The organism is Bacillus sp. JNUCC-21, from assembly GCF_041222765.1.
In the GTDB taxonomy this organism is placed as follows: Bacteria; Bacillota; Bacilli; order Bacillales; family Bacillaceae; genus Bacillus; species Bacillus velezensis.
Genome location: NZ_CP166019.1, coordinates 595001 through 825686 on the forward strand (window position 1 = coordinate 595001; position 230686 = coordinate 825686).

At 47.4% G+C, this 230686-nt stretch carries 210 protein-coding genes, 4 pseudogenes and 2 riboswitches (2 of these 216 cut by a window edge); of the genes and pseudogenes, 149 read left to right on the forward strand and 65 right to left on the reverse strand.

Features of this window, described 5'->3' with window-relative positions:
- The 4 genes in view from tsaE to tsaD are tightly spaced (at most 10 nt apart) and all read left to right on the forward strand, a layout consistent with a single transcriptional unit that may run on beyond the window.
- Positions 1-304: the 3' portion of a tRNA (adenosine(37)-N6)-threonylcarbamoyltransferase complex ATPase subunit type 1 TsaE gene (tsaE, locus tag JNUCC21_RS03145; protein ID WP_025284346.1), read on the forward strand. The gene continues 173 nt to the left of window position 1, outside the view; the window shows 304 of its 477 coding nt (coding positions 174-477); the start codon falls outside the window, past its left edge; the stop codon is at positions 302-304.
- Positions 285-974 carry a tRNA (adenosine(37)-N6)-threonylcarbamoyltransferase complex dimerization subunit type 1 TsaB gene (tsaB, locus tag JNUCC21_RS03150; protein WP_108654903.1) on the forward strand — a complete coding sequence of 230 codons (690 nt, stop codon included), beginning with the start codon at positions 285-287 and terminating at the stop codon, positions 972-974. Before tsaE ends, tsaB begins: the two co-directional genes overlap by 20 nt.
- Positions 975-984: 10 nt before the next feature.
- The gene (gene rimI / locus JNUCC21_RS03155) at positions 985-1440 is read left to right on the forward strand and encodes a ribosomal protein S18-alanine N-acetyltransferase (RefSeq protein ID WP_003155993.1); all 456 of its coding nucleotides are present in this window, start codon (positions 985-987) and stop codon (positions 1438-1440) included.
- Complete coding sequence (gene tsaD / locus JNUCC21_RS03160; protein ID WP_007408855.1) at positions 1433-2473, forward strand: tRNA (adenosine(37)-N6)-threonylcarbamoyltransferase complex transferase subunit TsaD; 1041 nt, start codon at positions 1433-1435, stop codon at positions 2471-2473. Before rimI ends, tsaD begins: the two co-directional genes overlap by 8 nt.
- Before the next feature lie 223 nt (positions 2474-2696).
- On the opposite strand, the gene JNUCC21_RS03165 is transcribed toward tsaD, so the two are convergent.
- A complete protein-coding gene (locus tag JNUCC21_RS03165; RefSeq protein ID WP_369878553.1) occupies positions 2697-4625 on the reverse strand; it encodes an ABC-F family ATP-binding cassette domain-containing protein in 1929 nt (642 codons plus the stop codon).
- A gap of 139 nt (positions 4626-4764) precedes the next feature.
- Between JNUCC21_RS03165 and moaC the strand changes: the two genes are divergently transcribed.
- Genes moaC through tatC form a run of 4 tightly spaced genes read left to right on the forward strand, consistent with a single transcriptional unit; the run spans position 4765 to position 6875 of the window.
- Positions 4765-5277 carry a cyclic pyranopterin monophosphate synthase MoaC gene (gene moaC, locus JNUCC21_RS03170; RefSeq protein WP_003155986.1) on the forward strand — a complete coding sequence of 171 codons (513 nt, stop codon included), beginning with the start codon at positions 4765-4767 and terminating at the stop codon, positions 5275-5277.
- Positions 5274-5921, forward strand: a complete 648-nt coding sequence (locus JNUCC21_RS03175) for a redox-sensing transcriptional repressor Rex (RefSeq protein ID WP_003155984.1) — start codon at positions 5274-5276, stop codon at positions 5919-5921. Before moaC ends, JNUCC21_RS03175 begins: the two co-directional genes overlap by 4 nt.
- Positions 5922-5939: 18 nt before the next feature.
- Complete coding sequence (locus JNUCC21_RS03180; RefSeq protein ID WP_003155981.1) at positions 5940-6110, forward strand: twin-arginine translocase TatA/TatE family subunit; 171 nt, start codon at positions 5940-5942, stop codon at positions 6108-6110.
- Between the two features lie 6 nt (positions 6111-6116).
- Positions 6117-6875: a twin-arginine translocase subunit TatC gene (gene tatC, locus JNUCC21_RS03185; RefSeq protein ID WP_095352346.1), complete on the forward strand. Its 759-nt coding sequence runs from the start codon at positions 6117-6119 to the stop codon at positions 6873-6875.
- 38 nt (positions 6876-6913) lie between these two features.
- Here tatC and JNUCC21_RS03190 read toward each other — a convergent pair whose 3' ends face one another.
- Positions 6914-7105, reverse strand: coding sequence for a YdiK family protein (locus JNUCC21_RS03190; RefSeq protein ID WP_003155975.1), 192 nt, complete (start codon positions 7103-7105; stop codon positions 6914-6916).
- Positions 7102-7836, reverse strand: coding sequence for a CPBP family intramembrane glutamic endopeptidase (locus JNUCC21_RS03195; RefSeq protein WP_003155972.1), 735 nt, complete (start codon positions 7834-7836; stop codon positions 7102-7104). Before JNUCC21_RS03195 ends, JNUCC21_RS03190 begins: the two co-directional genes overlap by 4 nt.
- Positions 7837-8072: 236 nt before the next feature.
- Between JNUCC21_RS03195 and groES the strand changes: the two genes are divergently transcribed.
- The 4 genes from groES to JNUCC21_RS03215 all read left to right on the forward strand — a co-directional run bounded on the left by groES (position 8073) and on the right by JNUCC21_RS03215 (position 11876).
- Entirely contained in the window at positions 8073-8357 is a 285-nt protein-coding gene (gene groES, locus JNUCC21_RS03200) for a co-chaperone GroES (protein WP_003155970.1), read from the forward strand.
- Positions 8358-8398: 41 nt separating this feature from the next.
- Positions 8399-10033: a chaperonin GroEL gene (groL, locus tag JNUCC21_RS03205; protein ID WP_003155941.1), complete on the forward strand. Its 1635-nt coding sequence runs from the start codon at positions 8399-8401 to the stop codon at positions 10031-10033.
- A 417-nt stretch (positions 10034-10450) separates the two neighbouring features.
- Positions 10451-11023, forward strand: coding sequence for a hypothetical protein (locus JNUCC21_RS03210; RefSeq protein ID WP_025284352.1), 573 nt, complete (start codon positions 10451-10453; stop codon positions 11021-11023).
- Positions 11024-11486: 463 nt separating this feature from the next.
- The gene (locus JNUCC21_RS03215) at positions 11487-11876 is read left to right on the forward strand and encodes a hypothetical protein (protein WP_025284353.1); all 390 of its coding nucleotides are present in this window, start codon (positions 11487-11489) and stop codon (positions 11874-11876) included.
- 197 nt (positions 11877-12073) lie between these two features.
- On the opposite strand, the gene JNUCC21_RS03220 is transcribed toward JNUCC21_RS03215, so the two are convergent.
- Complete coding sequence (locus JNUCC21_RS03220; RefSeq protein WP_369878554.1) at positions 12074-14551, reverse strand: NB-ARC domain-containing protein; 2478 nt, start codon at positions 14549-14551, stop codon at positions 12074-12076.
- Between the two features lie 200 nt (positions 14552-14751).
- On the opposite strand from JNUCC21_RS03220, the gene gutB reads away from it, so the two are divergent.
- The 8 genes from gutB to JNUCC21_RS03260 all read left to right on the forward strand — a co-directional run bounded on the left by gutB (position 14752) and on the right by JNUCC21_RS03260 (position 22547).
- Complete coding sequence (gene gutB, locus JNUCC21_RS03225) at positions 14752-15813, forward strand: sorbitol dehydrogenase (RefSeq protein WP_369878555.1); 1062 nt, start codon at positions 14752-14754, stop codon at positions 15811-15813.
- Positions 15814-15886: 73 nt separating this feature from the next.
- A complete protein-coding gene (locus tag JNUCC21_RS03230) occupies positions 15887-17263 on the forward strand; it encodes an MFS transporter (protein WP_020861281.1) in 1377 nt (458 codons plus the stop codon).
- A gap of 101 nt (positions 17264-17364) precedes the next feature.
- Positions 17365-18327, forward strand: a complete 963-nt coding sequence (locus JNUCC21_RS03235) for a carbohydrate kinase (RefSeq protein ID WP_098081100.1) — start codon at positions 17365-17367, stop codon at positions 18325-18327.
- A 233-nt stretch (positions 18328-18560) separates the two neighbouring features.
- Positions 18561-18878 (forward strand): DUF4306 domain-containing protein, encoded by a 318-nt coding sequence (locus JNUCC21_RS03240; protein ID WP_043021614.1) that lies wholly within the window; start codon positions 18561-18563, stop codon positions 18876-18878.
- Between the two features lie 114 nt (positions 18879-18992).
- Positions 18993-19679, forward strand: a complete 687-nt coding sequence (locus tag JNUCC21_RS03245) for a PspA/IM30 family protein (RefSeq protein ID WP_072588854.1) — start codon at positions 18993-18995, stop codon at positions 19677-19679.
- Positions 19680-19729: 50 nt separating this feature from the next.
- Entirely contained in the window at positions 19730-20755 is a 1026-nt protein-coding gene (locus JNUCC21_RS03250) for a TFIIB-type zinc ribbon-containing protein (protein WP_047935395.1), read from the forward strand.
- Entirely contained in the window at positions 20755-21516 is a 762-nt protein-coding gene (locus tag JNUCC21_RS03255) for a YgcG family protein (RefSeq protein ID WP_369878556.1), read from the forward strand. Before JNUCC21_RS03250 ends, JNUCC21_RS03255 begins: the two co-directional genes overlap by 1 nt.
- Before the next feature lie 26 nt (positions 21517-21542).
- Positions 21543-22547: an SPFH domain-containing protein gene (locus JNUCC21_RS03260; protein ID WP_052827134.1), complete on the forward strand. Its 1005-nt coding sequence runs from the start codon at positions 21543-21545 to the stop codon at positions 22545-22547.
- 41 nt (positions 22548-22588) lie between these two features.
- Here the strand turns inward: JNUCC21_RS03260 and JNUCC21_RS03265 are convergent, their stop codons facing one another.
- The 4 genes from JNUCC21_RS03265 to JNUCC21_RS03280 all read right to left on the reverse strand — a co-directional run bounded on the left by JNUCC21_RS03265 (position 22589) and on the right by JNUCC21_RS03280 (position 27377).
- Entirely contained in the window at positions 22589-24520 is a 1932-nt protein-coding gene (locus JNUCC21_RS03265) for an acyltransferase family protein (protein ID WP_369878557.1), read from the reverse strand.
- A gap of 271 nt (positions 24521-24791) precedes the next feature.
- Positions 24792-25652, reverse strand: coding sequence for an anti-sigma-V factor RsiV (gene rsiV, locus JNUCC21_RS03270; protein WP_369878558.1), 861 nt, complete (start codon positions 25650-25652; stop codon positions 24792-24794).
- Positions 25652-26149, reverse strand: a complete 498-nt coding sequence (locus JNUCC21_RS03275; RefSeq protein ID WP_003155802.1) for an RNA polymerase sigma factor — start codon at positions 26147-26149, stop codon at positions 25652-25654. The genes rsiV and JNUCC21_RS03275 overlap by 1 nt, the downstream gene beginning before the upstream one ends.
- A 187-nt stretch (positions 26150-26336) precedes the next feature.
- Positions 26337-27377, reverse strand: a complete 1041-nt coding sequence (locus JNUCC21_RS03280) for a 2,3-butanediol dehydrogenase (protein ID WP_007408876.1) — start codon at positions 27375-27377, stop codon at positions 26337-26339.
- A 363-nt stretch (positions 27378-27740) separates the two neighbouring features.
- On the opposite strand from JNUCC21_RS03280, the gene JNUCC21_RS03285 reads away from it, so the two are divergent.
- Positions 27741-28109, forward strand: coding sequence for a septal ring lytic transglycosylase RlpA family protein (locus JNUCC21_RS03285; protein WP_003155798.1), 369 nt, complete (start codon positions 27741-27743; stop codon positions 28107-28109).
- A gap of 65 nt (positions 28110-28174) precedes the next feature.
- Complete coding sequence (locus tag JNUCC21_RS03290) at positions 28175-29221, forward strand: PD40 domain-containing protein (RefSeq protein ID WP_007408878.1); 1047 nt, start codon at positions 28175-28177, stop codon at positions 29219-29221.
- 30 nt (positions 29222-29251) lie between these two features.
- On the opposite strand, the gene JNUCC21_RS03295 is transcribed toward JNUCC21_RS03290, so the two are convergent.
- The 4 genes from JNUCC21_RS03295 to gabP all read right to left on the reverse strand — a co-directional run bounded on the left by JNUCC21_RS03295 (position 29252) and on the right by gabP (position 32955).
- The gene (locus JNUCC21_RS03295; protein ID WP_191905473.1) at positions 29252-29410 is read right to left on the reverse strand and encodes a hypothetical protein; all 159 of its coding nucleotides are present in this window, start codon (positions 29408-29410) and stop codon (positions 29252-29254) included.
- Between the two features lie 98 nt (positions 29411-29508).
- Complete coding sequence (locus JNUCC21_RS03300) at positions 29509-29718, reverse strand: cold-shock protein (protein WP_007408879.1); 210 nt, start codon at positions 29716-29718, stop codon at positions 29509-29511.
- A 204-nt stretch (positions 29719-29922) separates the two neighbouring features.
- Positions 29923-31461, reverse strand: coding sequence for an outer spore coat copper-dependent laccase CotA (gene cotA / locus JNUCC21_RS03305; RefSeq protein WP_015416957.1), 1539 nt, complete (start codon positions 31459-31461; stop codon positions 29923-29925).
- 108 nt (positions 31462-31569) lie between these two features.
- Positions 31570-32955: a GABA permease gene (gene gabP / locus JNUCC21_RS03310; RefSeq protein ID WP_007408881.1), complete on the reverse strand. Its 1386-nt coding sequence runs from the start codon at positions 32953-32955 to the stop codon at positions 31570-31572.
- Positions 32956-33340: 385 nt separating this feature from the next.
- Between gabP and JNUCC21_RS03315 the strand changes: the two genes are divergently transcribed.
- The 24 genes from JNUCC21_RS03315 to purD all read left to right on the forward strand — a co-directional run bounded on the left by JNUCC21_RS03315 (position 33341) and on the right by purD (position 59436).
- Entirely contained in the window at positions 33341-34213 is an 873-nt protein-coding gene (locus tag JNUCC21_RS03315) for a cation diffusion facilitator family transporter (protein ID WP_053104710.1), read from the forward strand.
- 138 nt (positions 34214-34351) lie between these two features.
- Positions 34352-35314: an AAA family ATPase gene (locus tag JNUCC21_RS03320; protein WP_369878559.1), complete on the forward strand. Its 963-nt coding sequence runs from the start codon at positions 34352-34354 to the stop codon at positions 35312-35314.
- On the forward strand, positions 35314-36498 hold the full coding sequence (locus JNUCC21_RS03325; RefSeq protein ID WP_369878560.1) for a DUF58 domain-containing protein: 1185 nt from the start codon (positions 35314-35316) through the stop codon (positions 36496-36498). Before JNUCC21_RS03320 ends, JNUCC21_RS03325 begins: the two co-directional genes overlap by 1 nt.
- A gap of 18 nt (positions 36499-36516) precedes the next feature.
- The gene (locus tag JNUCC21_RS03330) at positions 36517-38724 is read left to right on the forward strand and encodes a DUF4129 domain-containing transglutaminase family protein (protein ID WP_059366754.1); all 2208 of its coding nucleotides are present in this window, start codon (positions 36517-36519) and stop codon (positions 38722-38724) included.
- Positions 38725-38887: 163 nt separating this feature from the next.
- Positions 38888-40429: a glutamine-hydrolyzing GMP synthase gene (gene guaA / locus JNUCC21_RS03335; RefSeq protein WP_369878561.1), complete on the forward strand. Its 1542-nt coding sequence runs from the start codon at positions 38888-38890 to the stop codon at positions 40427-40429.
- A gap of 103 nt (positions 40430-40532) precedes the next feature.
- On the forward strand, positions 40533-41066 hold the full coding sequence (locus JNUCC21_RS03340; protein ID WP_033574951.1) for a sigma-70 family RNA polymerase sigma factor: 534 nt from the start codon (positions 40533-40535) through the stop codon (positions 41064-41066).
- Entirely contained in the window at positions 41048-42487 is a 1440-nt protein-coding gene (locus JNUCC21_RS03345; RefSeq protein WP_072588861.1) for a DUF4179 domain-containing protein, read from the forward strand. Before JNUCC21_RS03340 ends, JNUCC21_RS03345 begins: the two co-directional genes overlap by 19 nt.
- Before the next feature lie 122 nt (positions 42488-42609).
- Positions 42610-42711: riboswitch (purine riboswitch) on the forward strand.
- A gap of 131 nt (positions 42712-42842) precedes the next feature.
- Positions 42843-44165: an NCS2 family permease gene (locus JNUCC21_RS03350; RefSeq protein ID WP_369878562.1), complete on the forward strand. Its 1323-nt coding sequence runs from the start codon at positions 42843-42845 to the stop codon at positions 44163-44165.
- A 197-nt stretch (positions 44166-44362) separates the two neighbouring features.
- Positions 44363-45145, forward strand: a complete 783-nt coding sequence (locus tag JNUCC21_RS03355; RefSeq protein ID WP_369878563.1) for a hypothetical protein — start codon at positions 44363-44365, stop codon at positions 45143-45145.
- Positions 45146-45283: 138 nt separating this feature from the next.
- Positions 45284-45457 (forward strand): Fur-regulated basic protein FbpA, encoded by a 174-nt coding sequence (locus JNUCC21_RS03360; protein WP_003155777.1) that lies wholly within the window; start codon positions 45284-45286, stop codon positions 45455-45457.
- Between the two features lie 120 nt (positions 45458-45577).
- Complete coding sequence (locus JNUCC21_RS03365; RefSeq protein WP_014469850.1) at positions 45578-46132, forward strand: DUF2179 domain-containing protein; 555 nt, start codon at positions 45578-45580, stop codon at positions 46130-46132.
- Positions 46129-46326, forward strand: coding sequence for an NETI motif-containing protein (locus tag JNUCC21_RS03370; protein ID WP_007609843.1), 198 nt, complete (start codon positions 46129-46131; stop codon positions 46324-46326). Before JNUCC21_RS03365 ends, JNUCC21_RS03370 begins: the two co-directional genes overlap by 4 nt.
- A 78-nt stretch (positions 46327-46404) precedes the next feature.
- Positions 46405-46506, forward strand: a riboswitch (purine riboswitch).
- Positions 46507-46638: 132 nt separating this feature from the next.
- Positions 46639-47127 carry a 5-(carboxyamino)imidazole ribonucleotide mutase gene (gene purE, locus JNUCC21_RS03375; RefSeq protein ID WP_007609846.1) on the forward strand — a complete coding sequence of 163 codons (489 nt, stop codon included), beginning with the start codon at positions 46639-46641 and terminating at the stop codon, positions 47125-47127.
- Positions 47081-48262, forward strand: a complete 1182-nt coding sequence (gene purK / locus JNUCC21_RS03380; protein ID WP_094032606.1) for a 5-(carboxyamino)imidazole ribonucleotide synthase — start codon at positions 47081-47083, stop codon at positions 48260-48262. The genes purE and purK overlap by 47 nt, the downstream gene beginning before the upstream one ends.
- Positions 48262-49554: an adenylosuccinate lyase gene (purB, locus tag JNUCC21_RS03385; protein ID WP_369878564.1), complete on the forward strand. Its 1293-nt coding sequence runs from the start codon at positions 48262-48264 to the stop codon at positions 49552-49554. Before purK ends, purB begins: the two co-directional genes overlap by 1 nt.
- A 75-nt stretch (positions 49555-49629) precedes the next feature.
- Positions 49630-50349, forward strand: coding sequence for a phosphoribosylaminoimidazolesuccinocarboxamide synthase (purC, locus tag JNUCC21_RS03390; RefSeq protein ID WP_053104705.1), 720 nt, complete (start codon positions 49630-49632; stop codon positions 50347-50349).
- Positions 50349-50603, forward strand: coding sequence for a phosphoribosylformylglycinamidine synthase subunit PurS (purS, locus tag JNUCC21_RS03395; protein ID WP_003155758.1), 255 nt, complete (start codon positions 50349-50351; stop codon positions 50601-50603). Before purC ends, purS begins: the two co-directional genes overlap by 1 nt.
- On the forward strand, positions 50600-51283 hold the full coding sequence (gene purQ / locus JNUCC21_RS03400) for a phosphoribosylformylglycinamidine synthase subunit PurQ (RefSeq protein WP_007408898.1): 684 nt from the start codon (positions 50600-50602) through the stop codon (positions 51281-51283). The genes purS and purQ overlap by 4 nt, the downstream gene beginning before the upstream one ends.
- Entirely contained in the window at positions 51267-53495 is a 2229-nt protein-coding gene (purL, locus tag JNUCC21_RS03405; RefSeq protein ID WP_069007123.1) for a phosphoribosylformylglycinamidine synthase subunit PurL, read from the forward strand. Before purQ ends, purL begins: the two co-directional genes overlap by 17 nt.
- Complete coding sequence (gene purF / locus JNUCC21_RS03410) at positions 53471-54901, forward strand: amidophosphoribosyltransferase (RefSeq protein WP_007609856.1); 1431 nt, start codon at positions 53471-53473, stop codon at positions 54899-54901. The genes purL and purF overlap by 25 nt, the downstream gene beginning before the upstream one ends.
- Positions 54902-54992: 91 nt before the next feature.
- Complete coding sequence (purM, locus tag JNUCC21_RS03415) at positions 54993-56033, forward strand: phosphoribosylformylglycinamidine cyclo-ligase (RefSeq protein WP_015239317.1); 1041 nt, start codon at positions 54993-54995, stop codon at positions 56031-56033.
- Entirely contained in the window at positions 56030-56617 is a 588-nt protein-coding gene (gene purN, locus JNUCC21_RS03420; protein WP_012116999.1) for a phosphoribosylglycinamide formyltransferase, read from the forward strand. Before purM ends, purN begins: the two co-directional genes overlap by 4 nt.
- Positions 56614-58152, forward strand: a complete 1539-nt coding sequence (gene purH, locus JNUCC21_RS03425; RefSeq protein WP_124934884.1) for a bifunctional phosphoribosylaminoimidazolecarboxamide formyltransferase/IMP cyclohydrolase — start codon at positions 56614-56616, stop codon at positions 58150-58152. Before purN ends, purH begins: the two co-directional genes overlap by 4 nt.
- A gap of 15 nt (positions 58153-58167) precedes the next feature.
- On the forward strand, positions 58168-59436 hold the full coding sequence (purD, locus tag JNUCC21_RS03430) for a phosphoribosylamine--glycine ligase (protein WP_369878565.1): 1269 nt from the start codon (positions 58168-58170) through the stop codon (positions 59434-59436).
- 169 nt (positions 59437-59605) lie between these two features.
- On the opposite strand, the gene JNUCC21_RS03435 is transcribed toward purD, so the two are convergent.
- A complete protein-coding gene (locus JNUCC21_RS03435; protein ID WP_017419030.1) occupies positions 59606-59836 on the reverse strand; it encodes a DUF2892 domain-containing protein in 231 nt (76 codons plus the stop codon).
- A 121-nt stretch (positions 59837-59957) separates the two neighbouring features.
- On the opposite strand from JNUCC21_RS03435, the gene JNUCC21_RS03440 reads away from it, so the two are divergent.
- Genes JNUCC21_RS03440 through JNUCC21_RS03450 form a run of 3 tightly spaced genes read left to right on the forward strand, consistent with a single transcriptional unit; the run spans position 59958 to position 63034 of the window.
- Entirely contained in the window at positions 59958-61700 is a 1743-nt protein-coding gene (locus JNUCC21_RS03440) for an adenine deaminase (RefSeq protein WP_369878566.1), read from the forward strand.
- A 24-nt stretch (positions 61701-61724) separates the two neighbouring features.
- Positions 61725-62720: a DUF3048 domain-containing protein gene (locus tag JNUCC21_RS03445; protein WP_012117003.1), complete on the forward strand. Its 996-nt coding sequence runs from the start codon at positions 61725-61727 to the stop codon at positions 62718-62720.
- 2 nt (positions 62721-62722) lie between these two features.
- The gene (locus tag JNUCC21_RS03450; protein ID WP_003155745.1) at positions 62723-63034 is read left to right on the forward strand and encodes a YerC/YecD family TrpR-related protein; all 312 of its coding nucleotides are present in this window, start codon (positions 62723-62725) and stop codon (positions 63032-63034) included.
- 35 nt (positions 63035-63069) lie between these two features.
- Here JNUCC21_RS03450 and JNUCC21_RS03455 read toward each other — a convergent pair whose 3' ends face one another.
- Positions 63070-64644 carry an FMN-binding glutamate synthase family protein gene (locus tag JNUCC21_RS03455; protein ID WP_012117004.1) on the reverse strand — a complete coding sequence of 525 codons (1575 nt, stop codon included), beginning with the start codon at positions 64642-64644 and terminating at the stop codon, positions 63070-63072.
- 195 nt (positions 64645-64839) lie between these two features.
- Here JNUCC21_RS03455 and JNUCC21_RS03460 point away from each other — a divergent pair, with 195 nt between their 5' ends.
- From JNUCC21_RS03460 to JNUCC21_RS03480, 5 genes are all read left to right on the forward strand, one after another.
- Complete coding sequence (locus tag JNUCC21_RS03460) at positions 64840-65529, forward strand: heptaprenylglyceryl phosphate synthase (protein ID WP_003155740.1); 690 nt, start codon at positions 64840-64842, stop codon at positions 65527-65529.
- Positions 65530-65586: 57 nt separating this feature from the next.
- Positions 65587-67806: a DNA helicase PcrA gene (pcrA, locus tag JNUCC21_RS03465; RefSeq protein WP_150941052.1), complete on the forward strand. Its 2220-nt coding sequence runs from the start codon at positions 65587-65589 to the stop codon at positions 67804-67806.
- Between the two features lie 24 nt (positions 67807-67830).
- Positions 67831-69837: an NAD-dependent DNA ligase LigA gene (ligA, locus tag JNUCC21_RS03470; protein WP_017419034.1), complete on the forward strand. Its 2007-nt coding sequence runs from the start codon at positions 67831-67833 to the stop codon at positions 69835-69837.
- 15 nt (positions 69838-69852) lie between these two features.
- A complete protein-coding gene (locus tag JNUCC21_RS03475) occupies positions 69853-71049 on the forward strand; it encodes a CamS family sex pheromone protein (RefSeq protein ID WP_015416980.1) in 1197 nt (398 codons plus the stop codon).
- Positions 71050-71286: 237 nt separating this feature from the next.
- Positions 71287-72282 carry a phosphotransferase enzyme family protein gene (locus JNUCC21_RS03480; protein WP_369878567.1) on the forward strand — a complete coding sequence of 332 codons (996 nt, stop codon included), beginning with the start codon at positions 71287-71289 and terminating at the stop codon, positions 72280-72282.
- Positions 72283-72318: 36 nt separating this feature from the next.
- Here JNUCC21_RS03480 and JNUCC21_RS03485 read toward each other — a convergent pair whose 3' ends face one another.
- Positions 72319-73011, reverse strand: a complete 693-nt coding sequence (locus JNUCC21_RS03485; RefSeq protein WP_061581503.1) for an MgtC/SapB family protein — start codon at positions 73009-73011, stop codon at positions 72319-72321.
- Positions 73012-73131: 120 nt separating this feature from the next.
- Entirely contained in the window at positions 73132-74610 is a 1479-nt protein-coding gene (gene putP, locus JNUCC21_RS03490; protein WP_007408914.1) for a sodium/proline symporter PutP, read from the reverse strand.
- A 421-nt stretch (positions 74611-75031) separates the two neighbouring features.
- On the opposite strand from putP, the gene gatC reads away from it, so the two are divergent.
- From gatC to gatB, 3 genes are read left to right on the forward strand one after another with little or no spacing between them, the layout of a single operon-like run.
- Complete coding sequence (gatC, locus tag JNUCC21_RS03495; protein WP_003155732.1) at positions 75032-75322, forward strand: Asp-tRNA(Asn)/Glu-tRNA(Gln) amidotransferase subunit GatC; 291 nt, start codon at positions 75032-75034, stop codon at positions 75320-75322.
- 14 nt (positions 75323-75336) lie between these two features.
- Positions 75337-76794, forward strand: coding sequence for an Asp-tRNA(Asn)/Glu-tRNA(Gln) amidotransferase subunit GatA (gene gatA, locus JNUCC21_RS03500; protein ID WP_007408915.1), 1458 nt, complete (start codon positions 75337-75339; stop codon positions 76792-76794).
- A gap of 13 nt (positions 76795-76807) precedes the next feature.
- Complete coding sequence (gene gatB, locus JNUCC21_RS03505) at positions 76808-78238, forward strand: Asp-tRNA(Asn)/Glu-tRNA(Gln) amidotransferase subunit GatB (RefSeq protein ID WP_003155730.1); 1431 nt, start codon at positions 76808-76810, stop codon at positions 78236-78238.
- A 63-nt stretch (positions 78239-78301) separates the two neighbouring features.
- Here gatB and JNUCC21_RS03510 read toward each other — a convergent pair whose 3' ends face one another.
- Positions 78302-79150, reverse strand: a complete 849-nt coding sequence (locus tag JNUCC21_RS03510; RefSeq protein ID WP_124934888.1) for a TetR/AcrR family transcriptional regulator — start codon at positions 79148-79150, stop codon at positions 78302-78304.
- A gap of 128 nt (positions 79151-79278) precedes the next feature.
- Here JNUCC21_RS03510 and JNUCC21_RS03515 point away from each other — a divergent pair, with 128 nt between their 5' ends.
- From JNUCC21_RS03515 to rlmD (JNUCC21_RS03525), 3 genes are all read left to right on the forward strand, one after another.
- The gene (locus JNUCC21_RS03515) at positions 79279-82422 is read left to right on the forward strand and encodes an efflux RND transporter permease subunit (protein WP_072588871.1); all 3144 of its coding nucleotides are present in this window, start codon (positions 79279-79281) and stop codon (positions 82420-82422) included.
- Positions 82423-82574: 152 nt separating this feature from the next.
- Positions 82575-83486: a diacylglycerol kinase gene (locus JNUCC21_RS03520; protein ID WP_015239327.1), complete on the forward strand. Its 912-nt coding sequence runs from the start codon at positions 82575-82577 to the stop codon at positions 83484-83486.
- A 147-nt stretch (positions 83487-83633) separates the two neighbouring features.
- Positions 83634-85028, forward strand: a complete 1395-nt coding sequence (gene rlmD / locus JNUCC21_RS03525; protein ID WP_369878568.1) for a 23S rRNA (uracil(1939)-C(5))-methyltransferase RlmD — start codon at positions 83634-83636, stop codon at positions 85026-85028.
- 74 nt (positions 85029-85102) lie between these two features.
- On the opposite strand, the gene JNUCC21_RS03530 is transcribed toward rlmD (JNUCC21_RS03525), so the two are convergent.
- Complete coding sequence (locus tag JNUCC21_RS03530) at positions 85103-85705, reverse strand: response regulator transcription factor (protein WP_015239329.1); 603 nt, start codon at positions 85703-85705, stop codon at positions 85103-85105.
- A 600-nt stretch (positions 85706-86305) separates the two neighbouring features.
- On the opposite strand from JNUCC21_RS03530, the gene JNUCC21_RS03535 reads away from it, so the two are divergent.
- From JNUCC21_RS03535 to JNUCC21_RS03570, 8 genes are read left to right on the forward strand one after another with little or no spacing between them, the layout of a single operon-like run.
- On the forward strand, positions 86306-86869 hold the full coding sequence (locus tag JNUCC21_RS03535) for a hypothetical protein (protein ID WP_015239330.1): 564 nt from the start codon (positions 86306-86308) through the stop codon (positions 86867-86869).
- Between the two features lie 18 nt (positions 86870-86887).
- Positions 86888-87151 carry an acyl carrier protein gene (locus JNUCC21_RS03540; RefSeq protein WP_015239331.1) on the forward strand — a complete coding sequence of 88 codons (264 nt, stop codon included), beginning with the start codon at positions 86888-86890 and terminating at the stop codon, positions 87149-87151.
- A 1-nt stretch (position 87152) separates the two neighbouring features.
- The gene (gene fabZ / locus JNUCC21_RS03545; RefSeq protein WP_015239332.1) at positions 87153-87593 is read left to right on the forward strand and encodes a 3-hydroxyacyl-ACP dehydratase FabZ; all 441 of its coding nucleotides are present in this window, start codon (positions 87153-87155) and stop codon (positions 87591-87593) included.
- A gap of 1 nt (position 87594) precedes the next feature.
- Entirely contained in the window at positions 87595-88794 is a 1200-nt protein-coding gene (locus tag JNUCC21_RS03550) for a beta-ketoacyl synthase (RefSeq protein WP_015239333.1), read from the forward strand.
- Between the two features lie 17 nt (positions 88795-88811).
- Positions 88812-89762: a beta-ketoacyl synthase N-terminal-like domain-containing protein gene (locus JNUCC21_RS03555; RefSeq protein ID WP_015239334.1), complete on the forward strand. Its 951-nt coding sequence runs from the start codon at positions 88812-88814 to the stop codon at positions 89760-89762.
- Between the two features lie 10 nt (positions 89763-89772).
- On the forward strand, positions 89773-90486 hold the full coding sequence (locus JNUCC21_RS03560; protein WP_015239335.1) for an SDR family oxidoreductase: 714 nt from the start codon (positions 89773-89775) through the stop codon (positions 90484-90486).
- A gap of 36 nt (positions 90487-90522) precedes the next feature.
- Positions 90523-91476, forward strand: a complete 954-nt coding sequence (locus JNUCC21_RS03565; protein ID WP_003155721.1) for an ATP-binding cassette domain-containing protein — start codon at positions 90523-90525, stop codon at positions 91474-91476.
- Positions 91477-92352 (forward strand): ABC transporter permease, encoded by an 876-nt coding sequence (locus tag JNUCC21_RS03570; protein WP_007609910.1) that lies wholly within the window; start codon positions 91477-91479, stop codon positions 92350-92352. It begins immediately after the preceding gene.
- 84 nt (positions 92353-92436) lie between these two features.
- Here JNUCC21_RS03570 and JNUCC21_RS03575 read toward each other — a convergent pair whose 3' ends face one another.
- The 10 genes and pseudogenes from JNUCC21_RS03575 to JNUCC21_RS03620 form a co-directional block, all read right to left on the reverse strand.
- Positions 92437-92910: an antitoxin YezG family protein gene (locus JNUCC21_RS03575; RefSeq protein ID WP_015239336.1), complete on the reverse strand. Its 474-nt coding sequence runs from the start codon at positions 92908-92910 to the stop codon at positions 92437-92439.
- 4 nt (positions 92911-92914) lie between these two features.
- Positions 92915-93526: pseudogene (locus JNUCC21_RS03580) on the reverse strand (DNA/RNA non-specific endonuclease); the annotation flags it as partial.
- A gap of 279 nt (positions 93527-93805) precedes the next feature.
- The gene (locus JNUCC21_RS03585) at positions 93806-94201 is read right to left on the reverse strand and encodes an immunity 22 family protein (RefSeq protein WP_015239338.1); all 396 of its coding nucleotides are present in this window, start codon (positions 94199-94201) and stop codon (positions 93806-93808) included.
- Positions 94202-94213: 12 nt separating this feature from the next.
- Positions 94214-94918 (reverse strand): annotated as a pseudogene (locus JNUCC21_RS03590) (hypothetical protein); the annotation flags it as partial.
- Between the two features lie 254 nt (positions 94919-95172).
- Positions 95173-95652 carry an antitoxin YezG family protein gene (locus JNUCC21_RS03595; RefSeq protein ID WP_015239340.1) on the reverse strand — a complete coding sequence of 160 codons (480 nt, stop codon included), beginning with the start codon at positions 95650-95652 and terminating at the stop codon, positions 95173-95175.
- A gap of 19 nt (positions 95653-95671) precedes the next feature.
- Positions 95672-96142 carry a TIGR01741 family protein gene (locus JNUCC21_RS03600; protein WP_041482046.1) on the reverse strand — a complete coding sequence of 157 codons (471 nt, stop codon included), beginning with the start codon at positions 96140-96142 and terminating at the stop codon, positions 95672-95674.
- Between the two features lie 76 nt (positions 96143-96218).
- Positions 96219-96689, reverse strand: coding sequence for an antitoxin YezG family protein (locus tag JNUCC21_RS03605; RefSeq protein ID WP_015239342.1), 471 nt, complete (start codon positions 96687-96689; stop codon positions 96219-96221).
- A gap of 4 nt (positions 96690-96693) precedes the next feature.
- Positions 96694-98700: a T7SS effector LXG polymorphic toxin gene (locus JNUCC21_RS03610; RefSeq protein ID WP_369878807.1), complete on the reverse strand. Its 2007-nt coding sequence runs from the start codon at positions 98698-98700 to the stop codon at positions 96694-96696.
- A gap of 109 nt (positions 98701-98809) precedes the next feature.
- The gene (locus JNUCC21_RS03615; protein ID WP_025284386.1) at positions 98810-99109 is read right to left on the reverse strand and encodes a contact-dependent growth inhibition system immunity protein; all 300 of its coding nucleotides are present in this window, start codon (positions 99107-99109) and stop codon (positions 98810-98812) included.
- A gap of 5 nt (positions 99110-99114) precedes the next feature.
- Positions 99115-100986: a ribonuclease YeeF family protein gene (locus JNUCC21_RS03620; protein ID WP_369878569.1), complete on the reverse strand. Its 1872-nt coding sequence runs from the start codon at positions 100984-100986 to the stop codon at positions 99115-99117.
- Between the two features lie 298 nt (positions 100987-101284).
- On the opposite strand from JNUCC21_RS03620, the gene JNUCC21_RS03625 reads away from it, so the two are divergent.
- From JNUCC21_RS03625 to JNUCC21_RS03660, 8 genes are all read left to right on the forward strand, one after another.
- Positions 101285-102004 carry a YebC/PmpR family DNA-binding transcriptional regulator gene (locus tag JNUCC21_RS03625; RefSeq protein WP_003155709.1) on the forward strand — a complete coding sequence of 240 codons (720 nt, stop codon included), beginning with the start codon at positions 101285-101287 and terminating at the stop codon, positions 102002-102004.
- A 181-nt stretch (positions 102005-102185) separates the two neighbouring features.
- Positions 102186-102470 carry a hypothetical protein gene (locus tag JNUCC21_RS03630; protein ID WP_369878570.1) on the forward strand — a complete coding sequence of 95 codons (285 nt, stop codon included), beginning with the start codon at positions 102186-102188 and terminating at the stop codon, positions 102468-102470.
- Positions 102471-102617: 147 nt separating this feature from the next.
- A complete protein-coding gene (gene cotJA / locus JNUCC21_RS03635; RefSeq protein ID WP_003155704.1) occupies positions 102618-102866 on the forward strand; it encodes a spore coat-associated protein CotJA in 249 nt (82 codons plus the stop codon).
- Positions 102850-103113 (forward strand): spore coat protein CotJB, encoded by a 264-nt coding sequence (gene cotJB / locus JNUCC21_RS03640; protein ID WP_007408934.1) that lies wholly within the window; start codon positions 102850-102852, stop codon positions 103111-103113. The genes cotJA and cotJB overlap by 17 nt, the downstream gene beginning before the upstream one ends.
- A gap of 14 nt (positions 103114-103127) precedes the next feature.
- A complete protein-coding gene (cotJC, locus tag JNUCC21_RS03645; protein ID WP_003155700.1) occupies positions 103128-103697 on the forward strand; it encodes a spore coat protein CotJC in 570 nt (189 codons plus the stop codon).
- 88 nt (positions 103698-103785) lie between these two features.
- Positions 103786-104319 (forward strand): GNAT family N-acetyltransferase, encoded by a 534-nt coding sequence (locus JNUCC21_RS03650; RefSeq protein WP_032867554.1) that lies wholly within the window; start codon positions 103786-103788, stop codon positions 104317-104319.
- Positions 104320-104347: 28 nt separating this feature from the next.
- Positions 104348-104626: a YesK family protein gene (locus JNUCC21_RS03655; RefSeq protein ID WP_369878571.1), complete on the forward strand. Its 279-nt coding sequence runs from the start codon at positions 104348-104350 to the stop codon at positions 104624-104626.
- A gap of 113 nt (positions 104627-104739) precedes the next feature.
- Positions 104740-105429 (forward strand): DUF421 domain-containing protein, encoded by a 690-nt coding sequence (locus JNUCC21_RS03660; protein WP_012117024.1) that lies wholly within the window; start codon positions 104740-104742, stop codon positions 105427-105429.
- 32 nt (positions 105430-105461) lie between these two features.
- On the opposite strand, the gene hmoA is transcribed toward JNUCC21_RS03660, so the two are convergent.
- Both hmoA and JNUCC21_RS03670 read right to left on the reverse strand, forming a co-directional pair.
- Entirely contained in the window at positions 105462-105788 is a 327-nt protein-coding gene (gene hmoA, locus JNUCC21_RS03665; RefSeq protein WP_003155696.1) for a heme-degrading oxygenase HmoA, read from the reverse strand.
- 84 nt (positions 105789-105872) lie between these two features.
- A complete protein-coding gene (locus JNUCC21_RS03670) occupies positions 105873-106235 on the reverse strand; it encodes a VOC family protein (protein ID WP_007408938.1) in 363 nt (120 codons plus the stop codon).
- A gap of 161 nt (positions 106236-106396) precedes the next feature.
- On the opposite strand from JNUCC21_RS03670, the gene JNUCC21_RS03675 reads away from it, so the two are divergent.
- The 4 genes from JNUCC21_RS03675 (at position 106397) to JNUCC21_RS03690 (ending at position 108820) form a co-directional block, all read left to right on the forward strand.
- Positions 106397-107263 carry an STAS domain-containing protein gene (locus JNUCC21_RS03675; RefSeq protein ID WP_007408939.1) on the forward strand — a complete coding sequence of 289 codons (867 nt, stop codon included), beginning with the start codon at positions 106397-106399 and terminating at the stop codon, positions 107261-107263.
- 315 nt (positions 107264-107578) lie between these two features.
- Positions 107579-107752, forward strand: a complete 174-nt coding sequence (locus tag JNUCC21_RS03680; protein WP_003155693.1) for a YezD family protein — start codon at positions 107579-107581, stop codon at positions 107750-107752.
- Between the two features lie 29 nt (positions 107753-107781).
- On the forward strand, positions 107782-108084 hold the full coding sequence (locus JNUCC21_RS03685) for a hypothetical protein (RefSeq protein WP_043021004.1): 303 nt from the start codon (positions 107782-107784) through the stop codon (positions 108082-108084).
- A 91-nt stretch (positions 108085-108175) separates the two neighbouring features.
- Positions 108176-108820, forward strand: coding sequence for a Bax inhibitor-1/YccA family protein (locus JNUCC21_RS03690; RefSeq protein ID WP_012117028.1), 645 nt, complete (start codon positions 108176-108178; stop codon positions 108818-108820).
- A 38-nt stretch (positions 108821-108858) separates the two neighbouring features.
- Here the strand turns inward: JNUCC21_RS03690 and JNUCC21_RS03695 are convergent, their stop codons facing one another.
- Positions 108859-109371 (reverse strand): MarR family winged helix-turn-helix transcriptional regulator, encoded by a 513-nt coding sequence (locus JNUCC21_RS03695; protein ID WP_007408942.1) that lies wholly within the window; start codon positions 109369-109371, stop codon positions 108859-108861.
- 150 nt (positions 109372-109521) lie between these two features.
- Here JNUCC21_RS03695 and JNUCC21_RS03700 point away from each other — a divergent pair, with 150 nt between their 5' ends.
- A complete protein-coding gene (locus tag JNUCC21_RS03700; RefSeq protein WP_132106480.1) occupies positions 109522-110643 on the forward strand; it encodes an FAD-dependent oxidoreductase in 1122 nt (373 codons plus the stop codon).
- A gap of 36 nt (positions 110644-110679) precedes the next feature.
- On the opposite strand, the gene JNUCC21_RS03705 is transcribed toward JNUCC21_RS03700, so the two are convergent.
- Positions 110680-111750, reverse strand: a complete 1071-nt coding sequence (locus tag JNUCC21_RS03705; protein ID WP_007408944.1) for a DUF3900 domain-containing protein — start codon at positions 111748-111750, stop codon at positions 110680-110682.
- Positions 111751-111914: 164 nt separating this feature from the next.
- On the opposite strand from JNUCC21_RS03705, the gene JNUCC21_RS03710 reads away from it, so the two are divergent.
- The 7 genes from JNUCC21_RS03710 (at position 111915) to JNUCC21_RS03740 (ending at position 122490) form a co-directional block, all read left to right on the forward strand.
- A complete protein-coding gene (locus JNUCC21_RS03710) occupies positions 111915-115097 on the forward strand; it encodes a bifunctional cytochrome P450/NADPH--P450 reductase (protein ID WP_369878572.1) in 3183 nt (1060 codons plus the stop codon).
- A gap of 430 nt (positions 115098-115527) precedes the next feature.
- Positions 115528-117456 (forward strand): LTA synthase family protein, encoded by a 1929-nt coding sequence (locus JNUCC21_RS03715; RefSeq protein WP_003155677.1) that lies wholly within the window; start codon positions 115528-115530, stop codon positions 117454-117456.
- A gap of 215 nt (positions 117457-117671) precedes the next feature.
- Positions 117672-118436 (forward strand): glucose-1-phosphate cytidylyltransferase, encoded by a 765-nt coding sequence (locus JNUCC21_RS03720; protein WP_015239357.1) that lies wholly within the window; start codon positions 117672-117674, stop codon positions 118434-118436.
- Positions 118437-118442: 6 nt separating this feature from the next.
- Positions 118443-119411 carry a GDP-mannose 4,6-dehydratase gene (locus JNUCC21_RS03725; protein WP_012117042.1) on the forward strand — a complete coding sequence of 323 codons (969 nt, stop codon included), beginning with the start codon at positions 118443-118445 and terminating at the stop codon, positions 119409-119411.
- A gap of 24 nt (positions 119412-119435) precedes the next feature.
- Positions 119436-120347 (forward strand): putative nucleotide-diphospho-sugar transferase, encoded by a 912-nt coding sequence (locus tag JNUCC21_RS03730; protein WP_015239358.1) that lies wholly within the window; start codon positions 119436-119438, stop codon positions 120345-120347.
- A 28-nt stretch (positions 120348-120375) separates the two neighbouring features.
- Complete coding sequence (locus JNUCC21_RS03735) at positions 120376-121536, forward strand: glycosyltransferase family 2 protein (protein WP_108654897.1); 1161 nt, start codon at positions 120376-120378, stop codon at positions 121534-121536.
- Between the two features lie 15 nt (positions 121537-121551).
- On the forward strand, positions 121552-122490 hold the full coding sequence (locus JNUCC21_RS03740; protein ID WP_007408951.1) for a putative nucleotide-diphospho-sugar transferase: 939 nt from the start codon (positions 121552-121554) through the stop codon (positions 122488-122490).
- A gap of 29 nt (positions 122491-122519) precedes the next feature.
- Here JNUCC21_RS03740 and JNUCC21_RS03745 read toward each other — a convergent pair whose 3' ends face one another.
- Entirely contained in the window at positions 122520-123749 is a 1230-nt protein-coding gene (locus JNUCC21_RS03745) for an MFS transporter (RefSeq protein WP_007408952.1), read from the reverse strand.
- A 117-nt stretch (positions 123750-123866) separates the two neighbouring features.
- Positions 123867-125252, reverse strand: a complete 1386-nt coding sequence (locus JNUCC21_RS03750; RefSeq protein WP_007408953.1) for an amino acid permease — start codon at positions 125250-125252, stop codon at positions 123867-123869.
- Between the two features lie 245 nt (positions 125253-125497).
- On the opposite strand from JNUCC21_RS03750, the gene JNUCC21_RS03755 reads away from it, so the two are divergent.
- The 3 genes from JNUCC21_RS03755 (at position 125498) to JNUCC21_RS03765 (ending at position 128854) form a co-directional block, all read left to right on the forward strand.
- The gene (locus JNUCC21_RS03755; protein ID WP_025284398.1) at positions 125498-126955 is read left to right on the forward strand and encodes an aldehyde dehydrogenase family protein; all 1458 of its coding nucleotides are present in this window, start codon (positions 125498-125500) and stop codon (positions 126953-126955) included.
- A gap of 465 nt (positions 126956-127420) precedes the next feature.
- On the forward strand, positions 127421-127825 hold the full coding sequence (locus JNUCC21_RS03760) for a methyl-accepting chemotaxis protein (protein WP_369878808.1): 405 nt from the start codon (positions 127421-127423) through the stop codon (positions 127823-127825).
- A 129-nt stretch (positions 127826-127954) separates the two neighbouring features.
- Positions 127955-128854, forward strand: a complete 900-nt coding sequence (locus tag JNUCC21_RS03765; RefSeq protein WP_007408956.1) for an SDR family oxidoreductase — start codon at positions 127955-127957, stop codon at positions 128852-128854.
- Between the two features lie 45 nt (positions 128855-128899).
- Here the strand turns inward: JNUCC21_RS03765 and JNUCC21_RS03770 are convergent, their stop codons facing one another.
- Positions 128900-129967: a glycosyltransferase gene (locus JNUCC21_RS03770; protein ID WP_020953937.1), complete on the reverse strand. Its 1068-nt coding sequence runs from the start codon at positions 129965-129967 to the stop codon at positions 128900-128902.
- Positions 129968-130125: 158 nt separating this feature from the next.
- Between JNUCC21_RS03770 and JNUCC21_RS03775 the strand changes: the two genes are divergently transcribed.
- The 3 genes from JNUCC21_RS03775 (at position 130126) to JNUCC21_RS03785 (ending at position 133877) form a co-directional block, all read left to right on the forward strand.
- On the forward strand, positions 130126-132015 hold the full coding sequence (locus JNUCC21_RS03775; protein ID WP_072588883.1) for an ABC-F family ATP-binding cassette domain-containing protein: 1890 nt from the start codon (positions 130126-130128) through the stop codon (positions 132013-132015).
- 191 nt (positions 132016-132206) lie between these two features.
- Complete coding sequence (locus tag JNUCC21_RS03780) at positions 132207-132629, forward strand: MerR family transcriptional regulator (protein ID WP_012117050.1); 423 nt, start codon at positions 132207-132209, stop codon at positions 132627-132629.
- A gap of 63 nt (positions 132630-132692) precedes the next feature.
- Positions 132693-133877 carry an MFS transporter gene (locus JNUCC21_RS03785; RefSeq protein WP_007408959.1) on the forward strand — a complete coding sequence of 395 codons (1185 nt, stop codon included), beginning with the start codon at positions 132693-132695 and terminating at the stop codon, positions 133875-133877.
- A 43-nt stretch (positions 133878-133920) separates the two neighbouring features.
- Here JNUCC21_RS03785 and JNUCC21_RS03790 read toward each other — a convergent pair whose 3' ends face one another.
- Positions 133921-135477, reverse strand: a complete 1557-nt coding sequence (locus JNUCC21_RS03790; protein ID WP_012117051.1) for an ABC-F family ATP-binding cassette domain-containing protein — start codon at positions 135475-135477, stop codon at positions 133921-133923.
- Positions 135478-135648: 171 nt separating this feature from the next.
- On the opposite strand from JNUCC21_RS03790, the gene JNUCC21_RS03795 reads away from it, so the two are divergent.
- Positions 135649-136779 (forward strand): DEAD/DEAH box helicase, encoded by a 1131-nt coding sequence (locus JNUCC21_RS03795; protein WP_007408961.1) that lies wholly within the window; start codon positions 135649-135651, stop codon positions 136777-136779.
- 73 nt (positions 136780-136852) lie between these two features.
- Positions 136853-137298, forward strand: a pseudogene (locus JNUCC21_RS03800) (GNAT family N-acetyltransferase).
- A 53-nt stretch (positions 137299-137351) separates the two neighbouring features.
- On the opposite strand, the gene JNUCC21_RS03805 reads toward JNUCC21_RS03800, so the two are convergent.
- Positions 137352-138371 carry an NADP-dependent oxidoreductase gene (locus JNUCC21_RS03805; protein ID WP_032867521.1) on the reverse strand — a complete coding sequence of 340 codons (1020 nt, stop codon included), beginning with the start codon at positions 138369-138371 and terminating at the stop codon, positions 137352-137354.
- 128 nt (positions 138372-138499) lie between these two features.
- On the reverse strand, positions 138500-138850 hold the full coding sequence (locus JNUCC21_RS03810) for a DUF3212 family protein (RefSeq protein ID WP_007610002.1): 351 nt from the start codon (positions 138848-138850) through the stop codon (positions 138500-138502).
- A 190-nt stretch (positions 138851-139040) separates the two neighbouring features.
- Between JNUCC21_RS03810 and JNUCC21_RS03815 the strand changes: the two genes are divergently transcribed.
- The 5 genes and pseudogenes from JNUCC21_RS03815 to JNUCC21_RS03835 form a co-directional block, all read left to right on the forward strand.
- Positions 139041-139388 carry a general stress protein gene (locus tag JNUCC21_RS03815; protein ID WP_003155650.1) on the forward strand — a complete coding sequence of 116 codons (348 nt, stop codon included), beginning with the start codon at positions 139041-139043 and terminating at the stop codon, positions 139386-139388.
- 163 nt (positions 139389-139551) lie between these two features.
- The gene (locus tag JNUCC21_RS03820) at positions 139552-140817 is read left to right on the forward strand and encodes a polysaccharide lyase family 1 protein (RefSeq protein WP_032867519.1); all 1266 of its coding nucleotides are present in this window, start codon (positions 139552-139554) and stop codon (positions 140815-140817) included.
- Positions 140818-140941: 124 nt separating this feature from the next.
- Complete coding sequence (locus tag JNUCC21_RS03825) at positions 140942-142378, forward strand: anion permease (RefSeq protein ID WP_007408966.1); 1437 nt, start codon at positions 140942-140944, stop codon at positions 142376-142378.
- 108 nt (positions 142379-142486) lie between these two features.
- Complete coding sequence (locus JNUCC21_RS03830) at positions 142487-143185, forward strand: hypothetical protein (protein ID WP_025284405.1); 699 nt, start codon at positions 142487-142489, stop codon at positions 143183-143185.
- 114 nt (positions 143186-143299) lie between these two features.
- A pseudogene (locus JNUCC21_RS03835) lies at positions 143300-143680 on the forward strand (NTTRR-F1 domain); the annotation flags it as partial.
- A gap of 806 nt (positions 143681-144486) precedes the next feature.
- Here the strand turns inward: JNUCC21_RS03835 and JNUCC21_RS03840 are convergent.
- Positions 144487-149853 carry a DUF4573 domain-containing protein gene (locus JNUCC21_RS03840; RefSeq protein ID WP_369878809.1) on the reverse strand — a complete coding sequence of 1789 codons (5367 nt, stop codon included), beginning with the start codon at positions 149851-149853 and terminating at the stop codon, positions 144487-144489.
- 1072 nt (positions 149854-150925) lie between these two features.
- Here JNUCC21_RS03840 and JNUCC21_RS03845 point away from each other — a divergent pair.
- From JNUCC21_RS03845 to nosA, 7 genes are all read left to right on the forward strand, one after another.
- Positions 150926-153277 (forward strand): exosporium glycoprotein BclB-related protein, encoded by a 2352-nt coding sequence (locus JNUCC21_RS03845; protein WP_369878573.1) that lies wholly within the window; start codon positions 150926-150928, stop codon positions 153275-153277.
- Between the two features lie 184 nt (positions 153278-153461).
- Positions 153462-155066, forward strand: a complete 1605-nt coding sequence (locus JNUCC21_RS03850) for a sensor histidine kinase (protein ID WP_108725102.1) — start codon at positions 153462-153464, stop codon at positions 155064-155066.
- Positions 155063-155743, forward strand: coding sequence for a response regulator (locus JNUCC21_RS03855; RefSeq protein WP_012117060.1), 681 nt, complete (start codon positions 155063-155065; stop codon positions 155741-155743). Before JNUCC21_RS03850 ends, JNUCC21_RS03855 begins: the two co-directional genes overlap by 4 nt.
- A gap of 12 nt (positions 155744-155755) precedes the next feature.
- Positions 155756-156718 (forward strand): tripartite tricarboxylate transporter substrate-binding protein, encoded by a 963-nt coding sequence (locus JNUCC21_RS03860; protein ID WP_327943646.1) that lies wholly within the window; start codon positions 155756-155758, stop codon positions 156716-156718.
- A 192-nt stretch (positions 156719-156910) separates the two neighbouring features.
- The gene (locus JNUCC21_RS03865) at positions 156911-158209 is read left to right on the forward strand and encodes a citrate:proton symporter (RefSeq protein WP_007408485.1); all 1299 of its coding nucleotides are present in this window, start codon (positions 156911-156913) and stop codon (positions 158207-158209) included.
- A gap of 51 nt (positions 158210-158260) precedes the next feature.
- A complete protein-coding gene (locus JNUCC21_RS03870) occupies positions 158261-159055 on the forward strand; it encodes an MBL fold metallo-hydrolase (RefSeq protein WP_039062768.1) in 795 nt (264 codons plus the stop codon).
- Positions 159056-159178: 123 nt separating this feature from the next.
- A complete protein-coding gene (gene nosA, locus JNUCC21_RS03875) occupies positions 159179-160270 on the forward strand; it encodes a nitric oxide synthase (protein ID WP_369878574.1) in 1092 nt (363 codons plus the stop codon).
- On the opposite strand, the gene JNUCC21_RS03880 is transcribed toward nosA, so the two are convergent.
- The gene (locus JNUCC21_RS03880; protein ID WP_025284412.1) at positions 160264-160536 is read right to left on the reverse strand and encodes an acylphosphatase; all 273 of its coding nucleotides are present in this window, start codon (positions 160534-160536) and stop codon (positions 160264-160266) included. The two genes, nosA and JNUCC21_RS03880, sit on opposite strands and share 7 nt — an antisense overlap.
- A gap of 67 nt (positions 160537-160603) precedes the next feature.
- Here JNUCC21_RS03880 and JNUCC21_RS03885 point away from each other — a divergent pair, with 67 nt between their 5' ends.
- Positions 160604-161263: an MOSC domain-containing protein gene (locus JNUCC21_RS03885; RefSeq protein ID WP_015239385.1), complete on the forward strand. Its 660-nt coding sequence runs from the start codon at positions 160604-160606 to the stop codon at positions 161261-161263.
- Positions 161264-161303: 40 nt separating this feature from the next.
- Here JNUCC21_RS03885 and JNUCC21_RS03890 read toward each other — a convergent pair whose 3' ends face one another.
- The 4 genes from JNUCC21_RS03890 to map form a co-directional block, all read right to left on the reverse strand.
- Positions 161304-161438, reverse strand: a complete 135-nt coding sequence (locus tag JNUCC21_RS03890) for a YflJ family protein (protein ID WP_003155609.1) — start codon at positions 161436-161438, stop codon at positions 161304-161306.
- 178 nt (positions 161439-161616) lie between these two features.
- Positions 161617-161772: a hypothetical protein gene (locus JNUCC21_RS03895; RefSeq protein ID WP_003155608.1), complete on the reverse strand. Its 156-nt coding sequence runs from the start codon at positions 161770-161772 to the stop codon at positions 161617-161619.
- Between the two features lie 82 nt (positions 161773-161854).
- Positions 161855-162166: a DUF3243 domain-containing protein gene (locus JNUCC21_RS03900; protein ID WP_003155607.1), complete on the reverse strand. Its 312-nt coding sequence runs from the start codon at positions 162164-162166 to the stop codon at positions 161855-161857.
- A gap of 56 nt (positions 162167-162222) precedes the next feature.
- Positions 162223-162972 (reverse strand): type I methionyl aminopeptidase, encoded by a 750-nt coding sequence (gene map / locus JNUCC21_RS03905; RefSeq protein WP_007408490.1) that lies wholly within the window; start codon positions 162970-162972, stop codon positions 162223-162225.
- Positions 162973-163136: 164 nt separating this feature from the next.
- Between map and nagE the strand changes: the two genes are divergently transcribed.
- Together nagE and JNUCC21_RS03915 are read left to right on the forward strand one after the other, a co-directional pair.
- A complete protein-coding gene (gene nagE / locus JNUCC21_RS03910) occupies positions 163137-164519 on the forward strand; it encodes an N-acetylglucosamine-specific PTS transporter subunit IIBC (RefSeq protein ID WP_012117066.1) in 1383 nt (460 codons plus the stop codon).
- 126 nt (positions 164520-164645) lie between these two features.
- Positions 164646-165086, forward strand: coding sequence for a YfmQ family protein (locus JNUCC21_RS03915; RefSeq protein WP_369878575.1), 441 nt, complete (start codon positions 164646-164648; stop codon positions 165084-165086).
- A 40-nt stretch (positions 165087-165126) separates the two neighbouring features.
- Here JNUCC21_RS03915 and JNUCC21_RS03920 read toward each other — a convergent pair whose 3' ends face one another.
- Positions 165127-167064, reverse strand: a complete 1938-nt coding sequence (locus JNUCC21_RS03920) for an LTA synthase family protein (RefSeq protein ID WP_369878576.1) — start codon at positions 167062-167064, stop codon at positions 165127-165129.
- A 245-nt stretch (positions 167065-167309) separates the two neighbouring features.
- Here JNUCC21_RS03920 and JNUCC21_RS03925 point away from each other — a divergent pair, with 245 nt between their 5' ends.
- Positions 167310-167687, forward strand: a complete 378-nt coding sequence (locus JNUCC21_RS03925; protein WP_007610033.1) for a DUF1992 domain-containing protein — start codon at positions 167310-167312, stop codon at positions 167685-167687.
- Positions 167688-167696: 9 nt separating this feature from the next.
- Here JNUCC21_RS03925 and JNUCC21_RS03930 read toward each other — a convergent pair whose 3' ends face one another.
- The 3 genes from JNUCC21_RS03930 to JNUCC21_RS03940 are packed head-to-tail and all read right to left on the reverse strand — an operon-like array spanning position 167697 to position 168661.
- The gene (locus JNUCC21_RS03930; protein WP_003155596.1) at positions 167697-168128 is read right to left on the reverse strand and encodes an Hsp20/alpha crystallin family protein; all 432 of its coding nucleotides are present in this window, start codon (positions 168126-168128) and stop codon (positions 167697-167699) included.
- A 15-nt stretch (positions 168129-168143) separates the two neighbouring features.
- Positions 168144-168386, reverse strand: a complete 243-nt coding sequence (locus tag JNUCC21_RS03935; RefSeq protein WP_003155595.1) for a spore germination protein — start codon at positions 168384-168386, stop codon at positions 168144-168146.
- 14 nt (positions 168387-168400) lie between these two features.
- Complete coding sequence (locus JNUCC21_RS03940; protein ID WP_007408496.1) at positions 168401-168661, reverse strand: spore germination protein; 261 nt, start codon at positions 168659-168661, stop codon at positions 168401-168403.
- 270 nt (positions 168662-168931) lie between these two features.
- Here JNUCC21_RS03940 and treP point away from each other — a divergent pair, with 270 nt between their 5' ends.
- The 4 genes from treP (at position 168932) to JNUCC21_RS03960 (ending at position 173644) form a co-directional block, all read left to right on the forward strand.
- Positions 168932-170347, forward strand: a complete 1416-nt coding sequence (treP, locus tag JNUCC21_RS03945) for a PTS system trehalose-specific EIIBC component (protein WP_369878577.1) — start codon at positions 168932-168934, stop codon at positions 170345-170347.
- 75 nt (positions 170348-170422) lie between these two features.
- On the forward strand, positions 170423-172108 hold the full coding sequence (treC, locus tag JNUCC21_RS03950) for an alpha,alpha-phosphotrehalase (protein ID WP_369878578.1): 1686 nt from the start codon (positions 170423-170425) through the stop codon (positions 172106-172108).
- Positions 172109-172129: 21 nt separating this feature from the next.
- Positions 172130-172846: a trehalose operon repressor gene (treR, locus tag JNUCC21_RS03955; RefSeq protein ID WP_015239391.1), complete on the forward strand. Its 717-nt coding sequence runs from the start codon at positions 172130-172132 to the stop codon at positions 172844-172846.
- Positions 172847-172978: 132 nt separating this feature from the next.
- Positions 172979-173644 carry an NAD(P)H-dependent oxidoreductase gene (locus tag JNUCC21_RS03960; protein ID WP_003155588.1) on the forward strand — a complete coding sequence of 222 codons (666 nt, stop codon included), beginning with the start codon at positions 172979-172981 and terminating at the stop codon, positions 173642-173644.
- Positions 173645-173679: 35 nt separating this feature from the next.
- Here JNUCC21_RS03960 and JNUCC21_RS03965 read toward each other — a convergent pair whose 3' ends face one another.
- The 3 genes from JNUCC21_RS03965 to JNUCC21_RS03975 form a co-directional block, all read right to left on the reverse strand.
- On the reverse strand, positions 173680-174441 hold the full coding sequence (locus JNUCC21_RS03965) for a YibE/F family protein (RefSeq protein WP_072588900.1): 762 nt from the start codon (positions 174439-174441) through the stop codon (positions 173680-173682).
- Positions 174438-175577, reverse strand: a complete 1140-nt coding sequence (locus JNUCC21_RS03970; RefSeq protein ID WP_085341821.1) for a YibE/F family protein — start codon at positions 175575-175577, stop codon at positions 174438-174440. Before JNUCC21_RS03970 ends, JNUCC21_RS03965 begins: the two co-directional genes overlap by 4 nt.
- 209 nt (positions 175578-175786) lie before the next feature.
- The gene (locus tag JNUCC21_RS03975) at positions 175787-180079 is read right to left on the reverse strand and encodes a multifunctional 2',3'-cyclic-nucleotide 2'-phosphodiesterase/3'-nucleotidase/5'-nucleotidase (RefSeq protein WP_150941070.1); all 4293 of its coding nucleotides are present in this window, start codon (positions 180077-180079) and stop codon (positions 175787-175789) included.
- Positions 180080-180299: 220 nt separating this feature from the next.
- Between JNUCC21_RS03975 and JNUCC21_RS03980 the strand changes: the two genes are divergently transcribed.
- Positions 180300-180815, forward strand: coding sequence for a type 1 glutamine amidotransferase domain-containing protein (locus JNUCC21_RS03980; protein WP_150941071.1), 516 nt, complete (start codon positions 180300-180302; stop codon positions 180813-180815).
- Positions 180816-180835: 20 nt separating this feature from the next.
- On the opposite strand, the gene JNUCC21_RS03985 is transcribed toward JNUCC21_RS03980, so the two are convergent.
- The 5 genes from JNUCC21_RS03985 to JNUCC21_RS04005 form a co-directional block, all read right to left on the reverse strand.
- Positions 180836-181867: a LacI family DNA-binding transcriptional regulator gene (locus JNUCC21_RS03985; RefSeq protein ID WP_150941072.1), complete on the reverse strand. Its 1032-nt coding sequence runs from the start codon at positions 181865-181867 to the stop codon at positions 180836-180838.
- A 135-nt stretch (positions 181868-182002) separates the two neighbouring features.
- Positions 182003-182887 carry a shikimate dehydrogenase gene (locus JNUCC21_RS03990; protein WP_007408504.1) on the reverse strand — a complete coding sequence of 295 codons (885 nt, stop codon included), beginning with the start codon at positions 182885-182887 and terminating at the stop codon, positions 182003-182005.
- Positions 182888-182952: 65 nt separating this feature from the next.
- Complete coding sequence (gene aroD, locus JNUCC21_RS03995; protein WP_071181635.1) at positions 182953-183714, reverse strand: type I 3-dehydroquinate dehydratase; 762 nt, start codon at positions 183712-183714, stop codon at positions 182953-182955.
- Between the two features lie 26 nt (positions 183715-183740).
- The gene (locus JNUCC21_RS04000; RefSeq protein ID WP_007408506.1) at positions 183741-184934 is read right to left on the reverse strand and encodes an MFS transporter; all 1194 of its coding nucleotides are present in this window, start codon (positions 184932-184934) and stop codon (positions 183741-183743) included.
- A 336-nt stretch (positions 184935-185270) separates the two neighbouring features.
- Positions 185271-185486 (reverse strand): DUF1128 domain-containing protein, encoded by a 216-nt coding sequence (locus tag JNUCC21_RS04005; protein ID WP_003155571.1) that lies wholly within the window; start codon positions 185484-185486, stop codon positions 185271-185273.
- 155 nt (positions 185487-185641) lie between these two features.
- Between JNUCC21_RS04005 and JNUCC21_RS04010 the strand changes: the two genes are divergently transcribed.
- Genes JNUCC21_RS04010 through JNUCC21_RS04020 form a run of 3 tightly spaced genes read left to right on the forward strand, consistent with a single transcriptional unit; the run spans position 185642 to position 187306 of the window.
- On the forward strand, positions 185642-186115 hold the full coding sequence (locus JNUCC21_RS04010; protein ID WP_012117078.1) for a low molecular weight protein-tyrosine-phosphatase: 474 nt from the start codon (positions 185642-185644) through the stop codon (positions 186113-186115).
- A gap of 13 nt (positions 186116-186128) precedes the next feature.
- Positions 186129-186455 carry a hypothetical protein gene (locus tag JNUCC21_RS04015; RefSeq protein ID WP_052827179.1) on the forward strand — a complete coding sequence of 109 codons (327 nt, stop codon included), beginning with the start codon at positions 186129-186131 and terminating at the stop codon, positions 186453-186455.
- Between the two features lie 11 nt (positions 186456-186466).
- Positions 186467-187306, forward strand: a complete 840-nt coding sequence (locus JNUCC21_RS04020; RefSeq protein WP_007408509.1) for a YihY family inner membrane protein — start codon at positions 186467-186469, stop codon at positions 187304-187306.
- 186 nt (positions 187307-187492) lie between these two features.
- On the opposite strand, the gene JNUCC21_RS04025 is transcribed toward JNUCC21_RS04020, so the two are convergent.
- Positions 187493-188671, reverse strand: coding sequence for an MFS transporter (locus JNUCC21_RS04025; protein ID WP_025284425.1), 1179 nt, complete (start codon positions 188669-188671; stop codon positions 187493-187495).
- 158 nt (positions 188672-188829) lie between these two features.
- Here JNUCC21_RS04025 and cax point away from each other — a divergent pair, with 158 nt between their 5' ends.
- Entirely contained in the window at positions 188830-189885 is a 1056-nt protein-coding gene (gene cax / locus JNUCC21_RS04030) for a calcium/proton exchanger (protein ID WP_007408511.1), read from the forward strand.
- A gap of 70 nt (positions 189886-189955) precedes the next feature.
- Positions 189956-190750: a YfkD famly protein gene (locus tag JNUCC21_RS04035; RefSeq protein WP_094031586.1), complete on the forward strand. Its 795-nt coding sequence runs from the start codon at positions 189956-189958 to the stop codon at positions 190748-190750.
- 28 nt (positions 190751-190778) lie between these two features.
- Here JNUCC21_RS04035 and JNUCC21_RS04040 read toward each other — a convergent pair whose 3' ends face one another.
- The gene (locus JNUCC21_RS04040) at positions 190779-191612 is read right to left on the reverse strand and encodes a mechanosensitive ion channel family protein (RefSeq protein ID WP_007408513.1); all 834 of its coding nucleotides are present in this window, start codon (positions 191610-191612) and stop codon (positions 190779-190781) included.
- Between the two features lie 6 nt (positions 191613-191618).
- Positions 191619-192740, reverse strand: a complete 1122-nt coding sequence (yfkAB, locus tag JNUCC21_RS04045) for a radical SAM/CxCxxxxC motif protein YfkAB (RefSeq protein WP_014417201.1) — start codon at positions 192738-192740, stop codon at positions 191619-191621.
- 146 nt (positions 192741-192886) lie between these two features.
- On the opposite strand from yfkAB, the gene JNUCC21_RS04050 reads away from it, so the two are divergent.
- Both JNUCC21_RS04050 and pdaA read left to right on the forward strand, forming a co-directional pair.
- Positions 192887-193072: an SE1561 family protein gene (locus JNUCC21_RS04050; RefSeq protein ID WP_003155558.1), complete on the forward strand. Its 186-nt coding sequence runs from the start codon at positions 192887-192889 to the stop codon at positions 193070-193072.
- Positions 193073-193172: 100 nt separating this feature from the next.
- Positions 193173-193964, forward strand: coding sequence for a delta-lactam-biosynthetic de-N-acetylase (gene pdaA, locus JNUCC21_RS04055; protein ID WP_003155556.1), 792 nt, complete (start codon positions 193173-193175; stop codon positions 193962-193964).
- 34 nt (positions 193965-193998) lie between these two features.
- Here pdaA and JNUCC21_RS04060 read toward each other — a convergent pair whose 3' ends face one another.
- The 3 genes from JNUCC21_RS04060 to corA all read right to left on the reverse strand — a co-directional run bounded on the left by JNUCC21_RS04060 (position 193999) and on the right by corA (position 196580).
- On the reverse strand, positions 193999-194859 hold the full coding sequence (locus JNUCC21_RS04060; protein ID WP_015417037.1) for an NAD(P)-dependent oxidoreductase: 861 nt from the start codon (positions 194857-194859) through the stop codon (positions 193999-194001).
- 50 nt (positions 194860-194909) lie between these two features.
- Positions 194910-195557: a hypothetical protein gene (locus JNUCC21_RS04065; RefSeq protein WP_015239402.1), complete on the reverse strand. Its 648-nt coding sequence runs from the start codon at positions 195555-195557 to the stop codon at positions 194910-194912.
- A 63-nt stretch (positions 195558-195620) separates the two neighbouring features.
- Positions 195621-196580, reverse strand: a complete 960-nt coding sequence (gene corA / locus JNUCC21_RS04070; protein ID WP_007408518.1) for a magnesium/cobalt transporter CorA — start codon at positions 196578-196580, stop codon at positions 195621-195623.
- A 106-nt stretch (positions 196581-196686) separates the two neighbouring features.
- On the opposite strand from corA, the gene JNUCC21_RS04075 reads away from it, so the two are divergent.
- The 20 genes from JNUCC21_RS04075 to cyoE all read left to right on the forward strand — a co-directional run bounded on the left by JNUCC21_RS04075 (position 196687) and on the right by cyoE (position 222510).
- Complete coding sequence (locus JNUCC21_RS04075) at positions 196687-197550, forward strand: DNA-3-methyladenine glycosylase (protein ID WP_369878579.1); 864 nt, start codon at positions 196687-196689, stop codon at positions 197548-197550.
- Positions 197551-197684: 134 nt separating this feature from the next.
- Positions 197685-199085, forward strand: a complete 1401-nt coding sequence (gene rlmD, locus JNUCC21_RS04080; protein ID WP_007408520.1) for a 23S rRNA (uracil(1939)-C(5))-methyltransferase RlmD — start codon at positions 197685-197687, stop codon at positions 199083-199085.
- 697 nt (positions 199086-199782) lie between these two features.
- On the forward strand, positions 199783-200082 hold the full coding sequence (locus tag JNUCC21_RS04085; RefSeq protein ID WP_150941075.1) for a YfzA family protein: 300 nt from the start codon (positions 199783-199785) through the stop codon (positions 200080-200082).
- 701 nt (positions 200083-200783) lie between these two features.
- A complete protein-coding gene (locus tag JNUCC21_RS04090) occupies positions 200784-201767 on the forward strand; it encodes a tRNA-dihydrouridine synthase (protein ID WP_007408522.1) in 984 nt (327 codons plus the stop codon).
- Between the two features lie 156 nt (positions 201768-201923).
- Positions 201924-202403, forward strand: coding sequence for a DUF6884 domain-containing protein (locus JNUCC21_RS04095; RefSeq protein WP_053573594.1), 480 nt, complete (start codon positions 201924-201926; stop codon positions 202401-202403).
- Positions 202404-202679: 276 nt separating this feature from the next.
- Positions 202680-203681 carry an acetoin:2,6-dichlorophenolindophenol oxidoreductase subunit alpha gene (gene acoA / locus JNUCC21_RS04100; protein ID WP_007408524.1) on the forward strand — a complete coding sequence of 334 codons (1002 nt, stop codon included), beginning with the start codon at positions 202680-202682 and terminating at the stop codon, positions 203679-203681.
- 1 nt (position 203682) lies between these two features.
- Positions 203683-204711 carry an acetoin:2,6-dichlorophenolindophenol oxidoreductase subunit beta gene (gene acoB, locus JNUCC21_RS04105; protein ID WP_369878580.1) on the forward strand — a complete coding sequence of 343 codons (1029 nt, stop codon included), beginning with the start codon at positions 203683-203685 and terminating at the stop codon, positions 204709-204711.
- A gap of 14 nt (positions 204712-204725) precedes the next feature.
- Positions 204726-205919: a dihydrolipoamide acetyltransferase family protein gene (locus JNUCC21_RS04110; RefSeq protein WP_025284431.1), complete on the forward strand. Its 1194-nt coding sequence runs from the start codon at positions 204726-204728 to the stop codon at positions 205917-205919.
- 14 nt (positions 205920-205933) lie between these two features.
- Positions 205934-207313, forward strand: a complete 1380-nt coding sequence (lpdA, locus tag JNUCC21_RS04115) for a dihydrolipoyl dehydrogenase (RefSeq protein ID WP_094031593.1) — start codon at positions 205934-205936, stop codon at positions 207311-207313.
- Positions 207314-207419: 106 nt separating this feature from the next.
- Complete coding sequence (locus JNUCC21_RS04120) at positions 207420-209228, forward strand: sigma-54-dependent Fis family transcriptional regulator (protein ID WP_369878581.1); 1809 nt, start codon at positions 207420-207422, stop codon at positions 209226-209228.
- A gap of 65 nt (positions 209229-209293) precedes the next feature.
- The gene (locus JNUCC21_RS04125; RefSeq protein WP_003155535.1) at positions 209294-209476 is read left to right on the forward strand and encodes an H-type small acid-soluble spore protein; all 183 of its coding nucleotides are present in this window, start codon (positions 209294-209296) and stop codon (positions 209474-209476) included.
- 170 nt (positions 209477-209646) lie between these two features.
- A complete protein-coding gene (gene glvA / locus JNUCC21_RS04130) occupies positions 209647-210996 on the forward strand; it encodes a maltose-6'-phosphate glucosidase (protein WP_007610111.1) in 1350 nt (449 codons plus the stop codon).
- Between the two features lie 68 nt (positions 210997-211064).
- Positions 211065-211826, forward strand: a complete 762-nt coding sequence (locus JNUCC21_RS04135; protein WP_015239410.1) for a MurR/RpiR family transcriptional regulator — start codon at positions 211065-211067, stop codon at positions 211824-211826.
- 16 nt (positions 211827-211842) lie between these two features.
- Complete coding sequence (locus JNUCC21_RS04140) at positions 211843-213429, forward strand: alpha-glucoside-specific PTS transporter subunit IIBC (protein WP_015239411.1); 1587 nt, start codon at positions 211843-211845, stop codon at positions 213427-213429.
- 187 nt (positions 213430-213616) lie between these two features.
- The gene (locus tag JNUCC21_RS04145; protein ID WP_015239412.1) at positions 213617-215941 is read left to right on the forward strand and encodes a peptidase G2 autoproteolytic cleavage domain-containing protein; all 2325 of its coding nucleotides are present in this window, start codon (positions 213617-213619) and stop codon (positions 215939-215941) included.
- A 295-nt stretch (positions 215942-216236) separates the two neighbouring features.
- Positions 216237-217970: an ABC transporter ATP-binding protein gene (locus JNUCC21_RS04150; RefSeq protein WP_369878582.1), complete on the forward strand. Its 1734-nt coding sequence runs from the start codon at positions 216237-216239 to the stop codon at positions 217968-217970.
- Positions 217951-219768 (forward strand): ABC transporter ATP-binding protein, encoded by a 1818-nt coding sequence (locus JNUCC21_RS04155; RefSeq protein ID WP_012117100.1) that lies wholly within the window; start codon positions 217951-217953, stop codon positions 219766-219768. Before JNUCC21_RS04150 ends, JNUCC21_RS04155 begins: the two co-directional genes overlap by 20 nt.
- A gap of 167 nt (positions 219769-219935) precedes the next feature.
- Positions 219936-220340: a DoxX family protein gene (locus JNUCC21_RS04160; protein WP_012117101.1), complete on the forward strand. Its 405-nt coding sequence runs from the start codon at positions 219936-219938 to the stop codon at positions 220338-220340.
- 16 nt (positions 220341-220356) lie between these two features.
- A complete protein-coding gene (locus tag JNUCC21_RS04165; RefSeq protein ID WP_072588908.1) occupies positions 220357-221214 on the forward strand; it encodes a VOC family protein in 858 nt (285 codons plus the stop codon).
- A gap of 348 nt (positions 221215-221562) precedes the next feature.
- Entirely contained in the window at positions 221563-222510 is a 948-nt protein-coding gene (gene cyoE / locus JNUCC21_RS04170; RefSeq protein WP_369878583.1) for a heme o synthase, read from the forward strand.
- 37 nt (positions 222511-222547) lie between these two features.
- Here cyoE and JNUCC21_RS04175 read toward each other — a convergent pair whose 3' ends face one another.
- Positions 222548-223099 (reverse strand): PadR family transcriptional regulator, encoded by a 552-nt coding sequence (locus tag JNUCC21_RS04175; RefSeq protein ID WP_015239418.1) that lies wholly within the window; start codon positions 223097-223099, stop codon positions 222548-222550.
- Between the two features lie 232 nt (positions 223100-223331).
- Between JNUCC21_RS04175 and JNUCC21_RS04180 the strand changes: the two genes are divergently transcribed.
- The 5 genes from JNUCC21_RS04180 (at position 223332) to bstA (ending at position 228611) form a co-directional block, all read left to right on the forward strand.
- Complete coding sequence (locus tag JNUCC21_RS04180; RefSeq protein ID WP_012117105.1) at positions 223332-223934, forward strand: NAD(P)H-dependent oxidoreductase; 603 nt, start codon at positions 223332-223334, stop codon at positions 223932-223934.
- Positions 223925-225013, forward strand: a complete 1089-nt coding sequence (locus tag JNUCC21_RS04185; RefSeq protein WP_072588911.1) for an acyltransferase family protein — start codon at positions 223925-223927, stop codon at positions 225011-225013. The genes JNUCC21_RS04180 and JNUCC21_RS04185 overlap by 10 nt, the downstream gene beginning before the upstream one ends.
- 323 nt (positions 225014-225336) lie before the next feature.
- Positions 225337-227748 carry a PEP/pyruvate-binding domain-containing protein gene (locus JNUCC21_RS04190; RefSeq protein WP_015239421.1) on the forward strand — a complete coding sequence of 804 codons (2412 nt, stop codon included), beginning with the start codon at positions 225337-225339 and terminating at the stop codon, positions 227746-227748.
- A gap of 22 nt (positions 227749-227770) precedes the next feature.
- Positions 227771-228043, forward strand: coding sequence for a ribonuclease inhibitor Barstar (locus JNUCC21_RS04195; RefSeq protein WP_007408543.1), 273 nt, complete (start codon positions 227771-227773; stop codon positions 228041-228043).
- Positions 228044-228068: 25 nt separating this feature from the next.
- Positions 228069-228611: a bacillithiol transferase BstA gene (gene bstA, locus JNUCC21_RS04200; RefSeq protein WP_015239423.1), complete on the forward strand. Its 543-nt coding sequence runs from the start codon at positions 228069-228071 to the stop codon at positions 228609-228611.
- On the opposite strand, the gene JNUCC21_RS04205 is transcribed toward bstA, so the two are convergent.
- On the reverse strand, positions 228571-230163 hold the full coding sequence (locus JNUCC21_RS04205) for an MFS transporter (RefSeq protein WP_072588913.1): 1593 nt from the start codon (positions 230161-230163) through the stop codon (positions 228571-228573). The genes bstA and JNUCC21_RS04205 overlap by 41 nt on opposite strands.
- Before the next feature lie 108 nt (positions 230164-230271).
- A protein-coding gene (locus JNUCC21_RS04210) for a MarR family transcriptional regulator (protein ID WP_369878584.1) crosses the window boundary here: on the reverse strand, positions 230272-230686 show its 3' portion. The gene runs 68 nt beyond the window's last position; 415 of the gene's 483 nt are visible here — the last part of the coding sequence; its start codon lies beyond the right edge, outside the window — the gene reads right to left on this strand; the stop codon is at positions 230272-230274.

Sequence of the window (230686 nt, forward strand, 5' to 3'; positions counted from 1 at the left end):
AAACAGCCCGACTTTTACAATTATAAAAGAATACCATGACGGTTCGCTTCCTCTATATCATATGGATGTGTATCGTATGGAGGATGAAAGCGAAGACTTAGGGCTTGAAGAATATTTTGAGGGACAAGGCGTCTGTTTAATTGAATGGGCTCATTTAATTCAGGATCAGCTGCCTGCTGAACGGCTGCAGATCGTCATCACAAGAGCCGGTGATGAGGCAAGGGACATTACCTTTACGGCTTGCGGAACACGGTATGAAACGCTTTGTGAGGAGATAAATAAACATGACAATACTGGCAATTGATACGTCAAATTACACGTTGGGTGCCGCGCTCGTTCGTGACAAAACGGTGATGGCGGAGTATATTACATATTTAAAAAAGAATCATTCCGTGCGGGCCATGCCTGCTGTCAATTCATTGCTGAAGGATTGCGGCCTAACACCGCAGGACCTTACGAAAATAGCGGTGGCGAAAGGACCGGGATCGTACACAGGTGTCAGAATCGGCGTGACGCTGGCAAAAACATTGGCATGGTCGCTGAAGCTTCCGGTTTCCGCTGTCTCGAGTCTGGAGGTGCTGGCGGCTAACGGACGGCACTTTCGAGGACTGATCTGCCCGTTATTTGATGCCCGGCGCGGACAGGTATATACGGGACTTTATGAATATCAGGACGGCCGATTACAATCCGTTCTTCCAGATCAGAATGTCCTTTTGACTGATTGGCTCGGCATGCTGAAAGAAAAAGCGTCTCCGGTTTTATTTTTAGGACACGATACAGCCATTCATGAAGAAACCATTCTGCATGAATTGACATCTCAAGCAGTGATTGGACCGGCTGCACAGCATAATCCGCGGCCGTCAGAGCTGGCGTTTTTAGGCTTGGAAAAAGAGGATGCGGATGTCCACAGCCTTGTTCCGGATTATTTGCGTCTGGCAGAGGCTGAAGCGAAATGGATGGAATCTCAAAAATAGGGTGATAGGGATGAAAACGAAAACGGCGATTCGAAGCATGCGTCCGGAAGATATTGATCAAATTTATGAAATTGAAACAGCATCCTTTACTTCTCCGTGGACGAAGGATTCATTTTATCATGAGCTTTTGGAAAATCCGTATGCCCACTACCTTGTCATTGAAAAGGACGGCTGTCTGGCGGGGTATTGCGGAATCTGGATTATTATAGATGACGCGCAGATTACGAACATAGCCATTAAGCCGGAATATCGGGGCCAATCATTGGGAGAAGCGCTGTTTCGCTCTGCGATAGAATTGTGCAGAGAAAAAAAGGCAAGAAGGCTCTCTCTCGAAGTCAGGGTCTCAAATCATCCCGCCCAATCCTTATATAAAAAATTCGGTCTTCAGGCCGGAGGAATCAGAAAACAATACTATACAGATAACGGAGAAGATGCGTTATTAATGTGGGTGACATTACATGAGTGAAAAACAAGATATTTATGTATTAGGAATCGAAACAAGCTGTGATGAAACAGCGGCCTCAGTCGTAAAAAACGGGAATGAAATTATTTCAAACGTTGTCGCTTCTCAAATTGAAAGCCATAAACGTTTCGGCGGGGTCGTGCCTGAAATAGCGTCCAGACATCATGTGGAGCAGATTACCCTTGTGATTGAGGAAGCTCTTTCAAAAGCGGAGATGGGCTTTGATGATCTTGATGCGATTGCCGTAACGGAAGGACCCGGACTTGTCGGAGCCCTGTTAATCGGAGTCAATGCGGCAAAGGCGTTAAGCTTTGCCCATCAAATACCGTTAGTCGGCGTCCATCACATCGCGGGCCATATTTATGCAAACAGGCTGATAGGAGAGCTTCAATTCCCGGCGCTTGCTTTGGTTGTGTCAGGCGGACATACGGAATTGGTTTATATGAAAGAGCACGGTTCATTCGAGGTTATCGGTGAAACGCTGGATGATGCCGCAGGCGAAGCTTACGACAAAGTGGCAAGAACGATGGGGCTTCCTTATCCGGGAGGGCCGCAGATTGATAAGCTGGCTGCTGTGGGAACGGATTCCATTCCGCTTCCGCGTGCGTGGCTGGAAGAAGGGTCTTACAACTTCAGCTTCAGCGGCCTGAAGTCAGCCGTGATTAACACGCTTCATAACGCCTCGCAAAAAAATGAGGTGATTCCTCCGGAGGATCTTGCAGCAAGCTTTCAGCAGAGTGTCATTGATGTACTGACGGCAAAAACCTCTAAAGCCGCGAAAGAATACGGGGTTAAACAAGTGCTGCTGGCAGGGGGCGTAGCCGCTAACAAAGGGCTGAGAGCCGCACTGCAGCAGGAATTCAGCCATTCGGGAGATCCCGAGCTTATCATCCCGCCGCTTTCTTTATGCACGGACAATGCAGCGATGATTGCGGCTGCCGGAACCGTTGCTTTTGAAAAGGGAATTCGGGGCTCATATGATATGAACGGACAGCCCGGTTTGGAATTAACATCCTTTGATCGTCTCACGTTGTAAAACGTGAGGCTTTTTTTTACTTATTAACAGATAATTCGAACATATCCACAGGATTGTGAATACGTTCAGAAATCCAGGCTGGATAAGGGGCTGCAAGTTGTTAGTAAAGTGGATAAAGTCAGAAAATTTTGTGGATAGTGTGTATAAAACGCTTACTTACATGGCTGACAAGGAAGATAGCTGTGGATAAAAAAGCACCCCTTAAAGAGGTGCTTGACGTTTTCTATTCTTCTGAGGAGAGTTCCTCCCATTCTGCTAATAAGTTTTCGAGCTCTTGATTCAGAGCTTCATTCTCCGCGTGAATGGTCTGTACCTTTTCATGATCCTGATACACGTCAGGATCGCACAGCAGCTCCTCATTGGCGCTGATTTTCTCTTCGGCGGATGAGACGGCAGCTTCAATTTCTTCAATGCGTCTCAGGCGCTGCCGTTCTTTCTTCTTCCATTCTTTTTCTTCCTCGTAAGTTCTTTTCGTATCCTGTTTGACCTTGCCGGCAGGCTGAGCCTGCTCCTTTTCCTGCCGCTTCATTTCTTCCAGTTCCAGCTGCTGGGCTTTTTTCTCGGTGTAATAGTCATAGTCACCCAAATATTCTTCTGCATGATCCGGAGACAGCTCCAGCACCCTTGTGGCGATCCTGTTAATAAAGTAGCGGTCATGCGATACAAATAACAGTGTTCCCGGGTAGTCGATCAGGGCGTTTTCCAGCACTTCTTTACTGTCCAGATCAAGGTGGTTTGTCGGTTCATCAAGGATGAGAAAGTTTGCTTTTTGCAGCATCAGCTTGGCAAGCGCGACTCTTGCTTTCTCACCGCCGCTTAGAGAACGGACAGGTTTCAGGACATCGTCTCCGCTGAACAGGAAGTTGCCGAGGCATGTCCTGATCTCTTTTTCCGGCATGTCCGGATATTCATCCCACAGCTCGTCCAGCACGCGTTTGGACGAGGTCAGTTCAGCCTGCTCCTGATCATAATAGCCGATTGTGACATTGGAACCGTACGTGATCGATCCGGATTCGGGGCTGAGCGTGTTCATAATGGTTTTCAGCAAGGTTGATTTGCCGATTCCGTTCGGTCCGACGAGGGCGGCGCTTTCGCCTCTTGTAATGCCGAAGGTCAGGTTTTTCAAGAGCGGCGGCTGGCCGTCATAGCTGATGGAAACATCCTGTACGCGCAGGACGTCGTTTCCGCTCTGTTTTGTAATGTCAAAACGGAAGGCGGCTGATTTTTCATCCCCGAGCGGCTTTGCTATGACGTCCATCCGTTCAAGCTGTTTTCTTCTGCTTTGGGCTCTTTTCGTTGTAGAAGCTCTGGCCAGATTGCGGTCGACAAAATCTTGAAGCTTGGCGATTTCGTCCTGCTGTTTTTCATACAGCTTCAGGTCTTTCTCATACTGCTCAGCTTTTTGTTCTAAATAGGCGCTGTAGTTGCCGAGGTATTTTTTGCTTTCTGTCCGTGAGACCTCGTACACTTGGCTGACGACTTTATCAAGAAAGTATCTGTCGTGGGAAACGATCAGAATGGCGCCTGAATATCCCTGTAAATAATGCTCAAGCCATGTAAGCGTATCGATGTCGAGATGGTTCGTCGGTTCATCCAGAATAAGCAGATCAGGCTGGGTCAGCAGCAGCTTTCCGAGCGCAAGCCTTGTTTTCTGACCGCCGCTCAGGCTTTGCACTTTCACGGAATCGTCAAATTTTCCGAAGCCGAGGCCGTGAAGGATAGATCGGACATCCGCTTCATATTGATAGCCGCCTTTATCCTTGAAATCCTGCTGAAGCCTGTCATAGGTTTTCATCAGCGTCTCAAGCTCCGCGGGGGCGGCCGTGGCCATCTTTTCTTCAATAGAGCGCATTTCTTTTTCCATTGCTTTCAGGAAATCAAAAACGCTCAGCAGTTCTTCTTTTATGGTAAGCTGGGATTCCAAGCCTGTGTGCTGGGCAAGATATCCCATCGTTAATTCTTTCGGTTTGATTAATTCACCCTTTTCATATGAAAGGTGACCTGCGATAATTTTAAGGAGAGTTGATTTGCCGGCTCCGTTTCTGCCTACTATGGCGATGCGATCCCGAGATCTGACTTCAAGCTTTATATTGTTTAAAATAGGATCAGCGCCAAAAGATTTGGATAGCTGATTAATTTGTAAGATCATCATATTATTTCACCTCTGTTATAATAAGTTAAGTGTAGCTTATCAACCTGCTGTCAGCAAACAATACATCAGAATTGGAACATTATAGGATAAGACATCAGGGAGAAAATAGTGTATGATCAGAAGTAAGGAGAGTTTAAATATGAATGGATTTTCTCATTTTAATGAAGAAGGCCGTGCCCGCATGGTGGATATAAGCGATAAATCTTCAACAGTCCGTACTGCCGCTGCGATATCCAGCGTACACATGAAGCATGACGTGTACAGCAGAATCAAAAACCGCGAGATCGGAAAAGGAGACGTGCTGGCTGTCGCACAGGTGGCAGGAATTATGGCCGCAAAGCAGACGTCAGCGATTATCCCGATGTGCCACCCGCTTTCTTTAAGCAGCGTCGACATTTCATTCGGCTGGGAGGAAAAGGATTCCGAAGCCGTTCTTCATATACAGGCAAGCGTAAAAACGAAAGGGAGTACAGGTGTGGAAATGGAAGCGCTAACTTCCGCTTCAGTCTGCGCTTTGACCGTTTATGACATGTGCAAGGCGCTGGATAAAGGAATGGTCATCGGCCCGACCTGCCTCATGGAAAAGACAGGAGGCAAAAACGGTGATTTTAAAAGAGATGCATCTGAGTATAAAGTGGAGGACCAATCATGAACAAGGATCAATCAAAAATTCCACAGGCGACGGCAAAACGGCTGCCGCTTTATTATCGCTTTTTAAAGAATTTACACGCGTCAGGAAAACAGCGCGTTTCATCAGCTGAACTGAGCGACGCGGTAAAAGTCGATTCGGCCACGATCCGCCGGGATTTTTCCTATTTCGGGGCGCTCGGCAAAAAAGGATACGGCTATAATGTGGATTACCTGCTGTCATTTTTCAGAAAAACACTGGATCAGGATGAAACGACGAACGTCATTTTGATCGGTGTCGGGAATTTAGGGACGGCGTTTCTTCACTATAATTTCACAAAAAATAATAACACAAAAATATCTATGGCTTTTGATGTGAATCAGAGTAAAATAGGAACTGAGGTAGGCGGTGTGCCTGTCTTTGATCTTAATGATTTAGAGCTTCACATTAAGGATGAACCCGTGGCGATTCTTACCGTTCCCGCGGTTGCCGCCCAGTCAATCACCGACCGGCTCGTGTCGCTCGGAATCAAGGGGATCCTTAACTTTACGCCGGCCCGTTTGAATGTGCCGGATCACATTCGAATTCATCATATAGATTTAGCTGTAGAGCTTCAATCATTGGTTTATTTCTTGAAGCATTATTCTGTTTTGGAAGAAATTGAATAGCGAAAGGAGGAGCTGCACATGATCGGTCCTGGAAGCCTGGCGGTTATCGGTGTGGTAGCGGTGATTATTTTCGGTCCGAAGAAGCTTCCCGAATTAGGAAAAGCGGCGGGGGACACGCTTCGTGAATTTAAGAACGCTACTAAGGGATTAGCCGGTGAAGAAGAGGAAAAAAAGAAAGAAGAACAGTAAGATAGGATGACGCGTATGAGAGTGAATCAAATGACGCTTGTGGAGCATATTGCCGAACTTCGGAAACGATTGCTGATTGTGGCGTTATCCTTTACGGTTTTCTTTATTGCCGGCTTTTTTCTGGCAAAACCTATCATTGTGTATCTTCAAAAAGCCGATGAAGTAAAAGAGCTCACCCTTAATGCTTTTAACCTGACGGATCCGCTGTTTATCTTTTTGCAGTTCGCGTTTATCATCGGCATCATTTTGACTTCGCCGATTATTCTCTATCAGATTTGGGCGTTTGTCAGCCCGGGTCTGTATGAGAAGGAGCGCAAAGTAACACTCAGCTATATTCCGATTTCGATCGTGCTGTTTGTCGGTGGTGTGTCGTTTTCTTATTATATTTTATTTCCGCTGGTCGTTGATTTTATGAAGCGGGTCTCGAATGACCTCGATGTCAACCAGGTGATCGGGATCACCGAGTACTTTCATTTTCTGCTGCAGCTGACGATTCCGTTCGGACTGCTGTTTCAGATGCCGGTGCTGATCATGTTTTTAACGAGACTCGGTGTGATCACGCCGATGTTTTTATCGAAGATCAGGAAGTACGCGTATTTTGTGCTGCTTGTGATCGCCGCGATGATTGCGCCGCCTGAGCTGCTGTCTCACTTGATGATTACCATTCCGCTTTGCATTTTATACGAGGTCAGTATCCTGATTTCAAAAGCGGCGTATCGGAAAAGGCAGACCAGCAGTGAATCCGATCAGGACGTATCAGCATAAAAAAAGCCATTTCTCAATGATGAGAAATGGCTTTTCTTTTATTTTTGATTTTTTTTCACTTTAAATGAGAAGGCGAACATTTTAAACGAGATGCTGATATTATAAGCGGCGAAAACCATCAGCAGTATGGAATAAAAAGACCACATGCTTCCCGGAGAGCTTGCGGCCAAATACGTAAAGATACAGCCGACTGCGAAATAAATCAAGCCCCAAGTCATTGGGTTCCTCATACAAACAATCCTCCAATAATTAATTGCATTTGCTCACTATGCTGTTCAATATATTTTTGGGCGGGGCCGAGCTGCATGACCACGACAATGGTATTCATCATGACATGGGCGAATATCGGCACAATAATCCGTTTCGTCTGCACATACAAGAACGCAAAGGTAAAGCCCATGGCCGTATACAGCAGCAGGTGCGTGAGGTCTTGATGCACAATGCCGAAAATGACGGAACTGATCAGTCCGGCGATAAAGAAATTCGTTTTTTCATATAATACACCGAAAATGATCTTCCGGAAAATGATTTCTTCAAGAATCGGCCCGACGATAGAAGAAACGATAATCATGAGCGGCATGGCTTTAATAATGTTGAGAATGGCTTTCGTGTTTTCGGAACCGCTGCCCACATGAAAGACATACTGCTCAATCATCCCGGCGATTCCCTGAGAAAATAAAGCGAGCCATATTCCCGCGACCGCCCAGAGAACGGACATGCCGGCGGATGCTTTCTTCCCGTTTCTTAATGTCTGCTTCGGCGCGGTTCTCAAAATCAAGAGAACGATAATCAGGCAGATAAAAAAGCTTACGACGGAATAAATCCCCTGAGCCATGGTGAGATTCGCATTCGTAGGGTGCCCGCCCGCATAGCCGAATTTGTACATTAAAGGAATGCCGATCAATGCGGAAAGCTGCATGATAACATATGTCAAAATGATATACCAATACTGTTTTCTCAAATGATATGTACTCCTTTATCCTATAAAATCAACTTATTTGTTCTTATTGTAACATAAGTGAACCAGACGTGAAAAAAGGAGAAAATCGCTGTAAGAGAGAATGATGTAAGCGTGAAAATTTTTTATTCTTATGACTTGAAATTGGAAGTGAGATTCTTTATTATAATAATTGTGTTAGCACTCTTTAGAGCTGAGTGCTAAAATTACATATTCATACTATTGAGGAGGTTATTACATTGTTAAAGCCATTAGGTGATCGCGTTGTCATTGAACTCGTAGAATCTGAAGAAAAAACTGCCAGCGGAATCGTATTACCGGATTCTGCAAAAGAAAAGCCGCAAGAAGGCAAAATCGTGGCAGCCGGTTCAGGTCGCGTGTTGGAAAGCGGAGAGCGCGTTGCTTTAGAAGTAAAAGAGGGCGACCGCATTATCTTCTCAAAATACGCCGGTACTGAAGTGAAATACGAAGGTACTGAATACTTAATCTTACGTGAAAGCGACATTTTAGCTGTAATCGGCTAAGCAAATAAATATTTTTAAAAATTCGAGGAGGTTTCGTTAACATGGCAAAAGATATTAAGTTTAGTGAAGAAGCACGCCGCGCTATGCTTCGCGGTGTCGATGCGCTTGCTGACGCTGTAAAAGTAACTTTAGGGCCAAAAGGACGCAACGTGGTTCTGGAGAAAAAATTCGGTTCTCCGTTAATTACAAATGACGGTGTGACAATCGCAAAAGAAATTGAACTTGAAGATGCGTTTGAAAACATGGGTGCGAAGCTTGTAGCTGAAGTAGCCAGCAAAACAAACGACGTTGCCGGTGACGGTACGACGACTGCGACTGTACTTGCGCAGGCTATGATCCGCGAAGGCCTTAAAAACGTAACTGCGGGGGCTAACCCTGTCGGCGTGCGTAAAGGTATGGAACAAGCCGTGACTGTAGCAATCGAAAACTTAAAAGAAATTTCTAAGCCGATCGAAGGCAAAGAGTCTATCGCTCAGGTTGCTGCGATCTCTGCTGCTGATGAGGAAGTCGGAAGCCTTATCGCTGAAGCAATGGAGCGCGTAGGAAACGACGGCGTCATCACAATCGAAGAGTCTAAAGGATTCACAACTGAGCTTGAAGTTGTGGAAGGTATGCAATTCGACCGCGGATATGCGTCTCCTTACATGGTGACTGACTCTGATAAGATGGAAGCGGTTCTTGACAATCCTTACATCTTAATCACAGACAAAAAAATCACAAACATCCAAGAAATCCTTCCTGTGCTTGAGCAAGTTGTACAGCAAGGCAAACCATTGCTTCTGATCGCTGAAGATGTTGAAGGTGAAGCTCTTGCTACACTCGTTGTCAACAAACTTCGCGGCACATTCAACGCTGTTGCCGTTAAAGCTCCTGGCTTCGGTGACCGCCGTAAAGCAATGCTTGAAGACATCTCTGTTCTTACTGGCGGAGAAGTAATCACAGAAGACTTAGGCCTTGATCTGAAATCTACTGAAATCGGACAATTGGGACGCGCTTCTAAAGTTGTGGTAACGAAAGAAAACACAACAATCGTAGAAGGCGCCGGCGACACTGAAAAAATCGCTGCACGCGTCAACCAAATCCGCGCTCAAGTGGAAGAAACAACTTCTGAATTCGACAGAGAAAAATTACAAGAGCGTCTTGCGAAACTTGCTGGCGGCGTAGCTGTCATCAAAGTCGGCGCTGCGACTGAAACTGAGCTGAAAGAGCGTAAACTTCGCATCGAAGACGCCCTCAACTCAACTCGCGCAGCTGTTGAAGAAGGTATCGTATCCGGCGGTGGTACAGCGCTTGTCAACGTATACAACAAAGTCGCTGCAGTGGAAGCTGAAGGCGATGCGCAAACAGGTATCAACATCGTGCTTCGCGCGCTTGAAGAGCCGATCCGTCAAATCGCGCACAATGCTGGTCTTGAAGGATCTGTCATCGTTGAGCGCCTGAAAAACGAAAAAATCGGCGTAGGCTTCAACGCTGCAACTGGCGAATGGGTAAACATGATCGAAAAAGGTATCGTTGACCCGACAAAAGTGACGCGTTCTGCTCTGCAAAACGCTGCGTCTGTAGCAGCAATGCTCCTGACAACTGAAGCCGTTGTCGCTGACAAACCGGAAGAAAACGCCGGCGGTGCAGGAATGCCTGACATGGGCGGCATGGGCGGTATGGGCGGCATGATGTAAAAAATTATGATCCCTGTTTGGACATAAGGGGTTGCCAGATGTAATGCCATACGAGGTCTCTCACAAGTTCAATGAATTTGTGAGGGGCTTTTTTTATTTCTATCATTCATCTCAAATTACGAATGAATGATGCTAATTTATTTAAGTTAGCATCGGCTATAGTACAAGATACTCTCAATTTTCCAAAAACAGATTTAATAATTCATTTGAAGCAGTTACTAAGGATGCAGAGTGCTATTTAAACACCAACAATCCTGTCTATCTGAAATTTAAACATCATTTTACTGTTAATAATTATACCCAAGAGGATGGTCAAACAATTGCACAAGCATTTGCAGATTGCCTTAAAGAAAAATAAAATCTGAATAATTAATTCTTCCCAAAAGTAATGCACATTATGAGGGGGCGCATATCATTGTGATACAGTTAAAGATTATATATAAGGCAGTATTAGTAATTTTAATAAGTGCCTGTTTATTATTGTTTAATGGATGGTATTTTCATAAATGTATTATTGATCCGCATTACTACCAATTAACAGATTTTTCGGAAGAAGATATTCAAATTTTTGAGCATTTTTATAATATTGATCTACCTTCAAACACGAAGTTTATTAAAGCAGAGCAATTTGAAACAGGGGTAGGTAATTATTCTGCGATTTTGTACGTAGCATTACCTGCCAAAAAGGTAAAGCCTTTAGTTTCTGACTATTCTTATATGCCTATCTTTTATAACAATAGGTATACAGTATTTTATGGTGTTAATATTACAAGCAGCAATAAGGAAACAGCACAAATTACATTTGGAGCAGACGATAGTTCGCTGAATGGTTCTTTATGGAGTAAGCAAGTAAGGAATCTCTTAGAATCGAAAGGGAAGTATATTGGCGTTTCAGATGAAACTTATGTTATTTCTGCGTTTTTAATTAACGTCGTTTTTATTGCATTACTTGTTTGGATCTTGAAAAAGAGCAGAAGAACTAGAGTTTGAATTAAGAAATATTTGAACTCACCAGCATAATGTTGATTAGGAATACTTAAGGGTATATCGGACAGAAAGAGTTTTCATTGCACAGATCTTTATTAAATAATAACACTAAACCAATTTTAAATGCAGTTCAAGGGTATTAGAATAGTCTTGTTTAATAGTATGGAAGGAAAGAGAAAGGGGAAACATGAGGAACTTATCATGCTGTTATTCACATTGTGTTTTCTACCCCATATCCATTGGGCGCTTGGAAGGACACCTTGGCAAAGGTTTTATAGATGATACTATACTTCAAATTTTAAGCTTCATTTCACAAAAATCTTAAATTTGCATTAATATTATAAATTTCTATCATACTTATTCATTTCTCGGAAGAAAGATATGGAAAAACCTCTGTTTTTTTTAGGAAAATATGTTATTATAATTTTGGATTTAAAATATTAAAAAGAAAAGAGGAATTCTAAAGATGAAAAAGTTAGTAATGACCCTGTTTACAGCAGTACTTTTGGGAGTTGCTATTTTCGCAGGTGGGTCAGAAGCCTTAGCTATGGATTCGAAAGGTACAATCAAATTTAAAACAGATGCTAATACATATACGAAAAGTGCTACTTCCATTGTAGTTACGGGTACTTTGGCTAGGGATTTAGATAATGGCTTTTCAGTAATTATCTTAAATAATAAAGGTAAAGTATTTGCCAGAAAAGATATTTCGCATAGTATTGGTTCACGTAATTTTCGTGTGAGTTTTTCAACGAAAAATCTTCCTGCAGGTAAGTATGATGTGCAAGTTGGACAGGATTGGGGAGGAAGATATTGGTCAGGTGAACTAAAACATTATATTACAGTACAGCATTAATACGGCTGTATAAGTATTAACCTCTTGTTGTTAAAAAGTTTAACTTTAGAAATTTGTTTTCTGTGAAAAATTAATTTTTCAATCAAGGTATCTTAATCAATTTACTGTACTGATAAAGATACCTTTTTATCTTTAAAAACAACAAGGTCATGAGTGTTTTTCAAAGCTCTTACCGCTAGCCGCAATGTATTTGTCTTTTAAATGAGAATATCCATTTGCTCCACCTCACCCCGAATCCCAATCCCAGGCTCCCACGAATCAATCAGACGAATCGCCTTTTGATTAGCTTCTATCGCTTTCGTAGTTTCTCCTTTTCGATACAACAGCTGTGCCATTCCGTAATGATAGTAAATCAGTTCAACTTGATTGGCGTTGTGTTTGTCATAGAGCATTTGTTCAAAGGCTTTTTCCGCTTTTTCGAGTTGATCACACTTGACGTAAGCCATGCCCAGGTTAAAATAGGCTTCTATCGTTTTTTCGCCGCCGTATGCGGCGCTGGTTGTGTTTGCCGCTTCGTATAATGTGATGGCTTCTTCGTAGTGAGAGCGGGCGAAACTCAGGTCGCCGCGGACCAGAAGAACCCTGTGCCGGATAATGGGCGAGACGGGCTGATCTTTGATGCCGTCCAGCATTGCTGCCGCTTTGTCCGGTTCTCCGATTTTTAACAGCAGCCTTGCTTGCAGGGCGATTCCCCATACTTTCAAGTCATCGTGATCCGGCGCGCCTGATTGTTCGAGTATCTTCAGGCCGGCTTCTATTTGCCTGAGAGCTTCGTCTGAATCGTTGACTTCCATCAGCGCCCAGCCTGCCGTGTCGATCCGAAAGTAAGCTTCCCGTGTGTGTTCGCCTGATTGATGGGCGGCATCGGCAGCTTTTAATCCGTATTCGATTCGCAGGGACAGGTTGATTCTGCTTAGAAAGTGGCTGATGCGGATGATGAGTTTGATCAGGATGTCATGTTGTCCGGTTTCGCCCGACCATTCGATGACCTTTAGGATGTTCGGCCATTCCTTTTTCATTTGCTCTAAATTCCGTCCCAGCAGATAGCTCCAATAGACAGAATTGGGCCGTTCCCGCTTTATATGGGTTTCCGCATAATCAATATAATAATGCGCCCAGCGGCTGCGGGCTTCTTTTGCAAATTCGTGATTTTCGGATAAGTGCTGTTCTCCGTAAGCAACAACGGTTTGATGGGCTGCATATTGAATACTTCCTGCGCTTCGTTCCGGCTGTATTAAAGCATATGACCGCATTTGCTCAATGGCGTAATGAAACCGCCGGACGTCTAATCCAGCCGCTTGAGCCAAGCTTTTTTCATCAGGAGGCTTAGCGAAAAAGCAAAGCGTCTGCCATAGTTTTCGTGTGTCTTCATGACATCTGTCCCATGTGCGGCCAAAGAGAACCTCAAACAATTCCAATAATGAGTAGCCCGCTTGTTTAAGTTCTTGAATGAGCTGGGGAGCGGGGATGTCGTCGTCTGACATGTATGCAATGCTCAGTGCCATGGCCTTCGGGTTGCCGGCGGCTGCCGAGACGAATTCATTCTTAAGGTCAGGCGATAGCTCCAACAGCTGCTCCAGCTTTTCCCGTTTATGCGGGAGGTTGCATGTTTGCAGACAGCGGTGCACTTCTTGATGGAAAAATTCAAGGGCATCCGTTTGTTCAAGGTCGCTCAGCTGGATGGCCGCCAGTTCCCCGAGGCCGTCCCGGTATGTCTGTTTTACGTTTTCCCGTGCCGTAAGGAGAACTTTTACGCCTTGCGGAAGGCCGATGATAAATTCGTGAATGTCACGTTCCGCTGTATCAATGCTGTCAACGATCAGCAATACCGGTGTTTCATTTGAATGAGCGGCTAATGCATTGCGGACGACGAACCGTTTTTCGTTGATTGATTTGTCGATTTGTTCGGTGCGTCCGAGCTGATAGGCGATCGTGTTTAAAAAATCGCTGAAGCTCAATCCTTTCCAGTCAGCGCTGATCCAGATGATGCTGTTGAATGCCGGCCAATCTGGTGAATCGCCGGCACAAAGGTAGGCTGCTTCAAGAGCGATCGTTGTTTTTCCCATGCCGGCCCAGCCGGTGAGTAAACAGACCGGTGACGGAGACAGCATCCATTGCCGGATTGCTTCCATATCAAAGCCGCGTCCGATAAAGTTCCCGGTCCGGCGTGACGGTAAGTTATGCGTGACGGATTTTCTTGTAAGCGCATTCGTTTCGTGGCTTGGTCTGTCATGAAACAGCCGCTTTACTGCTTTTTCAACATCTTCATCACTCGGCGCTCCGAATGATCCGTCTTTCCGGAGTATTTTTGCTTTTTTTAGACAAGACGCCGTCCAAACGGGCAATGCGGGTTTGATGACGGGAATGGTTGTGGTTTCCAGAAGGCCGGTCAGCCATTCAGCATCCATATCAGTCTTTTCTATAATGATCCAGATCATGCCGAACAGCTTTCCGTCATCAATTCGTCCGGGAATGTAGTTTGCGCCCATCTGTCCGATCCAGCTTTTGATCGTGTTAGAGGAAACGCCTATTCGGAGTGCGATTTGATCTATATAAGACTGTCCGGATTTTACGTTCTTTGTCCTTTTAATTTTGAAATCAGGATGATGTTTCAGCGATTTGACGGCAGGTGCCAGCAGTTCTGCAAATTGTGCCCGGTTTTCAAGTTCAGCCATTAGCCTGCACCTCCTATTAGTACTATTTTATCAATTCAGTGTTTTTTGTATATGAAAAAATAAAAAGTACAGTGCCGCTGTCCTTTTATACAGCAGGAAAGGCTGTTGAACGTATGGAAAAGCAGATAAAATAGGGGCAGTAACAGAGAAAACAAAAATGTATGCACTTACATTTCAAAGCAGAGAAAGGATTTTGCCAAATGACTCACACAGTGCCTCAAAACATGAAAGCGGCGGTTATGCACAACACGAGAGAAATCAAAATCGAAACATTGCCCGTGCCTGAAATCAATCATGATGAAGTGTTGATTAAGGTGATGGCTGTCGGAATTTGCGGATCTGATCTGCATTACTATACAAATGGCAGAATAGGCAATTATGTAGTGGAAAAACCATTTATCCTCGGTCATGAATGTGCGGGAGAAATTGCCGCCGTCGGATCGTCTGTCGATCAATTCAAGGTAGGAGACCGTGTCGCCGTCGAACCCGGTGTCACATGCGGACGCTGTGAGGCGTGTAAGGAAGGGCGTTATAATCTTTGCCCGGATGTACAGTTTTTGGCGACACCGCCGGTTGACGGCGCGTTTGTCCAATATATCAAAATGCGCCAGGACTTTGTTTTTTCGATTCCAGATTCACTATCCTATGAAGATGCGGCTTTGATTGAACCGTTTTCTGTCGGCATTCATGCGGCCTCGAGAACGAAGCTTCAGCCCGGTTCAACGGTTGCGATCATGGGAATGGGCCCTGTGGGGCTGATGGCCGTTGCGGCAGCGAAAGCATACGGGGCAGGCACAATTATTGTGACCGACTTGGAGCCGCTGCGGCTAGATGCCGCGAAAAAAATGGGCGCGACGCATGTCATCAATGTCCGGGAACAGGATGCCGGTCAAGAAATCAAAACGATCACGAATGGCAGAGGCGTTGATGCTGCCTGGGAAACAGCGGGGAATCCGGCGGCATTGCAATCCGCACTGGCTTCCGTGCGCCGGGGCGGAAAACTGGCGATTGTCGGTTTGCCTTCTCAGAACGAGATTCCGCTCAATGTGCCGTTTATTGCAGATAACGAGATTGATATATACGGAATCTTCCGTTATGCGAATACGTATCCGAGGGGAATTGAATTTCTCGCTTCCGGCTTAGTGGACACGAAGCATCTTGTAACGGACCAATATCCGCTGGAGAAGACGCAAGAGGCGATGGAACGGGCCTTTCAATACAAAAATGAATGCTTAAAAGTGATGGTGTATCCAAATCGCTGAGTGAACGGGGAGGATCTTTGCATTCTCCCTCTTGCCTATCAAAAATGAAAACGGATTCTTGGGGTGGGAAATGATGATTGAAACAGAAAAAGCAGCGGCAGTAAAGACGAAATATCGCGGCCTGTCCTGGATGGAACGGATCGGCTACGGATTCGGCGATATGTCGTACAATATTATCTTTCAGTTTGTAAACGCATACTTATTATTCTATTATACAGACGTCGGCGGCATTAAGCCTGCGGTCATTGCAGCTTTGTTTCTTATCGTAAGGGTGCTGGACGCTATTTTTGACCCGATTATGGGCGTGATTTTAGACAAGACGAATACAAGATGGGGAAAGGCAAGGCCGTATCTTTTGTGGGTGGCGTTTCCTTTTGCGCTATTTACGTTCTTATGCTTCACGACCCCCCATTTCGGCGAGACGGGGAACATGGTTTATGCGTACATCACTTATATTCTGCTTGGGATGTCCTTCAGCATGCAGACGATTCCGGTCAACAGCTTAACGGGGCGGATGACGAATTCCGTGGAGGAACGGACGGTTCTGACGACGACTCGGATGATTTTGGTTTATATCGGAATTCTGTTATCGATTTCCTGTGCGACACCGCTTGCAGATCTGATCGGCGGGAAAGATCAGGCGTTTGGATTCCAGATGACGGCGCTTATCTATGCGGCGGTGAGCATCGCATTGAATCTGTTCAGTTTCTTTACTGTGCGGGAGCGGATTCAGCCTGAAAAAAGAAAAAAACAAGGAATGAAAAAAACGTTGTCTGTTTTATTCCGAAACAAGCCTTTGCTCATTTTGGTTTCTGCATTTTTGGCGTTTGCGATTGGGTTTAACATTAAGCTCAGTACGATGGTGTACTATTTTACGTATAACGTCAGCCATAAGGAATTTGTGTTTTTAGGAACCGTGTTGTTTTTCGGTGCAGCGCTGATCAGCAATCTGTTTATTCCTTTCTTTTCTGAGAAGCGGGGCCGGAAGCAGGTTATGATCATCACGGCGGCGCTATCGCTGATTTCTTATGCGGGCCTTCAGTTTACATCGTATTCTTCGCTGCCGCTTATTTTCTTTTGGCTTTTCGTTTCGGGATTTTTTACGACGCCTTTAAATACGCTTGCTTGGGGAATGGTTGCCGATTGTGTCGATTATGCGGAATGGAAAACCGGAGTCCGGGCTGATGGCGTGGTGATTTCGAGCATGAGTTTCATCAATAAGCTCGGAGTTGCGTTAGCCGGGTCATTTTCGGCCGTTTATCTCGGAATCGCCGGATATGCCGCGAATACCGATCAGACCGCCTCGTCATTGAATGCGATTAAAAATATGAATGCGCTCATTCCGGGATTGTTCATTCTGCTGTCTATTATTCTTATTTCTTTTTATCCTTTAACTGAAAAAAAATATCAGCAGATGATGTCTGATCTGGAGCAAAGGGCTGCCAGATAAGTATACGTAAAATTTAAAATATTCTATGTAAACGGTTGTATTTATGACAGAAAGCACTATACTGAAACTATAATCGAGAATTGATAAATGAGTGTGATAATGTGAGAAGCCAATCTGTTATTTGTATTGGAGAATTGTTAATTGATTTCTTTTGTACCGATGTGGATGTTGATTTGACGAAAGGGCGCAACTTCTTAAAAAGTGCCGGCGGCGCACCGGCGAATGTGTCGGCAGCGATTGCTAAGCTGGGCGGAGACGCTGCTTTCAGCGGAAAAACAGGCAAAGATCCGTTCGGGTATTTTCTGAAGCAGACATTGGACGCCGTACACGTCGATACCTCTATGCTCGTCATGGATGAGAAAGCGCCTACAACGCTTGCGTTTGTTTCATTAAAACAAAATGGGGAGCGCGACTTTGTGTTTAACAGAGGAGCGGACGCTTTGTTCACGCTGGATGATATTGATCTGGAAAAGGTAAACGATGCGAAAATCCTTCATTTCGGATCAGCGACGGCATTGTTATCTGATCCGTTTTGCTCAGCCTATTTACGGCTGATGTCGATTGCGAAAGACAATGGACAGTTTATTTCCTTCGATCCTAACTACCGTGAGGATTTATGGAAAGGAAGAGTTTCAGAGTTTATAAACACCGCAAAAAAAGCCGTTGCCGTAAGTGATTTTGTGAAAGTCAGTGACGAAGAGCTTGAGATCATCAGCGGTGCGAAGGATCATAAAGAAGGTGTTGCGGTTCTTCATGAGCTCGGGGCCGGCATTGTGGCGGTGACACTCGGGAAAAGCGGGACCCTTCTTTCAAATGGGAAGGATATTGACATCATTCCGAGCATTCCGGTGACATCAATAGACTCAACGGGAGCGGGAGATGCGTTTGTCGGTGCGGCGCTGTATCAGCTGGCGCGCACCGATGAGATTCAGACGGCAGCCGAAGATTTTGCGAAGCTGCGTGATATTGTCTCATTTGCCAATAAGGTGGGGGCGCTCGTGTGCACCAAAATCGGTGCGATTGATGCTTTGCCGAGCTTAAAAGAGGTTGGAGTGACTCTGTAAAATATCGAGGATGTTTCTTGAAAGTCATCGGACTTCGGGAAGCATCCTCTTTTATTTAGGCCTGAAACCCTTTTCGATATACGGTATACTTTAGAAAGGCATCCAGTAAATTGAACCGCTGTGAAGTTCATACAATAACTTTTTTATCAGTTCTGAGTAAAACCAAGTTTCTGCTGCTGCCGTCATGTATAGTGTGACGGCCTGTGATATTGAACCGCGGAGGAATGTTTTTCATGAAACATGTTTTTCTTATTGTGCAATGCGCGTTTTCTGTTTTTTGTTTTCTTTGTCTCGCCGCTGTCAATTGGTATCAGGGGAGTGAGCTTGTTTCTGATTCGTTTGATTGGAATGATACGGCTAAATTTTCAAAGCTTTTGAATGGGACGGATACGATTACAAGTCCGGAACAGATTTCGCAGCTGGATTTCTTTGTGTATGCGGCGAAGCATTACCCGTTAGTGAGCGGGTTGATGATCGGGCTTTTTATTTATTTTTTGTTCTCACTGTATCTGGTCATAAAGAATTTCCGCTGGCACAAATGGGCTGAATGAGACTATTTTCATATAAAAATACATAAATTCATGAGAAAATGAAACTTTTTTTGAAAAAAACAGTATAGATAACTATGAACTTGTTACTATTTAATTTTGGGAGGAAAATGAAAAATGAGTATTTTAGGAAGATTTAAAGACATCATGTCAAGCAATATCAATGCGCTGCTGGACAAAGCTGAAAACCCTGAAAAAATGGTTGATCAATATTTGCGGAATCTGAACAGTGATTTAGGAAAAGTGAAAGCGGAGACGGCTTCTGTCATGGCTGAGGAACAGCGGGCGAAAAGAGCGTTAACAGAATGCCAGGCTGATGCCGAAAAGATGGAAAGTTATGCGATGAAAGCGTTGCAGGCCGGCAATGAAGCCGATGCGCGGACGTTTTTGGAAAGGAAAGCGGCTGTTGAATCAAGACTGACTGAGCTGCAGACGGCTTATCAGCTCGCTTTTTCCAACGCGTCTCAAATGCGCAAAATGCATGACAAGCTTGTCGCTGATATCGGAGAGCTTGAGTCGCGCCGAAATGCCATCAAAGCGAAGTGGTCTGTGGCAAAAACGCAGGAGAGAATGAACAAATTGGGGTCCTCTGTGTCAAATGCGGGCCAATCGATGACAGCTTTCGGCAGAATGGAAGACAAGGTCAACCAAGCGCTTGATCATGCCAATGCGATGGCTGAGCTGAACGCGTCTCCGAAAGACGATATTGACGATCTGACGGCTAAATATGACAGCAATCAAAGCAGTGTCGATGATGAATTGGCGGCGCTCAAGCAGAAAATGCTTTTCAGTAAAGATCAATAGACAGCGGGCTGCAGCTTTGTCCGATATAAAGAGAAAGTGAGAGAAACAGAATGATCATTTCTTATAAATGCCCGAACTGCGGCGATGATATGGTCTTTGACAGTTCATCCGGCATGCTGACATGTCACAGCTGCGGGCGGCAGGATCAGATTGAGAGCCTGCCAAAAGAGTATATAACGACGAGATTTTCTGAAAATGAGGCGAACGAGTACCGGTGTGAGAATTGCGGTGCGGTATTAATGACTGAGGCGGAAACGACGGCCACGACGTGCGGGTTTTGCGGAGGAGCCGCCGTTCTCGCCGACCGATTATCGGGAAATCTCGCGCCTTCGATGGTGATTCCTTTTACGATCAGTAAAGAAGAAGCCATGAGCGCTTTTAAAAAGTGGTGCCGAAACGGCCGTCTGACACCGAAAGGATTTATGTCTGCTGATCGGGTGAAGAGCATAACGGGCATGTACGTGCCGTTTTGGATGTTTGATTTAAACAGCAAGGTTCAGGTCAATGCCGTTTGTACGAGAGTGCATCACTATGAAGATGGAGAATACCGGGTGACGGAGACCGAGTATTACAACGCGTACCGAGATATCAATCTTGATTATCTCAAAATTCCGGTCGACGCTTCAGAAAAAATGAATGATGAATTAATGGACAAATTGGAACCTTACTCATACAGTGAACTGAAGGAGTTTAATACGGCCTATTTAGCGGGATATATAGCGGAAAAGTACAATTATACCGATGACGATCTCTTTCCGCGGGCGAAGGATAAAATCAGCCATTATATTGATTCTTATATCAGATCCACCTTCTCCGGATATACGACGGCTGACATTACGGATGAGCAGATTCAGACCGATAAAATCAGCAGCTTTTACGTACTGCTTCCGGTCTGGATGGTCAGCTACGACTATGAGCGGGCTGAGCACATTTTTGCGATGAACGGGCAGACGGGCAAGGTTGTCGGCAAACCGCCGATCAGTGCCGGAAAAGTGGCCGCGTGGTTCGGCGGCATAACCGCCGGTGCGTTTTTAGCATTAAGACTCGTCTCACTTATGATAGGAGGCGGTTTTTGATGAAAGTATCGATAAAAAAAGCGTGTCTCTTCTGTTTCGTCCTTTTTCTGATGATGTCTTTTGGTTTACATACATCGGCGTCTGCCGCGGAACAGAAGCAATATGTTTATGACAATGCTCATTTATTAACGAAGGATGAAACGAAGAAACTTGAGGAATTGGCCGGGAAGCTCGGGGCAAAGCGCCATACCGATTTTATCATTCTTACCGCAAACGGAACGGGCGGTAAGGACATCGAGCAGTACGCCGGTGATTTTTATGACAGTCATTTTAGCGGAAGCACGGCGATTTTGACCATTGATATGAAAAATCGGGAAGTATTTATCTCCGGGTATAAAAAGGCGGAGACGTATTTGAATAACAGCCGGCTGAATACGATCAGAAATACGATCTCGTCAGATATTTCCGCAGGCCATTATGAAAAGGCGTTTCAGACCTACATCAAGATGGCTTATAAAGATATGGGGAAAAGCCCGGACGACAAGTCTGACAATCTGCTGCTCACATGGTGGTTTCAGCTCATTATTGCCGCAGCCGCGGCCGGCATCGCCGTCACTGTGATGGTGTACAATTCCGGCGGCAAGGTCACCGTCACCGGCAGCACGTATATGGATCACGATACGTCTGAAGTGCTGAGCCAGCACGACACATATATCCGAACCGACGTTACAAGAGAAAAAAAGCCTGATAAAGATAATGACAATGACGGCGGAGTCACGAGGGGCGGCACGAGTTACAGCGGAAGCAAGGGAAGTTTTTAAATTATATGTAAAGGATTTGAGCATACATGGGTTTTTTCAGAAATCAGTTAGCAAATGTGGTGGAATGGGAAGAATTCAGAGATGACATGGTTTTCTATAAATGGAACAACCGTGAAATTAAAAAAGGCAGCCGTCTGATCATCCGGCCGGGACAGGATGCCATCTTTTTATACAACGGGAAGATTGAAGGGATTTTCCGTGATGACGGCGATTATGATATCGAATCAGAAATCATTCCGTTTCTATCTACACTAAAAGGGTTTAAGTTTGGCTTTAACAGCGGCATGCGGGCTGAAGTGCTGTTTGTGAATACGAAGGAGTTCACCGTGAAGTGGGGCACAAAAAACGCTATCAACATTCCGGCGGCAGGTATGCCGGGCGGTATGCCGATCCGCGCAAACGGCACATTTAACTTCAAGGTCATTGACTACATCGGATTGATTGATAAGATTGCTGGTGTCAAAGACAGCTATTTAGTGGAGGACATTAAAATCCGGATTACGTCTATTCTCGATCAGCTTTTGATGAAATGGATCACCAGAGAAGGAAAAGACATGTTCAATCTGCAGTCGAATTCCTTTGAAATCGGAAAAGGGATTCAAGAAGATCTTGATATGCAGCTGATCGGAGACGGCATGTCGATTACGGGCTTCAATATTATGAGCTTTAACTATCCGCAGGAAGTTCAGGATATGATTACGAAAAACGCTTCTTACGGCATGGTGGGCGATGTGAACCGCTATCAGCAGATTTCCATGACGGACGGAATGTCATCCGGCAAAATGAGCGGAAGCGGCGCCGCCTCAGACATGGCGGGCATGATGATGGGAATGAATGCGGCAAATCAAATGATGAACCAAATGAACCAAAATCAGCAGAACCAGCCGCAGCAAGATCAAAGTCAGCAGAATCAGGGGACGGCACCGGCGAACGGCTCGGAAGGAGCGGCTAAGCCGAAATTCTGTCCGAACTGCGGAACGAAAACGGAAGGCGCGAATTTTTGCCCGAATTGCGGACAGAAGCTTGCCTGACGATATACGAAAAAGAGGCCTTTTTGGGGCCTCTTTTTTTGTCATGATTTCATTGTTTGAACGATGAGGGATGTCAGCGCTTTAGACCCCTCAGGTATGAGATGGACGCCGTCCGGTGTGAAGTATTCAGGGTGCTGCAATGCTTTTGCGTGCCAATCGACAAGCGTCACATTTTTCCGTGACTCGGCCTGCCGGCGCAATGACTCGTTTACTTTGCTTTCCCACTGCCGCGGCACACGTGTGTTGACAAGATAGATATCGGCTTTTGAAAAGGAGCTGATCAGTGATTCAATTTGGCTGTTTGTGAAATAGCCGTTCGTCCCTAACTCGATGATGACCGCTTTGTTCGGCTGATTAAATGACGCATATTCCGAAGTGAGCTGGAGTGCTTGAGAGACTTGTCTTCCTACCTTTCCGTCGATGGTGACATGAGGGAGGGACTGCCGCAGGTATGACGCAATGTCCAGCATCACCGAGTCACCGATGGCCAGCACGTCTTGCTGAGGCTGTGTTTGTTTTGAATCAGCCGTTTTTTGGGATGACCGTTCCTTTTTCTCTTCGGTTTTCTTCGTATTTGATTTGTCTGTTGGTTCTTTCTTGTTTTTGTCTGACGCGGTGTCTGTTTTTTCGCCGCTGTGTTTTTTCTTGCTGTCATCTTCTTTTGCCGGTTGATCGTGATCGGCCGTTTTGTGCGAAGAGGCGGCGGTTTCTTGCTGATCATTTTGCGCGTACGTCCATTGCGGCTGTTTTTTCTCTTCGGCTATCCCTGACAGCCCGCCCGCAAATACGAGAATGGCGGCAAGAATAAGGCCGAGCGACATTCTGCTGATGACAGAAGATGTCTTCCATTCCAGAAAGCGGTTCAGAAACACGCGGCGTAAAAATGGCCGGAAGCCCGCAGTGCGGATCGGCTGTTCAATGAAATGGTAAGACAGCTCGGCAAGAATGAAAGTGGCGCCGATTCTGACGGCGCAGTGCCAATAAACCGGATTTCCGATTTCCTGCACGGGTGTGCTCAGTACGAAAACCGGGTAATGCCAAAGGTAGATTCCGTATGATCTCGTTCCGATCCAGCGAAGCGGCTTCCATGAAAGGACATGTCCCAAAAAGCTGCTCGGATGGCATAAACATGCGACAAGAACCGCTGCGGTGATGCTGATCAAAAGCATGCCGCCCTTGTACAGGAAGGGTTCATATTCATCCGTGTAAAAGACGCAAAGCAGCAGCGCGGCAAAAGCAGCAAGCTCCGTCCCGTGAAGCAGGTGTTTCATGCTGCTCGGCAGCCGTTTGGAAGATAATCGTTTCATCGGCCACACTAAAGCTAAAGCGCAGCCGATCAGCAATTCAAATGAGCGGGTATCCGTCCCGTAATAAACGCGGCTCGGATCTCCGCCGGGCACATACATCATACTCATTACGACTGCCGAACATAACGCGAGAAACATGACCGCGGCCGCAAGCCGGGCCCGTGTTTTACATATGTACATTCCCGCAAGCAGCAGGAAGGGCCATATGATATAAAACTGTTCTTCAATCGCCAGCGACCAAAGGTTTTTTAATGGCGAAGGGGAGCCGAAGCTGTCGAAATAAGAAAGCTGATGAAAGATAAACCACCAATTGCTTATGTAAAAAAGTGAGGAGACCGCATCCCCGCGTACGGTATGCAGGAGCTCGCTGTTAAACAATACGACCCAAATGACCGTCGTGATAATCATGAGATAAGCCGCCGGCAGAAGCCGCCTGATCCGGCGCATCCAAAAATCACGCAAATCAAGGGTGATGGCATTGCCTTGGGCAGGCAATATAATAGATGTAATTAAATACCCCGATAAAACAAAAAAGATATCAACACCGATGAAACCGCCGTCGGCCCAGTTAAAATTCAGATGATATGCGATAACTGCGAGGACGGCAAAGGCGCGAAGTCCATCCAGTCCGGGAATATAGCGGTGATGCAGTGACTTGTCTGACATGGTATTCCTCCAATAATGTGTGCGGAAATTCTCGCTGTTTTGCGGATGGCTATGGCAGATTTCTGTACAGTCTTCCATTTGTTCCGTTAATTAGACGCATTCGGAAGGGGATTTTGTTTCAGAAAAAATGAATGAAATGCTGTGATTTTCTTAAACTTTTCAGCCCCCGTCCGGCGTCTGTTATATGAAAAGGGTCCCTTGTGCATCTTGGCTGTTGCGGGACGAAAGAAAAAATCCATGATCTGCGGATATCATGGATTTTTTTCTTTCTTTATCTGATGTAGCGGTCTCCGACAAGCAGCTTGGAGATGACGGAGGTCGGTATTGTAAACTCTGTGACGCCCATATATCCGGGTGCCGCTTCATATTCGTCAAATGAGATGACAAGTTTGTGCTTATCTGTAATATAAAAATTCTGGTCGGCGCGGATGGCTTTAAAAGGCTCCGACATATCATTATCTTCGACCCAGTATATTTTATTCGGATCTTCTTTCATCTGTTTTTTCATTTGTTCTTTAATATTTTGGCTGATGACTTTAATATAACGGTCATCTTTAAATAAACTCTTTAACGTAAGCACGGCCTCATTCTTTTTATCAATCGTGATGTAACGGCTTTGCGTATAAGAGGAAGCTTGCGTTTTTTCGATATCACGGCGGATTGAGATCAAATCCGCTGTGTCAGTAACGGTTTCATAATCGCTGTAAATACTAAGGTGGCCTTTTTTGCTTTTTGAGGTCGCCTTCATAAATTCCTGATACAGCTCTTTGCTTTCTTTCATATAATGCCGGTTGATGCTGTCTTCGAGTTTATGATCGGAAAGGCCGGACAGAGCGGGCGTTTTCACATCAATGCTTGATTGGTTCTTTTCTTCCTTCATCTCCGTGAATGTGATGGCTTGGACGACTTTGCCGATGACGGGGATTTTAGACATGGCTTGTGCGGCATCCGGGTTGATATTGACAACGGCGGTAAATAAGACGGCCGCAGCGACTGCCGCGGATGTCGGCCACATCACGATTCGTTTTTTCTTCGGTTTCTGCTGAAGGGCTTTTTCGACAATGCTGTCCAGTTCCTTAGGAATGGGCACACTTTTATACTCTTCTCTTAATTGTTCAAATCTCTTTTCCATTAAGAAAGATCCTCCTTCGTCAGCTGAATGCGCATGAGCTTCAGCCCCCTGTAAAGGCGTGTTTTGACGGTGTTGATGTTTTCCCCCGTGATGTCCGCGATTTCTTCTAATTTCAGGTCTTCAAAGAAACGCAGAATGATAATGGTTTTATATTGATGCGGCAGGTCATCAAGCGCTTCGTGAAGGTCTGTGTCTTTGTAGTGATCTTCCTTTCCGCGGCTTAAAAACTCGATCGTTTCATCGTCCATCACTTTCAGTTTTTTCTGTTTGCGGAGAAAATCAATGGCCGTGCGCACTAAAATTTTATAAAACCAGCTTTTGATCACATCGGGGTTTTTGACGGATTCGACCGATGTCAGCGCTTTTTGAATTGATTCCTGAACAATATCTAACGCGTCATCCTTGTTCTTTACGTAACTGTACGCCAGCCGGTAAAAGTCTTCCTTGCGCTCAGTTATGCACGTCACAAGCGACGCTTTGGCTGTTTCGTTCTTCATTGCTTCAAAGGGCTCCTTTTTTAAAAATACGTATCATAGGCTGTTGCCTAAGGATAGACGGGACAGGGTAAAAAATAGTTTGCGCAGAGGGGATCATTTTTAAAAGGAAAAGGAAGGAAAGACGATGAGATGAAAAAAAGAGCCAGAACGGCTCTTTTTCCGATGTGTCCGGTATCAGCGGGACAACTTAGTTCGGTTTGACTAAGATTTTCACTTGGTTTTTCTCTTTGATTAAAGCGCCGAAGCCTTCTTCAATCAGATCGTCGAGCACGATTTTTTTCGTGACGAGCTTATCTGCTGAGAAGTAGCCCTCTTTCATCAATGCAAGAACGGAAGGGAAGATGTCGCGGTATCCGATAATGCCTTTTACGGTCCGTTCTTTGATGACGATATCGTTCGGATGAATTTCCGCTCCTTTTTCCCAGATGCTGACGATAACCGTTTCACCGGCAATGTTTGTTGACTGGATCGCCTGGCGGAGAACGACAGGAACGCCTGTTACTTCATAAGAAACATCAACGCCGCCGTTTGTGCGTTTAGCGATTTCTTCAACGACATCGTCCGTTTTTGACGGATCAATGATGATAGCGCCGAGTTCTTTCGCTTTTTCCTGACGTTCCGGTGAAAGTTCAACCGCGTAAATATCTGTGGCGCCGGCCGCTTTCAGGGCTTCAATCACAAGCAGCCCGATCGGTCCGCAGCCAAAAACCGCCGCCTTGTCGCCCGCTTTTAATTTGCTTTGGCGGACGGCGTAAAGCGCTACCGCTGACGGCTCAACAAGCGCGCCCTGTTCGTAAGAAAGCTCTTCAGGAAGCTTAAACAGCAATTCTTCGTCAACGGATACATATTCAGAAAATCCGCCGCCGCCTCCGGCTAAGCCTAAGAATCCCATTTGTTCATCAAGGTTATAGGCTCCCTGATGTCCGTGTGTGGCAAAAATCGGTTCCACGACGACACGGTCGCCGACGCTGTAATTTTTGACGCCTTCGCCCACTTCAACGACTTCTCCTGAGAATTCGTGACCCATCGTGACGGGCGCCATTTCGTTTGTTAACGGATGAGGTTTGCCGACCGGAATAAAGATCGGGCCTCCCAAATATTCATGAAGGTCGCTTCCGCAAATCCCGCACCATTTGACTTTAATTTTGACTTTACCCGGTTCTGCTTTAGGTTCATCAATGTTTTCGATTCGAATGTCTTTTTGATTGTGCCATCTTGCCGCTTTCATTGATTATCACTCCTAGTCTGATTGAAACGAGTATAGGTACATGATCAATATGAACCACGGTTAAAAGGAATAAAGTGCCTGCTTCCTAAAGCCTGATTTCTCAAAATATATCATATTATGCAACTATCAATAGGCCTTATAAAAAGTCCATATTGAATGCAGAAATACTCTATGAATATTATAACGCTAATGAATTAAATTTTGTAGTATAATTTACCATGGAATTATATAGAACAGGTAATTGTGCCGTCGTTATGTGCATGTCTCATCACGTTGTAATGAACATGTAAAGTGATTGAAATATTATAATCGTCTTCTTGGTGTATAATTTTGCCTAGAATAAAGAATCAGGAGGACGAAAGCTTGAAGAAGTTATTCTTAGCCTTATTGATTTTAGCAGGAAGCACGCTGGGAGCGATCAGTTTCTCTTCTGATGCAAGTGCTAAAAAAGTGAACGGAAATATTACATGGTATAATGGAGTCGGTAAAAAAGGATCTTCCGGTAAAAAACTGGGACACTGGGATTGTGCGACAAAATTAGGATTTGACGTTCCGAGAAACGGAACGAAAATCAGAGCTTATGCGAAAGCAAAACCGAAAAAGGTTATCACCGTATACAAAAATGATGTAGGCCGTCTGCCGAATGCCGTATTGGATGTCAGCCCGAAAGCGTTCAAAGCGCTCGGATATCCATTAAGCAAAGGAAGAGTATCCGGACACTACAGCTATTAAAATAGACCATCTTAAAAAGCAAGGACACTGATTCTTGCTTTTTCTGATTGACGGAGAGATTGATAATGAAGAAGAAACGATGGATCTGGATGTTGCTGGCTGCCGTTTTGGCGGCGGCGGTCATCGCGTCCGTTTTACTGATTAAAGGAAAAAGCGACGGCGGCGGGAAAGCCGTTGTCTCCGGCGGCCATGACAAGCTGCTTGTTTCCATTACAGACAAAGATCTGATGACGAAATATTACGAGGACGGCCGCGTGCTGTACGAGGAAAAGCTTTCGGCATATCCGGCGTTTGCGCTGGATGACGCCCATCAGGTGCTCTATTTTGTCGGGAATAATGACCAAAATGAGATGCGTCTCTATAAGCTTGATCTGAAGACGAAAAAGAAGACGGTGCTTTATAAAGGAACGGCAAGCGCTGACAGTCTGTTTTTATCAAAGGATCTGACGCACATTTATTTCCGTCTCGGAAAAGCGGATGAAGATATTTTCCGTCTCGCATCTTTTGATTTGAAAACGAAACGTTATGAAAATCTGTATCCCGCCGCCGATGAGAAAGACGACAGTGTGAGCAGCTTCTTTTATAACCGCAGCCAAAACGATTTTGCGCTTCTGCATTATTCCGTGAAAGAGGATTATCAAAAAACGGATGAGGCAAATGAGAAGGGGATTGACCCTGAACCGACGAATATCCGGTTTGCAGCAGGAGCGGGCGAACACCTTCAGGATTTGACAAACCTTGAACAGTTTATCAGCGACGTGGCGGTGTCACCGGACGGAAAGAACCTTGTCTTTACATCTTATACACAAAAAGGGACGGAACAAAAAGCGTCCATCCGTCTGATGAATGTCAAAACGAAAAAAGATGAAACGATTATCTCAAACGGGAAGGACTTCGCTCCGCTGATTGATGCCCAGCCTCAGTTTTCTAAAGACGGCAGCATCATTTATTTCATGGCGGAAGCAAAAGGCGCTAAGCGTCTGAAGGATGAAACGGGGCGGAATGCGAAGGTCCGGACCATTTATGCTTATCATTTGGATACGAAAAAATGCGAAAAAGTCTGGGAAAATGACAACGGCATTATCAACAGTTTTTCCGTCATCCAATCATGAAAAAAACACTCAGCGCCCGCTGGGTGTTTTTTAATGAACAAAGCTGGCTGCGGCTGAGGCGAACCATTTGAAAAAACGGAGAATCGGAACGGCAAAATGGAACGTTTCGATGAATGACTGTGCGGCAAGGTTCATTTTCCGCCGTTTTGCCATTTCCTTCAGATCTTTCTGCTGCCGATCGTTTTTCATGTTCATTGCTCCTTTGCATCATAAAAGGACATGATAACGCAAAGGCCTCTCATGAGACATGGAGGCCTTCTCTATGTTGAGACTCGTAAAAGGGAGGTCTAACTTGATGCCGTTTGATTATTGTTTTGGAGATTTACCAACGAACGGACGCCGTCGATCATTTTACTGCCGCAAAGGGGGCAAGTCGGGGTATCACTGCCGGCAAAATTCTTTCTGCTCCAGCCGATACAGTCCTCTTTTGTGCATTCCCACGTACTGACATCTTCTTTAGGCAGCGGTTCCTGATTACGTTTGTTGTAGTAAGACATAAAGTCACTTCTTCCCTTATGAATTTTCGTGCACTCCTTCATTGTCTCATACTTTTCCCTAATCTCCTAATTCCTTTTTCTATCCAGATTTCCAATGAGGGTGCATCGTCTTCCTGTTATTACAGTATATGCAAATAAGTGTCTTCTTATTTTTTCTTTTTGGATAAATAAAAAATCCCCTTCTCTAAAAGGGGTGATATTTGTTTACTGCTTATCCGTGACGTCCATCGGTCTCATCATGTCGTAATCTTCATGTTCTAAAATATGACAGTGCCATACGTAGCGTCCGCTGTAAGGAGCGAAGGTCGCCGCGATTCTGATGACCTCTCCCGAGTGCGCCTGCACGGTATCTTTCCAGCCTTTCTCACTTGGAGGAGGCGGGACGGCGGGGCCTGTATACACAATGTCGCCGAATTTGTTATAACGCTCTAAGTCAAAAGGGCGCCGGTCAAGGATTTGGAAGGAAACAAGGTGCAGGTGTATCGGATGTGTTCCCCCCATCGGATTGATAATCGACCAGATTTCCGTTGTGCCGAGCTTCGGCGCTTCTGTCACAGGATCATGCCATCGCTTGTTATTCAGCGTCAAAACGGGCCGGCCGTATTTGTCTTGCGTATTTGTGAGTTTAAGCGTCCTGATATTGTGTATTCTCTTTGATGTCACATTAGGCATTGTTGAAAGATATTTAGGCTTCCGGCTTGTGTCTGCTCCCTTCAGCGGTTTTGTGACGCGGAATTGCATCACATTGGCGTCTGTATCCGGATCGGCGTCGCCCCCGCAGCCGGTGCCGTTCGTTAAAATGATATGTTCTCCGTCAAAGGCGGAGAAATCGATGAGCACATCATACCGCTCTGCCGGGGCTAAGCTGATAGATTGTGTTTTGACAGAGCGGGGAAGCAGTCCGCCGTCAGAACCGATTTGGATAAACTTCCCGCCGTTATTGAGCGAGAGAGAAAATGTTCTCGTATTGGAGGCATTAAGGATGCGGAAACGATATGTCCGCGGCTCAACTTCCATATACGGCCACGCTTTACCATTGACGAGAATGGTATTTCCGCAAAAAAACGGGACGATGGAAGGGTCGGGCAGCGTTTCGGAAGGGTTAGCAGGTCCGCTCGGATAAGACAAGGAACCGTCGTCATTTAATGTGCGGTCCAAAATCATAAGCGGTACGTCGTACTCTCCGGAGGGAAGCTTCAGCTGCTTTTCTTTTCGCTCGCGGATGATATACATCCCGGCAAGCCCGGCGTACACATTGAGCCTCGTAATCGCCATGGCGTGATCGTGATACCATAACAGAGCCCCGCGCTGTTTGTTTGGATAATGGTATACCTCTCTCTCAAAATAAGGACCCGTTTCCTTAAAATCCTTTGTGAACCATGCTTCCGGGTAGCCGTCGCTGTCCGGCGGCGTTGCTCCTCCGTGTAAATGGACGACGGTTTTGACATCGGGTTCCTGATGGCCGCTTTCTGAATGGTGAATGGTATGATCCACTGGCAGAAAATGCTTATCCGGAAGGTCATTCATCCATTTAATATAGACGTTTTCATCTTGGTTCACGTCGATCGTCGGGCCGGGAAATAAACCGTTATACCCCCACAGCCGGGTCGGCGGGAGATCGCGGTGCAGCTTGTGAAAGCATTCCTTCATCGTGACTTCATAATACGTGCTGCCGTCTGATTTCTTCTGCGGCTGGAGTGTTTCGATAATCGGCAGTTCATCTGCAAATTTTTCTAGTGCCATTTTTCATCCTGTCCTTATCATTTATTGAAATCCTGTACTACAGTTAATGCTGCCTTGAACAGGTTGGTTAAAAAAACACCCGCCCTTTTTTGAGGGGGGTGTTTGCGGTTATTGCGCAATCCGGCTTTCGGAAGCGCTCTCTTTCGGTTTTTGTTTTTTGCGGAATACATATGAGGCAAGTACCAGCAGAGTAATAAATCCTGTCAGCAGAAATTCAGACCGCATTGAACTGATAAACAGCATAGATAACAAGATGGCGCAAATGGCGATGATCGTCAGGTAGGTTAAGTACGGATAAAACCACATTTTGATTTTAAGAGATTCAGGGTTTGTCCGTTCGATTTTCTTTCTCATTCTCAGATGTGAGACGGCGATGACGAGATAGACGAGCAGTGCGATCGCCCCTGATGAATTGACCAGGAACAAAAATACGGAGTCGGGAGAAAAGTAGTTCATAACAACGGCAATATAGGAGAAAAAGGTGCCGGCGATAATGGCTTGAACCGGTACGCCTCTTTTGCTCAGTTTCATAAAACGCCGCGGCGCTTCATTTCGCTCCGCCAGTGAATACAGCATCCGTGACGTCGTATAAAGCCCGGAGTTCAGGCAGGACAGAACGGCTGTCAGGACGATAAAATTCATGATTTGAGCGGCAGCGGGAACCCCGATATGGCTCAAAACGGCAACGAAGGGGCTTTCCAAAATATTGGCTGAATCCCACGGCAGCAGTGTGACCACAACCGCAATGGAACCGACGTAAAAAATAATGATCCGCCAAACGACTGAGCGGGTCGCCTTTGTGACGGATTCGACCGGATTTGACGTTTCTCCCGCTGCGATTGCGACGATTTCAGATCCCATGAAAGAAAAAATGACAACGACGATGCCGAGCAGAACGGAACTTGGACCTTTAGGGAAAAATCCGCCGCTGCCCGCCAGATTTTCCAGCCCGACCGGTTTGCTGCCGGGGACGATTCCGAAAATGAACGCAAATCCCGCGATTAAGAAGACAACGATCGTCGCTACCTTCACTAAGGAAAGCCAGTATTCAAATTCGCCGAACGATTTAACTGAATAAATATTCGTCAGTGTTAACAGCACGGTCAGAAGCAGACTCGTCAGCCATAACGGAATGCCCGGGAACCAGTACTGTATGATTCCGGCGCCTGCAATGGCTTCAATGGCAATGACGATGACCCAGAAAAACCAATACAGCCATCCGATCGTAAAACCGGCCCAAGGACCGATGGCGTCATGCGCGTACTGTGAAAACGAACCGCTTGTCGGGTTGACGGAGGACATTTCCCCCAGCATTCTCATAATAAAAATCACTAATAATCCTGCTAAAGCGTAGGAGACAATCGCTCCGGGTCCGGTGGAATGAATGACGGATCCGCTTCCGACAAATAATCCGGCGCCGATCACGCCGGCAATTGAAATCATAGTCATATGCCGGGTTTTTAATCCCTTTGATAAAGAGTTAGGCTGATTCATTCTTTGCCTCCTTTTGGTTTGTTTATGCTGAATATTCCGACAAGTATTATTCTATCATAAATGCCACAGGCAGTTGAAAATGATGTAAGAAAATATGACATTTTTTCTCGTCCGTACAGCAGAAAGTGCCGGAAGGAAAAAAATAATTTTCTGTTATTTCTGTGTTTTAATGGGTTTGAAAATAATTCCATGAACGTGGGTTGGCGAGAATCCTTGATACGATTGGGATGAGAGGGGTTTTGTGAATGAAAATAAGTTTCCTGAGTGCATAAATGTTCTATGCTTACTATTTTTCTGTGGAAAGTGAATCATGTTTCTATAGACCCACTGTGTCCTCGCTTTGTATGATAATGAAGGAAAAATTGAACGGGAAGGAGGATTTTCAGTGGAGAGATATCATGAATTGAAAAAAGGCGAAACCGGAGCGATTGTCAGTATTGGCGCATATGCGGCATTGTCGGCTGTGAAGCTTGTGATCGGTTATTTGTTTCACTCAGAAGCGCTTCAGGCCGACGGTTTAAATAATACGACTGATATCGTGGCATCTGCGGCTGTTTTCATCGGTTTGCGCATCTCTCAGAAACCTCCTGACGAAGATCATCCTTACGGCCATTTTCGGGCGGAGACCGTCGCGTCCCTCATCGCTTCCATTATTATGATGTTTGTCGGAATGCAAGTGCTGTTCAGCGCCGCGCAATCTATTTTTTCCGTTAAAGAGGAAACGCCGGATATGATAGCCGCCTGGACGGCCGCGGGGAGCGCCGTCGTGATGCTGATGGTCTGCCGCTATACGAAAGGGCTTGCCAAAAAGGTAAACAGCCAGGCCCTTTCAGCTGCGGCCGCTGATAATAAATCAGATGCGCTCGTCAGTATCGGCACGTTTATCGGAATTTTTGCTTCACAGTTCCATTTGGCTTGGGTGGATACGGTTACCGCGTTTATCATCGGGTTGATCATCTGCAAAACCGCGTGGGATATTTTTAAGGAATCCTCTCATTCGCTGACTGACGGTTTTGATGTCAAACATATTTCTGATTATAAAAAGACGATTGAACAGATTGCGGGCGTCAGCCGTTTAAAAGATATTAAAGCGAGATATCTGGGCAGCTCCGTTCATATTGATGTCGTCATTGAAGTGCCGTCAGATCTGAACATTAAAGAGAGTCATGAGATCGCAAATGAGGTAGAACGCAAGATGAAAGAGGAACATGCCATTGACCATTCACACGTTCATATGGAGCCTCTCCAGCTGAAATAAAGCTTCCTTTCTAAAGGGAGCTTTTTCCTTTTTCAGACTGGAAACAATTCGCTGGAAACGTTTTTTTATACTGTTTATATTTTGTGGTAAAGTTAGGTTACGATAATTGAAATTTGAGAGATGACTAGGAGGAGAAGAATGGCTTATAAAGAAGAGCTGCATCCGCTGCTGGAGAAAGCCGTTGAGCATATTGAAAACATCATCATAGGAAAACGGGATATCGCCATACTCAGTCTGGCCGCCATTCTCGCAAAAGGGCATGTGCTGCTGGAAGACGTGCCGGGAGTCGGAAAAACGATGATGGTCCGCGCTTTGGCCAAGCTGATCGGAGCTGACTTTAAGAGGATTCAGTTCACGCCGGATCTTCTGCCGTCAGATGTGACGGGTGTCTCTATTTATAATACGAAAACGATGGAATTTGAATACCGCCCTGGACCGATCATGGGGAATATCGTGCTGGCTGATGAAATTAACAGAACCTCTCCAAAAACGCAGTCTTCCCTGCTTGAGGCAATGGAGGAAGGGAATGTCACGATTGACGGAAAGACAATGCGGCTGGCTGAGCCGTTTTTCGTCATGGCCACACAAAACCCGGTTGAATATGAAGGAACGTATCCGCTTCCCGAAGCCCAGCTTGACCGGTTTTTATTTAAGCTGCGCATGGGCTATCCGACTGCCGAGGAAGAGCTTCAAGTTCTGGCTTTGCAGGAAGGGCGCAATCCGCTTGAAACAATCGAGCCCGTCATTTCTAAAGAACAGTTTATCAGCCTTCAGCAAAAATTGGAGCAGGTGCGGGTGGATGATGGAATTAAAGCGTATATCGTCGGCATTACTCAGCATACCCGCCGGCATCCGTCCGTACATCTGGGCGTAAGTCCGCGCGGTTCAATCTCATTAATGAAAGCCGCGCAGGCGTACGCGCTGCTTCATGACCGCGATTACGTCATTCCTGATGACGTCCAGTATTTGGCTCCGTATACGCTGCCGCACAGAATGATCCTGACCGCCGAGGCGAAATTTAACGATGTGACGCCGGAAGCGATTATAGAAGACATCATGCAAACGGAAAAAGTGCCCGTCCAAAGGATGTCGGTCCGCTAATGAGAAGGAAGATGCATTGGCTTCTATATGGCTGGAAGCTGCTTATGTTGGCCGTACTGACGGCGGCTGTCTTTTCTTATGCCATGTTTCAGGGCGGATTTGTGAGCTGGTTTTTATTTTATGCGTTTTTGCCGTTTACCGTTTACGCCGGGCTGGTCGCTGTGTACCCGCTGCGGGCGTTTCAGGTGACGCGTGACGTGTCCTCCGCCCAGTTAACCTCAGGCGACAGGCTGTCTGTCACCATCAGGCTGACGAGGCGCCTGCCGTTTCCGCTGACATATATGGTCATTGAAGATGTGATGCCGGAAACGCTTGGCGAGAGGCGCAGTGCGAAACGGCTCGTGTTTCCGTGGTTTCAAAGGAAGCTGACGTTACAATATGAGCTGCCGCAGGTGCCGCGCGGAGAGCATCATTTACATACGATAAGAGTGCGGACGGGAGATGTTCTCGGGCTTTTGGACAAGACGGCGTCGTTTTCCGTTACGGATACGGTTCTGGTTTTCCCGGCGTACGGGTCTGTTCACTATAAGCCGCAGGCCGCATCCGGAGAAGAGGGTGCGGCTGCCGGCGCTCTGTTTCAGGTACACCGCTCCGCAATGGCTGCGAGCGTCAGAAATTATCAGCCGGGCGACCGGTTTTCCGCGCTTGACTGGAAAACATCGGCGCGGCGAAATGAGCTGATGACGAAGGAATTTGACCCGCTGCAGAGTGTGAATATGATTCTCCTTTTGGACTGCAGGCCGTCCCCATCGTTTGAAGCCGCGGTATCAGCTTCGGCATCCCTGCTTTACACGGCGCTTGTGAAGGGCTCTCCCGCAGGATTTATTTCATTGGGGAGCGACCGGACCGTATTTCCCGTCCGGGAGGGAGACCGGCATTTCAGAAAGATGCTGCGTTACCTGGCATCAGCTTCAGAATCGGAAGAAGCCGATGCAGGCGGGCGTTTAGGAAAAGAGCTGGCGGATCCGCGTGTCCGCAAAGCTTCCATTGCCGTCGTGACGGGCAGTCTTACAGAAGACCTTCTCAAACAGGCTGAGCCCGGCCGTGCTGACATGACGGTGTTTTTGGCGAAAGAAACGAATGCCGCGCTTTCTGAGAAAGAACGGAAACTCGCTCTCATCTTCGCTCAAAAAAATATTAAGGTGCAAATGATCAGGGACAAACGGGTGTCCCATGTTGTTTAGAAAGAGAGGTGGCGCGCCATGCCGCATGACGAGAACCAGGGAAGCAGGCTGAGTCTGCTGCTGTTTTATTTTCTCGCTTTTTTATTGTTATGGGAATGGCTCAGGCCGCTGCACAATTTTACAGATACAAAACATACCGGTTTTTTCATCGTTTTTATCGGTTTGGCATTTCTGCTGTCATTCTTCCGGATGAGGTGGTACGTCACCGTGCCGTCCTGCATTCTGTTTACGTTGATCAGTATTCACATCCTGTTTTATAAAGGTTCGGTTTTTCAGCCGGAATGGCTCGTTTCTTTTTTGCGGGACGTGATGCAAAATGCCCGCCACATCGGGACCGGAAGATGGAATGATATGAATCCGTCATTCCGCACATTGCTGTTTTTTGTGCTTTTATGGCTGCTCGTGTATTTGCTGCATTACTGGGTGATCTATCAGCGGAAAATATTATTCTTTTTTATCATGACGGTGGCGTATATCACCGTGCTTGATACGTTTACTCCTTATGATGCCGCGTACGCCGTCATCCGGATCGTCTTTATCGGCTTTTTGATGATGGGGCTTTTGTATATGGAGCGCATCCGGCTTACGGAACACATAGCGTTTAAAAAAAGATTGATACTCAAATGGTTTCTGCCGCTGATGCTGTTTATCTGCGCTTCCGTCGTGTTCGGTCTGGCGGCTCCGAAATCAGACCCGAACTGGCCGGACCCCGTGCCGTTTCTTAAAAAAATAACAAACCACAAAGAAGTGCCCGCCGCCGAAAGCAAAATCGGCTACGGCAATCATGATGAAACATTGGGCGGCCCTTTTCAGCAGGATGATACGCCGGTTTTCACATGGAAGGGAAAAGAACGGGCGTACTTCCGGGTGGAAACGAAGGATACATACACGGGGAAAGGCTGGGTGGAGACCGATCAGGGCATGTCCTATAAACTGAACGGCGGCAACGTGGAAGATATATGGTTTGACCGGAGTGTGCAGACGAGACGATATACGGCACAGGTGTCCATTGATGAGAATTATCTCTATAATCACGTCATGTATCCGATCGGCGTCTCCAATATTAAACCGAAGCACTCGATTCAGCTTGAAATGAACGGAAACACCGAGCAAATTACGCCGGTCAGTGAACAAGTGGGCAACATCCGCAATATGGGACGGTACACGGTGACTTTTCAGGCGCCCGTCTTTAAGCTGAATGATCTCAGAAAAGTGAAAGTGAAACGATACCGTGAGCAGAATCAATTCAATGACCGGTATTTACAGGTCCCCGACAGCCTTCCGAAAAGAGTGAGACAGCTTGCGGACAGACTGACGCGGGATCATCATAATATGTTCGATAAAGCGAAGGCGATCGAGGATTATCTCGGATCTTCCGCATTTTCGTATAATACACAGGATGTCGCGGTTCCGGAGCACAATCAGGATTATGTCGATCAATTTCTGTTTGAAACGAAAAGAGGATATTGTGATAACTTTTCATCGGCAATGGCTGTGCTGCTCCGCTCTGCGGGAATCCCCGCCCGTTGGGTGAAGGGCTATACATCCGGCGAATATAAAGGGGCAGGCGACCATAACGGCCACATTTATGAAGTCACAAACAACAACGCCCATTCGTGGGTAGAAGTGTATTTTCCCGATCAGGGCTGGGTGACGTTTGAGCCGACAAAAGGCTTCACCAATCCGACGGAGTTTACGTCAGAGCAAAATCATACCGCGGCAAAAGACAGCGGAGGCTCAGCGGGAAATTCGGATGAACCGTCTGACAAGCAGCGTCAGGAAACAAAGCCGGAAAAAGAGGAAACACCGAAAAAGCGGGATCACAGCGCGGCACCGCAGCCTGTAATCCGCAACAAAACCGCGGCACACCTGTGGCCGTATGCAGCCATCGTCATCGTGATTTCAGCCGCGGCGGCACTCGCCTGGCTGCTCCGGGCGCGCTGGATTCCGCACGTTACAGCAGCCAGATTGAAGCGGCGAACGGATGAAGACGTCTTTTTCGACGCATATGCCGCGCTGCTCCGCCAGCTGAAACGAAAAGGATTCAGCAGGGGAGACGGAGAAACACTGCGCGATTTTGCTGCGAGGATTGACGAGGCGCACCATACAAACGACATGTCCGAGCTGACGCTGCGCTATGAGCGGGCCTTATACCGCAGGGATAATGCCGCAAAGCTTTGGAATGAATCGGGACAGTTGTGGGAAAATATAATTAAAACAAGATAGTCTTGACCGCATATCGTCCTGTTGTTAGAATAAATGAATGTTAAATGGGAGCCCGGGAGCGTTAAAAAGCCGGGCTTCCGTACAAGTCTTGCGCGACAGAGGGCTGAACGTTTGTCCTCCGTTTTTTCTGTGTCAAAAACTTAGAGGAGATTAGGTGACAACCATGACGAAGTTAGTGAATGAAATGATTCTTGTTCTTGATTTCGGCAGTCAGTATAACCAGCTGATTACCCGCCGGATCCGTGAATTTGGCGTATATAGCGAGCTGCACCCCCATACGTTGACAGCTGAGGAAATCAAAGAAATGAATCCAAAAGGAATTATCCTTTCAGGCGGACCGAACAGTGTATATGATGAAGGATCTTTCCGCTGTGATGAAAAAATCTTTGAACTCGATATTCCTGTATTGGGCATCTGCTACGGCATGCAGCTGATGACTCATTACCTCGGAGGGAAAGTCGAGGCGGCAAGCCAGCGCGAATACGGAAAAGCGAACATTCAGATTCAAGGAACTCCTGACTTGTTCAAAGATCTTCCGGAAGAACAGGTTGTGTGGATGAGCCACGGCGATTTGGTTGTAGAAGTTCCTGAAGGCTTCACTGTTGACGCAACAAGCCATCACTGCCCGAATTCAGCGATGAGCAAAGCGGACAAGAATTGGTACGGCGTTCAGTTCCACCCGGAAGTGCGCCACTCTGAATACGGCAATGATCTTCTGAAAAACTTTGTATTCGGCGTTTGCGATTGTGAAGGCAAATGGTCAATGGAAAACTTTATCGAAATCGAAATGCAAAAAATCCGCGAAACAGTCGGAGACAAGCAGGTTCTATGCGCGCTAAGCGGCGGTGTTGATTCCTCTGTTGTGGCTGCTTTGATTCATAAAGCGATCGGCGACCAGCTGACTTGTATTTTCGTCGATCACGGCCTGCTTCGTAAAGGCGAAGCGGAAGGCGTCATGAAAACGTTCAGCGAAGGCTTTAATATGAATGTCATTAAAGTTGATGCGAAAGACAGATTCTTAAACAAGCTGAAAGGTGTTTCTGATCCTGAGCAAAAGCGCAAAATCATCGGTAACGAATTCATTTACGTGTTTGATGATGAAGCGGACAAGCTGAAAGGCATCGATTACCTTGCGCAAGGAACGCTTTACACGGATATTATCGAGAGCGGTACTGCAACGGCGCAAACGATCAAATCGCATCACAATGTCGGCGGACTTCCTGAAAATATGCAGTTTGAACTGATCGAGCCGCTGAACACCCTTTTCAAAGACGAAGTGCGCGCGCTCGGCACAGAGCTCGGCCTTCCGGATGATATCGTATGGCGTCAGCCGTTCCCGGGCCCTGGACTTGGCATCCGCGTACTCGGTGAAGTAACGGAAGAAAAACTTGAGATCGTTCGTGAATCAGACGCGATTCTTCGTGAAGAAGTGGCGAACCACGGCCTAGAGCGCGACATCTGGCAGTACTTCACGGTTCTTCCTGATATCCGCAGCGTAGGCGTCATGGGAGATGCGAGAACGTATGATTACACAATCGGTATCCGTGCCGTAACATCAATTGACGGCATGACATCTGACTGGGCGCGTATCCCTTGGGATGTGCTTGAAGTGATTTCGACACGGATCGTCAATGAAGTGAAACACATCAACCGCGTCGTGTATGACATTACGAGCAAGCCGCCTGCAACGATTGAGTGGGAATAAATGAAGATAAAAAACGTCTCTTTTTAAAAAAGAGGCGTTTTTTTTCATCTTTTTGAAACCGTTTTGCCCCGATTCATATCTAACAGCATAGGAGGTGGATAAGGTGAAGGAAGAACGATTGATCAAAAAGGCGAAAAAAGGTGATGCCGCAGCCTTTGAAAAACTGATCACAGCTCATCAGGAGACTTTATATAAAACAGCTTATCTCTATTTGCATCACAAGGAAGATACGCTGGACGCAGTGCAGGAAACGGTTTACAAGGCTTTTCTGCATATCGCGCAGCTGAAGGAGCCGAAATATTTTAAAACGTGGCTGATCCGGATTTTGCTTCATACGATTTTTGCGATGAGGAAAAAGCACGGAGACGTCATTCCGTTTGAGCCGCAACACGATACGCGCGCGGAGAATAAGAACATTGAAGAATACATAGATCTTCGGAATGCCCTGGAAACCCTTGACGAACATATACAGCTGACCATTCAGCTTTATTATTTTCAAGATTTCTCGATTGCTATGATCGCTGAACAGACCGGTATGGCGGAAGGCACTGTAAAAACGCATCTCCACAGGGCGAGAAAAGCATTGAAGCAGGAGCTGGAAAAGGAGGATAAACATATATGGAAAAGCATCAAATGAAGCAATTGTATCAGGACATTGACGTGCCGAAAGCTGAATTGAAAAACGTGATACACAGCGCCGCTGTCCGTGCCGGAAAAGAAGGCGCCGTCAGACGGAGATGGGGACGAAAAGTGATAAACGGACTCGCGGTTGCTGCTGCTTTGTTTATTCTGTATCTGTCCTCAGGCTTATTCATGCCCTCCGTTAATACGGCTATGGGAAACATCCCTGTTGCCGGACAAATTTACAGTCTGTTTCAGGATAAGGCAGGTTCTGCGCTGTTTAAAAGCAATTTGGTGACAAAACTGAATGAGAAAGCGGAATCACGCGGAATCACGGTGACAGTGAAAAGTGTGTATTACGACAGCGGACAGCTCGTTTACAATTTTACCGTTGACAATTTGAAATCTGATGAGGAGGATATTCCTTTTGAAGTAAATTATAAAGACAGCCGGAATATATTATCTTTGGATTATGACAGTCAGGGCATGAAAAAAGTGAAAGACGGGCAGTACGCGGGGCAGGTTCGCCTGTTCACGGACGGCGCAAAGATGAAAGACGGTGATAAGCTTCCGCTTGTCATTACAAAAATTAAGGATATCCCCGGAAACTGGCGCTTTACACTCCCGATTAAAAAACAAAAGTCCGTTTCTCTTGAAGGAACGAAAGCTGTGAATGTAAACGGGTTATACCGCTTTTTCGATATCCGGGCGGAAAACGGAACGATGGGATCGGCTCTCCTGTATTCAGTCGACTTTCAAAATGCAGCTAAAAATGATGCCATCTCGATTGACGAAGCAACGGATGATGCAGGAAACCATTATGAAATGACGTTAGCGGCTATTGAACTTGGCAACAGGAAGAACCTTCCCGGCGGCGGGAAAAGAATACGCGGCCAAACTCAATTCAGCAAACCGATAGACCCGAAAGCGAAAACACTTTTCATAACGGGCGATGTAAAATCAGAATCAGAGCCTGGAGAAATCGTCCCTCTGAAAACAAAACTGCCCGCCAGCTATGAAACGAAACATCATCATGTCGGCATCACCATCAAAAAGATCAAACAGCAAGGCAGACGGGTAATCGTTGATTATCAATTCACCGGAATCAATTACAGCAAGGTGGATGAAGCTCAGCTGATGAATATCGGTGAGTCTATCGGTCTCGGCAATACGAAAAAAATGAAAACCTGGCCATCGCTTAATGAGTATAAAAAAGGCTATTATCTGAAAGGAAATAAGGCGAAAGTCACGAATCTTAAAACGGGTGAAATGGAATCCGTTTTTGAATTAGATGATTCATCCGATAAAGAATATTCATTGCGCGATTTCTCATTCGATTCATACGCTTTGTATGTCAATCGAACGTTCATGAACACTTTAGCAGGTGACGGCAAGATTACATTCTCGGTGCCGGTCCGGCCTGCAGCCGGAAAATGATGTCAGGAAGGCGGCTTTTGCCGTCTTCCATTTTTGGTCAATTAACGAATAAACCAAATTTTTTTAACGGGATTGTTCGTTTTTTTATTGAGTTTTCAAAATTGAATTGATACAATAGACTCAGAAATCAAATATGCAGATATCGTATAATGGCGGGGATATGGCCCGCAAGTTTCTACCAAGCTACCGTAAATGGCTTGACTACGGATCAATCTCAATCGTTTGATATAAATAATCCATTCTTATTTATTCAGACTGAACGTATGTAGTCAAGCGTCCCAAATGTATTTGGGGCGTTTTTTATTTGGCGGATAACGGGCAGAATAAATGGGAGAGAATGAAGGAGGCAATTGGCTTGAAGCAATTTTTTCAGTTTGATGAGCTGGGGACAAGCTATCGTAATGAAATCATCGGCGGTTTAACGACCTTTTTGTCAATGGCGTACATTCTGTTCGTCAATCCGCTGACATTGTCTTTAAACGGTGTGAAAGGATTTCCCGAAGCATTAAAAATTGATCAGGGCGCGGTGTTCACCGCTACAGCCTTGGCGTCTGCGGCCGGCTGTATTTTAATGGGGCTCATTGCAAAGTATCCGATCGCGATTGCGCCGGGTATGGGATTAAATGCGTTTTTTGCTTTCTCTGTCGTACTCGGCATGGGGATTTCATGGCAGGCTGCGCTTTCCGGCGTCTTGATTTCCGGAATTATCTTCGTGGCGCTTTCGCTGACGGGACTGCGGGAAAAAATCATTAATGCGATTCCGCCTGAGCTGAAATTGGCGGTCGGCGCGGGTATCGGTTTGTTTATCACATTTGTCGGTTTGCAGGGTTCGGGCATTATTGAAGCGAACTCATCGACTTTGGTGTCTATCGGCAATATTCACAGCGGCCCTGTGCTGCTGACGGTTTTCGGTGTTATTGTGACGGTCATTCTGATGGTGCTTCGCGTAAACGGCGGCGTATTTATCGGAATGCTTCTGACGGCGGTTGCCGGCATGGTCTGCGGACTGATTCCGGTTCCGACGCACATTGTCGGCAGCGTGCCGAGTCTTGCGCCGACTTTCGGACAGGCGTGGATGCATCTTCCGGATATCTTCTCCGTCCAAATGCTGATTGTCATTTTAACGTTCCTGTTCGTCGGATTTTTTGATACGGCCGGTACGCTGGTAGCTGTAGCGACACAGGCGGGATTGATGAAGGAAAACAAACTTCCGCGTGCGGGAAGAGCGCTTCTGGCGGATTCAACATCAATCGTTATCGGAGCCGTGCTCGGTACGTCTACAACGACTTCTTATGTTGAATCCAGCTCAGGCGTTGCGGCGGGGGCGCGCTCCGGCTTCGCGGCTGTTGTGACGGGCATTCTCTTTTTGCTGGCGATGTTTTTCTCGCCGCTTCTGTTAGTTGTCACCACGAATGTGACGGCTCCGGCTTTAATTATTGTCGGCGCGCTGATGGTGGCGCCGCTCGGGAAGATCGCCTGGGATAAATTCGAGGTGGCTGTGCCGGCATTCTTAACGATGATTATGATGCCGCTGACGTACAGCATTGCGACGGGGATTGCGATCGGTTTTATATTCTACCCGATTACAATGATCTGCAAAGGAAAAGGAAAAAGCGTTCACCCGATTATGTACGGGCTGTTCGTCATCTTTATCCTGTATTTCATCTTCTTGAAATAACGGAAAAACCGGCTGAGTTAAGCCGGTTTTTTGTTTTTGTCCTATTCCGTAAAACCAATACATACTATAAAACGTCATGTGGGTGTCCGGGTGAAGAAAACCGCTTGACTGTTTAAGGACGCTTCGGTACCTTATATAAGTGTTTTATTTTCTTGTTTAACAAATTCCGCCGTATTTTTTTGATAGGAGTTGCTGACATGACGGAAGAAAGAAAAGAAACGTTGGAAGAAGAAAAACAGCATCAGGGGACTGATGAAGAACCGCTGTCGAGAATGTCCAGAAATGCGGGACGTTATCAAAAGCAAAAGAAAAAAGATAAGGAACGGCGCCCGGCTCCGGCTTTTACGGAAAAACTCGCTTCTGCATGGGCCGCGGTCAAACGTTATTGCCGTTTCGCGCTGCGCATTTTGACATCACCGGTGAAGGTCGTTGGGGAAGACGGCTTTTCCCGCTTTAAATATGCTCTTATTTCAATGCTTGTATTCAGTATCTTTTTCTCAATCGGAAATTGGTTTCAGCTGAGGGCAAGCCAGCAAAGGCCTCTCGGATACGGGGAGCGGCATCATACGTTTTTTGACGGCTTTACCGTCGTTATCGTGTATACGCTCGTCTTTTTTGCCGCTGCGGCCGGCGCGGTCTGGCTTGTATCACGCTATATGATGAAACAGAAAATCACGATGCGGGATGCGGCCGCGGGGGTCGGATCGCTTTTGGTTCCGGCTGTCGCCAGCTCTATCGTGTGGATGATTTTCGCGATATTGAATCTGCCGGTCATCACCGTGGTGTTTACGGCGCTGACCTTGTTTCTGGCCGCCTCGGCGATGGTGCAGTTTGTGCAGATTCTATACAAATCGGCTGAAAAGCCTGCGGCTGACGTGATGTACTGTATTTCCGCGGCGGTTATCATCATGCTCGTTTTTACGGCTGTGACATGGCCGCTTATTTCAGAGTACTTTACTGCTTCGCTGATCCCTTTATAAGTCGAAATTTGTCTTTCACAATGTTTACAAATTTTTCTAATGAAGCGTATTGTTTTGAGGACCCGGCCGAGATATGATGAGAGCAACAGCAATTCGAAAGCGGCACTACTCTTTATGATTCGGAAAGGGATGATGAAGATGGCCCCGTTGTTGCGAGAAGCCATTAATCGGAAAAAACAGCACCTGAGGACAAAACTGATCCGCTCAGGGTTTTATCAAGACCATGTTCAGGAACTGTCCGGGTACACGCTGAGTGAACTTGAGAAGGAATATGAAGCCGTCAAACGATTGAAAAAAGCCGAGCTTCACTGATAAGAGCTTGAAAGTCTGCCTTGCGGGGCGGGCTTTTTTTTCTTTTGAAAATGATCAAAAGAGGGTAAACTATCCTTAATTGAAAGATTGGCTTTTCAAATTATCAGAGGAGGGGAATCAGTGATGCAGACGATTTTATCCAACAGTATAGGTATGGTTCTCATTATTCTCATCATTAACATTATATATGTCTCTTTCTTTACGATCAGGATGATTCTGACATTAAAGGGACAGCGCTATTTCGCCGCAGGCATCAGTACGATTGAAATCCTTGTGTATGTGACCGGCCTGAGTCTCGTGCTCGGCAATCTGAATCAAATTCAAAACGTCATTGCCTATGCGCTCGGCTACGGCCTCGGCGTCATAGTGGGAATGAAAATTGAGGAAAAACTGGCGCTCGGCTATATTACAGTCAACGTCATTACGAAGGAGCTCGATCTGGACCTGCCGAAACAGCTCCGGGAAAAAGGATACGGGGTTACAAGCTGGGTTGCGGGCGGACTTGAAGGAGACCGGACCGCCATGCAGATTCTGACGCCGCGCAAATATGAGCTTCAGCTTTATGATACGATTAAAACGCTTGATGAAAAAGCGTTTATCATCGCCTTTGAGCCGAAAACGATCCACGGCGGATTCTGGGTGAAAGCAGTGAAGAAGAGGAGAATTAAGGAATGACAAAGCCAAAAAAGAAACGGTTTGAAGTAACGGAAGATGAAACGATTGACACCATTCTCACTTTAATGAAGGAAGAGGGTTATATGCCCGTCCGGCGGATGGAAGAGCCGATCTTTACAGAAAAGAAAGAAAATGGATCAATTCAAGTCGTTCCTTGCGGGAAAAAAATCGTATTTGAAGGGAAATTGATCTAAACACGAACATTAAAAGAAAGAATTTTTATATCGTTCGATAATGTCGTTGACATTATCCAAGTCCGTTGTTAAGATAAACATGAAATCAAAACACGACCTCATATAATCTTGGGAATATGGCCCATAAGTTTCTACCCGGCTGCCGTAAACGGCCGGACTATGCAGGAAAGTGATAAACAGCTGACATGGATATCGCAGAAGCGAACGACTGACGATACGCGCGCCATGCCCGGTTTGTATTGCTTCCTCATAGTTGCAATATAAGCCGGGCTTTTTTTTCTGAAAAACAAAGCATGAGAAGGTGGGAACAGAATGCAGCCGCTAGCAGGAATCATCATGGGAAGCACCTCCGATTGGGAGACAATGAAACATGCATGCGACATACTTGACGAACTTCACATTCCTTATGAAAAACAGGTGGTATCCGCGCACCGGACGCCTGATTTGATGTTTGAATATGCAGAAAGCGCCAGAGACAGGGGCTTAAAAGTCATTATTGCCGGAGCCGGGGGAGCGGCGCATCTGCCGGGAATGACGGCGGCCAAAACGACGCTGCCGGTGATCGGCGTACCGGTTCAGACAAAATCGCTTAACGGGCTTGATTCTCTTCTGTCTATCGTACAGATGCCAGGCGGCGTGCCGGTCGCGACGACGGCGATCGGGAAAGCGGGCGCAGTGAACGCGGGTCTGTTAGCCGCGCAAATTTTGTCGGCATTTGACGATGACATTGCGGATAAACTAGAGGCGAGAAGAAATGCGACAAAACAAACGGTGCTGGAAAGCAGTGATCAGCTTGTCTGATAAAAAAACGATTTTTCCCGGCGCCGTCATCGGCATTATCGGAGGCGGACAGCTCGGAAAAATGATGGCTGTCGCCGCAAAACAGATGGGCTATAAAGTCGCTGTCGTCGATCCCGTGAAAGACTCGCCATGCGGACAGATCGCCGATATTGAGATTACCGCCCAGTACAACGACCGTGAAGCGATTCATAAATTGGCCGGAGTCAGTGACATCATTACCTACGAATTTGAAAATATCGATTACGAGGCGCTTAACTGGCTCAAAGAACATGCATATCTTCCCCAGGGAAGCGAGCTGCTGCTCATCACCCAGAACAGGGAAACGGAAAAAAAGGCGATCCAGTCAGCAGGCTGTCAAGTCGCGCCGTATCGGATCGTAAACAGCGGACGGGAGCTTGAGGAAGCCGTTCAGGCACTGGGGCTCCCGGCGGTGCTGAAAACATGCCGCGGCGGATATGACGGCAAAGGCCAATTTGTCATTAAGGAAGAAGGACAGACAGATGAAGCGGCTGCGCTGTTAGAAAACGGCACGTGCATACTTGAAAGCTGGGTATCGTTCCGGATGGAGCTTTCCGTTATCGTGACGAGATCGGTGCACGGTGAGATTTCAACCTTTCCGGCTGCTGAAAATATCCACAAAAATAATATTCTGTTCCAAAGCATCGTGCCCGCGAGAGCGGAGGAAACGGTTCAGAAGCGGGCAGAGGCGCTTGCCGTTCAGCTCGCGGAGAAATTGGAGCTTGTCGGGCCGCTTGCGGTAGAAATGTTCGTCACGGAAGACGGAGACCTTTTGATTAATGAACTGGCGCCGCGTCCTCACAATTCAGGGCATTATACGCTCGACCTTTGTGAAACGAGCCAATTCGAACAGCACATCAGAGCGGTCTGCGGACTTCCTCTCGGCAGAACCGATCTTCTCAAACCGGGAATGATGGTGAATCTGCTCGGTGATGAAGTGAAGCTTGCGGAGGAGCATACGGAGCTTTTAAAGGAAGCCAAACTGTACCTGTACGGAAAACATGAGATTAAAAAAGGCCGCAAAATGGGGCATATGACATTTTTGCGGAAGCCTGATGAAACATGGATTCAGGACATCACGAACATATGGATGAAAAGAGACGGAGGACGAGCATAATGATCGAACGTTATTCAAGACCTGAAATGTCCGCGATCTGGACGGACGAAAACAGATACCAGGCATGGCTGGAAGTCGAGATTTTAGCCTGTGAAGCCTGGGCTGAGCTTGGCGTCATTCCGAAAGAAGACGTCAAAGTCATGCGCGAAAACGCGTCTTTCGATATCAACCGCATTTTGGAGATCGAGCAGGATACGCGCCATGACGTCGTTGCATTCACCCGCGCGGTTTCAGAATCATTAGGCGAAGAAAGAAAATGGGTTCACTACGGCCTGACGTCAACAGATGTCGTGGATACCGCTCTTTCCTATCTATTAAAACAGGCGAATGAGATCTTGCTCAAGGACATTGAGAGATTTGTTGACATTATAAAAGAAAAAGCGAAAGAACATAAATACACGGTCATGATGGGCCGCACGCATGGCGTACACGCGGAACCGACGACATTCGGCCTGAAACTCGCGCTTTGGCACGAAGAAATGAAACGCAACCTTGAACGTTTCAAGCAGGCAAAAGAAGGGATCGAAGTCGGGAAGCTTTCCGGCGCGGTCGGCACATATGCAAATATTGATCCGTTCGTAGAACAGTATGTCTGTGAAAAACTCGGCCTGAAAGCGGCGCCGATTTCCACTCAGACATTACAGCGCGACCGACATGCGGATTACATGGGGGCACTGGCTTTGATCGCGACGAGCATTGAAAAATTCGCAGTGGAAATCCGCGGTCTGCAAAAGAGTGAAACACGTGAAGTGGAAGAGTTTTTTGCAAAAGGACAAAAAGGCTCATCGGCTATGCCTCATAAACGCAATCCGATCGGGTCAGAAAATATGACGGGCATGGCGCGCGTGATCCGCGGGTACATGCTGACGGCATACGAAAATGTACCGTTATGGCATGAGCGTGATATTTCTCATTCATCAGCTGAGCGCATCATTCTTCCTGACGCGACAATCGCGCTGAATTACATGCTGAACCGATTCAGCAATATCGTCAAAAACTTAACGGTATTCCCGGAAAATATGAAACGCAACATGGACCGCACACTCGGTTTGATCTATTCTCAGCGCGTGCTGCTTGCTTTAATCGACACGGGTCTGCCTCGTGAAGAAGCATATGACACGGTTCAGCCGAAAGCAATGGAAGCGTGGGAAAAACAAGTGCCGTTCCGCCAGCTTGTCGAAGCGGAGGAAAAAATCACGTCCCGTCTCACACCGGAACAGATTGCCGATTGCTTTGACTACAATTATCATTTGAAAAACGTCGACTTGATCTTTGAGCGTTTAGGTTTATAGAAGAAGCCAGCCGGAGGCGGCTTCTTCAGCCGCCATAGATTGAATATTCCCAACATTCGGGTTAGGAGGCCTTCCGTGAATATTGTGAACAATAATCTTCTTTATGAAGGAAAAGCGAAACGGATTTATCAAACTGAAGACGAACAGATTCTCCGCGTGGTCTACAAGGATTCCGCAACAGCCTTTAACGGTGAGAAAAAAGCGGAGATCAGCGGAAAGGGCCGTCTGAACAATGAAATTTCAAGCCTGATTTTCAAACATCTGCACGCCAAAGGAATTGACAACCACTTTGTGGAGCGTGTTTCAGAATCAGAGCAGCTTATCAAAAAAGTGAGCATCATTCCGCTTGAAGTCGTGGTCAGAAACGTTGCCGCCGGAAGCATGTCGAAACGTCTCGGCATCCCGGAAGGAACTGAGCTTCCGCAGCCGATTATCGAATTTTACTACAAGGATGACGCGCTGGGTGATCCGCTCATCACAGAAGATCATATCTGGCTTTTAAAAGCGGCGGCTCCTGAGCAGGTGGAAACCATCAAATCGATTACAAAACAGGTGAATCAAGAGCTGCAGCATATTTTTGAAGACTGCGGCGTCAGATTAATAGATTTTAAGCTGGAATTCGGCTTAGACGCAGAGGGACGGGTGCTTTTAGCGGATGAAATTTCTCCTGACACGTGCCGTCTGTGGGACAAAGACACAAACGAAAAGCTCGATAAAGATTTGTTCAGACGGAACCTGGGAAGCTTAACCGACGCATATGAAGAGATTTTCAAAAGACTGGGAGGCATTTCATAATGTATAAAGTGAAAGTTTATGTCAGCTTAAAAGAAAGTGTGCTCGATCCTCAAGGAAGCGCGGTGCAGCATGCATTGCACAGCATGACCTACAATGAAGTGCAGGATGTGCGCATCGGAAAATACATGGAGCTGACGATTGAAAAATCTGACCGCGATCTTGACGCGCTCGTGAAAGAAATGTGTGAAAAGCTTCTTGCCAATACAGTCATTGAAGACTACCGATATGAAGTTGAGGAGGTTGTCGCACAGTGAAATTTGCGGTGATTGTGTTACCCGGCTCCAACTGTGATATTGATATGTTCCACGCCGTAAAAGACGAACTCGGCGAAGAAGTCGAGTATGTCTGGCACGAGGAAACAAGCCTTGACGGATTTGACGGCGTGCTCATCCCCGGCGGGTTTTCATACGGCGACTACTTGAGATGCGGCGCCATCGCCAGATTCGCAAACATCATGCCGGCTGTGAAAAAAGCGGCTGCCGAAGGAAAACCGGTTCTCGGCGTCTGCAACGGATTTCAGATTCTGCAGGAGCTCGGACTTCTGCCCGGCGCGATGAGACGCAACAAAGATTTAAAGTTCATCTGCCGCCCGGTTGAATTAATCGTGCAGAACGGCGGCACGTTATTCACATCTTCCTATGAAAAAGGACAATCGATTACGATTCCGGTTGCTCACGGCGAAGGCAATTTCTACTGTGATGACGAAACGCTTGAAAGATTAAAAGAAAACAATCAAATCGCCTTCACATACGGCGGCGATATTAACGGAAGCGTCAGCGGCATTGCCGGCGTCGTGAATGAGAAAGGCAACGTATTAGGCATGATGCCTCACCCTGAGCGCGCAGTCGATGAACTGCTCGGCAGCGCAGACGGTCTTACATTGTTCCGGTCTATCGTGAAAAATTGGAGGGAAACTCATGTCGCTACTGCTTGAACCAAGTAAAGAACAAATAAAAGAAGAGAAACTCTATCAGCAAATGGGTGTCAGTGATGACGAGTTCGCACTCATTGAATCTATTATCGGAAGATTGCCGAACTACACGGAAATCGGGATTTTTTCCGTCATGTGGTCAGAGCACTGCAGCTATAAAAACTCAAAACCGGTTTTACGCAAATTCCCGACTAGCGGCGAACGCGTGCTGCAGGGTCCCGGTGAAGGCGCGGGAATCGTTGACATCGGTGACAATCAGGCGGTCGTGTTCAAAATTGAATCTCATAACCATCCGTCAGCGATTGAGCCATACCAAGGTGCTGCGACGGGAGTGGGCGGCATCATCCGTGACGTTTTCTCAATGGGCGCCCGTCCGATAGCTGTATTAAACTCTCTTCGATTTGGTGAGCTCACTTCACCTCGTGTGAAGTACTTGTTTGAAGAAGTAGTGGCGGGAATCGCGGGATACGGAAACTGTATCGGAATTCCGACGGTCGGCGGAGAAGTGCAGTTTGACGCAAGCTATGAGGGCAATCCGCTTGTCAATGCAATGTGCGTCGGCTTAATTGATCATAAAGATATTAAAAAAGGCCAGGCGAAAGGTGTCGGCAACACGGTCATGTACGTCGGCGCTAAAACGGGCCGCGACGGCATACACGGCGCTACTTTCGCATCAGAAGAAATGTCAGATTCATCTGAAGAAAAACGTTCCGCGGTGCAGGTCGGCGATCCTTTCATGGAAAAACTTCTCCTGGAAGCATGCCTTGAAGTCATCCAATGCGACGCCTTAGTCGGCATTCAGGATATGGGGGCGGCCGGTCTGACAAGTTCGAGTGCTGAAATGGCAAGCAAAGCCGGCTCAGGCATTGAAATGAACCTTGATCTCATTCCACAGCGGGAAACAGGTATGACCGCTTACGAAATGATGCTTTCTGAGTCTCAGGAACGCATGCTTCTCGTCATTGAACGCGGACGTGAACAGGAAATTGTCGATATTTTTGATAAATATGATCTTGAAGCGGTTTCCGTAGGTCATGTTACGGATGATAAAATGCTCCGCCTCCGCCATAACGGAGAGGTTGTTTGCGAGCTTCCGGTCGACGCGCTGGCGGAAGAAGCACCTGTATACCACAAGCCGTCAGCAGAACCCGCGTACTACCGCGAGTTTCAGGAAACGGAAGTTCCCGCGCCTGAAGTAAAAGATGCGACAGAGACGCTTTTTGCCCTGCTGCAGCAGCCGACAATCGCCAGCAAAGAGTGGGTGTACGATCAATATGACTACATGGTGCGCACAAATACGGTGGTCGCTCCGGGCTCTGACGCGGGAGTGCTCAGAATCCGCGGCACGAAAAAAGCGCTGGCGATGACGACGGATTGTAACGCCCGTTATTTATATCTTGATCCAGAAGAAGGCGGAAAAATCGCCGTTGCCGAAGCGGCGCGCAACATCGTATGCTCCGGCGCCGAACCGCTTGCGGTCACGGATAATCTGAATTTCGGAAACCCGGAAAAACCTGAAATTTTCTGGCAGATCGAAAAAGCGGCCGACGGCATCAGCGAGGCGTGCAATGTTCTCAGCACACCCGTCATCGGCGGAAACGTATCACTTTATAATGAATCGAACGGAACGGCGATCTACCCGACGCCTGTTATCGGCATGGTCGGCTTAATTGAAGATACCGCTCATATTACGACACAGCATTTCAAACAAGCGGGGGATCTTGTATACGTGATCGGCGAAACAAAACCTGAGTTTGCCGGAAGCGAACTGCAAAAAATGACAGAAGGCCGCATTTACGGCAAAGCGCCGCAAATCGATCTTGATATAGAGCTGTCACGCCAAAAAGCATTGCTTGACGCGATTAAAAAAGGCTTCGTTCAATCAGCGCATGACGTATCAGAAGGCGGCTTAGGCGTAGCGATTGCAGAAAGCGTCATGACGACGGAAAACCTTGGCGCCAACGTGACTGTAGAAGGGGAAGCGGCATTATTATTCTCTGAATCTCAATCCCGCTTCGTCGTTTCGGTGAAAAAAGAACACCAAGCGGCGTTTGAAGCGGCTGCGGCCGATGCGGTTCATATCGGCGAGGTAACGGCTGACGGACTTCTGGCGATTCAAAACCAGGACGGACAACAATTGGTTCACGCGCAAACGAAAGAACTTGAGCGCGCGTGGAAAGGAGCTATTCCATGCTTGCTGAAATCAAAGGCCTGAATGAAGAATGCGGTGTGTTTGGCATCTGGGGACATGAAGAAGCTCCGCAGATCACGTATTACGGCCTGCACAGCCTCCAGCACAGAGGACAGGAAGGCGCCGGCATCGTGGCGACTGACGGTGAAAAACTGACGGCGCATAAAGGACAGGGGCTTATTACCGAGGTTTTTCAAAACGGCGAACTGAGCAAAGTGAAGGGAAAAGGCGCGATCGGGCACGTCCGTTATGCGACGGCAGGCGGAGGCGGATATGAAAATGTCCAGCCGCTCCTGTTCCGTTCGCAAAACAACGGCAGCCTCGCGCTCGCCCATAACGGCAACTTGGTCAACGCCACACAGTTGAAGCAGCAGCTTGAAAACCAAGGGAGCATCTTTCAGACTTCCTCCGATACGGAAGTGCTGGCTCACCTGATTAAACGCAGCGGCCACTTTTCGCTGAAGGATCAAATCAAAAATTCGCTATCTATGCTGAAAGGCGCTTATGCCTTTTTAATCATGACTGAAACAGAAATGATCGTAGCGCTTGACCCGAACGGACTCAGACCGCTGTCAATCGGCATGATGGGCGATGCTTACGTCGTCGCATCAGAAACATGCGCATTCGATGTGGTCGGCGCGACATACCTTCGCGAGGTAGAGCCGGGCGAAATGCTGATCATCAATGATGAAGGCATGAAATCAGAGCGTTTCTCCATGAATATCAACCGTTCCATCTGCAGCATGGAGTACATTTATTTCTCAAGACCTGACAGCAATATCGACGGCATTAACGTGCACAGCGCCCGGAAAAACCTCGGAAAAATGCTTGCCCAGGAGTCCGCGGTTGAAGCGGATGTCGTCACAGGCGTGCCGGATTCCAGTATTTCTGCAGCCATCGGCTATGCCGAGGCAACGGGCATCCCGTACGAACTCGGTCTCATTAAAAATCGTTATGTCGGCAGAACGTTTATCCAGCCGTCACAGGCTCTCCGTGAGCAAGGTGTCAGAATGAAGCTGTCCGCCGTCCGCGGTGTTGTCGAAGGAAAACGGGTCGTCATGGTTGATGATTCCATCGTGCGCGGGACGACAAGCCGCCGGATTGTCACAATGCTCAGAGAAGCGGGAGCGACAGAGGTGCACGTCAAGATCAGTTCACCGCCGATCGCTCATCCGTGCTTCTACGGCATCGACACATCAACCCATGAGGAGCTGATCGCTTCCTCTCATTCTGTGGAAGAAATCCGCCAGATCATCGGTGCTGACACGCTTTCTTTCTTAAGTGTAGACGGATTGTTAAAAGGAGTCGGCCGAAAATTTGAAGACACCAATTGCGGACAATGCCTCGCTTGTTTTACGGGCAAATATCCGACGGAAATTTATCAGGATACAGTGCTTCCTCACGTAAAAGAAGCGGTGCTGACAAAATAAAATGTGAAAATGACATAAAGGCAGCGGGAATTCAGGCTGCCTTTCTCTTTCTGCCTTTTAAGGAGAAACGAATTGACAAGGAGTGATAGGGATGTCTGATGCTTATAAAAATGCCGGAGTTGACATCGAAGCCGGATACGAAGCCGTCAAACGAATGAAAAAACACGTGGAGCGTACGAAAAGGCTCGGCGTTATGGGAAGCCTGGGCGGTTTTGGCGGAATGTTTGATCTGTCAGAGCTTCCGTATCAAAAGCCTGTTTTAATTTCCGGAACAGACGGTGTCGGCACTAAGCTGAAACTCGCATTTTCAATGGATAAGCATGACACGATCGGCGTCGATGCGGTCGCGATGTGTGTAAATGATGTGCTTGCCCAAGGAGCGGAGCCGCTGTTTTTCCTTGATTATTTAGCGGTCGGCAAGGCCGATCCGGTAAAAATTGAGCAGATCGTTCAGGGCGTGGCGGACGGATGCGAGCAGTCAGGATCAGCGCTTATCGGCGGTGAGACGGCGGAAATGCCGGGGCTGTATACGGCTGATGAATACGATATTGCGGGCTTTTCAGTCGGCGTCGCGGAAAAAGACGAAATCGTCACCGGTGAACATATTGAAGAGGGGCATCTCTTAATCGGACTTACTTCAAGCGGCCTTCACAGCAACGGATTTTCCCTAGTGAGAAAAGTGCTTCTTGATGACGGCGGACTTGATTTGGATACTGTCTATGAACCGTTTGCGCGTCCTCTCGGAGAAGAATTGCTGGAACCGACGAGAATATATGTGAAGCCGGTGCTCAAGGCGGTGAAAAGCGGTAAGGTGGACGGCATGGCGCATGTGACAGGCGGAGGATTCATCGAGAACATCCCGCGGATGCTGCCGGACGGATTGAGCGCGGAAATTGATCACGGATCATGGCCGATCCCGCCGATTTTTCCGTTTCTGCAGGAGCACGGCAAGCTGAAAGAAGAAGAAATGTTCAATGTCTTTAATATGGGCATCGGTTTTGTCCTTGCCGTTAAAGAAGAGGACTTGACAGACGTTATCGACACGCTTGAAGCTCAGGGCGAGAAGGCTTATTTGATCGGCCGGGTCAAGCGGGGCGAAGGCATTTCTTTCGGCGGTGCGGCTCTTTCATGAAAAAGTTTGCGGTATTTGCTTCAGGAAACGGATCGAACTTCGAGGCCATTGCCAAACGCATGAGAGAAGAGAAGTGGGATGCGGAGCTCTCGCTTCTCGTGACGGATAAGCCTCAGGCAAAGGCGGTGGAAAGGGCGGAGGCTTTACACATTCCGTCATTCGCCTTTGAACCGTCATCTTTTGAAAACAAAGCGGCCTTTGAACGGGCCGTTATTGAACAGCTGCGCCTGCACGGGGCGGAATTAATCGTTCTCGCCGGCTATATGAGACTGATTGGAGATACGCTGCTTGAAGCATACGGGGGCCGCATTATTAATATACATCCCTCGCTTCTTCCGGCATTCCCCGGGATTGACGCTGTCGGACAGGCGTATCGGGCCGGTGTGAAAGTGGCGGGCATTACCGTTCATTACGTCGACGAAGGCATGGACACCGGACCGATTATCGCGCAAAAAGCATTCGAAATACAGGAAAACGATACGCTTGAAAACATAGAGCATACAATACACGAGCTTGAGCACAAATGGTATCCGAGCGTTGTGAAACAGCTGCTGGGACTAAATAACAGAGGTGAAAAGGCATGACAATCAAACGCGCACTAATCAGTGTTTCTGATAAAACAAATCTCGTACCTTTCGTAAAGGAACTGACAGAGCTCGGCGTCGAAGTCATTTCGACCGGAGGAACAAAAAAACTTCTTCAGGAAAACGGTGTGGATGTCATCGGCATTTCAGAAGTGACCGGATTTCCTGAAATTATGGATGGACGGTTAAAAACGCTCCATCCTAATATTCACGGCGGACTGCTTGCCGTAAGAGACAATGAAGAGCATATGGCGCAGATCAATGAGCATGGCATTGCCCCCATTGACCTTGTGGTCGTCAACCTTTACCCGTTTAAAGAAACGATTTCGAAAGAAGACGTAACATACGATGAAGCGATAGAAAACATTGATATCGGCGGTCCCGGCATGCTGCGCGCCGCATCGAAAAACCATCAGGATGTGACGGTCATCACAGATCCGGCCGATTACAGCTCCGTGCTCAATGAGATTAAAGAACACGGCGGCGTTTCGCTTAAAAGAAAACGCGAGCTTGCGGCCAAAGTATTCCGCCATACCGCGGCATACGACGCATTAATCGCTGATTACTTAACACGCGAGGCCGGTGAGAAAGACTCTGAGCAATTCACCGTTACATTTGAGAAAAAACAATCGCTCCGCTACGGTGAAAACCCTCACCAAGAGGCTGTTTTCTATCAAAGCGCACTTCCCGTCTCCGGTTCCATCGCGGCGGCAAAACAGCTTCACGGCAAAGAGCTTTCTTACAACAATATTAAGGACGCAGATGCGGCCGTTCAAATCGTCCGGGAATTTACAGAACCCGCAGCTGTTGCCGTTAAACATATGAACCCGTGCGGAGTCGGTACGGGAGCTTCAATTGAGGAAGCATTCAATAAAGCGTATGAAGCTGATAAAACCTCCATTTTCGGCGGCATCATCGCGCTGAACCGTGAAGTTGATCAGGCAACGGCTGAAGCCCTTCACGGCATCTTTTTAGAAATCATTATCGCCCCTTCTTTCAGTGAAGAAGCGCTGAACGTACTGACGGCGAAGAAAAACCTTCGTCTGCTCACGCTTGACGTGTCCGCATCAGGGAAGAAAGAAAAACAGCTGACATCCGTACAGGGCGGTCTTTTGATTCAAGATTTAGACGTCCATGGATTTGATGACGCCGACATCAGCATCCCGACAAAAAGAGAGCCGAGCGAGCAGGAATGGGAAGATTTGAAGCTGGCTTGGAAAGTCGTCAAACATGTGAAATCCAACGCGATCGTTCTTGCAAAAGACCATATGACGGTCGGTGTGGGAGCGGGACAGATGAATCGCGTCGGTTCAGCTAAAATCGCCATTGAGCAGGCCGGAGAAAAAGCAAAAGGCAGCGCGCTCGGATCAGACGCGTTTTTCCCGATGCCGGATACAGTCGAAGAAGCCGCAAAAGCGGGCGTCACGGCGATTATCCAGCCAGGCGGATCGGTCCGCGATGAAGATTCGATTAAAAAAGCGGATGAATACGGGATCGCCATGGTATTCACCGGCATCAGACATTTCAAACATTAAGAGGGGGAACGAAGCGTGAATGTATTGATTATCGGAAAAGGCGGCAGAGAGCATACATTGGCTTGGAAAGCGGCGCAAAGCCCGCTTGTTGACACGGTGTACGCCGCGCCCGGAAATGACGGTATGGCAGACTGCGCGACGCTGGTCAACATTGAAGAAAGCGATCATGCCGCACTCATTGCGTTTGCGAAAGAACATCATGTCGGGCTGACGATTATCGGCCCCGAAGTTCCTCTGATTGAAGGGATAGCGGACGAGTTTGAAAAAGCCAGACTGCTTGTTTTCGGACCGTCTGAAAAAGCGGCTATCATTGAAGGAAGCAAACAGTTTGCCAAGGATTTAATGAAAAAATACGGCATTCCGACGGCGGATTATGAGACGTTTACTTCATTTGAAGAGGCGAAAGCATATGTGCAGCAAAAAGGTGCGCCGATTGTCATTAAAGCGGACGGGCTTGCCGCCGGAAAAGGTGTCACGGTCGCGATGACGGAAGAAGAAGCGATTGAATGCCTGCACGATTTTCTTGAGGATGAGAAATTCGGGGAGGCGAGCGCATCTGTGGTCATTGAAGAGTTCCTCGCCGGCGAAGAATTTTCTTTAATGGCGTTTGTAAAAGGGGAGACCGTCTATCCGATGGTAATCGCTCAAGATCATAAACGCGCCTTCGATGGGGATAAAGGGCCGAATACGGGCGGAATGGGAGCCTACTCACCAGTGCCGCACATTTCCGATGATATCGTCAGAAGCGCAGTCGAAACGATTGTGAAGCCGGCGGCAAAAGCAATGGTCAAAGAGGGGCGTTCCTTCACGGGCGTGCTGTACGCGGGGCTGATTCTGACGGAAAACGGATCAAAAGTCATTGAATTCAACGCGCGCTTCGGAGATCCGGAAACACAGGTCGTCGTGCCGAGAATGGAATCTGACCTCATTCAGGTGCTCTTAGATCTTCTGCATGAGAAGGATGTTGACCTAAGGTGGAAGGATACGGCCGCCGTCAGCGTTGTGCTGGCTTCTGAAGGCTATCCGGAAAGCTATGCGAAAGGCACTCCGATCGGCAGTTTGACGTCCGCTGAAGACGGGATCGCCGTTTTTCATGCCGGAACGAAAAAAGACGGCGGACAATTTGTTACAAATGGCGGCCGGGTCGCCAATGTCACGGCATTTGCGGAGACATTTGAAGCGGCGAGAGATAAAGTGTACAGCGCCGTTTCAGGGCTGACAAAACCCGGACTGTTTTACAGAAGCGACATCGGCGCCCGTGCGCTGAAAGCATCGCAGCGATAAAGAGGAAAACCCCGCGTCATATCAGATGCGGGTTTTCTTCTGAAAAGACGACTAAGACTGTCGGCTTGCCGTGTGACACGCAGTCATCGATGAAGTCCTCCGGCGTATAGACGGATTCTTCTCAGACTCGCGGGACAGGAGAAATTAAATAACAAGCCGAAACGGCTTGTTATTTTTCTTGCTGATGGCTGTCATCCTGATTCATTCCGGTTTGGAACATATATGTCACCGGACAGAAGCGGAGGATGCCGGACGCCGCTTTCATCGCGCCCATCATCATACAGAAGAGATGCATCTTGCACCAAGGTTTTCTCGTGTATTTCGCTGACGCAGCAGACAAAATGGTGAGGCCGCAAGTGATGCGCATAACGGCATTTAATAAACTGATATTCGGTTTCATCATTTCAGCTCCCTTAGAAAAAGTTTTTCATTCATCTTCAATAATTTGTAACGTTTTAGCCGTGCGATAATTGTGCGGATGTGATACGATGGGTCTAATATAAGCGAAGGAGAGTATGTGAATGTCCGAACGTACCTTTAACTGGAAAAATAAAGACATCAGATCACAGGCGGATGTTGTAGACTCAAAGCTGCTTCCAACGCTACTTTTACGGGATGCTCTCGTATTAAATCCTTTTTTAAAACAATGGCTGAAAAAGAATGTCTGGATTTACGGAGACCGAATTGTATATGTTGGTGATGAGCTTCCTGATGCAGCAGAGCACATTCATACCATAAATTGTGAAGGAAAATACATTGTGCCAGGTTACATTGAACCGCATACACATCCTTTTCAAATATATAATCCCCAAACGCTCGCCGAATATGTGTCTCAATTCGGAACAACGACGTTTGTTAATGATAACTTGTTTTTTCTTTTGCATAGCGGTAAAAAGAAAGCGCTTACTATATTGGAGGAACTGAAAAAACAGCCGGTGCAATATTTCTGGTGGTCCAGATATGATCTGCAGACTGAAGTGCTGAATGAGGATCAGCTTCTTTCTTTTGATGTCCGAAAGCAATGGATTGAGCACCCGGATGTCATTCAAGGCGGAGAATTGACCGGATGGCCGCGCCTCATGGACGGCGATGACTTGATGCTTCATTGCATGCAGGCGACAAAGAAACTGCGCAAGCGGATAGAAGGGCATTTTCCCGGAGCCTCTGAAAAAACACTGACGAAGATGAAACTGTTCGGAGCGGATTCCGACCACGAGGCGATGAATGGCGGCGAGGTGATGAGACGGCTTGAATTGGGCTACTATGTTTCGCTCAGACATTCATCCATCCGCCCTGATTTGAGAACGATTTTGCAGGATCTCCATCAAAAAGGCTTCCGGCATTATGATCATTTCTTCTACACGACGGATGGAGCGACGCCGCATTTTTATAAAGGCGGCATGACGAATGAATTGATCAAAATCGCTTTGGAGGAAGGAGTTCCGGCGATCGATGCCTATAATATGGCGTCCTTTAATATCGCGAAGTATTATCAGATGGACGACTTTCTCGGTGTGATCGGTCCGGGACGGCTTGCTTCATTGAACATTCTCGATGACCCGATGAATCCGGACCCGGTCACGGTGATCTCCAAAGGCATCCTGCTGAGGGAAGACGGCCGAAATATGAAGGCGTTTACAGAAACGGATTGGAAAAAGGGCGGTCTTGTCCCTCTTGAGCTTTCATATGATATGACGATGGATGATTTACAGTTTTCAATGCCGATGGGTGTGACCATGCGCAACGCGGTCATTATGGAGCCGTATATGATTGCGATTGATAATTCTGTTGACCAGCTTTCTTTTGATCATGATGAATGCTATCTCACGCTTCTCGATAAGCATGGAAAATGGCGGGTCAATACAATGCTGAAAGGTTTTGCCGATCGGGTGCAGGGCTTTGTCAGTTCATACACGACAACCGGAGATATTATCGCTGTCGGAAAAAATAAGGAAGATATCCTGCTCGCTTTCTCTCGGATGAAAGAAATCGGCGGCGGAATCGTGCTTGCCGAAAACGGGAAGATTCTGCATGAGATTCCCCTCGCCTTAAACGGTTCTGCATCTGCGGAGAATTATGAAGAAGTGCTTGAGAAAGAGCAAAAACTGAGGACGCTGCTGGAGGAGCGGGGCTACCGATTCTGCGATCCGATCTATACGCTGCTCTTTTTGCAGAGCACACACCTGCCTTATATCCGCATTACGCCGAGAGGAATATTCGACGTGATGAAAAAAACTGTACTCTTTCCATCGATAATGCGTTAAAATATAAAAGCAGGGAGCCGACATATGAAAAGATGGAAAACCGTTTGTATGCTTTGTTTTGCGTTTTTGCTGCTTGCCGCCTGCCGGCAGAACAATGCCGATCAGGTGCAGCCGAAAGAAGCGGAAGCTCCTTTAACGGGGCTGAAAACTGAGCAGAAGCTTGCAGAACGCCGTCCGATTGCAGTCGCAGTGAACAATCATCCGAAGGCGAGGCCCCAATCCGGGCTGTCAAAGGCGGATGTTGTCATCGAAGCGCTCGCGGAGGGCCGGATTACGCGGTTTCTCGCGATTTTTCAAAGTGAGATGCCGGAAACGGTCGGGCCTGTGCGGAGCGCGAGGGAATATTTTGTCACGCTCAGCAGCGGGTTTAACAGCATATTTGTCCATCATGGCTGGAGTCCCGGCGCAAAAAAGCAGCTGGAGTCCGGAGCTTACGATTATATAAACGGTTTGGATTTTGACGGAAGCCTGTTTTGGAGAGCCGATTTCAGCAAGCCGCCCCACAATTCCTACACGTCGTATGACAATATCAGGAAGGCGGCGGAACAAAAAGGATACAAGCTGAACGGAAAAACAGAACCGCTCCCATTTCAGACATCAGATGCAAAACCAGGAAATGAAACCTACAATATTCGGATAGATTATGGAACACAAAACATTACAAATCTTGTCGAATACGATTATGATAAAAAAGCTGATGCTTATACAAGAAGCTCTGATGGTGTGAAAGCGACAGACCGGGAGACCGGAAAGCCTTTAGCCATGCACAACATTTTTATTGTTGAAGCCGGCCATCGCATGACAGACAAAGATGGAAGGCGGGCCATCGATATTCAGTCAGGGGGGAAGGGCCTCCTGCTTCAGCACGGCGATGTTATAGAGTCAGACTGGGAATATAAAGACGGCCGTATTCTGCCCGTAAAAGGCGGTGAGATTCTTCCGTTTGTGCCAGGAAAGACATGGATTAATATCGTGCCTGATCTCGATGCAGCTTCCATTAGTAAAGGAGAAGGTGTTTGACGATGCAAATCGATAAATTACGCGGAAAAGAACTGGACCAGTTATTTTTATCTATTTTATCGCTGAAAGATCTGGAGGAATGCTATCGTTTCTTTGACGATCTTTGTACGATTAATGAAATCCAATCGCTGGCGCAGCGTTTGGAAGTGGCAAGAATGCTCCGCGAAGGAAATACGTATCACAAAATAGAAAGCGAAACGGGTGCTTCCACAGCGACGATTTCCCGGGTGAAGAGATGCTTAAATTACGGTAACGACGCCTATGAAATGGCGCTTGACCGCGTAAACAAAGGAGAATCCTCCTCAGCTACGTAAAAAACCGCTCTGCCGATGACGGCAGGCGGTTTTTTTTATGCGTGCTGATTCAAAAGGCCGGGAAGTTCCCTCAGGCTTCCGTCTTCCTCCCGGTATACGATGTGTTCAGCTGAAAAATGAATCGGTGAGCTGATGCCCGCCGCAGCGGCAAGGTGAAACAGCCCTTCACGCAACGAGAGCACGTAGTTGCAGACGCGGTGCTGTTTATCCTCGATACTGAGCGCGCGCTGAAGTTTTGGGTCGGTTGTCGCCACTCCGACAGGACAATGATTGGTGTGGCATACTTGAGCGCGGATACAGCCGACTGAAAACATCATTCCCCGGGCAATATTGACAAAATCCGCGCCTAACGCGAGGGCAACGGCAATCTTATCCGGAGTGAGCAGCTTTCCGGATGCGAAAATTTTCAGCTTATCTCTTATCCCGTATGTCTTCAAAAGGCCGTCAACAAGGGGGAGGCCGGTCAGAATCGGCAGGCCGACGGAATCCGCCAGCTCATGGAAAGAAGCTCCCGTTCCCCCTTCACTGCCGTCAATCGTAATAAAGTCGGGAAGTTTGCCTGATGAACTCATACAGGAAATAAGGTCTTCAAGGTCTTTGCGGCTGCCCGGGACAATTTTGATACCGACCGGTTTTTCACCGACAGTCCTTAATTTCTCAATGAAATCAAGCATGTCCGGAACATTTGAGAACTCGTTGAAGCGGTTTGGGCTGTCAATGGATTGTCCGGGCTGCACATTTCTGATGGCGGCAATTTCTTCGGTCACCTTTGAACCGTCAATATGCCCGCCTCTTGCTTTCGCCCCTTGCGCAAGCTTTAATTCAAAGGCTTTAATCTGCTCGAGGCGGCTTTTTTTCTTGAATTCTTCCCACGAAAATTCTCCATCTTCGGTGCGGACGCCGAACAGCCCGGGGCCGATTTGGCAGATAATATCCGCGCCGCCTTTCAGGTGATACTCAGACAGGCCGCCTTCGCCTGTATTCATCCATGTGCCGCCGGCCTGGTGCAGCCCTTTTGACAGGGCGGTGATTGCCCGGTCGCCAAGTGAGCCGTAGCTCATCGCTGATTGTCCGATTAACCCTTTCACATAAAACGGCTTCTTGCATGTATCGCGGCCGATCACTTGCACATCGTCCGGATGCAGGTAATAAGGGTCCGCTTTTGCTTTTTCGCGGTGTTCGCTGCGTTTCAGCAGGTTGTCTTTGTCAATCTTGTATACCATCGTGTCGATCTTCGGCGTCTGATCTGCGCGCAGCTCCTCCCTTTGTTTCGGGAAGAGGGCGTTACGGATATAATAGCCCGGCTGATTGAAATCCCGTTCTGAGCCGAAGCCCATCATTCTGCTCTTATACTTTCCGGACATGACCGTCTGTTCATATTCTCTCCGGGAAAACGGCTGTTCTTCGTTATCATTGCTGAATAAATACTGCCGCAGCTCAGGTCCGATTTTTTCAAATATATAGCGCAGTTTTCCCGCTACGGGATAATTGCGCAGCACTGAATGTTCTTCCTGCTTTTCGTCTCTTATGTATATCCAGAGAAACAGTGCGGCGGGAACTAAAATAATAAAAATCAATATACAAATCAGTACGATAATGGCTTGTTCCATTGAGATCAGACTCCTTGTCTTTTTTCTCTTTGACATTCCACATATTGTCTGTTTTCAAACATAGCCGTTTCCCGTCCGGCGGAGCGCAATCTTTTTTTGTGAATCAGGTGAATGACGTCTTTTTCCGTTTTTCCGGGCCAAACGAATTTGTTATAATGTTTAAATGGCAAGAAACGAATGGAGGAACGAAAACGCATGTACGATGTTAACGAGTGGAAGCATGTTTTTAAACTCGATCCGAATAAAGATTTACCGGATGAACAACTGGAACGGCTTTGTGAATCAGGGACTGACGCCATTGTGATCGGAGGAAGCGACAATATCACCGAGGACAATGTGCTGAGACTGATGTCAAAGGTGCGGCGGTTTTTAGTGCCGTGCGTACTTGAGGTGTCGACGATTGATTCCATTGTGCCCGGGTTTGATCTTTATTTCATTCCGAGTGTGCTCAACAGCAAAAAGGCGGACTGGATTGTCGGCATGCATCATCAGGCGATGAAAGAATACGGAGAGCTCATGTCAATGGAGGAAATCGTGACGGAGGGCTACTGCATCGTCAACCCTGATTGTAAGGCGGCCGCTTTGACGGAGGCGGATACACATATAGAAACAGAAGATATTCTCGCCTATGCGCGGGTCGCGGAGCATTTGCTTCATCTCCCGATTTTTTATCTGGAATACAGCGGGATGCTGGCGGACATAGAAACGGTGGAGAAAACGAAGGCTGTGCTGGACAAGTCCGTCCTGTTTTACGGAGGCGGCATTAAAGACGCGGAAACGGCGGAACGGTTCGGCCGTCATGCCGATGTCATCGTTGTCGGAAATGCCGTATATGAAGATTTTGATCAGGCGCTTAAAACGGTGGCGGCTGTAAAGACAAAGTAGCCAAGCGGACGAAATTGATTTATGATAGAACATATGTTTGATAGGCGGTGAACGGATATGAATTACATTAGCAATCAATTATTAAGCGGATTAAATCCCGTTCAGCAGGAAGCGGTCAAGACGACGGACGGTCCGCTGCTTCTGATGGCGGGCGCGGGAAGCGGAAAAACACGTGTGCTGACGCACAGAATCGCATACTTAATGGCGGAAAAACACGTGGCGCCATGGAACATTCTGGCGATTACATTTACAAATAAAGCAGCCAGAGAAATGAAGGAGCGGGTGGAGAGCATTCTCGGACCCGGCGCGGATGAAATCTGGATTTCCACCTTCCACAGCATGTGCGTGCGGATTCTGCGCAGGGATATTGACAGAATCGGCATCAACCGAAATTTCTCCATTCTTGATACGGCTGATCAGCTTTCCGTTATTAAAGGGATTCTGAAAGAGCGGAATATCGATCCGAAAAAGTTTGATCCGAGAAGTATTTTAGGCTCCATCAGCAGCGCAAAAAACGAGCTGATCGAACCTGAGGAATTCGCAAAAACGGCCGGCGGCTACTACGATCAGGTCACGAGTGACGTGTATACCGATTATCAGAAAAAACTGCTGAAAAACCAATCGCTCGATTTTGATGATTTAATCATGACGACGATTAAGCTTTTCGAGCGTGTGCCGGAAGTGCTTGAGTTTTATCAGCGCAAATTCCAATACATTCACGTAGACGAGTATCAGGATACGAACAGGGCGCAATACCTGCTTGTGAAGCAGCTTGCGGCCCGTCTTGAAAATATCTGCGTCGTCGGTGACTCCGACCAGTCCATTTACAGATGGCGCGGGGCGGATATCGCGAATATCCTTTCCTTTGAAAAAGATTATCCGAGCGCAAACGTGATTTTGCTCGAGCAAAATTACCGCTCAACAAAGCGTATTCTGCAAGCGGCTAACGAAGTGATCAAAAACAACTCAAACCGCAAGCCGAAAAACCTGTGGACGGAAAATGACGAAGGCATCAAGCTTTCTTATTACAGCGGCGACAATGAATTCGGCGAAGGCCAATTCGTCGCGGGCAAAATTTATGAGCTGCACAGCTCGGGCCGGCGGAAGCTTTCCGATATCGCGATTTTATACCGGACAAACGCCCAGTCGCGCGTCATTGAGGAAACCCTTTTAAAATCCGGACTGAACTACAATATCGTCGGCGGAACCAAGTTCTACGACAGGAAAGAAATTAAAGACATTCTCGCATACCTGCGCCTTGTGTCAAACCCGGACGACGACATCAGTTTTACGCGGATCGTCAATGTGCCGAAGCGGGGCGTCGGCGCCACTTCACTAGAAAAAATCGCTTCATATGCGGCGATGAACGGAATGTCAATGTTCCAGGCGGTCAAACAGGTTGATTTCATCGGCGTCAGCGCGAAAGCGGCAAACGCGCTTGACGGCTTTGGCGCGATGATTGAAAATCTGACGAACATGCAGGATTACCTGTCCATTACGGAACTCACGGAAGAAATTCTCGAGAAAACGGAATACAGAGAAATGCTGAAGGCCGAAAAATCAATCGAAGCCCAAAGCCGCCTTGAAAATATCGACGAGTTTCTTTCCGTGACGAAAAACTTCGAACAAAAAAGCGAAGACAAGTCTCTCGTCGCGTTTCTGACTGATTTGGCGCTGATTGCGGATATTGACCAGCTCGACGAGAAGGAAGAGGAATCAGGCGGAAAGGATGCCGTCACTTTAATGACACTGCACGCCGCTAAGGGGCTTGAATTTCCTGTCGTGTTCTTAATGGGCATGGAAGAAGGCGTGTTCCCGCACAGCCGCTCCCTGATGGAAGAAGCCGAGATGGAAGAAGAACGCAGGCTCGCATATGTAGGCATTACGAGGGCGGAAGAAGAACTGTATTTAACGAATGCCAAAATGCGTACCTTATTCGGCCGCACCAATATGAATCCGGAATCCCGCTTTATCAGGGAAATACCTGGCGATTTATTGGAGAACCTAAATGAGAAGAAAACACCTCGCATGCAGCCGGGAAGAAAAGTGCAGCCAAAACGCGGGCCCGTATCCCGTCCCGTTTCCTATGCGAACAAAACAGGCGGCGACTCGCTCAGCTGGGCGGTCGGCGATAAAGCGGGCCATAAAAAATGGGGCACCGGAACGGTTGTCAGCGTAAAAGGAGAAGGCGAAAGCACCGAGCTTGATATCGCATTCCCGAGCCCAGTCGGCGTGAAGCGTCTGCTTGCCGCTTTTGCGCCGATTGAAAAGCAGTAACCTGAAGAGGAAAGGAAGAACATGATGGACAAAGAAACAGCGAAACACCGGGCAGAAGAATTGCGCCGCACCATCGATCAGTACAGTTATGAATATTACACCTTAGATGAACCGAGCGTGCCGGATTCCGAGTACGACAGACTGATGCAGGAGCTGATTGCCATAGAGGAAGAGCACCCGGAACTCAGAACGCCTGATTCGCCCACACAGCGGGTCGGGGGAGCGGTGCTTGAATCGTTTCAAAAGGTGCAGCACGGCACGCCGATGCTCAGTCTCGGCAACGCATTTAACGATGATGATCTCCGCGATTTTGACCGCCGCGTCCGTCAGGCTGTCGGTGACGGCGTCGCTTATAATGTGGAGCTGAAAATAGACGGTCTTGCTGTTTCTCTCCGTTATGAAGACGGCTATTTCGTCAGAGGCGCGACAAGAGGAGACGGAACGACGGGCGAAGATATCACGGAAAACTTAAAAACGATCCGCAACATTCCGCTGAAAATGAAACGGAATCTTTCCATAGAAGTGCGCGGAGAGGCGTACATGCCGAAACAGTCATTTGAAGCGCTCAATGAAGAAAGGCTGAAACATGAAGAGGAGCCGTTCGCCAATCCCCGGAACGCGGCTGCGGGCTCACTCAGACAGCTCGATCCGAAAATTGCAGCGAAACGAAATCTTGACATCTTCGTCTACAGTATAGCGGAGCTTGACGAAATGGGTGTGGAAACACAGAGTCAGGGCCTGGATTTTCTGGATGAGCTCGGTTTTAAAACAAACCAGGAACGGAAAAAATGCGCCACGATAGATGAAGTCATTGAAATGATCGAAGAGCTGCAGGCGAAGCGGGCCGATCTCCCGTATGAAATTGACGGAATCGTCATCAAAGTCGATTCGCTCGACCAGCAGGAAGAGCTCGGGTATACGGCAAAAAGCCCGCGCTGGGCGATTGCTTATAAATTCCCGGCGGAAGAGGTCGTGACAAAACTGCTCGATATCGAACTGAATGTCGGAAGAACGGGCGTCATTACGCCGACCGCCGTTCTGGAACCGGTAAAAGTCGCGGGAACGACGGTCTCAAGAGCATCCCTTCATAACGAAGATTTAATTAAAGAGAAGGATATCCGCATTCTCGATAAAGTGGTCGTCAAAAAAGCGGGCGACATCATCCCTGAGGTCGTCAATGTCTTAATCGAACAGCGGACCGGGGAAGAAAAAGAATTCAATATGCCGACCAGCTGCCCTGAGTGCGAAAGCGAACTTGTCCGCATTGAAGGAGAAGTCGCGCTGCGCTGCATCAATCCGGAATGTCCGGCGCAGATCAGAGAAGGCCTGATTCACTTTGTCTCACGCAACGCGATGAATATTGACGGACTCGGAGAACGTGTCATCACACAGCTTTTCCGTGAACATCTCGTCCGTAATGTCGCTGATTTGTATAAGCTGACGAAAGAGCAGGTCATCCGGCTTGAGCGGATGGGGGAAAAATCAACTGACAATCTGATCAGCTCCATCCAAAAGTCGAAAGAGAATTCGCTGGAACGCCTGCTGTTCGGTCTCGGCATCCGTTTTATCGGCTCAAAAGCGGCCAAAACACTCGCCATGCATTTTGAAAGCCTGGAAAATCTGAAACAAGCTACGGAAGAAGAGCTGCTTGCGGTAGATGAAATCGGCGAAAAGATGGCCGATGCCGTTATCACCTATTTCCGCAAAGAAGAAATGCTTGAGCTATTGAATGAACTTGAGGAACTCGGTGTGAACACACTCTACAAAGGCCCGAAAAAAGTAAAAGCGGAGGACAGCGACTCTTATTTTGCCGGCAAAACCATCGTGTTGACCGGAAAGCTTGAAGAGCTGTCCAGAAATGAAGCCAAGGCGCAGATTGAAGCGCTCGGCGGAAAGCTGACGGGATCTGTCAGCAAAAAAACAGACTTGCTGATTGCCGGAGAAGCGGCCGGAAGCAAGCTGACAAAAGCGCAGGAATTAAATATTGAAGTATGGAATGAAGCACAGCTATTGGGAGAGCTAAAGAAATAAGAGGAGTGTTTTCTATTGAAAAAGATGTTGGCATTGGCGGCGACGGCAACGGCGGCAGTACTCATGCTGTCGGCCTGTTCGCCGAGTTTCGGGGGGAACAAAGAGGAAGAGATCACGCAGAAAACGGCAAAGTCTTCTGAAAAAGCGATCATACCGAAATATAATATCTCTGATTCCTACTATAAAATGGTGCTTCCGTTTAAGGCCGGAAAAGCGCGCGGCCTGACCGCGGACCGGCTGAACACGAGGCTGGACATCGATGAATTCGAGACGGGTCTGATGCGGCTCGCTCAAGACACGTTCCCGACGGATGACTATTTGTATCAGGAAGGCCAGTATTTAGATGAGGACACGGTACTCAGCTGGCTTGACCGCAAAAAAGAGGGCAGTGATCTGAAAAAGGCGAAAAAGGCAGACGCCAATTTCCAGAATCTCGGCTTAAACCCCGTGCTGCCAAGCTCGGGATCGGCAAAAGAGAAAAATGAAAACAGCCCGATTTACTTAGCGTCCATGCTTGAGCAGGATTACTTAGTAAGAAAAGATAAAAATTCCATCCAGCTTGGCGGTATCATGATCGGTCTCGCTCTCAACTCTGTATACTATTACCGTGAAAACACAGGTGATCCGCAGCAGGAAGTGGAGCTCAGTGACAAAACGATCCGCAGCCACGGTGAAGAAATCGCCCAGGAAGTCGTTAACCGCCTTCGGAAAATGGATAACCTGAAAAATGTGCCGATTACCGTCGCCCTTTATAAACAAGCGCCGAAAACATCAATCGTACCGGGGAATTACATTGCAAAAACTGAAGTCAAAGCCGGCTCATCCACCATTTCAAACTGGGATGATGTCAAAGAAAAGTACGTCTTCTATCCGGCGGATACAGACACGGCAAAGAAATACCCTGATGATTCCGAAGTATTTAAACGCTTCAAAAACGCCATCGACAGCTACTTCCCGAATTACACCGGAGTCGTCGGAACGGCAATGTACGAAAACGATGAAATGAGAAAAATGAAAATTGAAATCCCGATGCAATTTTACGGGAAAAGCGAAGTCATCGCCTTTACCCAATACTTAACAGGTGAGCTGATGGATTATTATTCAAAAGGCTCAGTTGATGTCGAAATTAACATTACCTCGTCTGACGGGCAGGAAGCGCTGATCGTCCGCAATGCGGGTGACAAAGAACCGACCGTCCATATTTACGATTAACCAAGATGCCCTTGTTCATTTCTGTATGAGCAAGGGTTTTTTTTATTGTGATATCGTTGGAGCGAGGAAATGAGGTATGTTAAGATATTTGTATAATTAGGAATTAACAGGAAAACACATTTCATTCTAAGCGGATGTTACTAATCTGCTGTGAAAAAAGAAGGGCAGGAATGTTGATGAATGACATTTGCTGAGTACACACACCGCCTACAAACGTTATGAAAAGGGTGAATCAGCATGCATAAAGATATTAAAGCGATTTTTGAGGAAGATAAGGTGCTCGCTGAAGCAGGTGAAATATACGGCTTTACCAAGTTTCAATTTATTGCGGACGCAGAGAACTACGTATATGAAATTGTGAAAGATAACGAACCTTATATTTTAAAAATTACGCATACGATCAGAAGAACACCGGAATATATTCTCGGAGAAATGGAATGGCTTCATCATCTGGCAAAGGGAGGGCTTTCAGCAGCAAAGCCGATTCCTTCATTAAATGGCAAAGATGTCGAAGAAGTGCCGGATGGAAAAGGCGGAGCGTTTTTAGTAAGAGTCTATGAAAAAGCGCCCGGACGCAAAGTGGAGGAATCAGACTGGAACGGAACTCTGTTTTACGAGCTTGGAAAGTACACGGGGAACATGCACCGGCTGACGAAAAGCTACCGTCTGAGTGATCCGTTATATAAAAGGCAGGAATGGGATGAAGAGGAGCAGCTGAAGCTGAGAAAATACGTACCCGCAGATCAGCATCTCGTATTTGAGCGGGCGGATGCTCTAATGGAAAAACTGCGCCGTTTGCCGAAGAACCCTGAAAACTACGGCCTTGTGCACGCCGATCTGCACCACGGCAATTTCAATTGGGACAATGGAAAAATCACTGCATTTGATTTTGATGATATCGGCTACAATTGGTTTGTGAATGATATCAGTATTCTGCTGTACAACATGTTGTGGTATCCGGTCATCCCGTATGAAGACAAGGCCGCGTTTACGGGTGAATTCATGACTCACTTTATGAAAGGCTACAGGGAAGAAAATGACCTTGACCCCGCATGGCTTGAACACATCCCGGATTTCCTCCGGCTGCGCCATATGTTGATCTACGGATTATTGCATCAGGCGTTTGACCTCAATTCACTCGGGGACGAGGAACTTGAGATGCTGAAAACCTTCAGGCGCGATATCGAAAATGAAACCCCGATTACGGAGTATAACTTTTCTACATTCGTATAAATAGAAAAACGCCGGCTGAATCCAGCCCGGCGTTTTTTATAACGTATCACACTTCACTCCGACGACACCTTGAATTTCTTTAATATCATAATAGACGTCAGTGGTGTAGCGGTTTTTATGAACACTGACTTTCACTTCCATAATCGGAAATTCTTTTTCGCCCAGATCATCAATCCGGACGGAGTGAATGCGGAGCTGTTTGCTTTTCATTTCCTTTAAAATCTCGGTCATTTTGTCTTTATCGGAAAGAGACATTCTCACGCGGATATCTTTTTCCTTCAAGCGGTTGGGACCGATTTTTCTGATCAGCCACGGAAGAAATTCGACGCTGATCAGGATAAACAAGAGGCTTGCGAACGCCTCTTTATAAAAGCCGGCGCCTGTAGCCAGACCGAGCCCGGCTGCGCCCCAGATGATGGCCGATGTCGTCAGGCCGGATATGACGTCATTGCTTTTACGCAGGATCACGCCCGCGCCGATAAAACCGACGCCGGAAATGATTTGGGCGGGAAGGCGGAGCGGATCCATCATGATTCGGTAATATTTTGGGAAATGATATGCCGCATTAATGCTGACGATCGTCAGCATACAGGAGCTGACGGCGATGACGATACAGGTTTTCAGTCCGAGCGGTTTGTTTTTCAGCTCGCGTTCAAGACCGATGATCATGCCGATCAGCGTGGCAATGCCCAGCTTTAATAAAATCTCTGGTTCGATAGGCCAGCTCAATTTGCACAGCACCTCCGCAATTTTTCTTATAATAAATTGATATGATTTTCTCACAGTATTTATAGCAGGACAAGTGCGGAAGAAAAAAGCCGTCAGGGATAAAATCTGACGGCTTTTTGTCTATTTCTTGTTTTTCAAAAGAGCTTCCATCCGGCTGAACAGCTGATAAGAAGCATCGGCCGGTTTTTTGGTCAGCAGGCTGACGGCAATACCGGCAATCAGACTGAGGAAGAACCCCGGAATGATTTCGTATACGCCGGTTGAAGCGGCAAGCCCTGTCGTGATCCAGATTAAAACGGCCGCGGCCCCGGTAATCATCGCCGCAAGCGCTCCCCATTCATTCATCCGTTTCCAGTACAGACTGAGCAAGAGCGCCGGGCCGATAGCCGAACCGAAGCCTGCCCACGCATATCCGACCAGATCAAGAATGGTGCTGTTCGGATTCATGGAAAGCAAAATGGCGATAACGGCCACGATCAATACCGACAGGCGTCCGGTCATGACCAATTCTTTATCGCTCGCTTCCCGTCTGAAAAAGGCGCGGTATAAATCTTCCGTAATGGCGCTTGCCGTTACGAGAAGCTGTGAGGAAATGGAACTCATGATCGCCGCTAAAATCGCGGACAGCAAGAAGCCCGTAATCAGCGGATGGAACAAGATTTTAGAAAAAATAATGAAAATCGTTTCCGGATCTTTTACGGAGACTCCGAAGTGATGAGAATACGCAACCCCGATAATCCCGGTAAGCAATGAACCGACAACTGAAATAACCATCCAGCTCATCCCGATTCTGCGGGCGGGTTTTAAATCTTTCACTTCTTTAATCGCCATAAATCGTACGATGATATGAGGCTGGCCGTAATAGCCGAGTCCCCATGCCAAATAAGAAATAATGCTAATGACGCTCGCGCCTTTAAAGATATCCAATAGTTTCGGGTTAACGGCGTTGATCGAATCAATCGTCGTTGAAACGCTCCCGAGCTGGGTAAAAGCAACGATCGGCACAAGCACTAATGCCGCAAACATGATCGCTCCCTGTACAAAGTCAGTCAGACTGACAGCGAGGAAACCGCCAAACAGCGTGTAAAGCACAACAACACCGGCCGTTAAAAACAAACCGAATTTGTAGTCGGCGCCGAATGCCGATTCAAATAACCTGCCTCCGGATACCATCCCGGACGATGTGTACAGTGTGAAAAAGATCATAATAATCACGGCGGAAACAATTTTCAGCAATGATGACGAGTGGCGGAACCGTTTATCGAAAAAATCGGGAATCGTAATCGCATCATCCGCAACTTCCGTGTAAGCGCGCAGCCTCGGAGCAAGCAGCAGATAATTTGAATACGCGCCGATCGTCAAACCGAGCGCCAGCCATAAGGTCGATAACCCCGTTGCGAACATTGCGCCGGGAACTCCCATCAGCATCCATGCGCTCATATCGGCCGCACCTGCGGACAGTGCCGTTACGAACGGGCCGAGTCCTCTTCCGCCCAGCATGTAATCATTAATATTCGTTGTCTTCCTGAATGCGTACCAGCCGATTAACAGCATGGCAGCAAAGTAAATGCCAAGAGATATAATTAGTTCAATACTCACGTTTTTGGACCCTCTCTTCTTTCATGTAAATGTTGCATCACCTCTGTAGATTAGTAGTGCCGGAATATGCGCCGGCGATCCAGCCTTTAGTCGTCATTCCATGCGGATCGCATGATTTAGTGCTGGCTATGGTTACTAAACCTAACAAAGTATCCCCGATCAATCAACTCTCGAAACCTGGCCCGCTCAAGGAAAAAATCCCCGCCAACATAGAACAGCTTAGAGATGAAAACGCTACCAATAAATTATAAAAGTAAAAATTTTCTGACATATAATTCGTTTCTCTTTCTCCCCGATTTAGGATAAAATAGAGAGGGTTTCATCATGCCTCAGAAGGCGGCGTTTTGTTGCTTTAGAGGGCTCGTTTTTGATATGATCAGTATTATATGACGAAACGGAGAATTATGCGGAGGTGGATCTTATGTCACGAATTTCTATAGAAGAAGTAAAGCATGTCGCTCATTTGGCGAGACTCGCCATTACGGATGAAGAAGCTGAAATGTTCACAGAACAGCTTGACAGCATCATCTCGTTTGCCGAGGAGCTTAATGAAGTGGACACGGATAACGTGGAACCGACAACACACGTGCTGAAAATGAAAAACGTAATGAGAGAAGATGAAGCGGGTAAAGGCCTTCCGGTCGAGGATGTCATGAAAAATGCTCCCGATCATAAAGACGGCTATGTCCGTGTGCCATCTATTCTGGATTAAAGGAGGGAGACAGTATGTCATTATTTGATCACAAAATCACAGAACTGAAACAAATGATACATAAAAAAGAAATCAAGATTTCCGATCTTGTTGATGAATCTTACAAACGGATCGCATCCGTGGATGATAAGGTGCAGGCGTTTTTACAGCTTGATGAAGAAAGAGCCCGCGCTTACGCGAAAGAACTTGACGAAGCGGTTGACGGACGGTCTGAACACGGTCTTCTCTTCGGAATGCCGATCGGCGTCAAAGACAACATCGTGACCAAAGGGCTTCGCACAACATGCTCAAGCAAAATCCTCGAAAACTTCGATCCGATTTACGATGCGACGGTTGTGGAGCGCCTTCAAGCCGCTGAAGCCGTAACGATCGGAAAGCTGAATATGGACGAGTTCGCGATGGGTTCTTCTACTGAAAACTCCGCGTACAAAGCGACGAAAAACCCTTGGAATCTCGATACGGTTCCCGGCGGATCAAGCGGCGGTTCCGCAGCTGCGGTTGCCGCGGGCGAAGTGCCGTTTTCACTCGGATCTGATACGGGCGGCTCCATCCGCCAGCCGGCTTCTTTCTGCGGCGTCGTCGGATTAAAGCCTACATACGGACGCGTGTCGCGTTACGGTTTGGTCGCTTTTGCGTCTTCACTGGACCAGATCGGGCCGATCACAAGAACCGTAGAAGATAACGCATTCCTGCTTCAGGCGATTTCAGGCCCGGACAAAATGGACTCTACGAGCGCCAATGTCGAAGTGCCGGACTTTCTTTCTTCATTAACTGGCGATATTAAAGGCTTAAAAATCGCCGTACCGAAAGAATATCTCGGAGAAGGCGTCGGCAAAGAAGCGAAAGAATCGGTTTTAGCCGCTTTAAAAGTGCTTGAAGACCTCGGAGCGACATGGGAAGAAGTATCTCTGCCGCACAGCAAATACGCGCTTGCGACGTATTATCTGCTGTCTTCTTCCGAAGCGTCTGCAAACCTTGCGCGCTTTGACGGCATCCGCTACGGCTACCGCTCAGACAATGCGGACAACCTGATCGACCTTTATAAACAGACACGCTCTGAAGGCTTCGGCAATGAAGTGAAGCGCCGCATCATGCTCGGCACCTTCGCGCTCAGCTCCGGCTACTATGACGCGTATTACAAAAAAGCGCAAAAAGTGCGCACGCTTATTAAGAAAGATTTTGAAGACGTATTTGAGAAATACGATGTCATCGTCGGACCGACAACGCCGACACCGGCATTCAAAATCGGCGAAAAAACCAGCGATCCGCTCACAATGTACGCCAACGATATTTTAACGATCCCTGTCAACCTCGCGGGTGTGCCGGGAATCAGCGTGCCGTGCGGATTTGCGGACGGACTGCCGCTCGGACTGCAAATCATCGGAAAACACTTCGATGAAGGCACTGTATACCGCGTCGCTCATGCTTTTGAGCAGGCAACAGATCATCATAAAGCGAAACCTGAACTGTAAGGGGTGAAATGAAGTGAACTTTGAAACGGTAATCGGACTTGAAGTCCATGTGGAATTAAAAACAAAATCTAAAATTTTCTCAAGCTCACCGACGCCATTCGGCGCGGAAGCGAATACCCAAACGAGCGTCATCGACCTCGGCTATCCCGGCGTGCTGCCCGTTTTGAACAAAGAAGCGGTCGAATTCGCGATGAAAGCCGCAATGGCTTTGAACTGCGAAATCGCAACGGATACGAAGTTTGACCGGAAAAACTATTTCTACCCGGATAACCCGAAGGCATATCAAATTTCTCAATTTGACAAGCCGATCGGCGAAAACGGCTGGATCGAAATTGAAGTCGGCGGAAAAACGAAAAAAATCGGCATTACCCGTCTTCACCTTGAAGAAGATGCGGGAAAACTGACGCATACGGGCGACGGCTATTCTCTCGTTGACTTCAACCGCCAGGGCACGCCGCTTGTCGAGATTGTATCTGAGCCGGATATCCGTACACCGGAGGAAGCTTACGCATATCTCGAAAAGCTGAAATCAATTATCCAATACACAGGCGTTTCCGACTGTAAAATGGAAGAAGGTTCACTGCGCTGTGACGCCAACATTTCCCTCCGTCCGATCGGCCAGGAGAAATTCGGCACAAAAACGGAGCTGAAAAACCTGAACTCCTTCGCGTTCGTGCAAAAAGGACTTGAGCATGAAGAGAAACGCCAAGAGCAGGTGCTTCTGTCAGGCGGAGTCATTCAGCAGGAGACGCGCCGCTATGATGAAGCGACGAAAAAAACCATTTTGATGCGTGTCAAAGAAGGTTCGGACGACTATCGCTATTTCCCTGAGCCTGACCTTGTCGAGCTCTACATTGATGACGAATGGAAAGAACGCGTAAGAGCAACCATTCCTGAGCTTCCGGACGAGCGCCGCAAGCGTTATATCGAAGAGCTCGGTCTGCCTGCTTATGACGCAATGGTTCTGACGCTGACGAAAGAAATGGCTGATTTCTTCGAAGAAACGGTCAATAAAGGCGCAGAAGCCAAGCAGGCATCAAACTGGCTGATGGGTGAAGTCTCAGCTTACCTGAACGCCGAACAAAAAGAGCTTGAGGATGTCGCACTGACTCCTGAAGGCCTTGCCGGCATGATTAAGCTGATTGAAAAAGGAACCATCTCGTCTAAAATCGCGAAGAAAGTCTTTAAAGAATTAATTGAAAAAGGCGGCGACGCAGAAAAAATCGTCAAAGAAAAAGGCCTCGTGCAGATTTCTGACGAAAGCGTGCTTCTGAAGCTGGTAACAGATGCGCTTGACAGCAACCCGCAGTCAATTGAAGACTTCAAAAACGGAAAAGACCGCGCGATCGGCTTCCTTGTCGGGCAGATTATGAAAGCCTCCAAAGGACAGGCCAACCCGCCGATGGTCAACAAGATCTTACTTGAAGAAATCAAAAAACGATAAAAAAAAGCAGCCGCCTCTAAGGGCGCTGCTGACACGGAGACCGGTAAGCGCCGGTCTCTTTTTTTATAAGATGAAATAGGTTTCAATGGAAGCCCGCAGCGTTTCAATCTGCTCATTTCCGCTGCCTGCCAAGTTGGACAGCATTCCTTTAATAATCGGTTTTCGCGGCTCTTCCTTTGCACATTCCTCTTCAATGACTTCAAGCGATACGAGGACGTCCTCAGGCAGCTCCTGCTGTGCTTTTATCTTTTGAATATCCGCAAGCAGTCTTTCTCTGTCCGCCGCGGGCTGAGTGAAGATATCCTCAGGCAGCAGCGGATCGGGATTGTCTCTTATCAGCCCCGTAATCAGATCATCGATTCTGGCAATCAGAAAGGCCGCCACGTTTTCCGTCCGGAATGCCGTATGTTCATTAAAAATCAAGAAATGAATATAGGAGCTCACAATTCCTTGCGCCATAACGGACGCATCCGCTAAAAACGGTGTGACGGCATCTCCGTAAACGGAGAGCAACGCATCCCGATACAGCATGTTAAATTGAATATTGGCCTCATGAAAATACTGTTTGACCTTTTGATTTTCAGGAATGACCTTTTCGCTCAGCAAGAGGATGATAAAGTCCTTGTGTTCCATAAATTCCTGGAATTGATATGCGATTTGTTTTCGGAATACGTCCTTAGGCGGTTTATGCTGATGTTCTGTTTTAATTTTCTTTATTTCTTCCATAGACATGCCGATGTAATACTCACATGCTGAGAGCAAAAGGTCTTCTTTTGATTTGAAATGGAGATAGAAGGCCCCTTTTGAAATTCCGCATTCACCGGCGATTTCCTGAATGGTTGTTGAAGAAAACCCTTTTTTGGCAAATAAATGGATGCCTGTTTTTATGATTTTCTCTTTTTTTTCGTTCATGACGTGCTTCCCCTTAATCCTGAAAAATTTAGAAAAATTTACTGCCTTATTAGTTGACGATGTTGAGTTATACCGTTTAGTATTATATAGAATGACCAGTCAGTCAATAAAAATTAACGGAGGACATGATGAACCACATTATTAACTTTGTACTGAAGAACAAATTCGCAGTTTGGCTGATGACGATTATCGTTACTGTAGCAGGGCTGTATGCCGGTATGAATATGAAGCAGGAATCCATACCGGACGTCAACATGCCTTACCTTTCAGTAAATACGACTTATCCCGGAGCTGCTCCGAGTCAAGTTGCGGATGACGTGACAAAACCGATCGAGCAGGCGGTCCAGAATTTAGAAGGAGTGAGCGTCGTAACGTCCACATCCTCTGAAAACGTCTCATCGGTTATGATTGAATATGATTACAACAAGGATATGGACAAGGCGAAAACCGAAGTCGCTGAAGCGCTGGACAGTGTCAGCCTTCCTGACGACGCGAAAAAACCTGACATTTCCCGTTACAGCCTCAACTCTTTCCCGATTTTGACGCTCAGTGTGACAAGCGGCAAAAGCTCGCTTGAAGACCTGACCAAAAATGTGGAAAACACTCTCGTTCCTAAGCTTGAAGGCATTCAGGGCGTTGCGTCTGTGCAAGTTTCCGGACAGCAGGAAGAGCAGGTGGAATTCTCTTTCAAAGACAAAAAAATGAAAGAGTACGGACTTGATGAAGATACCGTCAAGAAAGTGATCCAAGGCTCTGACGTCAATACGCCGCTTGGATTGTACACGTTCGGCAACAAAGAAAAATCAGTTGTCGTTAACGGAGATATTACGTCAATTAAAGATCTGAAAGATATGAGAATTCCGGTCACATCTTCTTCTGCCGCTCAAGGTCAAGCGGGCGGAGCCGGTGCGGCATCTGCGGCGGACGCTCAGGCTATGCAGCAGGCACAGCAAAGCGAGGCAGCAGGGGTGCCGACAGTCAAGCTTTCTGACATTGCCGACATTAAAGATGTGAAAAAAGCTGAATCCATTTCCCGCACGAACGGAAAGGACAGCATCGGAATTAATATCGTAAAAGCCAATGACGCCAACACGGTAGAAGTGGCCGATGCGATTAAAGATGAACTGAATCAATACAAAAAAGACCATAAAGGGTTCAAGTACAGCTCGACTCTTGATATGGCAGAGCCGATTACAGAGTCGGTGGATACGATGTTAAGCAAAGCGATTTTCGGCGCGATTTTTGCGGTCGTGATCATTCTCTTATTCTTAAGAGATATTAAATCAACGATGATTTCTATCGTTTCCATCCCGCTGTCACTGCTGATTGCGCTTCTTGTGCTGAATCAGCTTGATGTCACATTGAACATAATGACGCTCGGTGCGATGACGGTCGCCATCGGACGGGTAGTCGACGACTCGATTGTCGTGATCGAAAACATTTACCGCCGCATGAGGCTGAAAGATGAACCTTTACGCGGGAAGCAATTGGTGCGTGAAGCGACGAAAGAAATGTTTAAACCGATCATGTCATCAACGATCGTAACCATTGCCGTATTCCTGCCGCTTGCCATGGTCGGCGGACAGATCGGCGAACTGTTTATGCCGTTTGCATTAACAATCGTCTTCGCGCTTGCCGCATCGCTGTTGATTTCGATCACACTGGTGCCGATGCTTGCGCACAGCTTATTCAAAAAATCGCTCACAGGCGCGCCTGTTAAAGCGAAAGAGCATAAGCCGGGCAGATTGGCCAATTTCTATAAAAAAGTGCTGAATTGGTCATTAAGACATAAATGGATTACATCTATCATCGCGGTTCTGATGCTTGTCGGCAGTTTGTTCCTCGTACCTCTGATCGGCGCGAGCTACCTGCCTGCGCAAGCGGACAAAACGATGCAGCTCACATACACGCCTGAACCGGGCGAAACGAAAAGCGAAGCTGAAAAAGCTGCGCAAAAAGCGGAAGACATGCTGCTTAAACGCAAACATGTCGATACCGTTCAGTATTCTTTAGGCTCGCAAAGTCCGCTCGGCGGAAGCTCAAACGGCGCATTGTTCTACGTGAAATACGAGGATGACACGCCTGATTTTGACAAAGAAAAAGACAATGTCTTAAAAGAAATCAAAAAAACATCCAGCCGCGGCGAATGGAAATCACAAAATTTCAGTTCGTCAGGCAACAACAACGAATTAACGTACTATGTGTACGGAGATTCAGAGTCTGATATTAAAGGCACGGTCAAAGACATCGAAGGCATCATGAAAAAGCAGAAGGATCTGAAAGACATCAACTCAGGCCTTTCCAGCACATATGATGAGTACACGTTCGTCGCTGACCAGGAGAAACTCAGCAAGCAGGGCCTGACGGCTTCGCAAATCTCCCAAGCCCTGATGTCCCAAACGTCACAGTCTCCTTTGACAACGGTGAAAAAGGACGGCAAAGAGCTTGACGTCAACATCAAAACAGAAAAAGACCAGTATAAGAGTGTAAAAGAATTAGAGGATAAAACCATCACATCGCCTGCAGGCCAAGAAGTAAAAATCGGCGATGTGGCGAAAGTGAAAAACGGCACGACATCCGATACCATTTCCAAACGCGACGGCAAAGTGTACGCTGACGTAACGGCAACCGTCACTTCTGACAACGTCACGAAGGTGTCATCAGCCGTTCAAAAGAAAGTTGACAAACTGGATCACCCGGACAATGTATCGATTGATACCGGCGGTGTATCAGCGGATATTGCTGATTCCTTTACGAAACTCGGCTTAGCAATGCTTGCCGCAATCGCCATCGTATACCTCGTTCTTGTGATCACGTTCGGCGGAGCATTAGCGCCGTTTGCGATTCTGTTCTCGCTTCCGTTTACAGTCATCGGCGCATTAGCCGGACTGTATGTATCCGGAGAGACGATCAGTCTGAATGCCATGATCGGTATGCTGATGCTGATCGGAATCGTCGTCACAAATGCGATTGTCTTAATTGACCGCGTCATCCATAAAGAAGCGGAAGGCTTATCGACGAGAGAAGCGCTCCTGGAAGCCGGCTCTACGAGATTGCGTCCGATTCTGATGACGGCGATCGCGACAATCGGCGCCCTGCTTCCATTGGCATTGGGCTTCGAAGGCGGAAGCCAGGTCATTTCTAAAGGACTCGGTGTCACTGTTATCGGCGGTTTAATCAGTTCGACTCTGCTTACCCTGCTGATTGTGCCGATCGTATATGAAGTATTAGCGAAATTCCGTAAGAAAAAACCTGGAACGGAAGAAGAGTAAGACAGCGGGCCTTGGCTCCTTAAACGGAGCCGGGCCCTTTTTTCTTCTGGCAATTCCTGTACATATTGTTGCGATTTTCTCAAGTCATAGTATAATTAAAGGTTGTTAGTGTTAATAATGGATCGGATACTCTTAAGTAGGATGATGAGATAATGAAACGTGCACGCATAATATACAATCCGACTTCAGGACGGGAGCTTTTTAAGAAAAATCTTGCCCAGGTCCTGCAAAAATTTGAACAAGCCGGTTATGAAACCTCTACCCATGCCACCACATGCGCGGGGGATGCCACCAACGCCGCAAAAGAAGCCGCTTTGCGGGAGTTTGACCTGATTATCGCAGCCGGCGGAGACGGAACGATTAATGAAGTCGTCAACGGCCTTGCACCGTTAGACAAACGCCCGACACTCGGCATCATTCCGGTCGGCACGACAAATGACTTCGCCAGAGCGCTGGGCATTCCGAGAGAGAATATACTGAATGCCGCTGATACCGTCATTAACGGCGTAGCCCGCCCGATCGACATCGGACAGGTGAACGGTCAGTATTTTATCAACATCGCCGGCGGAGGCCGTCTGACGGAGCTGACGTATGATGTGCCAAGCAAACTGAAAACGATGCTCGGCCAGCTTGCTTATTATTTAAAGGGAATGGAAATGCTGCCTTCACTTCGACCGACAGAAGTCGAGATTGAATATGACGGCAAGCTGTTTCAAGGCGAAATTATGCTGTTTTTAGTGACGCTGACCAACTCGGTCGGCGGATTCGAGAAGCTGGCCCCTGATTCCAGCCTGAATGACGGCATGTTTGATTTGATTATTTTGAAAAAAGCCAATCTCGCGGAGTTTATCAGAGTCGCGAGCATGGCGCTCAGAGGCGATCATATTAACGATCAGCACATTATTTACACAAAAGCGAACCGTGTGAAAGTCAATGTATCAGAAAAGATGCAGCTGAACCTGGACGGCGAATACGGCGGCATGCTGCCGGGCGAATTCGTGAACCTGTACCGGCATATTCACGTCATCATGCCGAAGGAGAAAGCGGAACAGCTGGATGATTAATACGCGGACAAAATCCTAAAACAGTATTCGTTTTAGGATTTTGTCATCTTTTCAGCGTGATCGGAAACCTTTGAAGGCTGACATTGAATTTGAAGGTTTTCCAGCACGCTGAAACAAGGCTATTGGTAAAACTAGAGGTGATTATAGATGAAAATGAAACCCCCGATAGAAAAAAATGAATACTATGATGTGACATTTGAGGATTTGACGCACGAAGGAGCGGGCGTCGCAAAGGTTCAGGGCTTCCCGATTTTCGTGCCGAACGCCCTGCCTGAGGAAAAAGCGCAAATCAAAGTGACACGCGTCAAAAAAGGCTTCGCTTTCGGCCGCTTGATTGAACTGAAAGAAGAAAGCCCGCACAGAACGGATGCCCCGTGTCCGATCTACAAGCAATGCGGAGGCTGCCAGCTTCAGCACATGACCTATGAAGGCCAGCTCTTGTTTAAACAGAAACAAGTCAAAGACGTCTTAGAACGGATCGGCAAGCTGGACCTCTCAAAAGTCACCGTGCACCCGACGCTCGGCATGGAAGACCCGTGGAACTACAGAAACAAAGCACAGGTGCCGGTAGGAGAAAGAGAAGGCGGACTCGTCGCCGGATTCTATCAGCAAAGAAGCCATGACATCATCGATATGAGCGCCTGCCTGATCCAGCAATCCAAAAACGACGAAGCCGTTCAAGCTGTCAAAGACATTTGCACCTCATACGGCGTCAAAGCCTACAACGAAGAACGCCACAAAGGCTGGCTCCGCCACATCATGGTCAGATACGGCGTCGTCACAGGCGAAATGATGATCGTCTTCATCACAAGAACAAGCGATTTCCCGCACAAAGCGAAGATCATCGAAGACATCACAGCGCAATTCCCGCACGTTACATCTATCGTGCAAAACATCAACCCAAATAAAACAAACGTGATCTTTGGGAACGAAACAAACGTCATCTGGGGCGAAGAATACATCTACGACCTCATCGGAGACGTCAAATTCGCCATCTCCGCCAGATCGTTCTATCAGGTCAACCCGGAACAGACAAAAGTGCTCTACGACAAAGCGCTTGAGTACGCGGAGCTGCAAGGGGAAGAAACCGTCATCGACGCCTACTGCGGCATCGGAACGATTTCTCTATTTCTGGCGAAGCAGGCGAAGAAAGTATACGGCGTCGAAATCGTGCCGGAAGCCATCGAGGATGCAAAACGCAACGCTGAGCTGAACGGCATCACAAACGCAGAATTCGCAGTCGGAGAAGCGGAAACCGTCATTCCGAAATGGTATGAAGAAGGCATCACGGCCGACACCCTCGTCGTCGACCCGCCAAGAAAAGGCTGCGACGAAGCCCTCCTGCGGACAATCATCGACATGAAACCGAAGCGGGTGGTGTACGTGTCCTGCAATCCAGGAACGCTTGCAAGAGACCTGCGGGTGCTTGAGGATGGCGGGTATCAGACGCTCGAAGTGCAGCCTGTGGATATGTTTCCGCATACGAATCATGTGGAGTGTGTGGCTGTGCTTTATTCTAAGGGTGCAGTTAACTGTTACTAAGAAGAAGGAGTAAAGATAATAAATATCTTTACTCCTTTCATTTGTAAGAAAGTCGCTATTTTTTAATCCTTAAGTTATACATGCAGCAGCCCTTGTTTAATTCCGTTCACCACTGCTCCAACTCTTGAGTTGGCGTCCATTTTTTGAATAATAGAAGAAATGTGACGTTCTACAGTTCTTTTACTTAACTTTAATGCAGAACTGATTTCCATATTTGTTTTATCCTCTGCTATCAACTTCAGTACCTCCAGTTCCTTATGAGTAAGGCGATCAACAGATAGGTTTACAGAATGTTGAGGAAATACATGGTTTCCTGCAAAAGATTGTTTGACTGCAGTTATTAGTTCATTAATTGAATTTTCTTTCTTTACATAAGCAGCCGCTCCGGCATTGTATGCTGCATATATATATTCATCATACTCATAACCGGATAAAATTACAATTTTTAACTCTGGAAATGTTTTCTTAATGTTTCTTGTCAAGGAGATTCCATTGAAAGATTTCATCCTAATATCAATAATTAGAATATTGGGGCAATGATGGTCAATTTCATCATATATCTCTGCAGGATTTGATAAAGTGCTAACTACTTCAATAACTCTGTCGTGTTCTAGCAATTGTTTAATACCTTGTACCATCATCATATGATCATCTAACAGCAATACTTTGATTTTCAACTGATTTACTCCATTCATTGGAAAAGTAGTTGTAACAATAATGTGTTAAAACGTTTTTCTCTTTGGTTATAAATTAAAACAGAAAAGGATCGAATATAAGATATCTGCTTTGGGCTTTAGTTATTTCTAAAATGATGTAGATCCTGATCATTGGTAAGAAGGTTTATAATATATATCTATAATATGGTCCTTATGGAATATTATATCGTTTTCCTTGTTTTTAATCTAGATAAAAGTATAATATACTATCTCTTTTTTGTTAGTTATTTCTTAATAACTCATTTTTTTTATTACTCAAATTGCCTAAATTGATAATCGCCTCTAAAAACCTGCAATTAACAATAATAAGTTGGCGACATCGCGCCAGTTCTTTGGCGGGATTTACGGATTTCATCTGAGTCAATATTTTGATATTTTTATATAGAGAAGAAAATATTGGTTAAATAGAGGTAGAATATACTATTTTCACTGATGTTGTGTTTTTGATACACCTCAAAAAATACTGTGATGCACTTCAGCTAAGGCGTAGACAGAGTAAACTTTTTAAAGAGTTACAGAATCAGGATTCAATCTTGAGACGGGACAAAGGGAGGGGTAATAATGTTAAAAGTAAAGATCTTAGAAACCGAAGAAGAGAAAAAAGAACTATATACAACGAGATATAAAATCTTTGTTGAACAGGAAAAATCAGTGCCTGCTGAAAATTATAAGGACGGTTTATTAAAGGATCATTCTGATGATCATGCTTACCAAATCGGTTGTTATGAAGGCAGTTTATTAGTTGGGTTTATGACTTTAATTGTAAAAAAAGATGATGAATTATTAGAGGTTGAACAAACTCATAATTTGATACCGCAAGAGAATGAAAAATATGCAGAAGTCATGAGATTAGTCGTGTTAGAAACATCTTTTACTAAAACGATTTCAATGAAAGGTAAAGTAATGAACCTTCTATTTGAAACAGTGAAAGATATTATTATCTCTGAAAATATTACTCATCTTCTCTTGCAGAGCAGAGAGAAATCTAAAAAAATGTACGAAAAAATAGGGTTTAAACAAATCGGTGATTTCAGATTATACAGAGAGAAATCATACCAATGTCCTATGAAACTTGACGTGATGAAAGTAAGCGAAAAGGTAGTAAATATATCGGAATTTATTTAATGAAAGGGATGGAGCTAAATGAGTCTGGAAACATTAATTAGTGTAGAAAAAAAAGAAAAGCTAGTGGGAATGATCGCAGAAATCTTGGAAGTGGAACCAGAAGAAATAAAGGATGATACAGATCTGGTTGAAGAATTAGATGCTGACTCAATGATGGCTTTAGAAATCTTAGCCTGTGTCGAAAAGGAGTTTCAAATAAAAATACCGGAAGAAGAGTTACAAAACTTCACCACAGTAAATAATATTATTTCAATTATTGAAGAAAGAATAAAGGAAAAATAATATGAATTCATTGTCGCATGATGAGGTTTTAGAGAAATTACCGCAGAGATACCCTTTTGTAATGATAGATCGAGTGATCGAGGCTAATGAAACTTACATAACAGCTATGAAAAATGTATCAGGAAATGAACCGTGCTTCCAAGGGCATTTCCCTGAAAAGAAGATATTTCCGGGTGTGTATATCACAGAAGCGATTGCTCAAGCAGCTATTCTTTTGTTCTCACAGAACGAAAATTCAGCAGAAACAAAACAAACTCTTCCTCTCCTTTACCACACAAATGTGAAATTTAAAAAGCCAATTGTACCGGGAGATCAAATGATTATTACATTAAATATAATAAAGAAAATTAGTAAGGCTGCAATTGTGAAAGCTGAAGTGAAAGTAGATGATTCTAAATGCGCATCGGGAGAATTGACCTTTACACTTGTGGGAGATGAATAATTTGAAAAGAGTTGTAGTAACCGGTACAGGAGCTATTACTTCGATAGGCCTTAATTCAAAAGATTTTTGGAGATCTTGTTTGAGTGGAGAGTCCGGCATTTCACCTATTCAAAAAGACGGACTTCAATTATTGGATCCTAAGTATGGCGGTCAAATTCATAACTTCAATGCTTCTGAATGGATTAAAGTTAACGATTATAAGTCAATTGGAAGAGGTTCTCAATTATTAATTGCAAGTATGTATGATGCAATCAAAAATGCTGAATTGAAGCCTGAAACTTATAAAATGGCAGATTTATATGTTGGAACCACTATGGGTGAAATATCCATTGAAAAAACTGACTATAATCGTCATTTGGAAGAAGCTAGCCCTCAACATCTTTTAGATCAAGGATTCTTGCATACGTTATTAGCAAATGCCTGCAGAGAATTTGAGTTACAAGGAGAGACAATGCTTGTTGCAAATGCTTGTTCTGCAGGTAATTATGCAATTATTCAAGGCTATGAAAAGATCAGAAACGGAGAACAATCTATCTGTTTTACAGCAGGAGAAGATCCTTTCTCGACTATTGCTTATTACGGGTTTAACCGATTAAAGGCTATTGCAGCAAAAGAATGTAAACCATTTGATGCTCACAGAGATGGAATGCTTGTTGCTGAAGGAGCGGGCTGTTTAGTATTAGAAGAATTAGAACACGCCCAAAAAAGAGGGGCTAATATCCTGGCAGAAGTTAAAGGGTATGGAGTTTCATGTGATGCCTATCATATCACTGCGCCGCATCCTAATTCGACAGGGATAATACAAGCCATGGAAAAAGCTATAAAAAAGGCTGGTATTACAACTGATGATGTAGATTACATCAGCGCTCATGGTACAGGTACTCAAGCTAATGATAAAGCGGAGTCGTTTGCAGTTAACCAATTATTTAATAAAAAAGTGCCGATGAGTTCAATTAAGTCCATGATAGGTCATTCTATGGGGGCTGCAAGTCTTCTTGAAGCGATTGTATGTTGTAACGCTGTAAAAGAAGACGTTGCACCTCCAACAATAAACTTTGAACTAAAAGATATAAATTGTGATGTTGATTGTATTCCAAATAATAAACGGTCATTTCCTATTGATTATGCTATGAATAATTCTTACGCTTTTGGCGGCGCCAATTCCAGCATCATTTTCAAGAAATTCAGAGACAATTGCTAAAAATGGAGATGAGTAAAATGAATATTATTGGAAGAGGTAAAGTCCTTTCTGAAACAATAAGCGTGGAAAGCATAAGAAATAACGTAGAGATAAACGGTATCCTTGAACCTGAGAATTTTGATATAAAACAGTATGTTAAATATAAAGGACTCCGTTCATTAACAAAAGCAACTAATTTAGCAATTGCATCAATAAGTGAGGCAATTACAGATGCGGGAAGCAGATACAGTGAACATTCTCCAGAAAGAATCGGTGTTTTTGTGGGAAGTACATTAAACCCTTTGGATGCCGCTTATCATTTTATGACAGATGTCTATGAAGCTTCTCCGGATTTTGTGAGTCCGGTTAAATTCTCTAGTTCTGTATTAAATAATATTTCCGGATGGGCTTCCATTGTTTATGGAATAACAGGCTTAAACTCAACTGTAATTTCAGGAAATCTTTCTGGAATAGACGCTTTGAAAATGGCAGTTTCATACATAAATAATAATGTTATTGATATTGCCATTGTGACTGCTGTTGAGGGAAACGAAGCAGGATCCATTTATCAACAAGGGAACCTTCAAAAAAAAGTAAATGCTGTTACAGGCGCAATTTCGTTTATTATAGAAAAAGATGAAAATAACCATCCAAATATAGAAAATATAAATAGTTTCCAACATACTGAAGATAATAGAGATAAAATCATTATGAACTTAGAAAAAGATTTAAATGACGGAATAACAAAAAATTTAATTTATGGTTCAAATAATTGCAATGATGAAATCATTTTTAACTATTTAAAAAGCAAAAAATTTGACGATGAATTAAATATATTGGATATATCTCGAAGCTCCGGGATGTCAAATGCTTTATCCGGGTTTTTGAAGTTGCTGGTATCAATGGACATGGAAGGTGAAACATTAGTGATCGAGACGAATGAAGTTGGAAACGATAGCATCATTAAAATAAATTCAAAAATTAGTTGAGGATCAGATTATGAAAAAAATAGCCATTATAACGGGTGGTACCGGAGATTTAGGACAATCACTTATTGATAAATTTCATCATAATAATTATATTGTTTATTTTACGTATTTCGGAAATGTCGAGAGAGCTAAAATGATTGAAGAAAAATACCCTGAAACAAAAGCTATAAAGGTCGATGTCAGAGAATACAGCCTTGTGAAAGAATTTATCGAGCGAATATATAACACGCATGAACGAATAGATTGTCTGATTAATAATGCCGGAATTAATAAAGATAAAACAATTTCTTTTATGAATCAAAAGTCTTGGTTAGAAGTGATCGATACAAATCTGAACGGTACTTTCAATTGTTGTAAATTCGTCTCGAAATATATGATCAATCAAGGTTATGGTTCAATTATTAACATGTCCTCGGTTTCAGGTATAAAAGGTATTGAAGGTCAGACTAATTATGGTGCGGCAAAAGCAGGGGTTAACGGGCTAACAAAAACTTTAGCGAAAGAGTTGGCAAAGTATAATGTTAGGGTCAATTCCGTTTGCCCAGGCTTTATAGAATCAGACATGACAAGTAATTTGGACGAGGACAGGATGATCAATCTTATCCCAATGCAGTGTGTAGGAAGTCCGGATGATGTAAGTGAATTATCACTTTTTTTGGCGGAAAATAGATCCAAATACATTACTGGGCAAATGATTGCAGTTGACGGAGGACTAACAATCTAGCATAATTTAGTAATCTTACTTTTCGAGGTGAACAGAATGGGAGAAGAACAAGACATTATTACAGTAACGGATCTTCGTAAAAAATATGGATCATTTGAAGCAGTGAAAGGGGTATCCTTTTCTGTCAAACGCGGCGAGCTGTTTGCATTTCTGGGAACGAACGGTGCAGGGAAATCGACCACTATCGATATTCTCTGTACGCTGATTAAAAAGACATCCGGAAAAGTGGTAATAGACGGTTATACGCTTGGTGAGGGGAAAGAGAATAATCATATCCGCAAAAAGATCGGAGTCGTTTTCCAAGAGAGCATTTTGGATGAACGATTGACCGTTTATGAAAATATCATGAACCGCGGACAATATTATCATTTAAGCAAGGCACAAGTGCAAGAGAACTATCAGTTTGTAACAGACTATTTAAAATTGGATGATATTAAGGAGAAAAAATACAGCGATTTGTCAGGCGGACAAAGAAGAAGAGCAGATATTGCCCGTGCCATCATCCATAAACCGACTATATTATTTTTAGATGAGCCTACTACAGGTCTTGATCCGCAAACGAGAGTTTTTGTTTGGAATGCGATTAAAAGGCTGCAGGAAGAAACAAACATGACGATCTTTTTAACGACCCATTACATGGAGGAGGCCGCTGTGGCTGATAACGTTGTGGTCATCAAAGAAGGACGTCTGATCGCAGAGGGTACACCGAGTCAGCTGAAAGATCAATATGCGTTTGACAGTCTGCATATGATGTTTAAGCAAGGCGTTGATCCGACTGCATGGTTTGAAAATAAACAACTGGATTTTACGGTTAAAAACTCTATTTATTCCCTTCGTGTAGAGTCCACTCTCCAAGCGTTTGACATTTTGAAAGGTCTTGAAGGAAAAATTGAATCTTTCGAGGTGATTAAAGGGAATATGGATGATGTGTTTATCCACATTATCGAAGAACAAGGAAGCAGTTTGCCAGTAAAGGGGAGCATTGCATAAATGAAGTCTTTATCCAGTTTAATCAGCAGAAATATAAAAATATACTTCCGTGATCGAACGCTTTTGCTTCTTTCTTTGCTGTCAGTATTTATCGTCATTCTGTTATATGCCGTGTTCTTACAGCAGACACAGCTGGACGCCATTAAGGCCTTGGTCGGTTCGACAGATGATTCCAAAGCAATGGTGAACGAATGGATGGTGGCGGGATTGCTGTCCATTACAGCTGTGACAACGACTTTAGGCGCTTTCGGAATTATGGTGAAAGATAAAGAAAGCAAGAGAACGTATGACTTTTTAACAGCTCCTTTATCAAGGGCGACCATCCAATTGAGCTATGTCATTCATTCATTTGTCATCGGCTTGATCTTTTCTTTCATCGCCTTTTTAGGCTGTGAAATTTTTCTCGTTTCAACAGGCAGCAAACTTTTAAGCGGAACAGATATACTTGAAGTATTGGGGATCATTATTCTTTCAGTTGCACTCTCAAGTTCCATAAATTTATTTTTAACGCTGTTTATTCACACACAAAATGCATTTTCGACGTTAAGTACGATTGTCGGAACAGCCATCGGTTTTTTATGCGGAGTATATGTGCCGATCGGCGGCGTACCGGTGTTTGTGCAGAAGATTATTATGTACTTCCCTATCAGCCACACCGCCGTTCTGTTCAGAAAAGCGTTTATGACAGACTCAGTTGATAAAGTATTTAAACATGCCTCTGCGGACCAAATACAGGAATATGAAAAGCATTACGGGATCGTCTACAAGTTAAACGGCCATTTTATCAGTACAGCAGCAAGCTTGTGGATCATTGTCATTACAGCCATCATATTTACCGTCATATCTATTTTCATATTTAAAAAACAAAATAAATGACTTCTTCAGACGATACATAACGATGTAACAGGCAGCATCCGTTTACTGGATGCTGTCTGTTTTGTTTATCATTATTCCGAAGCCTTACTTAATATTTAGATAATCCTTAACAAATTCTTTGTCCTCTTCGTCTTCAGGGAAAATCCCCAAGTTATTGAACTCCCAAATCATTTGCCTTTCGTATTCGTCCAAATCAGATTCAATAACATCTTCATAATCATAATCAATTGAGAACGTTCCATCGTTTTCAAGATTCAGTGTCAAATTTGTCCATGCTTCAGGATTATTTTCTTTAAATTCATTGTGTAACTGTTTAAATAACTCTTGAAGATCTAATAATAGTTCTGTATAAATTTTTTTACTAACTTGAAATTGTTCTGGAATGTCGTGAGAGTATATATATTCATCGTTTTCTGGTGTTTGAAAGAAAAAATACACTTCTCTAGAGCCGTCTAATATTTCTGCATAAAGAACAACTTTGCTCCATTCGGAAGGGATCATATCATTAATTTGTTCTGCTATCTTTTGATATAGAACTTCCATCTTTTTTGTTTCCATTAGATTAACCCCCTGGTTTATTTTCTATAGTAACTTGTCTCGCTCTACGATTACCTATCTTATATTCAACATTAAATAATACAGGTCTTAGTGAATCTCCCTGATAAACGGGTTCTATATTAACTTTTACTTGCTTAGGAGGTTTTCCGTTTAATGCCTTTGACCACACTTGCTCCATTTTGTACCATTTCCCGCCGCTCCTATTAATCTGAGAATTCATCGGCACGATGTTGTCGAATTGGCCTGAGCCTTTGAATTGGGTGGCGATTAGGTGGCCTCCGTCGTCATCTGTCAGACGGTCTGGTTTACCTGCTTTTGACTGTGCATATTGGTTGCGTTTTGCTTCTCCCAGCTGCAAGTCTGCTTTGACACTTGTAATTCTACCATAGTTGTCAGTGGTGTACGTGTAGCCTTCTTTTGTTTTGTAGATGACATTCGGCTTCAATACTTTCTTTCTGGTCCATTTCGCAAAATGCTCGCCGTATTTGACTGTTACCGGCGGTACATGCGGTGCCGGTGTCCGTCTGCCGCTTGCGGAGGTTCCGTACGGTTTCGGCAGTACCACTTTGGCGAATGCTTGCAGTGCTTCTTTTAAACTTTTGTTGTAAGGCACTCCTTCGGCGGTACCACGCATGGAGTGGGCGATAGTGGAGAATAACCTCCAGTTATAGTTAGTACTTTGTCTGTGAGAGAACGCCCCTCCTTTTGTTTATCTATGGATATTTATAGTCTTTTAGGTTTTACACGCAAACAAAAAAGGCCTCTGAAAAAAAGAGAGCCTTCTTCTAGTCATCCTACTTTTTATCTTCTTCCAAGTAGTATGAATAACCATCTCATATAATCACTACATTATGAAAACGTAATTCTGAATTATACTTTATTATGATTTTTTCTTTTAAACATAGGAAACTGCACCAATAAATTTAAATGAATAGTTTTTTGCAGTTATTTCTTTCTCCCTGCCGTCATATTCAAAATTATATAAAAGAACAGCAGCATTGATTTGATCAGGGAGTGTGGTACCTACCATGTTTTCGAAACGAGGTAAGATGACACTATCGTATGAACAGCCGTCAATTAGTGCAGGTAAATTGTTACGATTATTTTCATGTGCAACTTTTTCTATAAAATCTTCATCTAAATCATCGATATCTATATCAAAGTCAATTAAAAATTGGGAAGGAAGAAAATCACCTTCATCTTCATTGTAAACTAATTCAACATATTTACTTAATGATTCATTATCCTTTATACTTCCGATCCACAATGATACGTAATTTTGACGTTCCATATAAACCTCCTATTATTTAATCCTCAATCCTTTTGGCAGGGCTTCTACTCCACCTTTAAGTCTATAGTTTGCCCAATTGTTCAATCTGCGGACAAATATATTATAGTTCAGAGATGAATCAATAATTCCCAGCAATTCATTATGGGCAGCTGTAGAGCCCAATCCCCCATGTTTACCAACAGGATTTACAAACTCAACTTCGTTTATAGCAGTTCTTAAATCTCTTATTTGTTCCGCTGTAATATTCCAATGTTTAAAGGTAGGAGCTCGGGAAACTAAATGCCATTCGTGCATTCCACCGGGTGCTCTTAGTTGTCTTTCAATTGCTCTTCTAACTCTTTTATCTGCCCAAAGTTCATCAAGTTGTTTTGTGGTTAATGAGTTGAACCAATTATTAAATTCACCACTTTTTACTGTAGGAACTATTGTTTTTCTAGGTTTCTTTACATTCTGGGTTTTTATTATCTCAGTTTCTTGTAAAGCTTTCGACTTCTGTCCTTCAATCTCTTTCTTCAAAAGCGGTGTATTCTTCACATTATGCGTATTCTCAATATCCTGGACAATTCCTGCAAAAGCTGGTTGATTTCCTTTTGATAATGAATTGGTGAAATCTTTAGTTTTCTGGATACCTGTCTTCACATGTTTTGCAGCCGCTTTTTCACCGGCTTCCAAGACGTTACCCACTTTGGCGGCACCTGTTTTCGCGAGCTTGTGGGTCATTGTCATTACAGCCATCATATTTACCGTCATATCTATTTTCATATTTAAAAAACAAAATAAATGACCTCTTCAGACGATACATAACGATTTAACAGGCAGCATCCGTTTACTGGATGCTGCCTGTTTTGCTTAGTCTTATGGGAGCATGCCCATATTTTTGTGCTTCCGCAAATTCTGTCTTTGTGTTCCGCTTAATTCTAATGCAATAACATGTTACATTAGTCAAGATATCCTGATTGTCAGCTTTTCATTTATCTTTCGCTAGTCTTGATGAAATCTTCTAGGAAGGTTCTTACCGTTTTCCTTTTTGGCATCAAGCCTAGGTTTTTATACACCCAAACAGCTTTTCTTTGAGCTCCATTTAGCTCTGAACCGATTACATCTTCATAGTTATAATCTATAGAAAACTGGCCTGTCCTATCTAGTTTTAAAGTCAAGTTCGTCCAAATATGCAGATTATTTTCTTTATATTCTTTGCGCAGTTCTTCGAAGGCTTCTTGAAGTTTGATTAATAGATTGTCATAAAGATCTTCGCTTACTTGAAAATGTTCAGGAATATTATGAGAATAGATATAATCCTCACTTTGCGGAGGATTGAAATAAAAGAAAACTTCAGAAGAATCGTCGAGTATTTCTGCATAAAGAATGACCTTTTCCCATTCAGAAGGAATTATTTCGTTAATGCCTTCTGCTATCTGTTGATATAATTCACCCATTTTTTCTGTTTCCATGCTAACCTCCAGTTCAAATTTATAGATTTAGGTAGCTAATTAAAAATTCTTGATCTTCCTCGTCTTCGGGCAAAATTCCAAGAGTTTTGTACTCCCATAATGCAATTCTTTGATACCCATCAAGCTCAGATGCCAAAATATCGTCATCATTATAATCAAGTTGGAATTGACCGTTGCTCTCCAATGTCAATGTTAGGTTCGTCCAAACCTGATCATTATTGTTTTTGTGCTCAGCTCGTAATTCGTCAAAAAGTTCACGGATTTCTCTTAATAAAGTTTTGAAGATATCTTTACTTACACTGTATCGGACAGGTATATCTTGCGAATAAATCAGTTGACGTTTTTCTGGTGTCTTGAAGTGAAAGAGAACCATGGTAGAGTCATCTAATACTTCTGCATAAAGATATATTTTTGTCCATTCACAAGGTATGATGTCATTTAATTTCTCACCAATAATCTGGTACAGATCTTGCATTTTCTTATTTTCCAACCTTTTCACCTTCAATCGTCGAGAAATCCTAGTTATAAAAAATAGCCCAGCAAGGAAGTGCTGAGCCATTATTGTTTTATAGACTGCAGTAACTTATTACAAATTCTTTATCGTCCTCATCTTCAGGCAAAATCCCCAAGTTTTGATATTCCCATACCACTTGCCGTTGTGTTCCGTTTAAGTCTGAGGCGATGACATCGGTGTAATCGTAGTCAATTGAGAATTTACCGCTTCGTTCGAGATGTAAAGTGAGGTTTGTCCATAAGTCCTCGTTGTTTGTTTTAAATTCATCCCGTAACTCTTCAAAGTAATCATGCAATTCATATAGAAGTTCGTCATATATATCTTCATCAACATTAAAATGTTCAGGAATATCGTGTGAATATATATATTCCTGATTTTGTGGAGTAGTAAAGAAGAAGTAAACTTCTGAAGAATCATCTAAAATTTCGGCATAAAGAGCAACCTTCTCCCACTCAGAGGGGATAATTTCATTTATTTGCTCAGCGATTTTTTGATATAGTATTCCCATCTTTTCAGTTTCCACAATATCAGCCTCCTGCTTGATTTTTTATTCTAACATTTTTAAATCTTTTATTTCCGATCTTATATTTGACCTTAAATAAATTAGGTCTTAAAGAGTCTCCACTATAAATAGGCTTAATTTCAATTGTTACTAATTTAGGAGGTTCTTCTTTAAGAGCTTTTGCCCACTCCTGCTCCATCTCATACCATTTCCCGCCGCTCCTATTAATCTGAGAATTCATCGGCACGATGTTGTCGAACTGGCCTGAGCCCTTGAATTGAGTAGCGATTAGGTGGCCTCCGTCGTCATCTGTCAGACGGTCTGGTTTACCTGCTTTTGACTGCGCATATTGGTTGCGTTTTGCTTCTCCCAGCTGCAAGTCTGCTTTGACACTTGTAATTCTACCATAGTTGTCAGTAGTGTACGTGTAGCCTTCTTTTGTTTTGTAGATGACATTCGGCTTCAATACTTTCTTTCTGGTCCATTTCGCAAAATGCTCGCCGTATTTGACCGTTACCGGCGGTACATGCGGTGCCGGTGTCCGCCTGCCGCTTGCGGAGGTTCCGTACGGTTTCGGCAGGATGACCTTGGCGAATTTCTGAAGTCCTTCTTTAAGTGTGACCCCGTTGACTGCGTTGTAAGGAACGCCTGCCGGCACTAAGTCGTGACGCGGATGATACGGGAGAATATCAGCCAGGGTGAGATCTCCGATTTGATTTAACTTGGTTTTGGCACGTTTTTTTGATACTTCCATGCCTGTGTTTACTTTTTGTTTGATGTGATCAACGGTTTGTTTTGAGACCGTTATCGCTTTTTGTGCTGTTGCGGATTTGCTTGCTGCTGTTTTGACTTTGGTTGTCACTTTGGCGGCTGTGCCAGTTTTTGAGACGGCGCCGACGCCTTTTGTGCCGACAACTGATGTCACAACGGTGCCTACTGCATATGACACCCATCTTGCTCTGGAGTAGGTGTCGCCATTCACCATGTCTTTTTGGTACGATTCTTCGATTGCCGCTGAAATGGCTTCATACGTTTTGATCGGGTGAGCCACCGCTCCTGTAATGGCTTCAACCGTTCCGCCCGGATCTGTGACCATATCCCACAGGCCTGTGACCGCGTCTTTTCCGGAATCATAAAGGCCGACGGCAACGCCTTTGAAACCGTCTGTAAGTTCACGCGTGTTTTCAATTTGAGTGAAGTAGCGCTGCTGTTCTTTTGTCAGGTTTTTATAGCCGATTGTTTTGGCCATTGAGTAGAATTCATCGGCATTCGCATAATCATAGTTTTTCAGTCTTTCTTTCAGTTTTTCAATTTCCCGCTCTTTCGCTTCTTCCTTTTTAATCGTCAAATAAGCATCCGAATGTCTTGCGATATCGCCTTTTTTCTTATGGATGTCGCTTTCTCGGTACGCTTTGGCGTTGTAGTGAAGCGGCGTGGCGCTTTTTCCTTTGCCTGTGGCGTTTTGGAGCTGCTCAAAGTCGGCCTGAATGAACTGTTCGTTCGCTTCGGTTTCTGTGTATTCCTTCGTTAGATCGTGATCAAGCTTGTCGAGCTTATGTATTGTTTCGCTTCTTTTTTTGTCAGCTGAAGAAAGCTTTTGTTCTGTGCTTTCGGTTGAAAACAATTCGAGCGAGATGATGTCTTCGATCTCTCCGAGGATGGAGCGCATGTCCTTTTTCTGCGCTTCCATAATCGCCTTTGATTTACTGAGGGCATGGGTGAGCTCGTGCTCCAGAAAAGATTCTTCTACATGAGATTCGGAAAGACCTGCGTCTTCGACTTTGCCGGAAAGGCTTGTGAGAAATGCGATTTTCATATCGATCAGATCAAGCCAGCTGTCTGTGACGCCGGCGTGGTCCTGGAAAAAGGCTTTGATATTGTCAGCGCCCCGGCCTGAAAAGTCGCTGTCACCGAGGTCAGCCATACCTTGAAACGCTTTTTTTAGATTGACCATCTGGCCGCGCAGTTCTTTGTATTCACCCGCGCGCTGTTTGGCGGCGGCCATCAGGCTGTTTGCTTCGAAAACTTTCATGACCATATCCTTTCCCCTTTCATTCGGGGTTATTTTTTCAGTTTATAGAGGGAAAGATTAAGAAACTTATCAGGGACTGTGTAAACATAGGAATAGGGTTTCCCTGAATCTATAAAGACTCAATATTTTTTTCGATTTTTTGAATGACTTGTCTGAGCCATAGTATTGGGGATAGTTCGTAACTATTGATATCTACACCATCAGCAGATTCTTCTATAAAAACGTTTTTTTGTTCTTCTGAGTAATCACTATTTATAAACGCTTTGAGTGCTTCTACATCGTTTTCTTGTTCTTTTTTAGGTATCTCTGCTAAGTATTCTTCAAGAGCTGACTCAGGAGTGTCTATATCTTGATGGAAAATACCTCCTAAAAATTGAAATACAGGTTCAGAAATATTTGTTTCAATCATTGATCTCACCTCGTGGGATAGCCTGTTAATATAAAGCTACCATCATTATTCTTTTTCAATATAATTTTAGCGTTAGTTAAGTCAGAAATTTCAGTTGTGCCTTTGGTAATTCCTCTGCCTAACACTTCTGATCCTTTATAGGAGAGTACCAAAGGTTTTTTTACATCATTATTTAACCATTTTTCTATTTTATCTTTATTATCTGATAAGGTAATATTAGCAATCTTTTCTGCAGTTGCTCTATCCTTAAAAGAGGATGATCCGGATATTTTCTTGTTACTCATTTTGCTTTTTTCAAGCCTTTCCATGAGTTCTTGGTCGCTCTTACCAACATGTCTTTCTATAAGGTGTCCGCCTTTTGCTTCGTGAGCAGCTAAACCCCCGCCCGGTGCGAGAGGACTGCTGTCTCCTTGTTTAACACTATGTATGCCAGAAGTCACAGATTTACTGAGCACACTCTCTTTCTGATCTTCAATAATACTTTTCAACAAAGGAGTATTCTTCACATTGTGAGTGTTTTCAATATCCTGTGCTATTCCGGCAAGCGCGGGTTCGTACTTGTTTTTCGAAAAGGAATTGATGTAGTTTTGTCCTTTTTCAATCCCGGTTTTTACATGTTTTGCGGCTGCTTTTTCTCCAGCTTCCAAGACGTTATCCACTTTGGCGGCACCTGTTTTCGCGAGCTTGCTTGATACTTTTACAGCTGAGCCGGAACCTTTGAGTCCCACAATGCTCCCGATGGCGTAGGTGATGTAATGTGATCTTGAATACGCATCCCCGTTAACCATTTTATCATTCCATGAATCCGCCAGGTTTGTCCATATGATTTTTGCGTAGGAGGGTGTGTTCAATACGGCCGATATGGTTTTAGCGACTTTTTGTTCATCAGAGAGATGGTAAAAATCCCATGCGCCGACAGCGAGATCTTTGACGCCTGTTATGGTGTCTTTCCCGACATCATAAAGGCCGACGCCTATTCCTTTAACGATATCCCAAGCCGTTTCTCCGACTTCTTCTAGCTGTTTTGCTTGTTCAAGCTGCATCACATATTCCACCTGAGCAGGTTCAAGGTTTTCATAGCTGATTTTCTTCGCGATTTCTAAGTATTCATCCGGATCGGTGACACCAGCGGCCAGCTTTTTCTTCAGATCCTTGATCGCTCGCTCTTTCGCCTCTTCCTTTTTAATCGTCAAATAAGCATCCGAATGTCTTGCGATATCGCCTTTCTTCTTATGGATGTCGCTTTCTCGGTACGCTTTGGCGTTGTAGTGAAGCGGCGTGGCGCTTTTTCCTTTGCCTGTGGCGTTTTGGAGCTGCTCAAAGTCGGCCTGAATGAACTGTTCGTTCGCTTCGGTTTCTGTGTATTCCTTCGTTAGATCGTGATCAAGCTTGTCGAGCTTATGTATTGTTTCGCTTCTTTTTTTGTCAGCTGAAGAAAGCTTCTGATCTGTGCTTTCGGTTGAAAACAGATCAAGCGAGATGATGTCTTCGATCTCTCTGAGGATGGACCCCATGTCCTTTTTTTGCCCTTCCATAATTGCCTTTGATTTACTGAGGGCGTGGGTGAGCTCATGCTCCAGAAATGATTCCTCCACATGCGAATTGGAAAGTCCGGCATCTTCGACCTTACCGGGAAGGCTTGTGAGAAATGCGATTTTCATGTCGATCAGATCAAGCCAGCTGTCTGTGACGCCGGCGTGGTCCTTAAAAAAAGCTTTGATGTTGTCAGCGCCCCGGCCTGAGAAATCATTGTCACCGAGATCAGCCATACCTTGAAACGCTTTTTTCAGGTTGACCATCTGACCGCGCAGTTTTTTATATTCACCCGCGCGCTGTTTAGCAGCGGCCAGCAGGCTGTTTGCTTCGAAAACTTTCATGACCATATCCTTTCATTTGTTCGATATCAAAATTTTACCACGTGAGTCAGGATATACAGTGTAGGAAATAGGTAATGAGAATAAAATGAATCTTTTGGCTTGCGACTTCCTTCCTGTATGAAGGGAGGCTTTTTATATTTTGTATAATAACCCTCACATTCGGCTTACTGCGCTCCGGTGATTTTAAGCGTGCCTGTTTTTTCTAATGTCTTACACTCGAAACAACCCAACCGCTGAGGTATAATAGAAGCAGAGTATTTATCATACAGATTCAATTCGTGAAAGAGAGTGGAACAAAATGGGCCGTAAGTGGAACAATATTAAAGAAAAGAAAGCATCAAAGGACGCAAATACGAGCCGGATTTACGCGAAGTTCGGCCGTGAGATTTATGTGGCGGCAAAACAAGGCGAGCCAGATCCGGAATCGAACCAGGCGTTAAAAGTGGTGCTTGAGCGCGCGAAGACGTACAGTGTGCCGAAAAATATTATTGAGCGTGCGATTGAAAAGGCGAAAGGCGGCGCGGAGGAGAACTTTGACGAGCTGCGTTACGAAGGTTTCGGGCCGAACGGTTCAATGATCATCGTTGATGCGTTAACCAATAATGTAAACCGCACGGCGCCTGAAGTGCGTGCCGCATTCGGGAAAAACGGCGGAAATATGGGTGTGAGCGGGTCTGTCGCTTACATGTTCGATGCGACTGCCGTTATCGGCGTTGAAGGCAAGACGGCGGATGAAGCGCTGGAATTGCTGATGGAAGCTGATGTGGACGTGCGCGATATTTTAGAAGAGGATGACAGTGTTATCGTATATGCCGAGCCTGATCAATTCCATGCGGTACAGGAGGCATTCAAAAATGCCGGCGTTGAAGAGTTCACGGTTGCGGAGCTGACGATGCTTGCGCAAAATGAAGTCGAGCTTCCGGAAGATGCGAAAGCTCAATTTGAAAAGCTAATCGATGTGCTGGAAGACCTCGAAGACGTACAGCAGGTTTATCACAATGTAGATTTAGGCGAATAAAGACAAAAAGGCCGGGGCGGCATAAGTTCCGGCCTTTTTATTTTGCTTAAGCGGTCGGCCTGTATCGTATTTTTCTCCGTAAGCAATTATTTATTATTTCGCCAAAACTGGGCGGATGCCCATACGTTTCCTTCCGGATGTCATAAACTGGACTGTAACCTATGTGAAGGAGCGATAAATCATGAATGAAAGAAGACCGATTTACGGCGGAGGCTACGGCGGAGGCTATGGCGGCTTCGGAGGCTACCCGGGGTACGGTTTTGGCGGCTACGGAGGCTTCGGAGGATATCCGGGATACGGTTTCGGCGGAGGCTACGGATACCCGGGATACGGTTTTGGCGGTTACGGCGGTTTTGGCGGCTACGGCGGCTTCGGGGGATATCCGGGGTACGGTTTTGGCGGCTATGGCGGAGGCTACGGCGGCTACCCGTTCCATCATCATCATCGGGAAAGCCAATATATCTGACCATTCGGGAAAAAGCACTCTTGGAACAGCAAGAGTGTTTTTTTGTGACCGTTTCTAAGCGCTGGCTTTTTTCATTTCTTACAGGGCATAAATGCCGATACGGATTCATACCTATTAAGGTCATGTGTTTAGGAAAGGAGGATCGTAATGAAAGAAAATCAGCCGTTTACACCGGTCAAATCCTATAAACCCTTCCACAGCCGGTTTGATCCCTGCCCGCCGATCGGGAGAAAATACTACAGAACGCCGCCGCATCTTTATATGCGGTTTCAGCCGTATCACTTGGAGCAGTTTTCTCCGATGGAGGCATTGAGAAAAGGGACCCTTTGGAAGGATCTTTACGATTTCTATGATAATCCTTATCGGGGGGGAATCGAATATGGCGAAAAAGATTGATGATGAATACTATCGGCTGCTGGAGCAAATTCAGGCGGCGGACTTTGTCTTGGTGGAGCTGACGCTTTATCTGGATACGCATCCCCATGACCGTCTCGCGCTTCAGCAGTTTCATGAATATTCCCGGTACTCAAGACAGCTGAGAAAGCGGTTTGAGCCTGAGTACGGACCGCTTCTGCAATTCGGCGTGAGTCAGGTCGGCGCTCAATGGGACTGGGGCCGCGGTCCTTGGCCATGGCAAGTATAAGGAGGGATCTGTAAATGTGGGTATATGAAAAAAAGCTGCAGTATCCGGTTAAAGTCAGTACATGCAACCCGATGCTGGCTAAGTTTCTCATTGAACAATACGGCGGGGCGGACGGCGAATTGGCCGCAGCGCTCCGGTACTTAAACCAGCGCTACACGATTCCTGACAAGGTGATCGGCCTGCTGACGGATATCGGCACGGAGGAGTTTGCGCATTTAGAAATGATTGCGACGATGATTTATAAGCTGACAAAAGATGCGACCCCGGAGCAGCTGCGTGATGCAGGGCTCAGTGATCATTACGTCAACCATGACAGCGCGCTGTTTTATCACAATGCGGCCGGAGTTCCGTTCACAGCGTCTTACATACAGGCGAAGGGAGATCCGATCGCTGATTTATATGAAGATATTGCGGCTGAAGAAAAGGCGAGAGCGACGTATCAATGGATTATTGATATTTCCGATGATCCTGACCTGAATGATTCACTCCGTTTTCTGCGTGAGCGTGAAATCGTCCACTCTATGCGTTTCAGGGAAGCGGTTGAGATTTTAAAAGAAGAACGTGATAAGAAGAAAATTTTTTAAACGGCCCTCAAACACGACGGCTGTTTTTTTCCTTTCTGCGTTTGGTCTATAATAAAGGTGTCGAATATTCTGATTACAGGAGGATTTTATGACACCTTTTACGATCACGGAGGAGAAGGCGGGGGCATTCCGGGTCACCCCCGCCCGGAAAGATGATGCAAAAGAGGTCATGGATCTGCTCGTGCAAGCGGCAGAATGGCTTCGCGATAAAGGATCGAACCAGTGGAGCGGCCTTCTGCAAGGGGAAGATACCCACAATATGCGGGAGGCGATCGCCCAAGGGTGTGTTTTTTTATTCAGGCAGAATGAAGAGCTGGCCGGCGTCGTCATGCTGCTTCCCGAAGCAAGCGGGTGGGACAGACGTCTTTGGGGCGATGAAGGACATGAGGAGTCCGTATATCTCCACCGGCTGGCGATTGACAGGCGGTTTGCAGGGGCGGGGCTCGGCCGGACAATCATGACTTGGGCGGAGACGGGTGTGTCTTGTCCGGGAAAAACGAAAATCCGGCTCGATTGCGTGTCCGAAAACAAGGCGCTTCAGTCGTTTTACAGCGGAATGGGGTACGAACCAAAAGGATCCGCGCCGGGTTATCATTTGTTTGAAAAAAAGGTGAGTAAATAAAAAGCTTCTCATGACGGAGGTAAAAGACATGGGGTTTTTTTATCTGATCTGTCTGGCCGCATTTTGTCTTAACTTTGCCGTATCGGCTGTGCTCCGCAAGAAATGGCCGAAAAAGATGTGGTCTGAGTGCCTTTTGGCGGTGCTGGGCCTGACTGCTTTCGGTACGGTTGTTTACAGCATTTTCGGTGTCGGCGGCTGGGAAGGAATGGGCTTGGGGCTTGCCGCGATGTTTGCGGGTTCCGGAGCGGCCGCCGGTTATGCCGCTGAGGTGTGCTTACGGGTCGTCAGATCGAATCGAAAACAGTAAGCAGAAGTGAAAAAACGCGGCCTCGGCTGCGTTTTTTTGTGTGTTGCCGGCCGCTGTATAGAAAACAGGCGAATGTCCATAATGGTAATGACTTTTAAGAAGAAGGTGCGAATATGGGACATTTACTTACAGTGGCTTGGGAGTTAGTATGCGGTTTGGGTATTTTATTTGTGATTTTAAAATTGCTTGGAAAAACTCAATTCTCGCAAATTACGCCGTTTGATTTTATTTCCGCGCTCATCCTCGGCGAACTGGTCGGAAATGCGGTGTATGATAAAGGCGTCAGGATTTTTGAAATCATTTTTGCCTCTCTGTTATGGGGGATTTTAATTTATCTCATCGAACTGATTACGCAGAAAGTAAAAAGCTCCAGAAAGCTGTTGGAAGGCGAGCCGAGTATTATCATACATAAAGGAAAACTGAAATATGATGTGCTGAAAAAGAATAAGCTGGACATTAATCAATTGCAAAGCCTTCTCAGACAGGCGAATTGCTTTTCCATACAGGAAGCGGAGTACGCGATTTTAGAAACAAACGGGATGGTCAGCGTCCTGCCGAAATTTCAATATGACACGACGAAAAACGGCGACATGCAAATAAAGCCGAAGCAGGTCTCTTTGCCGGTCACGCTGATTATTGACGGCGAAGTGCTGTATGAAAATCTGAAAGAAGCCGGGCTGGAAGAAAAGCAGCTGAATCAGGAGCTGAAAAAGCTGAACATCAAAAAAACGGAGGATGTGCTGTATGCGGAATGGAAGCCCGATAAACCGCTGTTTGTCCTGCCGTATGAGGAGAAAAAATAAAAAGAGCATTGCCCTGGGGCAAATGCTCTTTATTATTTTTCATGTACGCCTGTTTTAACGGCTCTGACATGATACATACCGACATCCGTCCCAAGCATATAATCAGGTTTCGGCTTGCCTTGGTTTGCTTTGTGGGCCGCGATGTGGTCTTCGCTTTTTTCCCATTGTTTCCAATGGTCTTCTGACTCCCAGCGGATTAACACGACGACTTCTTCATCACCGCGGCGGACTTTTTTTTCCAGGACCGTTACGTCTATCAAACCTTCCTGCTTTTCAATCACGCCTTCTGAACTGAAGCGTTCGATTACTTTGTCGGCATGTCCTTCTTTTACGGTCATTTTTCTGATTTGCACGAACATTTGGCAACTCTCCAATCCTTTTCACGCTTTATCCAACATTTTAAATGAAAATGATTCTCACAGTCAATTGAGATGCCTGACGGCTTACGATTTCAGGAGAAAGACATGACCATCCTCATCTTTAAATTGCACGAAGCTGCCCCATTCCATTTGTTTCGGTTCATCTAAAAAGGTGATGCCGTTCTTTTTCATCTGTTCGTATGCGGCAAAGACATCTTCACACTCAAATACGATAGAAGCCTTCATATGCTCGGCCCCTTTCATCATTGATTTCGGATAAATAACCAAATGAGTGGCGGCCCCTTTGGGCGCTACCTCAAGCCAGAAGGCGCCCGGGCCCATCGGATGCTCGGCGACGGTTTCAAACCCCGCTTTTTCCGTCCAGAATGTTTTTGCTTTTTGCTGATCATCAGTGTATACGGCGACTGTCGCGATTTTTTTGATCATCATACTGACCTCCTGTTTCATTTCTATTATAGTGTATCCTCCTGCCGAAAAAAGCAATCAAAAGCTTTAATGTGCAGGCTTTTTTTTATTTCTCTAGTACGATCGGCGATTCCGATTTATAATTTAGACAAAAGTACATATTCTTGAAAGAGGAGACGGCAGTGAACAAAGACCAATTACTTCATGATTATATTATTACACATTCGGCAGAGCTGACGGAAAAATGGCTCAAGCTGAGACGGAAGCTGAGAGGGCGTTTTTATTCTGCGGATCAATTAAGTGAGGAAATGAAACGGCTGCTGATCGAGCAGCATACCTTTACAAACACGGTCATCGCAAGCGCTTTTTTGGAAGATCCGGCCGTTTTTCAGCATAACAAAGAAAAATGGGCCGCACAGGTAGCGAAAAGCAGAGTGGAGCAAGACGCGGAGGTTCATGAGGTCGTTGAGGCGATCGGCAATTCAAGAACCGTCTTTTGGGAGGCGGTCACCCGTTTTATGGATGAGCATCAGGACATCGTAACAAACGAGGATGCCCGCCGCTGGAATCACCTTGTCAACGGCTCGTTTGATCAGCTGATGACGGATTTTACTGAACAGTTTCAGAAATTAATGATCGCGAGGCTGTCATCTCAGCAGGAGCTTATTTCCGAATTGAGCTGTCCGGTTATTTTGATCGCGGATACGATCGGCACTCTGCCGCTCATCGGATCAATTGATACGAGACGGGCGCGCGTGATTTTGGAGTCGGTGCCGGAAAACTGTGTCGCCAAACGGATCACAAATCTTGTGATTGATCTGTCCGGTGTACCAATTGTCGATACGATGGTGGCGCAGCAATTGTACATGCTGTCGAAAACATTATTTCTCCTCGGCATCAGAACCGTGTTTTCCGGCATTCGGCCTGATGTGGCACAGACTTCTATCCAATTGGGGCTTGATTTTTCAGAGTATCAAACTTACGGCTCCCTGGAGCAGGCGCTCGCCAGCATGGGCGTCACATGTGTGATCGAGGAAGCAAAAGCATAGTAAAAAGGTGCTCCGGCCAGAGGCGGGGCGCTTTTTTTGTCAGCGGAAAACAACGTAAATATGTCGGAACGTGAAGATTGCGTTCTTAAAAAGAGCAATATGACGCCTTGGGAGTCGATTTCGGGATGACACGGTTTATATCAAAGCGAAGGAAGTGAAAGTTTTCGCAAAGAAAACATATCCAAAAATTGTGTAAATGTTATTGATTTCTGAATGAAAACATAATAGTATAATTATATATTTCTTATCAGAATAGTATGAATTAAAACACTCATTGTCAAAAGACGAACGGCCAGACATAAAGGGGGGAGCATGATGACGTCCAAAGGAAACGTAGATCCGCATGTGATCGAAAAGATTATCAGCGCGCTGGAAACGCTCGATTTCGGGACAGTTCAGATTACGGTTCATAATTCCCAAGTGACACAAATTGATAAGGTGGAGAAATATCGATTTTCCCTGAAGAGCAAAGAAGTAAAACAATCTTAAAAAACAGCCAATGACAGGAGGCGGTACATATGAAGCATTCAACTGTTCCTTTCCGGGAGAGCCGGTATCTGCACCTGCCCGAAGTGCGCTTTCTGCATTGGTGCACGAAGCAATACGGCATTAACAAAGGCGTGCTCAATACAATTGACGGCTGGTTTTATGATGCGGGCGTCATTCCGATTCCCGTCAGGCGTCTTTATGTGCTGGCATTTCTCGATTTCGCGAAAACGCCGGGGCAGAAGGGGAATATCCGATTCGGGCACGGCGGCTTGACGAAAAAACTGCATGATTTCATGGATAGGCAGGAGTGCGCAGCAAAACGTCAGGCCTGACATCCTTAAAATCTTCTTAAAATCATGCGAATTTCTCCCATTTTATTTATAATAGACCTATCAAGATCATTTTTTTGGGAGGACTTTTGACATGCAAACTGCTGCTTATGAGAGCAAACAATCTATTATGCAGCGCATTATAACGGTATTTGTGTTTACACTGTTAGTTGCGACAATCGGCCTGTATACGGGTCAGTTCATTCCGCCGGCATTGATGCTGCCGCTGTCGATCTTAGAGGTTGTCATGATCATCGCCGCATTTTGGCTGCGCCGAAAAAAAGCCGTCGGATATGTGTTTGTCTTTTCATTCGCTTTCATTTCCGGAATGACGCTGTTTCCGATTATCAGCCATTATGCGTCCGCAGCGGGGGCCTATGTCGTATTGGAGGCATTCGGTTCATCGTTTGTGATTTTTGCGGTGCTCGGCACGATCGGCGCTAAGACGAAAAAGGACTTGTCGTTTTTATGGTCCTTCTTGCTTGTCGCTGTCATCGCGCTTCTCGCAGTGGGGATCTTTAATATTTTCAGCCCGCTGAATTCCGCCGCCATGATGGCGTATTCCGTCATCGGGACGATTGTGTTTTCAATGTACATCTTATACGATCTGAACCAGATCAAGCACCGGGACATCACGGCTGACCTGATTCCTTTGATGGCATTGACGCTTTATATCGACTTTATTAACCTGTTTATCAACCTGCTACGGTTTTTCGGAATTTTAAACAGTGATGATTAACCGCGCGAAAAAGGCGCCCTGCTGAGAGGGGCGCCTTTTTATGTTCTGCCGCCGGAAAACAGCAGAAGCTTATCAAATAATACTTCAAGCATTTTTGTCAATTCCGCTTTTTGTTCAGCGGTGAAGCTTTCCATGACTCCTGAAATATTGGAGAAGTGGCCGGGAAGAAACAGCATCAGCTTTTCTTTTCCTTCTTTTGTGAGTTCGATGCTGATTTTTCGTCTGTCGCCGGTATGCCGGCTGCGGTTTACAAAGCCGTCCCGTGCGAGTCCGTCGATCAATCCGGTGATGGTCGCTTTGGTGACATTGGATTTTTTTGCCAGCTCTGTCGGACTCAGGCTGTGTCCGGGTGCGTCAAACAGAAACATCAAAATTTTGAATTTCCCTTCGGACAATCCGTGACTTGAGAAATAATGCTCCATGACCTGATTCATTTTTTTAGACATATCAAATAACGTCAAAAATGTTTTCAATGATTCAGCATCCATATCGGCGTAAATCTCAGCGCGTCCGGCAATCTGCGAATAATCCGGCAAATGTCTCAACTCCATTTTTGTAAGCCTCCGTACCATTTTAGTGATTCAAAGTATAAGCTTGCCGGATTCAAAAGGCAACCTATAAAGATTGACAGTTTTTCAGCTCATATAGTAAGGTGGCTAATAGTTAATGAATAATAAATAAATAGAGAAGGCGGTATCGTGATGAACCATGAAGTGAAAAAGATCATCATAGCGGGAGGAGGGATCGGCGGCCTGTCCGCAGCGATTTCTCTCGGCAGAGCGGGTTTTGAAGTGACCCTTTGCGAGGCGGCGTCCGACATGCGAAAAAGCGGAGCGGGCATTCTCCAGCCCCAAAATGCGCTGCGGGTGCTGCGGGAAATCGGTGTGTATGATGAATGCTGTCAACACGGCTTTCAAACGGAATGGCTGAAGCAGCATGATGAAAACGGAACGCTGCAGTTTAAAGTGAGTGAGGCGTTTTTAGATGATTCATTGCCGGGGCGGAATAATATATTGCGGCAAACGTTAAACGATATCCTCAAAAAGCATGCTGAAGCGGCGGGGGTCACGATTCTGCCCGGTAAAAAAGTCGTGTCTTACGAAGAAACGGCAGATGAAATAACGGTGCATTGTGCAGACGGAACCGCGATGACGGCTGACATCCTCGCCGGCTTTGACGGCATTCGCTCCGCTGTCCGCGATCAAATGCTGCAAAGAGAAGTGAAAACAGAGTATCTCGGCATGGGAGCGCACAGATTTTACATTTCTTTTCCCGAGCCGATATTTCATGATTCGACACTGATGTATAAAAAAGGGCAGACGCAGGTCGGAGTCGTGCCGCTCTCTGAAAAAACAGGATACGTATTTATCATCCGGCCGTATGACGCTGACTTCAGGGATGACGAGGACACGCGTTTTGAACGGGTGAAAGACTTGCTGCGCGGAATTCCGGGAGTGAAGTTTGTGACAGAGAATATGTCAAAGGAATATCCCGTTTTGTTTCATAAGATTGAGCAGATGGCGGTCAAAGAACCGTGGCACAGAGGCCGCGTCGTTCTGGGCGGGGATGCCGTCCATGCAGGAGCGCCGACATTGGCGCAGGGAGCGGCGATGGCGATTGAAGACGCGATTGTGCTTAGTGAAGAACTGCGAAAACACGAAAACCATGAAACTGCATGTCAAGCATACTTCGAAAGACGGGCGGAGCGGGCATTACAGGTGCAGAATCTCTCATCTGAAATCGTCCGCCGCGAGATAAAGGGAACGCCTGGCGTCCAAGACATCATCAGTGAATGCTATCGATTGCTCAAAGAGCCTTATTAAATAAAGAAAGTCCAGAACATGGCGTCTGGACTTTTGTCAGTCTTGTTCAGATTTATTCCGTATCCGTTCAATTACCTCATGCAGCCCCTCAGGCTTGTGAAACTCCACCGGCGAACTGCCTTTTTCAAACGAGATCGTCTCCGCCTCAATGAGCGCGACATAGCGCCCGTTCACTTTTGCGAGATGGATGGATTCGCCGAAATCAGCCAGTAATCCTTTAATCTCTGTTTCTCCGACTTTCATTTTCAGCTCGGCTTCCGGCGTGTGTTCAATGATCTGCGCGGATGCCTCGATGACTTGATGAGTGTCGAGGCGCTCCTGAATTTCCCGCTTTTCACTCGCTTCCCAAATTTCAATGTCGTGCTCAAACTGCTGAAGCTCTTCGCTGTTTTCTTCAAAAGTTTCATACACGTGTTCCTGCACCATGTTCATGACTTGGTTTTTCATGATTTCCGGCATCGATTCGCCGTATTCGACAAATTTGAGAAAATCTTCGAAATAACGGGCGTGCGAGGCCTGATGGATTTTCAGCTCATGCTCTTCCGTCATGCCTTCTTCCGGCATATACGGATATTGAATGCTTTTCATGTTTTTTGTCGTGATGGCCATTTCGACCTTTTTAATGAGAGACGAGGCGTCTGAGATGCGGGCGACCTTCGGCTCGAAATCGCATTTCATCATAAAGACGAATTTGTCTTCAAAATACTTGCGCGGAACGGCCGATGCCACGATAAAAACACCGCCGCGCACGGCGCTCGTGTCAAGGTAAGTGCGGACGAACTGCTCGCTTGCTTCGATAAATGCTTCCTTCGTATCCGCAAGTCTGGCGCGGTTGAAAAGGTTGTAATTCGGATTTGAATCAAGCTCATGGCCCGGCTCCGTGATAAAATGGCCGATTTTTGTTGGGACTTGCTCGGATTGCGGATGCCGTTCGGCTTTCCGTTTGACGATTTTCTTCAATTCCCCGTCAAGAAAATCCTTCAGCTCGCTTTCTTCAAATTCTTCCGTGTCAAGGGTCTGGAAATGTTTGAACTGTTTGTTTGCCTGTTCGTCTTTTCCTTCCACTTGAATGACATAAAACGATAAAAACTTGATTTCAAAATCCATATGTGAACTCACCTTATTTCTGTATTTAACAAGCCTCTCCAGTATAGAAAAAACCGTTATCGATCGTCAATCCGATGATTGCTCCGTGACGGCGGATAATCGGCCGGTGAAAAGGGCACCGTAGTTGGAAGGAACGCATCAACGTGTAAGAAAGGGTGTTATTTATGAAGGAAACAGGTCCGATTCCGCAGCCGAAGACATTCGGCCCGCTCGGCAATCTTCCTTTGCTTGATAAAGACAAGCCTACAATGTCGCTGATCAAACTGGCAAACGAGCAGGGGCCTATTTTTCAGCTGCATACGCCGGCGGGCGCCATTATCGTCGTGTCCGGCCATGAACTGGTGAAAGAGGTTTGTGATGAAGAACGGTTCGATAAAAGCATTGAAGGGGCTTTAGAGAAAGTCCGGGCGTTTTCCGGTGACGGGCTGTTTACAAGCTGGACGCATGAGCCTAACTGGCGAAAGGCGCATCATATTCTGATGCCGACCTTCAGCCAGCGCGCGATGAAAGATTATCATTCGATGATGACTGATATCGCGGTGCAGCTGATTCAAAAATGGGCTAGGCTCAACCCGGATGAGGCCGTTGATGTGCCTGCTGATATGACCCGCCTGACGCTCGATACGATCGGGCTTTGCGGCTTTAACTATCGGTTTAACAGCTATTACAGGGAAACGCCTCATCCGTTTATCAACAGCATGGTGCGCGCCCTTGATGAAGCGATGCACCAAATGCAGCGCCTTGATGTTCAGGATAAGCTTATGATCAGGACGAAGCGCCAATTTCATCATGACATTCAGGCGATGTTTTCGTTAGTAGACAGTATTATCGCAGAGCGCCGGTCAGGCGGCCGGGATGAAAAGGATCTGCTGGCCAGAATGCTGAATGCGGAAGACCCGGAAACGGGCGAAAAGCTTGATGATGAAAATATCCGGTTTCAAATCATCACGTTTTTAATTGCCGGCCATGAAACGACAAGCGGCCTGCTTTCCTTTGCCATCTATTTTCTGCTGAAACATCCCCGTGTTTTGGAAAAAGCCTATGAAGAAGCCGATCGGGTTTTGACCGATCCCGTTCCTTCATATAAACAAGTGCTGGATCTTACTTATATCCGAATGATTTTGCAGGAGTCATTGCGTTTATGGCCGACCGCTCCTGCGTTCAGCCTTTATGCGAAAGAGGATACGGTGATCGGCGGGAAATATCCGATCACGCCGAAAGACAGAATTTCCGTCTTAATTCCCCAGCTTCACCGTGATAAAGACGCGTGGGGAGACAATGCGGAGGAATTTTATCCGGAGCGGTTTGAACATCCTGATCAAGTGCCTCACCATGCGTATAAGCCGTTCGGAAACGGTCAGAGGGCGTGTATCGGTATGCAGTTCGCCCTGCATGAAGCAACTCTTGTTCTGGGGATGATTCTTCAGCATTTTACCTTTATCGATCACACCGATTATGAGCTCGATATTAAACAGACACTGACGATCAAGCCCGGCGACTTTCATATCCGGGTGCGGCCGCGAAACAAAGAAGACGTTGCGGCTGCTCTCCCGGCGGCTGAAAAAGCGGCGGAAGACGTCGAAAAAGAAAAACGGGAAACAAAAGGAGCATCCATTATCGGGCTTGATAACCGACCGCTTCTGATTCTGTACGGCTCAGATACGGGAACCGCAGAAGGCGTGGCGCGGGAGCTTGCCGATACTGCCGGGATGCACGGCGTCCGGACTGAAACGGCGCCTTTAAATGACCGGATCGGAAAACTGCCGAAAGAAGGAGCTCTCTTGATCATTACGTCCTCTTATAACGGAAAGCCTCCGAGCAACGCGGGACAATTCGTTCAATGGCTTGAAGAAGTCAAACCCGGGGAGCTGGAAGGCGTCCGATATGCCGTCTTCGGCTGCGGTGATCATAACTGGGCGGCGACATATCAGGCTGTACCGAGGCTTATTGATGAGAAGCTTGCCGAAAAAGGGGCGGAACGCTTTTCCTCCCGAGGCGAGGGGGACGTCAGCGGCGATTTTGAAGGAAAGCTTGATGGATGGAAAAAAAGCATGTGGACGGACGCCATGAAGGCATTCGGTCTCAAGCTGAATGAAAATGCAGAAAAAGAGAGAAGTGCGCTGGGCCTTCAATTTGTCAGCGGGCTTGGCGGGTCTCCTTTGGCACAGACGTATGAAGCGGTTTACGCATCCGTTGCAGAAAACAGGGAACTTCAGGCGCCGGAAAGCGGCCGGAGCACAAGGCATATCGAAATCACTCTGCCGAAAGAGGCTGCCTATCATGAAGGGGATCATCTCGGCGTGCTGCCGGTAAACAGCAAAGAGCAGGTCAGCCGTGTTCTCCGCCGGTTCAATCTGAACGGGAATGATCAAGTGCTGCTGACGGCCAGCGGACAGAGCGCGGCTCATCTCCCGCTCGATCGGCCGGTCAGGCTGCATGATCTTCTGAGCAGCTGTGTCGAATTGCAGGAAGCGGCATCAAGGGCTCAAATCCGGGAAATGGCCGCTTATACGGTCTGCCCGCCGCACAAACGGGAATTGGAAGATTTTCTTGAGGAGGGCGTCTATCAGGAGCAAATCTTAACATCGCGCGTCTCGATGCTCGATCTCCTTGAAAAATATGAAGCGTGTGAACTTCCGTTTGAGCGATTTCTGGAGCTTTTGCGCCCGTTGAAGCCGCGGTATTATTCGATTTCAAGTTCGCCCCGGAAACATCCCGGGCAGGCTTCAATTACCGTCGGCGTCGTTCGCGGCCCCGCCCGGAGCGGTTTGGGTGAGTATCGCGGAGTCGCATCGAATTATTTAGCGGACCGCGGCCCTGAGGATAGTATCGTGATGTTTGTCCGCACTCCGGAAACACGATTCCGGCTGCCGGAAGATCCGGAAAAACCGATTATTATGGTCGGTCCCGGCACAGGAGTCGCCCCGTTCCGCGGATTTCTGCAGGCCCGGGCGGCGTTAAAAAAAGAAGGAAAAGAGCTGGGGGAGGCTCATCTGTATTTCGGATGCAGAAACGATCATGATTTTATTTACCGTGACGAGCTTGAAGCTTATGAAAAAGACGGAATCGTGACGCTTCATACGGCTTTCTCCCGCAAAGAAGGCGTACCGAAAACGTATGTGCAGCACTTAATGGCGAAAGACGCCGGCGCTTTAATTTCCATCCTCGGCCGGGGAGGGCACCTCTACGTATGCGGCGACGGCAGCAAAATGGCGCCCGATGTAGAGGCAACGCTGCAAAAAGCGTATCAGTCGGTCCGCGAAACAGACGAACGGCAAGCGCAAGAATGGCTTTTGGACCTCCAGACAAAAGGCATTTACGCAAAAGATGTTTGGGCGGGGATTTGACCGATTTGATGTAAAAAAAGGACTGGATGACTCCAGTCCTTTTTTTACATCAGCCAAAAAAACCTTCAAGTTTTTCAACCCCTTTGCATACAATAACTTCAGCCCGCCTGTTGGGCGGCTGCCTTTGATATTCATTTTTCGTTTTTAGAAGTTTGTGTTATTCTTATATTTGGTATCTCCTATTTTCAGACCCGGTCTGATACGGTACCTTTTAATGCCAGAAAAAAATGTGAAACGAAGAACGGATATCCTGCGTCTAATGGCTGGCGGGATAAGATGTTCAATGGGCATGACACGAATGATAAATATATCGTTTTTTTAAATGGTGTGTTTATGGGGCTGTGTGATGCTTTCGTTTTGCTCGGAAAGCAGGAATTGAAGCAAAAAGTAAGAATACAGATTTAAAGTGTTTAGGAAAGTAGAGGTTGCCATGAAGAAATTATTTTCTTACAGACTTAGTTTTTTTGTACTGGCTATTATTTTGTTTTGGGCCAAAACGTATTTAGCCTATCATGCTGAATTCAACCTTGGGGTGAAGGGTCCGACGCAGCAGTTTCTGCTTGTGATCAATCCGTTCTCAAGCGCCATTTTCTTTTTAGGACTGGCATTGTTTGCGAAAGGCCGCAAATCAGCGATTATCATGGTGATTATTGATTTCATCATGACGTTTATTTTGTATGCAAATATCCTATTCTATCGATTCTTCGATGATTTCTTGACATTCCCGAACTTAAAGCAATCCGGTAATGTGGGAAATATGGGAGACGGCATCTTCAGCATTATGTCCGGCCATGATATTTTATACTTTGTTGATATTATTATTTTAATCGCGCTTCTGGTGTGGAGACGTGAGCTGAAGGAATTCAAGCTGAAAAAACGGTATACGTCATTAATTATCGTGACGGGTATTGTTTTGTTCTTCGTGAACCTGGCGATTGCCGAAGAGGACCGCCCGGAGCTGCTGACAAGAACGTTTGACCGCAATTACATTGTAAAATACTTAGGCCTTTATAATTACACAATTTATGACGGCGTACAGACGGCGCAGACGGAATCACAGCGGGCATATGCCAGCAGCGATGACCTGACGAGCGTTGAAAACTACACATCGTCGCATTATGCGAAGCCGAACGCCGAGTATTTCGGCAAGGCCAAAGGCAAAAACATCATTAAGATTCACCTGGAGAGCTTCCAATCGTTTTTGATCAACTACAAACTTGACGGAAAAGAAGTCACGCCGTTCCTGAATAAACTCGCCCGCGGCGGAGAGGACATGACGTACTTTGATAACTTTTTCCACCAAACGGGCCAAGGTAAAACATCTGACGCCGAGCTGATGATGGATAACAGCCTGTTCGGACTGCCTGAAGGATCAGCCTTCGTGACAAAAGGGGAAAACACGTATCAATCGCTTCCTGCCATCCTTGACCAAAGTGAGGGCTATACAAGCGCCGTTTTACACGGTGACTACAAATCATTCTGGAACCGTGACCAGATTTACAAACATATCGGCTACGATAAATTCTTTGACGCCAGCACATACGATATGTCTGATGACAACCTTGTCAATATGGGACTGAAGGATAAACCATTCTTCAAAGAATCCATTCCGAAGCTTCAATCGCTGAAACAGCCGTTCTACGCGCATTTGCTCACGCTGACGAACCATTATCCGTTTACGCTTGATGAAAAAGACGCAACGATCGAAAAAGCGAAAACGGGCGACGCGACTGTGGATGACTATTTCCAGACGGCGCGTTATCTCGACGAGGCGCTTGAACAGTTCTTTAAAGACCTGAAGTCATCCGGTTTATATGACAACTCGGTGATTATGCTTTACGGAGACCATTACGGAATCTCTGAAAACCATAACCGCGCGATGAAAGAAATTCTCGGCAAAGAAATTACGCCTTATCAAAACGCGCAGAATCAGCGTGTGCCGCTTATGCTTCGCATCCCCGGCAAAAAAGGCGGGGTGAACCATACGTACGGCGGTGAAATGGACGTTGTGCCGACGATCCTTCACTTGGAAGGCATCGATTCTAAGAAATATATTAATTTCGGCACCGATCTCTTCTCGAAAGACCATGATGATACGGTGACGTTCCGTAACGGAGATTACGTCACGCCGAAATATACTTCCATCTCCAATGTCGTATACGATACGAAGACAGGAAAAGAACTGAAAGGCAATCAGGAAACGAAAAACCTGAAAGCCAGAGTCACAGAGCAGCTGAAGCTGTCTGACAGCGTGATGTACAAAGACTTGCTCAGATTCCACAAATTGAGCGACTTTACGCCGGTTGATCCGTCTAAATATCATTACGGCAAAGAAAAGCTGAATCAGGATAATAAATAATAGAAAGAGCCTTACGGAATTTCCGTGAGGCTCTTTTTTTGTGTGTATCTTCACCAATCTGAAAAAAGAGAGAGCTTTTGGTCACAAAGGGCGCCAATCTCTCATATCTTACAGTAGATTTTGAAACCGGTGGTAGAGAATCGGACAAATTATCGGGTTGGTTTCTCTTATACGGGCGGTTTCGAATCCAATATTCACAGAGAAGAGGGGTAGAGATGAAAGCAGTCATTCTCTGCGGCGGAAAAGGAACGAGAATGAGCGAAATCACCAATGAACGTCCCAAACCGCTCGCCATGATAGGCGGCAAACCGATTCTATGGCATATTATGAAACTCTATCAATACTATGGCGTGAACGAATTTATCCTGCTTCTTGGTTTCAAAGGAGAGATGATTAAGGAATATTTCTTAGATTATGACTGGAAGAATCACAGCATGACGCTGGACAGCTCTACCGGAGAAGTGCGGATATTGGGAAAATCCGAGCCGTGGAAAATCACTTTTTTAGACACGGGGGAACACACGCAGACAGCGGGGCGGCTTTTACAGGCGAAGGACATCATCGGTGATGAAACCTTTCTTATGACGTACGGGGACGGACTGGCCAACATCAACCTGTTTCATCTGATCAGCTATCATCAATCAAAAGGGGCTGCGGTGACCGTCACCGGTATAGAAAAGACCTCGCAATTCGGAACGCTGACGGTTGAAGACGGTATGGCGAAAAGCTTTTCTGAAAAAACCTCAAGTGACGGCATCATCAACGGCGGATTTTTCGTGCTCAGCCCGAAGGTATTTGATTATCTGCCGAAAGACAGGGATGTCATGTTTGAAGAAGAACCGCTGAAGGAGCTGGCGAAAGACGGCGAATTGGCGGTATACCGGCATTACGGTTTCTGGACGGCGATCGATACGTATAAAAACCTGCTGGAAATCAACAAGATGTGGGACCGGGGACAACATGTATGGAAGGTATGGTGATCAAGTTTGAGTTTCTGGAAAAATAAAAATGTGTTTGTGACGGGATGTACAGGTCTTTTAGGAAGCTGCTTGGTGAAGGAACTGATCGATCAGGGGGCCAATGTGACGGGACTTGTCCGTGACACTGTGCCCAAGTCGAACCTGTATCAGGGAGAACAAGTGAAGCAAATGAATATCGTGCAGGGTGCGCTTGAAGATCTGGATGTGATTGAGCGGGCGCTGGGCGAATATGAAATTGACACGGTCTTTCATTTAGCCGCTCAGGCGATCGTCGGCGTCGCAAACCGCAATCCGATTTCCACATTTGAAGCCAATATTCTCGGCACATGGAACATCCTTGAAGCGTGCCGCAGGCATCCGCTCATCAAGCGGGTGATCGTCGCGTCCAGTGATAAAGCGTACGGCGACCAGCCGACACTGCCGTACGATGAAAACATGCCTCTTCAGGGCAAACATCCGTATGACGTATCAAAAAGCTGTGCCGATTTGTTAAGCCACACATATTTTAATACGTACGGACTTCCGGTCTGTATTACGCGCTGCGGCAACTTGTACGGCGGCGGAGATTTGAACTTCAACCGGATTATTCCGCAGACGATTCAGCTCGTGCTGAACGGTGAAGCGCCGGAAATCCGCAGCGACGGCACATTTATCCGTGATTATTTTTACATCGAGGATGCGGTCGAGGCATACCTTTTGCTGGCGGAAAAGATGGAGGAGCTCAATCTTGCGGGAGAAGCGTTCAACTTCAGCAATGAGATTCAGCTGACGGTGCTGGAGCTTGTAGAAAAAATTCTTAAGGCCATGGACAGTGACCTCAAGCCGAAAGTGCTCAACCAGGGAAGCCATGAAATCAAGCACCAATATTTATCGGCGGAAAAGGCGAGGAAGCTTCTGAATTGGACGCCCGCACATACCATTGATGAAGGATTGGAAAAAACGATCGAATGGTATAAAGCCTTTTTTCAAAAGTAACAGAAACAGAGGTGAGAGAAAGACGTGACAAGCGCATATTGCACAGTTTTATCAAAAGGAAGGCTGTATCAGGCTATCGCTTTGTTCGGCTCATTGAAAGCGGTTCAGGCGGACGCCCCCATTTTTACTTTGTGTATGGATCAAGACACCTATGACGTGCTTCAGGCAATGCGGCAGGATAATGTCACCTTGATTCAGGTGTCCGCACTGGAAAATGAGGAGCTCCTTGAACTGAAGCGGACGAGGGATCAGAGCGAATACTGCTGGACGGTGAAGCCGGTATTTCTCGAATTCGTGCTGGACGGACATCCGGAATTAGAGCGTGTCACGTACATTGATGCCGATTTGTTTTTCTTCGCTGATCCGCGCGCGATTTTTGACAATCAGCCGGATTGTTCGGTGCTTCTGTCACGGGGCGATATCGTCATTCCCTCATTTGAAAAACAGGAAATCGACATGCTGCAGCGTCTTTTAGGCCGGTATAATTCCGGTTTTCTCAGCTTCAAAACCGACAGTGCCGGCACAGATTGTCTCAGATGGTGGAAAGAACGCTGCCTGGAAGAATGCAAAAATGCGCCGGGCGAAGGAAAATTCGGAGATCAAGGCTACTTGGATTACATGTCCGGCCTGTTCCCGAATGTGTGTGACATCACCACGCCCGGCGTGAATATCGGCCATTGGAATTACGGCCGCCACACGTTTTCATGGAAGGACGGGCGTCTTGTGCTCGAAGACGGAAGTCCGCTGATTTTCTATCATTTCAGCGGATACCGGATCGTTACAGCCGGCGACATTCGGCAGATTCATGAGACGGACCGGACCGACCTGCCGTTTGTCCATCAGCTTTATCAGGACATTCTGAAGCGGGTGATCGGGACGGTCAGCGCCGTCTGCCCGGAGTTCAGCGGCTTTGCATCTGAGGATGATAACAAATAAATGATCATATACAGGAAGTGAACGAAAAGTGAAGGCAAGCGTCATTGTTCCCGCATATAATTCCAAGGAGCGGCTTTATAACAGCCTGCTGTCCCTGAATGAACAGGAATGCACAGAGCCGTTCGAAGTGATTGTGGCTGACAACGGTTCGGAAGACGGAACCTTATCCATGCTTGAATCATTCAGCGCGAATTTTCCGCTGATTTTTGTGAGAATTAAAGAAAACAGAGGGATCGCTTACGGCCGGAATCAGGCGGTCCGCAATGCCAGAGGCAATATTTTGATCTTCCATGACAGCGATATGCTTGCCGAAAAGGATTTGGTGGCGAAGCATATCAAGGCTCATGAGAACCGGGACGATCTTGTCGTATGCGGTATGTTCTGGAAGCGGATTTACAGCTTTTATTATGACCGTTTTGAAAAAGAGCATAAGGAAAAACTCGCCGAACTGTATGAAGAGCTGCCGGGCGATAAAGAGCCGCTCCTTGATGAAAGTGATATCAGAGACGGAAGTTTTCTTGACCAATGTTTTGATTTAGATACCGACTTTATCCGGGTGCTGAAAAGCATTTTGGAAAAATACGGAGATGATTTGAACGGCTACCGTCTGCCGTGGCGTTTTTTCATTACGAACAATTCGTCAGTCAAGAGACAGCACGTGGCAGATCTCGGCCTGTTTGATGAAGGCATTGTCAGATACGGCTTTGAAGATTATGATCTCGGCATCAGGCTTCATCAGTCGGGAATGAGATTTCAGCTGCGGCGCGATATCATGAGCGTCCATCAGGAGCATCCGAGCAACTGCGCTTCCGTTGATGACATCAGGGCGAATATCGCGTACATGTGCGACAAGTATAATGACATTCATTCGCTTGACGTGCACCTCGCGTTTAACGGCCCGTTTGACGCGGAGTTAACCAACAGCATGATGGCAGACATCGAAGTGCTGCTTAATTATGAGAAATATGAAAGCCTGCTGCACATTTTTCTCGAGCTGCTGCACGCGGTTAAAGACCGCAACCTCGACCCGGACTGGAAGACGAAAAGCCCGCGGATCACGGCGAACAGCTTCAATCTGCCGGAGGTCGGAAAGCTTTTGGCAAAAGCAGAAAAAAAGCTGGGCGTCACGCACTTTGCAAGGGCGTTCAAAGCGCTGGCTGCTGATTTACTGCATGTGGATCTTAAATAAATTGGATGTGATATGGTGAGTAAATATCATTTTTCAACCATTGTTTCCAGAACGCATATCTTTAAACTGATGCCGATGATTCATTCTCTCCATGAGCATTGCCGGGATTTTCATCTGTATGTGCTGTGTGTCGATCAGAAAGCGTACGAACTGCTTCAGCAGGTGCCGTGGGAACATATCACGGCGGTTCAGCTCCATGAAATGGAGGACCCGGAGCTGCTTGAAGCAAAGGGCGGCCGGACGTTTCATGAATATTGCTGGACGCTGAAGCCGGCATTTCTGTTCCATGTGATGACGGAGTATGATGAAGCCGAATATTTTGCCCACTTGGACACCGATCTCTTTTTCTTCTCAGATGCGGGCGAGCTGTTTGCGGAAAAGCCGGATGCTTCCCTTTTTCTGACGGACCACCGCAATTCAGAACGGTTTGCGTCTTATTACAAGCTGACAGGGCAGTACAACACCGGGTTTGTCGGCGCGCGGAATACCGGGGAAGCGTATCGGGCGGTCTGGCAGTGGAGGCAGGATTGCATCTCTTATTGTACGGTGGAGATGAATGAAGAAAAAAAGACATACGGTGATCAAAGGTATGTTGAAAAGTGGCCCGCGCAGTTTGAAGACGTTCATGTCACGGAGTCGATCGGCGCGAATGCGGCGCTGTGGAATATTGAGCAATATGACGTCAGCCTGCGCGGCGGGGCTGTATATGTCAATGACACCCCGCTGATTTTTTATCATTTTTCAGGCTTTACGCTCGTCACGGAGAACGAATTCAATCTGTGCTGGTACTATCACATTGATGACGAGGCGACAGTCAATATGATTTACGTGCCGTACATCAAAAACGTAAAAAAATGGATTGATGAAATTCAAAAAGCGTTTCCTGATTTCAGAGACGGGTTTATTCCGAAATATGCGGTTCCTGATACTCATTTTTATACGGTTGAAACATAAAATCCCTGCCGAAAAGGCAGGGATTATTTTTATGAATGCCATTCTTTTAATGTTTTGTCGCTCGGCAGGACAAAGGCGAGCAGACCTAAAACGGGCAGAAAGGCGACGGCTGTCATGGTCGGCGTCAATCCCGCTGAATCAATAAGAGCTCCGAGCGCAACGGCTCCGATCGCGCCCATTCCGAAGGCGAGCCCGACTGTAAGCCCTGACATCGTTCCGATTTTGCCTGGAACAAGCTCCTGCGCGTAGACAACCGTCACGGAGAAGCTGGACATCAGAACAACGCCGATCAGCGCCAGTACGCCATAGGCGATGACAGGCCCCGCAAACGGAAGGAAAATCGTCAAGGGAGCCGATGCTATCATCGAAACAATGATGACGTTCCGCTTTCCGAAACGGTCTGCAAGCGGCCCGCCGAGAAACGTTCCGACAGCTCCGAAAAATAAAAAGACGAAGATGTAGCTCTGTGCCTGCTGAATGCTGACATGATAGGCATTCATCGCATAGAACGTATAAAAGTTGCCGATCGCGCTCACATACCAGGAGCGCGCGAAAATTAAGAAGATAATCATGATAAGGGCGAGAATAATCGGTTTTGTAATCACGGTCTGCACAGCGGAGGCCGGTGATTTTTTACTTACGGCGCGCAAATGAATAAGGCGGCCTTTATACCATTTGGCGATATAGATGAGAAACAGCACAGCGATTGCGGCGACTAGCGTAAACCAGACAGAGCCGAATTGACCAAGCGGAACGAGAATCAGCGCGGTAATCAAGGGCGCCATCGCCTGGCCGGTATTCCCTCCGACTTGGTAAATCGATTGCGCCAACCCGCGCTTTTCGCCGGCGGCCATGTAGGCGACACGCGATCCTTCAGGATGAAAGACGGCGGAGCCAAGGCCGATAAAAAAGACACAGCATAAAATCGTCAGAAAAGACGGGGCGAACGCGAGACCTAAAATGCCGAGCATGCTTGCGGTGAGTCCGAGCGGCAAAGCATACGGCATCGGGCGTTTATCCGTATACCAGCCGATGACGGGCTGCATCACGGAAGACACCATATTCAGCGTAAAGGCGATAATTCCGAGCTGCGTAAATGTAAGATTCATGGAACGTTCCAATATCGGAAACATCGCCGGAATCACCGCTTGCAGTGAATCGTTCAGCAAATGACAGATCCCGATAATGAACAAAATAGAATACATGGTTGTCTCGGGACGATGGACAGGTTTTTCTTTAAGCGGGGCGGCAATTGCCAAAGTGATTCTCCTCCTTTTTATGTAAACGAAGCATACACCATATTATTCATAAGGTGAATGAATTATCAAGTGCAAAAAAGGCTCTTCTTTCTCAAACAGAAAAAAGAGCCTCCCTTTTTATTTATTTAACAAACTGTGTTTTCTCGAATACATCATATAAACGACGATCCCGGCGGCGATCCAGATGACAAAGGCGAGCCATGTCACGCCCGGCAGGCTGCTTGCGAGATACAGGCATAAGCATGCGCTGATGATCGGCACAAAAGGCACGAAAGGAACACGGAAGGAAGATTTGATCTCCGGATGTTTCTTTCTTAAAACGATGACGGCGATCGCAATGACCGTAAAGGCCGCCAAGGTTCCCATGTTGACGAGATGCGCCAAGGTTCCCAGATCAATAAAACCCGCGATCCCGGCGGCAACGATCCCCGTCACCCATGTGTTTTGAAACGGTGTTTTAAAACGCGGGTGAACCTTGGAAAACATGCGGGGCAAAAGGCCGTCTCTGCTCATCGCAAATGTAAGGCGCACCTGAGCGTAAAGCAGAGCGAGCATGACCGTTGTAATCCCGATAATCGCGCCGACGGAAATAATGCCTGCTATCTTGTTCTGGCCGACAAATTGGAGCGCGAAAGATACCGGATCCCCGACATTCAGCTTAGTGTACGAAAGCATTCCCGTCAGGACGAGCGATACCGTAATGTAAAGGACGGTGCAGATGGCGAGCGCACCGATGATTCCGACCGGCATTGATTTCTGCGGGTTTTTCACTTCTTCCGACGCGTTTGACACGGCATCAAATCCGAGATACGCGAAGAAAACGGTCGCGGCGCTCGTGATGACGCCTTTCATTCCGAACGGCATAAACGGCGACCAGTTTTCCGGTTTCACGTAGCCGAAACCGACGATGATAAACAGCAGAATGATCGCAATTTTCATCAATACAATGACATTGTTAAAGCGGGTGCTTTCTTTCACGCCCCTTGAAACAATCGCGGTAATGACCAAAATAATGATAACGGCCGGCAGGTTGAACACGGCACCCGTTTTGCTGCCGGGTGCGGCGGTCAGCGCCTCCGGAAGATGCAGCCCGAAACCCGCAAGAAGCGACTGGAAATAGGATGACCAGCCGGTTGCGACGGCGGCGAGCGCGATGACATATTCAAGCATTAAGTCCCATCCGATTAAAAACGCGAGACACTCCCCGAGAGTGACATATGAATACGTATATACGCTGCCTGAAATCGGAATGGATGAAGAAAATTCCGCATAACAAAACGCGGCGAGCGCGCAGGCAAGGCCCGCGAGCACAAACGACAGAATCAAAGCCGGTCCTGCGCCTGTCGCGGCCACAGTCCCGGTAATCACAAAAATCCCCGTGCCGACAACACAGCCGATTCCGAGCAAAACCAAGTCAAAAGCGCTTAACGAGCGGGACAGGCTGGTCTGTTTGCTCTGGGCCTTTAAGTCGGCCAGCGGCTTTTTCCGAAATAGTAAAGACATATGGGTCCTCCTGAAAATTCATAATATTCTTATCATTATATACACTGACGTTTGTATTATATTGTCGAAATTTCTCGCAGTCAATTAAAGAATTTTCCACTTTAAAAGGACAAAGCTAAAAAGCGTCGATGCACGGAAGGAACGGGAATTTTATTGTGAAATAGTTCAATTTTCTCACCTTAAGACCGATACAAAAGATGACTCATCAACTAATTTCAAGTTTCGGTGAAAGGGAGATGTTTTACATGTTTCAATATGAAGAACTAAATAAGCAGTTTATCGGCGGCCGATGGAGGGATGGGAGCAGCCGGAACGTATTGGAAAACAGAAATCCTTATACTCAAAAAGTCATCACCTCATTCCAAAAAGCGACGTCTGATGACGTGGATGCGGCATATTGCGCCGCGGCTCTTGCGAAACAAGAATGGGACAAAGTAAACCCTTTTAAAAAGCGGGCCATTTTGGAAAAAGCCGTTTCTTTCATTGAAGAGCACGAAGAAGCGATTATTTACTTAATCATGGAGGAGCTTGGCGGAACACGGCTGAAGGCTGAGTTTGAAATCGGACTTGTCAAAAATATGATAAAAGAAGCCGCAACATTTCCGGTGCGGATGGAAGGGAAAATTCTTCCGTCCACGATTGACGGAAAAGAAAACAGGCTGTACAGAATACCCGCCGGAGTCGTGGGGGTGATCAGCCCGTTTAATTTCCCGTTTTTCCTTTCGATGAAATCTGTTGCGCCGGCACTCGGCGCGGGGAACGGCGTCGTGCTGAAGCCTCATGAAGAAACACCGATCTGCGGCGGAACGCTTATCGCGAAAATTTTTGAAGCGGCCGGCGTACCGGACGGGCTGCTGAATGTTATCGTGACGGATATCGGGGAGATCGGCGACAGCTTTGTTGAGCATCCCGTCCCGCGGATAATCTCATTTACAGGCTCAACCGGAGTGGGCAGCTATATCGGACAGCTTGCGGTCAAACACTTTAAAAAACCGCTGTTGGAGCTTGGCGGAAACAGCGCGCTGATCGTGCTTGAGGATGCTGATCTTGAATACGCCGTCAATGCGGCTGTATTCAGCCGGTTTACGCATCAAGGCCAGATCTGTATGTCGGCGAACCGCGTGCTCGTTCACACATCTGTATATGACAAATTTACAGAGCTTTACGAAGCGAAAGTGTCATCGCTGAAAGTCGGCGATCCGATGGACCCTGATACGGTTATCGGCCCTTTAATCAATGAGAGACAGGCGGAAGGTTTGAGACGGTCTGTCGAAAAAGCGATAGAAGAGGGAGCGGTTCCGGTGCTGTCCGGCCGATTCAGCGGAACGGTCGCTGAGCCCGTCATTTTAAAAGATGTGAAACCTGAGATGAGCATTGCGAAGGAGGAGCTGTTCGGACCGGCCGTCTGCATCATGCCGTTTGAAACGGAGGATGAAGCGGTAAGCATCGCAAACGCGACACCGTTCGGTTTAAGCGGAGCCGTGCATACGGCAAACGTTGAGCGCGGCGTTGAGTTTGCTAAGCGGATCGAAACCGGCATGATTCACGTCAACGATACGACCATTAATGATGAACCGAACGTCGCGTTCGGCGGCGAGAAGCAATCAGGTCTCGGCAGGCTGAACGGCGAATGGAGCCTTGAAGAATTCACCACGCTGAAATGGATTTCGGTTCAGCATGAAAAACGGCAATTCCCATATTAAGAAGGAGTGAAAGAAATGAGTATACAGACGGAGCAGCAAACGCACAGCCTGCTTGACGCATTTGTCAAAGTTGCGCCTTTTTTAAACAGCCTGATCCAAGATGACATCACCATCGGAATTTATGATACAGAAAAATTAATCGTGAATATTCCGGCTAAAACGTTTTCTCTTAACGTAAAGCCGGGAGACCCGCTGCAAAAAGGGGACATCATTACAGACGCGATCCGCATGAATCAGAAGAAGACAAGCATGGTGCCGAAAGAGCTGTTCGGATTTCCGCTGATCGCCAGAGCGATTCCGCTTCACGATGAAAACGGAAAAGTCATCGGCGGCGTCGGTCTCGGCACGAGCCTTGAAAAATCAGCCAAGCTTCATGATGTCGCTGAAAGCCTGTCCGCCGTCGTGGAACAGACCGCTTCGGCCATCGCGGATATCTCAGAATCCATCAGCGGTTTCTCAGCACAGATGACCGGAATTTCCGCTCAGGCGAAACAAGTCAGTGAAAGCGCGGGAGAAATCGCCGACATTTCCGTCACTGTCAAGGGCATCTCGGATCAAAGCAATCTGCTCGGTTTGAATGCGGCCATTGAAGCCGCGAGAGCAGGAGAATCCGGCAAGGGCTTTTCCGTGGTGGCGGATGAGATCCGCAAGCTTGCCACTCATTCAAAAGACAACGTCGGCCAAATTGACCAGATTACGAAAAAAATCCACAGCCTGCTGAAAGGGCTGGAGGACTCTATTGAATCCATCAACCAGAACACAAACGGCCAAGCGGCGGCGGTTGAACAAATTTCTGCCACGATGCAGGAAATTTCGGGAAGCGCCCAGCATTTAGCGAAAATGGCTGAAAACGTACTCGGAGAGTCATAAAAAAAGGGAGCTTACGGGCTCCTTTTTTGTTTTTCCTTTATCAATCGGAAACTGCACTTACACGTTTGATCCGTCATGCTAAAGGGGTACACATACGAATACATCACCAATGATAAAGGAGAGTCTTGTATGTCTGATGCAAATCTGCACAACCCGCTGACGAAATATGATCATGATGAATTTCCAAAACAATATCAAGAACCGCCCGGTTTGCAGAAAGAGATGAAGCCTGTGCCGGACTGCGGTGAAACAAGCTATAAAGGAGCCGGAAAGCTGAAGGGAAGAAAAGCCCTCGTCACCGGCGGCGATTCAGGTATCGGCCGGGCCGCCGCGATTGCTTATGCCCGGGAAGGGGCGGATGTGGCGATTAACTATCTGCCTGAGGAACAGCCGGATGCCGAAGAAGTGAAAGCGTTAATTGAAAAAGAGGGAAGAAAAGCCGTTCTGCTGCCGGGAGATTTAAGCGATGAAGCGTTTTGCGGAGAATTGGCGGAAAAAGCGTATCAAGAGCTTGGCGGTCTTGACACGCTCGCTCTTGTCGCCGGCAAACAGCAGGCAGTGGATGATATCAGCGATCTTGCCACAGAACAAATCTATCAAACATTTGAAGTCAACGTATTCTCGCTGTATTGGCTCGTCAAAGCCGCGCTTCCGTATCTGCCGGAAGGCGCGTCTATTATCACGACAACGTCCGTAGAAGGGTATAATCCAAGCCCGATGCTGTTGGATTATGCCGCGACGAAACATGCCATTATCGGTTTTACCGTCGGCTTAGGAAAACAGCTGGCGAATAAAGGAATCAGAGTCAACTCGGTAGCGCCGGGGCCGATCTGGACGCCGCTGCAGATTTCGGGAGGGCAGCCCGGTGAAAACATTCCGAAATTCGGCAAGGAAACACCGGCCGTTCCATTAAAGCGCGCCGGACAGCCGGCGGAGCTAGCAGGGATTTATGTCTTTTTGGCCTCAGAAGAATCGAGCTATGTGACATCCCAAATTTACAGTGTAAGCGGAGGAATTCCGACAGCGTAATCAATAAGGAGCTGCCCTTCATACGGGGCAGCTCTTTTTTTGATGTTATGTGCCGAGCACGTTTTGATTATACAGGACACTCGGATGTGATGGATGATAGGAGGCGGCTTTGTCGTTATGAATCTTCGCTTTTTCTCTGTCGCCGAGCTGCCAGTGGCAGACGCAGAGCTGAAGATGGGGATACCAGGTGGAATATTCGAGCTGGGTAAAGCCTGCATCACTGCTTTTGGCGGATAGGGCGAGCTCATACCAAAACACGCCCTGCCGGTATTGCCGTTTCTCCGCAAAATAGTCGCCGAGCCTGCAGCAGAACTCCGGTCGCGGACAATCGATCAGAAATGATTTTAAGAGAGACGTCATGGCGGCCTCTTCATGGCCGACCGCCCTGTAGCAATCGGATAGATATTGGCATGTTCTGATCTCGTCTTCGATCCAGCACTGTTTTGTGGAAAGAAAATGGTGATAATACGTGATGGCGCGCTGATACTGGCCGTGATCCTTTAATTCATTCGCGAAGTAAAACAAATCGCGCGGTGTCATCGTTTCACTGTTTTCCGCCATTTTCTCATAAATCTTCAAGTTGCGGTCTGAGGGAGGCGAGTGCTTTTTCGCGGATTTCCGGTGTGTGACGGCAATATCGGTTTCTATGATGTTTCCGTATACTTCAAGATACTCATGCACGGCTCCGATCCAGCGGAATCCTTTTTCACGCTTAACGAGACGGTTGCGGCGGTATCTGAAGCTGACCTCTCCCCGAGCATCAAAGCCGACGTGATAATACATGGATACCGCGTCCACCTCTTTTGAAAGCGACGCCTTCAGTTCAATCAGCTTTTCACGGTCCTTTTCCGTCAATATATCGTCGGCGTCCAGCCACAGAATATAATCCATTTCCGCTTTCGAAAACACAAAGTTACGAGCGGCCGCAAAGTGATCGATCCATTCAAAATCATAAATCTTATCCGTATAACGGGCCGCGATTTCTTTCGTCCGGTCGGTCGAGCCCGTATCAGCAATCACAATTTCATCCGCAATGTCTTTGACGGAATCAAGACAGCCCGCAAGCACTTCCTCTTCATTTTTCACGATAACGCACAAACTGACGCTGATCATGTCATCACCTCTTCACCTCCAGTGTATAAAAGGAGAGGCGGAAACATTCTTCGGACAAAATGATCTCTTCCAAGAAATTTGTCTGTCCTTTTACTAGTTTTATTCCAGCGCCTGATTTAAAATGAACACATGAACTTACGTGAGGATTGATAGGGACCATGAGCATCATAAAAGCGGAAAACCTTTATAAAACATACGGAGATAAGACATTATTCGACCATATCTCCTTTCATATTGAAGAGAATGAAAGAATCGGTTTAATCGGCCCGAACGGAACGGGGAAGTCTACGCTTCTGAAAACCATTGCCGGCCTTGAATCAACGGAGGAAGGCGAGATTACGGCTTCAGGAAACGTGCATATTGAGTTTTTGCATCAGGACCCTGATCTTCCGGCCGGACAAACCGTACTTGAGCATATTTATTCCGGCGGATCAGCCGTCATGAGAACGATGAGAGAATACGAAAAAGCGCTTCAGGCGCTGAATGAAGAACCGGAAAATGACCAGCGCCAGAAACAGCTGCTTGATGCGCAGGCCCGAATGGACGCGAATGATGCGTGGGAGGCGAATACGTTAGCCAAAACGGTTTTAACCAAACTTGGCGTCACCGATCTGATGAAGGATGTCAGTGAGCTGTCCGGCGGCCAGAGAAAGCGCGTCGCGATTGCGAAAAACGTCATCCAGCCGGCTGACCTGCTCATTTTGGATGAACCGACAAACCACTTGGACAATGAAACGATTGAATGGCTGGAAGGCTACTTATCGCAATATCCGGGCGCCGTTATGCTTGTCACGCACGACAGATATTTTCTGAACAGGGTGACGAACAGAATTTACGAGCTTGAGAGAGGAAGCCTTTATACGTATAAAGGAAACTATGAAGTATTCCTGGAAAAACGGGCCGAACGGGAAGCGCTGGCGGAGCAGAAAGAAACAAAACGTCAAAACCTCCTGCGCCGCGAATTGGCGTGGCTCAGAAGAGGGGCGAAAGCGCGCTCGACGAAACAAAAAGCGAGAGTGGACAGAGCGGAGGCGCTCAAAGAGCAAAAAGGGCCGGCAGTCTCCGGATCACTCGATTTCGCGATCGGCTCCCACCGTCTCGGAAAACAGGTGATCGAAGCCGATAACGTCACCATTACCTATAACGGCCAAGCGCTGATCAGCCGGTTTAATGAGCTTGTCATCCCGGGGGAACGAATCGGCATCATCGGGCCGAACGGAATCGGGAAAACGACACTTTTAAACAGCCTCGCCGGCAGAATTCAGCCTGACAGCGGCAATATCATCATCGGGCAGACGGTCCGGATCGGCTACTACACCCAGGACCACAGCGAAATGAACGGTGATATGAAAGTCATTGAATATATAAAAGAGACGGCTGAAATCGTCAAAACGGCGGAAGGCGATGTCATCACCGCGGAACAAATGCTTGAGCGTTTTCTGTTCCCGCGTCCGATGCAGCAGACATATATCAGAAAGCTGTCGGGCGGGGAAAAGCGCCGTCTGTACTTGCTGAATGTACTGATGCAGGAACCGAATGTGCTGTTTTTAGATGAGCCGACCAATGATCTGGACACGGAAACATTAAGCGTGCTCGAAGATTATATCGAACAGTTCCCAGGCGTCGTCATCACCGTATCCCATGACCGCTATTTCCTTGACCGCGTCATTGACCGCCTGATCGTATTTGAAGGAAACGGTGTCATTTCCCGTTTCCAAGGTTCGTACAGTGAATACATGGAACACGCAAAAGCGAAGAAGACGGCGGTAAAACAGCCGGCCGAAGAGAAAAAGACGGAGGAAGAGCCGAAGAAAAAGCGCAAAAAGCTTTCATATAAGGATCAGATCGAATGGGACGGCATCGAAGACAAAATCGCCGGCCTTGAAGAAAAGCATCAGCGTCTGGAAGCGGAAATCGCTGAAGCGGGAAGTGATTTCGGAAAGATTCAAGAACTGATGGCCGAACAGGCAAAAACGGCTGAAGAGCTTGAAGCGGCGATGGAGCGCTGGACCGAATTGTCACTGATAATTGAAGAACTTGAGAATTAAGAAAAGCCGGTACGGCCCCCGAGAAAGATGGCGGGTCATACCGGCTTTTTTTATCTTACACAGATGTCTCCCGGCGCTTTAAAGACAAACGTTTTGTCCAAGCAAAGTTTATCAGTCATAAAAAGTTAACGTTTACGTTAAGGTTCAAATGGTGTATAATAGAAACAGATACGACAAGAGGGGGATTCACCTTGGAATGGATGAAGATTGATCAAGTTGCCAAGCGAAGCGGATTGACAAAACGAACCATTCGTTTTTACGAGGAGATTGGTTTGATTCCTGCTCCTAAACGGACAGAAGGCGGCGTCCGGCTATACTCTGAAGATGATATGGAGGAGCTCGAAAAAGTAACCAGCACAAAAGAAGTGCTCGGTTTTTCCCTTCAGGAGCTTCAGCAGTTTATGGAGATGAGCCGTCAGCTGGAATTAAACAAAGAGGGGTACTTGTTGTCACTGGATCCGAAGGAACGGAAAGAAAAGCTGGAAGAGATTCAGCAGGCTTTGAACCACCAGCTTGAGATGATTGATGAGAAGATCAGCACATTTCAGCATTTTAAAACGCGCCTTAACGGAATGAAAGAAAAAGCTGACCGCGCCATTCAATCAATCGAATGATTTTGCTGTAAACGCTATGGATATAGCGTTTCTTTTAATGGATGAAACAGGAGGTCTGGTCAAATGGATACATCATCACAACAGAAAACAGGCTTATTCAGCCAGCCGAAAGCCGTTTGGGCGGTTGCGTTTGCCTGTGTTATTTCCTTTATGGGAATCGGTCTTGTCGATCCGATTCTTCCGGCGATCGCCGCACAATTACATGCTTCACCTAGTGAAGTATCTCTGTTATTTACAAGTTATTTGCTCGTTACCGGTTTTATGATGTTTTTCTCCGGCGCGATTTCAAGCCGGATCGGCGCAAAATGGACGCTGCTTCTCGGACTTATTTTTATCATCGTGTTTGCCGCCCTCGGCGGAAGCTCAAGTTCAATCGCTCAGCTTGTCGGCTATCGCGGCGGCTGGGGGCTTGGGAATGCTCTCTTTATTTCAACCGCGCTTGCCGTCATTGTCGGGGTATCCGTCGGCGGCAGCGCCAAAGCCATTATTCTGTATGAGGCTGCACTCGGCTTGGGGATTTCCGTCGGGCCGCTTGCAGGCGGAGAGCTTGGCAGCATCTCATGGCGCGCTCCGTTCTTCGGAGTGTCTGTCCTCATGTTCATAGCGCTTTGCGCGATTTCACTCATGCTGCCGAAGCTGCCGAAACCGGCGAAACGCGTCGGTGTGTTTGATGCGATGAAGGCGCTCAAATATAAAGGCCTTTTGACAATGGCAGTATCTGCATTCTTATACAACTTTGGATTTTTTATTTTGCTTGCTTATTCTCCGTTCGTGCTGGATTTAGATGAACACGGCCTTGGATACGTCTTCTTCGGCTGGGGGTTATTGCTGGCAATTACGTCAGTCTTTACGGCGCCGCTCGTGCACAAAGCGCTGGGAACAGTGGGTTCGCTCGTCGTTCTCTTTATCGCCTTTGCGGTCATTCTCATCGTCATGGGGATCTGGACTGACCATCAGACGTTGATCATTACGTGTATCGTTGTCGCCGGTGCTGTTCTCGGTATGGTGAATACGATCATGACAACCGCTGTGATGGGTTCTGCGCCGGTTGAACGTTCAATCGCGTCTTCAGCCTACAGCTCAGTCCGTTTTATCGGCGGTGCGCTCGCTCCGTGGATTGCGGGGATGCTGTCAGAACACTTCACCGCAAGCACTCCATATACAGTAGGCGGGATCGTCGTTTTTGTCGGCATGCTTGTCCTTCTCATGGGACGCAAACATCTCGCCGGAATAAAAGCCGGACATTAAGAAAAAAAGGAACTTCCGCACAGGCGGGAGTTCCTTTTTGTGTTTACAGCACTTTCGTCGTCCAAGATTCACAATTCCATGTTTCCGTCGCGATATCCATGTAGAACTCGGGTTCGTGGGAAATCAGCAGAATAGAGCCTTTGTATTCTTTCAGCGCACGTTTCAGCTCTTCTTTCGCATCGACATCCAGGTGGTTTGTCGGTTCGTCAAGCACGAGCAGGTTTGTTTCTGAATTGATCAGCTTGCACAGTCTGACCTTCGCTTTTTCTCCTCCGCTGAGAACGGAGACGCGGCTTTCAATGTGTTTGGTCGTCAGGCCGCATTTGGCGAGGGCGGCGCGGATTTCGTACTGGGTAAAGGAAGGAAATTCGCTCCACACTTCTTCGATGCACGTATTGTTATTGGTTTCTTTCACTTCCTGCTCGAAATAGCCCGTGTATTGATGCTCGCCCCGTTCCACCGTGCCTTCCAGCGGCTGGATTTCACCGAGCAGGCTTTTTAACAGCGTCGTCTTCCCGATGCCGTTTGCGCCGTACAGGGCGACTTTCTGTCCGCGCTCCATTCTGAGATTGAGCGGGCGTGACAGCGGAGTATCGTAGCCGATGACTAAGTCCTTCGTTTCAAAAATGAGCTTGCCTGACGTTCTCGCAGGCTTGAAATGGAATTCCGGTTTCGGTTTTTCGGCCGCCAGTTCGATCATATCCATCTTATCAAGCTTTTTCTGGCGGGACATCGCCATATTTCTCGTGCTGACGCGCGCTTTGTTGCGGGCGACGAAATCTTTCAGCTCAGCCACTTCCTGCTGCTGTTTTTTATAGGCGGCTTCGAGCTGCTGTTTTTTCACTTCGTAGACTTCCATAAACTGATGGTAGTCGCCGACATAACGAGTCAGCTCCTGATTTTCCACATGATAAATCAAATTGATCACGCTGTTTAAAAACGGAATGTCGTGAGAAATTAAGATGAACGCATTTTCATATTCCTGCAAATAGCGTTTCAGCCATTCAATATGCTGCTCATCAAGGTAGTTGGTCGGTTCGTCCAACAGAAGGATTTCCGGTTTTTCCAAAAGCAGTTTGGCGAGCAGCACTTTCGTCCGCTGTCCGCCGCTTAAATCTGTGACGTCGCGGTCAAGTCCGACATCCTGCAGGCCGAGGCCGCGGGCGATTTCTTCAACTTTGCTGTCAATCACGTAGAAATCATTGTTTGTCAGGGCGTCTTGAATGACACCGACATCTTCAAGCAGCTGCTCAAGCTCATCAGGGTCCGCTTCGCCCATTTTGTTGTAAATCTCATTCATTTCCTCTTCCATCGCAAATAAGTAATGGAACGCATCTTTCAGCACGTCGCGGATCGTTTTTCCTTTTTCAAGCACGGTATGCTGATCGAGGTAGCCGACGCGCACGTTTTTCGCCCATTCAACTTTACCCTCATCAGGCTCAAGCTTTCCGGTAATAATATTCATAAACGTTGATTTACCTTCGCCGTTTGCTCCGATTAAGCCGACGTGCTCCCCTTTTAAAAGACGGAACGATACATTGTTAAAAAGCGCACGGTCACCAAAGCCGTGGCTTAAATCTTTTACGGATAAAATACTCATCATTACACCTCTATCGTTATCAGACACGCTTTTTTTATCATGTGTCTTTCTCATTTATGATTATAAAGGAGGAGACCGTTTGTTAAAAGGCTTGGAAGGAAAAAGAAAATTGCGTTTGGCGCGTGCATTTGAGATACTATGGAGTAGATTTTAAGAATTGAGGAGAACGACATGACCCAAACATGGCCATTTTTACAGCATACACAACCATTTATCGCCGAAAACTGGGAGGCGTCAGGTTTTCAGGAGCCGACCGTCATTCAGGAAAAAGCCGCTCAGGTGATTATGGAAGGGAAAGACGTCATCGCCGAATCCCCGACGGGAACGGGAAAAACATTGGCGTACACGCTTCCGGTTCTGGAGCGGATCAACCCGGAACAGAAACATCCGCAAGTGATCATTTTAGCGCCGTCCCGCGAGCTTGTGATGCAGATTTTTCAAGTGATTCAGGAGTGGATAAAAGGCTCCGATCTTCGCGCTTTGTCTTTGATCGGCGGGGCAAACGTGAAAAAGCAGGTGGAAAAGCTCAAAAATAAACCGCATATCATTGCGGGCACACCGGGCAGGGTGCTCGAATTGATTCAGGCGAAAAAGCTGAAAATGCATGAAGTCAAGACGATCGTTCTTGATGAAGCGGATCAGCTCGTGACACAGGAACACCGCGAAACGATGAAAAAAATCATTAAAACGACGCTGAAAGACCGACAGCTTTTAAGCTTTTCCGCTACGCTGCAGCCGGAAACAGAACAGGTGCTGAATACCATCGCGCACGAACCGGCCGTTTTGAAAGTGGAGCGGAATACGGCGGAAAAAGCGCGCGTCACACATCAATATCTCGTCTGCGATCAGCGGGATAAAGTAAAGCTATTGCAAAAGCTGTCACGGCTGAACGGCATGCAGGCGCTCGTGTTCGTCAGAGATATCGGAAATTTAAGCGTCTATGCGGAAAAACTCGCCTATCACCACGTGGATCTCGGCATTCTGCATGGAGAAGCGAAAAAAATGGAGCGGGCAAAGATATTATCAGCGTTTGAACGGGGAGAATTTCCGCTGCTTCTGGCCACTGACATTGCGGCGCGCGGACTCGATATCGATGATCTTCCGTACGTCATTCACGCGGACATCCCGAATGAAGACGGGTACATTCACAGATCAGGCCGGACGGGGCGGGCCGGTAAAGAAGGAACCGTACTCAGCCTTGTTACGCCGATGGAAGAATCCAAATTGAAAAAAATGGCCAAATCACTCGGAATTGCGCTGAAAGAGGCCGTTTATTCAGGCGGAAAATTATCTGAGAAATAAGAAACGGAGGGCGGGAAGCCCTTCGTTTTTTTTGTTGTAAAATAATAGAAAAGGTTCAGGCGGGGGCGGGAAGATGGTTTCAATAGACAGATTTCAAATATTGAAGGAACGTGAGCTGAAAATACTTGAACACTGGTTTAAGAACGATGATATCAGACGGAGAATGGATGCGATGCTGCCATTAGACGCGTGGTATGCACGATTGAATAAAGATGAAGACGATACTGTCATTATGGCATATGACGGGGAGTGTCCGGCAGGCATGGTCTCTATAGAGTTTGTGGAGGAGCGGCGTATATCGGATTGATCGTCAATCCTTTGTACCAGCTTCAAGGGTACGGAAAACAGATCTTGCAAAAACTGCTGACTGACCCTGATGTTAGTAGCGTGCGGGAATGGGCGGCAAGCATCGAAAAAGACAATCAAATCAGTTTAGCCTGCTTTCAAGCAGCGGGATTCACTTTGGAAGATACGGAGCCTGGTGAAGACGGCTTTCTTACTTTGATTCTTCGCGGCTGATCCGAAAAAGAAGAAAAGGAGGGGACAAAGCCCTCCTTTTTGTCATCATCATGTTAACTTGGATCACTGACTTTGATGATCTGTTTGCCTTTGTTTTCTCCTTTAAACAGGCCGAGGAACGCGTCAGGAATATTGCTGAATCCTTCCGTAATCGTTTCTTCATAATGAAGCTTTCCGTCCTTAAGCCATTCGGCCAATTGTTTCGCACCTTCGGAAAAGCGGTCAGCATAATCACTGACGATGAATCCCTGCATCAGCGCTTTTGTTTTGATCAGCTTCGGCTGGACGCGGGGGCCCATGTCTTCTTCTTCACTTTCGGTATTGTACGATGAGATCGCTCCGCATACCGGAATGCGGGCGAATTCATTCAGCAGGTTTATCACCGCATCTGAAATCGGTCCGCCGACATTGTCAAAATAGACATCGACGCCGTCAGGACATGCCTGTTCCAGCGCTTTTTGAATATCATCCGCCGTTTTGTAATTAATGGCTTCATCAAATTGAAGCTCCTCTGTCAAATACGCGATTTTTTCATCAGATCCGGCGATGCCGACAACCCGCGCGCCTTTGATTTTGGCAATCTGTCCGACTGTTGAGCCGACGGCGCCCGCCGCGCCTGAAACGACGACGGTTTCGCCTTTTTTCGGACGGCCGATATCGAGCAGCCCGAAGTAAGCGGTCAGTCCGGTCATCCCTAAAATGCCGAGATACGCCTGGGCGGGTGCGATATCCGTATCCAACTTGCGGAGGGCGGACTCATTGACGGCTGAATATTCCTGCCACGCGAGATTTCCGATCACAACATCTCCTTTTTTCAGCTTATCGCCGTCTGTCAGAACCTCGGCAATCACTCCGCCTGTTATGGCTTCATCTAAAGCGAACGGCTCTACATATGATTTTGTATCCTGCATCCGTCCGCGCATGTACGGATCAACGGACACATAACTCGTTTTCACAAGCACTTCGCCGTCTTTCGGTTCGGGCACGGCAATCGTTTCAAAGCGGAAATCGTCATGGGCGGGAACGCCTTTGGGGCGTCTTGCCAATTGAATTTGCTGCTGATGATTCGGCATACTGAATCCTCCTTCAAGATAAGTGGTTGTTCCAAATGTAACACGAACCATTTCCCGATTACAAAATCAAACCGTCAGCGGCCATAAAAAAAGAAGGGCCCAGGGCCCTTCTTTCCTTATATGCATATTTAATAGAATAACCGGTACACATCGGTGTTTTTCTCATGTTCCAAATATTCATAGGCATTCGTTTTTGAAGAATGAAGCATGTCAGCGGTAACGACGGGCTGAAGCGCGGTCAGATAAGAACCCAGCCTATTTTCAATTTCTTTCGGCAGAACGGATTCGATATCACCGATATTGATAATGATAGAGAAAACGAAATCGATATTAATATGAAAAGTATCTTCAGCAAAGGCCGTAAGCTCTTTTATTCCATCCGGGCAGCGGGTATGCCGGCGGAATACCTGCTTCACTAAATCACTGACAACCCAAGCGTTAAATCGCTGTTCCGGTGAAAAGTAATGAATAGGAACCACCTCCCTGCTTAATCGGCTCAAGAAGATTTTTATTTTTCTGATAAAAGTTGCTTTTTCTACTGTAACATGTCCCGCAAGAAAATATCCACCGACAATCTGCCCGTTTTCCCACTGAACTCTCTTTCTTTTGTTTGATCCTTGATTGATCGGGTAAACATCCAATATACAAAACAAAAGGGAGGACTTATCAATGAAACCGGTAGTAAGAGAATATACAAATGATCAAAAACTGATGCAGGACGTAAAAGAGCTTCAGCAATTGGGTGTCGCAAAAGAAGACGTATATGTGCTTTCTCATGATGACGACAGAACGGACCGCCTGGCCGATAATACTGATGTCAATACCATCGGAGCGAAAGAAACGGGCATTAAACACGCGGTCGGCAATATGTTTAATAAAAAAGGCGACGAGCTCCGCAACAAAATTCACGAAATCGGCTTTTCGGAAGAGGAAGCATCGCAATTTGAAAAGCGCTTAGATGAAGGAAAAGTTCTTCTGTTTGTCACGGATAACGAAAAAGTAAAATCATGGGCGTAAGCTGAACAGATCCCAAGGGGTTTTCGGTCCCTTGGGATTTTTTTGCGGTTTCCGCAATAAAACCGAAAGGCACATTCTGTACATTTTCGGTGCTGTTTCTCAACTGATTTGATACAATTCGATTGTAATAAATTGGAACAAAGAATCAGGAGGAGCACAATTCATGAAAAAAATGTTATTTATGCTGGCGGTTTGTTTATGTATGATCCCTGCGGACGTCTATGCCGCTGATCTGGGACGGCAGACGTTAGGAACAAATGACGGCTGGGGAGCCGCTTCCGGCGGGACAACCGGCGGCGCGAAAGCCTCTTCATCGAATGTATACACCGTATCAAACAGACAGCAGCTCGTTTCTGCATTAGGGGGAAGCGCCAACAGCACACCGAAGATTATTTACATACAAGGCACAATCAATATGAATACGGACGACCGCAATAAAACGCTCGGCTTTGATGATTATAAAGATCCGGCATATGATCCGAACGCCTATCTGAAGGCGTACGACCCGGACAAATGGGGAAAAAAAGCGCCGTCAGGCACCCAGGAAGACGCCAGACAGCGATCGCAAAAAAACCAGAAGGCACGGGTCGTGGTTGACATTCCTTCAAATACGACGATCATCGGCTCGGGTTCAAATGCCAAAGTGACAGGCGGGAATTTTAATATTAAGAACGGCGTCGACAATGTCATCATCCGCAACATTGAATTTCAAGACGCTTACGACTATTTTCCGCAATGGGACCCGACGGACGGCAGCAGCGGCAACTGGAACTCGGAATATGACAATATCACCATTAACGGCGCGACGCACATCTGGATCGATCATTGCACCTTTAATGACGGATCGAATCCCGACAGCGGTTTTCCCTACTATTACGGGAGAAAATATCAGCACCATGACGGCCAGACGGATATAGCCAACGGGGCGAATTATATTACATTATCCTATAATAAATATCATGACCATGACAAAGGCTCCGTCATCGGAAACAGCGACAGCAAGACGTCGGATGAAGGAAAACTGAAGGTGACCCTTCACCATAACTATTACCAGAACATCGTCCAGCGCGCACCGCGGGTCCGGTACGGGCAGGTTCATATTTATAATAATTTTTACGCAGGCTCTAAAAGCGCCGCATACCCGTTCAGCTATGCGTGGGGCGCGGGCCACGCGTCGAAAATATATGCCCAGAATAATGTTTTTGAAGTGCCGGGACTGGCTGCTGATAAAGTCATCAGCGTCTTCAGCGGCGGAAAAGCGCTTCATGAAGACGGCACTCTTTTAAACGGCGCCGCCATTAACGCGTCGGCCGCCAACGGATTAAGTCAGTCCGTCGGCTGGACACCGTCATTGCACGGTTCCATCGGCTCATCATCAAATGTAAAATCAGATGTTATATCTAAAGCCGGGTCGGGCATATTAAAATAATAAACAAGAAGCACAAAGGAAAATATTCCTTTGTGTTTTTTAATTAACAAAAACGTTTATTAACTTAGTTAAGTAGTAAAATGGGATAGGGGATGGAAGACAACAAAATAGGAGGAGACCTGTAATGGCTTCAGAAAAAGACGCAAAAAAACAGCAGGCAGTAAAAATCATTCCTTTGCTTATTACTGTTGCTGTGGGATTAATCATTTGGTTTATTCCCGCGCCGTCCGGACTTGAACCTAAAGCATGGCATTTGTTCGCTATTTTTGTCGCAACAATTATCGGCTTTATCTCCAAGCCCTTGCCAATGGGCGCAATTGCAATTTTTGCATTGGCAGTCACCGCGTTAACGGGAACGCTATCTATTGAAAATACGTTAAGCGGATTTGGAAACAAGACAATCTGGCTGATTGTCATCGCCTTTTTTATTTCCCGGGGTTTCATCAAAACCGGGCTCGGCGCCAGGATTTCTTACGTATTCGTACAACGGTTCGGGAAGAAAACACTCGGCCTTTCTTATTCACTGCTTTTCAGTGATTTAATTTTATCACCTGCCATTCCGAGCAACACGGCACGGGCGGGCGGCATTATTTTTCCTATTATCAGATCATTATCCGAAACTTTCGGATCAACGCCGGCAGACGGAACAGAGCGGAAAATCGGCGCTTTCTTATTAAAAACCGGTTTTCAAGGAAACTTGATTACGTCTGCGATGTTTTTGACGGCAATGGCGGCGAACCCGCTGATCGCCAAGCTGGCCCACGATGTCGCAGGGGTGGACATCACATGGACAAGCTGGGCAATCGCGGCCATTGTACCGGGATTGGCGAGCTTAATCATTACGCCGCTCGTCATTTATAAGCTGTATCCGCCGGAAATTAAAGAAACACCGGATGCGGCTAAAATCGCAACGGAAAAATTGAAAGAAATGGGTCCGTTTAAAAAATCCGAACTCTCCATGGTCATCGTCTTTTTATTGGTGCTTGCGCTGTGGATTTTCGGAGGAAGCTTAAATATTGACGCAACGACGACGGCCCTGATCGGATTATCCGTTTTGCTTTTGTCACAGGTATTAACATGGGAGGACATCAAAAAGGAACAAGGTGCATGGGATACGCTGACTTGGTTCGCGGCGCTTGTGATGCTGGCGAATTTCCTGAATGAGCTCGGCATGGTGTCTTGGTTCAGCAATATGATGAAATCTTCTGTTTCCGGTTTTTCATGGATTGTGGCATTTATGATTCTGATTGTCGTGTATTATTACACGCATTACTTCTTTGCGAGCGCAACCGCGCATATCAGCGCCATGTATGCGGCATTTCTCGCCGTCATCGTGGCGGCAGGCGCTCCGCCGCTGTTGGCGGCGCTCAGCCTGGCGTTTTTCAGCAACCTTTTCGGTTCGACGACGCATTACGGCTCAGGAGCGGCTCCGGTCTTTTTCGGAGCGGGTTATATATCGCAAAGCAAATGGTGGTCCATCGGCTTTATCCTGTCAATCGTCCATATTGTGACATGGCTTGTGATCGGCGGATTATGGTGGAAAGTATTAGGGTTATGGTAGAAGAAAAAAAGGCAGACTCAGGTCTGCCTTTTTTTTATTTCTGTAAGGAAGGGGAAGGGCCTGCACATGATGACTCCAGTGCGAATAGAATATGGACGGGGTGATAATATGAGCAGCGGCCGTAATCAATACATGATATTGAAACAGAAACCTTACAAATATATGAGCAGACATATGAAACGCCGGTATGAACAATTACCATGTGAACATGAAAGGCCGGAAACAGGGACAGAAAAACGGTTTCCGTCTTCAGATGAAAATCGATCTGCCTTGTGCGTACCCGGGCTGCGAGGTCCCGAAGGCAAAAGAGGACCCGCCGGCTCCCGCGGTCCGCAAGGGGAGGCGGGTCCGCCCGGTCCCCCGGGGCCTGAGGGTCCGCCGGGAGCGGTTCCTGCGGTAGCTTTTCAAAATACAGCAGACCAAATGATGATTCCGTTAGAAGGAACACCGATAAACGTGTTAAGCGCAGTGATAGCCGCGCCGACAGATCAATTGGTGAAAACGGATGCCGTCATACAAGTAAATGTGGAATTAGATCCGCTCGCGTCTCATTTCTCATTGGTCTTAGCTGTCGATCTGCAAAGAAATGGCGTATCGATACAAACACAGAGACAAGAGCGGAACCTCTTTTCTTCAGGCGGACAAATCATAGGAATTCCTTTTACGTACATCGACGAAATGAAGGCGGATGAAACAGCCGCGTACCAGCTCTATTTATCCGTCCTTTCTTCGAATTACGTAACACAAGTCGCAGCGGCAAACCGCTCCCTCATTGCGACGGGATTCCCCATTCAAGGATCGGATTAAGGTGATGAAAAGAAATCACCTTTTTTATTTAGGTTGTCAAAACACAGCCCGTATTAATATGCTGTCTTAATAAGTAAGACGGTCAACAACGGGAAGGAGAGGGAAAAAGATTGAATGAATAATCCGATTATAAACGGAAGCTTTGAAACCGGTACATTAGCGGGGTGGAGTTCGGCAAATACCCAGATTAACAGTTTGTTTGCACATTCAGGGAGATATTCTGCGCAATTTATTGGAGCTCAGCCATATGCTTACCTCAGTCAAATCGTTCCAATTTCAGCCAAGTCAGTGACTCTATTCGTATCACTCGCAACGCTCGGAAATGAGCCAAGTCCCCAAGTAACTCTCCAGATCATCTATGTCAGCGCAGCAGGTGAACAAATCAGTTCCATTCAAGAAAATATTACACCCGGAAATTTGCCGAACGTGCTCTTTCACACATGGTCTGAAATCTATAAAACAAGCAGTGTGCCTTCTGGCGCGGCCTCTGCCGTCATTGTATTAAGTAAAGTTTCTTCCGGCACGGTTTTAATAGACGACGTTTCATTGGCGCAAACCGGGGGTGAACCTGGCGTAACGGGAATTACAGGTCCCACAGGAGTGACGGGCCCTACAGGAGTGACCGGAGCAAGAGGAGCGACGGGGTCGACAGGATCAACGGGTGTAACCGGCCAAACCGGAGTGACTGGTCCGACAGGAGTAACAGGGGCGACGGGAGTAACTGGAGCTATCGGCTCGACTGGTGTAACAGGAGCAAGAGGAGTAACCGGAACTACTGGCTCAACCGGAGTGACTGGAGCAAGAGGAGCGACCGGAGTAACTGGTGCAACGGGAGCAACCGGAACTACTGGCTCAACCGGAGTGACTGGAGTAACAGGAACAACTGGCTTGACTGGTGCAACAGGCCCAACTGGTTCAACAGGAGCGACGGGATTAACTGGAGAAACAGGCGCAACCGGGGGAACAGGTCCAACGGGTGTAACAGGAGAAACCGGTGCAACTGGAGTGACTGGTGTAACAGGTGCAACCGGAGAAACAGGTCCAACGGGAGTGACTGGCTCAACTGGTGTAACCGGCCGAACCGGAATAACAGGCTCAACAGGAACGACCGGCTCAACTGGTGCAACAGGCCCAACCGGATCGACAGGACCAACAGGATCAACAGGCCCAACCGGTGCAACGGGAGTAACAGGCCCAACTGGTGCAACAGGCCCAACCGGATCGACAGGACCAACAGGATCAACAGGCCCAACCGGTGCAACGGGAGTAACAGGCCCAACTGGTGTAACTGGCTCAACCGGTCAAACTGGAGTAACTGGGGCGACGGGAGAAACCGGCTCAACGGGAGCAACCGGAGAAACCGGAACCACGGGCTCAACCGGCCCAACTGGAGTAACAGGAGCGACTGGTGTAACAGGAGCGACTGGTGTAACTGGGGCAACCGGAATAACAGGTCCAACCGGGCCAACAGGGTCGACTGGTTCAACTGGTTCAACCGGAGAAAACGGTGTAACAGGATCAACCGGCCCAACCGGAGCAACTGGAGAAATCGGCTCAACGGGAGAGACCGGTCCAACCGGATCAACAGGTTCAACCGGAGAAACCGGTGCAACAGGGATTACTGGCTCAACAGGTGAAACCGGTGCAACTGGAGCGACTGGTGCAACGGGGATAACAGGAGCGACTGGCGCAACCGGGGTAACAGGTTTAACCGGTGTAACAGGAGAAACCGGAGCGACTGGTGTAACAGGGTCAACAGGAATAACCGGTGTAACTGGAGCAACAGGAGTAACCGGGGCAATGGGAGAAACTGGCCCAACGGGAGAAATCGGCCCAACAGGCCCAACCGGCCCAACCGGAGAAACGGGTGCAACAGGATCGACAGGCGCAACAGGCCCAACTGGTATAACCGGAGAAACGGGAACAACAGGAGCGACTGGGGTAACGGGTGTAACCGGATCAACCGGCCCAACCGGTGTAACAGGAGAAACCGGAGCAACTGGAGAAACGGGGATAACAGGAGCAACAGGCTCAACCGGTGCAACAGGCTCAACTGGTGTAACCGGGCTAACTGGAATAACAGGCGCGACGGGCCCAACCGGTGTGACTGGACCAACAGGGGTTACTGGCTCAACAGGAGAAACCGGTGCAACTGGAGCGACAGGATCAACCGGACCGACTGGCTTAACGGGAGAAACCGGCCCAACCGGAGCAACGGGTCCAACTGGTGTAACGGGGATAACTGGTGTAACAGGGTCAACAGGAATAACCGGTGTAACTGGAGCAACAGGAGTAACCGGGGCAATGGGAGAAACTGGCCCAACGGGAGAAATCGGCCCAACAGGCCCAACCGGCCCAACCGGAGAAACGGGTGCAACAGGATCGACAGGCGCAACAGGCCCAACTGGTATAACCGGAGAAACGGGAACAACAGGAGCGACTGGGGTAACGGGTGTAACCGGATCAACCGGCCCAACCGGTGTAACAGGAGAAACCGGAGCAACTGGAGAAACGGGGATAACAGGAGCAACAGGCTCAACCGGTGCAACAGGCTCAACTGGTGTAACCGGGCTAACTGGAATAACAGGCGCGACGGGCCCAACCGGTGTGACTGGACCAACAGGGGTTACTGGCTCAACAGGAGAAACCGGTGCAACTGGAGCGACAGGATCAACCGGACCGACTGGCTTAACGGGAGAAACCGGCCCAACCGGAGCAACGGGTCCAACTGGTGTAACGGGGATAACTGGTGTAACAGGGTCAACAGGAATAACCGGTGTAACTGGAGCAACAGGAGTAACCGGGGCAATGGGAGAAACTGGCCCAACGGGAGAAATCGGCCCAACAGGCCCAACCGGCCCAACCGGAGAAACGGGTGCAACAGGATCGACAGGCGCAACAGGCCCAACTGGTATAACCGGAGAAACGGGAACAACAGGAGCGACTGGGGTAACGGGTGTAACCGGATCAACCGGCCCAACCGGTGTAACAGGAGAAACCGGAGCAACTGGAGAAACGGGGATAACAGGAGCAACAGGCTCAACCGGTGCAACAGGCTCAACTGGTGTAACCGGGCTAACTGGAATAACAGGCGCGACGGGCCCAACCGGTGTGACTGGACCAACAGGGGTTACTGGCTCAACAGGAGAAACCGGTGCAACTGGAGCGACAGGATCAACCGGACCGACTGGCTTAACGGGAGAAACCGGCCCAACCGGAGTAACGGGAACAACCGGTGTAACAGGGTCAACAGGAGAAACCGGAGCGACTGGTGTAACAGGGTCAACAGGAATAACCGGTGTAACTGGAGCAACAGGAGTAACCGGTGCAATGGGAGAAACTGGCCCAACGGGAGAGACCGGTCCAACCGGCTCAACAGGATCAACGGGCTCAACTGGAGTAACAGGGGCGACTGGAGTAACAGGAGAAACCGGAGCGACTGGCGCAACCGGAGCAACTGGGGTCACGGGCTCAACCGGGATAACAGGTGCAACTGGAGCGACAGGAGCAATTGGTTCAACCGGACCGACTGGCTCAACGGGAGGAACCGGCCCAACAGGAGTAACAGGTGCAACCGGTTCAACAGGAGCGACAGGGTCAACGGGGATAACCGGAGCGACTGGCTCAACCGGTGTAGCAGGGTCAACAGGAGAAACCGGCTCGACTGGTGCAACAGGCCCAACTGGTTCAACAGGAGCAACAGGCTCAACCGGAGAAACTGGTGTGACTGGCCCGATTGGGGTCACGGGAGCAACAGGAGCAACCGGGGCGACGGGGATAACCGGCTCAACTGGAGTAACAGGTCCAACTGGAGTTACTGGCGCAACCGGAGAAACTGGCTCAACAGGAGTGACTGGGGTAACGGGTCCAACAGGATCAACAGGATCAACAGGTTCAACGGGAGTGACTGGTTCAACCGGACCGACTGGCTTAACGGGAGAAACCGGCCCAACCGGAGTAACGGGAACAACCGGTGTAACAGGGTCAACAGGAGAAACCGGAGCGACTGGTGTAACAGGGTCAACAGGAATAACCGGTGTAACTGGAGCAACAGGAGTAACCGGTGCAATGGGAGAAACTGGCCCAACGGGAGAGACCGGTCCAACCGGCTCAACAGGATCAACGGGCGCCACTGGCATAACCGGAGCAACTGGTGTGACTGGCCCGACGGGGGTCACGGGATTGACAGGAGTAACAGGGGTAACCGGGGCAACAGGCCCAACGGGTGCAACAGGAGTAACAGGCATAACTGGTGGAACAGGCTCAACCGGAGCAACGGGTCCAACTGGAGTAACCGGTGCAACAGGGATTACTGGCTCAACCGGGGATACCGGAGCTACTGGAGTAACCGGCCCAACTGGTATAACCGGAGCAACGGGTCCAACTGGAGCAACCGGGGCGATAGGAGAAACCGGAGCGACTGGTGCAACGGGGGTAACTGGAGCAACCGGAGAAACAGGCGCAACTGGTGTAACCGGCTCAACCGGAGCGACAGGAGAAACCGGCCCAACAGGCGCAACCGGAGAAACCGGTTCAACCGGCTCGACAGGCGCAACTGGCTCAACAGGTATAACCGGAGAAACAGGCTCAACTGGAGTAACAGGCCCAACGGGAGTAACAGGAGCGACCGGTGCAACTGGATCAACCGGCGCAACGGGTGCCACTGGCATAACCGGAGCAACTGGGGTAGCAGGTCCAATCGGAGTAACGGGGTTCACCGGCGCAACTGGTGTGACTGGCCCGACGGGGGTCACGGGATCGACAGGAGTAACAGGGATAACCGGGGCGACAGGCCCAACGGGTGCAACAGGAGTAACAGGCATAACTGGTGTAACCGGATCAACAGGGTCAAGCGGAGAAACGGGCCCCACCGGAGTAACAGGGGCGACTGGTGTAACGGGGACAACTGGGGTAACAGGAGTAACAGGAGCGACAGGCATAACTGGCGCAGCAGGTCCAACCGGAGTAACGGGGTTGACAGGAGAAACCGGAGCGACCGGTGTAACTGGTGCAACAGGAATAACCGGAGCAACGGGATCGACAGGTTCAACAGGAACAACTGGAGAAACCGGATCAACCGGTGCAACAGGGGCGACTGGAGTAACAGGCTCAACTGGTATAACTGGTTCAACCGGAGCAACTGGTCCAATCGGCCCAACAGGAGAAACCGGTTCAACTGGAGTGACTGGGGTAACTGGTGTAACTGGCGGAACGGGAACAACTGGCTCGACTGGTGCAACAGGCCCAACGGGAGAAAACGGTCCAACAGGAGAAACCGGAGCAACTGGTTCAACGGGAGTAACAGGAGCGACAGGAGCAACTGGCTCAACAGGAGCAACTGGTTCAACCGGAGAAACTGGCCCCACCGGAATCACGGGTCCAACCGGAGTCACGGGCTCAACTGGAGTAACAGGATCAACCGGTCCAACTGGTGCAACGGGAGAAACCGGCTCAACCGGAGCAACAGGGCCAATAGGAGTAACCGGTGCAACGGGAGTAACAGGAGCCACCGGATTAACCGGGCCAATCGGGGATACAGGAGTGACTGGGGCAACCGGCCCAACCGGCGCAATAGGAGAGACCGGTGTAACAGGAACAACCGGAGAAACGGGATCGACAGGAGCGACTGGGGTAACTGGTGTAACCGGGGGAACGGGAACAACCGGCTCGACTGGTGCAACAGGACCGACTGGATCAACCGGAGAAACCGGCCCAACTGGGGTAACGGGCTCAACAGGAGTGACTGGAGTAACAGGCTCAACAGGAGTAATGGGATCAACGGGAGAAACTGGCCCAACAGGTGCAACCGGAGCGACCGGCCCAACAGGAGTAGCCGGATCGACAGGAGAAACCGGATCAACTGGTGCGACGGGATTAACTGGAGTGACCGGAGTAACAGGTGCAACAGGAGCAACTGGCTCAACGGGAGAAACGGGTCCAACTGGTGTAACAGGCCCAACCGGATCGACAGGAGAAACGGGGTCAACTGGAGTGACTGGGGCAACCGGCCCAGCAGGAGAAACCGGAGCAACTGGACCATCAGGAGCAACAGGATCAACCGGAGAAACCGGAACCACGGGCTCAACTGGGGCAACTGGCTCAACAGGAGAAACGGGTGCAACGGGAGTAACGGGTCCAACCGGAGTAACCGGGTCGACAGGAATAACAGGAGCAACAGGAATAACCGGAACCACGGGCTCAACCGGCCCAACAGGAGCAACCGGCTCGACTGGTTCAACAGGCCCAACTGGTGTAACCGGCTCAACCGGTGCAACTGGAGTAACTGGAGCAACGGGAGGAACTGGGTCAACCGGTGCAACAGGGGTAACTGGAGAAATCGGTCCAACCGGAGTAACCGGTGCCACGGGAGAAACCGGCACAACCGGAGTAACAGGCCCAACTGGTATAACCGGAGAAACGGGCTCAACTGGAGTGACTGGGGCAACGGGGATAACAGGAGCGACTGGCGCAACCGGAGTAACAGGGTCAACAGGAGTAACCGGCGTAACGGGATCGACCGGAATAACAGGCGCGACAGGCTTAACCGGTGTGACTGGCCCAACTGGTCCAACAGGCACAACCGGAGTGACTGGTGCGACCGGAGAAACAGGATCAACCGGAGCAACGGGTGCATCCGGGGTAACGGGGTCAACCGGATCAACCGGCATAACAGGCCCAACAGGTGTAACTGGTTTAACCGGATCAACGGGTGTAACAGGAGTAACCGGCCCAACAGGGTCAACGGGGGTAACTGGAGAAACCGGATCGACAGGCGCAACGGGCCTAACCGGCTCAACTGGATTAACAGGCGCGACAGGAATAACCGGATCAACCGGCCCAACGGGAGGAACTGGGTTAACTGGTGCAACAGGAGTGACTGGCCCAACAGGTGTAACGGGATTAACAGGCGCAACCGGATCAACCGGCCCAACGGGAGGAACTGGGTTAACTGGTGCAACAGGAGTGACTGGTCCAACAGGTGTAACGGGATTAACAGGCGCAACCGGCGCAACAGGCTCAACCGGAGTAACCGGTTCAACGGGAGTGACTGGAGCAACAGGCTCAACCGGCTCGACTGGTGTAACCGGGGCAACAGGAGTAACAGGAGTAACGGGCCCAACTGGAGCAACAGGACCAACCGGCGCCACAGGCAGTACACCAACCTTGCTCTTCACAAGAACCAACGGGCCGCTCACTGTTTATCCGCCGTTAAATACAGAAGTTCCCGTTGCTACGCTGGCAGTCCCGGTTAATGCTTTGCAGAATGTAAAGCTTGATTATGCACTCAGTGTCGCGTTAACAACTGCAGCCAATTCAAACTTTGTTTATGAAGTGAGATTATATAGGGGAGCAGTGCAAATTCATACAAGAACTCTGTCGCGAACCAGTACTCTCGCAGCTACGGATAGTTTTTCGATTGCTGATACAACAGTGGATACAGCACCGACCGCAGGAACAAATACGTACCAGCTGAGAGTTATTTTCACAACTGCGAATAATATAACAACAGCGACAGCTCTCAATATCGATTTTAACAGCATTCGTTTCCCGACAACCTAATGACAACAGCAGTCTGATATTTTAAAGATGAAAGACCTGACTTATGCAAAGTTAGGTCTTTTTTTCTGTAAATGCTGCATGATGCAGCCTTAAAGAACATTTAAAAATTTGCCCAATAGAAGTGGGATTTTGCCACACCTTTTTTTCTTGTGGAAATATTATGCAAATAGAGGTGGTGTAATGAGAAAAGGAGATACTTGGTATAACAGATACGACTCTTGGGATTACGACTGCCGGAATAGTAATGAGTGTTGCTGTCATTTTCAACATAAAAGAAGAAATCAAAGGCGCAGTTATCAAAATCGGGCCCATTGCTGTGAAGAATTCTGTTGCAAAACTTCTTGCTGTCATGAAAGATGGTGTCCATGCTGTCATCCAAATCATTTTCATGTAAGAGGATTCACCGGAGCAACGGGGCTGACCGGAGCAACGGGGCTGACCGGAGCAACGGGGCTGACCGGAGCAACAGGGCTGACTGGAGCAACGGGGTTTACTGGAGCAACGGGATTCACTGGAGCAACGGGCTCGACCGGGAATACCGGAGCGACTGGGGTAACCGGCGTCACTGGAGATCCCGGCGCCACGGGAGTAACGGGAGCAACGGGAGTAACAGGCTCGACCGGAGCAACCGGCGCGACTGGAATAACCGGTGCCACCGGGGTAACGGGAGCGACCGGGGATACTGGAGCAACCGGAGTAACCGGCGCCACTGGAGTAACCGGAGCGACCGGAGTAACAGGTGCAACTGGGGTAACGGGAACAACCGGAGTAACCGGCGCAACTGGGATCACCGGCGCCACCGGGGTAACGGGGGCAACTGGGGTATTAGGAGCAACCGGAGTAACCGGCGCAACTGGGATAACGGGAGCGACCGGAGTAACCGGCGCAACTGGGATAACGGGAGCGACCGGAGTAACCGGCGCAACTGGAATAATGGGAGCGACCGGAGTAACCGGAGATACTGGAGCGACCGGGGTAACGGGAGCAACCGGAGTAACCGGCTCAACCGGAGTAACAGGAGCCACTGGTGTAACGGGAGCAACAGGGTTAACAGGAGCAACCGGGCTCACCGGAGTAACAGGTGCTACCGGTGTAACCGGGGATACTGGAGTAACTGGAGCAACCGGGATTACCGGGGCCACCGGGGTAACGGGAGTAACAGGAGCGACCGGAATAACGGGCGCCACCGGGGTAACAGGCGCCACCGGGGTAACAGGCGCCACCGGAGTAACAGGCTCAACAGGAGTAACGGGGGTAACCGGGGATACGGGAGCCACTGGGATAACGGGAGCAACCGGAGCAACGGGGGTAACCGGGGATACGGGAGCCACTGGGATAACGGGAGCAACCGGCGCAACTGGAGTAACGGGAACAACCGGAGTAACAGGCTCAACCGGAGTAACCGGCGCCACCGGAATAACCGGAGCAACCGGGGGAACGGGAGTAACAGGAGCAACCGGGGTAACCGGAGCTACTGGATCGACCGGAATAACGGGAGCAACGGGAGTAACAGGCTCAACCGGAGTAACCGGCGCAGCTGGGATAACGGGAGCCACCGGGGCAACAGGAGTAACCGGAGCAACCGGGATAACGGGAGTAACCGGGCTCACCGGCGCCACCGGGGCAACAGGAGCAACCGGAGCCACCGGGGTAACGGGAGCCACGGGAGTAACTGGAGCAACCGGAGTAACCGGAGCAACAGGAGCAACCGGGATCACCGGAGCCACTGGAATAACCGGAGCAACAGGAGCGACAGGAATAACGGGAGCCACCGGAGTAACCGGAGTAACCGGAGCGACCGGAGTAACAGGAGTAACCGGAGTAACCGGAGTAACGGGATCAACTGGAGTAACAGGAGCCACCGGAGTAACAGGAGCGACCGGAGTAACAGGCTCGACCGGAGCAACCGGAGATACTGGATCTACCGGAATAACGGGTGCAACCGGAGTAACGGGAGCCACAGGTGCAACTGGGGTAACGGGAACAACCGGAATAACCGGCGCAACAGGAGCAGGCGCAATCATTCCTTTTGCTTCAGGTCTCCCAACTGCCGTGACGACCATTGCCGGCGGATTAATCGGAACGGTGAGCCTTGTCGGGTTCGGCAATTCTGTGACGGGCGTCAATGTCGGAGGGGGAGGCGCAATTGATCTTACAGGAGCCGGAGGAACTCTGCTGAACTTTGCTTTTTCTGCTCCGAGAAGCGGAACCATTACATCAATTGCCGCTTATTTCAGTACAACCGCAGCATTGTCGCTTGTCGGCTCGACTGTTACGATAACCGCACAATTATACAGTTCCACAGTGCCGAACAATACGTTCACGCCGATCCCCGGAGCATCCGTCACTTTAGCTCCTCCCCTCACCGGCATATTGTCAATCGGCAGCATCAGCAACGGAATCACGACAGGGCTGAACATTGCGGTAACTCCTCAAACCCGGCTGTTAATGGTATTCTCCGCCACTGCGACAGGCCTTTCGCTTATTAATACAGTGGCGGGATATGCAAGCGCGGGAGTTACGATTTCCTGATAGATTGCCAGACTGACTTCGGTCAGTCTTTTTTATGTGTTATATCAATTGTGTAAAAGTAAATATATATCTATCATCACCTTTTTGGTAAGCCACAAGAGAAAAAGATCACGAAAATTCTCAAAAATGAGAAATGAAGATTTAAAAAATGGTATGATTTTAGGAGGAAAGGACGGCTGGTGCTGTGTTGGAAGCGAAGCGGTTTTATGTCTCTCTGCAAATGAAAATCGCCGGATTAATTACGGCTTTATTAATACTTGTCATCGGAACGCTCACGGTTATATTTGCCTTTCAGCAATTAAAGGAAGGGCAGAAGCAGGCTGAACAGCTGGCGGTGCAAACGGCAAAAACCATTTCATACATGCCTCCTGTAAAAGAGGCGTTCCGGCTTGCGGATCAAGAGGCTTTTACAAAGTTAGATGTCATTGAACAAATGAAAGAACAGGCAGGCGCGCACGCCGTCTACATCACTGATCAAAAAGGGCATGTTGCATTTCATTCGGCCCGAAGCAGTATTCCGAAAGAAAATCAAAATCTGCAAAATAAAACCATCATGTTCGGCGGGTCACCGGTTTCCGACGGAATGAAGGCTGTCCGGGGGAGCGCCCCGGTTATTTTGGAGGAAAAAAATCATAACGAAGTCGTCGGAACGGTGACAGTCGAGTTTTTACAAGATGAGATAGAAAAAGATATGAAAGCGCATCTGCGGCATTTAGGCTATTTTGCATGTTTGGTGTTTCTTATCGGCATCGGGGGAGCGGCGGCGCTCGCAAAAAGCATCCGTAAAGATACACTCGGCCTTGAACCGCATGAAATTGCAGCGCTGTACAGGGAGCGCAATGCGATGCTCCTTGCGATTAAAGAAGGGATTATCGCCGTAAACAAAGAAGGCGCGGTAACCATGATGAATTTATCTGCGGCTGATATGCTGAATCTGCCGGAACCGATGATCGGAAGGCATATAAAAGAAATCATGCCGGGCGCAAATCTCATGCCGGTGTTGGCAGGGGGAGAATTACCGCCGAACGTGGAGGTGCGTGCCGGAAATAAAGTATTTATCTTAAACGTGAAAGAAATGAAGCAGACCGGACAAGTATACGGAGCGGTGATCAGCTTCCGGGAGAAAACAGAGCTCAAGAAACTGATTAACAAGCTGACTGAAATGAAAAAATACTCGGAGGATCTCCGGGCGCAAACGCATGAATTCTCGAATAAGCTTTACGCGATACTCGGTCTGTTAGAGCTGGGAGAATATAATGAAGCCATTGAACTGATAAAAGAAGAGTACGCCATCCAGAATGAACAGCACGAAATCCTCTTTCAAAACATTCATTCACAGCGGGTTCAGGCCATACTATTAGGAAAAATGGGAAAGGCGTCTGAGAAGAAAGTGAAGCTTTCAATAGATGAAAACAGCTTTTTAGAATCGCTGCCGGAGCATGTGGGTTCATCTCAGCTCATTACGATCATCGGAAATCTTATTGATAACGCTTTCGAAGCCGTCGCCGAAAAAGAGAAAAAAGAGGTCGCCTTTTTTATGACCGATATCGGCAGGGATATCGTCATCGAAGTGGCGGATTCAGGAGACGGCGTGCCTCAGGAAAAAACAGAAACCATATTTGAAAAGGGCTACTCTTCAAAGGGGACGAGGAGAGGATACGGCTTAGCCAATCTGAAAGAAGCCGTCAGTGAATTGCAGGGATCGATAGAGATTTCGCAGCAAAAGAGCGGCGGTGCCGTATTTACGGTGTTTATACCGAAAGAAACGCCAAAGGGGGAATCGGTGTGATTAACATCGCGATTGCAGAGGACGACTTTCGAATAGCGCAAATTCACGAAAAATTTATCGAACATCTGGATGGATTCAATGTCATCGGTAAAGCAATCAATGCCAAAGACACCATATCGCTGCTTGAGAAACGGCAGCCTGATCTGCTGCTTTTGGATATTTATATGCCGGATGAGCTGGGAACAGATCTGCTTCCCCTTATCCGAGGCCGTTTTCCTTCCGTTGATATCATCATTATTACGGCTTCTGCCGAAACAAGACTGCTGCAGGAAGCGCTCAGGTCAGGCGTTTCCCACTATGTTATAAAGCCGGTGTCGGCACATAAATTTACAGAAGTGCTTTTGCAGTACCGGGAAAAAAGAGAATGGCTGCACTCACAGCCGGAGCTGAGCCAGTCCGTTATCGACATGTTTTTCGGAAGCGGTCAGAAAGAACAAAAACAGCTCAATGATCTGCCGACCGGGATTAATTCGATTACACTTCAAAAAATCAAAAACGCGCTCAGGGAAGCCCAAAAAGGGATGACGGCCGAAGAACTGGGCGAAAAAATGGGCGCCTCCAGAACAACGGCGCGGCGCTACGCCGAGTTTCTCGTTTCTCAGGAAGAAGCGCTCGCTGAATTAGAGTACGGCATTATCGGCAGGCCGGAACGGAAATATTATTTAGCACATGAATAAGGGATGGGAGAAATGAAGCGGTTGGGAGTGCTTCTTGTCATGCTGGCGGCGCTGGTTTCTTTTGACGGACGGCAGATGGCGGGCATCCGTTCAGCCGAAGGGCCGGTTGAAATTGTCGTCCCGGCAGCGCCTCAAGGGGGCTGGGACGTAACGGCAAAAGCTTTGCAATCGGTAATAGAGCGGAAGCAAATATTAGGCCGGCCCGTAAAGATCGTCTATAAACCCGGCGGAGGCGGAGACAGCGGCTGGAAATATGTAAACGAACGAAAAACGGATGTCATCAGTATGAATTCAAGCCTGCTGTTAAGCAATGAAATTTTGGGACAAAGCCGGCTGAAGGCAGCTGATTTTACGCCTTTGGCCATTATCGCAAAAGAGTGGCAGACCGTCGCTCTTCCGAAGGATTCAAAGATAAAAAGCGGAAAGCAGCTGCTCGGCGATATTAAAGCACATCCGGGCGGCATAAAAATCGGATTTGCGCCCGGCCTCGGAAATGATGACCAGCTCTCCTTTGCGAGAGCGGCGGAAATGGCCGGAATTTCTCCGTTTGATATCCGCTTTTTTCAATACGGGAGCAGCAATGAAGTCATTGAAGCTCTTATCAGCCACGAGATAGACGCCGCTTCAATGACCATTTCAGAAGCGAGAGACGCCTATCGAAAAGGGAAAATCACATTGGCGGCCGTTACGTCGGACAAAAGGCTCTCCGGCTTCAGCGATGTGCCGACATGGAAAGAGCAGGGGGTGCCGTTTGTCTTTGCGCACTGGAGAGGCATCATGGGGCCGAAAGACATGACCGAAGGCGAGATCGCCTATTGGGATCAGGCTTTGAAACAGATTACCTCATCCGCGGAGTGGAAGCAAATGTTGAAAAAACGGGATTGGGAGAGCTTTTATAAAAACAGCAGCGGCGCAAAACGCTTTTTAGAAGAGCAGACCGAGTTTTATAAAGAGATGATGAGCAGCGAAAAATAAGCCTTCCGCATATTTGCGGGAGGCTTTTTATTTATAAATGAACAAAATGAACGAAAAGGTTATAAAAAATTAAAAATCTTTAAAATCCAAAATATTTACTTCAATATCCAATTCTCATAAGATAGCAAAAAGGCGGATAAAGGGGATCGGGCCTTTAAAATGTAAGCGTATTCATGATAAGGGGGACATACTGTGTTAGCAATCTTAGGCTTTCTTATGATGCTTGTTTTTATGGTACTGATTATGACAAAACGGCTTTCAGTGTTAACGGCGCTCGTATTAACGCCGATCGTGTTTGCGCTGTTTGCCGGGTTTTCTTTTAACCGGGTCGGCGAGATGATGATTTCCGGGATTGAACAGGTGGCGCCGATTGCAGTCATGATTATGTTTGCGATTCTTTATTTCGGCATTATGATTGATACCGGTTTATTTGATCCGATGGTGTCGCGCATTTTAAAGCTGGTTAAAGGCGACCCGCTCAAAATTGTAGTCGGAACAGCCGTTTTAACCATGCTTGTCGCACTGGACGGAGACGGCTCGACGACGTATATGATTACGACAAGCGCAATGCTGCCTTTGTATATCATGCTCGGAATCCGTCCGATTATTTTAGCGGGAATCGCCGGTGTCGGCATGGGTATCATGAACACGATACCATGGGGCGGCGCGACGCCGCGTGCGGCGAGTGCGCTCGGCGTTGACCCGGCAGAGCTGACGGGGCCGATGCTGCCTGTCATTGCCAGCGGAATGGTGTGTATGATTGTGGTCGCTTATGTACTCGGAAGGATGGAAAGGAAACGGCTCGGGGTGATCGAATTAAAGCAGCCGTCCCATACAAATGAAACGGCTGCGGCTGCGGAAGATGAATGGAGGCGGCCGAAACTGTGGTGGTTCAATTTACTGTTAACGCTTTCTTTAGTGGGATTTTTAGTGTCAGGAAAAGTGAATTTAACCGTGCTGTTCATCATTGCGTTTTGTATCGCGCTGATTGTCAACTATCCGAAGCTTAACGATCAAAGGGAGCGTATTTCAGCCCATTCGAGCAATGTGCTTGCGATCGGTTCGATGATTTTTGCCGCAGGCGTGTTTACCGGAATTTTAACGGGGACGAAGATGGTTGATGAGATGGCCATTTCCCTCGTATCGCTTATTCCGGAACAGATGGGGGGATTTATTCCGGCGATTGTTGCCTTAACGAGCGGTATCTTTACGTTTCTGATGCCCAATGACGCCTATTTTTACGGCGTGCTGCCCATTTTATCCGAGACCGCCGTGGCGTACGGTGTAGATAAGGTGGAAATCGCCCGCGCTTCGATCATCGGCCAGCCGATTCATATGTTAAGCCCGCTCGTGCCGTCGACGCATTTATTAGTCGGGCTTGCCGGGGTCACGATTGATGAACACCAGAAATTTGCCATGAAATGGGCGGTTCTTGCCGTTATCGTCATGACGGCCTTTGCGCTCATCATCGGCGCAATCACGATTTTTTAACATAAAACACCCGGTTCGTCGCACACTAAAGGCATCAGAGGAGGTGCCATGATGAGTGATCCGTTTATGCCGCTTTTTTCAGTGAGAAGCGGAGCCGGTTTTAAAGCGGCGGACGGCGTTTACGGACTGACCGTGCAGATTGCGAATGTTTACTTTATCGAAAATCCCTCAGCTCCGCGGGAAATCATTCTGGTTGACGCGGGAATGCCTCAATCGGCGGAGATGATAACAGAAGAAATGAAACGCCGGTTCAAAGAGGGGTATCAGCTGAAGGCGGTCATTTTGACACACGGTCATTTTGATCATGTCGGTGCGATTGAAGAGCTGCTTGAGCTTTGGGATGTGCCGGTTTACATTCATGAAAAGGAGCTCCCGTACGTCACGGGGAAAGCGGATTATCCGCCTGCCAGGCCCGATGCGAAAAAAGGGCTTGTCGCAAAGCTGTCACCGCTGTTTCCGCGCCATTCGATCCGCATTCCGTCCGTTCAGGCACTGCCTTCAGACGGTACCGTTCCGTTTCTTGAAGAATGGAAATGGGTGCATACGCCCGGTCACACACCCGGCCATATTTCATTATTCCGGGATAAAGACCGCGTTCTGCTTGCCGGTGATGCCGTGATCACTGTTGAACAGGAATCGCTTGCGGACGTTGTCATTCAAAAGCAAGAGCTTCATGGGCCGCCCGCTTATTTTACAGCGGATACGCAGACGGCGGCCGCATCCGTTCAGAAACTGGCCGAACTGGAGCCGGAAGCGCTTTTGACGGGTCACGGAATTCCGATGACGGGAAAAAACTACCGTGAGGATTTGCTTACACTGGCTGAAAAACTGCATTCCGTTTTGTAAAACACCTGCGAACATCACAGGTGTTTTTTCTTTGCAGTTTCCAGTATGATACAAAAAAACCATTGTGTTCACTCCTAAAAACGATACAATGGGAAACAGATGTAAATTGAAGGAGAGAGTTTTTTGAAACATACGGAAATACTTTGGGATGAGGCGAAGGATTTTATTGATGTCTGCTATCAGGAACTCGGAATGGAATCGCAAATCAACGCGCGTCTGCACGCGATAAAAGATGAGATAGATCGGACGGGAAGTTACGTCCATACGGCGGAAGAGCTTGAACACGGGGCGAAAATGGCGTGGCGCAACAGCAACCGCTGTATCGGGCGTCTGTTCTGGCAATCGCTGAACGTCATTGACCGGCGCAATGTGAACACGAAAGAAGAGGTGCGTGACGCATTATTTGAACATATTGAAATCGCCACGAACGGCGGAAAAATTAAACCGACGATTACGATTTTCCCTCCTGAGAAGAACGGGGAGAAACAAGTGGAAATCTGGAATCACCAGCTCATCCGCTATGCGGGATATGAGACTGAAAAAGGAAGAGTCGGTGATCCGGCATCATATGAGCTGACGGCTGTCTGCGAAAAACTCGGCTGGCGCGGGAAGCGGACCGATTTTGATATTCTGCCGCTGCTTTTCCGGATGAAAGGGGACGGGCAGCCGGTCTGGTATGACCTGCCTCAGACGCTCGTGAAAGAAGTGCCGATCACCCATCCGGATATTGAAGAGTTTGCCGATTTAAATCTCAGGTGGTACGGGGTTCCGATTATCGCCGATATGAGGCTTGAAATCGGCGGGCTGTCGTACAACGCGGCGCCTTTTAACGGATGGTATATGGGAACCGAAATCGGCGCAAGGAACCTTGCTGACGAAAAACGGTATGATATGCTCAAAAAAGCCGCTGCGGTCATGGGGATTTCCGCCAGCCTGAATACCGACCTGTGGAAGGATCAGGTGCTGGTGGAACTGAATAAGGCAGTGCTCTATTCATACAAAAAACACGGTGTCAGCATTGTCGATCACCATACGGCGGCGAATCAATTTAAACGCTTTGAAGAACAGGAACAAGACGCGGGAAGAAAGCTGACGGGCGACTGGACCTGGCTGATTCCGCCGATCTCGCCGGCTTCCACCCACATTTTCCATAAATCATATGACAATACGATTGTGAAGCCGAATTATTATTATCAGGACAAGCCTTATCAGTAACTGATGGTAAAAGTGCGGTACCCTTTCAGACGGTGTGATTCTTCGATGGTTATGCCGGTGACATTTGAGAAGGGGCTGCCTTTTCTGACTGCTTCGGCAAATTGTTTTAACGACTCTTCAGGACCTTCGGCAAGGATTTCCACCCGGCCGTCATCACGGTTTTTTACCCAGCCGGCTACCTTATGTCTGTCGGCTTCCATCTGGACGAAGTAGCGAAAACCTACGCCCTGAACCCGGCCGTCTGCAATCATATGATATTGAAGCATGGAAAAACCACCTTTTTCTTACTATGATAAAGGAAAGATATGAGATTTCGCAAAGGATGTGAACGAGGTGACGCAAGACTATTCTGTCTTATCTATCAATCTCGGAAAGCCCGCAATTCATGAATTTGCCGGCAGACAAATCAATTCCGGCATCATAAAGCGGCCCGCAGATTCTCCCGTCATGCTGTATAAAACCCATTTTGACGGGGACGGGCAAGCCGACTTGAAGCATCACGGAGGCCCCGATAAAGCGGTGTGCGTGTATCCCGCCGAGCATTATTCATATTGGGAAACAACGCTCGCGAGAAAACTTCCCGCCGCCGCGTTCGGGGAGAATGTAACGGTCAAAGGACTGGCCGAACAAGACGTGTGGATCGGAGACGTCTTTCAGCTGGGGGAAGCCGTCGTTCAAGTAAGCCAGCCGCGCCAGCCCTGCGTCAAACTCGCGCTCAAATATGGCATCAAAGATATGGTGCTCCGTGTACAGCAGACGGGATTTACCGGCTTTTATTTCAGGGTGCTTGAAGAAGGATATGTCGATCCGCGTCCCGTCCTCAAGCGTCTGTCGAGAGGAAAAGAAAGCATTTCCGTCTGGTATGCGAATGAAGTGAAATATCGTGATTCCGGCAATCTGTCAGCGATTGAAGAAATACTGCGGGAAGAAGCGCTGTCAGAAAGCTGGAGGGAGTCCTTCCTTAAAAAAAGAGACAGGCTCACTAATGTATAGAAAAAAAGCCGTGCTGCACTGACAGCACGGCTGATTTACGTTATGCTTGTTTTTTTGTTTCCAGCAGATTGGCAAGGAAGTACTTTTTGAAGCTTTGAAGCTTTCTTCCTTCATAGTGGGTAATTCCTTTTTTCTTTAACTCTTCTACATACCAGCCTTTACTGCCATAATGCATGTCAGAAAACTCCTTTCTCCGTTCTCCCGCTGGGGAGGTTTCTTCAGCTTTTGCCAAACTTTTGGCATTGTAACATCTATAAAAAGACGCTGAAAAGGGATAATGCAAAAACTGAGACTTTCGATTCAGAGATGTAAAGCTTTCTTACATATATATGTAAAGGGCGGTCTTTTCATGCTTAATGGCCGGTTAATTTTAACAGCACCGTTCCGAGTGTCATGATTCCGAAAACGACGCCGAAATAAATCAGCATCCCCTTCTTTTTCTTCACTCCGTAAACGGTGAGAATGATGCTTTCAATAAAGAAAATAAACCCGAAGATAATAAACCACATGTTGAAAAATGGCTCCTTTCACAGACATATGTCCAGTGTAGCACAACTCTTATAACGGAGCATAAAAAAGCCGGGCACTGTATCAGTGTCCGGCAAGTTTGACGAGAAGCTGGGCCAAATGCTGTTTTTCATTGTCATCCGCAATGTCCCACAGTTCTTGTAAGAGTTTTTCTTCCGCATTGCGGGGCTCCTCGTGTTTGGCGAGATAGTCCCCGAGGATGGCGGCGCTTTTGATAATTTTGCTGTCATCCAGACCCAGTTTTTTTCCGGCGGAAATTTTCTGATGAAGGTACGCCTTAAATTCCTCGAAATCCTCTAAAATTTGCTGTTTCGTTACGCCGTGCATGGCGTGTATTTCGTTTTCGATTTTGATTTTTTCTTTATCTTTTTTCATGCGTCTCCCTCCTTCGGGTTAGTTGTTGTATACCTGTTTGGAAGGGAGATGAAACATTACAATGCAGTTAAAATAATCGGTTTATCTTTTGTGATCACGATGGTGTGTTCCACTTGGGCGACAAGGCTTTTATCCGGCGTTTTAAACGTCCAGCCGTCTCCCGCTTCAACAATCGTTTCCGCTTTCGTGGAAATAAACGGCTCAAGCGCGATCACGGTTCCGTTTTTAAACAGCGCGTTATCAAACGGATCGTAGTAATTCATGATGTGGTTCGGCGCTTCGTGGAGGTTTCTGCCGATCCCGTGGCCCGTCAGCGTTTTAATGACGGTAAATCCGTTGGAGCGGGCTTCATGGTAGACGGCTCTGCCGATCTGGTTTTGGCGTTTGCCGGCTTTTGCCTGATCCAATCCTTTCTGAAATGCGGATGCTGCGCAGTTACAAAGCTTTTGCAGACGTTCATCGCCTTCTCCGAGCACAAATGAAATTCCCGTATCGGAATAAAAACCGCCGAACTCCGCCGAAATATCGATATTTACAAGATCTCCGGCTTTTAAGATTTTAGAGGCGCTCGGAATGCCGTGAGCGACTTCGTCATTTACGCTGATGCATGTCACGCCCGGGAAATCGTATTCCTTCTCCGGAGCGGAAGCGGCTCCGTGCTCGTCAAGCACCGCTTTTCCGATCAGGTCAAGATCTTTCGTGCTCATGCCGGGCTCGGCTTTTTTCTTCATTTCTTCACGCGCCAGCGCGACGATTCTGCCGATTTTTTTAAGGCCTTCTAATTCTTGATCGTTCGTTACAATCATTGTCATTCCCGCTTTCTATTTTTAATCATCTGATTCAAGCTTACCACAACTGGTTTATAAATAGAAAACCAACAAGCCTTATGTGAATAAATGAAGGAAAATTGGTATAGATCACTAGATAACTTATGTGGTATATTTAAGAAAAAAGAAGGGGGATGGGTAAAATGCTTCAATTTTTGCAAAAACTCGGAAAATCATTTATGCTTCCGATTGCCGTTCTGCCCGCCGTTGGTATTATTTTGGCCATCGGCAGAGAGGACTTATTAAATATTCCGTTCATTTACGCGGCGGGGACCGCGGTATTTGATCATCTGCCGCTGATTTTCGCGATCGGAATTGCGATCGGGATTTCGAAAGACAGCAACGGGGCCGCCGCTCTGTCGGGAGCAATTTCTTATATCATGCTGGACGCGGCTGTAAAATCAATCAATTCGACAAATAATATGGCCGTTTTCGGAGGGATTATCGCGGGGTTAATTGCGGGATACACGTATAATCGCTTTAAGGATACGAAGCTGCCCGAATATCTCGGGTTTTTCAGCGGGCGCAGGCTCGTTCCGATTGTAACGGCGCTGATTACCATTATTTTGGCGGGGATCTTCGGATTTGTGTGGCCGCCGATTCAGTCGGTGATTACGTCTTTCGGGGAATGGATGATCGGGCTTGGCGGAATCGGCGCCGGGATTTACGGGATTTTTAACCGGCTTTTGATTCCATTCGGCCTTCATCATGTGCTGAATAATATTTTTTGGTTCCAGTTTGGCGATTTTCACGGAAAAACGGGAGATCTGGCCCGCTTCTTTGCGAAGGATCCGACGGCGGGAACTTATATGACGGGATTCTTCCCGATTATGATGTTCGGGCTTCCTGCCGCATGTCTGGCAATGATTGCCGCGGCTAAGCCAAGCAAGCGCAAAGCGACGGCCGGGATGATGATCGGTCTCGCGCTGACGGCATTTATTACCGGAATTACAGAGCCGATTGAATTTGCATTTATGTTTTTATCACCGCTTTTATACGGGGTTCATGCTATATTAACCGGGTTCTCTTTATTTATCGTGAATGTTCTCGGAATCAGGTCAGGTTTTTCATTCTCGGCGGGGGCGATCGATTATCTCCTCAGCTACGGCATTGCCGAAAAACCGCTTTTGCTGCTCGTTGTCGGGCTTTGTTATGCAGTGATCTATTTTGTCGTCTTCTATATGCTCATCAAAACGTTAAACTTGAAAACGCCGGGACGGGAAGATGATGAGGAAGAGGAAGAAGTGCTTAGTGAAGATACGGCCGGTTCCGTCGAAGAACATGCCATGCTCAAGGGGCTCGGCGGCAGGCAAAACCTCGAAACGATTGATCACTGTGCGACCCGCCTCAGGCTGACCGTGCAGGATACGTCTCTCATTAATGAGGCGGCGCTTAAAAAAGCGGGAGCAAAAGGGGTTATCAAAACGGGGAATAAAACGGCACAGGTCATTATCGGGCCGAACGTCGAATTTGTCGCGGAAGAGCTGAGAGAAGCCGTCCGCCTTGACGATCAGAAGCAGACTTGATAAATCCGGATCACCTATGTGATCCGGATTTTTTTTGAACATATATCAAGTTTCACATAATGTACAAAAAACAACGTTTTCTTCTATGTTAAGATTCATGTAGAACAAGTATGGAGATGATGTAAGGTGACATGGATTGCAGTTGTTTCAATTGTTGTCATAAGCCTGATTAAGATTGTGCTGACATGCCTTCCTACCGGAGCGGTGGAATGGATCCTCCGCAAGTTTGAAACCCATTCAAAGCTCAGTGACGCGTCCGCTGCCGTTTCCCTCGGCGGAAAACGTCTGGAAGGCGAAGACAAACGCCGGGTGATTGATGATTTTAACGAAGCCGTGTTTATCGAACGGCATTATATATACCCAGGGGATGAAGAGCGTTATCTTCATCCGCAAAACGGAGCTGATCCGCTTGTCATTAAGACGAGAAAAGGAAAAAAAGATGTGACGGTGTTTGTATACAGCTACGAAGATCATGTAGATGTCGTCAAACAGCAGAAAAAGAAAGTCGTCGCTTATTCAGTTCTTTCCGACAGCCTGCAAAAGCGCTCTATGGCCGCCGGGAGCTGAACATAAAAAAGCCAGATCATTGATATGATCTGGCTTTTGTTTATTCTTTTTGATCATCTGCTGAGGAATCTTCACGCTTCGTATAATCGAATTGTGAAGGGTCCACTTTCTTAAAGCCTTTCGGCTGATAGAAACGAAGCAGATCGCCGTTGATGATCTTATCAGACATTTCAAGCTCAGTCTTGACGAGAGAGTCTTCTTTTTTGTCGACTTCTGAATCATCTAAAAGTCTTCCGGTTTTCGTATCGTAATACTTGCCGGACACTTTCGTATAGTTCGGTGAGATGAAGTCTCCGTTACGGAACGGAATGACTTCTCTGTGCTCTTTCGATAAGATATCTGAACCTGACATGAGATAATCTTTCGTATCGACGCCGAGCAGATGAAGAACGGTCGGCGCGACATCGACTTCACCGGCAAATTTGTGATTGCGGCCGCCTTTCACGCCGGGAGCGTGGATAAAGAGCGGCACCCGCTGAAGCTGGGCATTGTCGTATTCAGTGATCTCATCTTTGCCGAGCACTTTCGCCATCGCTTTATTATGGTTTTCGGAGATGCCGTAGTGGTCTCCGTACATCACGATAATCGACTTATCGTACAGGCCGTCTTTTTTCAGGTCATGAAAGAACTGTTCAATTGATTCATCCAAATAGTTCGCGGACTGGAAGTAGTTATTGACGACTGAATCGCCAAAGTCTCCCGCCGGGAAGTCCGTGTCTTCTTTATCCATTCCGAACGGGAAGTGGTTTGACAGCGTAATGAACTTCGTATAGAACGGCTGCGGCAGGCTCTTTAAGAGCGGCATGGATTCTTTGAAATACGGTTTGTCTTTCATGCCGTAGTTTTTCGTGTTTTCTTCGCTCATGTCATAATAAGCGGAATCGAAAAACTTATCGATGCCTTCCGCTTTGTACATTTCGTTACGGTTCCAGAAAGTCTGCGTATTTCCGTGGAAAGCGGCAGACGTGTACTTTTTGCCTTTTAAGATCGCAGGAACGGACTGCAGCGTGTTTTGCGCTTTATTGACGAAAACCGAACCTTGCGAAAGCGGGTACAGAGAGTTCTCCATCATAAATTCCGCATCAGATGTTTTACCTTGTCCCGTTTGGTGGAAAAAGTTATCAAAGTAGAATGTTTGATTATCGTGCGCCAGCTTATTTAAAAACGGCGTCACTTCCTTGCCGTTAATTTTATAGTCAATGATAAAGGATTGCAGAGACTCTAATGAGACGTAGATGACGTTTTTTCCTTCGGCTTTTCCGAAGTAGACGTTATTCGGCACGTCATAGTTGGCCTTCATATAGTTTTCCACATCCGTTACATCGCTTGAATCGGCAAGCGCGCGCTGGCTGTTTGATTTCACATTCTGCACGGCATCGTAAATCGTAAAGTTGTACGTGCCCAAGTATTTCACCAGATAGTTTCGGTCAAATGAGCGTGTCAAAAGCTCAGGACGGTCGGATTCCGCGACGGCGAGGTTGATCAGGAACATAAGCACGGCGGAAGCCAAAACGATTCTGAATGATTTCTTCGCCGGTTTTTCAGCCGATTTTCTCATCTTAAGGGCCAAAATAATCAAAATGACGGTATCCAGGAAGTAGAAGGCGTCTGTCCATCTCATTAACGAGAACGCGCTGTCTCCGAGCTGGCCGCCGTTTGTCTTTGCCTGCATCATGACCGGGATGGTAATGAAATCATTAAAGAATCTATAATAGACGATGTTTGCAAAAAGCAAAAAAGACAATAAAAAATGAATCACAATAATGGCTGTCTGCTGTAATTTTTTCTTGAAAAGAAGCCCAAATCCAAGAAAGAACAAGCTGGAGCTCAGCGGATTCACAAAAAGCAATATTTTCTGGATCGTGTTGTCTATGCCGAGGTTAAAGTTTAAAATATAAGCGACATATGTTTTCACCCACAATAACACGACCGCTATCAAGAAGAAGGCAAGTCCTCTTTCTTTTATAAATGTTTTCATTGTTACACTCCTTTTTTCCGATCACGGTTTAAACGGAACGATAGAAAAAACGAACGTAATCAATATACCATGAAACCAGCAAATAGAAAAGGTGGAAAAGGCTCATCGGAAAAAGGGCGAAAAACGCTGTCGCAACGGCGGTTAATCTGTTGAATGACAGCTTTAAAACATATAAATGGAACAAACTGGGATTTGTGTTTCCGTATGATCATACCCGGTTCTATTGAAAAAAGAGGTGAACAGTGATGGATATTGCCCATATCGTGGCTGAAGATAAAATCAAGCGCGCCATTAAGGACGGAGAGTTCGCCGGCATCAAAGGAATGGGAAAGCCCCTGCCGAAAGACGATGCCGCACATCTTCCGGAGTCGCTCAGAATGGGCTACCGCATATTAAAAAACGCCGGGATCGCCGAGGATGAGGGCGCGCTGAAGAAAGAGCTGATGACGCTCGATTATTTGATCGCCAAGTGCCGCAATGAACAGGAGCGGGATCACTTGCGGAACAAACGGACGGAAAAACAAGTCAGACTCGACAAACTGACGGAGGAGAAAGCCATGTTCTCAAAACCCGCATCTTCTCATTATAAGGAGAAAGTGTACAGACGGCTGGGCCGCCCGTAAGCCGGCTCTTTAGATTTTTTTCTGAAAAGGAATGTGCTCCATAAGGCGCGGGTAGGAAATGTGGAGCAGGCCGTTTACGCACTGCGCCTGTAACAGGTGGGGCTCAGCCGGTTCAGGAAGCTCAATCGTCTCATCGATTTCCCCGTAATACCGGTTTTGGCAGACGCCCATGTTCTTTGGAAAAAGGGGTGTGATGTTTCCTCTGATATGCAGCCGTGTTCTTGACAGCAGCCTCAATGTCAATTCTTCTTCGTAAACGCCGGGCATTTCCACAATGACGAATGTGTGCTGTTCATCCTGATAAATATCATAAGTCAGGGTGTTTTTTTGTAAGGAGAAAAAATCTTCGGGAGATTTCCGTTTCAGGACATTGGTCCAAAAGTCGCTGGGCTTGTGCTCGTTCGTAATCTCAAGCCACTTTCTCATTTTTTCGATATCCACTTCGGCAGAACCTCCCTATATTTGATTTGCGATCGGCATTGACGGGTTGGCGATCTGATCCTGATCGCTCACGTCAGGGTCAAGATGGCCCGAATTCAAACATCCGGCGGCCGGCGAAAAATCCCCTAAAGAAAAGTTCGCGCCGACAAATTTGCTGTTGGCGGTGTGGCTGTTTTGTACGGTCTGACCGATATCAACGTTTCCGTTTTGCGTTGCTCCGTTTACTTTTATATTGACGACGTTAATTTGGTAAGGCATTCATAAAAACCCCTTTAATCTATAATGGGCGGCACCGGCGTAATATTTGCGGTATCTGCGGTTCCGATGGCTGTCTGGTCGTTGACATCAGGATCATTTAACAAGTTCTCCATCATCGATTCTATAGGTGACGTATCGCCGAATGAAGAGTTCAGTCCTTGTGATTTGTTATTTGTGGTGGGACTGTTGTATGCCGCTTCCCCAATCGTAATAGATCCGTTGCCAGAAATACTGTTAATCTTCAAATAGTACAGGTTGATAACAGTGGATGGCATCTCTTCACACCTCTTTAACTTAGTTGTACAGTACTGTATGCTTTTTGTGCTCCTGTTGTGAATTCCGCCCGGACATGTTCCCGATAAAACAAGAAGTCAAGGCCCGGTTCCGGCGGGGCTTTTTTTGTTTCAGGGTCTTTCGCAGTATATTTGTGATGAAAGCGCTATAAAAATAGATTGACGACATGTATATACATCATTACAATAGAGTCATAAACATGTATATACAAGTTTGTAAGACAAAATGAAAACGGTTACGGAGGGGTTGGCATGGGTGAGTTTAACCGGGCTGCGCGGCAGATCGCTGAAGCTGTCGGCGGAATCGAAAATATTGAGGCGGCGACTCATTGTGTGACGCGTTTGCGGTTTGCATTAATAGATGAAACCAAAGTAAACCAAAAAATGCTTGATGCAATAGACATTGTCAAAGGATCTTTTGCGGTAAACGGGCAGTTTCAAGTCGTGATCGGGCAGGGGACGGTCAACAAAGTATATGCGGAATTAGTGAAGGAAACGGGGATGGGTGAAGCGTCCAAGGATGACGTGAAGAAGGCGGCAGCGCAAAAAATGAATCCTTTACAGCGTGCTGTGAAAACGCTTGCGGACATCTTTATTCCGATCTTGCCGGCGATCGTCACGGCCGGGCTTTTAATGGGTCTGAACAACATCTTAACGGCGGAAGGCATTTTCTACAGCGAAAAATCGATTGTCCAAGTGTATCCGCAATGGGCGGATCTCGCCAATATGATTAATCTGATCGCGGGGACGGCCTTCGCTTTTCTGCCGGCTTTAATCGGCTGGTCAGCAGTGAAGCGGTTCGGAGGAAGCCCGCTCTTGGGTATCGTGCTCGGGCTGATGCTGGTGCATCCTGATCTGTTAAACGCATGGGGCTACGGGGCCGCCGAGCAGAGCGGCGATATTCCGGTGTGGAACCTGTTCGGCCTTGAGGTGCAGAAAGTCGGGTATCAAGGTCAGGTGCTCCCAATTCTGCTGGCGTCTTATTTACTTGCCAGGCTTGAGCTCTTTTTGACGAAACGGACGCCGGAGGGCATTCAGCTGTTGGTCGTCGCGCCGGTGACGCTTTTGGTCATCGGTTTTCTATCCTTTGTCATCATCGGTCCGATCACCTTTGCGATCGGTAACGCGCTGACGGCGGGATTGATTGCCGTTTTCGGCCAATTCTCCGCCATCGGAGGCCTGCTGTACGGAGGGCTGTATTCGGCGCTTGTGATCACGGGGATGCACCATACGTTTCTCGCGGTCGATCTTCAATTAATCGGATCAAAGCTCGGCGGCACATTTTTATGGCCGATGCTCGCATTGTCAAATATCGCTCAAGGGTCGGCAGCTTTGGCCATGATGTTGATTACAAAAGATAAAAAACAGCGGGGGCTTTCACTGACGGCCGGCATTTCCGCATATTTGGGCATTACCGAACCGGCGATTTTCGGCGTGAATCTGCGTTACAAATTTCCGTTTGTGATCGCCATGATCAGCTCGGGAATCGCGGGGATGTTCATCTCCGTCAAAGGCGTTCTCGCAAGCTCGGTCGGAGTCGGCGGCGTGCCGGGGATCTTCTCCATTATGAGCCGGTACTGGGGTCCGTTTGCGATCGGAATGCTGATCGTGCTGATTCTCCCGTTTGCGGGAACATACGGGTATGCGCGGCTGAAACGGCAAAAATAAAAAACCTGCGGGGCGCCTTCTATCAGGCTGTCCCTTTTCCCTTTCAATACAAAACATTACAGGCGGTGAAGAAAAATGAAAACAGACAGCACACCATGGTGGAAAAAGGCAGCGGTATATCAAATTTATCCGAAGAGCTTTAATGATACGACGGGAAACGGGATCGGTGATCTGAACGGTATTATCGAGAAGCTTGATTATTTGCAGAAGCTTTTGATTGATGTCATTTGGCTTACGCCGATTTACGATTCGCCGCAGAATGACAACGGTTATGACATTCGCGATTACTGCACCATTTATGAAGAATACGGAACGATGGAGGATTTTGAACGCCTCCTCGATGAAGCGCACAAAAGAGGAATCAAGGTCGTCATGGATCTTGTCGTAAACCATACATCAGTCGAGCATCAATGGTTCAAAAAAGCGGTCTCGTCACCCGACAGTCCGTATCGGGATTTTTACATTTGGAAAGACGGAAAGGAAGACGGCCGGGCGCCGAACAACTGGGATTCAAAATTCGGCGGTTCCGCTTGGGAGCTCGACCAGGCGTCAGGCAAGCACTATCTGCATTTATTTGATGTGTCGCAGGCCGATTTGAACTGGGAAAATGAAGAGATGAGAAAACAGGTTTACGACATGATGCATTTTTGGTTCCGGAAAGGGATCGACGGCTTCCGGCTGGATGTGATCAACCTCATTTCTAAAGACCAATCGTTTCCTGATGCCAAAGATGGGCGTGACGGGCGCCCTTATTATACGGACGGGCCGCGCGTGCACGAATTTCTCCATGAGATGAACAGGGAAGTGTTTTCGAAATATGACAGCATGACGGTCGGTGAAATGTCCTCGACAACGGCTGACCACTGCATCCGGTACACAAACCCTGAGAATAAAGAACTCGATATGACTTTTAACTTTCATCATTTAAAAGTGGATTATCCGAATGGTGAAAAATGGGCGCTCGCTCCGTTTGATTTTCTGAAGCTGAAACGGATTTTAGCGTTTTGGCAGACGGAGATGCAAAAAGGCGGAGGCTGGAACGCATTATTCTGGTGCAACCATGACCAGCCGCGGGCCGTATCCAGATACGGAGACGACGGCGTATACCGGACGAAATCAGCCAAAATGCTGGCGGCGGCCATTCATATGATGCAGGGCACGCCTTACATTTATCAAGGTGAAGAGATCGGCATGGGCAATCCGAAGTTCGATGACATCGGCTCATACCGCGATGTCGAATCATTGAACATTTACAAAAAGATGAAGGAAGAAGGCGTGCCCGAAAAAGACATTATCGCCATTTTAAAAGAGAAATCAAGAGACAATGCAAGAACCCCCATTCAGTGGAACAGCGGGCCGCACGGCGGTTTCACGACGGGAACGCCTTGGATTCCGGCGGCGGATGATTATCGGGACGTTAACGCGGAAGCGGCTTTGCGGGACCCGGATTCAATTTTCTATCATTATCAGAAGCTCATCAAGCTCAGAAAAGAATATGACATCGTGACGGAAGGAACGTTTGAGCTGCTTGCTGAAGACGATCCGGCGGTTCTGGCGTACGTCAGACACGGCAAGGATGAAAAACTGCTGTGCATCAACAACTTCTACGGGAAAGAAGCGGACTTTACGGTTCCGCTTAAAGACACGGACGGCTGGCGGTTTACGGTGCTGCTGACGAATGATGAACCGAGGGAAGGGCGGCCGGAACGATTGACGCTCCGTCCGTATGAATCGATCGTTTATCATCTGACAAAAGCGTGATACACTAATCTGGGTGGTCAAATGAAAGTGAATAAATACATCACAATCTATAAAGATATGGTGCGGCAGATCGAAAGCGGCCAGCGGAAGGCTGAAGACGTTCTTCCGTCTGAAAATGATTTGTGCGATCAATACGGCACATCACGAGAAACCGTCCGCAAAGCGCTCAATATGCTGGCGCAAAACGGCTACATCCAGAAAATCAAAGGCAAAGGCTCCGTCATATTAGACAGAGAAAAAATGCGTTTTCCCGTCTCAGGCCTGATCAGCTTCAAAGAGCTTTCGGAAACGCTCGGAAAAGAGACGAGAACGACGGTTCACCGTCTCGGGCTGATCCTGCCTCCCTCAGAAGCCGCAAAAGAGCTTGGTACAGAAGCGGATGAAAAGGTGTGGGAAGTCGTCAGATCAAGACGGATTGACGGAGAACATATTATTTTGGACAAGGATTACTTTGTGAAAAAACATGTGACTTTATTGACGAAGGCGATTTGCGAAGATTCGATCTATGAGTATCTCGAAGGAGAGCTCGGCTTGTCCATCAGCTACGCGCAAAAGGAAATTGTCGTGGAGCCGGCGGGGGAAGAGGACCGGAAGTATTTGGATCTCGGCGGATTCAGCCAAATGGCGGTCGTGAAAAACCGCGTCTTTTTGGAGGATACCAGCCTCTTTCAGTACACGGAAAGCCGGCACAGGCTCGATAAATTCCGTTTCGTCGACTTTGCGAGAAGAGAAAAATAAAAACGGACTGCCGCGGCAGCCCGTTTTTTTGTCAGTATCAAAATGAATACTATCCAACAAAAATGTGCGTACTGGTACTTTCAAAAATAATGGCTACAATAGTACATAACGATTGAAAAGGAGAGATCATGAATGTCAGATAAAAAACAGCAGATCATCGAAGCGTATCAATTCAGACACGCCACAAAGGAATTTGATCCTGAGAAAAAAATTTCAGAAAGCGATTTTGAATTCATTTTAGAAACGGGAAGATTATCCCCAAGCTCACTCGGTTTGGAGCCTTGGAAATTTGTCGTCGTTCAAAATCCGGAGCTTCGTGAAAAACTCCGCGAGTTCACCTGGGGCGCGCAAAAGCAGCTGCCGACCGCAAGCCATTTCGTACTTCTGCTTGCCCGGACGGCAAAGGATATCCGTTTTGACGCCGACTATGTCAAAAACCACTTGCGGGAAGTCAAAAAAATGCCGGAAGATATGTATGAAGGCTATATCAGCAAAACGGAAGACTTTCAGAAAAATGATTTCAATCTGCTAGAATCAGATCGCGCGCTGTTTGACTGGGCATCCAAACAGACTTACATCGCCCTCGGCAATATGATGACAGCCGCTGCGCAGATCGGAATCGACTCCTGCCCTGTAGAAGGCTTCAACTACAAAGAAATTCACCGGATTCTTGAAGAAGAAGGGCTTCTGGAAAACGGAAGTTTCGACATCTCTGTTATGGCCGCATTCGGCTACCGTGTCAGAGAACCGCGCCCGAAAACAAGATCTGCCTCAAAAGACGTTGTAAAGTGGGTATAAGATAAAAAAGGCTGCCGGGCGTGTCCCGGCAGCTTTTAACGTTTATTTGGTTTTGCTAAAAAACAGGCGGTGATCCAGGACGTAACGGGAATGATGATGCCGATCCCGATTCCGGCACAAAGAATGGTGACGGCTTCCGCACTGAATACTTTTGAGTTCACTATTTTTTCAGCTGAGTATGATAAGTCTTTAAACCAGATAATTAAAGCCAAATAGCTGCCGAAAAAAGCAAAGAATAACGTATTCGTATTCGTTCCTAAAATATCTCTCCCGATGTTTAATCCGAATGTGTACAGATCTTTTCTGCTCATGGACGGATTATGACTGTAAATTTCCCGCATGGGTGAAGTAATGGAAATCGCGACATCGGTAATCGCCCCTATCGTGCCCATGATGATCATGGCTGCGGTAACCTTCACAAAATCCACCCCGACAAACAGTGTGAATATGCCGATATCACCCAATTCTTCTTCACCGAATCCCTGAATCGAAGTATGTTTTGTTACAGACATAATAAAAAACAGCAGCAGTACAATCGTCAGCATTGCAGAAATAAAGGCGGTTACGGTTTTGACGTTTCCTCCATTAATATAAAAAAGAGTAATGCTGCAAATCACGGCGGAAGAGAGCAATGTTAAAACAATCGGATTGATATGCGGGTCTGTCATGAAAATGATGGTGAGAAAGAGAACACCGAAATTTAAGAATAACGCAATAAAAGATCTCGCTCCTTTTTTTCCGCCGATGATGACCATCAATAGAAATAAAATCGCCGCGAGAATTACGATGACATTCATGAGCTTGCCTTCTTTCGTTTAATAAAAAAGATAGAAGCATACAGACTGGCGGGTATGGCTAATACAATTCCGATCCCTCCGGCCAATGCTCTGGCTATTTCCAAGGAAATGTTCATAGAAAGAGTGAATCCTATCGGGGAATCATTTTTCAGATACAAAAGCATCATCGGAATAGAGCCGCTTATATAAGCAAAAAACAGAATATTGGTCATCGCCCCCATGATGTCTTTTCCGATCTCCATCCCTGAACGTCTGAGAGCTTGTAATGAGATACCGTTGTTTTCTTCATATAATCCGAAGACAGATGACGTCATGGTAATGGCTACATCCATGACCGCTCCCAGTGATCCGATAAATACCCCGGCCATAAACACCGTGTGATAAGGGCGGGTTAAATACTGCATTTCCTCATATCTGAGACCTTTCTCTCCGGTTGCCAGCATCACCAGATACGTAATCAGCAGGGAAACGAAAGTGCCTGCGAGCGTCGCGGCAATGGCGGCATATGTTTTCGCGTGAAAACCGCTGACAAGCAGCAATGAGATGACAGTAAAGATGAGAATACAGACACCGCAGATGAAAATTAACCCTATATTAGGATGCTTCCTGTACAAATCTAATGCAAACGACAGTAAAACGGCGTTAAACATCAGGCTGACGATCGAAAAGAAGCCTTGTTTTTTGCCGACGATAAGCAAGGTGAAAATGAAAACCCACGCGATCAGCAAAAGCTGTTTATCCCGTTTTTTATCTATAATGCTTCCCGATATATCCTTGTTTGATGGTTTCCCTTTATCAATAGAAACGAATACTTCATCGCCAATCGAATATTTTTGATCGTTCGCTCCGGATGATGAATACTGATTGGGCAAATGAATGAGCTGTCCTTTCTGACTGCCGTTTTCAAGTCTGGCAGTGATCGTCTGATTGAAAATCTTATCTTTGTTTTTATGCATGTCCTGTACGTCAGACTGATGTTCCAATGTTGTTTTCGTCACTTTGGCAATCGGCCGCTCATAAAAAGAAGCATTGTGAGTGACGAAAATGAACGAGCTGATAAAACAGAGCGCTGTTATCACGTAAAACAGCTTTTTCTTGTAAGACATGCGGTTTCGTTTGTGTCCTGTTATCTTCAAAAAAAGTCCTCCAAACAGGCGGCGCCGTATGAAAGAGAGGCCCTGCCGTGAAGTGTTAAACGATGCGGATGTATGTCTCTCGCGAATAACGTTCATATTTTATCACTCGGCCGTACGGCTGTCGACTAAGAGGGGGACCGAGAGAAAAAGCTCCCCTGAAATCAGATCAGGAGAGCTTTTGGATGAACCGCTCGATAAAAGCGGTCTTTTTATGCTTCGTTCACTTTTTTTGCTTTTCTTCTTTGATGCAGATACAGTGCCGTTCCGAGCGCGCTGATGAGTAACCCGGCAAGAAGGATGGAATACATCGTTGTGGCCGTATCAGGAAGCAGGCCGCCCGGCGATACTCCGTCCTGTGCAGGGCCGGATGACGGTTTTTGTCCGCTTGGCTGCTTTCCGGAGCCTTGGTCTCCGCTTGGCGGCGGCGCGCTCTTCGTGTTTGCGTTTAATATGGTGTATTCACTGAAATGATTTGTATAGCCCGTGACGAGATCGTGTGAAACCGAACCGTTGTCTATTTTTGTATAGACGTTCTTTTTCCGGTCTACATGGTAAATGCCCGGCTGTTTCGCCTTTTTCGTATTCTCAATGCGCAGGGTGAGCTTTACCGGCGCTTTGAATGTTTTGATGTCTTTGTTTTTCTGCTTCATTGTAAAGTCGTATACATTTGAAAGCGCCCCGCTTACTTTTCCTTTCGGCGTCACGCCGAATCGTGTATCAGCTGAAGCAGCGTTTGCCATCGGCATTTTCATGCTGAACTTGTCATGCAGGATCGTAAGGGAAGAATCCGATGTTCTGTCCTTTAACAGGCCGATTTGTTTTTTGGTCACGCTGAGATCAATCGGCTTTTTGGCGCCGTCATTCTTATCGTAATACACGATCGGCGTGTTGGCGTTTTTGGCATAGGCGGCAAATGCGCTGTCATCTTCAAGCGTCCACGAACCGTTTTTTTGTTTCGTCGGCAGGTACACTTCCTGCGCGCGGCCGTCAACTTTCGGTTCCACCGCTTTTCCCGCTTTTTCAAGCTGCTCGGTGAAGACCTCATAGTCGACAAAGCCAAGGTCTTCTTTATGGGACGCTTCGTTAAAGACGGAATATCCGTCTCCGCCTTCACCGACAAAGTTACTGGTGGCGACTCTGTATGTCTTTTTATCAGAAATCGGCTTTACGCTGCCGTCATCCTGTACGGCCGCAGCTTGAAGAACGCGGTGTCCCGGCTTTTTATTCAGTGTAAACGTGTATGTTAAACCGGCAACTTGAGGGAAGGCGCCGCCTTGAGCCTCAATTCCGCTTAACCCTTGTTCCAGGGCTTGTTTGATCTGTTTTCCGGTTAAATCCGCGACGTAAAGCGTGTTGCCGAACGGCATCACATTCAGCACATCGCCGAGTGTGATGTCTCCTTTATCAATGCCTGCGCGGATGCCGCCCCCGTTTGTGATCGCGATTTGGGCGCCGGCCGCTTCCTTCGCTTTTTGCAGCATGCCGTCCGCGATGAAGTTTCCGAGATTGGTTTCTTTGGAGCGGACATGCTCGCGCTGGCCGTCAAGTGCGACCTTTGTTGAGCCGACTTTTTCATTTTTGACGGAGACGAGCTCTTTTTTAAACGGATCAAGCTCTTTTTTCAGATCCGGGTCTTCTTTCGTCTGCTCGTTCACTGGCAGCGCCTGAAGAGAGGATTGTTCCGGCAGGACGATGCCGTTTTTGTCAAATGCGACATCGACACGGCCTAAATATTCGCCATATTCTTTTGCCTGGGCGACGATGGTCGGCTCTTCGTTTTTGACAACTTCCATTTTATCTACAAGCGTATGCGTATGTCCGCCGACGATCAAGTCGATGCCTTTTACCTTTTTGGCAAGATCGAGATCACGCTGATGCCCGATATGGGTCAGGGCGATAATTTTATTGACATGTTCCTTATTCTGTATTTCTTTTACCGTATCTTGTGCGGATTGGAAGGCATCATGAAAGACAATGCTTTTTCCCGGGCTTGATGTGACGGACGTATCTTCTGTCGTTAAGCCGAATACGGCGACTTTTTCTCCGTTTACATCAAGCAGAATGTATGGATAGATGCCTGCTTTTTTCTTTTTCCCTGCCGTAAATGTGTCTGCTTTTTTCATGAATGGTCTGAGTTTTGACTCTTTGGACACATCGACATTTGAGCTGACGAGCGGAAAGTCAGGCGCTTGAAAATTGTATTTTCCGGACGGGTCAGCCGCGCTCCCGTTACCGCTCAGGAAGCTGGCGAGAGCACCCGGGCCTTTATCAAACTCATGGTTTCCGAAGGTCATTGCGTCGTAGCCCATGCTGTTCATCAATTTTAAATCAGCCAGCCCCTGCCACTTTGTGAAATAGAGATCGCCTGAAAAAACGTCTCCCGCATCCAGTAAAATGCTGCGGTCGGTTTCGCTTCTGATTTCTTTGATTTTCGTCATCCGCCTCGCCGCGTTATCAAGGTGGGCGTGCGTGTCGTTTGTATGCATAACGGTGAGTTTCCATGCGTCATCTTTCGGCGGATCTGTGCCCGGTTCATCATCTTTGAATTGGAGCTTGTACTGTCCGTAGCCCGCGTTTTGTGATTCACCGATATAGGCGACGTCATCTGCGCGGTCGGCAAACGGCTTTGCGGCCAAGGAAGATTCAAATGTCATGTTTGTCCCTTTGACCGGAAGGATGGACCAGTTATGATCAGCCTGCGGATTAATCGTTTTCTGCTGGATGATGTAATCCATTAAGACCTGCCTGTTCTCATCGGCAGAAGAGTATACGATTTTATCATTGCTTAAGTGAGGGAATCCTCCGCCGCCTGAAGCGCGGTAATTATTTGTGACGATCAGAAATTCCTGCTTGGCGCTGACGGGCTTTCCTTGATAAGAAAGGTTGACGATCCGGCTTGCATCGGGATGAATGACTGTTCCGTTTTCGTTGTATTTCGCCGGTTTTGTGACATCGATCTGATAGGTGACACCGTCAATGACATCAAAATTGTATGAGCGGTAGGCGTCATTTAAAAGCGCTTGGCTGCCGCCTTTTGCCTGATCGATCTGATTAAATTGCCCCGCGGACATTTCGAGCCAGTCTTTCACTTCGCTTCCGTTCAGCTTGACGATCTGAACCGTGTTGTCATACAGGTACAAATCGCCGATGTTTTTGATGGCGAGGTCGCCAGCGGAAATGTTTGTATAGTAGTTTGAGCCGTTCCGCCCGCCGGCTTTAAATGGGGCGCCCGCCGAGAGGATAGGCAGATCTTTGTATTCCGTATCCTTCATCTTATTTTCGGCGTACCATCTTTGCGCATCCGTTACGATTTGAATGGACGGATCATCTTTGACTTGGGCGAAGAAACTGTTGATATCGGCTTTTGTCTGGCCGACGGGTTCTCTGATGTATTTCAATGTGCCTTCGTGCGCTTTTTTGACGGTATTGACGACGGTTTCGTTTTCCGACGTCACATTGCCGGCAATCGGCTCGATGCTGCCTTTTGCATCTTCCACATGCCACGCGCTGTCTGTTTTTTCAAGCCGGAGGTCGATGACGCCCGCATATTTGCCCCAGCTGCTTGACATGACAACGGGGATGCCGTTAATCGTGCCTTTATCGACGTCAAATTGATCAGCGCCTTTGTATTCGGCATCAGGGAAAAGCCCGTGCTGATGGCCGGATACGATCGCATCAATTCCGCTGACTTTCGTTGCCAGGTCAAAAACGGCGTTTTCCGCTCCGGAAGACTGCGCTTTTTTTTCGATGCCGCTGTGGGCGAGGGCGATGACGATATCGGCTCCTTCAGCTTTCATTTTCGGAACGGTTTTCTTTGCGGATTCCACAATGTCTTCGACCTGAACGCGGCCTTCGAGATTTTTCTTATCCCACGTCATGATTTGGGGAGGAACAAAGCCGATGTAGCCGACTTTTATCTGATGCTTGCCGCCGTTTTCATCCGTGACGGTTTTGTCTTTTATGACATAAGGCGTATAACGGTTTTCGCCGCTTAATGTTTTCACATTGGCGTTAACGATCGGATAATCAGCGCCTTTGATTGTCCCGTCCAGAAATTCAAGCCCGTAATTAAATTCATGATTGCCGAGTGTTCCTGCGTCATAATGCAGACTGTTCATCACTTCAATGATCGGATGGGTCTTTGCGCCTGAAATAATATCATTTTTCTCATATTTTACGGCGTATTCTCCGAGGGGATTCCCCTGAATCAGGTCTCCGTTATCGACAAGCAGCGTATTCGGGTTTTCGCGCCTGTGCTTCTCAATAAGCTGAGCCGTTCGGGCCAGCCCGAATTCCGTTGTCGGTTTGTCGCTGTAGTAATCGTAGTCCATCATGTTAGCGTGAACGTCAGTTGTGGCTAAAATGCTGAGATTCACACTGGAGGATTTGTTTTCTTCTGCTTTAATGGGTGATGTTGGGAGGATTAGACTAAGTATCATAACTAGGGGCAGCAGAATACGGAGTGTCATATTGACGCTGCATCGTCTTTTCTGTATTCTCACCTGTTCTCCACCTTTCAACAAATTTTGTCATGCAGTACCATTGTAAGAATATTTTGTGAAAGTTCATATAGATTTCATGATGATTCTTGTAAAAAGATGAAAAATGAGGATAATGACCTATGTAAAACGGATGAGCGGCAAACGCGTTACCTATGTTTGATGTTAGTGTGGCTGGGGTACATGGATTTATGTAGACTTCATCAAGCAGGAGGTAGTAACTATGGGTAAAAAAATTGCAGTTGTATTAACGGATTATTTTGAGGATGTCGAGTATACTGAACCTGCGAAAGCTTTTAAAGATGCAGGTCATGAATTAACCGTAATTGAACAGGAAAAAGGAAAAACAGTCAAAGGCAAACAAGGGGAAGCGGAAGTGAAAGTAGACGCGTCCATCGATGAAGTGAATCCGAAAGACTTTGACGCATTGCTGATCCCGGGCGGATTCTCGCCTGATATGCTGCGTGCGGATGATCGTTTCGTCCAATTTGCCAAAGCGTTTATGGATGACAAAAAACCGGTGTTCGCCATTTGCCACGGACCTCAGCTTCTCATTAACGCGAAAGCATTGGACGGGCGCAAAGCGACAGGGTTTACATCAATCCGAATCGACATGGAAAACGCGGGCGCGAATGTTGTGGATGAAGAAGTCGTCGTCTGCCAGAACCAGCTGGTCACAAGCCGCACACCGGATGACATACCGGCATTCAACCGCGAATCATTAAAACTGCTTGCGTAATATAAAAGCGGAGCGCCGTATCAGGCGTTCCGCTTTTTTTGTGAAGATTCCCGGATGACCAGCTCAGGCGCCAGAATAATGCGTTGTTTTTTGTGCTGGGAACTGGTGATTTTATGATGCAGCAATTGAGCCGCTTCTTTTCCCGACTGCCGCGGAAAGGAAGAAACGGTTGTAAGCGGGGGATAAGAAATTTCAGCTTCCGGCACGTTATCAAAGCCGACAATGTCAATATCTTCGCCCGGAATGAGCCCGGCTTTTCTGATCCCTTGCATGACGCCGAACGCGACCAAATCACTGAAGCAGAAAATCGCGGTCGGGCGCTCAGACCGGCGGAGGAGCTCCGTCACGGCTTCACAGCCTGCTTCGCGGGTCGGCGCGCTGTCAATGACATAGTCATTTTTTACTTCCAGATCCGCTTCACGGAGCGCTTTTTTAAACCCTTTCATGCGCTTCGTCCATGTTGACGAGTGCTTCACGCCGCCCAGAAACGCAATCTCCTGATGGCCTTTCTCAATGAAATGACGCACTGCCTTATAGGTGCCTTCCTCATAATCGGCTCCGACAAAATCACAGTCGGCCTCGGCAATCTCCCTGACGGCGAGCACGACCGGAATGTCAAGCTGCTCAAGGCGGGAAAGGGTTTCCTCAGCCGTACCTGAAACCGGACACAAAATCAATCCGCCGACCCTGTGCTCCAGCATGGTCGAGATCAGCTGCTCCTGCTTGGCGACGGAATCAAATGTCGTGCCTAACAGCACCGTTAATCCGACTTCCTCAAGCGTATTCTGAACGCCGATCAGAAACTCTGAGAAAAACGTATTGGAAATGTCAGTAATAATCAATCCGACCGTTGTGGACGTCTGTGATCGCAAATTCGCGGCGACCCGATCATATACGTACCCCAGCTCCCGCATGGATTGCAGCACTTTCTCACGGGTCGCTTCGGAAATTCGCGGATTATTGCGGACGATTAATGAAGCGGTGGATGTTGAGACGCCGGCATGTTCAGCGACCTGCTGCAATGTCACCCGGCGTTTTTTTTGCTGTTTCATACGTCGCATTCCTCACTTGGTTTTTATTCGTTACATCCATTATAAGCGTTTTGGCGCATGAGAAGAAAGAGAGAGGGGAGAAAATGACAAAGCGCCGGAAGACGGATTGTCCTTCGGCGCTTCTGTCACAATAGGTTATTCAAACATTTGCTCTTTAATATACTGAACAGGCATTTCACGGCCTGTCCAATATTCAAACGCCATGGCGCCCTGCCAAAGCATCATGCCGAGGCCGTTAATGGTGTTGCAGCCGGCCGCTTGAGCTTGTTCAAGCAATTTCGACGTAACGGGGTTGTAAACGACGTCTGTCACAATCAAATCCGGACGGAGCATGGATGTATCTTCAATGACGCTCAAGCCTTCAAGCGGTTTCATGCCGACACCCGTTCCGTTCGTGAAAATATCGCTTGAAGCGATTTCAGCACGCAGCGCATCTTGATCTTCGAGCGGGAAGACTTTCGCTTTGCAAGAAGATCCCTTCATTTCTTCATTGATGATGCGGACGTTTTCTTCCGCTTTTTCGAAAAACGCGTCATTGCGGGCGAAAATAGAGATTTCTCCGAGGCCTTCCAATGCGGATTGAATCGCTATCGGAGTGGCGGCCCCGCCGGAACCGACCAGCGTCATTTTTTTGCCTGTGATATCGATGCCGTGTTCTTTTAAGTTGCGGACGTATCCCATACCGTCAGTGGAGTGTCCGATCAGTCTGCCGTTTTCATTAACGACTGTATTTACCGCGCCGGTGAATTTCGCTGAATCCGCGAGTTCATCGAGGTAAGGGAGAATGTTCATCTTGTTCGGCATCGAGACATTGAAGCCTCTGACGTTTAAGGCGCGCATTCCCGTTACCACATCTTCCAGCTGTTCATTGCCGACTTCAAACGCGAGGTAAGCGTAGTTCAATCCTAATTTTTTAAACGCCAGGTTGTGCATCGCCGGGGATAAAGAGTGTCCGATCGGTGTCGCGAATAATCCGATAAGCTGAGTTTTTCCGTTAATCCGTCCTAAATCTTTCTTCATGATGTATTCCTCCGTTAGTCCATTCATTTGTTTTTCATCCCGCTTTGAGGGCAGAAAAACGCTGATTACATATGATTATTTAAAATGCTGAGTACGCTGCGCAATTCTTCAACGGGAATCTGTCCGGGCGCTGATGCTTCTTTGCCCGCTCCGAACGTGCACGCTGAGCCGAAGACTTCGCCGGCCAGGCGGCTGATCAGACCTGTTCCCGCCATTGACATCGTGATGATCGGCCGGTCTGCGTATTGTGTTTTCATCGTATGAGTGGCATCCAATAAGACGAAAACATCTTCAGTGCTTTGCGGCATCACCGCGATTTTCGGAATGTGCGCGCCGTACGCCTGCATGTTCCGCAGCCGGGAAATGATTTCTTCTTTTTTCGGTGTCTGATGAAAATCATGATTGGACATGACGACATATACGCCGTTGTCTTCAGCGGTTTTCACAATTGATTTGACTTCCGCTTCTCCCGTAAACAACTCAACGTCTGCAAGGTCAGTGTGTTTTGTTTCGATGGCGGTTTTAAGCAATTCAATGTAAAAGCAGTCATCAATAACTTTATTTCCGCCTTCTTTATGAGTTCTGAATGTGAAAAGCAGCGGTGTTGCGCCTGCGGCTTTCCGCAGCTTTTCAAGCATGCCTTTTACGGCATCCAGGCTGTCAACGTGCTCGTACACATCCGCCCGCCACTCAATGATATCCGGGCGAAGCCTGTTGACGGCTTCAATTTCTTCGAGCAGTTCTTTCTCTCCGGCCGCCATCAGCGGCACAATGATCTTCGGAAGCCCTTCGCCGATGACCGTGTTTCTGATCGTGATAGATTGCATGATAAATCCTCTCCCTTAAAAAATAGTCAGGCTTTCATCACTTGCTTAAAGCGGATTCCGATAAACAATGCGAGAAGGGCGCTGACGGCCGCAATTCCGATATCAAGCAGAAAAACAGGCGTCAGGCCGGCCGCTTTGGATATCGCTCCCGTTACAAGCGGAATGACAATAAAAGATAAGCTTGATGCTATATTAACAAAAGATGTGATTGTACCTTTATTTTTAGGGAATAAAACAGCCATAACCGTCATCGCCAATTGCAGAATGCCCGCAGTTGAAAGTCCGATGACAAAGGAGCTGATGACTGATACGGCCGGCTGATGAATGAAAATCAGAGCAAGCAGCGCGATTGCCGCGATCACAGGGTACAGCACCATTACCGTAATCGGCTGAATCACTCTGTTTAACAGCACGGCCAGCAATAATACGGACACAAGCGCACCGATGCTGTAATAGCTCAGCAATTTGACAGCCTGCACCTCAGGCATGCCCAAAACGGTTTGCCCGAACTTAGGAAGCCATACTTGAACGAGCATAAACAGCGCCGTAGATGAAAAGCCTAACAGAATGATCGCAAGGCCTTCACGCCATATCGACGGCTGTGATGTGAACGCGTCATCAGACGGAGAGGCTTCCGTCCGGCCGCCGTCTTCTTTTTGCTTATGATTCGGAAACGGAACTTTTAACAGGAAAAAGCCGTTCAGGAAGAAAATAATACCCGGTACGAAAAACGTCCAGCCGTAAAACAAATGCCTGTCCGCAATAAACGCGATGAAAAACGGAAGCACCGTCGCGCCGATGGATACAAACGCTTTGATTAACACGGTTGCAGAGCTTGCGTTTTTCGGAAATCCTTCAATAAGCGCCGGATATGTCCCGGAATCCAAAAAGGAATTGGCGATCCCGGCGAAAATGGCGAAGATAAACGCGGCCGTATAGTTTGTCGAAAGCGGAATTCCGATTAGGAAAATCAGATACAGAAAGGCGCCCGACACGATAAACGGCCGTCTCCCGAATGTATCCGAAAGCTTCCCGGCAAACAGAAGTGAAATCAGCTTCCCGATCCCGATGGCGGAGACCAAATAGCTGACCCCGGCTGCGGATGTATGAAGCTGTTTTGATAATGCCTCCATATTGGATGCGATAATAATATTGATCATGCCCAGCAGGAAATAATTAATATAAAGACCCGCTGCCATTTTGGTGTATATGTTTTTCATGATGACATCCCCTAATGCGGTTAATAAAGAATTAAATTAATTTTTAAATTAACAAAAGCACAGAACCATTCCCCTTTATTGAACCACTGCCTTTCTTTGAAAACTGGTTTGATAAAACGGTTGCAGATACAAACTTGTATAACGCTGATATCACAACGAGTATATCGTTCTACTAAATAAAAAAAGATAAGCGGCCCGCTCATTTAGTATATCGTTCTACCAAGTTCACAGTTACTATACTCCTTCTTTTTATATGTGTCAAACCGATGAACTTTTATTTTTCACTTTTTTAAATCAAAAAAAGACCCGCCGTTTTTCGGCAGGTCTGACATGGGTTTATTTTCTGAGAGAGGCGAGCTCCTCGGCAATGGCCTGCATTTCACTCGGGCTGAATGATGCTTTTTTCATGACCATTTGATGAAGGTATGTAAGATCTTCTATTTTTTCATCACTGAAATCTTCCGCTCTGATGACGCCGACATTGAGCATGTTGAGCTTTTGCGAAATGTCTTCAATCATTTTGTTTAACGTTTCTGTTTGTTGGCTCGGCAAATTCATGCATCCTTTCATGACCGTTTTCGTACCCTTTATTCTAACAGAATTCATTTAGAATAAAAGCTTATTTCCACAGCCGCAGAAAAGTTGCTAAGATGATGATAAGGTTTTTGATCCTCAAAATGCGGGGAAAGAATAGGGAGGTTATCGATATGATACATGTGCTGTTTGTCTGTCTGGGAAATATTTGCCGGTCGCCTATGGCAGAGGCGGTATTTTCTGATATGGTGAAGAAAAACGGGCTGAACGGGCAGATTAACATTGATTCAGCGGGAATCGGCGCCTGGCATGCGGGAAATCCGCCGCATGAAGGGACGAAGGAGATCCTGAAGAAGAAAGGGATCAGCGCAAGCGGCATCACGGCGAGGCAGGTGCGTGAGTCTGATCTGACCGATTTTGATTACGTCATTGCGATGGATGCAGAAAATATCGGACATCTGCGCAGCATGGCCGGTTATAAAAAAGCGGCGCCGCGTATTGCAAGGCTGCTTGATTATGTACCGGAGTCGGACCTTGCGGACGTGCCCGATCCGTATTATACCGGGAATTTCAGCGAGGTGTACGCTTTGGTCGAGTCCGGGTGCCGTCATTTGCTGGAGACAATAAAGAAAGATCATCATTTATAAGGGGGATTGACCGATGAAGCAGACACGCATCATGGCAAAAGCGATTCTGATCGGCGCTGCCGCCGGCGGAGCACTGTCCTTATTACATAAGCCGACGAGAGAGGCATGTTTCCGGAACATGGACGCGTGCAGGCAGCGTGCGGCATTTTACCGAAAACATCCTGAAGCCCTGAAACAGCAGGCTTCTGCAAAACTGGATCAAGTGAAAATCATCGCCAATACCGTATCGGAAGATCTGAGTTTTTTAAACGGGCAGATCACCAAGCTGAAGCAGACGACGCCGCAGGTCATTGACCTGTTAAAAGAAACGAAGGAGCATTTTTCGAAAAACGATCATTGAGGTGGGATGTCATGAGTTTTATAAAGGAGCTGTTTGCAAGGTTTTCTCTCCATGAAGGACAAAGTAAATCGGCGGAGCTGGCGTATTTTTTCCTGCTGTCATTGTTTCCGTTGATGATTTTCATGCTGACGCTCACCGCCTATCTTCCCATATCGGCAGAAGACGTGCTCGGGGCGGTCGATCAATACGCGCCCGACAGCGCCATGTCCATGGTGAAATCCATAACGGAGCAAACGCTGAACAAGCGCAGCGGCGGACTTTTGTCATTCGGGATTATCGCCGTCATCTGGTCGGCTTCGAATGGTATGAACGCGATTGTCAGAGCATTTAACCATGCCTACGAAGTCGAGGAAAACCGCTCATTTATCATCATTCGCCTGACCTCAATTTTTTTAACCATCGCGATGGTGGTTACGATTTTAATCGCACTGCTTCTGCCGGTGTTCGGCAGAGAAATCGGAATGCTGGCCGCAGATTTCATCGGCGCCTCCGGCCTGTTTTTGCAGGTGTGGTCGGTTGTCCGCTGGGGGATCAGTCCGCTTATCCTTTTAATCGTGTTTACCGCGCTTTACATTTTCGCGCCGAATAAAAGGCTTTCCCTCCGTTTTGTGCTGCCGGGAGCCGTATTTGCGGCAGCCGGCTGGATTATCGTCAGTATGCTGTTCTCATTTTACGTCGGCACCTTTGCCAACTACAGCGCCACATACGGGAGCATCGGGGGAATTATCGTCCTTATGATCTGGTTTTACCTTACGGGAACACTGCTGATTTTAGGAGGAGAAATCAACGCGCTTTTACATAAACGTAAAAAGCTTCCTGATGAAAATCCGTACCGCGGGAGCAAGCTATAGAGGAACGGAGACGTTCAAGCTGAAAAACGGAGGGGAATCGATTATGACCAAGCATACGAAAAAAGGCGGAAGCCATAATAAACAAAACTCCAAAAACGGCCCGAAGAATAAAACAAGCGGAAGCGCTAACGGGCAGAACGGATACCACTAGAAAGCAGCCGCCTGACTTAGATCAGGCGGCTTTTTTTATGAGGCCGGAAAAGAATGGGATTCGGATGCGGGACTGTGCTTTGTTTTCCCGAAGACGAGCGCAAGCCAAATACAGACCAGAATCACCGTAATAAAGTAAAACAAATTGGCGCTTTCAAACCGTTGCATATACCAGCCGCCCGCCACCGGGCCGATCATGCTGCCGAGGCTGAAGGAAATGCCGCAGAGCAGATTGCCCGCCGGCAGCAGATGGGACGGCAGCAGGTCGCTCATATAGCTGATGCCGAGGGAAAACATACTGCCGACCGCCATTCCCGCCGTGAAAAAGCAGCAGCCGATGACAGAAGGCGACGGAAACAGTCCGGCCGTCAAAAAGCAAAGGGCACCCGTTAATAAGATGACGAGCAGGACACGTTTTCTCCCGAATCGATCGCTTAATAAACCGAGAGGGAACTGGAATACAATACTTCCGATGGCAAAAGCGGGCAATATCAGCGCGACGGCATCGACGGATATGCCTAAGCGCAGGGCGTACACGGGAAAGCTTCCGTTCAGCGCCGTTTCTAAAAAACCGTACCCGAAAGCCGGGAGAAAAGCGACCCAGCCGAAAAGAAGGGCGCGGTAAAAACGTTTTGCGCTGTTGTCCCCGGATGTTTCATCCGGACCTTGCGCCGGGTACTCGTTACGTAAGACAAATACAAACAGCCAGGCGGCAAGACTGATACAGCCGGATACGATAAACGGAAGGGACGGACTTGTTTTCACAAGAGGGACCATGAACGGGCCGACAGCGAATCCGAGCCCGAAGGACAGTCCGTACAGCGAAATGTTTCTTCCTCTGTTTCGGGGCGTTGACTTTGACGTCACCCACGTTTGGGTTGAAAAATGCAGCATATGATCCCCGATTCCGATAAGCAGCCGAAGAAAAAACCATAACCATATGGATTGAAGCCAAATAAAACTGAATAAGCTGATGATAACAAGAAATCCGCCCATGACCATCAGAGGTTTGAATCCGAGCTTGCGCAGCGGGGCCTCCATAAACGGCGACGCCAGAAGCACGCCGATATAAAGGCCGGTTGCGTGAAGTCCGTTTATAGCGGCTGATTCCCCGTTCGTTTCAAAAATGACGGAGATCACCGGCAGAAGCATGCCTTGGGAAAATCCGGAGATGGAAACAAGCAGAACCAAAATAAAGAAGTACAGTCGTGACATCGCGTATTTCTCCTTCTTCAGTATCTTTCTTGATCGTACACGGATTTGCTGCGTCCGGCAACCTGAAAATGCCAATTCGGGCTGCCGCGGAAGTGTAATTGAGGGAGTTTTTGAGAAGGATATAAGAAGACTCATTCGAAAAAAGGAGCCAGGCAGATATGAATCGGATTTTTTTCTTTACGGCTGCGGCGGGAGTGCCGCTTTCAGTCATCGGCGGCCTGATGCACTGGCCGTCAGCGGTTTTGTTTATTATTTATTGCTTGACGATTATTGCGCTTGCAAGTTATATGGGGAGAGCGACTGAATCTCTTGCCATTATCGCGGGACCGCGGATCGGCGGTCTGCTGAATGCCACGTTCGGCAATGCGGTAGAGCTGATTATATCGCTTTTCGCCTTAAAAGAAGGGCTGACGGGCATCGTTCTTGCTTCACTGACCGGTTCGGTGCTCGGCAATCTTCTGCTCGTCGCGGGACTGTCGTTTTTTATCGGCGGTTTGAAATACAAGCGGCAGGAATTCAATATTCATGATGCACGGCATAATTCTGGCCTGCTGATTTTTGCCATTATCGTTGCTTTTGTCATTCCCGAAGTGTTTTCCATGGATATGGGGGAAAAAAACAAGCTTGATTTGAGTGTCGGCATCAGCATCATCATGATCCTTTTGTACGTGGCAGCTCTTTATTTCAAGCTCGTCACCCACCGCGGTGTTTATCAGCCGAATCAGCCGGAGGCAAAGGAAGAAGAGGAGCAGCCTGAGTGGTCGGGGAAAAGAGCGACAGCCGTCTTATTTATTTCAACCATTATCGTCGCCTACATATCTGAAAACCTTGTCCATACGTTTCATGCGGTGGCTGAACAGTTCGGCTGGAGCGAGCTGTTTATCGGAGTGATTATCGTCGCAATCGTCGGAAATGCCGCAGAGCATGCGTCGGCGATTATTATGGCGTACAAAGACAAGATGGATGTCGCCGTTGAAATCGCGGTAGGCTCGACTTTGCAGATCGCCATGTTTGTGGCTCCGGTTCTTGTGATCTGTTCCATCTTTTTTCCGGTCAATATGCCGCTTGTATTCACATTGCCCGAGCTTGTCGCGATGATCTCATCCGTCCTTTTGATGACGATGATTTCAAATGACGGTGATTCGAACTGGTTTGAAGGGGCTACGCTCCTTGCCGCTTATGTCATTATGGCGATCGGTTTTTTCCTGCTTTAACCTGTAAAAAATGCGGATAACAACGATTGCGGAGGAAAAGACTAAAGGAAAATGCTATAGAAAGAGTGATATGATGAGAAAGCTGTTTCATGCCACACTGATTCTGCTGTTATCCTTTAGTTTTTTCGCAACGCCGTCTGCCGGTGCAAAAAAACCGTTTAAAGTTCCCAACTCTGTCGTAAGCATTTCAAAGGAAAATACGTATCCGAATGCTTCTCAGGACCAGCCGATGCTTCAGCCGAGCAAACTGGCGAAGGAATTGTTAGATACATCAGAGATCAACATCGAAAATCCGCATCTGATAAAGATGCTGAATGAATCCTCGGTTTCCGGTTCCCCGCTTGCCATCGGATACCGGGCGACAATATTTCTCGGGAAATGGGCGCTCGGCTATCAGTCGAACGAAACGGTCGCCAACTGGGAATATAAAAAAATCAACACAAACAGAGCGGATAACCGGGGCGGACAGCAAACCGCGGTTATCTCATACGCCCAAGAACAGCAATACAAAATCAAAGGCGGGCTCACAGCGAAGGTGCCGAACGCAGAAGACGTAAAAAGCATGATGATGCAAAAAGCGATGAAGAAAACAAAACTGCCGCTCGCGTTTGAAACGGTTATCGGCGCAGGCACAAAACGCGATCAAACCTACAAAATTTCTCCGCAGCGGCTCGGCTACCTGCATGCCTACGCTCCGGCCGTTAATGAAAAAGGAAAAGTAACATACGGTGAAGTGTATTTGGTGCTGAAAGGCAGCAAGCGGAAACTTGTCGTCAAAAATGTGACTTCGCAAGGAATCGGGGCTTGGATTCCGGTGCAGGATCACGTCACATTCGGTTTTCAAATGACAGCGCAGCCGAGATAAATAAAAAAAGCTGATTCCGGTTCGGGAATCAGCTTTTTTGTGTGTGATACATTTCCTCGAGCAATTGCACATTGTTGTTGTACAGCTCCCGGGCAAGAACGCGTCTCACCGCAAGGCTCGCCGAGAAGTATTCTGTGTCTTGAACCATGCCTTTTACTGTAAATTCAATGCCTCTGGTTAATTTGTTCAGACTCATAATTCCATGCACTTGAAACGGCTCCGTCGCATTGAGAAATTCATCCCGCTTCAGTGAATCGCGAAGCTCATCATTGAGCATGTCGCAGGCTTTTTCTAACACGGCATATACCCGCTCGGGATCTTCCTTGTAACTGATCACGACGGACTCGGTAATCCGCATAAAATCAATGTTATAGTTTTGAAGCTGTCTGACCTCACCGTTAGATATGGTAAGCAGCTTGCCGGTCCACTCACGGATCTGGAGGGAACGGAGTCCGATTTCTTCGACTGTGCCGTTGAACAGATTGTTAATCGTCACGTAATCACCTTTATGAAGCTGGCGTTCGTATATTAAAAAGACACCGGCCAATATGTCCTTGATTAACGACTGGGCGCCGAAACCGATGACGATACCGGCAACACCCGCCCCGGCTAAAATTCGGCCGAAATCATGAACGAATAAAGAAATGACGTAAAAGATAAAACCGATCGTCGCCGTATACTGGGTGATGGATCGGACGAGGCTTTCAATCGTTTTCCCTTTCCGTTCCTCCAAGAAATCCGTGCGTTTAAATAACACCTGGACAAAGCGGTTGATCAGAAAAACACCGGCGTAAAGCACGAGAGCGACGATGATGATCTCAACCACTTTGCTTTTCAAAATGTCCGTAATTGTCGTTTCCATCTTTTGTTAACCTCTGGCTTTTCGTAATGAAAAATCTGTGTCCTGATAATAACTGTTTTTGACAAGGACGTTCGGGCCGAGGCACCGGACGTTTGTGCAGCGGCAGTTCAGCTCTTTGCTCAGCTTCGTCTGTCTCCACTTGTCATATGCTTCGGGAAGGCTGTCTGTTTTAATATTGCCGAGCGGCGGTGTATCGCCGAAATCCGTGACAATGATATTTCCGTCAAAAATGTTGACATTCAGGCGGGAGCGGCCGTCAGGGTCGTTTCGCACCGTAACGTTTTTCGCTTCCCGCAGGCGGCGGAGGAGCTTCTGGTCTTCTTCATCAGGGCTGCATGCGTAAAACGGGAGCGTACCGAACAGCATCCATGTCTCTTCATCGCGAATGTCGAGCAGATGATGAATGGCCTGTCTCATGTCCTTCAGACTGAGTGATTCAAGCGCGCTGGCGAAATCACTCGGATACATCGGATGGACTTCGTGCCGCTGGCATTTCATTTCTTCGGTAATTTGCCGATGAATATGTTCAATATGCGGCAGCGTCCGTTTGTTCAGCATCGTTTCCGCTGAAACCATTACGCCTGCTTCGACCAGCGTGCGGCTGTTTTCAATCATTTTGTCAAAATAGCGCGCCCGCTGTTCAAATGTCGGTTTCTTCTCCATCATCGCAAATCCGATGTCGGCAAAGTCCTCGACCGTTCCCCAGTTGTGAGAAATGTGAAGGACGTCCAAATAAGGAATAATCCGTTCGTAGCGCCCGATATCAAGCGTCAGGTTTGAATTGATCTGTGTGCGCACGCCGCGTTCATGGGCATATTTCAAAAGCGGGACGACGTATTCCTTTACCGATTTCAGCGAAAGCATCGGTTCGCCGCCCGTAATGCTGATAGAGCGTAACAGAGGAATTTCATCAAGCCGCTTTAATAAAAGGTCGATCGGCAGCGCATTCGGGTCTTTCGGCTGGAGCGTGTACCCGACGGCGCAGTGCTCGCATCTCATATTGCACAAAGTCGTCGTTGTGAATTCAACGTTCGTCAGTTTCATATCTCCATACTGGTCGACATCCATGTACGCTTCCCAAGGATCGTACTCCGGTGTGATCGGACGCAGTGTTGTGTTTTGTGTCATGACTATCTAACTCCTTTATAAATGGGGCATACTAACGTCTGCCAACTGTTAATTTTAGACCTGATCTGCCAAGATCGCAAGTAGCGGAACCATTGAAAAACGGCAAAAAATACGCTACCATTATAAAAAATGAATGGAGTGGAAGTATGGGGAATGCAGTAAACAGCAAAGATCAGCAGCTCGATTACCTGAAGAACAGACTCGATATGTTTATGAATGTCATTGATTCCTTAGACCCTGAATCAACGGATGTTGAAGATATAGACCGGCTCATCGGCATGCTTGATGATCTGGAAGCAAAATACGAACGCTTTAAAAAGGATTGGGAATAAACCCCGGCGGATGCCGGGGTTTTTCTTTTTCCATAATGCGGCTGTATAAAAGAGCAGAGCCTACTGCAAAATAAGGAAAAATGCAGAAGGAGTGCTGGTCATGAAATGGTTTTGTTCAATTTGCTGCATGGCCGTTTTACTTGCGGGAGGCATCAACAGTGCAGAAGCCGTGCCGAATGAACGGATAAACTGGGGATTTAAACGCAGCGTCAATCATCAGCCGCCGGATGCCGGCAGACAGCTGGACAATCTGGTTAAAAAATATGATGCCTTTTATTTGGGCAATACGAAAGAAAAGACCATCTATTTAACATTTGATAACGGATATGAAAATGGGTACACCCCGAAAGTGCTTGATGTGTTAAAAAAACATCACGTCACGGGCACTTTTTTTGTCACAGGTCATTTTGTGAAAGAGCAGCCTGATTTGATTAAACGGATGTCAAAGGAAGGCCATATCATCGGCAATCATTCTTTTCATCATCCTGATCTGACGACAAAAACGGGCGATCAGATTCAAGACGAACTCGATTCAGTCACGGAAGCCGTGTACAACATTACCGGAAAGCGAGACAACCTGTATCTCCGTCCGCCGCGCGGCGTATTCAGCGAATATGTCCTGAAAGAGACGAAGCGCCTCGGCTACCAAACCGTTTTCTGGTCCGTCGCATTTGTCGACTGGAAGGTTAACGAGCAAAAAGGGAAACAATACGCCTATGATCACATGATAAAGCAGGCGCATCCCGGCGCGATCTACCTTCTTCACACCGTTTCAAAGGACAATTCAGAAGCTCTGGACGATGCCATTACCGATTTGAAAAAAGAAGGCTACACGTTTAAAAGCATTGATGACCTGATGTTTGAGAAAGAAATGAAGCTGCCGCGCCTGTAGAAAACACCTCTCCTGGTAATGGAGAGGTGTTTTGTTATTTCAGGCATTTAATCAAAGCGGCCCAATCCAGATCCCCGAAGCCTTGTGCGATCCCGCTTTCAAAATGGCTCTTGGCCAGTTCGGCAAGAGGGAGTTTTGCGGAAACCTGTTCTGCGGCGGCGAGCGCCAGATTGGTATCCTTCAGCCCTAAAGACATTTTGAAACCGGCCGGCTCAAATTTCTCCTCAGCCATGATCGTGCCGTAATTTTGATAGACGGGAGAGCCAAAGAGCGCGCCGGCGATTTCTAAAAATTGTTTTTGTTCTAACCCGTACTTCTCCATCATTAAGAACGATTCAGATAACGCCTCAAGCATGGACACCAGCAAGAAATTGACGCTGATTTTCGCGGCATTGGCCGTTTTTGTTTCTTCACCAGTGTCAAATACTTGCTGACTCAGGATGTTAAGCAGCGGTTCGGCCTTTTTCTTCGCTTCCGCCGGTCCGGCTGTGATGATGCGAAGCTCGGCCTTCTCGGCGGCATCGGGGCGGCCGAGGACGGGAGCGGCAATAAAGGACTGCCCTCTGCCCGAATGTGCGGCGGAAAGCTGTTCTGACAGCGCCGTACTGATCGTGCTCATTGAAATATGAATGCCGTTTTCAGATAACCCGGCAATAATGCCGCAAGCTCCGAAAGTCACGTCTGTTACGGCGTCATCGTCTGACAGCATGGACAGCACGATGTCGGCATGTTCAGCTGCCTGTCGGGGCGTTTCGGCATATTCTGCCCCTTTATCCAGCAGGTCAGCCGCTTTTTCTTTCGTCCGGTTATATACAGTCAGACTGTATCCGGCTTTCATGATATTTTCGGCGATGGGGCGGCCCATATTGCCGAGTCCGACGATGGCGATCTTCATTTCACAGTCCCTCCAATGAAAAGTTTTCCACCATTATACATGCAAAATGGTTAATCTGCTGTGTACAGGATTGCCACTTTCAGTTCAGGTTCTGAAGACCATCCGGAGTCTGAGGCGGCTTTCCCCTTATAAAATCCGGTAAATCGGGTTTTGATGATTGTTTTTGAACGGGGTTTTACAGTGAACGTTTTTGATTTGAATGTGACGTCCTTTATGTTTTCTGATAAATCCGGGGTGACAGAAATGGTTTGTTCCCCTTTTCCGTAATGATTGATATAAAGCGTGCAGCTCATGCCCGCTCTTTTTCGCTCAACCAGATGACTGCATTCGCTGCGGTGCTTCAAATACTCGACAGCCTCTTTTTCGGGCGCGAACTGTTTTAAGGAAAAAACGGCATATTCGGTGGCAGGACTGATACCGGAAGCGGCCCCCATACTGAGAAAGATCAGAAACAGCCCCGCCGCGGGAAGCGTCCGCCTGAACGCGGCGGCACACCAGATTAACGCCGCAAAGTAAAGCACGACCCCGGGAATGACGGAGATATGGGCTCCATCTTCCGGCCAAGAGGAAAAGCCGAGTAACTCAAAGATGTAATCAGACACCGTACGGCCGTTATACAGCGGGGCAATGGACATGACACTGAAAGCCAGGAGGACAGAAGAAATGATTTTGTGAGAAAGGATGGTAACGGCGCACACCTCTTTACGTTTTTTTCCAGACTATCATGTTTTCTCAAAAAAAAGAACAGCCGGCAGCCGTTCTTACTTGAAAATATTAAACCAGCCTTTGCGGGCGAACCAAAACAGCATGGCGGCCACAAGAACGGCCATTACGCCCAAAACGATAAAATACCCGTATTTCCAATGAAGCTCAGGCATGTTATCGAAATTCATGCCGTAAACCCCTGCGATGAACGTCAGCGGGATAAAAATGGTCGAGACGATGGTTAATGTCATCATAATGGCGTTCATCCGGTTTGAATTCAGCGTCACATAGCTGTCCCGCAAATCTGACGTCATATCACGGTTTGACTCGATCAGCTCAGCCAGTTTTAACAGGTGGTCATAAATATCGCTGAAATACGCTTTCGTTTCACGGCTTTCTTTTACATGGTCAAGGCTCAAAATCCGGTACATTAAATCGCGCATCGGAATGATCGTCCGCCTCAGGTTCAAAAGATCAGTCCGCAATTCAAACACTTCATTCATTAAAGTGCCGTAAGATTTATGTGTTCTGCTGTCTTCAATTTCATTCAGCCGGTCTTCAATTTTGTACAGCACGGGGAAATATTCATCGACAAGCTGATCCATAATCATATAAGTGATGTGCCCGGGCCCTTTTTTGGCTAATCCCGGAGAAGCGAAAAACCGTTCTCTCACCTTTGAGACGCCGGGCGATTCGTGCAAATGGAAGCTGACGATGAAACGGTCGGACTGAAAAATGTCCACCTCTTCCATTTCCAGTGTGTCCGGGTTCAGAGCGTGGAGCACATAAAAACGGTAGCCGTCATAATGGTCGATTTTCGGCCGCTGCATATGCTGAAAGCAATCCTCGATCGCAAGCGGATGAAAGTGAAAATAATCACGCAGCAGCTCGGTTTCATGCATCTCAGCGCCGAAAAAATCAATCCAGTACCATGCGATGTCCGGTTGTTCTGTACGTGATAGGGGGATATTATCTAATATCTCATTATGTGTTGTGATTGCGGTTATATGTATCATAAACAACCCTCCGCCTGCCATTATATCATGCGGCGTTATGAAGAAAAGTATACGAATTGCCGCCCGGCCGCTTCATGATATACTTGGACAAAAAGGGGTGGAGCATATGTGGAAGGAAACGGTTTCGGTCACACCGCCGTATCATTTTGATAAAGTCCTTGAAAGGCTGTCGCTCGATCCGCTGAATGCGGTCGATCTTCATGCAAGATCAATCAAAGTGCCGCTCAGAACACGGGACGGCAAACTGTCCGTCATCACGGTTCAAGCGGAAGGCACCGCCGCAGACCCGGTCTTCCTCGTCAGCGGAGAAACGGACCGCGAGGAGATGATTGAACGGATCAAACACATTTTTCAGTGGGAGCAGCCGCTTCAGCCTGTGCTTGATCATTTCTCAAAAACAAATCTGTCGGCGCTTTTTGAGGAGCATGCGGGAACCCCGCTCGTCTTGGAATATGACGTCTACAACTGTCTCATGAAATGCATCATCCACCAGCAGCTCAACCTGTCCTTCGCTTTTACTTTAACGGAACGGTTCGTCCATGCCTTCGGTGAACAAAAAGACGGCGTCTGGTGCTATCCCGAGCCGAAAACGATCGCGGGGCTTGAGTATCAGGACTTGCGGGAGCTCCAGTTCAGCATGAGAAAAGCGGAATATGCGATTGACATTTCACGGATGATTGCAGAAGGAGCGCTCAATCTGGCGGAACTTAACCATTTGTCGGATGAAGACATTATGAAAAAGCTGATCACCATCAGAGGCATCGGCCCGTGGACCGTCCAAAACGTCCTCATGTTCGGCCTCGGCCGCCCGAATCTGTTTCCTTTGGCGGATATCGGCCTGCAAAACGCCGTCAAACGCCGCTTCGCCCTAGAGGATAAACCGTCAAAAGACGTGATGCTCCAGGTAAGCAGCGAATGGGCGCCGTATTTAAGCTATGCGTCCTTGTACTTGTGGAGAAGTATTGAATGATGAGGATTTTTGGAAACTTCCAGTGAAAAACATGAAGGAACCGCCGGCTGCATGTTATACTGAAAAGATGTGATATTTCAAAGCAGCCGTTTTCCCAGGAGAAAGGCTTTATATAGAAACGGAGAGAAAAAAACGTGAATCAACATCAAAAAAAGGCGCCTGCCGAATTGAAAATCGGACAGACATTTCCGCTGACCATCAAACGTCTCGGCATTAACGGAGAGGGCGTCGGCTATTTTAAGAAAAAAGTTGTCTTCGTTCCCGGCGCTCTGCCCGGTGAAGAAGTCGTTGCCGAAGCGACAAATGTGCAGCCGAAATTTTCAGAAGCACGCGTCAAAAAAATCCGCAAGCCGTCTGAACACCGCGTCACGCCGCCATGCCCGGTCTACGACCAGTGCGGCGGCTGTCAGCTTCAGCATCTGGCATACACCCAGCAGCTTCGCGAAAAACGCGACATCGTCATTCAGTCTCTGGAACGTCATACGAGATTCAATGTCGAAGAAATGAACATTAAAGATACGATCGGAATGGACAACCCTTGGAATTACCGGAACAAAAGCCAGTTTCAAGTCGGACGCTCGCAAAGCGGCAGCATCATTGCCGGCTTATACGGACTTGATTCCCATAAAATCGTTCCGATTAAGGAATGCATTGTCCAGCATCCGGCGACAAACAAAACAACGGGTATCGTCCGCCGTATTTTGGAAAAACACAACGTATCCGTTTATAACGAACGGACCAAAAAAGGCGATGTCCGCACCATCGTGACGAGAGTCGGTTTTGAAACAGGCGAAGTGCAGGTCGTGCTTGTCACCGCGAAAGAGACACTGCCGAATAAAGACGAGATCGTCAAAGCCATTCAGAACCGTCTGCCGGAAGTGAAATCGATTATTCAAAACGTCAACGGCGCGCGCACATCCGTCATTTTCGGTGACAAAACAAAAGCGCTGGCCGGAAGCCATGCCATTCAAGAAGTGCTCGGCGACGTGTCATTTGAACTGAGCGCCCGCGCCTTCTTCCAGCTCAACCCTGAGCAGACGGTCAAGCTGTATGACGAAGTGAAACAAGCGGCTCAGCTGACAGGAAAAGAAAAAGTCGTAGACGCGTATTGCGGCGTCGGTACGATCGGCATGTGGGTCTCAAGCGGCGCAAAAGAGATCCGCGGCATGGACGTCATTAAAGAATCAATTGACGATGCGAAGAAAAACGCCAAAAAACACGGCATCAAAAACGCGGCATATGTCACAGGAACAGCCGAACACTGGCTCCCGAAATGGACGAAAGAAGGCTTCCGTCCTGACGTGGTCATCGTCGACCCGCCGAGAACCGGCTGTGACAGAACATTTTTAGATACCATCAAAAAAGTAAAACCGAAACGCTTCGTCTACGTATCCTGCAATCCTTCCACACTGGCGAAAGACTTGCAGACGCTGTCGAAGGACTATCGTGTCGAATATATTCAGCCTGTTGATATGTTTCCGCAGACGGCTCATGTGGAAGCCGTGGCGAAGCTTGTATTAAAATCGTCTAACTAAAATAAACAATTTGTAATCAGACCTGGATTTCGGTAAATTAAACAATTCCGATTTCCGGGTTTTTTCATGTTTTGCCCTTGTCCTATCTGTCTTTTGTCTTTATTTAACTGATAAAAAGCGTTGAAAAAAACGTATGGAAAAGCAAGTGGAAAATAGCCAAGTAGGCTGCTTTCTATTAACACTTTCTTTTTTTCGTTTGGAAACGGCATTACAGACAAAATATGAAGATCTTGTTGTGAACCAGAAGCAATAACAAGTCGTCCAAGTTCCGTGAATACTTGTAATTTCAGTTAATATTTTGTAAACTTCTTTCTTAAAGAATAAAGTCCCCGACACTCATCGGCACATCTACTATTGGCGATAGTTGTAATAAATGATAAAAAGGAGGTGAAACCGAATGAGAGATATTGGAACCTCAACAACTGTGAATAAAAGATCAAACACACTAAAAAAGCATGTTTCGTTGTTATACATGATATGAAAGCTTAAATAGGAAAAAAGGCCCCCGATTACTTTCCTTATTACAAAAAAGAAATAAATCCGAGGCGGAAACGCAAGTGATAACAACTATTACAGTAATACCTGCGATGGTTATATCCTTAATAAGTAATTATCGCGACAATCATGCTTCATCATATAATGATGTTAGATTGACACCTGGCTAAAAAGTATTGCAGAAAAGGAAACGGATAATGAAATGGATAAAGTAAACAAAAAACGACCGTTATTTAAAAGAAGTTGGTTTCAAACGTTGTTGGCATTTTTAGTTTCACAGCTTTATTTTAATTTTGCAGAATTAACGGGATGGGGTCCTAATTATAGAGAAATGAATGGATTCCCAGCAAACATAGCTGAACTGGATTTCTTTCAAACATATCTTTCATTCTATGATAATCCATGGTTTAATATTGTCACTGTTTTCTTGGGGGTTTTCACTGTTATACACATAATCATAGGTATAACAAAGGATATTCGAAATGAAAGCAATAACTTCTGATGCCTTATTTAATGATGAAAGAAAATGAACACTTTCTTATTAATCTTATGAATGAGACTGCGACACTTAGTCAGCAGTCTATTTTATTGGTTTTGGATCAGGATTACCGAATCGTAACCTTATCCAAACTTTTATAGGTGATTTCTGTGGCACCTTATAAATGTAATTATTTATTTTTTTATGCAGATATTTTGTTTATAAGTAATAACTTTAAAACTAAAACGTTATAAAGATATTGACATATGGCCAATTATTTTGCATTGGTAATAGGGAGAACTCATATGATATTCTATTTAGGTTGGAATCCTTTTTGTCCAAAAGAGCAAAAGTAAGGCCGCTAAGAAAAATGAAGGTCAGCGCTACTATTAATAAACCACAATATAAATAAAAAATAGGTGTAGATAATCATCACACTTTTTTCTCTCTCAAACCCTTTTAAAGGTTAAGGAGTTGGCTGAGTTGATCAGAAATGAGCGATATGGGGTTAACTATAGCGATAGTTTATTACGTTAACTCAATTAAGGTGTTCTGCTTCAGTTTGCTTTTCACTTTTTCACGTGTAAAAAGTGAAATGTTCAAAATTTACTATCGTTTGATAAGAAGTGCTGACACATGCTATAAGTGTAAAAGAAGCATGGTCAGTTTTTAATTTTGGGATCAAGGTTTGACTGTATCCCATCATGAAAGGATTTGGATTTGTTATGACAGATAATTTCTGGCGTGAATTACCACGGCCATTTTTTGTACTGGCACCAATGGAAGATGTGACGGATGTCGTTTTTCGCCATGTTGTGAGTGAAGCCGGCAGACCTGATGTGTTTTTCACAGAGTTTACAAACTCAGAAAGCTATTGTCACCCGGATGGGAAGGATAGTGTGCGCGGCCGTTTGACTTTCACGGAGGATGAACAGCCGATGGTTGCCCACATATGGGGAGATAAGCCTGAAAACTTTCGCCAAATGAGTATTGGGATGGCGGAATTAGGGTTTAAGGGCCTGGATATCAATATGGGCTGTCCTGTACCTAATGTGGCGGGGAATGGAAAGGGAAGCGGCCTGATTTGCCGTCCTGAAGTTGCAGCCGAATTAATACAGGCGGCGAAAGCAGGAGGTCTGCCGGTAAGTGTGAAGACCAGACTTGGCTACACGGATATAGACGAATGGCGCGGCTGGCTGACACACATACTGAAACAAGACATTGCGAATCTTTCCATTCATCTGCGTACAAGAGCGGAAATGAGTAAAGTAGATGCGCATTGGGAGCTCATCCCGGAAATCAAGAAACTTCGTGATGAGATAGCGCCGGATACCCTATTGACGATCAATGGGGATATTCCTGACCGTGAAACCGGCTTGAAACTCGCTGAACAATACGGTGTTGACGGGATTATGATTGGACGAGGCATTTTTACTAATCCATTCGCCTTTGAAAAGGAGCCGAGAGAGCATAGCAGTAAGGAATTGCTTGATCTTTTGAGATTGCACCTGGATCTTCATGATGAATATTCAAAAGCAGAAGCTCGAGCATATAAACCGCTCCCTCGCTTTTTCAAGATATATCTCCGCGGATTCCGTGGAGCAAGTGAATTAAGAAATCAATGCATGAATACAAAGTCAACAGATGAAGTGCGTGCATTGCTCGATGACTTTGAGAGAAAGTATCTTGATGGGATGGAGCAAGAGTGACATAAATACCTCTTCATCCGGCCCGGATTTCGGTTTGAATTCCGGGTCTTTTTGTGTGCAGTTTTTACCCAGACAGACCCATGGCCAGTTTCGTCATGCAGAAATAAACGAATCATGGTACATTGATAGGACATACATCATAAAGGGGAGAGAAAAATGAAACGACTGTGCATCATCCCCTGCGGCAAGAAAAAAATTTGGGATGTCCATTCAGATACAGGTCCGGTAAGGGCGGAAGACGCTTATCTCAGCCCGTTTCATCAGGCGTGCGAGCGATATGCGAAAGCATTTTTCGATGAGTGGGTAATTTTGTCGGCAAAGCACGGATTCCTTCGTCCGGATGATATGGTTCCCGGAAATTACGATGTCACTTTTGGAACCGGTCATCCGGAGATCATGGCAGCGGACGAGCTGCGCCGTCAATTTCATGAAAAAGGCTTTTCCGACATCGAAGAGCTTGTCATGCTTGGCGGGAAAAAATACCGAAGCGTCCTAAACGCCGTCATCGGAGAGCATCAGCATATCACCTGGCCTTTGTCATCGTATAAAGGCATTGGCTACATGCTTCAAGCGCTGAATCGGGCTGTTGAAGAAAAGCATGAACTGCAGCACGCGGATATGAAAAAAAGAGTGTAACCACTCAAACGCCACGATAGACTGTATGCAAAAGAATGAAGCAGTTAAAAGATTTCCGAGGAAATAAATACGTCGATCATTGTCAAAGACAGGGTGATGCCCGGTCTTTTTTGTATGCCATAAAACGAGACAAAGGGAACAGATCGAGACAAAATGAGACACCTGTCTCAAACTGTCTCCATTGTAAAAATAAAAACATTCATTTTACGGGCTTCAAAGGCTGGCATGCTTCTTGCATTTATAAGTGTGAACCCTAAATAGAAGGAGGCGCACAAAATGGAATTGTTAAAACGAGAAGGCTTGTCATTAACTGAGGAGAAAGCGCTGTGGATGTACCAAAAGATGCTGGAAATCAGGGGCTTTGAAGACAAAGTGCATGAACTGTTCGCGCAAGGAGTGCTTCCCGGATTCGTCCATTTGTATGCCGGTGAAGAAGCGGTAGCTGCGGGGGTGTGCGCTCATTTAGATGATGGCGACAGCATTACAAGCACACACAGGGGACATGGCCATTGTATCGCCAAAGGCTGTGATCTGGACGGCATGATGGCGGAAATATTCGGAAAAGCGACCGGACTGTGTAAAGGCAAAGGCGGTTCTATGCACATTGCGGATCTTGATAAAGGCATGTTAGGCGCAAATGGAATCGTCGGGGGCGGATTCACGCTCGCATGCGGATCAGCGCTCACGGCTAAATATAAACAAACTAAAAATGTAAGCGTTTGCTTTTTTGGGGACGGAGCCAATAACCAAGGCACCTTCCATGAAGGGCTGAACTTAGCGGCAGTATGGAATCTTCCTGTCGTGTTCATCGCCGAAAACAACGGCTACGGCGAAGCCACGACATTTGAGTACGCATCAGCCTGTAATTCAATCGCCGATCGGGCGGCTGCCTACAACATGCCGGGGGTCACGGTGGACGGAAAAGATATTTTAGCAGTTTATCAGGCAGCCGGGGAAGCGATAGAAAGAGCAAGAAACGGCGGAGGCCCGTCTTTGATTGAATGTATGACTTACAGAAACTACGGACATTTCGAAGGGGATGCCCAAACTTATAAAACAAAGGATGAAAAGACTGAGCATCTTGAAGAAAAGGATGCCATCCAAGGCTTTAAAAACTATCTTCTAAAAGAAACAGATGCAAATAAACTGTCAGACATCGAACAGCGTGTCAGCGAATCGATTGAAAAAGCCGTCTCGTTCAGCGAAAAGAGTCCATATCCGAAAGAGTCAGAGCTGTTGACAGACGTCTACGTGTCATATGAAAAAGGGGGAATGTGAGATGGCGAGAGTCATAAGCATGTCGGACGCGCTCAATGAAGCAATGAAGCTTGCGATGAGAAAAGACGAAAATGTGCTTTTGATCGGTGAAGATGTCGCCGGGGGAGCGGCGGTCGATCACTTGCAAGATGATGAAGCATGGGGCGGTGTATTGGGGGTCACAAAGGGGCTCGTACAGGAATTCGGCAGAAGCAGGGTGCTGGACACACCAATTTCTGAGGCGGGCTACATGGGTGCGGCCATGGCTGCGGCATCCACGGGGCTGAGACCGATTGCGGAACTGATGTTTAACGATTTTATCGGAACGTGCTTTGACCAAGTGATCAACCAAGGGGCGAAATTCCGCTATATGTTCGGCGGTAAAGCGCAAGTGCCGATCACCGTCCGCACCACATACGGAGCCGGGTTCCGGGCAGCCGCTCAGCATTCGCAGGCGCTGTATGGCCTGTTCACCAGCATCCCTGGACTGAAGACAGTTGTTCCATCCAATCCGTATGATGCCAAAGGTCTTCTGCTTGCAGCAATAGAAGACAATGATCCGGTGTTCTTCTTTGAAGACAAAACGTCCTACAACATGAAGGGCGAGGTGCCGGAAGATTATTATACAATTCCGCTCGGAAAGGCGGATATCAAACGCGAAGGCAATGATGTCACGCTCTTTGCAGTCGGCAAGCAGGTCAATACTGCGCTTGAAGCGGCTGCGCAGCTTTCTGAGAAAGGCATCGACGCCGAGGTGCTTGATCCCCGGAGTCTGTCTCCTTTAGATGAGGAAGCGATTTTCACATCGTTAGAAAAAACAAACCGGCTGATCATCATTGACGAAGCCAATCCGCGCTGCAGCATCGCCACGGATATTGCTGCGATTGTCGCCGATAAGGGCTTTGATTTGCTTGATGCGCCGATTAAACGGATTACAGCGCCGCATACACCAGTGCCGTTTTCGCCGGTGCTTGAAGATCAATATTTGCCGACATCAGACCAAATTGTCAGCGTCACGCTTGAATTGCTTGGCGAGCCGGCAATGAATTAAAGGAGGGATATAGAATGGCTGTAAAAGTAGTAATGCCGAAGCTGGGAATGGCGATGAAGAAAGGTGAAGTATCCGTCTGGAATAAAAAAGTCGGCGACCCGGTTGAAAAGGGAGAAAGCATCGCCAGCATCAACTCGGAAAAAATAGAAATGGAAATAGAAGCGCCTGAAAGCGGCACGCTTCTCCATATTAAAGTCAAAGAGGGAGAAGGAGTCCCGCCGGGAACGCCCATCTGTTATATCGGGGAAAACGGCGAAGAAGTGCGGGAGAAGGAGGCGCCGGCTCCTGAAAATGCAGGGAAACCGCAATCTGAACCTGAACATATTCCCGCTCCCAAAGCCGTGCAAAAGCGTAAACACCGCGTGAAAATATCTCCCGTTGCCCGAAAAATGGCGGAGAAAGCCGGGTTGAAAGTTGATACGCTGAACGGGACGGGGCCCGGAGGCAGAATCGTAAAAGCTGACGTCATCAAGGCCATGAAGACGGAATCTGAACCGCAGTCTTCGGTTCAGACGGCACAGCCGGAGGAAAAACCGGCTTCAGCGATGAGAAAAGTAATTGCAGACCGAATGCACAAAAGCCTGCAAAACAGCGCCCAACTGACGCTGACGATGAAAGCGGACATTACGGAGCTTGTAAAATGGCAGCAGCAGCTCGCCGACAGCGTGAAAAAGCGGAGCGGTGTTAAACTGACGGTCACACATTTCGTATCCCGGGCCGCAGTGCTTGCGCTGAAACAGCATCCTGAGCTGAACAGCTCTTATCAAGAGGAGCGGATCATCACCTATCCATATGTCCACCTCGGGATGGCGGTTTCTCTTGAAAACGGTCTCGTCGTGCCGGTGATTCGGGATGCGGAAAAGCTTTCATTCCTTGAGCTTGCGGATCACATCAGCACATCGGCACGCCGGGCGCGGGAAGGCAATGCTTCCGGAGATGATCTGCACGGATCGACATTTTCTATTACAAATCTCGGGGGTTACGGAATTGAGCATTTCACCCCGATTCTTAATCCGCCTGAAGCCGGTATTCTCGGAGTGGGCGCAAGCTATGAAACGCCTGCGTTTAAAGGAGATGAGCTTGTCAAAAGCATCATGCTGCCGCTGAGCCTTACCTTTGATCACAGAGTATGTGACGGCGCACCGGCTGCGGACTTCCTGAAAACGGTCAAAGCGCTGCTTGAAGAGCCGGCCGGATTGATTTTATAGAGAGGGTGAAGAGATTGACACTAGCCATTATCGGCGGCGGGCCTGCCGGATATGCAGCTGCCGTGACTGCCGCACGGAGGGGAGAAGAAGTCGTTCTGATCGACAAAGGGCCGCTCGGAGGCACTTGTCTCAATGAGGGGTGCATCCCGACAAAGTCGCTTTTGGAAAGCGCGAATGTGCTCGATAAAATCAGGCACGCAGATACATTCGGCATCGAACTGCCGCAAAACATTACACTCAATTGGGCCCGCATGCAGGGGCGCAAACGGCAAATCGTCAGCCAGCTCGTGCAGGGAATTCAATACTTAATGAAAGCAAATCAGATTAAAGTCATCAGCGGGACAGCTTCATTTCTCACAGAGCAGACATTGCTTGTTGAAGGAGAAGGAGGCGCAAAAGACATTCTGGAAGCGGATCGGATATTGATTGCATCCGGATCTGAACCGGCGGAGCTGCCGTTTGCCCCATTTGACGGCGATTGGGTGATCGACAGCAAAGACGCGCTTTCTTTACAGAAAATCCCTTCTTCTCTGCTTATTGTCGGGGGAGGTGTGATCGGCTGTGAATTTGCCTCTTTATTCAGCCGGTTTAAAACGAAAGTGACGGTGATTGAATCGGCTGACCGGCTGCTCCCGGCAGAAGACGGAGAAATCGCCGCCGTTTTCGAAGACTCTTTAAGAGACAGCGGGGCTGATATTCAGACGAAAGCCGCCCTTCAGCGGATTGACAAAGAAAGGAAAACCGCGGTGTGGACAAAAGACGGCAAAGAAATTGAGGCTCAGGCTGATCACGTTTTGGTTGCAATTGGGAGAAAGCCGCGTTTGCATGGCTTGAATCTGGAGCAGGCCGGCATCCGGTATTCTCCGCGCGGCATTGAAGTCAATGACCATATGCAGACCAATGTGCCTCATATATATGCGTGCGGCGATGCGGCCGGAGGAATGCAGCTCGCGCATGCCGCCATTCATGAAGGAATCACAGCCGCCGCGCATGCCTCGGGAAAGGACAGCAAAGTCAATATGCGGGCGGTGCCCCGCTGTATTTATACATCGCCGGAAATGGCCGCTGTCGGGCTGACGGAAACACAGGCGAGAGAGGCATACGGAGATGTGAAAATCGGAGAATGCTCATTTTCTGCTAACGGAAAAGCGTTAATTAAACATCAGCATGGCGGCAAAATGAAAATCATTGCCGAACCGGAATTCGGAGAAATCGTCGGCGTGTCAATGATCGGGCCGGACGTGACGGAATTGATCGGTCAGGCGGTCATGATGATGAACGGTGAAATGACGGCTGATATGTCGGAGCACTTTATCGCGGCGCATCCGACTCTGTCAGAAACGCTTCAGGAAGCCCTGCTGAATGTCACCGGACTTGCGGTGCATTCCGTATAACCGGAATACCCTTTCTCAGATGAGAAGGGGTATTTTTCGTTGAAAGCGCTTTATTTTTCCCCTACAATATATGAAAAGATGGTCTGAACAGGGGGGAGCGAATACAATGAATGTCATTCGGAATGATTTTAAAACCTGGAAGCGCTTTGTGAAAGAAGGCGTGCTTGATGAATCCCGTATTCAGAAGCGGGTGGCCGCCTCATGGCACCGCTGCAAAAAAGCCGACGTTAACCCTTATCTCGAAAAGGGGCCGAATGTAATGCCGGCAGATCATTTAGAAAGACAGGCCGAAAAGCATGCGTTATTTTTAGCGGCCTCAACGCCGTATGCAGAAAGAATGAAAACGGCGATGCGGGAAATGGAAATGATGGTTCTCCTGATTGATTCAGACGGCGTTGTCCATTCAGTTGACGGCCACCCGCGCACCATTCATGAAGCGAACCGCATCAATTTCTTAAAAGGCGCCCGCTGGACGGAAACAGCCGTCGGCACGAATGCGATCGGGACGGCTCTTTATACAAATGAGCCGGTCATGATACACGGTTCTGAACATTATTCGCTCGCTTCTCATCAATGGAGCTGTTCCGCCGCGCCGATCCGTTATGAAGACGGGCGGCTGGCGGGTGTCATTGATATTTCTTGCCCCGCCGCCCGCGCTCAGCCGTTTATGCTCGGAATTGCCTCCTCCATCGCTTATACGGCGGAACGGGAGCTTGCCCTAAAGATCAAAATGACAGAACTTGACATGATCAGCAAGTTCGCCGGGCTTACCCGGTCTCACGATCCGATCGTGCTTTGCAATGACATGAGCCGGGTTATCGCCGCAAGCCGTCCCGTTCAGCATTTTACCGGACATATGCTGCGCGAGCTTGAGGAACATGGCTATCACATCAAGCAGGCGAAGCGGGAGGAGAACGGCTACACATGCGTTTATTTATCCAAACGAGAAGAAAAGCCGTCTTTTATATTCCATGGTGCGGCAGGCAAAAGCCCGTCATCCCGACATATGCTTCAGCAGCTGGAGCTTGTCGCCCGAACGGACGCAACCGTTTGTCTTACGGGAGAAACCGGGACGGGAAAGGAGGTTGCCGCCCGGGCGATTCATAACAACAGCTCCAGGAAAAACGGCCCGTTTATCGCCGTCAATTGCGGAGCGGTCCCCGAAAAGCTGATTGAAAGCGAACTGTTCGGCTACTCGGAAGGCGCCTTCACCGGGGCCAAACGGAAAGGACATAACGGCGCTTTGCAAAAAGCCGATAAAGGCACGCTTTTCCTCGATGAAATCGGAGAAATATCACACTCCATGCAGGTCGCTCTGTTACGGGTGCTGCAGGAACGGAAAGTCACCCCGGTCGGCGGGACAAAAGAGATTCCCGTTGACATCAGAATCATCACTGCCACCCACACTGATCTGAGACAGCTTGTCGAATGCAAAAAGCTGAGAGAAGATTTATTTTACCGGCTTCACGTCTGTCCGATCCACCTCCCTCCATTAAGAGAACGCACCGAAGACATTCCCGGCCTCTTCCTTGAATTTCAGCGAAATCGCGGCTGGCGGGGGGAGCTTCCTGATGACTTTTTAGACCTATTAAAGAGCCGGAAATGGCCGGGAAATATCAGGGAATTGTTTAATGTATTTGAACGTCTTTCCGTCATGTTCCCGGACGGACGGCTGTCAGAACGCCCCATCGCAGCCCTGCTTGAAGCGTCAGGTCTTAAAGAGGCGGCCGAGTCTTATGAACAGGACGAAGCGTCCCCTGTCTCCATCCGGGAGCACATTCAGAAAAACATCATCGTAAACGCGCTTGAATCAGCGAAGGGGAATGTCACGCTGGCCGCCAAAATGGCCGGAATCCCGCGGAGCACGTTTTACAAACGCCTCAAAAAATTCAAACTCACCACCGGACAATTGTAAGAAACAAGCATACTTCTCTTGGCTGCCGGACACGTTATGTGTGAGGCCTAAAGGAGGTTTGAGACGTGAATACACAGCGTGCGAAAGACATTTCAGAATCCGCCGCCATGGCGTATGTGACGTACGAAGGAGTCCCGATTTATATTCAGCATGTCAACGAAGACAAGGAAACAGCCAGAATTTTTCCGATCGGAAATCCGCAATTTGAGCAGGAAGTGCTGCTTTCTGATTTACAAGAGCATTTTTGAGAATGGGTCTGCTGATGACAGCAGGCCTTTTTCGTACCTGTGGGAACTTTCCCGCTTTTTGAGAAAAATAACTAAAAATGATTAAATGATCTAACTCCTCCAAACCCGGTACAGATCGGACCTTCTCATGATATAAATAAAATGTAAACGTTATCAGAGGAGGGCTTCACATGACAGACAAATCATTCTCAATCGTTATTGCAGGCGGCGGCAGCACATTTACCCCCGGAATTGTATTAATGCTTTTGAATCACCTGGAAGAGTTTCCGATCAGAAAGCTGAAACTTTATGACAATGATAAAGAAAGGCAGGAGCGGATTGCGGGTGCGTGTGAGGTATTTATAAAAGAAAAAGCGCCGGACATTGAATTTCTGGCGACTGATGACCCAGAGACGGCTTTTACGGATGTTGACTTCGTCATGGCGCATATCCGCGTCGGAAAATATGCGATGCGCGCGCTCGATGAACAAATCCCGCTGAAGTACGGCGTGGTCGGCCAGGAAACATGCGGGCCGGGCGGAATTGCATACGGCATGCGCTCTATCGGCGGTGTTCTGGAGATTCTTGATTATATGGAAACGTACTCGCCCGACGCATGGATGCTGAATTACTCCAATCCGGCGGCGATTGTGGCCGAAGCTACACGGCGCCTCAGACCGAATTCAAAAATATTGAACATCTGCGACATGCCGGTCGGAATTGAGGATCGCATGGCGAACATCCTCGGATTATCTTCACGGAAAGAAATGAACGTCCGTTACTACGGCTTGAACCACTTTGGCTGGTGGACGTCCATCACAGACCGGCATGGCAATGATTTAATGCCGAAGCTGAAAGAGCATGTCCGTGAATATGGCTACGTTCCGAAGACGGAGGCCGAACAGACTGAAGCAAGCTGGAATGACACATTCAAAAAAGCGCGCGACGTACAGGCGGCTGATCCGGATACGCTTCCGAACACATATCTGCAATATTACTTATTCCCGGATGATATGGTGAAAAAATCAAACCCGAACCATACGAGAGCCAACGAAGTCATGGAAGGGCGGGAAGCTTTCATTTTCAGCCAATGCGATATGATTACGCGCGAACAATCGTCGGAGAACAGTGAAATTAAAATTGATGATCATGCTTCCTATATCGTCGACCTTGCCCGGGCCATCGCTTACAACACAGGGGAGAGGATGCTGTTAATCGTTGAAAATAACGGCGCGATCGCAAACTTTGATCCGTCAGCCATGGTTGAGATTCCTTGTCTCGTAGGCTCAAACGGACCGGAACCGCTCTCAGTCGGGAACATACCGCAATTTCAAAAAGGCCTGATGGAACAGCAGGTGTCTGTCGAAAAACTGACGGCTGAAGCGTGGGAAGAGCGGTCATTTCAAAAGCTGTGGCAGGCGTTGATCCTGTCAAAAACAGTGCCGAACGCCCGTGTGGCAAGACTGATTCTTGAAGATCTGATGGAGGCTAACAAGGACTACTGGCCTGAGCTTGATGTAAGTCCGTCTCCTATTTCCTGATGACAATCTTCCCCCTTTTCTTTATCTGTTATTCTATATAATAGAAAGAAAACGGGGGGATTTTTGGGATGAGTCTTGAAGAACTGGTTAATCAGCATTACGCGAAATTAAATGACAACGATTTTTATATTTTAAAATATATATTGAATCATAAGCATACGTGCTATCATCTCGGTATCAATGACATGGCGAAAGCCTGCAATGTCTCTCGGTCTTCCATCCTGCGGCTTGCCCAAAAACTGGGCTTCAGCGGCTATAGTGAATTCCGGGTTTTTCTGAAATGGGAGGATCAGCCTGAAGAGGGCGAGAATATGACGTTTGAAAAGCTGCTGGATGATATTGAAGCCAATGTAAAATACGTGAAGTCAAAAGATATGACGGAGATGTGCCGGCTGATAGATGAAGCAAAACGGATTTTCGTTTACGGATCGGGCACGGCTCAGAGGGTGTGCGCCCGTGAGCTGCAGCGGATGTTTGTATCCCGGCGGAAGTATCTGATTTTAATTCAGGACATCACAGAGTTTGATATCATGTGTGATGATTTTAAGGTTGATGACGTATTCATCATTATTTCTTTATCAGGCGAAACACCCGAATTAATTCCGCAGGTAAGGACCCTGTCCGCAAAGGGAGTTCCGTTTATTTCAATCACCAATCTGAAAAACAACGTACTGGCGCAAACGACGCCGTATAATCTTTATGCGACCAGCAAGCCGGTGACGTTAAGCGATAAAACGGAAATTGTCGCATTTGCCCCGTTTTTTCTGGTGGGCGAATCGTTATTCCGTGCATATGTTGATTATAAAGAGCTTGAAAATTTTGATAAATAGCGGGAGGTCACGTGAAATGATGCAAAAAGTCCAGCGCTTCGGCAGCGCGATGTTTGTGCCTGTTTTGTTATTTGCATTTTCCGGTATTATTGTCGGTCTGAGTACGCTGTTTAAAAATAAAACGCTGATGGGGCCGCTGGCTGATCCTGACGGGCTTTGGTATCAATGCTGGTATGTCATTGAACAAGGCGGCTGGACCGTCTTTAATCAAATGCCGCTCCTGTTTGCGATCGGCATCCCTGTCGCCTTAGCGAAAAAAGCGCAGGCGCGGGCTTGTTTGGAAGCGCTTACAGTTTATCTGACATTCAATTACTTTATCAATGCGATTCTAACGGTTTGGGGCGGGGCTTTTCACGTCGATATGACTCAGGAAGCCGGCGGAGCGAGCGGGCTGACGATGATCGCCGGCATCAAAACGCTTGATACGAATATTATCGGCGCCATCTTTATTTCATCTATTGTCGTGTATTTGCACAATCGTTATTTTGATAAAAAACTGCCGGATTTTCTGGGGATTTTTCAAGGATCTTCCTACATCGTTATCATTTCTTTCTTCATTATGATACCGATTTCACTTGCGGTGGCATACGTATGGCCGATGGTTCAGTCCGGAATCGGCTCGCTGCAAAGTTTTCTCGTTTCTTCCGGGGCGATCGGCGTGTGGATTTACACATTCTTGGAGCGGATTTTAATTCCGACCGGCCTGCATCATTTTATTTACTCGCCGTTTGTTTACGGTCCGGCTGTGGCTGAAGGCGGTATCGTCACCTATTGGGCCCAGCATCTCGGGGAATACTCTCAAAGCGTCAAACCGCTGAAAGAATTGTTCCCGCAGGGGGGCTTCGCGCTTCACGGCAACTCGAAAATCTTCGGCATTCCGGGAATCGCGCTCGCTTTTTACGCCACGGCTTCAAAGGAAAAGAAAAAAATCGTCGCCGGCCTTTTGATCCCGGTCACCTTGACGTCCATTGTAGCGGGAATTACAGAGCCGATTGAATTTACATTCCTTTTTATCTCGCCGTTTTTATTTGCGGTTCATGCTTTGCTTGCCGCTTCCATGGCAACCGTCATGTATATGGCCGGCGTCGTCGGAAATATGGGAGGCGGTTTGATCGAAGCTGCGACCTTGAACTGGATCCCGCTGGCGTCAAGCCACGGCTTGACGTATGTATACCAGATCATTATCGGGTTGTGTTTTACCGCTGTTTACTTTTTCGTCTTCCGTTTCCTCATTCTCAAATTCAACATCGCCACACCGGGCAGAGAAAAAGAGGAAGGGCAGGAAACAAAGCTCTATTCGAAAAAGGAGTACAGAGAACGGAAGCAGGCTTCAAAAGAAACAGCGGCGGCAGACGAAACACAGCGGGATACAGCCGCTTTGTATATTGAAGCGCTGGGCGGAAAGGACAATATTACGGAGGTCACCAACTGCGCCACCCGTCTCCGCGTCACTGTCGCTGATGAATCAAAGGTCAAAAGTGACGCCGATTTCAGAGAGCTGGGAGCCCACGGCGTCGTCAGAAAAGGCAGGGCGCTTCAGGTCATTGTCGGATTAGGCGTTCCGCAAATGCGGGAGCGTGTCGAGAAAATATTGAACGGTTAAAATACTGCAGCAGCAGACTATGTGCAGAGCGCTTGTTAATCCGGCGCTCTTTTTATGTTTTGAAAAAATGTATGAATTTGTCATACCTTTGCCACCTGTACATGCAGGAGTGAAAATGAGGGGGTGCAAAAAACGAAATGACTTCTGCGGTATTTTAAATAGCAATTAACAAATAGGAGGCAAGGCAATGACAAACTATACGACTTTCTTAGGACTTTACAAACCCGATAAAACGGAGGGGATTGAGGTTGAAAGCATTGCTCAAAACTTTGAAGCGATTGACAGCAAAATCGGTGCTGCGCTTAGCAATGGCACGTCAACTTATGAAAATTTAAACGAAAGACTTAAAATGTATGAAAACAGATTTGAACATGTGACAGAGCGGAACGTTATGGATTTTGGAGCTAAAGGTGACGGCGTAACGGATGATACGCAGGCATTTCATGATGCCATGGCCGACGGAGGTTATGTCGTAACAGTTCCCGCGGGTGTATTCAGAACATCGGGATTGTTTGTTCCTTCAAATACAATGCTTGTCGGAGCAGGCAAGAAAAGAACGGTCATTAAATTATTAGACGAAACACCGGTCGGCCATTCTGTTCTGACCAACAGTGATTATACGAACGGTAATGAAAATATTTATGTCGGCCATCTCACTTTGGATTGGAACAAGGATACGCGTCCTTCCGGCTGGAAGATTCCGAAAGGTCCCACTTCAAGCTGTTTGCTTTTTGCGAATGTTGACTATTCTTTTGTCGAGCATGTGTTTGCGAAGAACGCCGGCCTGCACGGCTTTGATTCTACCAGCCCGAACTATAACAGACATGGAGAAAAAGATGATCCAACTTATTATCAGCCCAACGGCTGTAACTTTGTAACGTTTTCACATTGTGAAGCAACAGGGTCCGGGGATGATAACTTTACTTGTCATTTTGGATTCCACACTACTTTCAGCCACTGTGTTTCCTATCACCCGATGGGCAATGGGAATGGCACGTCAAATTCAAATTGCTTTGAGATCGATGACGGTTCTCAAGATGTATTTGTAGATAGCTGTGTTGCAATTGGCGGTGCACGCGGTTTTGAAATTAAGGCGCATGACTATGCACCGGCGGCTAAACGAGTTCAACTGGCTAATTGCCGTGCTTACGAAAATGCGATCGGTTTTTGCATTAGACATATTGGCCATCATTTATCGGCTGAGCCGACATCAAAAACTGCCCATGATGTCCAATTAGTAAATTGTCAGGCAACAAATCCTAAACAAAATTCTATATATAAAGGCGTCGGAGCGAGTGCGTTGGTTGTTTCGGGCTATGATTCAGTTAATATAGTGAATTTCCAAGCTATTTGTGAAGATCGTTCATACGATTACAGCAATGACACGATCATTATGATTTATTACAAAGGGCGGTATGTCAATCTGAAGAATATTACGATCCGCGGGTTCCGCTCCGCTGCTCATGATCTGTATGTTCTTGGCGGAGAAAATGCGGTAGGTAAGTGCATGATTGACGGCGTTTTTCTAGTTGACGGCGGCACGACGGGGCTTGCTTTTGGCGGAGGCGTTGATAATTGTACAGTGAGCAATGTATACGGGCATAGATTGGGAGCCGGCAGCGGAACGGTCGGACTCTACTCTTCGGGTCCGGATCTGAATATATCAAATATTGATTTTCAAGGATATGAAACAACATTTCATGTAGGCGGTAAAAAAACACCGTATGAGTTGTTTAAACATAAAGGATCTTCTGTTATGGCATCTAAAGATTCCCATGTTACAGGAACTAATGGCTTTGTCGTCGGTTCTGTCCGGGGACAGGCTGCAGGAGGTTCTCAATCTGGAGTAATCGGTTCATATAATACGATTAACCCAAATGCGAACTCAACTGTATGGGGCTGGGGTGCCGGCAGCACTCCGTCATCAGCCAACAGAAAGATTGAGCTTCACGCAAAAGAAGGAACAATTAAGGCTACGGGAGGCGTAACAGGTTCCTCGACATTCTCTGACTACGCCGAGTATTTTGAAAGCCTGAGAGGGGAAAAGATTCCGACGGGAACACTTGTCACACTTGAAGGTGATAAGATCAGACCGGCTGAAAAAGGTGACCTCATGCTTGGGGTCATTTCCGAGACCGCCGGAGTGATTCTTGGTGAGTCGAGTTTTCACTGGTCGGGACGATACGTAAAGAATGAATTTGGCGGCTATGTTTATGAAGAACAGAAAGATGCGAATGGCCATACGGTCATGGCGCCAAAGGAAAATCCGGACTTTCGGCCTGAAGAAGACTACGCTTCAAGAGAAGAGAGAGACGAGTGGAACATTGTCGGACTCATCGGCCAGGTATATGTCAGATGCGATGAGACTGTGAAAGCGGGAGATTTTATTCACGCTCATAATGGGATTGCAACAAAATCTGATGCTCCAAACCAGCGCTGGCAGGTCATGAAAGTGATCAATGAGTTTGATGCTGATAAAGGATTCGGGGTCGCTCTCGTTTTTATTCGTTAAATGAAATGACACGGTATGAATGATCATCTGACTAGCGGACGTCTTTTAAAGGCTCCGCTAGTCATTTTAAAATAAAAGGCTCCGGTTCAGGAGCTGGTAAAAAGAAAAGATAAGACAGCCTCCATATATCTGCACGCCTCATTCCCACAATTTTTATCCTCAATGATATTTCCGTTTTTTTTACACAAAGTACATAATAAAAGTGCAGGTTCAAGGGTTAATCCTTTATTCATTTAAGACAAACAAATAAAATAAATATACATACATATTGAACAAAGGATTTGGAGGCTTACACATGTCAAAGGCTTTATCATATGTAAAACCGTATTCTCTTTTGGCGGGAATCGCTCTGTTTTTCATGCTCATCGAGCTTGCGGTAGAGCTGATACAGCCCCTGCTGATCGGGAAAATCATTGACGAAGGAATTTTAAAGCAGGATCTCGATACGGTTTGGCTGTGGGGCGGCGTGATGATCGGACTGACCGCTGTTTCATTCGCATCGGGCATTTTAAATTCATTCTACTCCGCCCACATCAGCCAGAGCTATGCGTATGATACGCGAAAAGGGATTTTTCAAAAAATTCAATCCTTCTCCTATTCGACGTTTGCGCAATTCTCATCCACATCGTTTATCACCCGGCTGACAAACGATGTGACACAGGTTCAGAATATGCTTTTCATGAGTCTCCGGTTTATGCTCCGGGCGCCGTTAATGATTGCGGGGGGCATTATTCTCTCGCTGACCGTCAATGCGAAACTCGGGTTTTTTCTTCTGATCACGGTGCCGATTTTGCTTTTGTTTTTGCTGTGGGTGCTGAAAAGAGGCGGCGCGCTGTTTCGGTCTGTGCAAAAGCGGCTTGATCAGGTCAACACGATCATGCAGGAAAACCTGACGGCGATCAAACTGATTAAAGCGCTCCTCCGTGCAAACCACGAAGTGAAACGTTTTTTGAAATCGAATACGAAGCTGATGGAAAAAACGGTCTCCGCTTTTCGTCTCGTGGAAGCGGCGATGCCGATTTTAATGCTGCTGATGAACATTTGTATTTTGTTTATCTTATGGTTCGGCGCCAAAAGCATTGCTCAGGGCGGAGCGCAGGTCGGCGATGTCGTTTCCGTCATTAACTATGCGACGCGGATTACAGGCGCGCTGTCCGTCCTTCCTTTTCTCATCATGGTATTTTCCCGGGCGAAGGCTTCCGGAGAAAGAATCGGCGAGGTGCTGGAAACAGAAGGCGGCGAGGGAACGGGGCAGGACCCGGCACGGGCGCTTGCAGGCGGGATTGAGTTTCGCGAAGTGTCCTTCCGCTATCCGGGCATGGAAAAAGACGCGCTGCATCACGTGTCCTTTTCTGCCAGCCCGAAAGAAACGGTTGCCATTATGGGCGCGACAGGTTCAGGAAAATCAACGCTTTTTCAGCTGATTCCGCGCCTGTACATGGCTGATTCGGGCAGTATTTTCATAGATGGCAAACCGATCGGTGAATTCTCCGCTTGCGGGCTGCGCAGGGAAATCGGCTATGTTCCGCAGGAAGTGCTTCTGTTTTCGGGCACCATCCGTGAAAATATCGCCTGGGGGCGGGAGGATGCTTCACTAGATGAAGTAATGGAAGCGGCCAAAGACGCGCAAATCCATGACACGATTATGAAGCTGTCAAACGGATACGACACGGTGCTGGGACAGCGGGGCGTCAATTTGTCAGGCGGGCAGAAGCAGCGGATTTCCATCGCGCGCGCTTTTATCAGAAAGCCGTCCCTCCTGCTGTTAGATGACAGTACGAGCGCGCTTGATCTTCAAACGGAAGCGAAGCTTTTACAAGCGATCAGATCCTATGAATGCACGACACTGATTATTACGCAGAAAATAACGACTGCGATGAAGGCTGACACCATCTTATTGCTTGAAGACGGCGAACTGCTGGCCAAAGGCACGCACAAAGAGCTGATGGCACAGTCTCATCTGTACCGGCAGATTTATGAATCACAATTCGGAAAGGAGGGAGCTGACAATGCAAAAAGACATTCGTAAACCTTTCCGATATCCGAAAATACCGCTCAAATCGAATGAAGGCGGCAGAAAACGCGCGAAAGCAAAAGATACAAAAGGCACGCTGCGCAGAATCTGGTCTTATGTAGCCGAGAAAAAAGGGCTTTTAACCCTTGTGATCATCATGGTAGTCATAAGCGCCATATTCGGCCTGCTCGGACCGTTCGTCATCGGGAAAGCGATTGATCATTTTATCGTCGGACAGACGACAGACGGATTGGCGGGGGTGCTGTTCATCCTGTTTGGGATTTACCTCGTGCAATCATTGTCCTTATGGTTTCAAAACTATTGGATGATCAATATCTCGCAAAGCACCGTGTTTAAAATGCGGAGCGAGCTGTTTACCCATCTGCATGAGCTGCCGATTCCGTTTTTTGATAAACAGCGGCTCGGGGACTTAATGAGCCGGGTCACCAATGATATCGAAAATGTCAGCTCCACTTTAAATACATCCGTCATTCAAGTGCTGTCGAGCGTCATTACATTCGTCGGCACAATCTCCGTCATGCTGTACATGAGTCCGCTTTTAACATTGATCACGCTTTTGATTATTCCGATCATGCTTTTGAGCATTAAATGGATCACCAACCGGACGGGATTGCTTTTTAAACAGCAGCAGAAAAACCTCGGCGAGCTGAACGGTTTTATTGAAGAGTCGATATCAGGGGCGAAGGTCATTAAAGCCTATTCGAGGGAAGACCGCGTCATGGAACAATTTTTAGAAAAAAACGCGGCGTTACAATCATCGGGGTTTTGGGCGCAGACGATTTCGGGATTCATTCCGAAAGTAATGAACTCTTTAAACAATTTAAGCTTTACGATTATAGCGGCGGTCGGCGGGCTGTTTGCGCTAAAGGGGTGGATCTCGATCGGTTCCATCGTCGTATTCGCCGAATATTCGCGGCAGTTCACGCGCCCTTTAAATGATTTAGCTAATCAGTTCAATACGATGTTATCGGCCATCGCCGGGGCTGAACGGGTGTTTGACGTGCTTGATGAAAAAGAGGAGCGGGAAGATGAAGAGCATGCGCTGTACCAGCCGATCAAAACGGGAGAGATTGAATTCCGAGATGTCTCCTTCGGCTATCAGGAAGACAGCCTGATCTTAAAACACCTGTCCTTCAGCGTTCCGAAAGGACAGTCAATCGCCTTCGTCGGACCGACCGGAGCGGGTAAAACAACCGTTACGAGCCTGATCGCCCGTTTTTACGAGCCGAATAACGGAAAAATCCTCATTGACGGAACGGATATCAAAAAACTGACGAGATCCAGTCTGAGAAAAAACATGGGGTTTGTCCTGCAGGATTCCTTTCTCTTTCAGGGCACCATCAGGGAAAATATTCGTTACGGCCGTCTGGATGCTTCTGACAAAGAGGTGGAGGCAGCCGCAAAAGCCGCCAATGCCCACGGATTCATCGAACGGCTCCCGAAAGGCTACGATACCGTCCTTACCCAAAACGGCGCGGGCATCAGCCAAGGACAAAAACAGCTCATTTCCATCGCGAGAGCTGTGCTGGCGGACCCGGTGCTGCTCATTTTGGATGAAGCGACGAGCAACATTGATACGGTGACGGAAGTGAAAATACAAGAAGCGCTCGGCCGTTTAATGGCGGGCAGAACAAGCGTCATCATCGCTCACAGGCTGAACACGATTCAAAAAGCCGATCAGATTCTTGTGCTGAAAGACGGCGAAATGGCTGAAAAAGGGACCCATGCCGAACTTCTCAGCCAAAACGGCTTTTACCGGGAATTATATGAAAGCCAGTTCCGGGAATCGTAGATAGGGAAAAAGACCTCCGACAGAGTGCGGAGGTCTTTTTTTCGCGAAGGCAAATAGTACTTTTAAGTTATTTTCGTTAAATGTAACAAAATTACTTGACGTAAATAAGTTATGTATATATACTAGCTTACATAAAGTAAGTGATAATAATTTTCAAGGAGGATTTTATGAATAAATCATTCGAAACAGGAACACTGCTTTTAAGGGTTGTAACAGGTATTATCTTTTTTGTTCACGGTTTATCCAAGTTTCAAGGGTTGGAAGGAACTGCGCAATTTTTCCAGAGCATCGGGATTCCGGCCTTTATGGTCTATGTCATCGCGACGATTGAGCTTGTCGGCGGGGTTCTGATCTTTTTCGGTTTAGCAACGCGCATTATCGGCGTTCTGTTTGCCGTCACATTAGTCGGCGCCATCTTCACGGCGAAGCTTTCCTCACCATTTATGGGCGGATCGGAATTTGATTTCATCTTACTGGTTGCGTCAATTCACTTAGCGCTTTCAGGAAGCCGTCTGCTTTCATTGGATCAGCTCCTTTTCAAATCAAAAAAGGGAGAAACTTTTTCAGCATAAGAAAGAAGGCGTTCAAATGACCGGCATTCATCAAGATACGGCAATCGGTTATGTCAAATTGACCATTAAAAATATGGAACGCTCGCTCGGCTTTTACCGGAATGTAATCGGCCTTCAAGTCATCTCGCAGACAGATCGTTCAGCAAGACTGTCAGCAGACGGAAAACGCGTCCTGCTGGTGCTTGAAGAAAATCCAAGCGCCGTCGTTCTGCCGGAGCGGTCTGTCACCGGCCTTTACCATTTCGCGATACTTCTGCCTGACCGGAAAGAACTCGGCATCGCATTGGCCAGGCTGATTGAAAACGGCATCGCGCTCGGTCAGGGGGATCACGCGGTCAGTGAGGCTCTTTACCTGTCTGATCCGGACGGCAACGGTATTGAAATATACGCCGATCGTCCCCGCAGCACGTGGCGCCGGGATGCAGAGGGCAATTATGTCATGCAAACGGCGCCCGTCGATGTGGACGGGCTTTTGGAAGAAGCCGGAGCTGAACGGAAAAGCCGTCTCCCAGAAGGAACCGTAATCGGTCACATCCATCTTCATGTGACGGATTTACAGGAAGCCAAAGCGTTTTACACCGATATCCTCGGTTTTGACATTGTCGGCAATTACGCGGGCATGTCCGCTCTGTTTGTTTCAGCGGGAGGGTATCACCATCACATCGGTCTGAATATATGGGCCGGAAAACATGCGCCGCCGAAACCGGGAAACGCAAGCGGTCTGGATTATTACACCATCGCGCTGCCGCATCAAGAAGAGCTGTCACGTGTGACAAAAGCGCTGACCGATGCCGGCTTTGAGATCGAAGAAAAAGAAGAGGGCGTATTCGTCAAAGACCCTGTATCAGGGGCGGATATCGCATTTACACTGTAAGAAACAACCCTTGCCGTCTAACCGGCAAGGTTTTTTATTTTTCTGAAGTTTTCTTGGGAAGGTTCGGGAAAGAAGAACACACGGCTTTTGTGTGACTAAAGAGAGCGAACATCTCAGTGAGGCGCAAAAATGACGCGTGGAGCCGCCATCGCCGGCCCGAGCTCAGAGCATCCGCCGGATTGAAAAAGCTGTATGGGCAGACTTTGAATAGAAAAAGGCAAAAGCCGCATCCGGTCACAAGATGCGGCATTTTTCACACAATTTACAATTGTGTGAAAAATGCCCAAAATAAATTGTTCTTCCTGATTCTTCCTGATATGATAAGCCGAAAAAGGAGAACCTGAACAAATGAACTCAAATACAGCACAGACGGAACAGTCTATGAAGCATAACGGAAACCGGGTGACGGTCAAGGACTTTATCATTCTTGCCAAACCGGGGATTATCATCTCAAATTCACTCGCCGCATTGGGCGGATTTTGGATCGCATGGCTTCAGTCGGAAAGGACGGGCGGAGGGCCCGGTATATTTGCCGCCATGGCGGTTGCTATGATCGGAACGGCGTTGGTCATGGCATCAAGCACTGTTTTTAATAACTTTTTTGACCGCGGCATGGACGCAAAGATGGCGCGAACCCGCACCCGCGCCAGCGTCACGGGGAGAATACCGCCGCCGGTCATGATCCTGTACGGCACATGTCTCGGCGCATGCGGATTCATCATGCTTGCTTCACTTAATGTACTGACCGCCGTTCTTGGCCTGCTTGCATTTTTGCTGTATGTCGTCGTTTATACGCTTTGGTTTAAAAGACAATCCGTCTGGAGCACATTTGTCGGCAGCTTTCCGGGGGCGGCTCCGCCTTTAATCGGTTATTGCGCGCTGACCGGGTACATTGATATGCCCGCGATTTTGTTATACGCGATTATGTTTTTGTGGCAGCCGCCGCATTTCTGGGCGATCGGAATCAGGCGAAAGGAAGAGTATCGTGCCGCCGGCATTCCGCTTTTGCCGATTATAAAAGGCAATCGCGTCACAAAAATAAAAATGCTGCGCTATATTGCCGTTCTGACTGCGGTTTCGCTGCTCGTTCCTCTATATATAGACGTCAGCCCGTTTTATACCGCGTCCGCTCTCCTGCTCGGGGCCATCTGGCTGTACCGGAGCGTCAAAGGCTTTCAGGCGGCGGATGACACGCAATGGTCGAAGGGGATGTTTTTTTATTCGATTGTGTATTTCAGTCTGCTTTTTCTTATTTTAATGGCTGATTCGTTTATCAATGCGGTTCTCAGAACGTAAACAGGCGGCTTGCAGATACAGAGCCGCCCCGTTTTGTTTATGCTTTTTTGATGAGAGCCAAAATATCTTCAAGCCAGGAAATATAATTCCGTTCCCGCTCAAGCGCTTTTGTCAGCACGAGATAATGGCCGAAATCAGGAGAAGAAAAAGAATCCGCCTCCGCGGACGATGTCATCAGTTCTTGATAACTGTTTTCCAGATCGGACAATTTCTCCTTCCGCTTTACGAGCTGATCGGTGAATAGCTCATCCGCTTCTTCCTGCGTCAAAGCTGAGATGAAATAAGCCTTCAGCATAAATTCATCCTTGACCGTTTCCGGAATCGGGTCTTTTTTCGTCAGCCAGGCAGCAAGCTCCAGATCTCCCTTGTCAGTCAGCGTGTACATTTTTTTCTCAAGCTTCGTTCCTTGAATCGCAGTGCGAAACGTAATAAATCCCTCAGCCGTCAGTTTTTTTAATTCCGGATAAATCTGGCTGTGCTTTGCGCTCCAAAACTGGCCGAGCTCTTCTTTAAAATAGCTCGATATATCATATCCGCTCAATTCGCCTTTTCGCAAAAGCCCTAAAATCGCGTACTTTAAAATTCTCATGTTGCCCTCCAAGCCATTCATTTGACAGCTAGTATACCATACGGCCGCTCAAAAACGCAGAAGTGCCGGATGCTTGTAATTGAATCTGCGGCGGCAAAATCAGCGAAAATATGCAGAAAGGGGTTATCGAAACGGCAGCAGAACTGGAAAAAGCCTTTCTCATGTCTTTGCCTCATTCATATGACAACATGATATAATCATTGTAAAAATTAAGAAATAATGGGAGGGACATATGAAGACGGTGATTGTGTATGCAAACCCGGATGAGAACAGTTTCAATGCGGCTCTCGTAAAATACGTCGTCATGGCTTTAAAGGACAGCGGCAAAAGCTATACGGTCATTGACTTATACGCCGACCAATTTGATCCCGTGCTGAAGTACGGCGGCGAAAAAAAGCGCTCTGACATGAACCGGGACGCTGAAACGAAGAAATACCGGAAACTGATGAAAGAAGCGGATCATCTCATTTTCATCTACCCGCTGTGGTGGGGAGGCGTTCCGGCGATTATGAAAGGCTTTTTTGACAGAGTGCTTGTCGCCGGAGAAGCCTACACATATGAAAACGGCCGCGTAAAAGGACTGCTCCGGGCAGAGACGGCACAGGTCTTTTATACGGCGGATTCCCCGGGCTGGTACTTAAAGTGGTTCCGGAAAAACTCGGACTGGATTACGCTGAAAAAAGGCATTCTGCAATTTTGCGGCATTCAAAAAGCCGAGCGGAACCTTTTTTCTGTCGTCAAAACGAGCACACCCGAGCTGCGGGAAAAATGGCTGCGCCAAGCATACGCTAAAGTCCGGCGCGCTTGTGAAAAAGGAGCGGCCGCATGCAGATAAAAGAAATTTTCGTGATTCGCTGCCTGTCCTGTTTAAGTGTGGTTCTGCTTCACGTAGTTTCAATGGTGCTGATGATTCAGGAAGAGTCCTTAGCCAGTGCCGCCCATACGGTTGATGCTTTTCGGACCCTGTTGATGTTCAGCACGCCGGCGTTTATCTTTATTTCGGAATTTCTGCTTGCCAGGTCATACCCGGGAGGCGTTCCCGCGGGTTTTTTAAAGAAAAGGGGCAAAGTCATTTTCGTGCCGTTTCTGTTTATTGCCGCGGTGGATGCCATTTTAATGAAAAGCGTGGCGGAAGAAGGAGCCGGCTTCGTTTCAGTGATCGGTAAATTTTTAGAAAATGTGTTTTTAGGAAACTTCATCGGCTACTTCATTCTTGTGATCTTTCAATTTTACATTCTCCATATGCTGCTGCACCGCTGGCTGAACAACAAATCTCCCATGTGGGTGCTGTCTGTGTCGTTTATCATCAACGCCGTCTATCTGGCTTACTTTTCCATCTTTCATCCGCCGGCATCATCGGGGCTTGATTCTATTTTTCCGTTCTTTTGGGTTCCGTTTCCGGGCTGGGTGTTTTATTTCTGTCTGGCATTTTATTGCGGAAAGGAATATCCGCGTTTTTTATCGCTAATCAATCAGTACCGTTATGCGGTTTACTTGAGTGCGGCCGTATCGGCAATATTGATTGTGGCCGTTTCATATATCAGCGGCGGCTCCATTTCCTCTAAGCGTCCGGATATTATGATTTACGCGGTCAGTATGATCTTTCTGTGTTTTCATCTGTTTTCAAAGCTCAAAAAAGTGCCCGCGATTGTGATGATGATCAGCAACTATTCGTTTTCAATCTATCTGTTGCACTCCTACTTTTTAATCAGCGGATATCTTCTGGAAGGCTATTTGCGATCAATGCCTTTGCCGGCTGCCATCCTTCTTTTATTTTTGATCTGCACGCTCGGTCCCATTTTCGTATCTTGGGTGTGCAACCATTTCAGATACGGATACCTGTTTGTCGGGAAAGTGTATCAGCCGAAGCAGACCAAAAGAAATACGGCGGCGCATCAAGGCCGCACAGTCTGAAAAAAAGGCGGCGTTTCAGCCGCCTTTTATGATACGGAAGTTGTACATAACCTGCAAACGAAACCTTCCGCGGCAAGCCGGAAGCGAATGCCAGGCAAGCAGTATCGGGCAGCCTATCCCTAATTTTAATAGCGCTTTCACTGTAAGGCTGAAGACCCCGCCTGCGGCCGTTTTGACGGATGCATTTATGACAACATAACGCCATCGATTTTCTCCCTTGTGAAGACCGATATATTGTATACTTATAGGAAATACTTTCAAAAAAAGTGAAAAAGAGAAAAACTGTGAGCTTGGATGAACGACTAAAAAGGAGCGGGGACATTATGAATGACTGTGTCAAAACATTCGGAGAACTTCCGGACGAACTTTATTCCTTTGCGGGAGGAAAAGGAAGCATTCTCTCTAAAATGTATCAAAGCGGGTATCCTGTGCCTGAAGGGTTTGTGATTTTGCCGTCTGCCTTTCAGGACGGACAGCTGCGCCATCAGGCGAGAGAGGCTGTTGATCAATATGTGAATTCCATCCGCAGCCGCCATGCATCTGCGTTGTTTGCCGTACGATCATCCGCGCTGAGCGAGGATTCCGCTCAGGCTTCCTTTGCCGGAGAATTCGATACGGTGTTGAATGTCAAAACAGATCAAGACATGTCCAGGGCGATTGATGAAGTCCGCCGATCGGCACAGTCTGATAGGGTAAAAGCGTACAGCGCCGTTCAGGGAATGGAAGATGAGCATGAAATCGCAATCGTCATCCAGCTGATGATACCGTCTGAGATATCCGGAGTGCTGTTTACCGCAGATCCGATTACGGGGAGCAGGAGGGAGATGACAGGCAATTACGTCTACGGTCTCGGGGAGCAGCTCGTTTCCGGGGAAGCCGATGCCTATTCTTTTAAACTGGCACGGCCCAAGAAAAAATATGACGGCCCCGGGGAATTTCGCAAATATGCGTCAAAGCTCTATAAACTGGCGAAAAAGCTGGAAAAAGATCTTGGAGGGCCGCAGGATATTGAATGGGCCGCTGCGGGCGGGACATTGTATATTCTACAATCCCGCCCGATTACGACCTTACAAGCCGGAAATCTGGAAACCTATGAATGGAATGATTCTTTCAGCGGGGATTTTTTATGGACAAACACAAATATAGGAGAAGCGATTCCCGATGTGATGACGCCGCTGACATGGTCGCTCCTCCGGAATCTGGATGAAGAGTCGGGCATCATTCCGGGTTATTATGTCTGGTCCGGCAATATTTGCGGCAGAGCCTATAACAATATGAGCCAGCCTCTTTCCGTTCTCGCCGCTTTCGGTCTGAATCCGAAAGGCGGAAAAATAGGAAAAATGATGAGCGATACATTGGGAGAAATCCCGGCGGAAATGAAAATTCCTTTATATCCGTTCTCAAAGTATGAACTTTTGAAGATCATCTCGAAAAAACTGAAACCGTATCTGTCGAAAATGAAGCACGCGAAAAAAAACATGTCCTCCTACTTGGACGAATCGCCGGAGTGGTGCCGGAATATTGAGGAAAAGCTGAAACGGGCCGAAACGGAGCGGACATTATTAGCGATATGGAACAATGAGATCTATCCGTATTTATGCAACGCGTGGTTTGCGTTAATATCCGGCGGGCGTGATTCTGCGCAATCCTCTTCGTCGTTAACCTCTCAATTAACAAAACTCGCAGGGATAGAAGATGCGAATCTCCTGCTGTCCAATCTGAGGGGAAAAGGCGGACTGGCCAGCCTGGAGCCGATTATCGGCATTGATCAAGTCATGAAAGGCCGTATGAGCGAGGAAGAATACCTCAGGAACCAAGGTCACCGTGGCCCGCATGAATACGAACTTTCCATACCGCATCCGGGAGAAAACCGGGATTGGCTGACGAAGCAGATCAAAGAACACAAGGAGTCGGGTATTGATGCCGAACAACTGCTTTTGAAACAGCAGCGGGCGCATGAACAGGCCTTCCGAAGATTTGAAGAAAAGTTTCCTCATAAGGTCAAATGGCTCAAAGCCAAAATGGAAAAAGCGTCAGAATACGCGAATATTAGAGAAACAACCAGATCCGAATTTGTCAGGGTGTACCGGACAGCCAGAGCATTCGCGCTCAGAGCGGCGGAAATGACCGGCATGAAGGACGATATTTTCTTCTTGTATCTGCATGAAATAACCGATCTGCTCGCGGGGAAAGAGCCGGCGGTTGCGTCGATTCAAGCGAGAAAGCAAAACTATGAAACCTATAAAAAACTGCCGCCGTTCCCATCCGTTATTAACGGAAGGTTCAATCCGTTTAAATGGGCTGAGGATCCTGACAGAAGAGCGGATTATTACGATGCTTTTATGCCTGCGGAAACTGATGATGCGCATACTTTAAAAGGTTTCGCGGGAGCGGCCGGGAGAGTGGAGGGCATTGTCCGTGTCCTTGATGCTCCGGAAGACGGGGATTCTTTTGCGGCGGGGGAAATTTTAGTGACGTCGACAACCAATGTAGGCTGGACCCCGCTTTTTCCAAGAGCGGCTGCTATCATAACGGACGTCGGCGCCCCTTTGTCCCACGCGGCGATCGTTGCCCGGGAACTGGGAATTCCTGCCGTTGTCGGGTGCGGAAATGCAACGTCAAAACTGAAAACGGGGGACAGGGTGGCCGTTGACGGCGGGCAAGGCATTGTCCAGCTGGAACCGCGGCAGACTCCGGTCACTTCTGAAGAGGAAAATGGTAAACTGATAGAATAAAAACATGGGAAAGGAGCCGCGCATGAATAAAGCAGTTATTAATGGGGAGCAAATCAGAAGTATGAGCGACCTGCACCAGACATTGAAAAAGGAACTTGCCCTTCCTGAATACTACGGTGAAAACCTTGACGCTTTATGGGATTGTCTGACCGGCTGGGTGGAATACCCCCTCGTTTTAGAATGGAGACAGTTTGAACAAAGCAAGCAGCTTACAGAAAATGGCGCCGAGAGTGTGCTTCAGGTCTTTCGTGAAGCGAAAGCGGAAGGCTGCGACATCACCATCATACTTTCATAATACGATCAACGGGAGAGAGACAAAAATGGAAAAACAAATCCTCAGCTATCCGATTGGAGAGTATCAGCCGGCTGAATCGATTGCGGCCGGACAGAAACAAGAATGGATCAATACGCTCGAACACGCTCCGGCCAAACTGAAACAAGCTGTCAGAGCGATGTCGGACAGTCAGCTTGATACGCCGTACCGCGAAGGGGGATGGACTGTCCGCCAAGTGGTTCACCATCTGGCGGACAGCCACATGAACGGCTATACCCGGTTTAAATTGAGCTTAACGGAGAATGAACCGGAAATCCGCCCTTATGATGAAAAAGGCTGGGCCGCTCTTCATGATTCCAAAACCGCCGCTTGCGGGGATGCGCTTGAGCTGTTAACGATCCTGCACAGAAGATGGGCCGCTCTTTTGCGCTCCATGACGGAAGCCCAATTCAAACGGACATACTTCCATCCTGTATCTAAAGAGACGGTTACGCTGGAACAAGCGCTCGGACTATATGTCTGGCACTCTGAACATCACATCGCCCATATTACTGAGCTTTCCCGGCGGATGGGCTGGCATCTGTCTTAGAGGATGCCGGCTTTCGGAAAAACGCCAAAACAGCCGCAGATACAATCGTGCATAATGAAATGACTGCGGCTGCCGTATAAAGATGGTGGTAGCCGCTGGCAATGCCCGCTTCAATCGCATCAGAAACCGCTTTTTTGACGGCGGGAACGGGGATTCGGCTCACTTGCTCCTGCAACGAAGAAAGTCCGCCGCCGATATCCGGCGTTTGCGCCTGATCAGCGGGAATGCCGCTTTTCGCTAAACGGTTTTTGATGTCATCTCCGATCCGGTCAAAGCCCGCTGTAATGAAGCCGGCATATAAAGCCGGAGCGAGCGTCAGCCCGACCTGCCTTACGAGTGACAGCGTGCCGAGCGCTGTTCCTTTGTTTTGGCCCGCCGTTTCTGATACAAGCACATTCAGCGGAGCCCCGAGCAGAAATCCGAAACCGATCCCCGCAATGACACTCGCTGTGACAAATTCCCATTTATCCGTCACCCATAACGGAAACAGGCTGAAGCCGGCAAATGCGATGGCGCCTGATACAACCGCGGAAAAGACCGGCCCTTTTTTATCCGTGATCGCCCCGCCGAGCCACGCTCCGATGCCTGACGCCAACGCGAGCGGCGTCATCCAATAACCCGCTTTCTCCGCCGATACGTGCAAATATTGCTCCGCATAAGAAGGAATAAAAATGACCGCAGCGAGCAGCCCTCCCGATAAAAATCCGATGACGAGCGTCCATTGAAACACTTTATTTTGCAGCAGCGAGTAGGCGAGAATCGGATCGCCCCCTCGGTTTTCAACCCGCTTTTCGACCTTAAGCAGCACCAGAAAGAGAAGTGCAGCTCCCAAAAGATACCCGTATACCTTTACGTCCATTATGCTTTCTGACAGCTTCGCCCCATCGAGATTCGTGATACCGATCATACAAGATAAGATCGCAAGAGACAGCAGCATTGTGCCGGCGAGGTCAAGCCGTTTCGCCTCAGGCTCTTTCGTTTCAGCGATAAACAAACCGCCGCACACAACCAAAGCGGCGGCAATCGGCAGGTTAATCAAGAACAGCCAATGCCACGATCCGGTTACATCAAGCAAAAAGCTCCCGATATTCGGTCCGAGGACGGCCGCCATACCGTTCATCGCCCCTAAAAGCCCGAGAGCTTTCCCTTGTTTCTCCTTCGGAAGCACGGCCAGCACATGCGAACTCCCGATAATAAAAATTCCGCCGCCGCCAAGCGCCTGAATGAGCCGTGCCGCCAAAAACATCGGGAAGCTCTGACTGAGTGCGACAAGCAAAGAGCCGAGTCCGAACAGCCCGACTTCAATCATAAACAGCTTTTTCCGCCCGTATCGGTCCGACAGCTTGCCGACAATCGGCACACTGACACTGAGTCCCAATGTGTAAAGGGTCACTCCCCACGATCCCCATGAAGGAGAAACATCAAAAGAGCTGTTAATCGTCGTCAGAGCAGCGGAAATAATTCCGTTGTCCAGCGCCGCCATGAACACACCGATCGTAAAGAGAGTGATGGCCCGGCTCTGGTTTTTTTCTGTTTGCAATGGCTCCGGCATACTGATCAATCCTCCTGTTTTTAATTCACTTCGAATATATTATTCACTTCAAGTGAATTAAATGTCAAACAAAAAAAGGCCGCCGATACCGGCAGGCCTTTTTCATCTCTATCCCTGTTTGGAAGAATCAAGCGCTCTTGCCAAAATGGCAAGCCCTTGATTGACCGTTTGTTTTTCTTCAGCGGTCAGCGTTTCCAATGAACGCTTCAATTTTACATGTCCTTTTTGATAAAGGCTGCGGAAAATATCTTTCGCGTTTTCCGTTAATTGAACGACGACTGAACGGCGGTCTTCTTCTGACGGAGCGCGTGTAATGAAACATAATTTTTCTAAACGGTCAAGCAGCCCCGTCGTATTTGAAAGGGAAGCGCCCATTTTCTCCGCTATGTCACTCACCTTAAGCGTCCCGTGGTTGTTCAGAAGCATCAGCACTTTCATTTGCGGCATGCTCATATCAAGCTTCATCCACTCCGACACATCGCCGAGCCCCGCCGATGTCATCACTTTCATGTACAGCACCCAG

Coding starts and splice junctions, on each gene's coding strand:
- JNUCC21_RS03615 (WP_025284386.1), bottom strand. CDS start 99,109: ATGATTGAAACAAATATTTCTGAACCTGTATTTCAATTTTTAGGAGGT.
- gatA (WP_007408915.1), top strand. CDS start 75,337: ATGTCATTATTTGATCACAAAATCACAGAACTGAAACAAATGATACAT.
- JNUCC21_RS04145 (WP_015239412.1), top strand. CDS start 213,617: ATGACAAACTATACGACTTTCTTAGGACTTTACAAACCCGATAAAACG.
- aroD (WP_071181635.1), bottom strand. CDS start 183,714: ATGCAATCTATCACGATCAGAAACACGGTCATCGGCGAAGGGCTTCCG.
- JNUCC21_RS03980 (WP_150941071.1), top strand. CDS start 180,300: ATGGGTAAAAAAATTGCAGTTGTATTAACGGATTATTTTGAGGATGTC.
- JNUCC21_RS03655 (WP_369878571.1), top strand. CDS start 104,348: ATGGGGTTTTTTTATCTGATCTGTCTGGCCGCATTTTGTCTTAACTTT.
- guaA (WP_369878561.1), top strand. CDS start 38,888: ATGACGAAGTTAGTGAATGAAATGATTCTTGTTCTTGATTTCGGCAGT.
- cotJC (WP_003155700.1), top strand. CDS start 103,128: ATGTGGGTATATGAAAAAAAGCTGCAGTATCCGGTTAAAGTCAGTACA.
- JNUCC21_RS03295 (WP_191905473.1), bottom strand. CDS start 29,410: ATGAAAAACGATCGGCAGCAGAAAGATCTGAAGGAAATGGCAAAACGG.
- JNUCC21_RS03585 (WP_015239338.1), bottom strand. CDS start 94,201: ATGGAACGTCAAAATTACGTATCATTGTGGATCGGAAGTATAAAGGAT.
- glvA (WP_007610111.1), top strand. CDS start 209,647: ATGACAGACAAATCATTCTCAATCGTTATTGCAGGCGGCGGCAGCACA.
- JNUCC21_RS03795 (WP_007408961.1), top strand. CDS start 135,649: ATGACCCAAACATGGCCATTTTTACAGCATACACAACCATTTATCGCC.
- JNUCC21_RS03670 (WP_007408938.1), bottom strand. CDS start 106,235: ATGATCAAAAAAATCGCGACAGTCGCCGTATACACTGATGATCAGCAA.
- JNUCC21_RS03705 (WP_007408944.1), bottom strand. CDS start 111,750: ATGGATTTTGAAATCAAGTTTTTATCGTTTTATGTCATTCAAGTGGAA.
- acoA (WP_007408524.1), top strand. CDS start 202,680: ATGGAATTGTTAAAACGAGAAGGCTTGTCATTAACTGAGGAGAAAGCG.
- JNUCC21_RS04095 (WP_053573594.1), top strand. CDS start 201,924: ATGAAACGACTGTGCATCATCCCCTGCGGCAAGAAAAAAATTTGGGAT.
- JNUCC21_RS03190 (WP_003155975.1), bottom strand. CDS start 7,105: ATGAGGAACCCAATGACTTGGGGCTTGATTTATTTCGCAGTCGGCTGT.
- tsaD (WP_007408855.1), top strand. CDS start 1,433: ATGAGTGAAAAACAAGATATTTATGTATTAGGAATCGAAACAAGCTGT.
- JNUCC21_RS03820 (WP_032867519.1), top strand. CDS start 139,552: ATGAAAAAAATGTTATTTATGCTGGCGGTTTGTTTATGTATGATCCCT.
- JNUCC21_RS04155 (WP_012117100.1), top strand. CDS start 217,951: ATGCAAAAAGACATTCGTAAACCTTTCCGATATCCGAAAATACCGCTC.
- JNUCC21_RS03805 (WP_032867521.1), bottom strand. CDS start 138,371: ATGCCGAATCATCAGCAGCAAATTCAATTGGCAAGACGCCCCAAAGGC.
- JNUCC21_RS03560 (WP_015239335.1), top strand. CDS start 89,773: ATGAAAAAAATAGCCATTATAACGGGTGGTACCGGAGATTTAGGACAA.
- purN (WP_012116999.1), top strand. CDS start 56,030: ATGAAAAAGTTTGCGGTATTTGCTTCAGGAAACGGATCGAACTTCGAG.
- JNUCC21_RS03715 (WP_003155677.1), top strand. CDS start 115,528: ATGAAGAAATTATTTTCTTACAGACTTAGTTTTTTTGTACTGGCTATT.
- JNUCC21_RS04020 (WP_007408509.1), top strand. CDS start 186,467: ATGAGTTTTATAAAGGAGCTGTTTGCAAGGTTTTCTCTCCATGAAGGA.
- JNUCC21_RS03840 (WP_369878809.1), bottom strand. CDS start 149,853: ATGCCGGTTGATCCGGTTGACCCCGTTACCCCGGATGCACCCGTTGCT.
- moaC (WP_003155986.1), top strand. CDS start 4,765: ATGAATGGATTTTCTCATTTTAATGAAGAAGGCCGTGCCCGCATGGTG.
- purF (WP_007609856.1), top strand. CDS start 53,471: ATGCTTGCTGAAATCAAAGGCCTGAATGAAGAATGCGGTGTGTTTGGC.
- JNUCC21_RS03790 (WP_012117051.1), bottom strand. CDS start 135,477: ATGAGTATTTTATCCGTAAAAGATTTAAGCCACGGCTTTGGTGACCGT.
- rlmD (WP_369878568.1), top strand. CDS start 83,634: ATGAAAATGAAACCCCCGATAGAAAAAAATGAATACTATGATGTGACA.
- purM (WP_015239317.1), top strand. CDS start 54,993: ATGTCTGATGCTTATAAAAATGCCGGAGTTGACATCGAAGCCGGATAC.
- cotJA (WP_003155704.1), top strand. CDS start 102,618: ATGAAAGAAAATCAGCCGTTTACACCGGTCAAATCCTATAAACCCTTC.
- JNUCC21_RS03360 (WP_003155777.1), top strand. CDS start 45,284: ATGGCCCCGTTGTTGCGAGAAGCCATTAATCGGAAAAAACAGCACCTG.
- JNUCC21_RS03630 (WP_369878570.1), top strand. CDS start 102,186: ATGAATGAAAGAAGACCGATTTACGGCGGAGGCTACGGCGGAGGCTAT.
- JNUCC21_RS03870 (WP_039062768.1), top strand. CDS start 158,261: ATGAGTGATCCGTTTATGCCGCTTTTTTCAGTGAGAAGCGGAGCCGGT.
- purE (WP_007609846.1), top strand. CDS start 46,639: ATGCAGCCGCTAGCAGGAATCATCATGGGAAGCACCTCCGATTGGGAG.
- JNUCC21_RS04185 (WP_072588911.1), top strand. CDS start 223,925: ATGCAGATAAAAGAAATTTTCGTGATTCGCTGCCTGTCCTGTTTAAGT.
- JNUCC21_RS03770 (WP_020953937.1), bottom strand. CDS start 129,967: ATGATCAGCGTCAGTTTGTGCGTTATCGTGAAAAATGAAGAGGAAGTG.
- JNUCC21_RS03575 (WP_015239336.1), bottom strand. CDS start 92,910: ATGGAAACAAAAAAGATGGAAGTTCTATATCAAAAGATAGCAGAACAA.
- JNUCC21_RS04085 (WP_150941075.1), top strand. CDS start 199,783: ATGGATAAAGTAAACAAAAAACGACCGTTATTTAAAAGAAGTTGGTTT.
- cotJB (WP_007408934.1), top strand. CDS start 102,850: ATGGCGAAAAAGATTGATGATGAATACTATCGGCTGCTGGAGCAAATT.
- JNUCC21_RS03565 (WP_003155721.1), top strand. CDS start 90,523: ATGGGAGAAGAACAAGACATTATTACAGTAACGGATCTTCGTAAAAAA.
- JNUCC21_RS03660 (WP_012117024.1), top strand. CDS start 104,740: ATGGGACATTTACTTACAGTGGCTTGGGAGTTAGTATGCGGTTTGGGT.
- JNUCC21_RS03265 (WP_369878557.1), bottom strand. CDS start 24,520: ATGTCAGACAAGTCACTGCATCACCGCTATATTCCCGGACTGGATGGA.
- JNUCC21_RS03815 (WP_003155650.1), top strand. CDS start 139,041: ATGAAACCGGTAGTAAGAGAATATACAAATGATCAAAAACTGATGCAG.
- treP (WP_369878577.1), top strand. CDS start 168,932: ATGGGTGAGTTTAACCGGGCTGCGCGGCAGATCGCTGAAGCTGTCGGC.
- JNUCC21_RS04015 (WP_052827179.1), top strand. CDS start 186,129: ATGAAGCAGACACGCATCATGGCAAAAGCGATTCTGATCGGCGCTGCC.
- JNUCC21_RS03940 (WP_007408496.1), bottom strand. CDS start 168,661: ATGCCATCCACTGTTATCAACCTGTACTATTTGAAGATTAACAGTATT.
- JNUCC21_RS04050 (WP_003155558.1), top strand. CDS start 192,887: ATGGGGAATGCAGTAAACAGCAAAGATCAGCAGCTCGATTACCTGAAG.
- JNUCC21_RS03480 (WP_369878567.1), top strand. CDS start 71,287: ATGCATAAAGATATTAAAGCGATTTTTGAGGAAGATAAGGTGCTCGCT.
- rimI (WP_003155993.1), top strand. CDS start 985: ATGAAAACGAAAACGGCGATTCGAAGCATGCGTCCGGAAGATATTGAT.
- JNUCC21_RS04205 (WP_072588913.1), bottom strand. CDS start 230,163: ATGCCGGAGCCATTGCAAACAGAAAAAAACCAGAGCCGGGCCATCACT.
- acoB (WP_369878580.1), top strand. CDS start 203,683: ATGGCGAGAGTCATAAGCATGTCGGACGCGCTCAATGAAGCAATGAAG.
- JNUCC21_RS03345 (WP_072588861.1), top strand. CDS start 41,048: ATGGAAAAGCATCAAATGAAGCAATTGTATCAGGACATTGACGTGCCG.
- JNUCC21_RS03275 (WP_003155802.1), bottom strand. CDS start 26,149: ATGAAGAACGAAACAGCCAAAGCGTCGCTTGTGACGTGCATAACTGAG.
- treR (WP_015239391.1), top strand. CDS start 172,130: ATGAAAGTGAATAAATACATCACAATCTATAAAGATATGGTGCGGCAG.
- JNUCC21_RS03685 (WP_043021004.1), top strand. CDS start 107,782: ATGAAGCATTCAACTGTTCCTTTCCGGGAGAGCCGGTATCTGCACCTG.
- JNUCC21_RS03680 (WP_003155693.1), top strand. CDS start 107,579: ATGACGTCCAAAGGAAACGTAGATCCGCATGTGATCGAAAAGATTATC.
- JNUCC21_RS04000 (WP_007408506.1), bottom strand. CDS start 184,934: ATGAAAAACATATACACCAAAATGGCAGCGGGTCTTTATATTAATTAT.
- JNUCC21_RS03460 (WP_003155740.1), top strand. CDS start 64,840: ATGTACGATGTTAACGAGTGGAAGCATGTTTTTAAACTCGATCCGAAT.
- JNUCC21_RS04135 (WP_015239410.1), top strand. CDS start 211,065: ATGAGTCTTGAAGAACTGGTTAATCAGCATTACGCGAAATTAAATGAC.
- JNUCC21_RS03330 (WP_059366754.1), top strand. CDS start 36,517: ATGCCGCATGACGAGAACCAGGGAAGCAGGCTGAGTCTGCTGCTGTTT.
- purH (WP_124934884.1), top strand. CDS start 56,614: ATGACAATCAAACGCGCACTAATCAGTGTTTCTGATAAAACAAATCTC.
- JNUCC21_RS03985 (WP_150941072.1), bottom strand. CDS start 181,867: ATGAAACAGCAAAAAAAACGCCGGGTGACATTGCAGCAGGTCGCTGAA.
- JNUCC21_RS04110 (WP_025284431.1), top strand. CDS start 204,726: ATGGCTGTAAAAGTAGTAATGCCGAAGCTGGGAATGGCGATGAAGAAA.
- JNUCC21_RS03785 (WP_007408959.1), top strand. CDS start 132,693: ATGGATACATCATCACAACAGAAAACAGGCTTATTCAGCCAGCCGAAA.
- purS (WP_003155758.1), top strand. CDS start 50,349: ATGTATAAAGTGAAAGTTTATGTCAGCTTAAAAGAAAGTGTGCTCGAT.
- JNUCC21_RS03755 (WP_025284398.1), top strand. CDS start 125,498: ATGTTTCAATATGAAGAACTAAATAAGCAGTTTATCGGCGGCCGATGG.
- JNUCC21_RS03355 (WP_369878563.1), top strand. CDS start 44,363: ATGACGGAAGAAAGAAAAGAAACGTTGGAAGAAGAAAAACAGCATCAG.
- JNUCC21_RS03625 (WP_003155709.1), top strand. CDS start 101,285: ATGGGCCGTAAGTGGAACAATATTAAAGAAAAGAAAGCATCAAAGGAC.
- gatC (WP_003155732.1), top strand. CDS start 75,032: ATGTCACGAATTTCTATAGAAGAAGTAAAGCATGTCGCTCATTTGGCG.
- JNUCC21_RS03900 (WP_003155607.1), bottom strand. CDS start 162,166: ATGAAAAAAGATAAAGAAAAAATCAAAATCGAAAACGAAATACACGCC.
- JNUCC21_RS03300 (WP_007408879.1), bottom strand. CDS start 29,718: ATGTCTTACTACAACAAACGTAATCAGGAACCGCTGCCTAAAGAAGAT.
- JNUCC21_RS03935 (WP_003155595.1), bottom strand. CDS start 168,386: ATGCCTTACCAAATTAACGTCGTCAATATAAAAGTAAACGGAGCAACG.
- yfkAB (WP_014417201.1), bottom strand. CDS start 192,740: ATGACACAAAACACAACACTGCGTCCGATCACACCGGAGTACGATCCT.
- JNUCC21_RS03230 (WP_020861281.1), top strand. CDS start 15,887: ATGATTGAAACAGAAAAAGCAGCGGCAGTAAAGACGAAATATCGCGGC.
- cyoE (WP_369878583.1), top strand. CDS start 221,563: ATGAACTCAAATACAGCACAGACGGAACAGTCTATGAAGCATAACGGA.
- JNUCC21_RS03245 (WP_072588854.1), top strand. CDS start 18,993: ATGAGTATTTTAGGAAGATTTAAAGACATCATGTCAAGCAATATCAAT.
- JNUCC21_RS03860 (WP_327943646.1), top strand. CDS start 155,756: ATGAAGCGGTTGGGAGTGCTTCTTGTCATGCTGGCGGCGCTGGTTTCT.
- JNUCC21_RS03830 (WP_025284405.1), top strand. CDS start 142,487: ATGAGCAGCGGCCGTAATCAATACATGATATTGAAACAGAAACCTTAC.
- JNUCC21_RS03595 (WP_015239340.1), bottom strand. CDS start 95,652: ATGGAAACAGAAAAAATGGGTGAATTATATCAACAGATAGCAGAAGGC.
- JNUCC21_RS03165 (WP_369878553.1), bottom strand. CDS start 4,625: ATGATGATCTTACAAATTAATCAGCTATCCAAATCTTTTGGCGCTGAT.
- JNUCC21_RS03990 (WP_007408504.1), bottom strand. CDS start 182,887: ATGAAGAAAGATTTAGGACGGATTAACGGAAAAACTCAGCTTATCGGA.
- JNUCC21_RS03180 (WP_003155981.1), top strand. CDS start 5,940: ATGATCGGTCCTGGAAGCCTGGCGGTTATCGGTGTGGTAGCGGTGATT.
- JNUCC21_RS04035 (WP_094031586.1), top strand. CDS start 189,956: ATGATGAGAAAGCTGTTTCATGCCACACTGATTCTGCTGTTATCCTTT.
- JNUCC21_RS04150 (WP_369878582.1), top strand. CDS start 216,237: ATGTCAAAGGCTTTATCATATGTAAAACCGTATTCTCTTTTGGCGGGA.
- JNUCC21_RS03435 (WP_017419030.1), bottom strand. CDS start 59,836: ATGAAACCGAATATCAGTTTATTAAATGCCGTTATGCGCATCACTTGC.
- JNUCC21_RS03280 (WP_007408876.1), bottom strand. CDS start 27,377: ATGAAAGCGGCAAGATGGCACAATCAAAAAGACATTCGAATCGAAAAC.
- JNUCC21_RS04040 (WP_007408513.1), bottom strand. CDS start 191,612: ATGGAAACGACAATTACGGACATTTTGAAAAGCAAAGTGGTTGAGATC.
- JNUCC21_RS03710 (WP_369878572.1), top strand. CDS start 111,915: ATGAAGGAAACAGGTCCGATTCCGCAGCCGAAGACATTCGGCCCGCTC.
- JNUCC21_RS03620 (WP_369878569.1), bottom strand. CDS start 100,986: ATGAAAGTTTTCGAAGCAAACAGCCTGCTGGCCGCTGCTAAACAGCGC.
- JNUCC21_RS04060 (WP_015417037.1), bottom strand. CDS start 194,859: ATGAAGATCGCCATCGTCGGACTCGGCAATATGGGCCGCCCCATCGCC.
- JNUCC21_RS04140 (WP_015239411.1), top strand. CDS start 211,843: ATGATGCAAAAAGTCCAGCGCTTCGGCAGCGCGATGTTTGTGCCTGTT.
- JNUCC21_RS03220 (WP_369878554.1), bottom strand. CDS start 14,551: ATGGCTGAACTTGAAAACCGGGCACAATTTGCAGAACTGCTGGCACCT.
- JNUCC21_RS03720 (WP_015239357.1), top strand. CDS start 117,672: ATGAAAGCAGTCATTCTCTGCGGCGGAAAAGGAACGAGAATGAGCGAA.
- JNUCC21_RS04120 (WP_369878581.1), top strand. CDS start 207,420: ATGAATGTCATTCGGAATGATTTTAAAACCTGGAAGCGCTTTGTGAAA.
- JNUCC21_RS03960 (WP_003155588.1), top strand. CDS start 172,979: ATGTCAGATAAAAAACAGCAGATCATCGAAGCGTATCAATTCAGACAC.
- JNUCC21_RS03570 (WP_007609910.1), top strand. CDS start 91,477: ATGAAGTCTTTATCCAGTTTAATCAGCAGAAATATAAAAATATACTTC.
- JNUCC21_RS04175 (WP_015239418.1), bottom strand. CDS start 223,099: ATGAGAATTTTAAAGTACGCGATTTTAGGGCTTTTGCGAAAAGGCGAA.
- JNUCC21_RS03555 (WP_015239334.1), top strand. CDS start 88,812: ATGAATATTATTGGAAGAGGTAAAGTCCTTTCTGAAACAATAAGCGTG.
- cax (WP_007408511.1), top strand. CDS start 188,830: ATGAATCGGATTTTTTTCTTTACGGCTGCGGCGGGAGTGCCGCTTTCA.
- map (WP_007408490.1), bottom strand. CDS start 162,972: ATGATTGTAACGAACGATCAAGAATTAGAAGGCCTTAAAAAAATCGGC.
- tsaB (WP_108654903.1), top strand. CDS start 285: ATGACAATACTGGCAATTGATACGTCAAATTACACGTTGGGTGCCGCG.
- JNUCC21_RS03825 (WP_007408966.1), top strand. CDS start 140,942: ATGGCTTCAGAAAAAGACGCAAAAAAACAGCAGGCAGTAAAAATCATT.
- purK (WP_094032606.1), top strand. CDS start 47,081: ATGCGACAAAACAAACGGTGCTGGAAAGCAGTGATCAGCTTGTCTGAT.
- JNUCC21_RS03925 (WP_007610033.1), top strand. CDS start 167,310: ATGGATATTGCCCATATCGTGGCTGAAGATAAAATCAAGCGCGCCATT.
- JNUCC21_RS03515 (WP_072588871.1), top strand. CDS start 79,279: ATGAACCACATTATTAACTTTGTACTGAAGAACAAATTCGCAGTTTGG.
- JNUCC21_RS04025 (WP_025284425.1), bottom strand. CDS start 188,671: ATGTCACGACTGTACTTCTTTATTTTGGTTCTGCTTGTTTCCATCTCC.
- JNUCC21_RS03765 (WP_007408956.1), top strand. CDS start 127,955: ATGTCTGATGCAAATCTGCACAACCCGCTGACGAAATATGATCATGAT.
- groL (WP_003155941.1), top strand. CDS start 8,399: ATGGCAAAAGATATTAAGTTTAGTGAAGAAGCACGCCGCGCTATGCTT.
- JNUCC21_RS03325 (WP_369878560.1), top strand. CDS start 35,314: ATGAGAAGGAAGATGCATTGGCTTCTATATGGCTGGAAGCTGCTTATG.
- pdaA (WP_003155556.1), top strand. CDS start 193,173: ATGAAATGGTTTTGTTCAATTTGCTGCATGGCCGTTTTACTTGCGGGA.
- JNUCC21_RS03250 (WP_047935395.1), top strand. CDS start 19,730: ATGATCATTTCTTATAAATGCCCGAACTGCGGCGATGATATGGTCTTT.
- JNUCC21_RS03320 (WP_369878559.1), top strand. CDS start 34,352: ATGGCTTATAAAGAAGAGCTGCATCCGCTGCTGGAGAAAGCCGTTGAG.
- JNUCC21_RS03880 (WP_025284412.1), bottom strand. CDS start 160,536: ATGCTTCAATATCATATGATTGCAGACGGCCGGGTTCAGGGCGTAGGT.
- JNUCC21_RS03455 (WP_012117004.1), bottom strand. CDS start 64,644: ATGGAACAAGCCATTATCGTACTGATTTGTATATTGATTTTTATTATT.
- purB (WP_369878564.1), top strand. CDS start 48,262: ATGATCGAACGTTATTCAAGACCTGAAATGTCCGCGATCTGGACGGAC.
- JNUCC21_RS04160 (WP_012117101.1), top strand. CDS start 219,936: ATGAATAAATCATTCGAAACAGGAACACTGCTTTTAAGGGTTGTAACA.
- JNUCC21_RS03775 (WP_072588883.1), top strand. CDS start 130,126: ATGAGCATCATAAAAGCGGAAAACCTTTATAAAACATACGGAGATAAG.
- treC (WP_369878578.1), top strand. CDS start 170,423: ATGAAAACAGACAGCACACCATGGTGGAAAAAGGCAGCGGTATATCAA.
- fabZ (WP_015239332.1), top strand. CDS start 87,153: ATGAATTCATTGTCGCATGATGAGGTTTTAGAGAAATTACCGCAGAGA.
- JNUCC21_RS03760 (WP_369878808.1), top strand. CDS start 127,421: ATGACCGGAATTTCCGCTCAGGCGAAACAAGTCAGTGAAAGCGCGGGA.
- gutB (WP_369878555.1), top strand. CDS start 14,752: ATGACTCACACAGTGCCTCAAAACATGAAAGCGGCGGTTATGCACAAC.
- JNUCC21_RS03175 (WP_003155984.1), top strand. CDS start 5,274: ATGAACAAGGATCAATCAAAAATTCCACAGGCGACGGCAAAACGGCTG.
- ligA (WP_017419034.1), top strand. CDS start 67,831: ATGGACAAAGAAACAGCGAAACACCGGGCAGAAGAATTGCGCCGCACC.
- JNUCC21_RS03510 (WP_124934888.1), bottom strand. CDS start 79,150: ATGAACGAAAAAAAAGAGAAAATCATAAAAACAGGCATCCATTTATTT.
- JNUCC21_RS04090 (WP_007408522.1), top strand. CDS start 200,784: ATGACAGATAATTTCTGGCGTGAATTACCACGGCCATTTTTTGTACTG.
- JNUCC21_RS03895 (WP_003155608.1), bottom strand. CDS start 161,772: ATGTGGTTTATTATCTTCGGGTTTATTTTCTTTATTGAAAGCATCATT.
- JNUCC21_RS04180 (WP_012117105.1), top strand. CDS start 223,332: ATGAAGACGGTGATTGTGTATGCAAACCCGGATGAGAACAGTTTCAAT.
- rsiV (WP_369878558.1), bottom strand. CDS start 25,652: ATGGAAAAGAGATTTGAACAATTAAGAGAAGAGTATAAAAGTGTGCCC.
- nagE (WP_012117066.1), top strand. CDS start 163,137: ATGCTTCAATTTTTGCAAAAACTCGGAAAATCATTTATGCTTCCGATT.
- JNUCC21_RS03440 (WP_369878566.1), top strand. CDS start 59,958: ATGTCCGAACGTACCTTTAACTGGAAAAATAAAGACATCAGATCACAG.
- JNUCC21_RS03920 (WP_369878576.1), bottom strand. CDS start 167,064: ATGAAAACATTTATAAAAGAAAGAGGACTTGCCTTCTTCTTGATAGCG.
- JNUCC21_RS03650 (WP_032867554.1), top strand. CDS start 103,786: ATGACACCTTTTACGATCACGGAGGAGAAGGCGGGGGCATTCCGGGTC.
- purL (WP_069007123.1), top strand. CDS start 51,267: ATGTCGCTACTGCTTGAACCAAGTAAAGAACAAATAAAAGAAGAGAAA.
- JNUCC21_RS04010 (WP_012117078.1), top strand. CDS start 185,642: ATGATACATGTGCTGTTTGTCTGTCTGGGAAATATTTGCCGGTCGCCT.
- JNUCC21_RS03845 (WP_369878573.1), top strand. CDS start 150,926: ATGAGAAAAGGAGATACTTGGTATAACAGATACGACTCTTGGGATTAC.
- JNUCC21_RS03255 (WP_369878556.1), top strand. CDS start 20,755: ATGAAAGTATCGATAAAAAAAGCGTGTCTCTTCTGTTTCGTCCTTTTT.
- bstA (WP_015239423.1), top strand. CDS start 228,069: ATGGAAAAACAAATCCTCAGCTATCCGATTGGAGAGTATCAGCCGGCT.
- pcrA (WP_150941052.1), top strand. CDS start 65,587: ATGAATTACATTAGCAATCAATTATTAAGCGGATTAAATCCCGTTCAG.
- JNUCC21_RS03750 (WP_007408953.1), bottom strand. CDS start 125,252: ATGTCTTTACTATTTCGGAAAAAGCCGCTGGCCGACTTAAAGGCCCAG.
- hmoA (WP_003155696.1), bottom strand. CDS start 105,788: ATGTTCGTGCAAATCAGAAAAATGACCGTAAAAGAAGGACATGCCGAC.
- JNUCC21_RS03450 (WP_003155745.1), top strand. CDS start 62,723: ATGCAAATCGATAAATTACGCGGAAAAGAACTGGACCAGTTATTTTTA.
- JNUCC21_RS03965 (WP_072588900.1), bottom strand. CDS start 174,441: ATGAATGTCATCGTAATTCTCGCGGCGATTTTATTTCTATTGATGGTC.
- JNUCC21_RS04165 (WP_072588908.1), top strand. CDS start 220,357: ATGACCGGCATTCATCAAGATACGGCAATCGGTTATGTCAAATTGACC.
- gabP (WP_007408881.1), bottom strand. CDS start 32,955: ATGAATCAGCCTAACTCTTTATCAAAGGGATTAAAAACCCGGCATATG.
- JNUCC21_RS03695 (WP_007408942.1), bottom strand. CDS start 109,371: ATGGAGTTGAGACATTTGCCGGATTATTCGCAGATTGCCGGACGCGCT.
- cotA (WP_015416957.1), bottom strand. CDS start 31,461: ATGGCACTAGAAAAATTTGCAGATGAACTGCCGATTATCGAAACACTC.
- JNUCC21_RS03610 (WP_369878807.1), bottom strand. CDS start 98,700: ATGAAAGTTTTCGAAGCAAACAGCCTGATGGCCGCCGCCAAACAGCGC.
- JNUCC21_RS04195 (WP_007408543.1), top strand. CDS start 227,771: ATGAATAAAGCAGTTATTAATGGGGAGCAAATCAGAAGTATGAGCGAC.
- JNUCC21_RS03535 (WP_015239330.1), top strand. CDS start 86,306: ATGTTAAAAGTAAAGATCTTAGAAACCGAAGAAGAGAAAAAAGAACTA.
- JNUCC21_RS03290 (WP_007408878.1), top strand. CDS start 28,175: ATGAAGAAGAAACGATGGATCTGGATGTTGCTGGCTGCCGTTTTGGCG.
- JNUCC21_RS03240 (WP_043021614.1), top strand. CDS start 18,561: ATGAAACATGTTTTTCTTATTGTGCAATGCGCGTTTTCTGTTTTTTGT.
- JNUCC21_RS03700 (WP_132106480.1), top strand. CDS start 109,522: ATGAACCATGAAGTGAAAAAGATCATCATAGCGGGAGGAGGGATCGGC.
- JNUCC21_RS03520 (WP_015239327.1), top strand. CDS start 82,575: ATGAAACGTGCACGCATAATATACAATCCGACTTCAGGACGGGAGCTT.
- corA (WP_007408518.1), bottom strand. CDS start 196,580: ATGATACATATAACCGCAATCACAACACATAATGAGATATTAGATAAT.
- JNUCC21_RS03445 (WP_012117003.1), top strand. CDS start 61,725: ATGAAAAGATGGAAAACCGTTTGTATGCTTTGTTTTGCGTTTTTGCTG.
- JNUCC21_RS03690 (WP_012117028.1), top strand. CDS start 108,176: ATGCAAACTGCTGCTTATGAGAGCAAACAATCTATTATGCAGCGCATT.
- JNUCC21_RS04075 (WP_369878579.1), top strand. CDS start 196,687: ATGTGGAAGGAAACGGTTTCGGTCACACCGCCGTATCATTTTGATAAA.
- JNUCC21_RS03215 (WP_025284353.1), top strand. CDS start 11,487: ATGAAAAAGTTAGTAATGACCCTGTTTACAGCAGTACTTTTGGGAGTT.
- tatC (WP_095352346.1), top strand. CDS start 6,117: ATGACGCGTATGAGAGTGAATCAAATGACGCTTGTGGAGCATATTGCC.
- JNUCC21_RS03370 (WP_007609843.1), top strand. CDS start 46,129: ATGACAAAGCCAAAAAAGAAACGGTTTGAAGTAACGGAAGATGAAACG.
- JNUCC21_RS04190 (WP_015239421.1), top strand. CDS start 225,337: ATGAATGACTGTGTCAAAACATTCGGAGAACTTCCGGACGAACTTTAT.
- JNUCC21_RS03540 (WP_015239331.1), top strand. CDS start 86,888: ATGAGTCTGGAAACATTAATTAGTGTAGAAAAAAAAGAAAAGCTAGTG.
- JNUCC21_RS03260 (WP_052827134.1), top strand. CDS start 21,543: ATGGGTTTTTTCAGAAATCAGTTAGCAAATGTGGTGGAATGGGAAGAA.
- JNUCC21_RS03890 (WP_003155609.1), bottom strand. CDS start 161,438: ATGCATTATGGCAGTAAAGGCTGGTATGTAGAAGAGTTAAAGAAAAAA.